The organism is Streptomyces sp. NBC_01381 (assembly GCF_026340305.1).
Lineage (GTDB): Bacteria > Actinomycetota > Actinomycetes > Streptomycetales > Streptomycetaceae > Streptomyces.
This window is the reverse complement of the sequence record NZ_JAPEPI010000002.1, coordinates 53,095-282,289: the sequence shown is the minus strand read 5'-3', so window position 1 is coordinate 282,289 and position 229,195 is coordinate 53,095. Positions and strand designations below refer to the sequence as shown.

203 protein-coding genes and 2 riboswitches (2 of these 205 running past the window's edge) are annotated in these 229,195 nt (G+C 70.7%); of the genes, 84 read left to right on the top strand and 119 right to left on the bottom strand.

Annotated features, from left to right (window positions below; all coding sequences use genetic code 11):
• The 5 genes from OG453_RS23010 to OG453_RS22990 form a co-directional block, all read right to left on the bottom strand.
• On the bottom strand, window positions 1-2,800 hold the 5' portion of the coding sequence (locus OG453_RS23010; protein WP_266870321.1) for a S8 family serine peptidase. The gene continues 548 nt to the left of window position 1, outside the view; the window shows 2,800 of its 3,348 coding nt (coding positions 1-2,800); the start codon lies at window positions 2,798-2,800; its stop codon lies off the left edge, out of view.
• A 148-nt stretch (window positions 2,801-2,948) separates the two neighbouring features.
• The gene (locus OG453_RS23005; RefSeq protein WP_266870320.1) at window positions 2,949-3,632 is read right to left on the bottom strand and encodes an ABC transporter ATP-binding protein; all 684 of its coding nucleotides are present in this window, start codon (window positions 3,630-3,632) and stop codon (window positions 2,949-2,951) included.
• A 59-nt stretch (window positions 3,633-3,691) separates the two neighbouring features.
• Window positions 3,692-5,161 (bottom strand): ABC transporter permease, encoded by a 1,470-nt coding sequence (locus OG453_RS23000; RefSeq protein ID WP_266870319.1) that lies wholly within the window; start codon window positions 5,159-5,161, stop codon window positions 3,692-3,694.
• A 135-nt stretch (window positions 5,162-5,296) separates the two neighbouring features.
• Window positions 5,297-6,556 (bottom strand): Ig-like domain-containing protein, encoded by a 1,260-nt coding sequence (locus OG453_RS22995; protein ID WP_266870318.1) that lies wholly within the window; start codon window positions 6,554-6,556, stop codon window positions 5,297-5,299.
• 245 nt (window positions 6,557-6,801) lie between these two features.
• Complete coding sequence (locus tag OG453_RS22990) at window positions 6,802-7,149, bottom strand: hypothetical protein (protein WP_266870317.1); 348 nt, start codon at window positions 7,147-7,149, stop codon at window positions 6,802-6,804.
• Window positions 7,150-7,269: 120 nt separating this feature from the next.
• Between OG453_RS22990 and OG453_RS22985 the strand changes: the two genes are divergently transcribed.
• Window positions 7,270-7,578: a hypothetical protein gene (locus tag OG453_RS22985; protein ID WP_266870315.1), complete on the top strand. Its 309-nt coding sequence runs from the start codon at window positions 7,270-7,272 to the stop codon at window positions 7,576-7,578.
• A 56-nt stretch (window positions 7,579-7,634) separates the two neighbouring features.
• Here OG453_RS22985 and hutH read toward each other — a convergent pair whose 3' ends face one another.
• The 6 genes from hutH to OG453_RS22955 all read right to left on the bottom strand — a co-directional run bounded on the left by hutH (window position 7,635) and on the right by OG453_RS22955 (window position 15,638).
• Window positions 7,635-9,173, bottom strand: coding sequence for a histidine ammonia-lyase (hutH, locus tag OG453_RS22980; protein ID WP_266873098.1), 1,539 nt, complete (start codon window positions 9,171-9,173; stop codon window positions 7,635-7,637).
• A gap of 98 nt (window positions 9,174-9,271) precedes the next feature.
• Window positions 9,272-10,330, bottom strand: a complete 1,059-nt coding sequence (locus OG453_RS22975) for a hypothetical protein (protein WP_266870314.1) — start codon at window positions 10,328-10,330, stop codon at window positions 9,272-9,274.
• 129 nt (window positions 10,331-10,459) lie between these two features.
• Window positions 10,460-11,611 carry a sensor domain-containing diguanylate cyclase gene (locus OG453_RS22970; RefSeq protein WP_266870313.1) on the bottom strand — a complete coding sequence of 384 codons (1,152 nt, stop codon included), beginning with the start codon at window positions 11,609-11,611 and terminating at the stop codon, window positions 10,460-10,462.
• A 94-nt stretch (window positions 11,612-11,705) separates the two neighbouring features.
• Window positions 11,706-12,503 (bottom strand): enoyl-CoA hydratase/isomerase family protein, encoded by a 798-nt coding sequence (locus OG453_RS22965; RefSeq protein ID WP_266870312.1) that lies wholly within the window; start codon window positions 12,501-12,503, stop codon window positions 11,706-11,708.
• Window positions 12,504-12,609: 106 nt separating this feature from the next.
• On the bottom strand, window positions 12,610-13,740 hold the full coding sequence (locus tag OG453_RS22960; protein WP_266870311.1) for an adenylate/guanylate cyclase domain-containing protein: 1,131 nt from the start codon (window positions 13,738-13,740) through the stop codon (window positions 12,610-12,612).
• Between the two features lie 1,001 nt (window positions 13,741-14,741).
• Entirely contained in the window at window positions 14,742-15,638 is an 897-nt protein-coding gene (locus tag OG453_RS22955) for a biotin--[acetyl-CoA-carboxylase] ligase (protein ID WP_266870310.1), read from the bottom strand.
• A 150-nt stretch (window positions 15,639-15,788) separates the two neighbouring features.
• Between OG453_RS22955 and OG453_RS22950 the strand changes: the two genes are divergently transcribed.
• The 4 genes from OG453_RS22950 to OG453_RS22935 all read left to right on the top strand — a co-directional run bounded on the left by OG453_RS22950 (window position 15,789) and on the right by OG453_RS22935 (window position 18,525).
• Window positions 15,789-17,435 carry an acyl-CoA carboxylase subunit beta gene (locus tag OG453_RS22950; protein ID WP_266870309.1) on the top strand — a complete coding sequence of 549 codons (1,647 nt, stop codon included), beginning with the start codon at window positions 15,789-15,791 and terminating at the stop codon, window positions 17,433-17,435.
• 26 nt (window positions 17,436-17,461) lie between these two features.
• Window positions 17,462-17,668 carry an acyl-CoA carboxylase subunit epsilon gene (locus tag OG453_RS22945; protein ID WP_266870307.1) on the top strand — a complete coding sequence of 69 codons (207 nt, stop codon included), beginning with the start codon at window positions 17,462-17,464 and terminating at the stop codon, window positions 17,666-17,668.
• An 85-nt stretch (window positions 17,669-17,753) separates the two neighbouring features.
• On the top strand, window positions 17,754-17,882 hold the full coding sequence (gene mmpB / locus OG453_RS22940; RefSeq protein ID WP_266870306.1) for a morphogenic membrane protein MmpB: 129 nt from the start codon (window positions 17,754-17,756) through the stop codon (window positions 17,880-17,882).
• Between the two features lie 25 nt (window positions 17,883-17,907).
• A complete protein-coding gene (locus OG453_RS22935) occupies window positions 17,908-18,525 on the top strand; it encodes a nucleoside triphosphate pyrophosphatase (RefSeq protein ID WP_266870305.1) in 618 nt (205 codons plus the stop codon).
• Between the two features lie 9 nt (window positions 18,526-18,534).
• Here OG453_RS22935 and OG453_RS22930 read toward each other — a convergent pair whose 3' ends face one another.
• Window positions 18,535-19,011, bottom strand: a complete 477-nt coding sequence (locus OG453_RS22930) for a hypothetical protein (protein WP_266870304.1) — start codon at window positions 19,009-19,011, stop codon at window positions 18,535-18,537.
• Window positions 19,012-19,361: 350 nt separating this feature from the next.
• Here OG453_RS22930 and OG453_RS22925 point away from each other — a divergent pair, with 350 nt between their 5' ends.
• Together OG453_RS22925 and OG453_RS22920 are read left to right on the top strand one after the other, a co-directional pair.
• Window positions 19,362-21,134, top strand: coding sequence for a biotin carboxylase N-terminal domain-containing protein (locus OG453_RS22925; protein WP_266870303.1), 1,773 nt, complete (start codon window positions 19,362-19,364; stop codon window positions 21,132-21,134).
• A 182-nt stretch (window positions 21,135-21,316) separates the two neighbouring features.
• Entirely contained in the window at window positions 21,317-21,952 is a 636-nt protein-coding gene (locus OG453_RS22920) for a TetR/AcrR family transcriptional regulator (RefSeq protein ID WP_266870302.1), read from the top strand.
• Here OG453_RS22920 and OG453_RS22915 read toward each other — a convergent pair.
• Together OG453_RS22915 and OG453_RS22910 are read right to left on the bottom strand one after the other, a co-directional pair.
• On the bottom strand, window positions 21,938-22,915 hold the full coding sequence (locus tag OG453_RS22915; protein WP_266870300.1) for a DeoR/GlpR family DNA-binding transcription regulator: 978 nt from the start codon (window positions 22,913-22,915) through the stop codon (window positions 21,938-21,940). The two genes, OG453_RS22920 and OG453_RS22915, sit on opposite strands and share 15 nt — an antisense overlap.
• 219 nt (window positions 22,916-23,134) lie before the next feature.
• Window positions 23,135-24,583: an NAD(P)H-quinone dehydrogenase gene (locus tag OG453_RS22910; RefSeq protein ID WP_266870299.1), complete on the bottom strand. Its 1,449-nt coding sequence runs from the start codon at window positions 24,581-24,583 to the stop codon at window positions 23,135-23,137.
• Window positions 24,584-24,678: 95 nt separating this feature from the next.
• On the opposite strand from OG453_RS22910, the gene OG453_RS22905 reads away from it, so the two are divergent.
• The 4 genes from OG453_RS22905 to OG453_RS22890 all read left to right on the top strand — a co-directional run bounded on the left by OG453_RS22905 (window position 24,679) and on the right by OG453_RS22890 (window position 29,170).
• The gene (locus OG453_RS22905; protein ID WP_266870298.1) at window positions 24,679-25,116 is read left to right on the top strand and encodes a gamma-glutamylcyclotransferase; all 438 of its coding nucleotides are present in this window, start codon (window positions 24,679-24,681) and stop codon (window positions 25,114-25,116) included.
• Window positions 25,117-25,228: 112 nt separating this feature from the next.
• Window positions 25,229-26,053 carry a purine-nucleoside phosphorylase gene (locus OG453_RS22900; protein ID WP_266870297.1) on the top strand — a complete coding sequence of 275 codons (825 nt, stop codon included), beginning with the start codon at window positions 25,229-25,231 and terminating at the stop codon, window positions 26,051-26,053.
• A gap of 127 nt (window positions 26,054-26,180) precedes the next feature.
• Entirely contained in the window at window positions 26,181-27,815 is a 1,635-nt protein-coding gene (locus OG453_RS22895) for a phospho-sugar mutase (RefSeq protein WP_266873097.1), read from the top strand.
• Between the two features lie 122 nt (window positions 27,816-27,937).
• Window positions 27,938-29,170 (top strand): hypothetical protein, encoded by a 1,233-nt coding sequence (locus OG453_RS22890; RefSeq protein ID WP_266870296.1) that lies wholly within the window; start codon window positions 27,938-27,940, stop codon window positions 29,168-29,170.
• Between the two features lie 196 nt (window positions 29,171-29,366).
• On the opposite strand, the gene OG453_RS22885 is transcribed toward OG453_RS22890, so the two are convergent.
• Window positions 29,367-30,008 (bottom strand): PH domain-containing protein, encoded by a 642-nt coding sequence (locus OG453_RS22885; protein WP_266870295.1) that lies wholly within the window; start codon window positions 30,006-30,008, stop codon window positions 29,367-29,369.
• Window positions 30,009-30,175: 167 nt separating this feature from the next.
• Between OG453_RS22885 and deoC the strand changes: the two genes are divergently transcribed.
• Genes deoC through OG453_RS22870 form a run of 3 tightly spaced genes read left to right on the top strand, consistent with a single transcriptional unit; the run spans window position 30,176 to window position 33,455 of the window.
• Window positions 30,176-31,132 carry a deoxyribose-phosphate aldolase gene (gene deoC / locus OG453_RS22880; protein ID WP_266873096.1) on the top strand — a complete coding sequence of 319 codons (957 nt, stop codon included), beginning with the start codon at window positions 30,176-30,178 and terminating at the stop codon, window positions 31,130-31,132.
• A gap of 3 nt (window positions 31,133-31,135) precedes the next feature.
• Window positions 31,136-32,575, top strand: a complete 1,440-nt coding sequence (locus tag OG453_RS22875) for an aldehyde dehydrogenase family protein (RefSeq protein WP_266870293.1) — start codon at window positions 31,136-31,138, stop codon at window positions 32,573-32,575.
• On the top strand, window positions 32,568-33,455 hold the full coding sequence (locus tag OG453_RS22870; protein ID WP_266870292.1) for an aldehyde dehydrogenase family protein: 888 nt from the start codon (window positions 32,568-32,570) through the stop codon (window positions 33,453-33,455). The genes OG453_RS22875 and OG453_RS22870 overlap by 8 nt, the downstream gene beginning before the upstream one ends.
• A gap of 83 nt (window positions 33,456-33,538) precedes the next feature.
• On the opposite strand, the gene OG453_RS22865 is transcribed toward OG453_RS22870, so the two are convergent.
• On the bottom strand, window positions 33,539-34,273 hold the full coding sequence (locus OG453_RS22865) for a TetR/AcrR family transcriptional regulator (protein ID WP_266870291.1): 735 nt from the start codon (window positions 34,271-34,273) through the stop codon (window positions 33,539-33,541).
• A 131-nt stretch (window positions 34,274-34,404) separates the two neighbouring features.
• On the opposite strand from OG453_RS22865, the gene OG453_RS22860 reads away from it, so the two are divergent.
• Both OG453_RS22860 and OG453_RS22855 read left to right on the top strand, forming a co-directional pair.
• Window positions 34,405-35,004, top strand: coding sequence for an NADPH-dependent FMN reductase (locus tag OG453_RS22860; protein ID WP_266870290.1), 600 nt, complete (start codon window positions 34,405-34,407; stop codon window positions 35,002-35,004).
• 26 nt (window positions 35,005-35,030) lie between these two features.
• Window positions 35,031-36,539 (top strand): MDR family MFS transporter, encoded by a 1,509-nt coding sequence (locus OG453_RS22855; protein ID WP_266870289.1) that lies wholly within the window; start codon window positions 35,031-35,033, stop codon window positions 36,537-36,539.
• Window positions 36,540-36,626: 87 nt separating this feature from the next.
• Here OG453_RS22855 and OG453_RS22850 read toward each other — a convergent pair whose 3' ends face one another.
• Window positions 36,627-37,013 carry a hypothetical protein gene (locus tag OG453_RS22850; RefSeq protein WP_266870288.1) on the bottom strand — a complete coding sequence of 129 codons (387 nt, stop codon included), beginning with the start codon at window positions 37,011-37,013 and terminating at the stop codon, window positions 36,627-36,629.
• A 126-nt stretch (window positions 37,014-37,139) separates the two neighbouring features.
• On the opposite strand from OG453_RS22850, the gene OG453_RS22845 reads away from it, so the two are divergent.
• A complete protein-coding gene (locus OG453_RS22845) occupies window positions 37,140-37,778 on the top strand; it encodes a uridine kinase (protein ID WP_266870287.1) in 639 nt (212 codons plus the stop codon).
• Window positions 37,779-37,926: 148 nt separating this feature from the next.
• On the opposite strand, the gene OG453_RS22840 is transcribed toward OG453_RS22845, so the two are convergent.
• Window positions 37,927-38,694, bottom strand: a complete 768-nt coding sequence (locus tag OG453_RS22840) for a SigE family RNA polymerase sigma factor (protein ID WP_266870285.1) — start codon at window positions 38,692-38,694, stop codon at window positions 37,927-37,929.
• 182 nt (window positions 38,695-38,876) lie between these two features.
• On the opposite strand from OG453_RS22840, the gene afsQ1 reads away from it, so the two are divergent.
• The 5 genes from afsQ1 to OG453_RS22815 all read left to right on the top strand — a co-directional run bounded on the left by afsQ1 (window position 38,877) and on the right by OG453_RS22815 (window position 42,699).
• A complete protein-coding gene (afsQ1, locus tag OG453_RS22835) occupies window positions 38,877-39,554 on the top strand; it encodes a two-component system response regulator AfsQ1 (protein ID WP_266873095.1) in 678 nt (225 codons plus the stop codon).
• On the top strand, window positions 39,551-41,110 hold the full coding sequence (locus OG453_RS22830) for a HAMP domain-containing sensor histidine kinase (RefSeq protein ID WP_266870284.1): 1,560 nt from the start codon (window positions 39,551-39,553) through the stop codon (window positions 41,108-41,110). Before afsQ1 ends, OG453_RS22830 begins: the two co-directional genes overlap by 4 nt.
• Window positions 41,107-41,706: a hypothetical protein gene (locus OG453_RS22825; RefSeq protein ID WP_266870283.1), complete on the top strand. Its 600-nt coding sequence runs from the start codon at window positions 41,107-41,109 to the stop codon at window positions 41,704-41,706. Before OG453_RS22830 ends, OG453_RS22825 begins: the two co-directional genes overlap by 4 nt.
• A gap of 143 nt (window positions 41,707-41,849) precedes the next feature.
• Window positions 41,850-42,398, top strand: a complete 549-nt coding sequence (locus tag OG453_RS22820) for a VanZ family protein (RefSeq protein WP_266870282.1) — start codon at window positions 41,850-41,852, stop codon at window positions 42,396-42,398.
• Window positions 42,399-42,495: 97 nt separating this feature from the next.
• Window positions 42,496-42,699 (top strand): PspC domain-containing protein, encoded by a 204-nt coding sequence (locus tag OG453_RS22815; protein ID WP_266870281.1) that lies wholly within the window; start codon window positions 42,496-42,498, stop codon window positions 42,697-42,699.
• 80 nt (window positions 42,700-42,779) lie between these two features.
• Here OG453_RS22815 and OG453_RS22810 read toward each other — a convergent pair whose 3' ends face one another.
• Together OG453_RS22810 and OG453_RS22805 are read right to left on the bottom strand one after the other, a co-directional pair.
• The gene (locus tag OG453_RS22810) at window positions 42,780-43,184 is read right to left on the bottom strand and encodes an ATP-binding protein (protein ID WP_266870280.1); all 405 of its coding nucleotides are present in this window, start codon (window positions 43,182-43,184) and stop codon (window positions 42,780-42,782) included.
• Between the two features lie 133 nt (window positions 43,185-43,317).
• The gene (locus OG453_RS22805) at window positions 43,318-44,487 is read right to left on the bottom strand and encodes an adenosine deaminase (RefSeq protein ID WP_266870279.1); all 1,170 of its coding nucleotides are present in this window, start codon (window positions 44,485-44,487) and stop codon (window positions 43,318-43,320) included.
• A gap of 114 nt (window positions 44,488-44,601) precedes the next feature.
• Between OG453_RS22805 and OG453_RS22800 the strand changes: the two genes are divergently transcribed.
• A complete protein-coding gene (locus OG453_RS22800; RefSeq protein WP_266870278.1) occupies window positions 44,602-45,366 on the top strand; it encodes an alpha/beta fold hydrolase in 765 nt (254 codons plus the stop codon).
• Window positions 45,367-45,489: 123 nt separating this feature from the next.
• Here OG453_RS22800 and OG453_RS22795 read toward each other — a convergent pair whose 3' ends face one another.
• Window positions 45,490-46,506, bottom strand: a complete 1,017-nt coding sequence (locus tag OG453_RS22795; protein ID WP_266870277.1) for a LysR family transcriptional regulator — start codon at window positions 46,504-46,506, stop codon at window positions 45,490-45,492.
• A 62-nt stretch (window positions 46,507-46,568) separates the two neighbouring features.
• Between OG453_RS22795 and OG453_RS22790 the strand changes: the two genes are divergently transcribed.
• Window positions 46,569-47,876, top strand: coding sequence for an MFS transporter (locus OG453_RS22790; protein WP_266870276.1), 1,308 nt, complete (start codon window positions 46,569-46,571; stop codon window positions 47,874-47,876).
• A gap of 131 nt (window positions 47,877-48,007) precedes the next feature.
• Window positions 48,008-49,018, top strand: a complete 1,011-nt coding sequence (locus OG453_RS22785) for a sigma-70 family RNA polymerase sigma factor (RefSeq protein ID WP_266870275.1) — start codon at window positions 48,008-48,010, stop codon at window positions 49,016-49,018.
• Here OG453_RS22785 and OG453_RS22780 read toward each other — a convergent pair.
• The 13 genes from OG453_RS22780 to OG453_RS22720 form a co-directional block, all read right to left on the bottom strand.
• The gene (locus OG453_RS22780; protein ID WP_266870274.1) at window positions 48,902-49,273 is read right to left on the bottom strand and encodes an STAS domain-containing protein; all 372 of its coding nucleotides are present in this window, start codon (window positions 49,271-49,273) and stop codon (window positions 48,902-48,904) included. The genes OG453_RS22785 and OG453_RS22780 overlap by 117 nt on opposite strands.
• 224 nt (window positions 49,274-49,497) lie before the next feature.
• A complete protein-coding gene (locus tag OG453_RS22775) occupies window positions 49,498-50,775 on the bottom strand; it encodes a thymidine phosphorylase (RefSeq protein ID WP_266870273.1) in 1,278 nt (425 codons plus the stop codon).
• A gap of 123 nt (window positions 50,776-50,898) precedes the next feature.
• Window positions 50,899-51,288 (bottom strand): cytidine deaminase, encoded by a 390-nt coding sequence (locus OG453_RS22770; RefSeq protein WP_266870272.1) that lies wholly within the window; start codon window positions 51,286-51,288, stop codon window positions 50,899-50,901.
• Window positions 51,285-52,547 (bottom strand): ABC transporter permease, encoded by a 1,263-nt coding sequence (locus OG453_RS22765; RefSeq protein ID WP_266870271.1) that lies wholly within the window; start codon window positions 52,545-52,547, stop codon window positions 51,285-51,287. Before OG453_RS22765 ends, OG453_RS22770 begins: the two co-directional genes overlap by 4 nt.
• Window positions 52,544-53,695, bottom strand: a complete 1,152-nt coding sequence (locus tag OG453_RS22760; protein ID WP_266870270.1) for an ABC transporter permease — start codon at window positions 53,693-53,695, stop codon at window positions 52,544-52,546. The genes OG453_RS22765 and OG453_RS22760 overlap by 4 nt, the downstream gene beginning before the upstream one ends.
• Window positions 53,692-55,302, bottom strand: a complete 1,611-nt coding sequence (locus OG453_RS22755) for an ABC transporter ATP-binding protein (protein WP_266873094.1) — start codon at window positions 55,300-55,302, stop codon at window positions 53,692-53,694. The genes OG453_RS22760 and OG453_RS22755 overlap by 4 nt, the downstream gene beginning before the upstream one ends.
• Window positions 55,303-55,460: 158 nt before the next feature.
• On the bottom strand, window positions 55,461-56,516 hold the full coding sequence (locus OG453_RS22750; protein WP_266870269.1) for a BMP family protein: 1,056 nt from the start codon (window positions 56,514-56,516) through the stop codon (window positions 55,461-55,463).
• A gap of 235 nt (window positions 56,517-56,751) precedes the next feature.
• Window positions 56,752-57,834: a BMP family protein gene (locus tag OG453_RS22745; protein WP_266873093.1), complete on the bottom strand. Its 1,083-nt coding sequence runs from the start codon at window positions 57,832-57,834 to the stop codon at window positions 56,752-56,754.
• 192 nt (window positions 57,835-58,026) lie between these two features.
• Window positions 58,027-59,286 (bottom strand): M20 family metallopeptidase, encoded by a 1,260-nt coding sequence (locus OG453_RS22740; RefSeq protein ID WP_266870267.1) that lies wholly within the window; start codon window positions 59,284-59,286, stop codon window positions 58,027-58,029.
• 219 nt (window positions 59,287-59,505) lie between these two features.
• Window positions 59,506-60,612, bottom strand: a complete 1,107-nt coding sequence (locus OG453_RS22735) for a hypothetical protein (RefSeq protein ID WP_266870266.1) — start codon at window positions 60,610-60,612, stop codon at window positions 59,506-59,508.
• 71 nt (window positions 60,613-60,683) lie between these two features.
• Window positions 60,684-61,625 carry an N-acetylneuraminate synthase family protein gene (locus tag OG453_RS22730; RefSeq protein WP_266870265.1) on the bottom strand — a complete coding sequence of 314 codons (942 nt, stop codon included), beginning with the start codon at window positions 61,623-61,625 and terminating at the stop codon, window positions 60,684-60,686.
• A gap of 14 nt (window positions 61,626-61,639) precedes the next feature.
• The gene (locus OG453_RS22725; RefSeq protein WP_266870264.1) at window positions 61,640-62,926 is read right to left on the bottom strand and encodes an N-acylneuraminate cytidylyltransferase; all 1,287 of its coding nucleotides are present in this window, start codon (window positions 62,924-62,926) and stop codon (window positions 61,640-61,642) included.
• 62 nt (window positions 62,927-62,988) lie between these two features.
• Entirely contained in the window at window positions 62,989-64,305 is a 1,317-nt protein-coding gene (locus OG453_RS22720) for a DUF6716 putative glycosyltransferase (protein WP_266870263.1), read from the bottom strand.
• Between the two features lie 198 nt (window positions 64,306-64,503).
• On the opposite strand from OG453_RS22720, the gene OG453_RS22715 reads away from it, so the two are divergent.
• From OG453_RS22715 to OG453_RS22705, 3 genes are read left to right on the top strand one after another with little or no spacing between them, the layout of a single operon-like run.
• Complete coding sequence (locus OG453_RS22715; protein ID WP_266870262.1) at window positions 64,504-65,481, top strand: glycosyltransferase family 2 protein; 978 nt, start codon at window positions 64,504-64,506, stop codon at window positions 65,479-65,481.
• Window positions 65,481-66,839 carry an alpha-2,8-polysialyltransferase family protein gene (locus OG453_RS22710; RefSeq protein ID WP_266870261.1) on the top strand — a complete coding sequence of 453 codons (1,359 nt, stop codon included), beginning with the start codon at window positions 65,481-65,483 and terminating at the stop codon, window positions 66,837-66,839. The genes OG453_RS22715 and OG453_RS22710 overlap by 1 nt, the downstream gene beginning before the upstream one ends.
• Window positions 66,836-67,981, top strand: a complete 1,146-nt coding sequence (locus OG453_RS22705) for an acyltransferase (protein ID WP_266870259.1) — start codon at window positions 66,836-66,838, stop codon at window positions 67,979-67,981. The genes OG453_RS22710 and OG453_RS22705 overlap by 4 nt, the downstream gene beginning before the upstream one ends.
• A 22-nt stretch (window positions 67,982-68,003) precedes the next feature.
• On the opposite strand, the gene OG453_RS22700 is transcribed toward OG453_RS22705, so the two are convergent.
• Complete coding sequence (locus OG453_RS22700; protein WP_266870258.1) at window positions 68,004-68,651, bottom strand: TetR/AcrR family transcriptional regulator C-terminal domain-containing protein; 648 nt, start codon at window positions 68,649-68,651, stop codon at window positions 68,004-68,006.
• A 37-nt stretch (window positions 68,652-68,688) separates the two neighbouring features.
• Between OG453_RS22700 and OG453_RS22695 the strand changes: the two genes are divergently transcribed.
• On the top strand, window positions 68,689-70,140 hold the full coding sequence (locus tag OG453_RS22695) for an FAD-dependent oxidoreductase (protein ID WP_266870257.1): 1,452 nt from the start codon (window positions 68,689-68,691) through the stop codon (window positions 70,138-70,140).
• A gap of 33 nt (window positions 70,141-70,173) precedes the next feature.
• Window positions 70,174-70,638 (top strand): MarR family winged helix-turn-helix transcriptional regulator, encoded by a 465-nt coding sequence (locus OG453_RS22690; protein ID WP_266870256.1) that lies wholly within the window; start codon window positions 70,174-70,176, stop codon window positions 70,636-70,638.
• Between the two features lie 8 nt (window positions 70,639-70,646).
• Here OG453_RS22690 and leuE read toward each other — a convergent pair whose 3' ends face one another.
• The 3 genes from leuE to OG453_RS22675 all read right to left on the bottom strand — a co-directional run bounded on the left by leuE (window position 70,647) and on the right by OG453_RS22675 (window position 73,642).
• Entirely contained in the window at window positions 70,647-71,297 is a 651-nt protein-coding gene (leuE, locus tag OG453_RS22685) for a leucine efflux protein LeuE (RefSeq protein ID WP_266870255.1), read from the bottom strand.
• 57 nt (window positions 71,298-71,354) lie between these two features.
• Window positions 71,355-71,933 carry a Uma2 family endonuclease gene (locus OG453_RS22680; RefSeq protein WP_266870253.1) on the bottom strand — a complete coding sequence of 193 codons (579 nt, stop codon included), beginning with the start codon at window positions 71,931-71,933 and terminating at the stop codon, window positions 71,355-71,357.
• A gap of 89 nt (window positions 71,934-72,022) precedes the next feature.
• The gene (locus OG453_RS22675; RefSeq protein ID WP_266870251.1) at window positions 72,023-73,642 is read right to left on the bottom strand and encodes a methylmalonyl-CoA mutase; all 1,620 of its coding nucleotides are present in this window, start codon (window positions 73,640-73,642) and stop codon (window positions 72,023-72,025) included.
• A 146-nt stretch (window positions 73,643-73,788) separates the two neighbouring features.
• Between OG453_RS22675 and OG453_RS22670 the strand changes: the two genes are divergently transcribed.
• On the top strand, window positions 73,789-74,607 hold the full coding sequence (locus OG453_RS22670; RefSeq protein ID WP_266873092.1) for a L,D-transpeptidase family protein: 819 nt from the start codon (window positions 73,789-73,791) through the stop codon (window positions 74,605-74,607).
• A 210-nt stretch (window positions 74,608-74,817) separates the two neighbouring features.
• On the opposite strand, the gene OG453_RS22665 is transcribed toward OG453_RS22670, so the two are convergent.
• The 5 genes from OG453_RS22665 to OG453_RS22645 all read right to left on the bottom strand — a co-directional run bounded on the left by OG453_RS22665 (window position 74,818) and on the right by OG453_RS22645 (window position 79,110).
• Window positions 74,818-75,894 carry a hypothetical protein gene (locus OG453_RS22665; protein WP_266870250.1) on the bottom strand — a complete coding sequence of 359 codons (1,077 nt, stop codon included), beginning with the start codon at window positions 75,892-75,894 and terminating at the stop codon, window positions 74,818-74,820.
• On the bottom strand, window positions 75,894-76,559 hold the full coding sequence (locus OG453_RS22660; RefSeq protein ID WP_266870249.1) for an RNA polymerase sigma factor: 666 nt from the start codon (window positions 76,557-76,559) through the stop codon (window positions 75,894-75,896). The genes OG453_RS22665 and OG453_RS22660 overlap by 1 nt, the downstream gene beginning before the upstream one ends.
• 387 nt (window positions 76,560-76,946) lie before the next feature.
• Entirely contained in the window at window positions 76,947-77,483 is a 537-nt protein-coding gene (locus OG453_RS22655) for a hypothetical protein (protein WP_266870248.1), read from the bottom strand.
• Window positions 77,484-77,496: 13 nt separating this feature from the next.
• A complete protein-coding gene (locus OG453_RS22650; RefSeq protein WP_266870246.1) occupies window positions 77,497-78,126 on the bottom strand; it encodes an RNA polymerase sigma factor in 630 nt (209 codons plus the stop codon).
• 138 nt (window positions 78,127-78,264) lie between these two features.
• Window positions 78,265-79,110 carry a hypothetical protein gene (locus tag OG453_RS22645; RefSeq protein WP_266870245.1) on the bottom strand — a complete coding sequence of 282 codons (846 nt, stop codon included), beginning with the start codon at window positions 79,108-79,110 and terminating at the stop codon, window positions 78,265-78,267.
• Window positions 79,111-79,368: 258 nt separating this feature from the next.
• On the opposite strand from OG453_RS22645, the gene OG453_RS22640 reads away from it, so the two are divergent.
• Window positions 79,369-82,104, top strand: coding sequence for an FG-GAP-like repeat-containing protein (locus OG453_RS22640; protein ID WP_323178660.1), 2,736 nt, complete (start codon window positions 79,369-79,371; stop codon window positions 82,102-82,104).
• A gap of 16 nt (window positions 82,105-82,120) precedes the next feature.
• On the opposite strand, the gene OG453_RS22635 is transcribed toward OG453_RS22640, so the two are convergent.
• Window positions 82,121-83,035 carry a hypothetical protein gene (locus tag OG453_RS22635; RefSeq protein ID WP_266870243.1) on the bottom strand — a complete coding sequence of 305 codons (915 nt, stop codon included), beginning with the start codon at window positions 83,033-83,035 and terminating at the stop codon, window positions 82,121-82,123.
• A gap of 486 nt (window positions 83,036-83,521) precedes the next feature.
• Between OG453_RS22635 and OG453_RS22630 the strand changes: the two genes are divergently transcribed.
• Both OG453_RS22630 and OG453_RS22625 read left to right on the top strand, forming a co-directional pair.
• A complete protein-coding gene (locus OG453_RS22630; protein WP_266870241.1) occupies window positions 83,522-84,346 on the top strand; it encodes a helix-turn-helix transcriptional regulator in 825 nt (274 codons plus the stop codon).
• Complete coding sequence (locus OG453_RS22625; protein WP_266870239.1) at window positions 84,333-84,659, top strand: DUF397 domain-containing protein; 327 nt, start codon at window positions 84,333-84,335, stop codon at window positions 84,657-84,659. Before OG453_RS22630 ends, OG453_RS22625 begins: the two co-directional genes overlap by 14 nt.
• On the opposite strand, the gene OG453_RS22620 is transcribed toward OG453_RS22625, so the two are convergent.
• Together OG453_RS22620 and OG453_RS22615 are read right to left on the bottom strand one after the other, a co-directional pair.
• Window positions 84,656-85,111: a hypothetical protein gene (locus OG453_RS22620; RefSeq protein ID WP_266870237.1), complete on the bottom strand. Its 456-nt coding sequence runs from the start codon at window positions 85,109-85,111 to the stop codon at window positions 84,656-84,658. The two genes, OG453_RS22625 and OG453_RS22620, sit on opposite strands and share 4 nt — an antisense overlap.
• A 125-nt stretch (window positions 85,112-85,236) precedes the next feature.
• A complete protein-coding gene (locus OG453_RS22615) occupies window positions 85,237-86,088 on the bottom strand; it encodes a hypothetical protein (RefSeq protein ID WP_266870235.1) in 852 nt (283 codons plus the stop codon).
• Between the two features lie 298 nt (window positions 86,089-86,386).
• Here OG453_RS22615 and OG453_RS22610 point away from each other — a divergent pair, with 298 nt between their 5' ends.
• Both OG453_RS22610 and OG453_RS22605 read left to right on the top strand, forming a co-directional pair.
• Window positions 86,387-87,154, top strand: coding sequence for a hypothetical protein (locus tag OG453_RS22610; RefSeq protein WP_266870234.1), 768 nt, complete (start codon window positions 86,387-86,389; stop codon window positions 87,152-87,154).
• 196 nt (window positions 87,155-87,350) lie between these two features.
• Complete coding sequence (locus tag OG453_RS22605; protein ID WP_266870232.1) at window positions 87,351-88,712, top strand: hypothetical protein; 1,362 nt, start codon at window positions 87,351-87,353, stop codon at window positions 88,710-88,712.
• 202 nt (window positions 88,713-88,914) lie between these two features.
• On the opposite strand, the gene OG453_RS22600 is transcribed toward OG453_RS22605, so the two are convergent.
• The 3 genes from OG453_RS22600 to OG453_RS22590 form a co-directional block, all read right to left on the bottom strand.
• Window positions 88,915-89,505 carry a hypothetical protein gene (locus OG453_RS22600; RefSeq protein WP_266873090.1) on the bottom strand — a complete coding sequence of 197 codons (591 nt, stop codon included), beginning with the start codon at window positions 89,503-89,505 and terminating at the stop codon, window positions 88,915-88,917.
• Window positions 89,506-89,619: 114 nt separating this feature from the next.
• Window positions 89,620-90,126 carry a hypothetical protein gene (locus OG453_RS22595; protein WP_266870230.1) on the bottom strand — a complete coding sequence of 169 codons (507 nt, stop codon included), beginning with the start codon at window positions 90,124-90,126 and terminating at the stop codon, window positions 89,620-89,622.
• A gap of 137 nt (window positions 90,127-90,263) precedes the next feature.
• A complete protein-coding gene (locus OG453_RS22590) occupies window positions 90,264-91,859 on the bottom strand; it encodes a glycoside hydrolase family 20 protein (protein WP_266870228.1) in 1,596 nt (531 codons plus the stop codon).
• A 237-nt stretch (window positions 91,860-92,096) separates the two neighbouring features.
• On the opposite strand from OG453_RS22590, the gene OG453_RS22585 reads away from it, so the two are divergent.
• From OG453_RS22585 to OG453_RS22550, 8 genes are all read left to right on the top strand, one after another.
• On the top strand, window positions 92,097-92,567 hold the full coding sequence (locus OG453_RS22585; RefSeq protein WP_266873089.1) for a 2-oxo-4-hydroxy-4-carboxy-5-ureidoimidazoline decarboxylase: 471 nt from the start codon (window positions 92,097-92,099) through the stop codon (window positions 92,565-92,567).
• Between the two features lie 149 nt (window positions 92,568-92,716).
• Window positions 92,717-93,097, top strand: a complete 381-nt coding sequence (gene sdhC / locus OG453_RS22580; RefSeq protein ID WP_266870226.1) for a succinate dehydrogenase, cytochrome b556 subunit — start codon at window positions 92,717-92,719, stop codon at window positions 93,095-93,097.
• A 6-nt stretch (window positions 93,098-93,103) separates the two neighbouring features.
• Complete coding sequence (locus tag OG453_RS22575) at window positions 93,104-93,586, top strand: succinate dehydrogenase hydrophobic membrane anchor subunit (protein WP_266870224.1); 483 nt, start codon at window positions 93,104-93,106, stop codon at window positions 93,584-93,586.
• A gap of 16 nt (window positions 93,587-93,602) precedes the next feature.
• Entirely contained in the window at window positions 93,603-95,357 is a 1,755-nt protein-coding gene (gene sdhA / locus OG453_RS22570; RefSeq protein ID WP_266870222.1) for a succinate dehydrogenase flavoprotein subunit, read from the top strand.
• Window positions 95,357-96,127, top strand: a complete 771-nt coding sequence (locus OG453_RS22565; protein ID WP_266870220.1) for a succinate dehydrogenase iron-sulfur subunit — start codon at window positions 95,357-95,359, stop codon at window positions 96,125-96,127. The genes sdhA and OG453_RS22565 overlap by 1 nt, the downstream gene beginning before the upstream one ends.
• 193 nt (window positions 96,128-96,320) lie before the next feature.
• Window positions 96,321-96,947, top strand: coding sequence for a Uma2 family endonuclease (locus OG453_RS22560; protein WP_266870218.1), 627 nt, complete (start codon window positions 96,321-96,323; stop codon window positions 96,945-96,947).
• Between the two features lie 135 nt (window positions 96,948-97,082).
• Entirely contained in the window at window positions 97,083-97,724 is a 642-nt protein-coding gene (locus tag OG453_RS22555; RefSeq protein WP_266870216.1) for a hypothetical protein, read from the top strand.
• Window positions 97,724-98,794 carry a hypothetical protein gene (locus OG453_RS22550; RefSeq protein WP_266870214.1) on the top strand — a complete coding sequence of 357 codons (1,071 nt, stop codon included), beginning with the start codon at window positions 97,724-97,726 and terminating at the stop codon, window positions 98,792-98,794. The genes OG453_RS22555 and OG453_RS22550 overlap by 1 nt, the downstream gene beginning before the upstream one ends.
• Window positions 98,795-98,880: 86 nt before the next feature.
• Here OG453_RS22550 and OG453_RS22545 read toward each other — a convergent pair whose 3' ends face one another.
• Window positions 98,881-100,053 (bottom strand): epoxide hydrolase family protein, encoded by a 1,173-nt coding sequence (locus OG453_RS22545; protein ID WP_266870212.1) that lies wholly within the window; start codon window positions 100,051-100,053, stop codon window positions 98,881-98,883.
• Window positions 100,054-100,135: 82 nt separating this feature from the next.
• Here OG453_RS22545 and OG453_RS22540 point away from each other — a divergent pair, with 82 nt between their 5' ends.
• Both OG453_RS22540 and OG453_RS22535 read left to right on the top strand, forming a co-directional pair.
• Window positions 100,136-100,711, top strand: a complete 576-nt coding sequence (locus OG453_RS22540; RefSeq protein WP_266870210.1) for a CGNR zinc finger domain-containing protein — start codon at window positions 100,136-100,138, stop codon at window positions 100,709-100,711.
• A 170-nt stretch (window positions 100,712-100,881) separates the two neighbouring features.
• Window positions 100,882-101,352 carry a VOC family protein gene (locus OG453_RS22535; protein ID WP_266870208.1) on the top strand — a complete coding sequence of 157 codons (471 nt, stop codon included), beginning with the start codon at window positions 100,882-100,884 and terminating at the stop codon, window positions 101,350-101,352.
• A 22-nt stretch (window positions 101,353-101,374) separates the two neighbouring features.
• On the opposite strand, the gene OG453_RS22530 is transcribed toward OG453_RS22535, so the two are convergent.
• Window positions 101,375-102,010 carry a MarR family winged helix-turn-helix transcriptional regulator gene (locus OG453_RS22530; protein ID WP_266870206.1) on the bottom strand — a complete coding sequence of 212 codons (636 nt, stop codon included), beginning with the start codon at window positions 102,008-102,010 and terminating at the stop codon, window positions 101,375-101,377.
• Between the two features lie 78 nt (window positions 102,011-102,088).
• Between OG453_RS22530 and OG453_RS22525 the strand changes: the two genes are divergently transcribed.
• On the top strand, window positions 102,089-103,393 hold the full coding sequence (locus OG453_RS22525) for an MFS transporter (protein WP_266870204.1): 1,305 nt from the start codon (window positions 102,089-102,091) through the stop codon (window positions 103,391-103,393).
• A 59-nt stretch (window positions 103,394-103,452) separates the two neighbouring features.
• Here the strand turns inward: OG453_RS22525 and OG453_RS22520 are convergent, their stop codons facing one another.
• Window positions 103,453-106,029, bottom strand: a complete 2,577-nt coding sequence (locus OG453_RS22520) for an MMPL family transporter (protein ID WP_266870202.1) — start codon at window positions 106,027-106,029, stop codon at window positions 103,453-103,455.
• A gap of 162 nt (window positions 106,030-106,191) precedes the next feature.
• On the opposite strand from OG453_RS22520, the gene OG453_RS22515 reads away from it, so the two are divergent.
• Both OG453_RS22515 and OG453_RS22510 read left to right on the top strand, forming a co-directional pair.
• A complete protein-coding gene (locus tag OG453_RS22515) occupies window positions 106,192-106,920 on the top strand; it encodes a response regulator transcription factor (protein ID WP_266870200.1) in 729 nt (242 codons plus the stop codon).
• Entirely contained in the window at window positions 106,917-108,362 is a 1,446-nt protein-coding gene (locus OG453_RS22510) for a HAMP domain-containing sensor histidine kinase (protein WP_266870198.1), read from the top strand. The genes OG453_RS22515 and OG453_RS22510 overlap by 4 nt, the downstream gene beginning before the upstream one ends.
• A 45-nt stretch (window positions 108,363-108,407) precedes the next feature.
• Here the strand turns inward: OG453_RS22510 and OG453_RS22505 are convergent, their stop codons facing one another.
• From OG453_RS22505 to OG453_RS22495, 3 genes are all read right to left on the bottom strand, one after another.
• On the bottom strand, window positions 108,408-108,827 hold the full coding sequence (locus tag OG453_RS22505) for an ATP-binding protein (protein WP_266870196.1): 420 nt from the start codon (window positions 108,825-108,827) through the stop codon (window positions 108,408-108,410).
• Between the two features lie 168 nt (window positions 108,828-108,995).
• Window positions 108,996-110,306 (bottom strand): metallophosphoesterase, encoded by a 1,311-nt coding sequence (locus OG453_RS22500; protein WP_266870195.1) that lies wholly within the window; start codon window positions 110,304-110,306, stop codon window positions 108,996-108,998.
• Between the two features lie 2 nt (window positions 110,307-110,308).
• Window positions 110,309-110,548 carry an SCO4848 family membrane protein gene (locus tag OG453_RS22495; protein WP_135331861.1) on the bottom strand — a complete coding sequence of 80 codons (240 nt, stop codon included), beginning with the start codon at window positions 110,546-110,548 and terminating at the stop codon, window positions 110,309-110,311.
• A gap of 109 nt (window positions 110,549-110,657) precedes the next feature.
• On the opposite strand from OG453_RS22495, the gene OG453_RS22490 reads away from it, so the two are divergent.
• A complete protein-coding gene (locus tag OG453_RS22490) occupies window positions 110,658-111,920 on the top strand; it encodes a D-alanyl-D-alanine carboxypeptidase family protein (protein WP_266870194.1) in 1,263 nt (420 codons plus the stop codon).
• On the opposite strand, the gene OG453_RS22485 is transcribed toward OG453_RS22490, so the two are convergent.
• The 4 genes from OG453_RS22485 to OG453_RS22470 are packed head-to-tail and all read right to left on the bottom strand — an operon-like array spanning window position 111,868 to window position 114,761.
• Window positions 111,868-112,848, bottom strand: a complete 981-nt coding sequence (locus OG453_RS22485) for a YihY/virulence factor BrkB family protein (protein ID WP_266870192.1) — start codon at window positions 112,846-112,848, stop codon at window positions 111,868-111,870. The genes OG453_RS22490 and OG453_RS22485 overlap by 53 nt on opposite strands.
• Window positions 112,836-113,258, bottom strand: a complete 423-nt coding sequence (locus OG453_RS22480) for a GtrA family protein (RefSeq protein ID WP_266873088.1) — start codon at window positions 113,256-113,258, stop codon at window positions 112,836-112,838. The genes OG453_RS22485 and OG453_RS22480 overlap by 13 nt, the downstream gene beginning before the upstream one ends.
• Before the next feature lie 35 nt (window positions 113,259-113,293).
• Window positions 113,294-114,247 carry a decaprenyl-phosphate phosphoribosyltransferase gene (locus tag OG453_RS22475; RefSeq protein WP_266870191.1) on the bottom strand — a complete coding sequence of 318 codons (954 nt, stop codon included), beginning with the start codon at window positions 114,245-114,247 and terminating at the stop codon, window positions 113,294-113,296.
• Window positions 114,240-114,761 (bottom strand): phosphatase PAP2 family protein, encoded by a 522-nt coding sequence (locus tag OG453_RS22470; protein WP_266870189.1) that lies wholly within the window; start codon window positions 114,759-114,761, stop codon window positions 114,240-114,242. The genes OG453_RS22475 and OG453_RS22470 overlap by 8 nt, the downstream gene beginning before the upstream one ends.
• 211 nt (window positions 114,762-114,972) lie before the next feature.
• Between OG453_RS22470 and OG453_RS22465 the strand changes: the two genes are divergently transcribed.
• Window positions 114,973-116,352, top strand: coding sequence for an FAD-binding oxidoreductase (locus OG453_RS22465; protein WP_266870188.1), 1,380 nt, complete (start codon window positions 114,973-114,975; stop codon window positions 116,350-116,352).
• A 20-nt stretch (window positions 116,353-116,372) separates the two neighbouring features.
• Window positions 116,373-117,128: a decaprenylphospho-beta-D-erythro-pentofuranosid-2-ulose 2-reductase gene (locus tag OG453_RS22460; RefSeq protein WP_266870187.1), complete on the top strand. Its 756-nt coding sequence runs from the start codon at window positions 116,373-116,375 to the stop codon at window positions 117,126-117,128.
• 45 nt (window positions 117,129-117,173) lie between these two features.
• Here the strand turns inward: OG453_RS22460 and OG453_RS22455 are convergent, their stop codons facing one another.
• Together OG453_RS22455 and trpS are read right to left on the bottom strand one after the other, a co-directional pair.
• Window positions 117,174-117,761 carry a 2'-5' RNA ligase family protein gene (locus tag OG453_RS22455; protein ID WP_266870186.1) on the bottom strand — a complete coding sequence of 196 codons (588 nt, stop codon included), beginning with the start codon at window positions 117,759-117,761 and terminating at the stop codon, window positions 117,174-117,176.
• 73 nt (window positions 117,762-117,834) lie between these two features.
• Complete coding sequence (trpS, locus tag OG453_RS22450; protein ID WP_266870185.1) at window positions 117,835-118,845, bottom strand: tryptophan--tRNA ligase; 1,011 nt, start codon at window positions 118,843-118,845, stop codon at window positions 117,835-117,837.
• A gap of 272 nt (window positions 118,846-119,117) precedes the next feature.
• Here trpS and OG453_RS22445 point away from each other — a divergent pair, with 272 nt between their 5' ends.
• The 3 genes from OG453_RS22445 (at window position 119,118) to OG453_RS22435 (ending at window position 121,344) form a co-directional block, all read left to right on the top strand.
• The gene (locus OG453_RS22445; RefSeq protein WP_266873087.1) at window positions 119,118-119,699 is read left to right on the top strand and encodes an RNA polymerase sigma factor; all 582 of its coding nucleotides are present in this window, start codon (window positions 119,118-119,120) and stop codon (window positions 119,697-119,699) included.
• The gene (locus OG453_RS22440) at window positions 119,692-120,519 is read left to right on the top strand and encodes a hypothetical protein (RefSeq protein WP_266870183.1); all 828 of its coding nucleotides are present in this window, start codon (window positions 119,692-119,694) and stop codon (window positions 120,517-120,519) included. Before OG453_RS22445 ends, OG453_RS22440 begins: the two co-directional genes overlap by 8 nt.
• 72 nt (window positions 120,520-120,591) lie before the next feature.
• A complete protein-coding gene (locus tag OG453_RS22435) occupies window positions 120,592-121,344 on the top strand; it encodes a hypothetical protein (protein WP_266870182.1) in 753 nt (250 codons plus the stop codon).
• 67 nt (window positions 121,345-121,411) lie between these two features.
• Here the strand turns inward: OG453_RS22435 and glyA are convergent, their stop codons facing one another.
• Complete coding sequence (gene glyA / locus OG453_RS22430; protein WP_266870181.1) at window positions 121,412-122,731, bottom strand: serine hydroxymethyltransferase; 1,320 nt, start codon at window positions 122,729-122,731, stop codon at window positions 121,412-121,414.
• 40 nt (window positions 122,732-122,771) lie between these two features.
• Window positions 122,772-122,862: riboswitch (ZMP/ZTP riboswitch) on the bottom strand.
• A gap of 111 nt (window positions 122,863-122,973) precedes the next feature.
• Between glyA and rocD the strand changes: the two genes are divergently transcribed.
• Entirely contained in the window at window positions 122,974-124,176 is a 1,203-nt protein-coding gene (rocD, locus tag OG453_RS22425; RefSeq protein WP_266870180.1) for an ornithine--oxo-acid transaminase, read from the top strand.
• 67 nt (window positions 124,177-124,243) lie between these two features.
• On the opposite strand, the gene OG453_RS22420 is transcribed toward rocD, so the two are convergent.
• A complete protein-coding gene (locus tag OG453_RS22420; protein WP_266870179.1) occupies window positions 124,244-128,176 on the bottom strand; it encodes a BTAD domain-containing putative transcriptional regulator in 3,933 nt (1,310 codons plus the stop codon).
• A gap of 191 nt (window positions 128,177-128,367) precedes the next feature.
• Here OG453_RS22420 and OG453_RS22415 point away from each other — a divergent pair, with 191 nt between their 5' ends.
• A complete protein-coding gene (locus tag OG453_RS22415; RefSeq protein WP_266870177.1) occupies window positions 128,368-129,390 on the top strand; it encodes an NADP-dependent oxidoreductase in 1,023 nt (340 codons plus the stop codon).
• A 19-nt stretch (window positions 129,391-129,409) separates the two neighbouring features.
• Here OG453_RS22415 and OG453_RS22410 read toward each other — a convergent pair whose 3' ends face one another.
• The 3 genes from OG453_RS22410 to OG453_RS22400 form a co-directional block, all read right to left on the bottom strand.
• Window positions 129,410-130,201 (bottom strand): SAM-dependent methyltransferase, encoded by a 792-nt coding sequence (locus tag OG453_RS22410; protein ID WP_266870176.1) that lies wholly within the window; start codon window positions 130,199-130,201, stop codon window positions 129,410-129,412.
• 91 nt (window positions 130,202-130,292) lie between these two features.
• Window positions 130,293-131,486 carry a glutathionylspermidine synthase family protein gene (locus OG453_RS22405; RefSeq protein ID WP_266870175.1) on the bottom strand — a complete coding sequence of 398 codons (1,194 nt, stop codon included), beginning with the start codon at window positions 131,484-131,486 and terminating at the stop codon, window positions 130,293-130,295.
• A gap of 31 nt (window positions 131,487-131,517) precedes the next feature.
• Complete coding sequence (locus OG453_RS22400; RefSeq protein WP_266870173.1) at window positions 131,518-131,928, bottom strand: hypothetical protein; 411 nt, start codon at window positions 131,926-131,928, stop codon at window positions 131,518-131,520.
• Window positions 131,929-132,123: 195 nt separating this feature from the next.
• Here OG453_RS22400 and OG453_RS22395 point away from each other — a divergent pair, with 195 nt between their 5' ends.
• Window positions 132,124-132,969 (top strand): hypothetical protein, encoded by an 846-nt coding sequence (locus tag OG453_RS22395; protein WP_266873086.1) that lies wholly within the window; start codon window positions 132,124-132,126, stop codon window positions 132,967-132,969.
• Between the two features lie 286 nt (window positions 132,970-133,255).
• Here OG453_RS22395 and OG453_RS22390 read toward each other — a convergent pair whose 3' ends face one another.
• Entirely contained in the window at window positions 133,256-134,662 is a 1,407-nt protein-coding gene (locus OG453_RS22390; protein WP_266870171.1) for a PLP-dependent aminotransferase family protein, read from the bottom strand.
• 47 nt (window positions 134,663-134,709) lie between these two features.
• Here OG453_RS22390 and OG453_RS22385 point away from each other — a divergent pair, with 47 nt between their 5' ends.
• From OG453_RS22385 to OG453_RS22375, 3 genes are read left to right on the top strand one after another with little or no spacing between them, the layout of a single operon-like run.
• Entirely contained in the window at window positions 134,710-135,240 is a 531-nt protein-coding gene (locus OG453_RS22385; RefSeq protein WP_266870169.1) for a carboxymuconolactone decarboxylase family protein, read from the top strand.
• A complete protein-coding gene (locus OG453_RS22380) occupies window positions 135,237-135,683 on the top strand; it encodes a carboxymuconolactone decarboxylase family protein (RefSeq protein ID WP_266870167.1) in 447 nt (148 codons plus the stop codon). The genes OG453_RS22385 and OG453_RS22380 overlap by 4 nt, the downstream gene beginning before the upstream one ends.
• Window positions 135,680-136,399, top strand: coding sequence for an isocitrate lyase/phosphoenolpyruvate mutase family protein (locus OG453_RS22375; RefSeq protein ID WP_266870165.1), 720 nt, complete (start codon window positions 135,680-135,682; stop codon window positions 136,397-136,399). The genes OG453_RS22380 and OG453_RS22375 overlap by 4 nt, the downstream gene beginning before the upstream one ends.
• Before the next feature lie 55 nt (window positions 136,400-136,454).
• Here OG453_RS22375 and OG453_RS22370 read toward each other — a convergent pair whose 3' ends face one another.
• The 6 genes from OG453_RS22370 to OG453_RS22345 form a co-directional block, all read right to left on the bottom strand.
• Window positions 136,455-137,153, bottom strand: a complete 699-nt coding sequence (locus OG453_RS22370; RefSeq protein ID WP_266870163.1) for a hypothetical protein — start codon at window positions 137,151-137,153, stop codon at window positions 136,455-136,457.
• 183 nt (window positions 137,154-137,336) lie between these two features.
• Complete coding sequence (locus OG453_RS22365; protein ID WP_266873085.1) at window positions 137,337-138,242, bottom strand: glycine betaine ABC transporter substrate-binding protein; 906 nt, start codon at window positions 138,240-138,242, stop codon at window positions 137,337-137,339.
• Window positions 138,243-138,351: 109 nt separating this feature from the next.
• Complete coding sequence (locus OG453_RS22360; RefSeq protein WP_266870162.1) at window positions 138,352-140,367, bottom strand: proline/glycine betaine ABC transporter permease; 2,016 nt, start codon at window positions 140,365-140,367, stop codon at window positions 138,352-138,354.
• Complete coding sequence (locus OG453_RS22355) at window positions 140,364-141,458, bottom strand: glycine betaine/L-proline ABC transporter ATP-binding protein (protein WP_266870161.1); 1,095 nt, start codon at window positions 141,456-141,458, stop codon at window positions 140,364-140,366. Before OG453_RS22355 ends, OG453_RS22360 begins: the two co-directional genes overlap by 4 nt.
• Window positions 141,455-142,990, bottom strand: coding sequence for a GMC family oxidoreductase (locus OG453_RS22350; RefSeq protein WP_266870159.1), 1,536 nt, complete (start codon window positions 142,988-142,990; stop codon window positions 141,455-141,457). The genes OG453_RS22355 and OG453_RS22350 overlap by 4 nt, the downstream gene beginning before the upstream one ends.
• A 51-nt stretch (window positions 142,991-143,041) precedes the next feature.
• Window positions 143,042-144,571 (bottom strand): aldehyde dehydrogenase family protein, encoded by a 1,530-nt coding sequence (locus tag OG453_RS22345; RefSeq protein WP_266870158.1) that lies wholly within the window; start codon window positions 144,569-144,571, stop codon window positions 143,042-143,044.
• Between the two features lie 156 nt (window positions 144,572-144,727).
• Here OG453_RS22345 and OG453_RS22340 point away from each other — a divergent pair, with 156 nt between their 5' ends.
• Entirely contained in the window at window positions 144,728-145,501 is a 774-nt protein-coding gene (locus OG453_RS22340) for a hypothetical protein (RefSeq protein ID WP_266870157.1), read from the top strand.
• A 7-nt stretch (window positions 145,502-145,508) separates the two neighbouring features.
• On the opposite strand, the gene OG453_RS22335 is transcribed toward OG453_RS22340, so the two are convergent.
• The 6 genes from OG453_RS22335 to OG453_RS22310 form a co-directional block, all read right to left on the bottom strand.
• Entirely contained in the window at window positions 145,509-146,042 is a 534-nt protein-coding gene (locus tag OG453_RS22335; protein WP_323178659.1) for a hypothetical protein, read from the bottom strand.
• Window positions 146,039-146,287: a helix-turn-helix transcriptional regulator gene (locus OG453_RS22330; RefSeq protein ID WP_266870156.1), complete on the bottom strand. Its 249-nt coding sequence runs from the start codon at window positions 146,285-146,287 to the stop codon at window positions 146,039-146,041. The genes OG453_RS22335 and OG453_RS22330 overlap by 4 nt, the downstream gene beginning before the upstream one ends.
• A 64-nt stretch (window positions 146,288-146,351) precedes the next feature.
• Complete coding sequence (locus OG453_RS22325; protein WP_266870155.1) at window positions 146,352-147,107, bottom strand: hypothetical protein; 756 nt, start codon at window positions 147,105-147,107, stop codon at window positions 146,352-146,354.
• A gap of 10 nt (window positions 147,108-147,117) precedes the next feature.
• Window positions 147,118-147,498, bottom strand: a complete 381-nt coding sequence (locus OG453_RS22320) for a hypothetical protein (protein WP_266870154.1) — start codon at window positions 147,496-147,498, stop codon at window positions 147,118-147,120.
• A complete protein-coding gene (locus OG453_RS22315; protein WP_266870152.1) occupies window positions 147,495-149,330 on the bottom strand; it encodes a hypothetical protein in 1,836 nt (611 codons plus the stop codon). Before OG453_RS22315 ends, OG453_RS22320 begins: the two co-directional genes overlap by 4 nt.
• Before the next feature lie 122 nt (window positions 149,331-149,452).
• Complete coding sequence (locus OG453_RS22310; RefSeq protein ID WP_266870150.1) at window positions 149,453-150,379, bottom strand: LysR family transcriptional regulator; 927 nt, start codon at window positions 150,377-150,379, stop codon at window positions 149,453-149,455.
• A 132-nt stretch (window positions 150,380-150,511) separates the two neighbouring features.
• Between OG453_RS22310 and OG453_RS22305 the strand changes: the two genes are divergently transcribed.
• Window positions 150,512-151,972 (top strand): MFS transporter, encoded by a 1,461-nt coding sequence (locus OG453_RS22305; protein ID WP_266870148.1) that lies wholly within the window; start codon window positions 150,512-150,514, stop codon window positions 151,970-151,972.
• A 13-nt stretch (window positions 151,973-151,985) separates the two neighbouring features.
• Here OG453_RS22305 and OG453_RS22300 read toward each other — a convergent pair whose 3' ends face one another.
• Window positions 151,986-152,975, bottom strand: coding sequence for a malate dehydrogenase (locus tag OG453_RS22300; RefSeq protein ID WP_266870147.1), 990 nt, complete (start codon window positions 152,973-152,975; stop codon window positions 151,986-151,988).
• Between the two features lie 414 nt (window positions 152,976-153,389).
• The gene (locus OG453_RS22295) at window positions 153,390-154,535 is read right to left on the bottom strand and encodes an XRE family transcriptional regulator (RefSeq protein ID WP_266870146.1); all 1,146 of its coding nucleotides are present in this window, start codon (window positions 154,533-154,535) and stop codon (window positions 153,390-153,392) included.
• Between the two features lie 353 nt (window positions 154,536-154,888).
• Here OG453_RS22295 and OG453_RS22290 point away from each other — a divergent pair, with 353 nt between their 5' ends.
• Window positions 154,889-155,434, top strand: a complete 546-nt coding sequence (locus tag OG453_RS22290) for a peptidoglycan-binding protein (RefSeq protein WP_266870144.1) — start codon at window positions 154,889-154,891, stop codon at window positions 155,432-155,434.
• A 50-nt stretch (window positions 155,435-155,484) separates the two neighbouring features.
• Here OG453_RS22290 and OG453_RS22285 read toward each other — a convergent pair whose 3' ends face one another.
• From OG453_RS22285 to OG453_RS22275, 3 genes are all read right to left on the bottom strand, one after another.
• Entirely contained in the window at window positions 155,485-155,925 is a 441-nt protein-coding gene (locus OG453_RS22285; RefSeq protein WP_266870142.1) for a helix-turn-helix transcriptional regulator, read from the bottom strand.
• A 281-nt stretch (window positions 155,926-156,206) separates the two neighbouring features.
• The gene (locus OG453_RS22280; protein WP_266870140.1) at window positions 156,207-157,097 is read right to left on the bottom strand and encodes a helix-turn-helix domain-containing protein; all 891 of its coding nucleotides are present in this window, start codon (window positions 157,095-157,097) and stop codon (window positions 156,207-156,209) included.
• Window positions 157,094-157,867 (bottom strand): helix-turn-helix domain-containing protein, encoded by a 774-nt coding sequence (locus tag OG453_RS22275; RefSeq protein WP_266870138.1) that lies wholly within the window; start codon window positions 157,865-157,867, stop codon window positions 157,094-157,096. The genes OG453_RS22280 and OG453_RS22275 overlap by 4 nt, the downstream gene beginning before the upstream one ends.
• Before the next feature lie 282 nt (window positions 157,868-158,149).
• Between OG453_RS22275 and OG453_RS22270 the strand changes: the two genes are divergently transcribed.
• Window positions 158,150-158,560, top strand: a complete 411-nt coding sequence (locus OG453_RS22270) for a peptidase inhibitor family I36 protein (RefSeq protein ID WP_266870137.1) — start codon at window positions 158,150-158,152, stop codon at window positions 158,558-158,560.
• 83 nt (window positions 158,561-158,643) lie between these two features.
• Here OG453_RS22270 and OG453_RS22265 read toward each other — a convergent pair whose 3' ends face one another.
• The 4 genes from OG453_RS22265 to OG453_RS22250 form a co-directional block, all read right to left on the bottom strand.
• A complete protein-coding gene (locus OG453_RS22265) occupies window positions 158,644-159,321 on the bottom strand; it encodes a response regulator transcription factor (protein WP_266870136.1) in 678 nt (225 codons plus the stop codon).
• The gene (locus tag OG453_RS22260; RefSeq protein ID WP_266870134.1) at window positions 159,322-160,476 is read right to left on the bottom strand and encodes a sensor histidine kinase; all 1,155 of its coding nucleotides are present in this window, start codon (window positions 160,474-160,476) and stop codon (window positions 159,322-159,324) included. It lies immediately after the preceding gene.
• Window positions 160,477-160,728: 252 nt separating this feature from the next.
• The gene (locus OG453_RS22255; protein ID WP_266870133.1) at window positions 160,729-161,337 is read right to left on the bottom strand and encodes a DUF3017 domain-containing protein; all 609 of its coding nucleotides are present in this window, start codon (window positions 161,335-161,337) and stop codon (window positions 160,729-160,731) included.
• Window positions 161,338-161,356: 19 nt separating this feature from the next.
• Window positions 161,357-162,220, bottom strand: coding sequence for a bifunctional methylenetetrahydrofolate dehydrogenase/methenyltetrahydrofolate cyclohydrolase (locus tag OG453_RS22250; protein ID WP_266870132.1), 864 nt, complete (start codon window positions 162,218-162,220; stop codon window positions 161,357-161,359).
• 265 nt (window positions 162,221-162,485) lie between these two features.
• On the opposite strand from OG453_RS22250, the gene OG453_RS22245 reads away from it, so the two are divergent.
• The 3 genes from OG453_RS22245 (at window position 162,486) to OG453_RS22235 (ending at window position 165,107) form a co-directional block, all read left to right on the top strand.
• Window positions 162,486-163,112, top strand: coding sequence for a hypothetical protein (locus tag OG453_RS22245; RefSeq protein ID WP_266870130.1), 627 nt, complete (start codon window positions 162,486-162,488; stop codon window positions 163,110-163,112).
• Window positions 163,113-163,452: 340 nt separating this feature from the next.
• Complete coding sequence (locus OG453_RS22240) at window positions 163,453-164,241, top strand: FHA domain-containing protein (RefSeq protein WP_266873083.1); 789 nt, start codon at window positions 163,453-163,455, stop codon at window positions 164,239-164,241.
• The gene (locus OG453_RS22235; RefSeq protein ID WP_323178658.1) at window positions 164,238-165,107 is read left to right on the top strand and encodes a protein kinase; all 870 of its coding nucleotides are present in this window, start codon (window positions 164,238-164,240) and stop codon (window positions 165,105-165,107) included. The genes OG453_RS22240 and OG453_RS22235 overlap by 4 nt, the downstream gene beginning before the upstream one ends.
• A gap of 70 nt (window positions 165,108-165,177) precedes the next feature.
• Here OG453_RS22235 and OG453_RS22230 read toward each other — a convergent pair whose 3' ends face one another.
• From OG453_RS22230 to purN, 3 genes are all read right to left on the bottom strand, one after another.
• Entirely contained in the window at window positions 165,178-165,567 is a 390-nt protein-coding gene (locus OG453_RS22230) for a hypothetical protein (protein WP_266870128.1), read from the bottom strand.
• 151 nt (window positions 165,568-165,718) lie between these two features.
• Window positions 165,719-167,287: a bifunctional phosphoribosylaminoimidazolecarboxamide formyltransferase/IMP cyclohydrolase gene (purH, locus tag OG453_RS22225; RefSeq protein ID WP_266870126.1), complete on the bottom strand. Its 1,569-nt coding sequence runs from the start codon at window positions 167,285-167,287 to the stop codon at window positions 165,719-165,721.
• On the bottom strand, window positions 167,284-167,913 hold the full coding sequence (gene purN / locus OG453_RS22220) for a phosphoribosylglycinamide formyltransferase (RefSeq protein WP_266870124.1): 630 nt from the start codon (window positions 167,911-167,913) through the stop codon (window positions 167,284-167,286). The genes purH and purN overlap by 4 nt, the downstream gene beginning before the upstream one ends.
• Window positions 167,914-168,167: 254 nt before the next feature.
• On the opposite strand from purN, the gene OG453_RS22215 reads away from it, so the two are divergent.
• The gene (locus tag OG453_RS22215; RefSeq protein WP_266870122.1) at window positions 168,168-169,028 is read left to right on the top strand and encodes a hypothetical protein; all 861 of its coding nucleotides are present in this window, start codon (window positions 168,168-168,170) and stop codon (window positions 169,026-169,028) included.
• 294 nt (window positions 169,029-169,322) lie between these two features.
• Here OG453_RS22215 and OG453_RS22210 read toward each other — a convergent pair whose 3' ends face one another.
• The gene (locus tag OG453_RS22210) at window positions 169,323-170,816 is read right to left on the bottom strand and encodes a DUF6350 family protein (RefSeq protein WP_266870121.1); all 1,494 of its coding nucleotides are present in this window, start codon (window positions 170,814-170,816) and stop codon (window positions 169,323-169,325) included.
• A 158-nt stretch (window positions 170,817-170,974) separates the two neighbouring features.
• Here OG453_RS22210 and OG453_RS22205 point away from each other — a divergent pair, with 158 nt between their 5' ends.
• Complete coding sequence (locus tag OG453_RS22205; RefSeq protein WP_266870120.1) at window positions 170,975-172,111, top strand: helix-turn-helix domain-containing protein; 1,137 nt, start codon at window positions 170,975-170,977, stop codon at window positions 172,109-172,111.
• Window positions 172,112-172,226: 115 nt separating this feature from the next.
• Here OG453_RS22205 and sucD read toward each other — a convergent pair whose 3' ends face one another.
• The 7 genes from sucD to OG453_RS22170 form a co-directional block, all read right to left on the bottom strand.
• The gene (sucD, locus tag OG453_RS22200; RefSeq protein ID WP_030779547.1) at window positions 172,227-173,111 is read right to left on the bottom strand and encodes a succinate--CoA ligase subunit alpha; all 885 of its coding nucleotides are present in this window, start codon (window positions 173,109-173,111) and stop codon (window positions 172,227-172,229) included.
• A gap of 21 nt (window positions 173,112-173,132) precedes the next feature.
• Window positions 173,133-174,311 (bottom strand): ADP-forming succinate--CoA ligase subunit beta, encoded by a 1,179-nt coding sequence (gene sucC / locus OG453_RS22195; protein WP_266870118.1) that lies wholly within the window; start codon window positions 174,309-174,311, stop codon window positions 173,133-173,135.
• Between the two features lie 390 nt (window positions 174,312-174,701).
• Entirely contained in the window at window positions 174,702-175,712 is a 1,011-nt protein-coding gene (locus tag OG453_RS22190) for a hypothetical protein (protein ID WP_266870116.1), read from the bottom strand.
• Window positions 175,713-175,843: 131 nt separating this feature from the next.
• Complete coding sequence (locus OG453_RS22185; protein ID WP_266870114.1) at window positions 175,844-176,764, bottom strand: hypothetical protein; 921 nt, start codon at window positions 176,762-176,764, stop codon at window positions 175,844-175,846.
• A gap of 130 nt (window positions 176,765-176,894) precedes the next feature.
• Window positions 176,895-178,100 carry a VWA domain-containing protein gene (locus tag OG453_RS22180; protein WP_266870112.1) on the bottom strand — a complete coding sequence of 402 codons (1,206 nt, stop codon included), beginning with the start codon at window positions 178,098-178,100 and terminating at the stop codon, window positions 176,895-176,897.
• Window positions 178,097-180,745, bottom strand: a complete 2,649-nt coding sequence (locus OG453_RS22175; protein ID WP_266870110.1) for a DUF5682 family protein — start codon at window positions 180,743-180,745, stop codon at window positions 178,097-178,099. The genes OG453_RS22180 and OG453_RS22175 overlap by 4 nt, the downstream gene beginning before the upstream one ends.
• A 46-nt stretch (window positions 180,746-180,791) precedes the next feature.
• Window positions 180,792-181,913 carry an AAA family ATPase gene (locus tag OG453_RS22170; RefSeq protein ID WP_266870108.1) on the bottom strand — a complete coding sequence of 374 codons (1,122 nt, stop codon included), beginning with the start codon at window positions 181,911-181,913 and terminating at the stop codon, window positions 180,792-180,794.
• Window positions 181,914-182,068: 155 nt separating this feature from the next.
• On the opposite strand from OG453_RS22170, the gene OG453_RS22165 reads away from it, so the two are divergent.
• Together OG453_RS22165 and OG453_RS22160 are read left to right on the top strand one after the other, a co-directional pair.
• On the top strand, window positions 182,069-183,433 hold the full coding sequence (locus OG453_RS22165; RefSeq protein ID WP_266870106.1) for an SWIM zinc finger family protein: 1,365 nt from the start codon (window positions 182,069-182,071) through the stop codon (window positions 183,431-183,433).
• A gap of 91 nt (window positions 183,434-183,524) precedes the next feature.
• Window positions 183,525-185,228 (top strand): DUF5691 domain-containing protein, encoded by a 1,704-nt coding sequence (locus OG453_RS22160; RefSeq protein WP_266870104.1) that lies wholly within the window; start codon window positions 183,525-183,527, stop codon window positions 185,226-185,228.
• Window positions 185,229-185,269: 41 nt separating this feature from the next.
• Here the strand turns inward: OG453_RS22160 and OG453_RS22155 are convergent, their stop codons facing one another.
• Complete coding sequence (locus OG453_RS22155) at window positions 185,270-185,686, bottom strand: cobalamin B12-binding domain-containing protein (protein ID WP_266870102.1); 417 nt, start codon at window positions 185,684-185,686, stop codon at window positions 185,270-185,272.
• Window positions 185,687-186,090: 404 nt separating this feature from the next.
• Between OG453_RS22155 and OG453_RS22150 the strand changes: the two genes are divergently transcribed.
• Window positions 186,091-186,945 carry a triacylglycerol lipase gene (locus OG453_RS22150; protein ID WP_266870100.1) on the top strand — a complete coding sequence of 285 codons (855 nt, stop codon included), beginning with the start codon at window positions 186,091-186,093 and terminating at the stop codon, window positions 186,943-186,945.
• Window positions 186,946-187,241: 296 nt separating this feature from the next.
• Window positions 187,242-188,834 (top strand): M23 family metallopeptidase, encoded by a 1,593-nt coding sequence (locus OG453_RS22145; RefSeq protein WP_266870098.1) that lies wholly within the window; start codon window positions 187,242-187,244, stop codon window positions 188,832-188,834.
• A gap of 56 nt (window positions 188,835-188,890) precedes the next feature.
• Here OG453_RS22145 and pcrA read toward each other — a convergent pair whose 3' ends face one another.
• A complete protein-coding gene (gene pcrA, locus OG453_RS22140; RefSeq protein ID WP_266870096.1) occupies window positions 188,891-191,410 on the bottom strand; it encodes a DNA helicase PcrA in 2,520 nt (839 codons plus the stop codon).
• 243 nt (window positions 191,411-191,653) lie between these two features.
• Window positions 191,654-191,810, top strand: a riboswitch (cyclic di-AMP (ydaO/yuaA leader).
• A gap of 7 nt (window positions 191,811-191,817) precedes the next feature.
• On the opposite strand from pcrA, the gene OG453_RS22135 reads away from it, so the two are divergent.
• The gene (locus tag OG453_RS22135; RefSeq protein ID WP_266870094.1) at window positions 191,818-193,026 is read left to right on the top strand and encodes a C40 family peptidase; all 1,209 of its coding nucleotides are present in this window, start codon (window positions 191,818-191,820) and stop codon (window positions 193,024-193,026) included.
• An 89-nt stretch (window positions 193,027-193,115) separates the two neighbouring features.
• Here the strand turns inward: OG453_RS22135 and OG453_RS22130 are convergent, their stop codons facing one another.
• Window positions 193,116-193,469 (bottom strand): hypothetical protein, encoded by a 354-nt coding sequence (locus OG453_RS22130; protein WP_266870092.1) that lies wholly within the window; start codon window positions 193,467-193,469, stop codon window positions 193,116-193,118.
• 319 nt (window positions 193,470-193,788) lie between these two features.
• On the opposite strand from OG453_RS22130, the gene OG453_RS22125 reads away from it, so the two are divergent.
• Both OG453_RS22125 and OG453_RS22120 read left to right on the top strand, forming a co-directional pair.
• Window positions 193,789-194,841, top strand: coding sequence for a C40 family peptidase (locus OG453_RS22125; RefSeq protein WP_266870091.1), 1,053 nt, complete (start codon window positions 193,789-193,791; stop codon window positions 194,839-194,841).
• A 47-nt stretch (window positions 194,842-194,888) separates the two neighbouring features.
• Window positions 194,889-195,527: a hypothetical protein gene (locus OG453_RS22120; protein WP_266870089.1), complete on the top strand. Its 639-nt coding sequence runs from the start codon at window positions 194,889-194,891 to the stop codon at window positions 195,525-195,527.
• A gap of 15 nt (window positions 195,528-195,542) precedes the next feature.
• Here the strand turns inward: OG453_RS22120 and OG453_RS22115 are convergent, their stop codons facing one another.
• Window positions 195,543-196,373, bottom strand: coding sequence for a response regulator transcription factor (locus OG453_RS22115; protein WP_323178657.1), 831 nt, complete (start codon window positions 196,371-196,373; stop codon window positions 195,543-195,545).
• The gene (locus OG453_RS22110; RefSeq protein WP_266870087.1) at window positions 196,370-197,659 is read right to left on the bottom strand and encodes an ATP-binding protein; all 1,290 of its coding nucleotides are present in this window, start codon (window positions 197,657-197,659) and stop codon (window positions 196,370-196,372) included. The genes OG453_RS22115 and OG453_RS22110 overlap by 4 nt, the downstream gene beginning before the upstream one ends.
• A 184-nt stretch (window positions 197,660-197,843) precedes the next feature.
• On the opposite strand from OG453_RS22110, the gene OG453_RS22105 reads away from it, so the two are divergent.
• Window positions 197,844-199,184: a PspC domain-containing protein gene (locus tag OG453_RS22105; protein WP_266870085.1), complete on the top strand. Its 1,341-nt coding sequence runs from the start codon at window positions 197,844-197,846 to the stop codon at window positions 199,182-199,184.
• A complete protein-coding gene (locus OG453_RS22100; RefSeq protein ID WP_266870083.1) occupies window positions 199,171-199,494 on the top strand; it encodes a hypothetical protein in 324 nt (107 codons plus the stop codon). The genes OG453_RS22105 and OG453_RS22100 overlap by 14 nt, the downstream gene beginning before the upstream one ends.
• Window positions 199,495-199,553: 59 nt before the next feature.
• Here the strand turns inward: OG453_RS22100 and OG453_RS22095 are convergent, their stop codons facing one another.
• From OG453_RS22095 to OG453_RS22085, 3 genes are all read right to left on the bottom strand, one after another.
• Window positions 199,554-200,078 carry a DoxX family protein gene (locus tag OG453_RS22095; RefSeq protein ID WP_266870081.1) on the bottom strand — a complete coding sequence of 175 codons (525 nt, stop codon included), beginning with the start codon at window positions 200,076-200,078 and terminating at the stop codon, window positions 199,554-199,556.
• Between the two features lie 191 nt (window positions 200,079-200,269).
• Window positions 200,270-201,535 carry a hypothetical protein gene (locus tag OG453_RS22090; RefSeq protein WP_266870080.1) on the bottom strand — a complete coding sequence of 422 codons (1,266 nt, stop codon included), beginning with the start codon at window positions 201,533-201,535 and terminating at the stop codon, window positions 200,270-200,272.
• A 172-nt stretch (window positions 201,536-201,707) separates the two neighbouring features.
• On the bottom strand, window positions 201,708-202,493 hold the full coding sequence (locus OG453_RS22085) for a class II aldolase/adducin family protein (RefSeq protein WP_266870078.1): 786 nt from the start codon (window positions 202,491-202,493) through the stop codon (window positions 201,708-201,710).
• Between the two features lie 184 nt (window positions 202,494-202,677).
• Between OG453_RS22085 and OG453_RS22080 the strand changes: the two genes are divergently transcribed.
• The gene (locus OG453_RS22080) at window positions 202,678-203,151 is read left to right on the top strand and encodes a pyridoxamine 5'-phosphate oxidase family protein (RefSeq protein WP_266870076.1); all 474 of its coding nucleotides are present in this window, start codon (window positions 202,678-202,680) and stop codon (window positions 203,149-203,151) included.
• An 80-nt stretch (window positions 203,152-203,231) separates the two neighbouring features.
• Here the strand turns inward: OG453_RS22080 and guaA are convergent, their stop codons facing one another.
• The gene (gene guaA, locus OG453_RS22075) at window positions 203,232-204,818 is read right to left on the bottom strand and encodes a glutamine-hydrolyzing GMP synthase (RefSeq protein ID WP_266870074.1); all 1,587 of its coding nucleotides are present in this window, start codon (window positions 204,816-204,818) and stop codon (window positions 203,232-203,234) included.
• Window positions 204,819-205,212: 394 nt separating this feature from the next.
• On the opposite strand from guaA, the gene OG453_RS22070 reads away from it, so the two are divergent.
• Window positions 205,213-205,512 (top strand): chorismate mutase, encoded by a 300-nt coding sequence (locus tag OG453_RS22070; RefSeq protein ID WP_266870073.1) that lies wholly within the window; start codon window positions 205,213-205,215, stop codon window positions 205,510-205,512.
• 719 nt (window positions 205,513-206,231) lie between these two features.
• Here OG453_RS22070 and OG453_RS22065 read toward each other — a convergent pair.
• On the bottom strand, window positions 206,232-206,981 hold the full coding sequence (locus OG453_RS22065; RefSeq protein ID WP_266870071.1) for a hypothetical protein: 750 nt from the start codon (window positions 206,979-206,981) through the stop codon (window positions 206,232-206,234).
• 115 nt (window positions 206,982-207,096) lie between these two features.
• On the bottom strand, window positions 207,097-207,498 hold the full coding sequence (locus OG453_RS22060; RefSeq protein WP_266870069.1) for a hypothetical protein: 402 nt from the start codon (window positions 207,496-207,498) through the stop codon (window positions 207,097-207,099).
• A gap of 157 nt (window positions 207,499-207,655) precedes the next feature.
• On the opposite strand from OG453_RS22060, the gene OG453_RS22055 reads away from it, so the two are divergent.
• Window positions 207,656-208,783, top strand: coding sequence for an LAETG motif-containing sortase-dependent surface protein (locus OG453_RS22055; protein ID WP_266870067.1), 1,128 nt, complete (start codon window positions 207,656-207,658; stop codon window positions 208,781-208,783).
• A gap of 116 nt (window positions 208,784-208,899) precedes the next feature.
• On the opposite strand, the gene OG453_RS22050 is transcribed toward OG453_RS22055, so the two are convergent.
• From OG453_RS22050 to OG453_RS22015, 8 genes are all read right to left on the bottom strand, one after another.
• Complete coding sequence (locus tag OG453_RS22050) at window positions 208,900-210,726, bottom strand: GMC family oxidoreductase (RefSeq protein ID WP_266870065.1); 1,827 nt, start codon at window positions 210,724-210,726, stop codon at window positions 208,900-208,902.
• Between the two features lie 27 nt (window positions 210,727-210,753).
• Window positions 210,754-212,370 (bottom strand): succinic semialdehyde dehydrogenase, encoded by a 1,617-nt coding sequence (locus tag OG453_RS22045; protein ID WP_266870063.1) that lies wholly within the window; start codon window positions 212,368-212,370, stop codon window positions 210,754-210,756.
• A gap of 139 nt (window positions 212,371-212,509) precedes the next feature.
• Window positions 212,510-214,210 carry a serine/threonine-protein kinase gene (locus OG453_RS22040; RefSeq protein WP_266870061.1) on the bottom strand — a complete coding sequence of 567 codons (1,701 nt, stop codon included), beginning with the start codon at window positions 214,208-214,210 and terminating at the stop codon, window positions 212,510-212,512.
• 6 nt (window positions 214,211-214,216) lie between these two features.
• Complete coding sequence (locus OG453_RS22035) at window positions 214,217-215,923, bottom strand: serine/threonine-protein kinase (protein WP_266870059.1); 1,707 nt, start codon at window positions 215,921-215,923, stop codon at window positions 214,217-214,219.
• A 104-nt stretch (window positions 215,924-216,027) separates the two neighbouring features.
• Window positions 216,028-217,653, bottom strand: a complete 1,626-nt coding sequence (locus OG453_RS22030; protein WP_266870057.1) for a serine/threonine-protein kinase — start codon at window positions 217,651-217,653, stop codon at window positions 216,028-216,030.
• 93 nt (window positions 217,654-217,746) lie between these two features.
• Window positions 217,747-219,369 carry a serine/threonine-protein kinase gene (locus OG453_RS22025; protein ID WP_266873081.1) on the bottom strand — a complete coding sequence of 541 codons (1,623 nt, stop codon included), beginning with the start codon at window positions 219,367-219,369 and terminating at the stop codon, window positions 217,747-217,749.
• A 189-nt stretch (window positions 219,370-219,558) separates the two neighbouring features.
• Entirely contained in the window at window positions 219,559-222,684 is a 3,126-nt protein-coding gene (locus OG453_RS22020) for a protein kinase (RefSeq protein ID WP_266870055.1), read from the bottom strand.
• A 186-nt stretch (window positions 222,685-222,870) separates the two neighbouring features.
• On the bottom strand, window positions 222,871-225,048 hold the full coding sequence (locus OG453_RS22015) for a serine/threonine-protein kinase (protein WP_266870053.1): 2,178 nt from the start codon (window positions 225,046-225,048) through the stop codon (window positions 222,871-222,873).
• 134 nt (window positions 225,049-225,182) lie between these two features.
• Here OG453_RS22015 and OG453_RS22010 point away from each other — a divergent pair, with 134 nt between their 5' ends.
• A complete protein-coding gene (locus OG453_RS22010; RefSeq protein ID WP_266870051.1) occupies window positions 225,183-226,412 on the top strand; it encodes a serine hydrolase in 1,230 nt (409 codons plus the stop codon).
• A 77-nt stretch (window positions 226,413-226,489) separates the two neighbouring features.
• Here OG453_RS22010 and OG453_RS22005 read toward each other — a convergent pair whose 3' ends face one another.
• Window positions 226,490-228,196, bottom strand: coding sequence for a glycerol-3-phosphate dehydrogenase/oxidase (locus OG453_RS22005; protein ID WP_266870049.1), 1,707 nt, complete (start codon window positions 228,194-228,196; stop codon window positions 226,490-226,492).
• A gap of 228 nt (window positions 228,197-228,424) precedes the next feature.
• On the opposite strand from OG453_RS22005, the gene OG453_RS22000 reads away from it, so the two are divergent.
• A protein-coding gene (locus tag OG453_RS22000; RefSeq protein WP_266870047.1) for a nucleotide sugar dehydrogenase crosses the window boundary here: on the top strand, window positions 228,425-229,195 show its 5' portion. 483 nt of this gene lie beyond the right edge of the window; only the first 771 of its 1,254 coding nucleotides appear in the window; the start codon lies at window positions 228,425-228,427; the stop codon falls past the right edge of the window.

The following is a 229,195-nucleotide window of genomic DNA, read 5'->3' as shown; positions in this document are numbered from 1 at the left end:
CGAACAGCGGCAGATAGCCGCCGATCTCGTTGCCCTTGCGGGTGACGCCGAACTCGCCGCCGATACGCGGACCGAAGACGGCCGTGTTGAACGTCTTCTCGTAGCTCTTGCCGCCCGTGAACTTCTGCGCCGCGCCCAGCGAGTAGACCGCGTCGACGATCGGCCAGCCGTCCGGGTCGGTCCCGGCCTGCTGCTCGAAGTTCATGCCCCACTTCACGTCGTCGGCCGTGGACAGATACAGCGTCCGGGTGCCGGGCAGCACCTGCGGAATGCCGATCGAGGAGCCGCCCGAGCTGCCGGGCAGCGACCCCAGGGCGCTGAACGCGCCCTTCTTGCCCTTGGCCGACGCACCCAGGTTCGCCTTCACCGTGGCCAGTTCGGACGCCTTGAAGTGCTTGGTGTATCCGGTGGCGACCTGCTTGACCTTGCCCCCGAGCACGATGTCGTACTCGGCGTCGTCACCCTTGACCCAGTGCCCGGTCCACTGCTGGTGCAGCGAGCCGTCGGTGACCTGCGGACCCAGGTGCGAGGTCCGGAAGTCGGTGTACGCGTCGAGCAACCAGCCGAAGGAGTAGGTGCCGCGGGCCGTGTCGATCGCGTAATCGGGCGATGCGAAGTAGGACTTGGCGTCCGCCGACGGGACAGTGATGTCCACGGGCTTGGTCGTACGCGCGTCCAGCGTCACCGTGGTGTCCTTGGTGACGCTCAGCTTCGGCTGGGCGATCCAGTCGGCGCCCTTGGTGAAGTCGGCCGGGTCGGCGTACATGCTCGTGTTGAGCAGGTAACCGCCCTTGGGGACACGGAGCTTGACCGTGCCCGACGCGTCGTGCGGGTCGAAGGACTTGTCGGTGGCGAGCCCGGAGACACCCTCCAGGTCGCTGTCGTAGTACTTCGGCGCCTGCCCGTCGCGCCCGATGTGCTTCAGGGTCAGCTCGTACGACTCGACCTCGCGCTCGACGGCGGCCGCCGTGCGCACGGACTGCCCGCCGCCGGTCGCCACGACATACGCGGAGTACGCGCCGTCGATGGTCCCGCCCAGCTTGGAGTCGGCGGTCAGGTCGACCGCGGCCGTGCCGCCCGCGGGGACCTTCACGGTCTTCGCGCCCAGCTTGAAGAAGCCGGCCGGGGCCGGGTCTCCCTTGGGGTTGGTGGCCGTCACCACGAGATCGAGGGTGACGTCCTCCTTGCCGAGGTTCTTGTACGTCACCTTCTTGGCGACCGGCTTGTCGTCGGTGTGCGGCCACGCCTGCGTGCCGAAGCTGACCGAGACCGGCTCGGCGACGACCGACTGCTTGATGGCCTTGTCGACGGCGATGCGTCCCGAACCCTGCTGGAACGGCGTGTACTTGCCGCCCTTCGTGGACGCGGTGAGCGCGCCCTTCAGTTCGGCGTACGTCCAGTCCGGGTGCTGCTGCTTCAGCAGGGCGGCGGCGCCCGCGACGTGCGGGGTCGCCATCGACGTACCGGAGATCGTCAGATAGCCCTCGGGCTTCTGGCCGACCTCCTGGTCGATGACGCTGCCGGGTGCGGCGGCCGCGGTGATGTCCACGCCGGGCGCCGTCACGTCGGGCTTGATGGCGCCGTCACCGACGCGCGGGCCCTGGCTGGAGAAGTCCGCCAGCTTGTCGTTGTCGTCGACCGCGCCGACGGTGAGGGCCGCGTCCGCGCTGCCGGGCGAGCCGACGCTGCCGGGCGTCCCGTCGTTGCCCGCGGCGATCGCGAAGAGGATGCCCTTCTCCGCGGAGAGCTTGTTCACCTCGGCTTCGAGCGGGTCGACGCCGGGGGTGTCGCCGCCGCCGAGGCTCAGGTTGACGATGTCGGCGCCCTGGTCGGCCGCCCACTCCATGCCGGCGATGATCCCGGAGTCGTCACCGGAGCCGCCGTCGTCGAGGACCTTGCCGTTCAGGAGCGTGGCGCCGGGCGCCACGCCCTTGAACTTGCCGCCGGACTTGGCGCCCGTGCCCGCCGCGATGGAGGCGACGTGCGTGCCGTGGCCGTAGCGGTCCTTGGCGTCCGCCGATGCCGTGAAGTTCTTCTCGGCGGTCACCTGGTCCTTGAGGTCCGGGTGCGTGGCGTCCACGCCGGTGTCCAGGACGGCGACCTTCACGCCCTTGCCGTCGAACCCGGCCGCCCACGCCTTCGGGGCGCCGATCTGCGGCACGCTCTTGTCGAGGCTCGCCTTGCGTACGCCGTCGAGCCAGACGCGGCTGACACCGGAGGCGGTGGCGTCGCCCTTCCCCGAGACGAGCGCGGACCACAGGTCGGCCGCGTCCTGCTTCGGGGTAATGATGGCGTCGGCGTTCAGGGTCTTCAGGGTCCGGCGAACGGTCGTGTCACCGGCGGCCCGCACATCCGACCTGGCCCCGGCGGCGGCGCCCTTGTAGCCGACGATCAGCTTGAGGCCCTTCTGCTGGGCCCTGCGGTTGTCCTTCTTGCTCAACTCGGTGACGTCGAACAGACGTTGGTCGAGCTTCCCGGTGGCGATCAGACGCTGGGCGTCGGCCGGGATCACCAGCGTGTGCCCGCCGACGCGCTTGGTCAGTACGGGTATCCGCTCCCGCCCCTTCGCCCGCTCGAAGCCGGTCACGCGGCCCTTCGCGTCGACGGCGACGCGATCGCCGGTGATCAGCGTGATGCGGTGCGCGGTCTGCCCTGCGACGGGCTGCGCGGCCGACGCTCCCGACGGCCGAGCGTCCGCCGCCTGCTCCTCCTGCTTCGCCGCCGATGCCGGGCTGGTCATGCCCGCGGCGAGGGCCACGGCCGCCGCTGTGGCGATCGTGGCCCCGTAAGCTCTCTTCACTTTTCGGCGCAAGTCTCCCCCTGGAGGTCAAAGGGGCTCCCGCCCCTGGACGAGGAAGTATTGCCCAGGGTCGAACATCTGCTCAATAGTGCGTCAGAAGTGATGAGTTGACGATTACCGGGGCCTATGAACCGGCCCGCGCCAAGACCTACGAACCGGCCCGCTCCGTGACCTTGATCCGCCCGCCCCGGATGGTCGCGAGGCGCGGCGCCTTCCGGGCGATCGCGCTGTCGTGCGTGACCATCACGAACGTCAGGCCGTGCTCCTCCCACAGCCCTTCGAGCAGCTCCATGATCTCGTCGCGCATCGACTCGTCGAGGTTGCCGGTCGGCTCGTCGGCGAGCAGCACCTTCGGCCGCTTGACCAGGGCGCGGGCGATGGCGACGCGCTGCTGCTGACCGCCGGAGAGCTCGGCGGGCAGATGGCTGCGGCGCTCACCGAGGCCCACCGAATCCAGTGCGTCGGCGGCGCGCTCCCGCCGGTCGGCGGCGCCGAGCCCCAGCGGGACGAGCGCCGTCTCGACATTCTCCTGGGCGCTGAGCGTGGGGATGAGGTTGAAGGACTGGAAAACAAAACCGATGGACTCGGCGCGGACCTTGGTGAGCCGCGCCTCGGGCAGCGCGGCCAGATCGACCCCGTCGAGCTCGACACTGCCGGACGTCGGCCGGTCGAGACCGCCGAGCATCTGCAGGAGCGTGGACTTGCCGCCGCCCGTCGGGCCCTGGATGACGAGCCGGTCGCCGTCGCCGATGGCCAGGTCGACCCCGGCGAGCGCGTCGACGATCGCCCTGCCCCTGCGGTACTGCTTGGTGACGCCCTTGAGCTGATACATGGTGTGACTCCTGCGATACGTAAGGGGGTTGGCGGCCTTGAGCGGTGAGGCTCGGCCGCCTACTCGACGCGGCGCAGGGCGTCCGCGGGCCGCAGCCGCGAGGCACGCCACCCGCCGAAGGCGCCCGCGATGAGCCCGCCGGCCACGGCGAGGCCGACGGCGAGCGCGATGGTGGTGGTGCTGACCGGCGCCGTCAGCGAGATGTCGAGCGCCTTCGACGCCGACTGACCGAGGGCTTCACCGGGACCGCCGGGGCCGCCGGCCCGCATGAGACCGCCGCCCGACAGCCCGCCGCCGGACCCGAGTTCGGCCGTCAGGGTGGGGCTGATCGCCGTGACGGCATACGCACCGCCGAGGCCGACGGCGATGCCGAGCACGCCGCCCACAAGCCCGTTGACGACCGCCTCGCCGACGACCTGCCGGGTCACCTGGCCGCTCTTCCAGCCGAGCGCCTTCAGGGTGCCGAACTCCCGTACGCGGCGGCTGACGGCGGAGGAGGTGAGCAGTCCGGCCACCAGGAACGCCGCGACGAGCACGGCGATCGACAGCCACTTGCCGACGCTGGACGCGAGGTCGGACGCGGTGGACAGGGAGCCCGAGACGGTGTCGGCGAGATCGGCGGAAGTCGTCACCGTCGTACCGGAGATGTTCTTCTGGATGGCGCTCTTGACGGCGCCGATCTGCTGCGAGTCCGCCGCCTTGACGTACACCGTCGTGATCTTGTTCTTCGCGTCGGCGAGGGCCTGCGCGCGCTTGAGCGGGACGTAAAGATTGGCGGCGGCGCCGCCGCTGTCGGGCGTAGCAATCCCAACAACCCTTATCTTCGTCCCGGAGATCGTGACCGTGTCCCCCACGGCGAGCTTCTTCTCCTTGGCGTACGAGGCATCGGCGACGGCCACCTTGGAATTGGCCTCCGTCCCCGTGAACGTACGCCCCTTGCTGATCTTGGAGGAGGTCAGCGGGCCCAGGGCCGGCTTTCCGACATCGGTGCCGTAGACGCTGTAGGAGTCGACGTCGAAGTCGGCGCCGCCACCGCGCACCTCGCCCTGCTGCTGATCGGTGCCGCCGCCGGGTGGCTGTGCCCTGCCGCCCGAGCCACCGGGCGCCTGCTCGAACTCGCCCTGCTTGAACCGCCCGTCGACCTTCATGACCTGCAGGCTCAGCCCGCCGACGGCGTCCGCGACACCGTCCTGCTCACCGACCTCGGCGACGGTCGACGAGGCCAGCGTCTGGAAGCCCTGGACCATCACCCGGTCGCTGCTCTGTTCTTCCCCCTCCTCACCCTTGGCGTCGAACTTGAAGCGCGGGCGCCCGCTCCCCTCCTCGGACGGGTCGGCCGCCTTGGTCACGGTCATGTCGGTGCCGAGCCCGTAGAGCGACTCGAGGACCTTGCCCTGGGCCTGCTTCATGCCGGACGACACGGAGCTGACGACGATGACAAGCGCAATGCCGAGCGCGAGTCCGGAGGCCACGACGAGGGCCGCTTTTCTGCGGCGGCGCAGCTCGCGCCTCAGATAGGTGAAGAACATGTGCGTGAAAGTAGGTACGCACGGTGATGAACGGATAAGGGCGGCATAAGAGAACGATGAGAAGCCCAACGACAGCGGCCCGCACTCCTGTTGAGGAGTGCGGGCCGCTTACGTTGCGCGGGGAGGGCGGGGCGCCTAGACGGCGGAACCGGCCTTCCACTCCGCCCAGTCCATGACCCAGCCGTTGAAGCCGTTGTCCGGCTGAACGGTCTTGTCACCGGTGTTCCGGACGTCCACGACGTCACCGACCATCGAGTTGTCGTAGAACCAGGCGCCCGGAGTGCCCTTGTCGCCCGCACCCTTGGCGTCTTCCAGACCGACACACCCGTGGCTGGTGTTGGCGCCGCCGAAGATGGACTTCGCGCCCCAGTAGTTGCCGTGGATGAACGTGCCCGAGTTCGACAGGCGCATGGCGTGCGGCACGTCCTTGATGTCGTACTCGCCCTTGCCGTCGTCGTCCGTGAAGCCGACCGTCGCGCCGTTCATCCGGGTCTCCTTGAACTTCTCGGAGATCACCATCTGGCCGTTGTACGTCTTGTTCTCCGGGGAGCCCGCGGAGATCGGGATGGTCTTGACGACCTTGCCGTCCCGCATGACCTTCATCGTCTTCGACTTCGCGTCGACGATGGAGACCTGGTTGCGCCCGATCTTGAACGTGACCGTCTTCTCCTGGACGCCGGTGACGCCGTCCGCGCCCTCGACGCCGTCCAGGGACAGCTTCATGGTGACCGTGGAGTTGCCCTGCCAGTACTTCTCGGGCCGGAAGTCGATCCGGTTGTCCCCGAACCAGTGCCCGACGACTTCCTGGCCACTGCTGGAAGACACCTTGATGTTGGACTGAACGTCCTTCTTGTTGGTGATCACCTTGTCGAAGTTGATCGACACCGGCATGCCCACACCGACCGTGGACCCGTCCTCGGGCGTGAAGTTCCCGATGAAGCTGTTGGCCGGCGAGACCGTCGTGAACTTCGAGTTCTCGTGCGCCTTGCGGCCGTCGGAGTCCTTGGCGGTGGCGGTGATCTTGTACGTCGTCGCGCGCTCGAGCTGGCCGCTGGGCTTCCAGCTCTTCTTGTCGGCAGCTATCTGCCCCTCGACGGCGGTCCCGGCCTCGGTCGTCATCTCGACGTCCGTCAGCGAGCCGTCGCGCACGGTCACCTTGGCGGCATTGTTGATGCTCGCGTTGTCGGACCCGTCCTTGGGCGCGATCTTGATGTCGGCGTCGGACGACTTCTTGGCCGCCGCCTCGTCGACCTGGTTCTGCGACTCCTTGGTGCCTTCGGCACCGTCGCCACCGTCGTCGCTGCTGCAGGCCGAGAGCACCAGAACGCCGCCGACCAGGGCGGACACGGCCGCGAGCCCCTTGCGCCGACCGCGCAGCCGTCTACTGTCCGTCATCACACGCTTCTCCATCGTTGCCGAATCCCCAACCACGCCAAGAACGCCGAGAGTCCCCGTAACCCCCCATAACGTCCTGCCCGGTACGTCCCGTTCCACTACCGCCGATTCTGTGGGGAACACCACGTCGCGCGAGAGCACCGGTAACAGCCGTGCACTCCTGAGACGACAGAACCCCGGGCGGCGGTTGCCACCCGGGGCCTTCGGTTCCGGATCAGCCTCTCGGGCTTCGATCCGTCCCTCTGCTACTGCTCCCGGCCGCCTTCGCCGCCCTCGTCGTCGTCATCATCCTCGTCCGGGTCCCAATCCGGCGAATCGGGGTCGTACTCGATCTGCTCGCTGCTCCAGGAGGCCTGCGAGAGTTCCACTCCCGGCACCTGGCTGACCAGGTCGAAGGGGTCGACGAGATAGGCGAGCGCCTCCGCGTCGTCCTCCTTGACGGCCGCCTCCGCGTGCAGCCGCTCCTCGGCGGGCATGTGCTCGTCCTCCGCGATGCGGCTCAGCGCGGACTTGGCCAGCTCACCGGAGTCGTCGATCTCGACGACCAGCTCGACGCGAAGCCGTACAAAACGTGATGTCTCATCTGTGCTCATGCTCCGGAGCGTACGACCCGCACCCACCCGTCGCCCCCGCGACTTTCCCGCGAGCCATCCCTTTCACTACCATCGCCCCACACGGCCAATTCGCCAGCGCCACAAGGGGGATCCGATTCCGTGTCCGCACGTCGATCGCTGCTGACCGCCTCAGCCGCGGGGGCCCTGCTAGGCGCCCTGTGCTTCATCCCCTCCGCGAACGCGACGGGCCACGAATCCCCTGTGAAGCGGGCCGCGGCCGCCGCCCCCGGCGAGCAGCAACACCGGGCCACGCACGCGGAGACCACCACGGCAGACACCCGCCTTGCGGACACAGGCACGGGCGTCGACACGACTCCGTACGTGATCGGCGGAACGGCGTTCCTGGGCCTGGGGGCGGGATTCATCGCGTACTCGGTACGCAGGGACCGGCGGGGCCTGGCCTACTGAGCGGGCTACGCCGGGCCGGTGCCTGATCGGCACCGGCCCGGCGAGAACGGGCGCCGCTACGCCAGCGGACCCGTGACTCCCTCGGCCGCCTCGACCACCCCGCCGGAGCGGACGAACTCGTCCGCCGCCGCCAGGTCAGGGGCGAGGAAGCGGTCCGGGCCGGGGCCCTCGACGCCCGCCTTGCGCACCGCCTCGATGACCGCACGGCTCGCGGGCGCCGGCGTCAGGCCCTCGCGGAGTTCGATCGCCCGCGTCGCCGCGTACAGCTCGATCGCGACGATGCGGGTCAAGTTGTCGACCGCCGTGCGGAGTTTGCGCGCCGCCGACCAGCCCATCGACACGTGGTCCTCCTGCATGGCGGAGGACGGGATCGAGTCGGCCGACGCCGGGACCGCGAGGCGCTTCATCTCGCTCACCAGAGCCGCCTGCGTGTACTGGGCGATCATCAGGCCCGAGTCGACGCCCGCGTCGTCCGCGAGGAACGGCGGGAGGCCGTGCGAGCGGTTCTTGTCGAGGAGCCGGTCCGTGCGGCGTTCCGCGATCGAACCCAGGTCCGCCGCCGCGATGGCGAGGAAGTCCAGGACGTACGCGACCGGAGCGCCGTGGAAGTTGCCGTTCGACTCGACGCGGCCGTCGGCGAGTACGACCGGGTTGTCGACGGCGGAGGCCAGCTCGCGGTCGGCGACCAGGCGCGCGTGCGCCATCGTGTCCCGGCCCGCGCCCGCGACCTGCGGCGCACACCGCACCGAGTACGCGTCCTGGACGCGCGGCGCGTCGTCCTGGTGGTGGCCGGTCAGCTCCGAACCGGCAAGAACGGCAAGCATGTTGGCGGCGGACGCGGCCTGGCCCGGATGCGGGCGGATGGCGTGCAGCTCGGGCGCGAGGACCTTGTCGGTGCCGAGCAGCGCCTCCAGCGACAGGGCCGCCGTGACGTCCGCGGACTTGTAGAGGGCGTCGAGGTCGGCGAGCGCCATGATCAGCATGCCGAGCATGCCGTCGGTGCCGTTGAGGAGGGCCAGGCCCTCCTTCTCGCGCAGCTCGACCGGCGCGATGCCGTGCGCGGCGAGCAGCTCGCCCGCGGGCTTCAGCTCGCCGTCGGGGCCCTCGGCGTCACCCTCGCCCATCAGCGTCAGCGCGCAGTGGCTCAGCGGCGCCAGGTCGCCGGAGCAGCCGAGAGAGCCGTACTCGTGGACGACGGGCGTGATGCCCGCGTTCAGTACGTCGGCCATCGTCTGGGCGACCTCGGGGCGCACCCCGGTGTGCCCCGAGCAGACCGTCTTCAGGCGCAGGAACATCAGCGCGCGGACCACCTCGCGCTCGACGCGCGGGCCCATCCCCGCCGCGTGCGAGCGGACGATGTTGCGCTGCAGCTGGGCGCGGAGGTCGGGGCCGATGTGCCGGGTGGCGAGGGCTCCGAAGCCGGTCGAGACGCCGTAGACGGGCTCGGGCTTGGCCGCGAGCGCGTCGACGATCTCGCGCGAGGCGGCGAGGGCGGTCACGGCTTCGGCCGACAGCTCGATGCGGGCGTTGCCGCGCGCGACGGCGATGACGTCCGCTGCGGTTGTCCCGGACGTCCCCAGGACCACGGTGTGCATATCCATATTCAGCAGCGTACGGATTGAATCGACGCCTGTCACGGGTGAGTACGGTCTCAGCCTCTTACCGCCCCGTGGACCCGGGGACGGCGGTCACCTCATCCGCGCCCCAGCGCGCCCCGCAGCGTGACGCCGTACCGGCTGCGCAGCCTGCGTATCTCCCACACCGAGAGCAGGGTCACCGAAACCGGTGCCCCCAGCGTGAACGCGTACAGCACCACGGGCGGCGCGGCCACCGCCGCGTCGTCGAAGAGCTGGAGGACGGCAAGGCCCCACAGCAGTACGGGGGACAGGACGGGCGGCAGGAGTTCATGGATGGCGCCCGCGCGGAAGCAGCTGTTCACGGCGTAGACGAGCAGCGCGATCGTGTAGAGGAGGCCGACCAGGATCCCTACGAGCGAGGCCAGACCGGCGGCGAAGGAGAGGAGGAAGTAGAAGAGCCGCAGCAGGAACGGCCCCTGGTTGTCGGTGAGTCCGAGGCCTTCGCGCAGCACGTACCAGCAGACCCACAGCACGCCGACGCCCACCGCGAGGGCGAGGAGCGTACCCAGCGGCTGGGTGGTGCGGCGCAGATAGACGCGGCGCAGGGAGGAGTGGGCGAAGCCGATGAAGAGGGCGCTCGCGAGGAGGATCGCCACGACCGCGAACGCGGCGGCGATGAGCAGATCCTCGACCTTGCCGACCACGAACTCCTCGCGCCCCTGCCGCAGCGGATAGGCGAACACCAGCCACAGCGTCGCGGCAAGCCCGAGCAGCGTCCGCCCGCTCTGCAGCGCACTGATCGTCCGGTCCTCGATGGCTCCGGGCCGGTTCGGCGTGCCGAAGCGCCGGGCGAGATTCACCGGCTGGGCGGCGGCGCCACGGGCCCCGCGGACGGGGGCGGGGACGGGGCGCGGCGCGGGCGGTACCGGTGCCGCCGGGGGCGCGGGATACCCCGCCTGGTTCCCGTAGGGGCCGGCTCCCGGGTAGGGGTCGGCGGGCGCGTACGGGTCAGCAGGCGCGTACGGATCCGCTCCCGCATACGGATCGGCAGGCGCGTACGGGTCGGCCCCCGCATACGGATCGGCAGGCGCGTACGGGTCGGCCCCCGCGTACGGATCAGCACCCCCGTATGGATTCGTCCCCGCCCCGGGATACCCATACCTCTGATCGCTCAACGTCCGCTCCCCTGTGCGGCTTTGCGCACCGCGCAGCCCGTACTTCGGGCGCGCACACCCTAACTGATCATGGACATGCCCCCAGCCTCCGTATGCACCGCATGCCCTGCACGCTCCACACCCCCGGCTCTACGACGCCCCCCGCCCCCGGAACCGCCGCCGCTCCCCCACCGGCAGCGCCCCCCGCGAATCCGCGAGCCGGACCACCGGATCGTCCGCGCCCTCACGGCCCGCGACCACCGGCTTCGGCGCGCGCGCCGCCTTCGCGCGGTACTGCGCCGCGTCCGCGAGGCGGAACAGGCGGCGGCCCGAGCGGACTTCGCCGATCCGGTCCTCCGTCGACGCGACCCCGCACGCGACACCGTCCCCCAGCTCCAACTCGGCCGCCCGTACGCACAGTTCGTCCGCGACCCGCACCACCTCGTCGGCGGTGGGGCCCACCGAGAGCAGACAGAACTCGTCGCCGCCGAGCCGCGCGGCCAGCGTCCCCGGCAGCATCGCCCCGCACAGCGAGAGCACCGAGCCGAAGCGTTCGAGCAGCCGGTCGCCGACCGCGTGCCCCTGGGTGTCGTTGACGCGCTTGAGGCCGTTGACGTCACACACGACCAGGCTCACCACCAGGCCCTCCGCACGGTGCCGATCCACCGCCTCCTCGAGCCGCAGATCGACCGCGCGCCGGTTGGCGAGGCCCGTCAGCGAGTCGGTGAACGCGAGGCGGCGGGCCTCCTCCAGGCGCTCGGTCTGCGCGATGCCCGCCGACACGACCGACGCGAGCACCGTCGCGAAGTCCGCGTCCGCGCGGTCGAAGACCGGCCCGCCCACCGGCCGCGCCACATACAGCTCGCCCCACGCCCGCCCGTGCAGCACGATCGGCGCGACCACACAGGCGCCGCGGCCGCGCCTGCGCAGGGCGGCGACCCGCTGGTGGCAGTAGCCGGGGGAGCCGTCGTCCGCCGGCCCCCGGGCCGTCTCGACCCAGGCGTGCGGCTCACCGCCGCCCGCCCACCGCTCGTGCAGGAACTCGGTGATCTCCGGGAACTCGTGCACCGGATACGACTCGCGCTCCGGGAACTCTTCCTCGCCCTCGGCCCGTTCGCCCACGTTCACAAGCACCCGGAGCCGCCCCAGGTCCCGCTCCCACACGGACAGCGCGGCGAAACTCCCCGACAGCGCGCGGCACGCGCCGACGGCGGCCGCCCGCCACGACTCGCGTGGGGTGTGCGCGGCGGCCATCCCCTGCGCAAGCTCCACGACGGCCCGCAGCCGGACTTCCTCTCCCATCTCCCTAGGCTAGGAGATTAGGGACATTTTGGGCGATCGGAACATTACTCAGAGTGCGGAGTCACCCCGGCGGCCCCTGCCGCTCCCCGGGCCACTACTCCCCCGGCCACTGCGGCTTCCGCTTCTCGTTGAACGCCGCGACGCCCTCCGCCCGGTCACCGGAGAAGGCCACCGAGCGCCAGGCCGCGTCCTCGACCTCCAGCCCGGCCCGCAGGTCGAGCCCGTGCCCCAGGCGCAGGGCACGCTTGGCGGCGCGCAGCCCGACAGGCGAGTTGCCGGCGATCCGCGCGCCGAGCGCCAGCGCCTCCGCCCGGTCCTCGCCCTCCGCCGCCAGCTGGTCGACGAGCCCCAACTCCCGCGCCTCGCCCGCCTCCACGCGCCGCGCGGTGAACACCAGCTCGGCGGCCCGCGCCGCCCCCACGCGGCGCGGCAGGAGCTGTGTACCGCCGCCGCCCGGGATCACGCCGACCGACACCTCGGGGAGCCCGACCACGGCGGTCGGGTCGGCGACGATCAGATCGCAGGCGAGCGCGAGCTCGAAGCCGCCGCCCAGCGCGAAGCCGTGCACGGCGGCGACGGTCGGCATGGGCAGTTCCAGTACGCCGGTGTAGGCGGCCCGTGCGGTGGGGCGCTGGCGCACCAACTCGGCGTCGGAGAAGGAATTGCGCTCCTTCAGGTCGGCGCCGACGCAGAAGGCCCGCTCATGGGTGGAGGTCAGGACCACGACGCGGGCGTCGCGGTCATCGGCGAGGGCGGCGCAGGCGGCGCCGATGGAGCGGGCCATCTCGGTCGAGACCGCGTTCATGGCCTTGGGCCGGTCAAGGACGAGCTCGGCGACGTAGCCGTGCCGCCGGACACCGACAAATTCCCCGTACCGCTGCTCGCCGCCCATTGCTTTCCTCCACGTGGGGTTAACGACCGTTACCAGGCCACGCCGGGGATCATGCCATCGCTGCGGGGCAAACGGGCGGGTAGGCGGGAAAAATCCGAAGAACCCCTCAGCCGCGCCGAGCCAGAGTCCACGGCTCAACAACACCAAGCCCTCGCACGGGCCGCTGCCACATCGGCTGCAGCGCAAAACGATAGGAGGGCGGCTCCTCCCCCTCCTTCTCCGCGGCAGCGGCCGCTTCCGCCGCCTCCGCCTCGGAGGCCGGCGCATCGCCCGTACGCGTCAGCTCCACCGCGAACGCCCCGTCCACGAGGACCGCGTCCCGAGGCGCTATCGACGTGAGGCGGCTCGCGAGGTTCACCGTCGTACCGAAGACATCGCCCATCCGCGTGGTGACCGTCCCGAAGGCGATGCCGACGCGCAGCTCGGGCATGGTCTCGTCGTTGGCCATGGTCTCGATGAGCCGCAGCGCGATCTCCGCGGCGGTGCCCGCGTCATCGGCGGCGTACAGAACCTCGTCGCCCAACGTCTTGATGAGCCGCCCGCCATGCGCGGCGACAAGATCCGCGGCGGTGGTCTCGAAGGCCTCGACGAGCTCGCCGAGTTCCTCCTCCTCCATGCGCCGGGTGAGTCGCGTAAAGCCGACAAGATCGGCGAATCCGACGGCGAGCCGCCGGTCGACCATCTCCTCGTCGTCGGCGGCCTGGACGACCCGCCCCGTGGCGGCGGCGAGCTGCCGCCGCCACACGTAGACGAGGAACTCCTCCAGCTCGGGCAGGAGAAGCTCTATCAACGGGTACGTCACTTCGGTCCGCGTCATGCCCGGCTCGGGCGGCTCCGTCAGACCCTCCAAGAAGGAGTCGATCTGCCATTCGGCGAGGCGGGCGGTGGTCTGCCCGGTCGACCGGGCCACCTGGACCGCCATCGCCTCGCTGAGCAGCCCCGCCTCGACGAGACCGGCGAGGCGGCGCAGCGCGAGCACGTCCGCCTCGGTGAGGGCCTTGGCCTGCCCGATGTCCGGGAACCCCATGGCCCGCCAGAAGCGGGAGGCCAGCTCCATGGATACGCCGGCGCTGCGGGCCGCCTGGAACGGGGTGTAGCGGCGGTCCGCGCCGAGGATCAGCCCTTCGAGGCGCAGTGCCAGGGGGTCCTTCTCCGGCTCCTCGTCGAGCTCACCGGCCCTGGAGGGCGGCTCGGGCGGCTCTGCGGCCGAGTCGGAGCCCGTGTCGTCGACGGTCACGCCTGCTGCCCTTCCGATCTGCCGCGGTCAGGTATCGACCGGCGCCAACTTTACGGCAGGTGTGCCCCAGCTCACGCCTGGCGGGGCGCCCTGGACCGTTCCTCCGCCCGTTTTCATCCCCCCGGCAGCCCAGCCGACGAACAACCTCTCCCACCCACCGCCCGATCCCCGGCAGTCCCGGGTCACCGAACAGGCCTTTCCCACCCACCCGCCCGATTGCCCGGCAGCAGGGCGACTTGCCGGGGTGGGCGGGGGGAGGCGGCGGAACCACACCGCTCACCCGCAGTACGCGACGTACACAAAGGCTGGACCACGGCCTCACACACCAGCAGCGCACAACCAGACACGAGGGGAGGGACCGGACCACGACCCGCACGCACCGTCAGCACGCCACGAGACACGAGGGGACGGACATCGGCCCCAACGCACCGTTGGCGCGCAACGAGACGCGAAGGGACGGGCCCCGGCCCCACGCACCGTCAGCGCGCGACGTACGCGAGGGGACGGACATCGGCCCCCACGCACCGTTGGCGCGCAACGGACGCGAGGGGACGTGTCGGTATGTCCGCACGGAGCACGGTAAGCAGCACTCCCCAGCCGCAGCAGCAGAACGCTCGGACCGAGATGGCGAGTACGGACATACCGGCGCGGCCCCGCCCCCAAAACGGCGAAGCGCCCCACCCACGACGGCCCGGCCGCCAAGACGACAAGGCGCCCCACCACGGCCGAAGGCGGCCGCCCCGCCCCAAGACGCACCGCACCGCAAGCAGGCACCCGAACCGCAGCCCCGCCCCCAAGACGCACCGCAGACCGCAGCCGGCACCCGAGCCGCAGCCCCGCCCCCCCCAATACGGACAGAACCGCGCCCCCCGGACCGCCCCGCAGACGGCCCGCCCCACGGCCGGACCGCAACAACAGACGGCACCCCCGACCACCGCCCCGCCCCGCCCCGCCCCGCCCCGCCCCGCCCCGCCCCAAGACGAGCAGAACCGCATACCCCCCTAAACCCCCCGCACATGCACGATGTCCCCCGCCCCCACCGGCTCCTGCACCCCATCCCCAGTGGCGAGAACCAGCCGTCCGTCGCCGTCCACCGCCACCGCCTCGCCCGTGATCGACCGATCACCCGGCAGCTCCGCCCGGACCTTGCGGCCCAGCGTGGCGCAGCCCGCCGCGTACGTTTCCTGGAGGCCGGAGGCCGCCGGGTCGCCGCCGGCGTCGCGCCAGTCCGTGTACCACTGGTCCAGGGACCGCAGCACGGCCCGCAGCAGCGGGTCGCGGTCCGTCGCGGCCGCACCGGCAAGCGCCAGCGACCCCGCGCCGGGGACCGGCAGCTCGTCGGCCCGGAGCGTCACGTTGATGCCGACGCCCACCACGACGCCCGCACCCGCGGTTCCCGCCCGCTCCGCCAGGATCCCGCCCGCCTTGCGTTCCTCTCCCCCCACCGTCACAAGGAGGTCGTTCGGCCACTTGAGTGCCGTGTCCACCCCGGCGGCCCGCGAAAGACCCGTGGCGACGGCGACCCCGGTGAGCAGCGGCAGCCACCCCCACCGCTCGACCGGAACACCGGCCCCCGGCTTCAGGAGCACGGAGAAGAAGAGCCCCGAGCGAGCGGGCGCCGACCAGCGGCGGTCGAGGCGGCCGCGCCCCGAGCTCTGCTCCTCGGCGATGAGGACCGCGCCCTCGGGGAGCTCGTCCGCACGGGCGGCCAGATCGGTGTTGGTCGACCCCGTCGCGGGCACCACGTCCAGGGAGGTCCACAGTCCCCCCTCCCGCAGCAGCGCCCGCCGCAACGCCGCGGCGTTCAGCGGCGGCCTTTCCAGGTCCGACCAGCGGCCGGCGCCGGGGGTCTCGTCAGGGGTGTCCGAAGCGTCGTCTGAAGCATCTCGCGGCGTCATGCAAGCCACCTTAGGTGTGGTAAACGCCGCACTGCTGATCTGTATGCGCGCCGATACCCTACGAGTCAGTAGCCGGAGATCACCAGCATCCGCAAGCCGCATCCGCAAGCCGCCAGTAGCCCCTTTGAGCAGGCAGGGAGCCGCATCCCTATGTCCGAGCCGGAAGAGCCCAACGTGCCCGTGCCCAGCGCCGCAAGCGATACCGAGAACGCCACCGCCGCCACCCCCGGTATCGACATCCATACGACTGCGGGAAAACTCGCTGATCTGCAGCGCCGCATCGAGGAGGCCAAGCACGCCGGCTCCGCTCGCGCGGTCGAGAAGCAGCACGCCAAGGGCAAGTTGACGGCACGTGAGCGGGTCGATCTGCTGCTCGACGAGGGCTCGTTCGTCGAGTTCGACGAGTTCGCCCAGCACCGCTCGACCAATTTCGGCCTTGACGCCAACCGCCCTTACGGCGATGGCGTGGTGACCGGTTACGGCACCGTCGACGGCCGCCCCGTGGCGGTGTTCTCGCAGGACTTCACCGTCTTCGGCGGCGCCCTGGGCGAGGTCTTCGGGCAGAAGATCGTCAAGGTGATGGACTTCGCCCTGAAGACGGGCTGTCCGGTCATTGGCATCAACGACTCCGGCGGCGCCCGCATCCAGGAGGGCGTCATGGCCCTCGGGATGTATGGGGAGATCTTCCGCCGGAACACGCACGCCTCCGGTGTGATCCCGCAGATCTCCCTGGTCGTGGGCCCCTGCGCGGGCGGCGCGGTCTACTCCCCCGCCATCACCGACTTCACGGTCATGGTCGACCAGACCTCGCACATGTTCATCACGGGCCCGGACGTGATCAAGACGGTCACGGGCGAGGACGTCGGCTTCGAGGAGCTCGGCGGCGCCCGTACCCACAACAGCACCTCCGGTGTCGCGCACCACATGGCGGGCGACGAGAAGGACGCGATCGAGTACGTCAAGTCCCTGCTCTCCTACCTGCCTTCGAACAACCTCAGCGAGCCGCCCGCCTTCCCCGAGGAGGCGGACCTGGCGCTGACGGACGAGGACCGCGAGCTCGACACGCTGGTCCCGGACAGCGCCAACCAGCCGTACGACATGCACAGCGTGATCGAACACGTCCTGGACGACTCCGAGTTCTTCGAGACGCAGCCGATGTTCGCGCCGAACATCGTCACCGGCTTCGGCCGGATCGAGGGCCGCCCGGTGGGCATCGTCGCCAACCAGCCGACGCAGTTCGCCGGTTGCCTGAACATCGACGCCTCCGAGAAGGGCGCCCGCTTCGTCCGCACCTGCGACGCGTTCAACGTCCCGGTCATCACCTTCGTCGACGTCCCCGGCTTCCTGCCGGGCGTCGAGCAGGAGCACACGGGCATCATCCGCCGCGGCGCCAAGCTGATCTACGCGTACGCGGAGGCGACGGTCCCGCTGATCACCGTCATCACCCGCAAGGCGTTCGGCGGCGCGTACGACGTCATGGGCTCCAAGCACCTGGGCGCCGACCTCAACCTGGCCTGGCCGACCGCGCAGATCGCGGTGATGGGCGCGCAGGGCGCGGTGAACATCCTGCACCGCCGGACCATCGCGGCCGCCGACGACCAGGAGGCGACCCGCGCGCAGCTGATCCAGGAGTACGAGGACACGCTGCTCAACCCGTACACGGCCGCCGAGCGCGGCTACATCGACGCCGTGATCATGCCGTCGGAGACCCGCTCGCATCTCGTGCGCGGCCTGCGTCAGCTGCGTACGAAGCGGGAAAGCCTTCCCCCGAAGAAGCACGGCAACATCCCCCTGTAGACCGCGTCCCGGCAAGGAGACCAGTCATGATCAAGGTCGTACGGGGCAATCCCACCCCGGAGGAGCTGGCCGCCGCACTGGCGGTGGTCCAGGCGCGCGCCGCGGCGGTGGCGAACCAGCCGTCCGGCGCGCCCGCGGTCCTCGACGCCTGGGCCGACCCGGCGCGGGTGGCCCGCGACAAGATGCCCGCGCCCGGGCCGACGTCGTGGGGGCGTACGTACTGGCCCGTGTAGGGCGCAAGAAAATGAGCGGTACGGGCCGGGGCGCCTGAGTACGCGTACTCAGGCGCCCCGGCGCCGCCGCCCGCAGTATCGGGTCATGCTGTGGTCCGACCCGGAGAACAACCCGCCCAAGGACATGCGGGACATGCAGGCGAAGATGCGCCGTGCGGGGCTCGTCCTCGCCCTGGCGATGGTGATCGCCATGTTCGTCCTGGGCATGCACTGAGGTCGCGCCTCGCTAACCTGACGGCATGAGTGATCAGCCCCGAGGGCCCCGCCGTCTCGTCCTCGCGTCCAAGTCCCCCGCCCGGCTCGGCCTGCTCCGCCAGGCCGGCCTCGCCCCCGAGGTGGTCGTCAGCGGGGTCGACGAGGACGCCGTCTCCGCACCGACCCCCGCCGAGCTCGCGCTGGCCCTGGCCGAGGCCAAGGCCTCGGTCGTCTCCGCGCGCCCGGACGTGAAGGGCGCCATCGTCATCGGCTGCGACTCCGTCCTCGAACTGGACGGAGAGGCGCTCGGCAAGCCCGCGGACGCCGAGGAGGCCACCGCGCGCTGGAAGTCCATGCGCGGCCGCGCGGGCGTCCTGCAGACCGGCCACAGCGTGTACGACACGGTCTCGGGCCGCCATGTGTCGGCGGTCGCGTCGACCGTGGTCCGCTTCGGCGACCCCTCGGACGCGGAGATCGCCGCGTACGTGGCGAGCGGCGAACCGCTGCACGTGGCGGGCGCGTTCACGCTGGACGGCCGCTCGGCGCCGTTCATCGACGGCATCGACGGCGACCACGGCAACGTGATCGGCCTCTCGATGCCCCTGCTTCGCCGTCTGCTCGCCGAACTGGGCGTCGGCATCACGGAGTTGTGGGACGCCTAGGAGAGGCGCTCAGGCGGGCTGCGGGGCGCCGTTCTCGGGCGTCCCGTTGCTCGCCGCGGCCTTGCCGTCCCGCGGTGCGTCGGCCTCGTCCTGCGCCTTCTTGTCGTATGCCACCAGCGTCAGGACGATCAGGCCGAGCACGACCATCATGAAGACGAACGCGGGCCAGCCCACCAGGCCGACCGAGAACGCGCCGAGCATTCCGTGCACGACGGCGGCGCTGATCAGGAGCAGCCGCCCGAAGCGGCCCGGCGCGCGGTCGCCGATGGCGGAGCGCAGCAGGATGACGCCGCAGAGCGCGAGATACAGGCCGAAGAGGCCGCCCGCGATCCAGGTCGACACGGTCATCGCCCGCGGGTCGAGGCCCGCGAGGGACATGTCCTGCTTGTCCACGACGAGCCCGAGGAACCAGTTGAGGAGTGCGATGCCGACCGCCTCCGCAAAGAGCACGATCGCGCCCACCCAGGCCACCGGTCTACGCGCCACGGCGCCCACCCTCTTCCGCTGTTACCCCTAGTACGTGCAAGACATCGCGAACGCTACTAACGGGTAAACCGGGGGACAAGGGCTCTGCCGAAGGCAAAGAATCATTGGGCCATTCGTAGGGACTCCACAAAGATTGCCGCTCCGCCGCAGGGCGCTCTCACAGAGACCTAGACCACATCCGCGGGCTACGCTGCCGGGGAGGGACCCTGCGTACCGTGGTACGACAAGGGATTTCGCGGGCCTAGCCAACCTCGGGTGACACTCCGTGTGGGCAAGCTCACCATTGGGGACGGGTCGTAAGCCCGTGTCGGCAGTCCCTAAACTCGGCTTGTTTCAAGGAGGGAGCCATCGTGCGCAAGGTGCTCATCGCCAACCGTGGCGAAATCGCTGTCCGCGTTGCTCGGGCATGCCGGGATGCAGGGATCGCGAGCGTAGCCGTCTACGCAGATCCTGACCGGGACGCTCTGCATGTACGTGCGGCAGATGAGGCGTTCGCCCTGGGCGGTGACACTCCGGCCACCAGCTACCTGGACATTTCCAAGGTGCTGGCCGCGGCCAAGGACGCGGGGGCGGACGCGGTCCACCCCGGCTATGGCTTCCTGTCGGAGAACGCCGATTTCGCGCAGGCCGTGCTCGACGCGGGCCTGATCTGGATCGGTCCGCCGCCGCAGGCCATCCGTGACCTGGGTGACAAGGTTGCCGCCCGGCACATCGCGCAGCGCGCGGGTGCCCCGCTGGTGGCCGGTACGCCCGACCCGGTGTCCGGCGCCGACGAGGTCGTCGCCTTCGCCGAGGCGAACGGCCTGCCCATCGCGATCAAGGCCGCCTTCGGCGGCGGCGGGCGCGGCCTGAAGGTCGCCCGCACGCTCGAGGAAGTCCCCGAGCTGTACGACTCCGCGGTGCGCGAGGCCGTGGCCGCCTTCGGCCGCGGCGAGTGCTTCGTGGAGCGCTACCTGGACAAGCCGCGGCACGTGGAGACCCAGTGCCTGGCCGACAAGCACGGCAACGTGGTCGTCGTGTCCACCCGTGACTGCTCGCTGCAGCGCCGCCACCAGAAGCTCGTCGAGGAGGCGCCCGCGCCGTTCCTGAGCGAGGCGCAGAACGCCGAGCTGTACGCGGCGTCGAAGGCGATCCTCAAGGAAGCCGGGTACGTGGGCGCCGGCACCGTCGAGTTCCTCGTCGGCGTCGACGGCACGATCTCCTTCCTGGAGGTCAACACCCGTCTGCAGGTGGAGCACCCGGTCACCGAAGAGGTCACCGGCATCGACCTGGTCCGCGAGATGTTCCGCATCGCCGACGGCGAGGAACTGGGCTACGGCGACCCGCAACTGCGCGGCCACTCCTTCGAGTTCCGCATCAACGGCGAGGACCCGGGCCGGGGCTTCCTGCCCGCGCCCGGCACCGTCACCACCTTCGCGCCGCCGTCGGGTCCGGGCGTGCGCCTGGACGCGGGCGTGGAGTCCGGCTCGGTGATCGGCCCGGCCTGGGACTCGCTCCTGGCCAAGCTGGTCGTCACCGGCGCCACGCGCCAGCAGGCCCTGCAGCGGGCCGCCCGCGCCCTCGCGGAGTTCAACGTGGAGGGCATGGCCACGGCCATCCCGTTCCACCGCGCGGTGGTCGTGGACCCGGCGTTCGCCCCCGAACTGACCGGCTCCAACAACCCGTTCACGGTCCACACCCGCTGGATCGAGACCGAGTTCGTCAATGAGATCCCGGCGTTCGCGGCTCCCGCGGACACCGAGACGGACGAGGAGCCGGGCCGCGAGACGGTCGTCGTCGAGGTCGGCGGCAAGCGCCTCGAGGTCTCCCTGCCGTCCTCCCTGGGCATGACCATCGCCCGCACCGCGGCGGCGGGCGGCGCCCGCCCCAAGCGGCGCGCGGCGAAGAAGTCGGGCCCGGCGGCGTCCGGCGACACCCTCGCCTCTCCGATGCAGGGCACGATCGTCAAGATCGCCGTCGAGGAGGGCCAGGAGGTCAAGGAGGGCGACCTCGTCGTGGTCCTTGAGGCCATGAAGATGGAGCAGCCCCTCAACGCCCACCGCTCCGGCACGATCAAGGGCTTCACGGCGGAGGTGGGCGCGAGCCTTACTTCCGGTGCGGTCATCTGCGAGATCAAGGACTGATCTCGTAGAGCAAGTCTCACGCGTCGGCCGGGCTGGACATTCCAGCCCGGCCGACGAGGTATTCAGCCCGGCCAGCAAGTATTCAGCCCGTCCGGCGTTTGAGGACGAACTCGGCGAAGCCGGTGATAACGGTGCGCACGCTTCGGGCAGACTTGAAGCACCGCACGTTCAGGGAGGCCGGCATGGCACAGGAGCCCCAGAAGCGCCCCCGCTCGCAAAGAGCCGACGCGCGCCGCAATTACGACCGCCTCCTCGCAGAGGCCCGCACCGCCTTCGCAGAGCAAGGCACCGGCGCCTCGCTGGAGGACATCGCCCGCCACGCGAACGTAGGCATCGGCACCCTCTACCGCCACTTCCCCAACCGGCACGCCCTGATGAGCGCCGTCTTCGAGGAGGCGGTGGGCGACCTGCTCGCCCACTCCCGCGCGCTGCTCGACGATCCGCAGCCCTGCGCCGCCCTGGTGACGTGGCTGCGCGCCATCATCACTCATGCGGGTGAGTACCGCGGGCTCTCGCGCGCGCTCATGTCGGCGTCGCACGACGACAGTTCGGCGCTCGCGCGGTGCAGCAGGCCGATGCGCGAGGCGGGCTCGGCACTGCTGATCCGGGCCCAGCAGGCCGGTGCCGTACGCCCCGGTGTCTCCATCGGCGACCTGATGCAGCTGACCAACGCGATCGCGCTGGCCGCCGAAGAGACCCCGGACGAGCCGGAGTTGGCCGACCGCCTGCTGATGCTGACCCTGCGGGGCCTGAAGCCCGAGGGGTCGGCGCCCGCCGAGCCCGCTCCCGCCCCGGCCAGGGACTCAGCGGCGGCGTAGGTCCGCGACCCGCGCGGCCCGCTCCCCGGGCGGCTGCTCCCCGAGGACCGCACTGCGCAGCTGCGGCCCCGCACCGCTGCCATGACCACCATGCGTACGACGCTGCCCCGGCAGGGGCACGTCCCGGCGCGGCTGTCGCGCCGGGACGGGATCCACCCCGTTTCCGGAGTTGGGTCCTGCGGTCCCGCCCGCCACGGCGATCTGCACACCCTGGTCGGCCAGGGCCTGCAACTCGGTGGCCGCGCGGTCGTCATGGGTGGGCGGTTCGTCGGTGACCAGGCGGGTGATGACGTCCGTCGGCACCGTCTGGAACATCGTGTCGGTGCCGAGCTTGGTGTGGTCGGCGAGGACCACGACCTCGGCCGCCGCCTGGACGAGCGCGCGGTCCACGCTCGCCGACAGCATGTTGGACGTGGAGAGGCCGCGTTCGGCGGTCAGACCACTGCCCGAGAGGAAGGCACGGGACACCCGCAGTCCCTGCAGGGACTGTTCGGCCCCGCTGCCCACGAGCGCGTAGTTGGACCCGCGCAGGGTGCCGCCCGTCATGACGACTTCCACCCTGTTGGCATGCGCCAACGCCTGTGCCACCAGAAGGGAGTTGGTGACGACGGTCAGGCCGGGCACCCGCGCGAGCCGGCGGGCCAGCTCCTGCGTGGTCGTACCCGCCCCGACGACGATGGCTTCGCCCTCTTCGACGAGACCCGCCGCGAGATCGGCGATGGCCGTCTTCTCGGCGGTCGCGAGATGTGATTTCTGCGGAAAGCCGGACTCCCGCGTGAATCCGCCCGGCAATACCGCACCGCCATGTCGGCGGTCGAGGAGTCCTTCTGCCTCCAGCGCGCGCACGTCCCGCCGTACGGTCACTTCGGAGGTCTGGACGACGCGGGCGAGCTCGCGGAGCGATACCGCTCCGTTGGCCCGCACCATTTCGAGGATCAATTGGCGACGTTCTGCAGCGAACACGAAACTGACAGTAACCCCAACGACCGTCTGCTTTCAGCAGTTTGCGCCGAATTACAGAAGTTGTTCGCACGGCAACACCGGAAGTGGTATACGCGCCTACCCACCCCGCCTATGCCCCGCGAATGCTCCGCAACAGTGCGTGACCTGCGCAGAGTTGATACCCAGGCGGGCGCCGCCTCATCCGCGACGCACGCCTCTGGGGCCTCGCTCAGGCCTCGCTCAGGCCTCGCCGGCCGTCTTTCGCGTGTGAAGTTGACGCGCGACCTCGGCGATCGACCCCGAAAGAGATGGGTACACGGTGAAGGCGTTCGCGATCTGTTCAACCGTCAGATTGTTGTCGACCGCGATCGAGATGGGGTGGATCAGTTCCGAAGCGCGCGGCGCGACGACCACTCCGCCGACCACGATCCCCGTACCCGGACGGCAGAAGATCTTGACGAAGCCGTCGCGGATGCCCTGCATCTTCGCGCGCGGGTTGCGAAGGAGCGGCAGCTTCACGACGCGGGCGTCGATCTTGCCGGCGTCGACGTCGGACTGGCTGTAGCCGACGGTGGCGATCTCGGGGTCGGTGAAGACGTTCGACGAGACGGTCTTCAGGTTCAGCGGCGTGACCGCGTCGCCCAGGAAGTGGTACATCGCGATGCGCCCCTGCATGGCGGCGACGGAGGCGAGCGCGAAGATCCCGGTCACGTCACCGGCGGCGTACACACCGGGAGCGGACGTCCTGGAGACCTTGTCGGTCCAGATGTGCCCGGAGTCCTTGAGCTTGACCCCGGCCTCCTCCAGGCCCATGCCGCTGCTGTTGGGGATGGCACCGACGGCCATCAGACAGTGCGTACCGGAGATGACACGGCCATCGGCGAGCGTGACCTCGACGCGGTCGCCCACGCGCTTGGCGGAAGCGGCGCGGGAGCGCGACATGACGTTCATGCCACGGCGGCGGAAGACGTCCTCGAGGACCGCTGCGGCGTCCGGGTCCTCGCCGGGCAGCACGCGATCGCGGCTCGATACGAGGGTGACATTGGAGCCGAGTGCCTGGTAGGCGCCGGCGAACTCGGCGCCCGTGACACCGGAACCGACCACGATGAGCTCCTCGGGGAGCTCGTCCAGGTCGTACACCTGGGTCCAGTTCAGGATCCGCTCGCCGTCGGGCAGCGCGTCGGGGACCTCACGCGGGTGACCGCCGGTGGCGATGAGCACGGCGTCGGCGACGAGGGTCTCCTCGCTGCCGTCGGCCGCGCGCACGACGACCTTCCGGGACCCGTCGATGTCCTGCTGGCCCTCGAGGCGGCCGCGGCCGCGCAGCACGCGGGCGCCGGCCCGCGTGACGGACGCGGTGATGTCGTGGGACTGGGCGAGCGCGAGGCGCTTCACACGGCGGTTGACCTTGCCCAGGTCCACGCCCACCACGCGCGCGGGGGTGTCGATGTGCGGAGTGTCGTCCGCGACGATGATGCCGAGTTCTTCGTACGACGAATCGAAGCTGGTCATCACCTCGGCCGTCGCGATCAGAGTCTTCGACGGAACGCAGTCGGTGAGCACCGACGCCCCGCCCAGACCGTCGCAGTCGACGACGGTCACCTCCGCGCCGAGCTGGGCCGCCACAAGGGCCGCCTCATATCCGCCGGGTCCGCCACCAATGATCACGATCCGAGTCACGTACTCCATTGTCCCGCACGCTTCAAGGTGCTTCGCCCCGGGGCCCTGCGGAGCACTTCTGTTACGGGAGGGACACACCTCGTCGCTGCCGTACCCTCGACCACATGTCGCTCTACGCCGCGTACGCCGGCAATCTGGATCCGCGGCTCATGTCACGCCGCGCCCCGCACTCGCCGCTGCGCCAGACCGGCTGGCTGAACGGCTGGCGGCTGACCTTCGGCGGGGAGCACATGGGCTGGGAGGGCGCCCTTGCCACGATCGTGGAGGCCCCCCGCTCCCAGGTCTTCGTCGCCCTCTACGACATCGCTCCCATGGACGAGGACTCCATGGACCGGTGGGAGGGCGTGGGCCTGGACATCTACCGCCGCATGCGGGTCCGTGTGCACACCCTGGACGGCGAGGAACCGACGTGGGTGTACGTCCTCAACGGGTACGAGGGCGGCCTGCCGTCCGCGCGGTACCTGGGCGAGCTGGCCGACGCGGCGGAGTCCGCGGGGGCGCCGCACGACTATGTGATGGAGCTCCGCAAGCGCCCCTGCTAGGGGTGCGGGGGCCCTTCGACTCCCCTCTTGTCGGAAACGACAAGGCAACGATCCGAATCCCGTGAGCATCGTCATCTACGCGCGTAGGCTCCGAGCGGCTACTCTCGTCCGCGTGAACGCTTCAGTTATTCCGGACGACATCCAGGGCGACCCCTACGCCGCCGCCGACGCCGCCGCCGCGCGCCTGCGTGAGCTCACGGGCGCCGAGACCCACGACGTAGCCCTTGTGATGGGCTCCGGCTGGGCACCGGCCGTGGACGCGCTCGGCGTGCCCGATGCCGAGTTCCCGGTCACCGAACTGCCCGGCTTCCCGCCGCCGGCGGTCGCGGGCCACGGCGGCCGCATCCGCTCCTTCAAGGTCGGTGACAAGCGCGCCCTGGTCTTCCTGGGCCGCACCCACTACTACGAGGGCCGTGGCGTCGCCGCCGTCGCGCACGGCGTGCGCACAGCCGTCGCCGCGGGCTGCAAGACCATCGTGCTGACCAACGGCTGCGGTGGCCTGCGCGAGGGCATGCGTCCCGGCCAGCCGGTCCTGATCAACGACCACCTCAACCTGACGGCCACGTCGCCGATCGTCGGCGCGAACTTCGTGGACCTGACGGACCTGTACTCGCCGCGGCTGCGGGCGCTCTGCAAGGAGATCGACCCCTCCCTCGAAGAGGGCGTGTACGCGCAGTTCCCCGGCCCGCACTACGAGACGCCGGCGGAGATCCGCATGGCCCGCACGATCGGCGCGGACCTGGTGGGCATGTCCACCGTCCTCGAGGCGATCGCCGCGCGCGAGGCGGGTGCGGAGGTCCTCGGCATCTCCCTGGTGACGAACCTCGCCGCGGGCATGACGGGCGAGCCCCTGAACCACGAAGAGGTGCTCCAGGCGGGCCGCGACAGCGCCACCCGCATGGGCGAGCTCCTCGGCCAGGTCCTGGGCCGTATCTGACGGGTGTCCCCGCTCGTCCGGTCACCCCGCCGCGGGTAACCGGACGAGTAGGTGCGAGTACCGCCCCCCGACCAGGTGCGCGTACCGGACCCCGAGAAACTCCGCATACGAGAGGCTGACGTACGTGCTGGACGACCCCGAACTCATCGCGCGGGCCCAGGCCTGGCTGGCCGAGGACCCGGACCCCGAGACCCGCGAGGAACTCGCCAAGCTCATCGAGGCCGCGGACACCACAGAGCTCGCCGCCCGTTTCGGCGGCACCCTCCAGTTCGGCACCGCCGGCCTCCGCGGCGAGCTGGGCGCGGGCCCCATGCGGATGAACCGCTCCGTGGTCATCCGCGCGGCCGCGGGACTCGCCGCGTATCTCAAGTCCAAGAATCAAACCGACGGTCTAGTAGTGATCGGCTACGACGCCCGCTACAAGTCCGCGGACTTCGCGCGCGACACGGCTGCCGTGATGACGGGCGCCGGCCTCAAGGCGGCCGTCCTGCCGCGTCCCCTGCCCACCCCCGTGCTCGCCTTCGCCATAAGGCACCTCGGCGCGGTCGCCGGCGTGGAGGTCACGGCAAGCCACAACCCGCCGCGCGACAACGGCTACAAGGTCTACCTCGGCGACGGCTCCCAGATCGTCCCGCCCGCGGACGCGGAGATCGCCGCGGAGATCGACGCGATCGCGAGCCTGCACGACGTACCCCGGCCCGACAGCGGCTGGGAGACCCTCGGTGACGACGTCCTGAACGCCTATCTGGCGCGTACGGACGCGGTCCTGGCCCCGGAGTCCCCCCGCACCGCCCGCACCGTCTACACGGCGATGCACGGCGTCGGCAAGGACACGCTCCTCGCGGCGTTCGCCCGGGCCGGCTTCCCCGCCCCGGTCCTCGTCGCCGAGCAGGCCGAGCCGGACCCGGACTTCCCGACGGTCGCGTTCCCGAACCCGGAGGAGCCGGGCGCGATGGATCTCGCCTTCGCGCAGGCCCGCGAGACGGACCCGGACCTGATCATCGCCAACGACCCGGACGCGGACCGCTGCGCGGCCGCCGTCAAGGACGGCGCGGACTGGCGCATGCTCCGGGGCGACGAGGTGGGCGCTCTCCTGGCGGCCCATCTCGTACGGCGCGGCGCGCGCGGCACCTTCGCCGAGTCGATCGTGTCGTCCTCGCTCCTGGGCCGTATCGCCGAAAAGGCGGGTCTTCCTTACGAAGAGACTCTCACCGGCTTCAAGTGGATCGCCCGCGTGGAGGACCTGCGGTACGGCTACGAGGAAGCGCTCGGCTACTGCGTGGACCCCGAGGGCGTACGCGACAAGGACGGCATCACGGCGGCGCTGCTCCTCACCGAGCTCGCCTCCGAGCTCAAGGAGGCGGGCCGCACCCTGCTCGACCTCCTCGACGACCTGGCCGTCGAGCACGGGCTGCACGCCACGGACCAGCTCTCGGTGCGCGTGGAGGACCTCTCCCTCATCGCGAACGCGATGCGCAAGCTGCGCGAACAGCCGCCGACGGCGCTCGCGGGCCTGCCCGTGACGAAGGCGGAGGACCTGACGCAGGGCACGGACAAGCTGCCGCCCACGGACGGCCTGCGCTACACGCTGGACGGCGCGCGCGTCATCGTCCGCCCCAGCGGCACCGAACCGAAGCTCAAGTGCTACCTGGAGGTGGTCGTTCCGGTGGCGGACACGTCCGCCCTGCCGGGTGCCCGCGTGACGGCGGCGGAGCTCCTCGCCACGATCAAGCGCGACCTCTCGGCGGCCGCGGGCATCTGAACCACCCGGGCCACCCGTCCGAGTGGTTCCCGTACGACAGGTGACGCAGCGATCCGGTGCGCTGCCGGTCCCCCAGGAAGGGTCGACCGGTAGCGCACTTTCACGTTCCCGGAGCCGCCGCAGTGCCGCATGGACCGACCCCTGAGATCCCGACCGCCTCGGCGTCCACCGCCCCGTCACGGGTCCCGGCGTCCCGGAGCCGCGGCACCGCCGCACGCCCGTCGCCCCGCCTTCCCGCACGGGCGGCCCACGCCCTGCGCCACGCCTCCCCGGCACTCCTCGCCTACGCGGCCGTACGCGTCCTGGGCGCGCTGGTCCTCGCCGTGTGGGCGCGCAGGGAACACCGGGACGTCTGGCACCTGCTCGCGGAGTCCTGGGACTGCGACTGGTATCTGAAGATCGCCGACAACGGGTACGCGCACACCCTGGGCACCCAGATCGACGCGAACAACCTGGCGTTCTTCCCGCTCTACCCGCTGCTCGTCAGGGCGGGCGAGGCCGTCGCACCCGAGCCGCGCGGCGCGGTCGGGCTCGCCGTCTCCGTAGGGTGCTCGTTCCTCGCCGCGTGGGGGATCTTCGCGGTCGGCGACCGCCTCTACGGCCGCAGGGCCGGCGTCGTCCTCGCCACCCTCTGGGGCTCGCTCCCCGTCGCTCTCGTGCAGTGGATGGGCTACACGGAGTCCCTGTTCACGGCGCTCACCGCGTGGGCGCTGTACGCCGTGCTCACCGGTCGCTGGGTGTGGGCGGGCGCCCTGGCCGCGCTCGCGGGGCTCACCCGCCCGACCGGTGTGGCCCTCGCGGCGGCCGTCTCCCTGACGGCGCTGCTCGCCCTGCGCCGCGGGACGGCAGGAGGATTCCCCCTGCGCGCCCTTCTGGGGGCCCTCCTGGCGCCGCTCGGCTGGCTCGCGTACGTCGGCTGGGTGGGGCTCAGGCTGGGCCGCTGGGACGGCTATTTCGCCGTACAGAAGCTGTGGCGCAACGAGTGGGACGGCGGCGTCGGGACGCTGCGCACGATGTACGACCTCCTCGCCGCCCAACGGCCGCAGCTGTTCCTGACGATGGTGACGGCCACGCTGCTCGCCGCGCTGGCGCTGTTCGTCCTGTCGCTGGGCGACCGCCAGCCGCTGCCGCTGCTGGTCTTCTCCGGCCTGCTCCTGGCGATCGTGCTCGGCAGCAAGGGCGTCTACTTCCCGCGGGCCCGCTTCCTGATGCCCGCCTTCCCGCTGCTGCTGCCGGCGGCCGCGGCGCTGGCCCGCGCGCGGACGCATGTCACCGTGACGGTGCTCGGGGCGGCGGCCGTCACATCGGCGGCATTCGGCGGCCACATGCTCCTGGCGTGGCTTGGGCCGCCGTGAGCGGTGCTGAGGGTGCCTGGCGCCTAAGCACTGCGGTTCGGCAGCGCCCCGAAGGGGCGCGGGGCTGTGACATGTGCGGCTCCGCCGCGTGGGCACGACCAGCCACAGCGCCCCGAAGGGGCGCGGGGAACTGCGCGACCAGCCACGACGAACCCGCGGACGAGTAACGCACTACCCGCGGAGCACTCAGAGGTGCCTAGCCAACGATCAGCAGCACGGCAAGCAACACCGCGCCCGCAACCACCGGCGCGAGGATTTCATAGCTCCAGCGCACCACCGGCTCCCCCTGCGCCGACTCCGCGGAGGCCCGGCGCTCGGCGATCTCGCGCAGGTCGTCCATGATCTGGTCGCCGGGTGCGCGCAGCGGGTCCGAGTGACCGGGGCGGCGGGTGGGCCCGGAGCCGACGCTCGGGTCGCCCGCTGCCGCGCCCTGCGACTGCCTGCGGGCGGCCTTCTTGCGGCCGCGCAGGGAGACCGGGATGGCCCAGAGCTGGAACTTGGTGCCCGACTGGGTGAAGACCTCGTTCGAGTAGCCGGAGCGGAGGCCCGAGACGGACGCCCACGGCAGCGTGATCGTCCGCAAGGGGTTCCTGATGCGCAGCCGGTCGTCGTTGGCGTACACGGCCGGGCGCACGGTGAAGGCGACGACGAGCGGCACCGCGAAGATCAGCCCGGCGAGCGCGAGCCACGGCGTGCGGCCCTCCCCCCGGATCACGGCGTCGATGCCGAGCCAGCCGCCGACGGCGAGCAGCAGGACGCCTCCGGCGATTCCGCCGGACGACCGAAACGTCCGGTCCTTGTACTCGGGCTCCGCGACGGGAGGCTGGGGCTCACTCATAGGTCGATTCTGCCCGAGCGATTTGCCGCGGGGCGATCGGGTGGGTGGGCGGGAAGGATCCGCCGCGAAGCGGCGGCCTTGAGGGGGCGACACCCCTCCCCGCCACAGGGCAAGCAACCCGCCCCCTGTACAGCCGCTACGCGCGTAGATATGCTCCCCTCGTGACCATGCCCACTGCTCCCGCAACTGCACACGCACTCGCCGACGCCACCGCGTCGGCCGGCACGCTGCGCCGCTTCCTCCACGGGCTGCCCGGCGTCGACACGGTCGGCCTGGAGGCGCGCGCCGCGGCGCTCGGCACCCGCTCGATCAAGACCACGGCGAAGGCGTACGCCATCGACCTGGCCATCTCGATGATCGACCTGACGACCCTGGAGGGCGCCGACACCCCCGGCAAGGTCCGGGCGCTCGGCGCGAAGGCGGTCAACCCGGATCCGACCGACCGCGGCACCCCGAGGACCGCCGCGGTCTGCGTCTATCCGGACATGGTGGCCGTCGCCAAGGAGGCCGTCGGCGCCAGCGGCGTGAAGGTCGCCTCCGTGGCGACCGCCTTCCCCGCGGGCCGCGCCGCCATCGAGGTGAAGCTCGGTGACGTACGCGAGGCGGTCGCGGCCGGCGCCGACGAGATCGACATGGTCATTGACCGGGGCGCCTTCCTGGCGGGCGACTACATGACGGTGTTCGAGCAGATCCGCGCCGTGAAGGAAGCCTCCGGCGAGGCCAGGCTCAAGGTCATCTTCGAGACCGGTGAGCTCTCGACGTACGACAACATCCGTCGCGCCTCCTGGATCGGCATGCTCGCGGGCGCCGACTTCATCAAGACCTCGACCGGCAAGGTCGGCGTCAACGCCACTCCCGCCAACACCCTCCTGATGCTGGAAGCCGTACGCGACTTCCGCGCGCAGACCGGGGTACAGGTCGGGGTGAAGCCCGCCGGCGGCATCCGCACCACCAAGGACGCGATCAAGTTCCTCGTCCTGGTGAACGAGACCGCGGGCGCGGACTGGCTGGACAACCACTGGTTCCGCTTCGGCGCCTCATCGCTCCTCAACGACCTGCTGATGCAGCGCCAGAAGCTGGCCACGGGCCGCTACTCCGGCCCCGACTACGTGACGGTGGACTGACCCATGACTTCCACAGCTTTTGAGTACGCCCCCGCACCGGAGTCCCGCTCCGTCGTCGACATCGCGCCGTCGTACGGCCTGTTCATCGACGGCGAGTTCGTGGAGGCGGCGGACGGCAAGGTCTTCAAGACCGTCTCGCCCTCCACCGAAGAGGTCCTCTCCGAAGTCGCACAGGCCTCCTCCGAAGACGTCGACCGCGCGGTGAAGGCCGCCCGCAAGGCCTTCGAGAAGTGGTCGGCCCTTCCGGGCGCCGAGCGCGCCAAGTACCTCTTCCGGATCGCCCGGATCATCCAGGAGCGCAGCCGCGAACTGGCCGTCCTGGAGACCCTCGACAACGGAAAGCCCATCAAGGAGACGCGCGACGCCGACCTCCCCCTGGTCGCCGCGCACTTCTTCTACTACGCGGGCTGGGCCGACAAGCTCGACCACGCGGGGTACGGCGCGAATCCGGCGCCGCTCGGTGTCGCGGGCCAGGTCATCCCCTGGAACTTCCCGCTCCTGATGCTGGCCTGGAAGATCGCCCCGGCGCTCGCGACGGGCAACACGGTCGTCCTGAAGCCCGCCGAGACCACTCCCTTGAGTGCCCTGTTCTTCGCGGACATCTGCCGCCAGGCGGGCCTGCCCAAGGGCGTCGTCAACATCCTTCCGGGGTACGGCGACGCGGGCGCGGCCCTGACCGCCCACCCCGACGTCGACAAGGTCGCCTTCACCGGCTCGACCGCCGTCGGCAAGGCCATCGCACGCCAGGTCGCGGGCACGGACAAGAAGGTCACGCTCGAACTGGGCGGCAAGGGCGCGAACATCGTCTTCGACGACGCCCCCATCGACCAGGCCGTCGAGGGCATCGTCACCGGCATCTTCTTCAACCAGGGCCAGGTCTGCTGCGCGGGCTCGCGCCTCCTCGTACAGGAGTCGATCCAGGAGGAGCTGCTCGACTCGCTCAAGCGCCGCCTGACCACCCTGCGCCTGGGCGACCCGCTCGACAAGAACACCGACATCGGCGCGATCAACTCCGCGGAGCAGCTCGCCCGTATCAAGGCCCTGGCCGAGACCGGCGAGGCGGAGGGCGCCGAGCGCTGGTCCGCCCCGTGCGAACTGCCCTCCTCCGGCTACTGGTTCGCGCCGACGCTCTTCACGAACGTCACGCAGGCGCACACCGTCGCCCGCGACGAGATCTTCGGCCCGGTGCTCTCGGTGCTCACCTTCCGTACGCCGGAAGAGGCCGTCGCCAAGGCCAACAACACCCAGTACGGCCTCTCCGCCGGCATCTGGACGGAGAAGGGCTCCCGCATCCTCGCGGTCGCCGATCGCCTGCGCGCGGGCGTCATCTGGGCCAACACGTTCAACAAGTTCGACCCGACCTCGCCCTTCGGCGGCTACAAGGAATCGGGTTACGGCCGCGAGGGCGGCCGCCACGGCCTGGAGGCGTACCTCAATGTCTGAGCGACTCACGGTCCTGAAGACCTACAAGCTGTACGTCGGCGGGAAGTTCCCGCGTTCCGAGAGCGGCCGGGTGTACGAGGTGACGGACTCCAAGGGCAAGTGGCTGGCCAACGCCCCGCTCTCCTCCCGCAAGGACGCCCGTGACGCGGTCGTGGCCGCGCGCAAGGCGCAGGGCGGCTGGGCCGGCAAAACGGCGTATCTGCGCGGGCAGATCCTCTACCGCGTCGCGGAGATGCTGGAGGGCCGCAAGGACCAGTTCGTACGGGAGGTCGCCGACGCCGAGGGGCTTTCCAAGTCGAAGGCCGCCGCCGTCGTGGACGCGGCCATCGACCGCTGGGTCTGGTACGCGGGCTGGACCGACAAGATCGCCCAGATCGTGGGCGGCGGCAACCCGGTCGCGGGCCCCTTCTTCAACCTCTCATCGCCGGAGCCGACGGGCGTGGTGACGGTCGTCGCCCCGCAGAAGTCGTCGTTCCTGGGCCTGGTCTCGGTGATCGCCCCGGTGATCGCGACCGGCAACACGGCCGTGGTGATCGCGAGCGAGGACTCCCCGCTCCCCGCGCTCTCGCTGGGCGAGGTGCTCGCCACCTCCGACCTGCCGGGCGGCGTCGTGAACATCCTGTCCGGCCGTACGGCGGAGATCACCCCGTCGCTCGCCGCGCACCAGGACGTGAACGCGATCGACCTGGCGGGCGTCGAGGACGACGTACTGGCCAAGGAGCTCGAGGTCGCGGCCGCCGACAACCTCAAGCGCGTCGTCCGTCCACAGCCTGTGGACTGGTCGGCCGACCCGGGCACGCACCGCCTGACGGCCTTCCTGGAGACCAAGACGGTCTGGCACCCCACGGGTTCGCTGGGCGCGTCCGGCTCCTCCTACTGACTGAGCCATCTCCCCGCGGCGAAGCCCCGGCCCTCCTCCGTCCAGGAGGGCCGGGGCTTCGCCCTTTCACCAGCTCATCGACCTCAGATGCCGAACCGCGCCGCGATCCCGTCGAGGACGCACTCGAGGCCCGTCTCGAACGCCCAGGTCGGATCGTCCTTGCGCGTCGCCCGCAGACCGTAGCGCCGGTACGTGGGATAGCGGCCGGTCTCCATGAGGTACGTCATCTGCGGCGCGAGGCCCTTGCGGACCTCGGCGCCGGACGACCAGCCCTCGGCCCGAGTCCACTCCTGCAGGGCCACTTCGGACGAGGCCGCGCCGTGCGCGTAGGCGCTGACGGTGCGGAACGCGACCATCATCGTGTCCTCGTCGAGGCCGAGTCCGTCGAGCGCGGCCAACTGCCGCTCGGCGATGGCCAACCGGCCCGGGGTGAGGACGAAGGTCGCCGTGGGCAGCTGGCCCACCCAAGGGTGGCGCCGCATCGACTCCCGGGTCAGCAGGGCGAAGTCCCGCAGCACCTCGCGCCAGCCGGTCAGTTCCTCGGGGATCACGACCTCGGCCGCCACCCGCTCGGCCATCAGCGCCCACAGATCGTCCTTGCCGGAGACATGGCGGTACGCGGCCATCGGCGCGACCCCCAGCTCCGTGGCGAGCCGGCGCATGGTGACGGCGGCGAAGCCCTCCGCGTCGGCGACCTCGACCGCGACGGCCCCGATCCGCTCCAGGGTCAGTGAGGCGCGGGGCGCGGCCGGCTGTTCAAGACGCTCCCAGAGCGACTTGTCCGGCTCCGCCTTGCCATCCCTCTTCTGACCAGCCACAACCGGGCTCCTCTCCGTCGGGCACTCAGCGTACAACGTATCCCTCAGTAGACGCTGTACACACCGACGTGTACGTTGTACGCATCGAGATACGCCGTACACATTCACTCGCCATCTCCAGGGGGACCCCCATGACCAGCAGCATCGATCGGCCGCTCCAGATCGCCGTCGTCGTCGGCAGTACCCGCGAGGGCCGTTTCGCCCCCGTCGTCACGCGGTGGCTGACCGGGCATCTCGACCGGCGCGACGACATGAAGGCCGATGTCGTCGACCTCGCCGAGACCCCGCTGCCCACCGCCCTGCCCGCCTTCGGACAGCCGCTCGCACCCGGCGTCAAGGAGGCGCTCGCCCTGGTGTCACCGCGCCTCGACGCCGCCGACGCGTTCGTCTTCGTCACGCCGGAGTACAACCACAGCTTCCCGGCCTCCCTGAAGAACGCCATCGACTGGCACAACACGCAGTGGCACGGCAAGCCGGTCGCCTTCGTCTCCTACGGCGGCCTCTCCGGCGGCCTGCGCGCGGTCGAGCAACTCCGCGTCGTCATGGCCGAGTTGAACGCCACGACCATCCGCAACACGGTCAGCTTCCACAACGCGTACGGAGCATTCGGCGAGGACGGCACCGTCGACGACCCGGCCGTGGACGCCGCCGCCGAGGCCCTGCTCGACCAGCTCGCCTGGTGGGCGCACGCGCTGCGGGACGCCAAATCCGCCCGCCCGTACGCCGCCTGACTTCTCGTCACATCCCTGGGGGAACCATGAGTCAACGTACGGAAGAGACGAGCATCCCGCCGACGCCGGACGGAGCGACGCAACCGGCCGACGAGGGCGGCCCGTCCAAACTCGTCCTCTTCGGGCTGCTGCTCGGCCTGATGCTCGGCCTGCTCGACGGCACGATCGTGGGCACCGCCCTGCCCACGATCGTCGGCGACCTGGGCGGCCTCGACCACCTCTCCTGGGTGGTGACGGCCTATCTGCTCACCGCGTCCGTCTCCACCCCCATCTGGGGCAAGCTCGGCGACCTCTACGGGCGCAAGGGCAGCTTCGTCTGGTCGATCGCGGTGTTCCTCGCCGGCTCCGTGCTCTCCGGACTCGCCCAGGACATGGGGCAGCTCATCGCCTTCCGCGCCGTACAGGGGCTCGGAGCGGGCGGCCTCATGGTCGGCGCCATCTCGATCATCGGCGTCATGCTGCCCCCGTCACAGGCCGGCCGCTCACAGTCGATGATCGGCGCGATGATGCCCGTGGCGCTGGTCGGCGGACCGCTGCTCGGCGGCTTCCTCACCGACCGGCTCGACTGGCGCTGGGCCTTCTACGTCAACGTGCCCATCGGCGCGATCGCCCTGATCATCATCGCCCTGCGCCTGCGCCTGCGCACCGAGCGCGTCAAGGCCCGGATCGACTACAAGGGAGCGGCGCTGCTCTCCGCGGGCATCCTCGCCCTGACCCTCCTGGGCAGTTGGGGCGGCACCACCTACGGCTGGGCGTCGGCGCAGATCCTCGCGCTCGGTGTGCTCGGCGCGGGCGCCCTGGTCTGGTTCGCCCGGGTCGAGCGGCGGGCCGCCGAGCCGATCATCCCGCCCCGGCTCTTCGCCGACCGCAACTTCACGCTCGCCCAGATCCTCTGCTTCCTGGTGGGCGGCGCCATGCTCGGGGCGTCCAGCTATCTGCCGCAGTACATGCAGTTCGTCCGCGGCGCATCGTCGACGGCCAGCGGCATGCTGCTGCTTCCGCTGATGGCGGGCATGTTCGGCGCGCAGCTCCTGCTGGGCCGGATCACGTCCAACGGCGGCGGCTACCGCGCCTACACCGTCATCGGCGGCGCGCTGGCGGCCATCGGCGGCCTCGCGCTCCTCGCGGTCGGCGCGGACACCCCGACGGCGGTGACCTCCGCGCTGACCCTCGTGCTCGGCGCGGGCATGGGCTTCCTGATGCAGAGCACCCTGCTGATCACCATCAACAGCGCCGAGCCGCGCGACATGGGCGCCGCCACCGGCACCGCGACGCTCCTTCGCACGATCGGCGGCTCGCTCGGCGTCGCCGTGCTCGGCGCGGTCTACTCCAGCCGGCTCACCTCGGCCGGAATGCCGGAGGGCGGCACGTCCTGGACGCCCGAAGCCGTCCGGGGGATGCCCGACGGGGTGCGCGAGACGGTGCGTACGGCGGTCACCAGCGGGCTGCACGGGGTGATGCTCGGGACGGCACTGCTCGGCGCGGTGGCATTCGCGGTGGCGTGGCTGGTGCGAGACGTTCCACCGCGGGAGTGACGTCGTAGGCCTGCGGGCCGGTGGGGGCTGGTCGCGCCCACGCGGCGGAGCCGCATGTGTCCCGGCCCCGCGCCCCTTACGGGGCGACTATCCGGGCAACAGCCCGGTCGCCGGCCCCACCAGAGGCAACTCATCGAGCGATGCCCCACCGGCCAGCGGCCCCGTCGCCGCCGCCGTGGTGATCGGCTTGAAGTCCGCGACGCCGGCGCCCACCGCATTGTCGAGCGGGTCGACGCCCGTACCGGCCAGCGGATTCAGCTTCAGGTTCTTGGCGGGCCCGAGGCCGCCCCGCACCGCCTGGTGCAGGCCCGCGCCGGCCGCCGTCACATCATCGGTGGCCTCCGGGGCAGCCGGCGCCGCGCTCGCCGTCGCCGCGCCGCCGACCCCGAGCGCCGCCCCCGCGAGAGTGACGGTCACACCCGCATGCAGCAGGGCGCGCGAGAAGGACTTGGGGCCTGCTGAGTTTCGTGCCATCGGTCTACCGCCCATATCCACGTTGGGTAACTAGGTGCGCACGTAGCGTAGTTGAGGTGCGGTACGGGCACCAAAGCCCGACCCGTGGGGTCGCCTGAGCGGCTCGATGCCGCACACTGGTTTCTCGTGAGTTCCCATCCCCCGATACCCACCCGCGTCGTGCTGCTCGCCGGCCCCTCCGGCTCGGGCAAGTCGTCGTTCGCCGCCCGCTCGGGCCTTCCGGTGCTGTGCCTCGACGACTTCTACAAAGAGGCCGACGACCCGACGCTGCCGCAGGTGCCGGGCAGCGCCGACATCGACTGGGACTCCCCCGCGTCCTGGGACCGCGAGACCGCCGTCGCCGCCATCGAGCGTCTTTGCCGTACGGGACGTACGAGCGTCCCCGTGTACGACATCTCCACCAGCTCCCGTACGGGCGAGTCCACGATGGACATCGAGCGCACGCCGGTGTTCATCGCGGAGGGGATCTTCGCGGCGGACATCGTGGAGCAGTGCAGGGAGATCGGCGTGCTCGCCGACGCGATCTGTCTGCGGGGGCGGCCGTCCACCACGTTCCGGCGACGGCTGCTGCGGGATCTGCGCGAGGGCCGCAAGTCCGTGCCGTTTCTCCTCCGGAGGGGGTGGCGGCTGATGCGGGCCGAGCGGGCGATCGTCGCCCGGCAGAGTGCGCTTGGGGCGCATCCCTGCGGGCGGGACGAGGCGCTGGGGCGGGTTGCCGCTGCCGCGGCCGGGCGTTGCGTGAAGGCCAGAGCCGCGCAGGCTTAGGCGCAAAAAGCAGAAGGACCGGAAAGACCCCCCGGCCTTCCGGTCCTGCTGCCTCTTTCCCCCGTGGTCCCCCGTGACCCCGTTTCCCCCGTGGTCCCCCCGATACTTCCCGCCGCTTCCCCCCTAGGAGCGGCGGCCCCCGTGATCCTCAGGCGACCAACTCGCCGAAGGACTCCTCCTGGTCACGGCCGAAGCTGAGGACCTCGTCCTCGCGCAGCCGGCGCAGGGAGCGCCAGATGCTGGACTTCACCGTGCCCACGCTGATGTCGAGGATGTCCGCGATCTCGGGGTCCGTGCGGCCCTCGTAGTAGCGCAGGACCAGCATCGTCCGCTGCAGTTCGGGGAGGCGGGCCAGGGCCTGCCAGAGAACCGCGCGGAGTTCCGTGCCCCGCATCGCGTCCGTGTCGCCCGCCGTCTCCGGCAGTTCCTCGGTCGGGTATTCGTTCAGCTTGCGGCGGCGCCACGCGCTGATGTGCAGATTGGTCATGGTGCGGCGGAGGTACCCGCCGACCGCGGCCTTGTCGCTGATCCTGTCCCAGGCCCGGTACGTCGAGAAGAGGGCGCTCTGCAGCAGATCCTCGGCCTCGAAACGGTCACCGGTCAGGTGGTAGGCGGTTGCGTACAGAGAGGCACGACGCTCCTGGACGTAGGCGGTGAACTCCGCCTCCGACGCTGAAGTGCGTTCCCCCGTGTCCTCCCTGTACGCGGCTCCCCCGTGAGCTCCCCCGTCAGTTCCCCCGATTACGCCCGGGAGTACGTCAACCACCGTCATGAACGCGGTGTGCTGACGCCCGGTGCCGCGAGCGCACCCCCGCCCGCTCACGGCACCGGACTTCTCGTGCCTCTCGGCAGTCCGAGCCACGTCGTGGAGACGCGTGACAACTGCGCTTGAGCTGGTGCTGTGCAGCGTGTTCATCTCGCGCCCCCCGTCGGTGGAGTCTGGCTTCTTCCGTGTGACCAAAACTCTGCCCGAGGCACTTCATGACGGTGTCCGCCGACTGTCACAGGCCTGCAACAGCCCTCATGTGTGTAGGGGAGAAGTGTGGGAGGGCTCCCAACAGTCGAACTGTGGCCGCACCATGGGACAGAATGACGTCCGTGCCTTCCCTGTTGCTGATCGAGGACGACGACGCCATCCGTACAGCCCTTGAGCTTTCGCTCACCCGCCAAGGGCATCGGGTGGCTACTGCTGCCACCGGCGAGGACGGCCTGAAACTGCTCAGTGAGCAGCGGCCGGACCTGATCGTGCTGGATGTGATGCTGCCGGGCATCGACGGGTTCGAGGTGTGCCGTCGCATCCGGCGCACCGACCAGTTGCCGATCATCCTGCTTACCGCGCGCAGTGACGACATCGACGTGGTGGTCGGGCTCGAGTCCGGCGCCGACGACTATGTCGTGAAACCCGTGCAGGGACGGGTGCTCGACGCCCGGATCCGTGCGGTGCTCCGGCGCGGTGAGCGCGAGGCCAATGACGCGGCGGCGTTCGGTTCGCTCGTCATCGACCGCGCCGCGATGACCGTGACGAAGAACGGCGAGGATCTGCAGCTCACGCCGACCGAGCTGCGGCTGCTCCTGGAGCTGAGCCGCAGGCCCGGACAGGCCCTGTCGCGGCAGCAGTTGCTGCGTCTGGTGTGGGAGCACGACTATCTCGGTGACTCCCGGCTCGTCGACGCGTGTGTGCAGCGGCTGCGCGCGAAGGTGGAGGACGTCCCGTCCTCGCCGACACTGATCCGTACGGTGCGTGGGGTCGGCTACCGGCTGGACACTCCTCAGTGACCAAACCGCAGGACAAGCTCCGCGGTTGGGCCGCGGCGCGCAAGGCGATACTGGCAGGGCTGCGTTTCACGAGCCTGCGGCTCCGGCTCGTCGTGGTGTTCGGGTTGGTGGCGCTGACCGCCGCCGTCTCGGCGTCCGGAATCGCGTACTGGCTCAACCGCGAGGCGGTCCTCACGCGTGCGCAGGACGCGGCGCTGAAGGACTTCCAGCAGGAGATGCAGACCCGCGCGGGGGCGCTGCCGCCCCATCCGACGCAGGACGAACTGCAGCAGGCCGCCGGGACGATGGCGAACAGCAGCCAGCGCTACAGCGTGCTGTTGATCGGTGAGAACGGCGACGGTGACACCGTCGTCGGCTACTCCGACCTGGACGCCTTCACGCTGGCCGATGTGCCCAAGTCGCTGCGGGTGACGGTGAACAAGGAACAGCCGCTCACCTCGAGCAACAAGAGCCCGTACCACCTGTACTGGCAGCGGACCGTCGACGACGGCACCCCGTATCTGGTGGGCGGCGCGAAGGTCATCGGCGGCGGGCCCACCGGTTACATGCTCAAGTCCCTTGAGCCGGAGGCGAAGGACCTGAGTTCGCTGGGATGGTCGCTCGCCATCGCCACGGGGCTCGCGCTGATCGGTTCCGCGCTGCTCGCGCAGGCGGCGGCGACCACCGTGCTCAAGCCGGTGCACCGGCTCGGCGTGGCCGCGCGGCGGCTCGGCGAGGGCAAGCTGGACACCCGGCTGAGAGTGTCGGGCACGGATGAACTGGCCGATCTGTCACGGACGTTCAACCGGACCGCGGAGAGTCTGGAGAAGAAGGTCGACGACATGAGCGCCCGTGACGAGGCGTCGCGCCGCTTCGTCGCCGACATGTCGCACGAGCTGCGTACGCCGCTGACCGCGATCACCGCGGTGACGGAGGTCCTCGAAGAGGAGCTGGACGCCGAGACCGGGTCGGTCGACCCGATGATCGAGCCCGCGGTGCGCCTCGTGGTCAGCGAGACCCGCCGGCTCAACGACCTGGTGGAGAACCTGATGGAGGTCACCCGCTTCGACGCGGGCACGGCCCGGCTCGTCCTGGACGACGTCGACATCGCCGACCAGATCACGGCGTGCATCGACGCCCGCGCCTGGCTCGACGCGGTCGAGCTCGACGCGGAGCGCGGCATCATGGTGCGGCTCGACCCGCGCCGCCTCGACGTGATCCTGGCGAACCTCATCGGCAACGCGCTCAAGCACGGCGGCTCCCCGGTGAAGGTCTCGGTGCGGCTCGCGGGCGAGAAGCTGGTCATCGCGGTGCGCGACGGGGGCCCGGGCATCCCCGAGGACGTACTGCCGCATGTCTTCGACCGCTTCTACAAGGCGAGTGCGTCCAGGCCGCGTTCGGAGGGCAGCGGGCTCGGGCTCTCCATCGCCCTGGAGAACGCGCACATCCACGGCGGTGAGATCACGGCCGCCAACTCCCCCAAGGGCGGCGCCGTGTTCACGCTGTGGCTGCCGCGCGATCCCAGGCCCCTGGTGGAGGAAGAACCGGACGGCGCGGGCAAGGGAGAGAAGCGATGAACCGGCGACGGCTGCGTGCCGCGCTCCTTGCCGCCGCGCTGACCGCGACGCTCGCCGGGTGCGGCATCCGGTCGACGGAGGTGCCGACCGACTTCGGCCCCGGGCCCTCGCGGGTGCCGTGTGTGATGTCCGGGTCGAGCATCGCGTCACAGTCGAGCGGCATCCCGGTGCAGGTCTTCCTGGTGTGCGCGGCACAGCTGGTGACCGTCGACCGCACGGTGCGGATCCCCGCCGACAAGGCGACGACCGACCGCGTACGCATCGCGCAGGCGCTCCTCGACGAGCTGGAGCATCCGCCGTCGGACCCCGAGAAGCAGGCGGGCTTCGCCACGGACGTACGCGGCGGCACGGTCGTCAGCGGTCCCGGCGACGACGATCCGGACGACGCGCTGCGGTTCAGCACGCCGCCGGAGTCTCTGTCGGCCTTCGCCCTCGCGCAGATCGTGTGCACCTACGCGGACAGCGCGGCGGCGGCCGGCGAGCGCTCGGTGATCCTGGGCGGCCCCGGTGACGCCCCGCTGCGCCGCTACGAATGCACGCAGGCCGTCAGGCAGCGCCCCGGCACGGAGGCACCGCCTGCGGAAACGGTGAAGTGACCGCACTCCTTGAGCGCCCGCAGTGACCACGGAGTGTCACGTCGCCCGCGATTGAGACAGCCACCGCCTGCGATCAAGACAGCGCCCCGTACCGGGATGAGATACGCGGAACCGATCCTGCCGCTCGGCGCGTCTAGGGGGACGTGCGTCAAGGCTCGGGCGGCCACGGGGCCGCCATCCGCTTCCGCGCGGCGGGAGGATTCCTCCTCGTCGCGCACCTTCTGCTCGTCGGATGGTTCACGCTGCGTCCACTGGACGTGCCCTGGGTCAGCGCGGCGAATCTGCAGCCGTTCGCCGGCATCAAGGCGGATCTGGCGCTCGGTCCCGTGCAGGCCGCCCGGCAGATAGGTGGCAGCCTGCTGCTGCTCGCGCCGCTCGGCGTGCTGCTTCCGCTGGCCGGCGGGCGGGTCCATGTGTCGCCGCTGGGTTCGCTGGTCCGCACGCTCGCGGCGGGGGCGCTGCTCTCGCTGGGCATCGAGCTGCTGCAGACCGGGGTGCCGGGGCAGGTCGTCGACATCGACTCGCTGTTCCTGAACACCGTGGGAGTGGCCCTCGCGCATCTCGCCGTGGTGCCCGCCGTCAGGGCCAGGCTCCGCCGCCGTACTGATGGGGTGGACCGCGCGGCCCTCCTGCGGGAGGACGCTTCTCAGGGTGCGACCCCGACGATTCCCAGGGTCGGTATCGCACCCTAGAGCGACGCTTTGCCCGCTTCGTGAACGTAGCTTTGAGTCATCGGGGAAACGCCCCCGGACCTCATACCTGATCACTACGGTTCACGAAGGAGCCACCATGACCGCCCTTGCCCGCCCCACGAACGGCCGGATGATCGGCGGAGTGTGTGCCGCCCTCGCCAGGAAGTTCGGCACGTCGGCGACGACGATGCGCGTGATCTTCGTACTCTCCTGCCTGCTGCCCGGACCGCAGTTCCTCCTCTACATAGCGCTGTGGGTGCTGCTCCCCTCGGAGGGCAAGACCCAGCAGGCAGCCTGGTGAGAGGCCTGCATACGTACGCCGATGGGGCGCACCCTTGCGAAAGGGTGCGCCCCATCGGCGTACACGGAAGTGCGCGAGGATCAGCCGAGCGGCAGACCGTTCACCGGCAGACCCGAGGCCTGCGGGCCCGCGACCGGCAGGCCGCCGAGCAGGCCCGAGAGCGGGTCGGCGGCGCCCGGCAGGGCCGCAGCCCGGCGCTGAACCTCGCCGTTGGCGAGCTGGTGACCGTTGGCGAGCTGGTCGACGGTCGGCGCGGTGGCCTGCATGGTGGTGCCGAGCGCGTTCTGGCCGGCGGCCAGGGCCTCGGGGCCACCGGCGGGCAGCGTCGCGGCGGCCTCGCCGACGGGGAGCGTCGAGGTGGCGTTGCCGAGGGCGGCGGTGGGGTTCGGCACCGCCGGGGCGGCGTTGGCGGCACCCGCGCCGGCGGCGGCGAAGGCGGCACCGAGAGCGGCGACACCGAGGGTCTTGGCAGCAGACTGCTTCATTTTCAATGCGTCCTTGATGACGGGAACTTTTGAGCGGCCCATGACCGTAAACACGTGAGCGAGCGGTCTGCAAACAGCAAAACGCGGCCGGGAATTAATTTTCCCGGCCGCGCCCGCAATGCTCGAATTACTGCTAGGACCCGACAGAAGCGCTGGTCGAAGCGGTCTGACGGAACAGCCATTCGGATTTCAGCTCGGCATAACCGGGCTTGATCACGTCGTTGATCATTGCCAGTCGTTCATCGAAAGGAATGAACGCTGATTTCATCGCATTGACTGTGAACCACTGCATGTCGTCGAGCGTGTAGCCGAATGCGTCGACAAGGTGCTCGAATTCACGGCTCATGCTGGTGCCGGACATGAGGCGGTTGTCCGTGTTCACCGTCGCCCGGAAGTGCAGCTTGCGGAGCAGCCCGATGGGGTGCTCGGCGTAGGAGGTCGCGGCGCCCGTCTGGAGGTTGGAGCTGGGGCACATCTCCAGGGGGATGCGCTTGTCGCGTACGTAGCTGGCGAGGCGGCCGAGCTTCACGGTGCCGTCGTCGGCGACCTGGATGTCGTCGATGATGCGTACGCCGTGGCCAAGCCGGTCGGCGCCGCACCACTGCAGGGCCTGCCAGATGGAGGGCAGGCCGAAGGCCTCGCCGGCGTGGATCGTGAAGTGGTTGTTCTCGCGCTTCAGGTACTCGAACGCGTCGAGGTGCCGGGTGGGCGGGAAGCCCGCCTCGGCGCCCGCGATGTCGAAGCCGACGACGCCCAGATCGCGGTAGCGGTTGGCGAGTTCGGCGATCTCCAGGGCGCGGGCGGCGTGCCGCATCGCGGTGAGCAGCGCGCCGACGCGGATGCGGTGGCCGTTGGCCTTCGCGCGCCGCTCGCCCTCCCGGAAGCCCTCGTTGACGGCCTCGACGACCTCTTCGAGGGTGAGGCCCTGCTCCAGGTGCTGCTCGGGGGCGTACCGGATCTCGGCGTAGACGACGCCGTCCTCGGCGAGGTCCTCGGCGCACTCGGCGGCCACGCGCTTGAGGGCGTCCTTCGTCTGCATCACCGCGCAGGTGTGGGCGAAGGTCTCCAGATAGCGCGGCAGCGAACCGGAGTCGGCGGCCTCCCGGAACCAGATCCCCAGCTTGTCGGGGTCGGTCTCGGGCAGTGACTCGTACCCCGTCTCGCGGGCGAGGTCGACGATCGTGCCGGGGCGCAGGCCGCCGTCCAGGTGGTCGTGGAGGAGCACCTTGGGGGCGCGGCGGATCTGTTCGGCGCTGGGTGTTTCGCGGTCCGTCTGACCGGCTTTGGTGGTCTGGCTCGTCATCTCGGCACTCTAGCGCCTACGCGCGTAGATCGCCGGGTGGATCTCACGGGTCGATACGTAACAGTGACCCCGCGGACGGGTGGCGTACACCATCGCTTCTGACACTGTTCTGTCATGGCACAGCAAGCGACGCCCGATTCCGTGCGCGCGGCCAGGCTCGGGCGCGTGATCGGTACGCGGCCTTCGGCGGTCAGCGGCGCGGTGCTGCTGCTTCCCGGCGGCCACGAGACCTCGGCCCGCAAACCACCCCCGATCGCCGCGAGCGTGGTGCGCGCGCTCGGCCGCAGGCTGGCCCGTGACGGGCGGGACGAGGGGCTCGCGGTGCACGTCGTGCGGTACCGCTACCGCGGGTGGAACGGTGCGCAGGCGGAGCTCGCCGCCGACGCGGACTGGGCCGCGGACGAGATCATCCGCCGCTATGGCGACGTGTCCGTCTGCCTGGTCGGCGTGGACATGGGCGGGCGGGCGGCGCTGCGGGCCGGCGGGCACGACGCGGTGAACTCCGTCCTTGCGCTGGCCCCTTGGCTCCCCGAGGACGATGTCGCGGCGTCGCCCGAACCGGTGAAGCAGCTCGTGGGGCGGCGGGTGCTTGTCGTGCACGGCACGAACGATGAGCGGACCGATCCTGAGCTTTCGTTCCGGTTTGCGCAGCGGGCGAAGAAGGCGAACCGGGATGTGTGCCGGTTCGAAGTCCACTCGGACGGGCACCGGTTGCACCAGCACCAGGGCGAAGTCCTGGCCCTGGCGTCGGACTTCGTCCTCGGCTCCCTCTTCGGCCACGCGTACGCGCGCCCCCTGGAGGACGCCTTGGCGGCTCCGCCGCCGCTGGGGCTGCGCATGCCGTTGGCCTCCGGCTTCGGGGCGTCGATGCGGCACTGATCCCGCATCGGGCGCGCCGTCGATCACCGGCTTCGCCGAGTTCGTCCTCAATCGCCGGACAGGCTGAAAACTTCCCGCCGGTCCGGAACATCAGCCGGGCCAAAGATCCAGCCCCTCCGGCATCTACTCCGGCAGCAGCTTCCCTCTCCGGCTCAGCAGGAACTTCTTGAACGCCGCCACCGGCGGAGTGTCCGGGTGGCCGTCCAGCCACGCCACGCCGATCTCTCGTACCGCCCGCTGGCCCGTCACCGTCAGCTCCACAACTCCCGGGCGGGGGACGGCCGGTGGGGGGAGCAGGGCTACGCCGAGGCCCGCCGCCACCAGGCCCCGCAGGGTCTCCGCCTCCTCGCCCTCGAACGCCACCCGCGGCTTGAAGCCCGCCTCCTGGCAGAGGTCGTCCGTGATGCGGCGCAGGCCGTAGCCGGGCTCCAGGGTCACGAACGCCTCGTCCGCCGCTTCCGAGAGGCGGACCCGCTTGCGGGCGGCGAGACGGTGATCGTCCGGCACCACGAGGCGCAGACGTTGCTCGTCCAGGCGACGGGCCACGAGGTCTGGCGCGTCCGGCACGGGTGAGGTGAGGCAGAGGTCGAGATCGCCTGCCCGTAGCCGCTCGATCATTGCCTCTCCGTAGTTCTGTACGAGGCTGAAGCGAACCCTCGGATGGTCCGCGCGGAAGGCGCGGATCAGGCCGGGGACGGTCTCCGACCCCATCGTGTGGAGGAACCCGAAGGCCACCTTGCCCGACGCCGGGTCCGCGTCCGCCCTGACGGACTCCGCGGCGCGCTCCACCTCCCCCAGCGCCCGCTCGACCGAGGCGAGGAAGGTCCGCCCCGCCGGGGTGAGCGAGACCGTACGGCCGTGCCGGGCGAACAGGTCGACCCCCAGGTCCTGTTCGAGACGCACCAGCGCACGGGACAGGGTGGACTGCGGCACCTGCATCTCCTGCGCGGCCCGCGTGACGTGTTCGGTGCGGGCGACCCCCGCGAAGTACGCGAGCCGCGGCGAGAGCAGTGCCGACCAGGAGCCGGGCGTGAGCTCGGCGGGTGGCACCGCCGCCTCCCGGCCACCGCCGCTCTTTCCGATGTCCTTTGCGTAACTGCTCTGCGACAGACGCCTCGCTGAACTGCTCTCATGCACCATGGGAACGATTATGGCCAGTTCATGCATTGGACGGATGATTCGCAAGTGCCTACGTTCGATGCATGCCTCCTGCCAGTAGCGGGGCGTCCGTCACCCACGCGGTCGCCCTCACCCCGTCGTCCCCTGCCACCGACTCCACCGACACGCGCCTCATGCCCGGCGGCCCCGGCTACCGCCGGATGAGCTTCGCCCTCTTCCTCGCGGGTGTCGCGACCTTCGCCCTCCTCTACTCCACGCAGGCGCTGCTCCCCCTCGTCTCCGCCGACTTCGGCGTCAGCGCGAGCACGGCGAGCTGGACGGTCTCGGCGGCCACGGGCGCACTGGCCCTCTTCGTACTGCCCCTGAGCGCACTCAGCGAGCGCTTCGGGCGGCGGACCCTGATGACGGTCTCCCTGACGGTCGCGGTGACCGTGGGGCTGCTCGTTCCCTTCGCTCCCTCCATCGGCGTACTCATCGCGCTGCGCGCCGTCCAGGGCGCGGCGCTCGCCGGGCTCCCGGCGTCCGCGATGGCCTTCCTCGCGGAGGAGGTGCGGCCCAAGGCGCTGGTCGCCGCGATCGGCATGTTCGTCGCGGGCAACTCCATCGGCGGCATGAGCGGGCGCATCATCACCGGCTGGGTCGCGCAGGCCTGGGGCTGGCGCTGGGCGCTCGCCGTCGTCGGCCTCATCGCCGTGCTGTGCGCGCTCGCCTTCCGCGCGCTGCTGCCCGCGCCGCGCCACTTCACGCCGGGCTCGCTCAACCCCAAGGCCCTTGGCAGGACGATCCGTTCGCACCTCTCGAACCCGCTGCTCTGCAGGCTGTACGCGATCGGCGCGCTGTTCATGACCGTGTTCGGCGCGGTCTACACGGTGATCGGCTACCGCCTCACCGAGGCGCCGTTCTCGCTGCCCCAGGGCATCATCGGCTCGATCTTCCTCGTCTATCTCGTCGGTACGGTCTCCTCGGCCGCCGCCGGGAAGCTGGTGGCGCGGCTCGGCCGGCGCGGGGCGCTGTACCTGGCGGTGAGCACGACCGCGGGCGGCCTGCTGCTCTCCCTCTCCGACTCGATCGTCATGGTCCTGCTCGGGCTCGTCCTGATCACCGCGGGCTTCTTCGCGGGGCACGCCGTCGCCTCCTCGTCCGTGAGCCGTACGGCCACGACGGGCCGGGCGCAGGCTTCGGCGCTCTACCAGTCGGCGTACTACCTGGGCTCCAGCGCGGGCGGCACGCTCGGCGCGATCGCCTTCCACTCGGGCGGCTGGGCCGGGACGGTGGCCCTGGGGCTCCTCGCGGTGGCCGGCGTCGTCTCGATCACCCTCTGGGGATCGCACGCGGCACGGGCGCAGGAACGCCGGGCCCAGGAGCGCCGGGGGCTTGTGGCGGCGCACTGAGCGCCCTCGCAGGACCCTCCGAAGGACCCCTCCCACCTGCGGGTTTTCCCACTCCGGGGGCCATTGTCAGTTGGCTTCGGTAGCTTACGGAGTGCTGGGACTTTCGTGGCAGCCGCAGGGGTGGGTCGGTTATGAGTGGAACCGCAGGGACGACGTCCGAACTGGACGTCACGTTGGAGAAGCACCGGGTCGAGCTGACCGGGTACTGCTATCGCATGCTGGGCTCGTCCTTCGAGGCCGAGGACGCCGTGCAGGACACGATGGTGCGCGCCTGGCGCAGCTTCGAGAAGTTCGAGGGCCGCTCCAGCATCCGCTCGTGGCTGTACCGCATTGCGACGAACGTCTGCCTGGACATGCTGAACGCGGGCAACCGCCGCGCGCGTCCCATGGACCTCACCGCGGCGGCCCCGCTGGCCCAGGCCGCGCTGACGCCCCGCCCTGACAATGTGTGGCTGGAGCCGATGCCGGACGCGCGGGTGCTGCCGTCCGTCAGCGATCCGGCCGAGGCCGCCGTGGCCAAGGAGTCGGTGCGCCTCGCCTTCGTCGCCGCCCTGCAGCAACTGCCGCCCAAGCAGCGGGCGGTGCTGATCCTGCGCGAGGTCCTCGCGTGGAAGGCCAGCGAGGCGGCCGAGCTCCTCGACACCTCGGTGGCCTCCGTCAACAGCGCGCTGCAGCGGGCGCGGGCGACGCTGGCCGAGGGGCCCGCCGACGACACGGCCGTCTCCGACCCCCTGGACGACGAGCAGCAGAAGCTCCTCGAGCGGTACGTGGCCGCCTTCGAGGGTTACGACATGGCGGCGCTGACGGCGTTGCTGCACGAGGACGCCGTCATGACGATGCCCCCGTTCGACCTGTGGCTGCGGGGCACGTCGGACATCACTGGCTTCATGTCCACGATGGGCGCGACGTGTGCGAACGGCCGGCTGCTCCCGGTCGACGTCAACGGCACGCCGGGCTTCGCCCAGTACAAGCCCGATCCCGACAAGGGCGGGTTCATGCCGTGGGCGATCCAGGTCATCGAGATCTCAGGCGAGGGGCGGATCGCGGGCTTCCACTGTTTCCTGGACACGGCGCGGTGGTTCCCGCTGTTCGGTGCACCGGCCCATCTCGATCTCCATGGGGAGCCCGACGAGGTGCAGTAGCTCGCGCAGGTGCGGGGCCGGGTTCCGCAGCCGGATCCGGCCGCCTGCGCGGCGGGCGGTGAGCTGGAGGCGGGCGAGGGCGTCTATCGCGGCGAGGACGGGTGGGCCGAGGTCTGCGACGTCGCAGACGAGGACGCCGGGGGCGTCCGCGTCTGCCGAGCGCAGCAGTTCTCTGGCCTCCTCGCAGAGGCGGTGCGTCGCCTCTCGGTCGAGGGTGCCGGTGAGGATGAGGTCCGGCGGCGTCTTCGGGTTCACGTTGGGATGACCGTGCGGGGCGCCGGAACTCATCGGTAGGGGTGGAGGGGGGAGGCCCTGCGGGGCTTTTCCCCAACCCCACCCCTTCCCGAAAGTTCCGGCTGCGCCGGCCGCGAGGTGGCCGTAAATCACCGGCTCCGCCGAGTTCGTCCTCAAACGCCGGACGGGCTGAATGACCTGCGGCCGGGCTGGAACACCTACCGACCGGGTGGGCGGGAAACCCCCTACGCGATGCGGTCCAGCACGATCGGTGACGGCGTGAACTCCGTGCCCTCGGGGGCGATGTCGAAGGAGCCTGCTACCGCCTGCAACGCGTAGTCGAAGCGCTCCGGAGTATCCGTGTGGAGGGTCAGCAAGGGCTCACCCGCACGCACCGTCGCGCCCGGCTTGGCGTGCAGTTCGACGCCCGCGCCCGCCTGGACCACGTCCTCCTTGCGTGCGCGCCCCGCGCCGAGACGCCATGCGGCGACGCCGACGTCGTACGCGTCGAGGCGGGTCAGGACGCCCGACGACGGTGCCGTCACGACATGCGTCTCACGGGCCACGGGGAGCGTGGCGTCCGGGTCGCCGCCCTGGGCCGCGATCATCCGGCGCCAGACGTCCATCGCCGAGCCGTCGGCCAGTGCCTTCGCCGGGTCGGCGTCCTTCAGGCCCGCCGCGTCCAGCATCTCCCGCGCGAGGGCGAGGGTCAGGTCCACGACGTCCGAGGGGCCGCCGCCCGCGAGGACCTCCACCGACTCACGGACCTCAAGCGCGTTGCCCGCCGTCAGGCCGAGCGGCGTGGCCATGTCCGTCAACAGCGCCACCGTGCGTACGCCGCTGTCGGTGCCCAACTCGACCATCGTCGAGGCCAGCTCGCGGGCGTCCTCCAGGTTCTTCATGAAGGCGCCCGTGCCCACCTTCACGTCCAGGACCAGCGAGCCCGTGCCCTCAGCGATCTTCTTCGACATGATCGAAGAGGCGATCAGCGGGATCGCCTCCACCGTGCCCGTCACATCCCGCAGCGCGTACAGCTTCTTGTCCGCCGGGGCGAGGCCGTCGCCCGCCGCGCAGATCACGGAACCCACGCCGTCCAGGACCGAGAGCATCTCCTCGTTCGAGAGGAGGGCGCGCCAGCCGGGGATCGACTCCAGCTTGTCCAGCGTGCCGCCCGTGTGGCCCAGGCCCCGGCCCGACAGCTGCGGGACCGCCGCGCCGCACGCCGCGACCAGCGGCGCGAGCGGCAGCGTGATCTTGTCGCCGACGCCGCCCGTGGAGTGCTTGTCCGACGTCGGGCGGGAGAGCGACGAGAAGTCCATGCGCTCGCCGGACGCGATCATCGCGGCCGTCCAGCGGGCGATCTCGCGACGGTTCATGCCGTTGAGGAGGATGGCCATCGCGAGAGACGACATCTGCTCGTCGGCGACCACGCCTCGCGTGTACGCGTCGATGACCCAGTCGATCTGCTCGTCGCTCAATTCACCGCGGTCCCGCTTCGTACGGATGACGGAGATGACGTCCATGGCATAACCCCTTTGCGCCTAAAACGGTGAGCTTGAGATTGAGATTGAGTGACTCTACGCGCATAGAGTCACCGAGTGAAGACGGCCCCCGCCCGCCGCGAAGCAACAGGCAGAGGCCGTACGTCAGTTGAGGTGCTGCGGGCCGAACGGGTCCGGGAGCATCTCACCCAGGGTGCGGACACCGGCGGCCGTCTCCAAGAGGAGCGTCGCGCCGCCGAACTCGTAGAGCAGCTGGCGGCAGCGGCCGCACGGCATCAGGATCTCGCCCTTGCCGTCCACACAGGTGAAGTGGGTGAGGCGGCCGCCGCCGGTGAGCTGGAGCTGCGACACCAGGCCGCACTCCGCGCACAGACCCAGGCCGTACGAGGCGTTCTCCACGTTGCAGCCCGACACCGTGCGGCCGTCGTCCACGAGGGCCGCGGCACCGACCGGGAAGCCTGAGTAGGGCGCGTACGCACGGGACATGGCCTCGCGCGCAGCATCCCGCAGCGCGTCCCAGTCGGTGTCGGTCACTTTCCTTGTCCCCTTCGGTAGGGCTGGCCGTCCGCCTTCGGCATCCGCAACCGCTGGGCGGAGAGCGAGAGCACGAGCAGCGTGACGACGTACGGCGTCGCGGTGACGACCTGGTTGGGCACCTCGTCGGTCAAGCCGTACCACGCGAACATCAGCGCCGAGACGGCCGCGGTGATCACCGCGGGGATGTAGCGCTTGCGCCAGAGGAGGTAGATCGCGCCGATGACCAGCAGGATCGCGAGCAGCAGAAGCAGGGCGTGGACGTTCGTGCCGCCGCCCCGGAGCTTCAGGCTGTCGGTGTAACCGAACAGGCCGGCGCCGAGCGCGAGTCCGCCCGGCATCCAGTTGCCGAAGATCATCGCGGCGAGGCCGATGTAGCCGCGGCCGCCGGTCTGGCCCTCCAGGTAGATGTTGGAGGCGACCAGGGAGAGGAACGCGCCGCCGAGGCCCGCAAGGCCACCGGAGATGATCACTGCCAGGTACTTGTACTTGTAGACGTTCACGCCGAGGGACTCGGCGGCCACCGGGTTCTCGCCGCAGGACCGCAGGCGCAGGCCGAACGCCGTACGCCACAGGACCCACCAGCTCAGCGGCACCATCGCGACGGCGATGACGGTGAGCGGCGAGAGGTCGGTGAAGAGGCCGCCGAGCAGGCCCGCGAGGTCGGAGACCAGGAACCAGTGCTTTTCGTTGAGGTCCTGCAGCCAGTCGGAGAGGCCCGGCACGGAGAAGCTGCCGAGCGATTCGACGGGCGGCGACTGCTTGGACGTACCACCCTCCTTGCCTTCGAAGGCGAAGGTGGAGAGGTAGCGGGTCGCGCCCAGGGCAAGGATGTTGATGGCCACACCGGAGACGATGTGGTTGACGTTGAAGGTGACCGTGACGATCGCGTGCAGCAGGCCGCCGATCGCGCCGCCCAGGATGCCGAAGAGGATGCCGACCCACGGGCCCCACTGGTAACCGGCGAACGCGCCGAACCAGGTGCCGAGGATGAGCATGCCTTCGAGGCCGATGTTGACGACGCCGGCGCGCTCGGCCCAGAGACCGCCGAGGCCCGCGAGGCCGATCGGCACCGCGAGACGCAGGGCCGTGGACATCTGGCCGGTGGAGGTGATGCCGTCGGCGTCGGTGATCAGGCGGACCACGGACGTCAGGACGAGCACACCCGCGATGACCAGCAGGAGTATGGGGAGCGAGATGCGGCGGCGGCCCGGCGCGGGCTGCTTGGCCGGGGGCTTGGCCACGATTGCCGAGCTCATCGGGCAGCCACCTCCTTCACGGTGTCGTTGTTTCCGTTGCCGTTGCCCTTGCCCTTGGCGCGGGCTGCTGCGGCCAGCTCCTCACCGACGCGCTGCTGCTGTCGACGGAGCCCCCAGCGGCGTACGGCCTCGTAGGACACGACGACCGCGATCACGATGAGGCCCTGCATGATCACCGCGATCTCCTTGTCGTACGCGACCGGAGTGGCGTAGTCGAGAGCGGGCGACGCCTTGTCGAGGAAGGCGATGAGCAGCGCGGCGAAGGCGATGCCGACCGGGTTGTTGCGGCCGAGCAGGGCGATGGTGATGCCGGTGAAGCCGAGGCCCGTGGGGAAGCTGAGGCTGTAGGTGTGGACGTCGCCGAGCAGGATCGGCATGCCCGCGAGGCCCGCGACCGCGCCGGAGATCAGCATGGCGCTGAGCACCATGCGCTTGGCGTTCACACCGGAGGCCGCGGCTGCCGACTGGGAGGCGCCGGTGGCGCGCAGGTCGAAGCCGAAGCGGGTGCGGTTGAGGATCAGCCAGTACAGGACGCCGGCAAGCGCGGCGATGACGACGAAGCCGTAGATCTCGCCGGAGTCGCCCATGCTGATGCCGGGGAACCAGCCGGACTTGGACATCTCGCCGGTGGTCTGGTTGTTGCCGACCGGGACGCCGAAGTTCTCGGTGAGGGTGAGGTAGCCGATGAGGCTCGTCGCGATGGCGTTGAGCATGATCGTCGCGACGACCTCGCTGACCCCGCGGGTGGTCTTGAGGATGCCCGCGATGCCGGCCCAGAAGGCGCCGGTGAGCATGGCGACCAGGATCAGGAGCGGGATCTGGAGGGGCGCGGGGAGGGCGACATGCGCGCCGACGACCGCGGTCGCCATCGCGGCGAGGCGGTACTGGCCGTCCACGCCGATGTTGAAGAGGTTCATCCGGAAGCCGACGGCGACCGCGAGCGCGGCCAGGTAGTACATGCCGGCCTGGTTGATGATCAGGACCTGGATGTCGGAGTAGGTGGCCTGCTCGAACATCAGGGTGTACGGCTCGATCGGGCTCTTGCCCGATGCGAGCAGCACGACCGAGGTCAGCGCCACGGCCGCGATGAGCGCGATGACCGGACCGGCCACCGCGAGGAGCACCCGCTCCTTGTCGAACTTCTTCATCGGGCCTCGTCCTCCGGCACTTCGGGGCCTTCTTCTATGTGTTCCAGGTGGCCCGACGCGGCGCCGGTCATCGCCGAACCGAGCTCCTCCGGCGTGATGGTGGCCGGGTCGGCGTCCGCCACGAGCCGTCCGCGGTAGATCACGCGGAGGGTGTCGGAGAGGCCGATCAGCTCGTCGAGGTCCGCCGAGATCAGGAGTACGGCGAGTCCCTCACGCCGTGCCTCGCGGATCTGGTCCCAGATCTGGGCCTGCGCGCCGACGTCCACACCGCGGGTGGGGTGGGCGGCGATCAGGAAGCGCGGCTTGTGGCTCATCTCGCGGCCGACGATCAGCTTCTGCTGGTTGCCGCCGGAGAGGGAGGCCGCGGTGACGTCGATGCCGGGCGTACGGACGTCGTACTCCGCGACGATGCGGCGGGTGTCGGCCTGGGCGCCCTTGGGGTCCAGCCAGAATCCCAGTTTGCCGCGAGTGTTGGGCTTCTCGGTGACGTGGCCGAGGATGCGGTTCTCCCAGAGCGGCGACTCCAGGAGGAGGCCGTGGCGGTGGCGGTCCTCGGGGATGTAACCGATGCCGTCCTCGCGGCGCTTGCGCGTCGGTTCGGCGGTGATGTCCTGGCCGGCCATCCGGATCACTCCGGAGTCCGCGTGCTTGAGGCCGATGAGCGCATCGATCAGCTCGGTCTGGCCGTTGCCCTCGACGCCCGCGAGGCCGAGGACCTCGCCCTCGTGGATGGTGAAGGAGATGTCGTCGAGGAGCGCGCGGCCCGACTCACCGTCGGCCAGCAGCTTGAGGCTCTCGACCTGGATCATCGGGCGGTCGGTGACCGTCGACTCCGCGGTCTCGGGGGTGGGCAGTTCGCTGCCGACCATCAGCTCGGCCAGCTGCCGCGGCGTCGTCTCGGACGGGACCGCCGTGCCCACCGTCGTACCGCGCCGGATGACGGTGATGTCGTCGGCCACGGAGAGGACTTCGCCCAGCTTGTGGGAGATGAAGATGACGGACAGGCCCTCGGACTTCAGCTCGCGCAGGTTGTCGAAGAGCGCGTCGACCTCCTGCGGCACGAGCACGGCCGTGGGCTCGTCGAGGATCAGCGTGGTGGCGCCGCGGTACAGGACCTTGAGGATCTCCACGCGCTGCCGGTCGGCGACACCGAGGTCCTCGACCATCGCGTCGGGGCGCACCCCGAGGCCGTACCGCTCGGATATCTCCACGATCTTGCGGCGGGCCGCGCCGCCGATGCCGTGCAGCTTCTCGCTGCCGAGAACGATGTTCTCCAGGACGGTCAGCTGGTCGGCGAGCATGAAGTGCTGGTGCACCATGCCGATGCCGCGCACGATGGCGTCGGCGGGGCTGGAGAAACTGACCTGCTCGCCGTCGACCGTGATGGTGCCCTCGTCCGGCTTCTGCATGCCGTAGAGGATCTTCATCAGGGTCGACTTGCCCGCGCCGTTCTCACCGACGAGGGCGTGCACGGTGCCCTTGCGGACGCTCAGGCGGATGTCATGGTTGGCCACCACGCCTGGGAAGCGCTTGGTGATGCCGTCGAGTTCGACGGCAGTGGCCTGGGCGGTGGTCGTGCCCTTGTCGGGACTAGTGGACGCGTCGATGGCGCACTCTCCTCGGGAGTCCTCGGGAGTCTTAAGGAAAGGGGCCACCTACGCGCGTAGCGCCCCTGGTTCAACGGGAGTTGAGGTGTCGGCCGCGCGAACGGGGCGCGGGGGAACCATCGTCCCCCACACCCCGTTCCGCGGCAGCGACTTCGCTGTTACAGCGTGATCTTGACCTTGATCTTGCCGCTGATGATGCCCTGCTCGGCCGTCTTCAGCTCGGCCTGCAGGTCCTTCATCTTCTTGAACTCGGGGTTCGAGTCGGCGAGCGCGACGCCACCGGACTTCAGGTCCGCACGGACCACGCCGCCCTTGGCGTTGCCATCCTGGACCGACTTGGTCAGGTTGTACACCGCCCCGGCGACGTCCTTGGTCGCCGACGTCAGGATGTACTTCTTGTACTTGTCCAGGGCCTTCTGCTTGTACTGGTCGGAGTCGACGCCGATCGCCCACACCTTCTCGGCGGCGGCGGCCTCGATGACGCCCTGACCGGAGAGACCGGCAGCGTGGTAGACCACGTCGGCGCCGTCCTCGATCTGGCCGCTGGCGCCTTCCTTGCCCTTGTCCGGGCTGGAGAAGCCGCCGTCCTCGGCCTTCTCGGTGAGGAACTGGCGCTTGATCTTGACCGACTTGTCGGTGGCCTGGACGCCCTGGACGAAGCCGGCCTCGAACTTGCGGATCAGGTTGTTGTTCACGCCGCCGATGAAGCCGACGGTCTTGGTCTTGGTGGCCTTGGCCGCGGCCACGCCCGCCAGGTACGAGGACTGCTCCTCGTTGAAGACCAGGTCGGAGACGTTGTCCGCCTTGATGGTGGCGTCGTCGACGATGCCGAAGGTGACCTTCGGGAACTTCTCGGCGACCTCCTTCACGGCGGGCGCGTACGCGTAGCCGATGCCGATCACCGGGTTGTAGCCCTGCTTGGCGAGCTCGGTGAGGCGCTGCGACTTGTCCGCGTCGGACTCGCCGTCGGTCGGCTCGACGGCCTTGGAGCCGACCTTCAGGTCCTTGGCGGCCTTGTCCATGCCGGCGGTCGCGGCGTCGTTGAAGGACTGGTCGCCCTTGCCGCCGACGTCGTACGCGATGGCGACGCCCTTGCCCTTGCCGTCGCTCTTGGAGCCGGCGGCGTCGCTGGACGTGCCACCGCAGGCGGTGGCGGAGAGGGCGAGGGCGGCGGTCGCGACGCTCGCGGCTGCGATCTTGGAAACCCGGCGCATAGAGAGGAACTCCTTTGTACAAGCAAGCACAAGCACGTACGAGCGCCTCACCTGGCGCTGATTTCGCCGCAGCGTAACGCGCGTAGACCTGACATAAGAACCCTTCTGTCCCGTCCGTTATCGAGCTGTGGCCGCGAGGTTGCGGCGCCATGCACAGGGCGTTGCGGCGGCATGACAAAGGGCAGGGTGCCCCGGCCGCTCTGGCCTGCGGGACTCCCTGCCCTTTACCTGGGAACTACGGGACGGTCTCGACGGTGACCTTGCCGTCGACGATGTCCTTCTTGGCCTTCTCCACGGCGGCGACCACGTCCTTCATCGCCGTGTACTTCGGATTCGAGTCGGCGAACCCGACACGTCCCGACTTCAGGTCGTAGCGCTGCTCGCCCGTCATCGGCTTGCCCTCGACGACCGACTTCGTCAGGTCGTAGACGGCGCCGCCGACGTCCTTGAGGGCGGACCCGAGGATGTAGTCCTTGTACTTGGCGAGCGCCTTCTGCTTGTACTGGTCGGAGTCGACGCCGATCGCCCACACCTTCTGCGAGCCGGCCTCCTGGATGACGCCCTGCCCGGAGAGCCCCGCCGCGTGGTAGAGCACATCGGCGCCCGCCTCGATCTGACCGCTCGCCGCGTTCTGCCCCTTGTCGGGGCTGGCGAAGCCGCCTTCCTCGGGCTTCTCCGTCAGATACCGCTTCTCGATCTTGATCTTCGGGTCGACGGACTTCACGCCCTGCACGAAGCCGGCTTCGAACTTGTGGATGAGGTTGATGTCCACACCGCCGATGAATCCGACGTGATCGACCTTGGTCGCCTTGGCGGCGGCGACACCGGCGAGATAGGACCCCTGTTCCTCGTGGAACACAAGATCGGCGACATTCTCGGCCTTCACCGTGTTGTCGTCGATGATCCCAAAGGTGACCTTGGGAAACTTCTTGGCGGCTTCCTTCACGGCGGGCGCGTAGACGAATCCGACGCCGATGACGGGGTTGTAGCCCTGCCGGGCGAGCTGCTCAAGGCGCTGGGTCTTGTCGGCGCTGGACTCGCCGTCGCCCGGCTCCATGTCCACGCCGCCGATCTTGAAGTCTTTGCGGGCCTTCTCGTAGCCGGAGTACGCGGCATCGTTGAACGATTGGTCGCCCTGCCCCCCGATGTCGTACGCGAGCCCTATGCCTTTCCCCTTGTATTCGGAAGACGACGACCCACCCTTGTCGTCGCCCTCGTCCTCCGAGGCCTCGTTGCTGGTCTTGCCGCACGCCGATGCGGCGAGGGCGAGAGACGCCACGACGACGGCCAGTTGGGAAATCCTTGATCCACGACGCAAACGCATAGGACGCACCCCTTACGTTCCCCGACGCGCCGTTGACGGCGCTGATTGCGGCGCACAGTAACGCGCGTAGAAAGGGAGGGGAACGGGGTTTCGCACTGCCGTTACCTATTCGTGCCGAGGGCCGGTTACGTCCGGATGAACGGGTCCGGCGCAACCGGCCCATAGCGGGCCAGCGGCGGCCTTCGACTACCGCGAGGCGTCGAGGAGAGCAGCAGCGGTAAAGAGCTCGACGCCGACCGTGATCGCCGACTCGTCCGCGTCGAAGTCGCCCTGATGGAGATCGCGGACGGTGCGCTCGCCGGGCGCACGGACACCGAGGCGGGCCATGGCGCCGGGAACGTGCTCCAGATACCAGCTGAAGTCCTCTCCCCCCAGGCTCTGTTCGGTGTCCTCGACGGAGTGCGGCCCACGCCGCCGCTCCATGGCGTCCCTCAACAGGTCGGTCACATCAGGGTCGTTGACGACGGGCGGGACACCCCGGATGTAATTCACCTCGGACTTGGCGCGGTAGAGATCGGCGGTCTCCTGGATGGCGCCGTGTACGAGGTCGGGCGCCTGCCGCCAGGCTTTCAGGTCCAGACACCGGACGGTCCCGGACAGCTCCGCGTGCTGCGGGATGACGTTGCAGGCGTGCCCCGACTCGATCCGCCCCCAGGTCACCGCAAGCCCGGACCGGGCGTCGATCCGACGGGCGACAAGCGCCGGTACGTCCGTAACGATCTTGGCAGCGGCGGTGACGAGATCGGTGGTGAGGTGAGGCCGGGCGGTGTGACCGCCCGGCCCGTCCAGCGACACCTCCAACCGATCGCAGGCGGAGGTGATGGCGCCGTGCCGCAGCCCGATCCGCCCCGCGTCGACCCGGGGATCACAGTGCACGCCGATGATCCGCCCGACCCCTTCGAGCACTCCGGACTCGATGGCGTCGGGGGCACCACCCGGCAGGACCTCCTCCGCGGGCTGGAAGATCAGCCGTACGGGATGCGGGAGTTGCCCCTTCTTGGCCAGCTCGGCAAGGACGAGCCCGGCCCCGAGCACCACGGTGGTGTGCACGTCGTGCCCGCAGGCGTGGGCGCGGTCGGGCACGGTGGAGCGGTACGGAACGCCGAGCTTGGTGTCCGGGATGGGCAGCGCGTCGATGTCGGCGCGCAGGGCGAGCATGGGCCGCGCGCCGCCGCTCTCCTTGCCGCCCTGATCAATACCGATGTCACATACGAGTCCCGTACCGATGTCGAGTACGCGGGGCTTGAGACCCGCGAGTTCGAGCCGGGCCTTGAGGGCGGCGGTGGTGCGGAACTCCTGGTTGCCGAGCTCCGGGTGCATGTGCAAGTCGCGTCGGAAGGCGATGAGTTCGGCGCGCAGGTCGTCGGGGAGCGCGCCGGGGAGCACGGCTTCCCCGGCTGCGCCGCCTGCTTCCCCGGGCAGGTCGGCCTCGGACTCTCGTGACATCAGTTGGTTCACCCTTTGAAGGGTAGGGCGAGGCAGGGGCCAACTGACCCACGATCAACAAAAGTTCAGCCCGATAGGGTAAGAAAAAGTGGCCGCGTGGCGCATGGCTCCTGGTTGAGCTGGGTAAACTTGAGCACTTCTTGAGCGGGGCTTTGGTGGGCCGGTGGTGGTGTTCGTACCGGGGCCGCCCGGTTGTCCCGAGGTTGGCGGTTCCGGGCATCACGCCGTAGCCGGCGCCCCCGCCGAGGCCACCGAAGCCAGGCGTTGGACGTCGCGGGCCGTTCCTGTGACCCCGGAGAGGAAGCCCTGGGCGCGCGGTGAGGCGTTCTCCGTCAGCCAGGCCGGGTCGATGTCGCAGACCGCGACCCTGACCTCCGTGCCCGCAAGGGCCAACGGCAGCGTGTGGACCACCGTCGACGGGAAGCTCAGTATCGTGCGGCCGATCGGGCCCCGGCGGGCGATCAGTTCCAGGGGGAGGTCCGGGCGGACCACCTGCAGGCCCGTCTCCACCGCCAGGCGGTGGAGTTTCTCGGAGCTTTCGCGGCGGTGCGCGAAGTAGCGCGTCGCCCCGTGAGTGCGGGCCAGCGAGCGGACCGCCTCCAAGTAGCTGTCCGGGTCCACCACGCCCGTCTCGACGAGGGACGTGCCGACCAGGTCCGCGCCCTTCGACACCCGCGGCGGGCCGAAGCGTTCGCGGGTCCAGGAGAAGGTGTTCGCCGTGATGACGACCCCCGGCGGCGCCGAGTCGATCGGCATGGAGGAGAAGACCTCCACCGTGCGCCTGCCGCCGGGGGTCAGGCGGCGGCGTGCGGAGGACGAGATCGGGGCGAAGGCGATGTCGCGTACGCCGGGGCGGCCGCCACGGCGGTGCCAGCGCACCAGCCGTTCACCGGCAGCCAGTTGGGAGATGAACTCCATCGTCGCCGTGCCGTCGTCCACGACGACCAGCGAGCGCGCCCTGGTGATGGTCAACAGCAACTGCACATAGCGCGAGAACGGGTCGCCGATCACTATGCGGTCCGCTGATCGCAGCGCGCCCGTCAGGCCGCCGATCGTGTGGAAGGGTGCGGCCGGGCCGCCGCGCGCCTCCTCCCAGCGGACGTTGAGGCCCTCGTCGCGGGCGAGTTGGGCCATACGGCGCAACTGGCCGCGGCTCATGGGGTCGTTCGGGGAGAGGACGACGACGGTGAGTCCCCCGGCCGGGCCGGTCGCCCCCGCCGTATGCGCCCACTCAAGGACGTTGAGGAGCTGCACAGGGCTCTCCACGAACGCGAGAGTCGAGCGGAGCGTGGCGGTGGGGGCCGTCGGCCCGGGTCGGGGGCTCATCGTCGTATGACCGTGTCCTGTCCTTGTTGTAAGGAGTCCCGGTGAAAGGTCCGGTAAGAGCGTCAGCGCGCTCAGACCGCGACCGGCTCGAGGTCGGCATCCGCAGAGGACTCGGCCTCGGCGACGACGCCCGCGACGCGGCGCAGCTTCTTCATCGGGCCGAGCTCCGACTCGTAGACCTTCTTGACGCCGTCACCGAGGGACGCCTCGATGGTGCGGATGTCGCGGACGAGGCGGGTCAGGCCCTGCGGCTCGACCGAAGCGGCCTGGTCCGAGCCCCACATGGCGCGGTCGAGGGTGATGTGGCGCTCGACGAACGTGGCGCCGAGGGCGACCGCGGCGAGCGTGGTCTGCAGGCCCGTCTCGTGGCCGGAGTAGCCGATCGGGACGTTCGGGAACTCCTGCTGCAGGGTGTTGATGACGCGCAGGTTCAGCTCCTCCGCCTTCGCCGGGTACGTCGACGTGGCGTGGCAGAGCAGGATGTTGTCCGAGCCGAGGACCTCCACCGCGTGGCGGATCTGCTTCGGGGTCGACATGCCCGTCGAGAGGATGACCGTGCGGCCCGTGGCGCGGAGCGAGCGCAGGAGCTCGTCGTCCGTCAGCGACGCGGAGGCGACCTTGTGGGCCGGGACGTCGAACTTCTCCAGGAAGGCGACGGCCTCGGTGTCCCACGGGGAGGCGAACCAGTCGATGCCGCGCTTGGCGCAGTGCTCGCCGATGGCCTGGTACTCGGACTCGCCGAACTCCACGCGGTGGCGGTAGTCGATGTACGTCATCCGGCCCCAGGGGGTGTCGCGCTCGATGTCCCACTGGTCGCGCGGGGTGCAGATCTCCGGGGTGCGCTTCTGGAACTTGACCGCGTCGCAGCCGGCGTCGGCGGCCACGTCGATCAGCGCGAGCGCGTTGTCGAGCTCGCCGTTGTGGTTGATGCCGATCTCGCCGGTGATGTAGACGGGCTGACCAGGGCCGGCGGTCTTCGAACCGAAGGTGCGCAGACGGGAGTTGGAGCTCATGGCAGGAACTTTCCTTACTTGTTGAGGGAGGGGCCGAGGATCCATGCGGCGATCTCTCGGATCGCGCCGTCACCACCGGGGAGAGCGGTGACCGCGCGTGCGGCGCCGCGTACGACGTCGTGGGCGCTCGCGACCGCCACGGGCCAGCCGACAAGGCCGAAGCACGGGAGGTCATTGACGTCATTGCCGACGTAGAGCACGCGCTCGGGAGCGATGCCCTGCTCCTCGCACCACTGCTTGAGTGCGAGGTCCTTGCGGTCGATGCCGTGCAGGACCGGAATCTTGAGCTTCCGGGCCCGTGCGGCGACGACCGGGTTCTGTTCCGTGGACAGGATCAGCAGCGGCAGCCCCGAATCACGCAGGGCCGCGATGCCGAGTCCGTCCCCGCGGTGCACGGAGACGAATTCCCGTCCTTCGGAGTCGATCAGCACCCTGTCGTCGGTCTGGGTGCCGTCGAAGTCGAGTACGACCGCGTCGATGTCGTCGCGGGTCGGAAGGGCGTCGGCCCGGTCGGCGTCGAAGAGCGGGGCGAGCGCGCGGGCCCGGGCGAGGTCGTGCGGGTCGTCGATCTCCAGGACGCGCGCCGGGTCCGTACGGACGAGCTCGGTGCGGCCGAAGAAGCGGTGCTTGTGCTCGCGGAAGCCCGCCACGTCCATGCCGTAGACCGCGCCGGTCTCCAGGAGGTCCTGGGGACGGTCCTGGCGGCGCGGGCGGAAGGACTTGTCGTGGTTGACGCCGTAACCGCCGTCGGTGGCCGTGGAGTTGGCGACCTTGGTGGTGCCGCCGAGCTCGCCGGTGCGCTGTGCGCCGAGGCCCGCGGGCTCGTCGTCGGCGTCCCGCCAGACGAAGCCGTGGAAGGGCGCCACGGTCAGCGCCGTGTCCGCGCCGCCGTCGATGATCGAGCCGACCACGCCGTCGACGTCCTCGCGGACGATGAAGGGGCTGGTGCACTGGACGAGGAGGACCACGTCCACGGAGGCACTGTGCAGCGTCTCGTGCGCGTCCATCGCGTGCAGCACCGCCGCCTCGCTGGTCGCGGTGTCCCCCGCGATCGCGGCGGGGCGCAGGACCACCTCGGCGCCGGCGGACCGTGCCGCCTCGGCGATCACGTGGTCGTCCGTGGAGACCACGACGTCCGTGACGAGCCGCGCCGCCAGGCACTCACGGATGGCGCGCGCCACAAGCGGCACACCGCCGACCGGTGCGAGGTTCTTGGCGGGGACGCCCTTGGAGCCGCCGCGGGCCGGGATGACGGCGAGGACACGGCGTACGGGGGTTCCCGCTGGGTGGGGGTGGGACATGGGGGCTCCTTGGGGGGTGCCTTGACTGGGGAGACCTGGGGAGGGGAGGCCTTGCGGCGGGATCACAGCTCGCCCATCCGCCGGATGACGGGGGCCACGCGCTGCACCCCGTGCCGGTAGGCGCCGCGCGCCGCGCTGCGGACGGCCTGGCGCACCGGGCCCGGCTCGCGGTCCCCGGCGGGTGCGCCGGGCAGCGGGGCGCCGTCCGGGCCGAGGTGGTGGCGGGCCAGGATGCCGGGGAGGTATCCGGGGGCCGTGGTGAGGCTGTAGTACGGGGCGATGGGCGGCAGTTCGGGCTGCGCCAGGAGTTCGGTGACCCGGTCCCGCGCCTCGTCGAAGGCCTTGTCGTACGTCCCGTCGGGCGCGACGCCCTGCCGTGCGACCCACTCCGGAGCGGCCTCGGGGCTGTGCCCCGCGTCGATCTCGTCCCAGGACGTCAGGCATCCGGAGCCGATGAAGTGGTGGTTGCCGAGCGCCTCGCGCACCCCGAGGTCGGTGAGGACCGCGGTGGGGATGCGGCGGTGCAGGGATTCGAGCGCGGCGGTGGAGCTGACCGTGACGAGCAGGTCGGTGCGGTCGAGTACCTCGCCCATGTTCCCGTACACCAGACGGCAGTTGGGCGGCAGGTTCTCGCCCTTGGCGAGCTTCTGGTACGGCAGTTCCTCGATGTGCGTGGTGTGCTCGCCGGGCTTGCTGCGCAGCTTGATCAGGACCTCGCGGCCCGGGTGCAGGCGTGCGTGCTCGACCATGCGGCGCAGCAGGTAGGTGCGCTGCTCGCGGCTCTCCGGCACGGAGGGCTGCGCGGCGAAGACCACGGTGTACGGGTCGTGCTGTTCGTACACCGAACCGCCGAGGAACGGCAGCGCGGCCTCCGTCACCGATGCCGCGTCGGCGCCCACTCCCTCGTACACGGCGCGGAAACGCTCCGCGTCCTGGCGGGAGTTGGCGAGGACGACGTCCGCGCCGTGCCGAAGCAGCAGGCCGTCGGCGAGCTTCTCGTAGACGACGCCGACATAGCCGGTGACGACGACGGGACGCTTGCCCGGGGCCGTGGAGTCCTCCGCGATACGGGCGAGTCCGTGCAGCACCGCCTGGACCGCGCCGCCCACGAGGGCGAGCACGATCACGTCGGGCGTTTCGCGCTCGACCTCGCGCAGGAACTCGATCGCGGTGACCTCGCGGAGCGAGTCCGCGCGCACCCCGACCTCTTCGAGCTGACGGACGGTGGGCGTGGCCCGGCCCCTCAGGAGGCGTCCGTCGAGGCGCGTGTCCGGGTCCCCGCCGGTGAGGCGGCTCGCGGTGAGCGCACCCCATTTCCACCGGGTGTCGGAGTCGGCGAGCACGGTGATCCGTGTCGTCCCGCTGTTGCTTACTGGCACAGGAAGGACGCTAGGAAGGCATTTCGATTCGCGGCCCAACTCAGGTGCAACAAACGGTTAACAGCATGCCGACGAATGGCGAATCAGCCCGGGAAACCGCTGGCAAGCAGCCGGGTTAACCATTCCGCCATGCGTCGTTCACCTGACATCTCACCATCGGTCAAGACGAATGCCGGGCCGACACCTAACGTCACCCACGTGGTTAAGCTCTCCGTCATCGTGCCGTTCTACAACGTGCAGCAATACGCGCCCGACACCTTGAAGAGTCTGCGGGCGAACGCACGCGAAGACTTCGAATTCATTCTCGTCGACGACTGTTCGAAGGATGAGACTCCAGAGATTCTGGAGCGTGCCGCGCGCGAGCTGCCCGGCGCCGTCCATCTCAGACATGAGACGAACGGCGGTCTGGCGACCGCCCGCAACACGGGCCTTGACGCGGCACGCGGCGAGTACCTCACCTTCCTGGACGGTGACGACTGGCTCGCGCCCGGCTATTACGCCCAACTCGTCGATTCCATCGAGCAGTTGGGGTGCGACTTCGTGCGCACCGACCATGTGCAGTGCACCGCGCGGGCGCGCAGCGTCCACCGTGTCCCGCACGGTCTGCGCGGTGTGGCGATGTCGCCGCGGGAGGTGATCCTGCCCGCCGACCGCTCGACGTCCGTCGACTACGCGTACGCCTGGGCGGGCATCTACCACCGGCGCCTTGCCGACCGCGGCCTGCTGCACTTCACGGACGGCCTGCGCACCGCGGAGGACCGGCCGTGGATCTGGCGCCTGCACCGCGAGGCGGAGTCGTTCGCCGCGGTGGGGCTGCTCGGTGTGTTCTATCGGCGCGGCGTCGCATCGTCACTGACGCAGATCGGCGACGTACGTCAGCTCGATTTCATCCGGGCATTCGACCAGGTCGTACGGGAAACCGCCGAGGACCGCGACGCGGACAAACTCCTGCCCAAGGCCGTCCGTACTTACTGCGCGATCATTTCCCACCATCTGGGATCCATCGAAAGGTTCGAGCCACCTGTGGCGCGGAAATTGAAGTCAATGAGTGCGGCCGCGCTGAAGCGGATGCCGCAGGGTGTCCTCGACGACGCCCTCGACTCCATGGACATACAGCGGGCCACGCGGCTTCGCCGACTGCGCCGGCGTCCGGTGTCGGCGGAGGTGGCCGCGTAATGGCGAAGACGCAGATCTTCATGGCGTCCACGCTGTACGGCACGGCGACGCTGGCCGCCGCGATCGACGCCGACCGGTTCGGCCCCGCCGACCGGCGGATCCTGCTGGTCAGCAATAACGCGGCGACCCCGGAGACGACGGTCGCCGTGGACGAGATGCCGGGGTTCGCGCGGCTGCGCGACCGGTTCGACGAGGTACGTTCCTGGAACGAGGCCATCTGCCCTTTTCATCCGGGCGGCTGGAGCCCGCGCTCCGACGACATCCCGATGTGGGAGCGGTACTTCCGGCTCCTGTGGGACCTCGGTGACGACGCCGTCGAGCTGGCCGTCGAGTCGATCCAGGTCAACCCGGCGCTCGCGCTCGCGCAGATCTTCACGGGCGCGCCCGTGGACGTCTACGCGGACGGCCTGATGAGCTACGGCCCCACCCGCAACAAGATCGACCCGCTGGTCGGCACGCGCGTACGGCGGCTGCTCCACCTGGACCTGGTGCCGGGCCTGACCCCGCTGCTCCTGACCGAGTTCGACGTACCGCCGGAGATCGTGCCGACCGAGGCCTTCGTGAAGGTCCTCGAGCAGCTGGCCGACACCGAGACGGACATCGCGAACATCCCCGCCGTCGCCGAACCGGCCCTGCTGCTCGGCCAGTACCTCTCCGCCCTCGGCATCCTGACCGCCGAGGAAGAGGAGGAGCTGCACGTACGCATGGTGCGCGGCGCCGCCGAACTCGGCCACACCCGCGTGGTGTTCAAGCCGCACCCGAGCGCGCCCGCCCGCTGGTCACGGCTCCTGGAAAAGGAGGCGGAGGCGATCGGCGTCGAGCTGACCGTCCTCGATTCGCCGGTGCTCGCCGAGGTGCTCTACCAGCGGATGCGCCCGGCCCTGGTCATCGGCTGCTTCTCGACCGGCCTGCTCACCGCGTCCGCGCTGTACAACCTCCCCGTCGCGCGCACCGGCACGGAGACCCTCCTGGAGCGCCTCGCGCCCTACCAGAACAGCAATCGCGTACCGGTCACGATCGTGGACGCGCTGCTGCCGGATCTCATGGACAAGGGCGCGGTCACCGGTCGCCAGCCCGGCATGCCCACAGCCCGGCTCGGCGAGCTGCTCGTCGCCGTCGGCTTCGCCATGCAGCCGCAGATCTATCCGCGCCGGCGGACCGCCGCCGAGCGCTATCTGTCGCAGCATCTCTCGCCGCACACCTGGCGGTACTTCAAGCGGCGCCGCCTGACGGCGCTCGCGCTGCCCGGCGCGCTGCCCTCGCAGCTGTCGTTCATCCCGCGCAACGCGGCCGTACGCCGGGTCGCCCGGCGGGCCCGCTCGGTCAAGCGCACCATCAAGCGGACCGCGCTCGGATGAGTTCTCCCGGCACCACGCTCCCGAAGCACTCCCCGGGGGCGGAGACCCTTTCGCGCGCGATACCGGCCCCGGCCGCCAGGCGCGCGCGCCCACGGCTCAGAGCCCTCGACGGGCTGCGGCTGATCGCGGCGCTGATGGTCGCGGCCTACCACTACGGCGGCCGCGACGGCGAGATCACCGAGGCCTGGGGCAGCTCTCCGCAGCTTCAATTCCCCACGGCGCACAACTGGTTCGCGTACGGCTGCCTGGGCGTGCAGATCTTCTTCGTGATCAGCGGCTTCGTCATATGCATGAGCGGCTGGGGCCGCCCGCTGCGGTCCTTCTTCGCGTCACGCGTCTCCCGGCTCTTCCCTTCCTACTGGGCCGCGATCATCCTGGTGACAGCGGTCTTCGCACTGCCCGTCGTCACCTACGAGGCGGTCGCCCCGAGCGACGCGCTCGTGAACCTCACCATGCTGCAGCAACCGCTTGGCGTGGACCGGGTGTTGGGGGTCTGCTGGACGCTCTGGGCCGAGCTGCGCTTCTACGCGCTCTTCGCGCTCTTCGTGGTCCTGCCGGGCGCGAACCGGGCCCGCGTGATCCTTTTCTGCGCGGTGTGGACCCTGGCCGCGGCGGTCGCGGAGGGCGCGAACGAGCCGCTGCTCGACCTCGTCCTGATGCCCGAGTACGCGCCCTTCTTCATCGGCGGCATCGGCATCTACCTCGTCCACCGCGACCGCAGGGACCTCACGGCCTGGGGCATCGTGGGGGTGAGCTGGCTGATCGGCCAGCACTACGCGGTCTCCCGGCTCTGGCACGCCCCGAACCCGGACTTCTTCTCCTACCGCACGTCGTTCGGCATCATCGCCGTCGTGACGGCGGGCTTCGCGGCCGTCCTGCTGATCGCGCTCGGCGCGCTGCACCGCGTCGACTGGCAGTGGCTGACGGTGGCGGGAGCGCTGACGTACCCGTTCTACCTGGTGCACGAGCACCTGGGCTGGGTGACGGTGGCGGCGCTGCACCGGGGGCTCGGCCTCCCGTCGTACGCGACGTTCGCCCTGACCATCGGGGCGATGCTGGCCCTCGCCTGGCTGCTCAACCGCTTCGTGGAGGAGCGCCTCACGCCCATGATCAGGACGGGGCTGCTGACGGCTCGGAAGTGATGCGCCCCAGGGACCCCAGCGCTCATCGCATCGTCGCCGCGATCCCGGCGACGATCGCGGTGAGCCCTTTCTCGAACCCCGCGTCGTAGTCGCGGAACATCTCCTGCCCGGCGGCCGCCGCCAGCGGATAGGCGGCGAGCCGCTCGGCGCGGGCCTCCAGGTCGTAGCCGCCCGCCTCCTTCGCGGGGTCCGGGCCCATGGCCTGCTCCTCGATGACGTATCCGATCGTGTAGCTGTACGCCGTGGCCCAGGCACGGGCCGCCCCGCCGGGCGTGAACCCGCCGCCGGTGAGCATGCGCAGATGGGCCTCCATGGGCTCGGCGTACGACGTGTCGGTGAAGTGCGTGCCGCTGTAGACCTTCGCGCCGTCCCGGTACATCAGCAGATGCCGCCGCAGGCCCCGCATCGAGGCGGCGAGTGCGGTCCGCCAGTCGGCGTCCGGCGCGGCCTCCGCGTCCGCCGCGAGGTCCTCGGTCATGCGGCGCATCATCTCCGTCGCCATCTCGTCGAGCAGCGCCTGCTTGTCCTTGAAGTGCCAGTACAGCGCGGGTGCCTTGACGTCCAGCTCCTTGGCGATGGCGCGCAGGGTGAGCCCGTCGAGCCCCGTCTCGTTCAGGAGCTTCAGCGCGGTGCGCGCCACTCGGGTCCGGTCCAGCGGTGTCGTAGCCACCTTGACAATTTAACACCGTTAAGCGCAGGCTCGGGGCATGGCACTTAACAGCGTTAAGGAAACTCCCCTGACGGTGGACGTACTCATCGTGGGCGCCGGCCCCACCGGTCTGACCCTCGCCTGCGATCTTGCCCGGCGCGGCGTGCGGGCCCTGGTCGTCGAGCGGGCCGACGCCCTCTTCCCCGGCTCACGCGGCAAGGGCATCCAGCCGCGCACCCAGGAGGTCTTCGACGACCTCGGGATCATCGACGCGGCCCTCGCGGCGGGCGGCCCGGCCCCGGTCGGCATGGTCTGGCAGGGCGGCGAGCGGCAGGGCGAGCACCGGATGTTCGACGCGACGGAGGCGACGCCGGACGCCCCGTACGCAAGCCCCTTGCTGCTCCCCCAGTGGCGCACCCAGGAGATCCTGTCCGCCCGGCTTCACGAACTCGGCGGCCGCGACGTGGAGTTCGGCGCCGAGCTGAGCGGTCTGACGCAGGACGGGGAAGGCGTCACCGCCCACCTCTCGGACGGGCGGACCGTCCGCGCCGCCTACGCCGTGGCGGCCGACGGCGGCCGCTCCACCGTGCGGGCGGCGCTGGGGATCGGCATGACGGGCGAGACCGTGGACCCGCATCCGATCCTCGTCGCCGACGTCCGCATCCCCGCCCTGGACCGCGACAACTGGCACATGTTCGCGCCCACGGCCGATGGCACGGGGTTCCTGGCGATCTGCCCGCTGCCGGGCACCCAGGACTTCCAGCTGACGGCCCAGTTCACGGACGGGACGGCTCCCGACACCTCGCTCGACGGTGTACGCGCGGTCGTCGCGGCCCGCACCCATCTCGCCGCCGATGACGTCACCGAGGTGCGGTGGGCGTCCGACTTCCGGCCGCGCGCGGCGATGGCGAACCGCTTCCGCGACGGGCGGGTGTTCCTGGCCGGGGACGCGGCGCATGTGCACTCCCCCGCGGGCGGGCAGGGCCTGAACACCAGCGTCCAGGACGCCTACAACCTGGGGTGGAAGCTGGGCGCGGTCCTGCGGGGCGGCGCACCGGAGGCCCTCCTCGACACCTACGAGGAGGAGCGCCTTCCCAACGCCGCCCAGATGCTGGGCCTCTCCACCCGCATCCACCGGGGCGAGGAACGGCGCGGGGCGGCCACCCGGCAGCTGGGCCTCGGCTACCGGGACAGCTCACTCACGGCGGAGACCCGCACCGGCCTTGCGGAGGGGGCGCTGCGGGCGGGCGACCGGGCACCGGACGGGCCGTACGCCGGGAGGAGGCTGTTCGACGCGTTCAGGGGCCCGCACTTCACGCTCCTCACGGTCGGCACTGACGCCGAACTCCCTTTGCTGGACGATGAGTTGGTCCACACGTGCCGCATCGACGCCTACCCGCCCTACGGCAAGGGCCTCTTCCTGGTACGCCCCGACGGGTACGTCGGCTGGGCAGGCGAGGACACGACGGGCCTGACGGACTACTTCAGGCTGATCCACCAAGGCAGTTGACCTCAATCAAACTTGAGGTTCTAAGTTCTGGGCATGACCACTTTCACGTACTCCCACAGCGACGAAGAACTCATCGACCAGCCCATCGGCTACTGGGCAACGGCGGCGGGAGAGGCCGTCGTCCACCACATCCGCACCATGCTGGCCGAGGCCGGGCTCACCCAGCCCCAGTGGTGGATCCTGAACCAGATCAACACCGCTGACGGCCGCGACAAGGCGGAGGTGGTGGAAACCCTGCGCGGCTACCTGAGCGTGGGCGACGCCTCCCTGCACCACAACATCAGCGCCCTGCACGACCGCGCCCTGCTCACCGAGGACACCGACGGCCGGCTCCGCATCACCGACGAGGGCCGCAGGCTCCGGGACGACACCGCCGCGCGCCAGCAGAAGACGCGTGCGGAGATCCACGAGGGCATCACGGACGAGGAGTACATCCGCACCCTCAAGGTCCTCCAGCGCATGATCCACAACGTGGGAGGCGACGCCTGGCACCACTGAGCCGACGCTCAGACGCCGGCGAGCGACAGCTTCACCGCGAACCCGAGGAACAGCGCACCCGCCGCCGAAGTGGCCCCGGCAGAGAGCCGCTTGCGGCGGCGGAAGGCGGCCGACAGCTTGGTTCCGCTGAAGATCAGAGCCGTCAGGTAGAGAACGCTCGCCACCTGGGCGAGGGCCCCGAGCACGAGGAACGAGAGCGCGGGATAGGCGTACCCGGGGTCCACGAACTGCACGAAGAAGGCGATGAAGAAGAGGATGGCCTTCGGGTTCAGGAGGCTGATCACCAGGGCCCGGCGGAACGGCCGCTCCATCGAGCCGCCCGCCCCGTCCGCCTGCTCCACGGACTGCTCGCGCCGCGCCCGCCACATGCCGATCGCGGCCCGCAGCATCCCGACCGCGAGCCAGGTCAGATACCCGGCACCGGCGTACTTCACGATCCCGAAGAGCACGGCGTTGGCCTGCAGCAGGGACGCAACGCCGGCCGCCGAAAGGGTCATGAGCACGGTGTCCCCGCACCAGACACCCGCGGCGGCGGTATAGCCGGTGCGTATGCCGCGCCGGGCGGCGACGGAGAGCACGTACAGCGAGTTCGGTCCCGGCAGCAGAATGATGAGGACGAGGCCCGCGAGATAGGTCGGAAGATCGATGACACCCAGCATGGGCGGAGTCTCGCACGGGCTTGCGACAGCGGGGGACGGCGTCCGCTCAGCGGACGGTCAGTCGCCGTCGAGGAGGGTGTCCACGGAGAGGTCGAGGGTGACGCCTACGGACGGGGGGACGGGGACGGTCTGGCCACGCTTGTAGCGGGAGCAGGTCACGTACTCGTCCCCGTCGGGGTCCGAGTACACCAGCACCTCGTCGTGCTTTCGGTCGACGACGACGTATACGGGGATGCGCGTCCTGGCGTAGGTCTCGACCTTCGTCACCAGGTCGTTGCCCCAGTTGGACGATGTCACTTCCATGACCAGCCGGAACACATGCGGGGCGTAGCAGTTCTTCTCGACGGCCTCATCCCTGAAGTCAATATCGACAATGGAGAGGTCGGGCACCGCATAATCGTCAGGACCGGTCGGCAGCCAGAGGCCGATCCCCTGCACAGGCTCGACGCCTGCTTCGTCTGTCCCTGCGTCGTAGAACCTCCTGGTGAGGCGGGACAGGGTCACCTGGTGCGAGCCATCCGGCGGCGGTGTCACAACAATGCTCCCGTTGAGGATCTCCACCCGGTGTCCGGGCAGCTCTTCCCAGAGGCGGTCGGCAGCATCGGCGAGCGACGTCTCATGCATTATCACGGCCATGTCAGCCTCCTTTCGGGAGCACTCTTCATGAGAGTAACCGCCTCCGCCGTCATTCCGCCCCGCATCACCCATTCGAGTAACCCCCCTGGTCAGAACGCTTCCATCGGCTCATAAGCCCCCCACACCTCCCGCAGCGCATTGCACACCTCGCCCACCGTCGCCCGCGCCCGCAGCGCGTCCTTCATCGGGTAGAGGACGTTCGCGTCGCCCTTCGCCGCCTCCTGGAGCGAGGAGAGCGCCGCGTCCACCGCGGCCTGGTCGCGGTCCGTCCGCAGCTTCGCCAGGCGGGCGGCCTGCTGGGCCTCGATGGCCGGGTCCACGCGGAGGGGCTCGTAGGGCTCCTCCGCGTCCAGCTGGAAGCGGTTGACGCCGACCACCACGCGTTCGCCGGAGTCGGTCTCCTGGGCGATGCGGTAGGCGCTGCGCTCGATCTCGTTCTTCTGGAAGCCGTGCTCGATCGCGGCGACCGCGCCGCCCAGGTCCTCGACCCGTTCCATCAGCGCGAGAGCGGCCGCCTCCACGTCGTCCGTCAGCTTCTCGACGACGTACGAACCGGCGAACGGGTCCACGGTGGCGGTCACGTCCGTCTCGTACGCCAGGACCTGCTGCGTACGCAGGGCAAGGCGGGCCGACTTGTCGGTGGGGAGCGCGATCGCCTCGTCGAAGGAGTTGGTGTGCAGCGACTGGGTGCCGCCGAGCACCGCGCCAAGGCCCTGGACCGCGACCCGGACCAGGTTCACCTCGGGCTGCTGGGCGGTGAGCTGGACGCCGGCGGTCTGCGTGTGGAAGCGCAGCATCAGGGATTTCGGGTTCTTCGCGCCGAACTCCTCGCGCATGACGTGGGCCCAGATCCGCCTGGCCGCACGGAACTTGGCGACCTCCTCCAGGAGCGTCGTACGCGCCACGAAGAAGAAGGAGAGGCGCGGCGCGAAGTCGTCCACGTCCATGCCGGCCGCCACCGCGGTCCGTACGTACTCGATGCCGTCGGCAAGGGTGAACGCGATCTCCTGCGCGGGCGTCGCGCCCGCCTCCGCCATGTGATAGCCGGAGATCGAGATGGTGTTCCACTTCGGGATCTCGGCGCGGCAGTACTTGAAGATGTCCGCGATCAGGCGGAGGGACGGCTTGGGCGGGAAGATGTACGTCCCGCGGGCGATGTACTCCTTCAGGACGTCGTTCTGGACCGTGCCCGTCAGGCGGTCGGCCGTGACGCCCTGCTCCTCGGCGACCAGTTGGTACATCAGGAGCAGCAGGGCCGCGGGGGCGTTGATCGTCATCGACGTCGAGACCTTGTCCAGCGGGATGCCGTCGAACAGGACCCGCATGTCCTCGACCGAGTCGATCGCCACGCCCACCTTGCCGACCTCGCCGTGCGCGAGGGGCGCGTCGCTGTCGTGGCCCATCTGGGTGGGCAGGTCGAAGGCTACGGAGAGGCCGGTCGTGCCGTTCGCGATCAGCTGCTGGTAGCGGGCGTTCGACTCCACGGCCGTGCCGAAGCCCGCGTACTGGCGCATCGTCCAGGGGCGGCCCGTGTACATGGAGGGGTACACGCCGCGCGTGTAGGGGTAGGCGCCCGGTGTGCCCAGCTTCTGGGCGGGGTCCCAGCCGTCGAGGGCCTCCGGGCCGTACACGGGCTCGATGGGCAGTCCGGACTCGGACTCGCGGGAGCCGGACTCACGGGGGCCGGACTCGCGGGGCTCGTGGGACATCTCTCGGCGCCTCCTACTAGTGGGCTGCCTCCAGCATGCGGCAACGTTCAGGGGTGGTCACTCGCGGGAAACACTCTTGGCGGGTTCGTCGATCGACAACGGGGGTCGTTGTGCGCAAGGGCGCGATAGGCGTGGGGGCCGTGGTCATGGCCGCCCTGGTCAGCGGATGTACGGCACAGGCCGTCGATACGGACGGGAAGGCGCAACCTCCCGTGCGGATCTCCACGACGAAGCCCGGGGACGGGGACAGGGACGGGGACAGCGACAAGAAGGGCGCCGGCAAGGGATCCGACAAGGGCGGCGAGAAGCCCGCCGCGGCGCCGAAGCCGCCGCCCAAGACCCTGCTCGACCGGGGCGCGAGCGGCCCCCAGGTGCGGGAGCTGCAGGCCAGGCTGCGGCAGATCGCCTGGCTCTACGAGAACCCTTCGGGGACGTACGGCGCGTCCACCGCCACCGCGGTCAAGGGCTTCCAGGGCAAGCGCGGGCTGCCCCGCACGGGGACCACGGACACCGTGACCTGGCAGAAGCTGCTCGGCATGACGCACAAGCCGACCAAGTTCGAGCTCTACTCGGGGGGCGGCATCCCGCCGTCGAAGCCCGATCCGCGCTGTCTGAACGGCCGCGTCCTGTGCATCAGCAAGGCCAGCCGCACGCTGACCTGGATGATCGACGGCAAGGCCGTGTCGACGATGGACGTGCGGTTCGGCTCGCAGTACACGCCGACCCGCGACGGCACGTTCGAGGTGTACTGGAAGTCCCGGCATCACGTCTCGACGCTGTACGACACCGCCATGCCGTACGCGATGTTCTTCAGCGGCGGCCAGGCCGTGCACTACTCGTCGGACTTCGCGACGACCGGCTACAACGGCGCCTCGCACGGCTGTGTGAACGTACGCGACGAGAAGAAGATCGGGAGCCTGTTCGCGCAGGTCAGGAACGGCGACAAGGTCGTCGTCTACAAGTGAGCCCGCTACGGGCGAAGGATTAAGCAGCGTGGGCGGGATCGGGGGAACGTCTCCCGCCCACGCTGGTGGCACGGAGCCAAAGGTACGGGGGGAACCCCCGGCTCGTGCGCGGGCCGATGACCAGTCGGCTCACTTGTTACTGCGTCACTGCTTCAAAAAACGTCACACCTTGAACGGATCAGCGGTGCGACCAGGGGAAAAGCCCGCTGGTCAGGATCCCGTGGAGGTGGAGGAGGAGGTGGCGGTGGCCGAGGGCAGCACCGGCTTGGCGCTGTAGGACGCCGTGGGGGTGGGGGTGCGCGAGCTGGTCGGCGCGACGATCGGCGGGACCGGGTTGGCGCCGCCGTTGCCTTCGGGGTCGTTGCCGGACGATCCGTCGCCGTCCTTGTCGCCGTCGCCGCCGTTGTCGCCGTCGTCGTCACCGCCGCTGCCGCCACCGCTGCCGCCGCCCTCGCGGTCGCCGCCGTCGCCGTCGCCGAGCACGCGGTTGCAGGCCTCGGTGATCCCCTCGGAGCCGCCGAGGAGTTTCTCCAGGCGGCGCTTCTTCTCGCCCCGGAGTTCGCCGTTGCGGTGGTCCTGGCAGGCGGCGACCACTTTCTTGCGCCAGTCGGCGGCCTCGTCCTCGCGCTGCGGATCGCCGGTGCCGGGCTGCTGGGAGCCGCCGCCCTGGGACGCGCCCGCGGAGGCCTCGGGCGAGCGCGGCGGCGCGCTGCTGCCGGGCTCGCGCGAGCTGCCGTCCGGTGTCGTGTGTACGTCGTCGGGCTCGACGTCCGGTGCGGTGCTCGCCCCGCCGGTCGCCGACTCCAGCGGCTGCGGCGGCGCGACGGGCGACGCGGAGGCCGCGGGGCCCTTCTCGTCCCGGCCGCCGAACGGCGAGGGCAGCACGCCCGTACCGGCCGCGACGGCGACACCGCCGATCATGCAGCCCGCAAGGACGGCGGCGAGCCCGAAGCGCATGGGGCGACCCCAGCGGGTCGGGCGCCGGGGCTCGGCAGAGCCGACGATTTGTACGGTTTGCCCCGCTCCAACGCGCGTAGAAGAGGCCCCTGCGGAAAGGCCACGGGCCTCCCGGAAAGCCGCGAGGGCGGCGGCTTCACCAGGCAGTTCGGCGGAGAGATCACCGGGCGGACCCGCGAGCACACGCTCGTCGGCGGTCAGCGAGTCCAGGGTCTTGGCGAGCCGCTCGGCCCGCTCCCGCGTGTGATGGTCGGCGCCGTCGAAGGACTCACCGCTCAGCAAACGCTCCGCCGCGTCGCGGTTCAGCCACCTGTAATCCTCGTCGGCCATCACATGTCCTTCTGCGCCCGCGAACGCGATTGCGTCACACCGGCGGATGTCACCGCACGCCCACGCGCCTCTCTCTGCGGAGGCACGGCGTCCAGCGCGTCCGGGTTCAACGGACCGTCCGTGCCGAGCAGCTCCGCGAGCCGCTTCAGGCCGCGGTGCGCGGCCGTGCGGACCGCTCCCGGGCGCTTGCCGAGGGTCTGGGCCGCGCTCTTGGCGTCGAGCCCGACGACCACGCGCAGGACGACCGCCTCGGCCTGGTCCTGCGGCAGCTTGGCTATCAGCGCGAGCGCGTCGCCGGTGGCCAGGGACTCCATCGCCTCGCCCGCGGTGTCCGCGTCGGCCGGCTTCCCGGTCAGCTCGGTCTCGTCGCCGCCTATCGCGGGGCGGCGGCCCCGCATGCGTATGTGATCGAGCGCGCGGTTGCGCGCGATGCGTGCGGCCCAGCCGCGGAACCGGTCCGCGTCACCGCTGAACCGGTCCAGGTCACGGGCTATCTGCAGCCAGGCCTCGGACGCGACATCCTCCGCGTCCGGGTCTCCGACCAGCGTCCGTACGTAGCCCAACAACCGCGGGTGCACAGCGCGGTACACAGTCCGGAACGCGGTCTCGTCCCCGTCCTGTGCCGCAAGCACCGCGGCGGTCAGTTCCGCGTCGTCCCCCAGCACAACTTCTCCCTAGGCGCCTCCACCGGTTGCGGTCCTGCCCCCGCAGCCTGGCGCGAAGCAGCACGCTACGGGCTGAAGTGGGCTCACGTCCATGTTTGGTACAACGCGCAACTAGCGCGTGACACAACGCGGTGTGACAGAAAACGCACGCGCGGCGCTGAAGGGAGTACGGGCCGCGTGCGGTCCGTGCCGCGTGACGGCCGGGGTCTCTCCTGTGGGGGGTGGCGACCCCGGCCGCTCACCTTGGCAGAGGCCTTGGCGGGTGAATTGGTTGCCCCGCGGCCTTGGATTGCGGCTTTCGCCGCCGGGTTTTTTCTTCGTCTGCGGGTTCGTTGTGGCTTGTCGCGCAGTTCCCCGCGCCCCTAAAGGGGCCCCGCCCCCGGCGTCTCAGTGCTTGCCGTGTGCCTTGGAGGGCTTCGGGGGTAAGTCAGTCGGGCGGCCGTGGGATCCCCGGGGGTGCTCGGAGCGCTTGCCCTTCTTTTTGCCCTTGTCGTCGGCCTTTGCCTTGCTGCCCGGGCGGGTGCTCGGCTCAGCGCTCGGCGCGGGAGCTTTCGACGGGGCAGAGGGCTGTGGCGACGGGACTGCCGGGGAGGGGCGGGTCCGGTCGGAGGTTTTCTTCGGCGGGGCGGGGGCGTCCTGGCCGGACGTGCCGATGGAGGCGATCGCGACCCCGCCGAGCAGCAGGCTGGCGAGGACCGCGCCGACCGCCGCGCGCAGGGAGCCGAGGGCGCGGCGGCGTACGCGGGGACGCCAGTCGTCGCGGCGGCGGGTGCGCGTCCGGTGGGCGCCCGCGTCCCGCGCGCTGCGGAACGCGGTGACCGCTCGGCCCTGCGAATCCGGGTCGACGTCGCCGACCCGTACGGCGTCAGCGAGCAGCGCATCCAGGGCGCGCTCGCCCCCGGAGGGATTCTCGTTCACGTCCATCCTGACTCCCGGGTCATCTCGACTCCCCCAGCGGACCGGGCCCGTCATCCGTCACACCCCGCGTGTCGCCGAGCTGCTCGGCGAGCCGCTTCAGGCCGCGGTACGCGGCGGTGCGGACCGCGCCGGGGCGTTTGCCGAGGACCCGGGCCGCCGAGGGGGCGTCCAGGCCGACGACGACCCGCAGCAGCACCGCCTCCGCCTGGTCGCGCGGCAGCCCGGCGATCAGCGCGAGCGCCTGCTCCGTGGAGATCGCCTCCAGAGCCTGGCCCGAAGTGCTGTGCGGTCCGGGCAGCTCGAGCATGTCCTGCTCCAGGGCGGACGGCCGAGGCCTGGCCTTCTGCCGGCGCAGATGGTCGAGCGCCCGGTGCCGCGCGATGGTCGCCGTCCAGCCGCGGAAGCCCGCCCCGTCACCGCGGAACCGCCCCAGATCGCGGGCGATCTCCAGCCAGGCCTCGGCCGCCACGTCCTCCGCGGTCTCGCCGTCGTGGCCGACCAGGCCGCGCAGATAGCCGAGGATCCCCGGCTGCACCAGGCGGTACGCGACCGCGAAGGCCGCCTCGTCGCCCTCCTGCGCCCGCGCGACAGCCGCGCCAAGCTCCTCGTCGTGCGCCTGCGCGCGACGGGGTTCTCCTCCTCGGCCCACGCTTTCCCATTCGTACTGGTGCGACACGGCTCACCGTGTCCGTGCCCCCACGCTGAGCAGCGCCGGTGCGCACAGAAATGTCACAGGTCCAGACGGTTCAGTCGGCTCAGTCGGCTCAGTCGGTCCAGTTCGGACGGTTCACACGGCGAACGGCGAGCCACCGCCCAGGCCGACGTCCGTCATGTCGAGGACCAGGGACGGGTCGGGGGACGCCGCGACGACCGGCTTGTCGTAGTCGGACATCTCCATCACCATGTGCTCGGTGCCCCGCGTCTGCGTCATGCCGACGATGTACGGCTTGTCGCCCGCCGCCAGGTAGACGGTCATGTCGTGGCCACCGTCCTTCGCGACGAGCGGGGTCACGCGTTGGCCGTGCCACTGCTTGTCCGGCAGCGCACGCGCGCCGTCGGCCGGGGCGTCGCCCAGATCACCGAGCGCCGTGCCCAGGTCGCACATCCGCGTGGGCGAAACGCCCTTCGGCCCCTGGGGCTGATCAGGGATCCTCAGGTACTTGCCGCGGGCGAGCGCCGTCCGCTCCCTGGACTTGGCCTCGGCCTCCGGGCCGAGCGTCACGCCGTGGGCGCGGACCGCGTCGAGCGCCTCGTCCGAGAACCGGAAGTAGGCCTCATCGGCGCTGACCATGACGATGTCGCCCTTCTTCATGGGCCCGTCGTCGAAGGTTCCGGTGCACTTGTTGTGACGGTCCATGTGCACGGAGATCTTCTGGTGCTTCCCGGGGCCGGTCATCTCGACCGCGATGCGAAGGGAATCGGCGTCCTTGAGGAGCCGCATGGCCTCCTCGGAGAGCCGCTCGCCGCGCACCTCGTCTGCGGGCTTCGGCGGCTCCGGCGGCGTCCGCTCGACCATTCCCTCGTAGATCTTCCCCTCCGAACCGCAGGACGCGAGCGCCCCCATCACGAGACAGCAGGCCGCTGCCCGCAGCCACTGTCGTCGCTTCCCCGCCCCAAGAACCACGGTCCCCACCCACACTCCTCGTCCACTTCCCGTTCACAGCTGTCACGTGACCCAGCGCAATGCTCAGGCCATATGTCACACGTCAGAAGTGCGGGATACATCACGTCGTTTCGGGCCCGGATTCGTACAACCCTTTGCCCTGCCGGCCGGTCGTACGCACTCGCTTTGGTCAACCGGCAATTCAGTCGGCAATTCCGCTAAGGGGTGGGGCATTTGAGCCCGCGCAAACCGCGCGAATCAGCGCGTACCACGCATGCGTACAGACCTTTGAGTCTCAAGCGCAGGGCGTGGCTGACGATCGGAGCCGTCGTGCTGGGGGGCGCGGGGGTGATCACGTACGCGATGGCGGATCCGTCGGCGGATTCGACGGACGGCGGCTCGCGGGGCAAGCGTCCGGTGAGCGTGCACGACATCGCGCTCAAGGCCGACGGCGCGAAGAGGAGGGAGCTGCCGCGCACGTCGACCAAGCAGTTCTCGCTGCTCGGCGTCTCGTGGACCGGCGTGACGAAGGAGCTCGACGGCACGGCGCAGGTGCGTACGCGCTCCATCGAGGGCGGCAAGTGGACCGGCTGGCAGAACCTGGACCTGGAGCTGCATCTGCCCGAGAAGGTCGAGGCGGGCATGCGCGCCGCTTCCGAGCCGCTCTGGGTCGGCCCGTCCGACGGCGTGGAGGTCCGGGTGGTCGCGGCGGACGGCAGCTCCAGTGCCCCGCTGCCGACGGGGCTTGAGGTCAACCTCGTCGACCCGGGTGTGACGTCCAAGGAGGCGGACAACCCGGCGCTCGACGGTTCGGCGATGGCACCCGCGGCGTTCTCGGCGCCCATGGAGGTCGCGGCCGACGAGACACCAACGCCGGAGCCGACCGAGCCCGCGTCGCCCGCGCCGTCGGAGGCGCCCACCTCGCAGCCCCCGACGGAGGAGCCCACTTCGCAGGCGCCGTCCCCGACGGCCTCGGAGCCGGGCACCGAACCGCCCACCTCCCCCGCCCCCACCACGTCGGAGCCCGACCCCGAGCCGACGGTCCCCCCGGCCCCGCCGTCCACGGTCACCAAGCCGCCCATGATCAACCGCGCGGCCTGGGGCGCGGACGAGTCCCTGGTCGAGGACCCGCCGGAGTACATCGAGAAGGTCAAGGCGGTCTTCGTCCACCACACGGTCGGTACGAACGACTACAGCTGCGCCCAGTCCCCGGCCCTGGTCCGCGGCATCATGACGTACCACGTGAAGACCGAGGGCTGGAACGACCTCGGCTACAACTTCCTCGTGGACAAGTGCGGCCAGGTCTTCGAGGGCCGCGGCGGCGGCACCGATCTGCCGGTGAAGGGCGCGCACACGTACGGCTTCAACGCCGAGTCGGCGGGCATAGCGATGCTCGGCGACTTCGAGGGCAACGAGAACCCCGCCCCCGGCACGACGTACAAGAAGGCGGGCAAGCCGACCCGCGCCGCCCTGGAGTCGGTCTCCCGCGTCGCGGCCTGGAAGCTCGGCCAGTACGGCGGCGACCCGCTGGCCAAGGTCACGCTGACGGCGGGCGACGACACGGGCGTGTGGAAGAAGGGCGACACCCCTTCCCTGAACACCGTCTCGGGCCACCGGGACGGCTTCGCGACGGCCTGCCCCGGCAAGAACCTCTACTCGACGCTCGGCGAGATCCGCCGCTATGCGGCAAGCGCGGGCCGCAACTCCGCGACCCCGACCGCCGACTTCAACCGTGACGGCATCACGGACCTGGTGGCGGGCACGCCCAAGGCATCGGGCGGCGTAGGCACGCTGACGGTGATCCCCGGCGGTCTGGACGGCCCGGTAGGCGCGTCGAAGAAGACCCTCACCCAGTCGAGCCCCGGCGTCCCCGGCGCCTCCGAGGCGGGCGACAACTGGGCGGCGGCGACGGCCTGGGGCGACATCAACGGCGACGGTTACGCGGACCTGGCGATCGGCGCCCCCGGCGAGGACGACGCCACCAACGCGGACCGCGGCGCGGTCACGATCCTCTACGGCCCGGCGTTCACGTCGGGCACGGACATGCAGCTCGCGGACGACTTCCACTACCCGGGCGCCAAGTTCGGCTCAGCGGTGGCCGTCGCCGACTTCAACGCGGACGGCAAGGCGGACGTCTTCTCGGCGTCGACCGGCACCGGCGGCACGTGGGCGGCGCGCTTCGCACCGGGCAGTGAGGTGGGCGGCACGCTGACGTCCGGCGACACGGCCATCGCGTACGCGGACGCCGCGTCCGGCGACTTCAACCGTGACGGCTACGCGGACGTGGCACTGACCTACCGCGACCAGGCCGGCATCGGCAAGGTCCAGTGGTTCAAGGGCACCAGGTCGGGCCTGAGCAGGGTCGGTTCGCTGACGGTCAAGGGCGGCCGCTCGCTCGCCGTGGCCGATGTGAACGGCAACGGCTACGACGACCTGGTGATCGGCCAGCCGTACACGGCCGAGTCGGGCGCCTTCGCGGGCGGCCAGGTGACGGTGGTTCCGGGCACGTCAACGGGCTTCACCACCACCGGCATGAAGACGATCCACCAGGACACGTCCGGCGTCCCGGGCGCCGCCGAGTCGGGCGACGCGATGGGCTGGTCGGTCTCGGCGGGCGACTACAACCTCGACGGTTACGCGGACGTCCTGACGGGCGCCCCGAACGAGGACATCACCCGTGACGGAACGTCCCGCAAGGACGCGGGCACGTCCCTGCTCCTGAAGGGATCGTCGTCCGGCCTGACGGGCACGGGCGCACTGGCCTTCTCCCAGGACACGACGGGCATCACGGGCTCCACGGAGACGGCGGACCGCCTCGGCTCGTCGGCCGTCCTGACGGACCTCTCCGGCTACGGCCGCGCGGATCTGGCGATCGGCGTGGACGGCGAGGACACGGGCGACGGCACGATCCTCCAGCTGGACAGCGGCTCGTCGGGCGTCTCGACGTCGGGTGGCGTGTACTACGGGCGTACGTTGCTGGGGACTCCGGCGGGGGCGCACCTGGGCCAGACGCTGACCCCGTAACCCTTATTGGGCGGCTCTACGCGCCGTGCCGTACCCCGGAGACGAGGGGGAGCGGCACGGCGCTCGGCGTCCCGTCCCACCGACGCAAGGCGGCACGGGCCACTGCCGCGCCGCGCACGGCAGTCTGAGCCCCTGCGGCGGACTCCGCCCTCGCCTGACGGCAGTCGGCACAGAGCAGCTCGTCGGCGACGGGGCGGAAGAGACGGGGCTGGGTGTGCGCGCCCGCGCACTCCACCATCTGCGCGACACGCGCACTCGACTCGGCTGGTACGTCGAGGGGCGGGGCCTCCCGCAGTACGTATCGGACGAGTCCGCCCGGGTGGTGAACTGCCGTGCCGCAACCCGGCAGTTGGCGTCTGATCTCCTCGCGTACGGCGTCCACCGTGTGCCCCACCGCCAGCCACTGGGCGGCCAGCTCGGCCAGTTCCGGCAGTATCCCGCGGGGTACGCGGAGGCGCGGGTCGAGCCGGTGCAGGGCGTCGACGATGCGGCGGGCCTCGGCGGCGAGCGCGGGCTCCGGCACCGGCACCGCCTCCGGGGACGGTTGGTAGGTGTCCCCTACGGGGGTTTGCTCTGGAAGACGGCCGACGCCCCGACCCATCGGCGCACCGGCGGCCGGTACGGCGACCGTCGGTGCGACCTGCGTCGATACCGCTCCCACACGGGCCGCCTCATCCCGACTGAGCGGCACATTCGACACGAGCTGCCGGGTCCGCCACCGCCCGCGCTCGACCTGCTCGCGCCACTCATGAACGTAACCCTCGTCCTTCAACTGCCCCTTGGCACGCAGGAAGGCGACCTTGCCGATGCCGGCGCGCTGGGCGGTCTTCGAGAGTGATTCATCGGCGTCGACGGGGAGCGAGAGCTGCCAGGTCAGCAGCCGGACGGCATCGGAGGAGAGCCGGGGATGACGGATGATTTCGTTCGGCACCTGAGAGAAAAATCGGGCAGGCGCGATAACATGACGCAACATTTCGGGTGCTCCTTGTGTAAGCACTCGGGGTGAAGGCCCTCGTCACCGGTTCCCGCCAGAGACGAGGGCCGCCTCGTACGCCATGACGCCATACGAGGAAGCGGTCGAGGTCGCGCTACATGAACTCCCGCACACAGACGGTCACTTCACACTCCTGCACCTCGGACAAGCACACGGCGGAAACCGCCCACCGGACTGCAGCGGAGCCGCATCCCGCGCGGGCCAGTAGGCGACACGCGGCCCCCAGGTCCGCCCACCGTCCCGCGACACCCGCAGCGTGATCCCGGCCCCCTCCAACTGCCCCTCGGGCGGCGCACCTTCAGCCTCTTCCATTGCCTTGCCTCTCACTCTGCGTGCTGTTCCAGTCACAGAGTGGGGCGGACGCCCGTACGCTGGGTAGATAGCTCAGCGTGACAACGGAACCTGCACAATGGGGAGTTGGGCGTGGCGATCGAGGACAACCCGCAGTCTCGCGAGAAGTACGGCAAGGAGCTCAAGCGGCGCCGCGAGGAAGCCGAGCTCACCCAGGAGGAGCTAAGCCAGCGGGCGATCATGTCGCGTACGCACATCGCGCACATCGAGGCGGGCCGCCGCAGACCCGACCTGGAGGATGCGCGACGCCTTGACCAGGTGCTGCACACGGGCGGGTTCTTCGAGGAGTTCCTGCCCACGCTGGGCGAGGGCCGTGTCGCCGCACACTTCGACGAAGCTCTGAAGTTGGAGCGGCAGGCGAAGGTGATCAGGGTCTACGGCCCCAAGCTGGTACCGGGCGTCCTCCAGACCCAGGCCTACGCGAGCGAGGTGCTCGGCTCGGGCTTCCCATCCAAGACCGTCGAGGAACGTGACAGGCTGCTCGTCACACGCCTCGAACGCGCCCATATCCTCGACGACTTCCACGCACCGGTGTTCTGGTCACTGCTCGACGAGGCAGTGCTGCGGCGCCCCATCGGCAGCCCGTCCATCATGTGCGAACAGCTCTGTCACATCTTGGAGTTGGGCGAGAGCCACCGCATCCGCGTGCATGTGCTCCCCTTCTCGGCGGGCTTCCACGCACTGCTGGAGGGCATCGTCACGCTCATGTGGTTCGAGGACCTGCCGCCGGTCGCGTATGTGGAAGGCTTGAAGACAGGGCGGGTGCTCGAAGTCCCGTCCGTGGTGCGCGAGTGCCAAGCGGCATACGATCACGCCCTGGGTGACGCGCTCTCGCACCGCGCCTCCCTGGCCCTGATCAGGTCCGTCGCAAAGGATTATGAGCATGCGCAGCAGTAGGCACCTGAGCATCCCGGACGCTTCGGCCGTACCGATGTGGCGCAAGTCCAGCTACAGCGGCGGGAGTAGCGGCGACTGCCTGGAGGTCAGCGACGTCCACCTGACGGCGGCCTGGCGTAAGTCGACGTACAGCGGCGGCGAAAGCGGTGACTGCCTCGAAGTGAACGACGCCGCCTACGAGGCACACGCCCACATCCCCGTCCGCGACAGTAAGAACCCCCACGGCCCGGCAGTCGTCTTCGCCGCCCCTGCCTGGACGGCGTTCGTCACGGCGGTCCGCGCCACAGGCATGGCGCCCCTCATGGCGGACTAGCGCGAGCCGCCCGCCGTGCGGGGCCCTGTGCCGCCCCGTCTGCGCCCGTGCAGCGTCAGATAGAAGGTCTGCAGCGATTCCTCGGGGCCGAGCTCGAAACGGTTGACGACCTTCCCGAGCGGATTCCAGACCCTGTCGTCCGGCATCCGTACGCCCACGGACTGCCCGAACCAGGCGCGCCGGCTGTCGTCGAGATCCACCCACACGGCACCGGCGCGCCGCACGAGCACCTCACCCACGTACGCACCAAGCCCGAAGAGCACCCCCTCGACCCGGTTCCGCTCCGGGGTCCCCGCGCGGAGACCCTCGACGAGGGAGTCGACGACACGGAGGCTGGCCACGCTGTAGTCGAGCGGCAGCCGGCTGCGCGCGGTCGCCCGCGCGACGAACCGCGCGGCATGCCCCCGCATCGCGGCGGCCGCCGGCGCCGTCTTCTCTTCGGCCTCACGCATGGTGCCCCACCTCTTGCCCGCACTGCCCGGAATCCGGGGAGCCGCGTTCGCAACTCCCCTCACTCTCAAGCGGATGGGGCACCACAAGCGTCACTCAGGCCTCAGACCTCAGACCTCAGGAAGCCTCAGGACTTGGTGAGAGTCACCGTCGCCGTCTTCTCGGCCGAGACCGTCCCGCCGTAGTTCGGGTCCTGGGTGAAGGCCTGGGCCCTGACCTGGGCGTCCCCCTTCACGAAGGGGCTGTCGCCGGAGGCGGTCACGGTGGCCGTCCAGGCGACGGGCGCGCCCGGCGCACAGGCGACCGAGGTGGAGTACGGGCCCGTGACGGTCACGTTCCTCGCGGTCTGCGTGACCTCGCCCGCGACGGAGACGTCGGTCGGCACGTTGCAGGTGACCGTGCCGTGGACGGTGGGCCTGCCGTCAGCGCCGGCGACCGTGCCCTTGGCGGCCACGTCTACGCCGAGCTGCAGTTCGGCCGGTGCGGCCGGGTTGGAGATGTGGACCTCGCCACGGAGCGCGGGCTCACTGCCCGAGCAGTGCTGCTCGTACGTGGCGTCGAGCTTCTGGACGTAGCCGCCGGGGCCGAAGACGACGTCCTGGACGGTGAAGGAGCCGGTGAGGTCGGAGCAGCCCTTGCCGTTGCCGGAGAGCGAAAGGCCGGGCTCGGTGGGGCCGTTGGAGCCGGCTCGCGTCGCACCGGTGTACGAGCCGGGCGCGAGGGTGGTGCCGGACGGGGCCGCAAGGTCGAGGGTCCACCAGTCGCCGTTGGCGCCGTTGACGTTGACGCTGACGCCGCCGTTGTCCGTGGACGCGCTGACGCCGAGGGTGTCCTGCGCGGCCGTGGAGTACGCGAAGGACTGACCGCCGGTGACCCAGTCACCGGTGTCGCCGCTGAAGCTCAGCGAGCCCGACTCCACGGTCTGGGCCTCGGCCTCGGCGCCCTGGAACAGGCCCGCGGTGGCGAGGGCGAGAGCCATGGCGAGGACGGTACCGGAGCGGGCGACGGTGCGTCTGTGCGTGCGCGTCTGCGTGCGTATCTGCAAAGGAAAGTCCCCCCAGGACTTGGGTGTTGAGCGAGGGATCCGCCGAACTCGGCGGGAGCGGCCCGGTTATACAACAGCGCGCGAAGCGGAAGCGAGCGGACGGATCATTCGGACCAATTGCCGGGCCCGCCCCGTCACCAGTGACGTTTTCCGCACCCGCCCCGCTATGCCTCACGTACGCCGCACCTTGCTCAACTCCACTCCAGAACCAGAACCAGAGGCAAAAGCACCCGTGAACCCCAAACGCAACCGCCGCCCCCTCGCCTCCCTCACCGCGCTGACCGTCGCCTCGCTGCTGACGCTGGCCGGCTGCTCCGGCTCGTCGGACGGCGGCGAAGACTCCAAGGGCAAGAAGGAAGGCGGCAAGGAGGCGACGGCCTCCGCGAATCCCGAGCCCGAGCCCGCGGACGCGAACGCCCCCGCCACCGCCGCCCAGCTGAAGAAGACGCTCGTCACGAAGGCCGAGGCCAAGGGATACAGCGCCCAGGACAACGCCGCGGCGAACGTCACCCCCAAGTCCGACAAGCCCCAGTGCCGCGCCATCGCCGACGCGACCGCCTCCGGCACCGACCGCACCCCCGAGCCCGCCGCGTGGGCGAGCCGCTCCTACGGTTCCACGGCGTCGCCCGGCCTCGCGGTGACGACGAGCCTCTTCTCGTACGAGGGTGAAGGCGCCCAGAAGACCCTCGCGGACCTCCGCAAGGCGGTCGCGGCCTGCGCGGGCGGCTTCTCGACCAGCGGCAACAACGGCGGCGCCACCGTCGCGTACACCTCGGTGAAGAGCGAGCAGGTCGCGGCGGGCGGCGACGAGTCGGTCTCCTGGGAGATGACGGGCGCGGCGCAGGGCTCCGAAGTCCCCATGCATCTGACGGCGGTCCGCGTCGAGAACACGGTCACGCTCTTCTTCACCCTCCACCTCACCGACCCGCAGCAGGCGAAGCTCCCGGCGGATCTGCTCTCCACCCAGATGGCCAAGGTGAAGACGACCCTCGCCAAGTAGCGCCCCAATATCAACTGACCCGCCAATTCCGCAAAATGTTCCCGGGATCATTTCAACTGAAGCAGAGATAAGGAATTCCGAGTTGAAATTCCCTTACCCAAAAGGAAGGATCGCCAATCCAAGCGAAAACACTTGGCCGGCCGGTCGTCGCACGATGAGCGGTGGGTCAAGTACCCATGCCCACAAGGAGATTCAGATGTCACGCAAGGCGGCAGCCCTCGGCTCGTTACTCGCGGCCGCGCTCCTGCTCAGCGGCTGCGGCGAGAGCGACGACGGTTCGGGCGGGAGCGGAAGCGGTACCGACGACGGGTCCGAATCGGCCGCCGTCGAGGCGAAGTTGCTGGGCCAGGTGCCGATGGCGAAGGTGAAGGACATGGTCGGCGCCATGGGGATGTGGACGACCGACAAGAATTTCGTGAAGGCCGATCTGAACAAAATAGTCGGCTATCCGCTCGCCGGCGGAAAGGCCGAGTGGACGGTGCCGCTCGGCGGTGAGGTCTGCTGGACGTCGCCGGAGCCCACCAAGGACGGCCTGGTCGCCGTGCTCTTCCAGAACGCCAAGAAGGACCCCTCCGTCTGTACGGAGGTCGGCCTCGTCGACCTGAACAAGGGCAAGCTGCTGTGGCAGAAGCAGGCCACCGACGAGTACGGCTCCGCGCAGATGTTTGACGAGGTGACCATCGGCGGCGGCACGGTCGCCGCGGCGGGCAGCCTCACCGACGCGGGCTGGAAGGTCAGCGGCGAGCCTCTGTGGAAGCCCTCGGACGAGAAGTGCCCGGTGGAGGGCTACGCGGGCAGCGACGAGAAGCTGATCGCGCTCCGCGACTGCGGCGAGGTCGACAGCCCCCAGCTGACGCTCCAGACCGTCGACCCCGCGACGAAGGCGGTGAAGTCGACGTACAAACTCCCGGCAGGCACCGAGAACGCGCACGTCGTCTCCACCGACCCGCTGGTCGTGGGCGCCGACGGCGGTGACGCCAAGAAGGGCTCGTCCGGGGCCTCGGAGTTCCTGACGATCGACGACAGCGGGGCCCAGGGCAAGCTGCTGAGCACGATCAGCACGGTGGGCGGCAAGTACGGGAAGTACAAGCTGGACTGCCCGGCCACCGAGGTCACCGGCTGCCAGCAGATCGCCGTCACCAAGGACACGCTCTTCCTCGGCACTTCGGAGCCCGCGAGCGCGTCGTCCGACGCCGAGAACGACCTGGTCGCCCTCGACCTGAAGACTGGCAAGCAGAAGGGCAAGGCCGAGGGCGTGGACGGCGGTCACCTGACCCCGGTCGGCGTCGCGGACGACGGCAAGGTCATCGCGTACCAGGAGGCCAGCGTCGTGGACGAGGCGGGCGGCGCGGTCTGGGAGCTGGACCCGACGACGTACAAGAAGACGAAGATCCAGCAGAACCCGTCCGCCAGCTGGGAGATGGAGGCGCGGTTCACGACGGAGCGGCGGATCCTCTTCGCGGGCGAGCGCCTCTACATCGGCGGCGAGCATGTGACGGCGCCGTCCACCGTCTTCAAGAAGAAGCAGCCTTTGGCGGCGATCTTCGGCGCGAAGTAGCTGGCCGGGGGCCATAGGAGGGGATCGCAGGAGGGCCCCGCGGAGACGCCGATGACCGCGGGGCCCTCCTGCTGCGCCCGGCGCCGTGGGAAGTGCGGTACTCATCTGCGGGTACGTCGTGGCTGGTCGCGCAGTTCCCCGCGCCCCTTCGGGGCCCGGCCCCCTCGTCGGCTGGTCACAGCCCCGCGCCCCTTCGGGGGCGCTAGCCCCGGCCCCGCTCCCGCCTCGAAACCACCGCCCGCAGCACCCGCCGCCCCTCCGTCGACACGTCGAGCGCCTGGCGAAGCCCGCCCGCACCGGCACCCTGGTTGGCCAGCAGCTCCAGGATCCGGATCTGGCGGCGCAGCTCGGCGGCGACCAGCGGCGACATGCCGTCCGTGCGCCCCTCGCGCCGCGCCGTCACGGACGACCGCTGGGAGCCGCCGTCCGGCATGGTGTCGAGCAGCCGGTGGATCTGCAGCGCGGCGACCGAGCAGGCGTCGGCCCACTCGCGCAGCTCGGCGGCGGAACGCGCGGCCGGCACGGCACCGAGCATGCGGTGCGCGAGCGTGACGGCCTCGTCGCCGGCGGACTCCTCCGGGGAACCCGAACCCGAACCCGCGAGCGCGGCACGGGCATCGGCCAGCGCCATGTCCCACGCGCCGCCCTCCGCGAGGCTCCCCCACAGCGGCCGGAGCACCTCGTCACCGCCCCCGAGGAGCGGTAGGCACCGGTCGAGGCAGGCGAGACCGCTCGCCGCGAGACCTCTCTCGTCGGCCTCGGCTATCAACTCGACCAGGCTCGGGCCGCCCATGATGTACGCCTCCCGTTGCGGACTCTGCACGTCCTCTACTGCGTGCGGCCCGCCGGGAACGTCACACAGTCATTGCACAGTCACGGCAGAGAAGCGGAACGGGAGCCCCGCCTTTCACTGCGGCACAACGCCCAGACGGTCCAGAAAGCGGAAGAAGAGCTGCTCCGCCGAAGGCTCCGCGGCGGCGTTCAGGACGTCCAGGATCGGCGCGGCGGACACCGTCCTGCCCGACTCCGCCGCCCAGGCCACCGCCCGGTCCGCCGCGTCGCGCGGCTCGAGGAAGTAATCGTCGAGGCTGAGCCCGTCGTCGCCCAGGTATCCCGCCATCGCGGTCCTCGCCAGGCAGGTCGTCCAGGCCCCGCTCTCCGGGGCGGCCGCCTCGACGACCACGCAGTCGCTGTCCATGACGTACCCGAAGAGCGCGGGCGCGCCCGTCTCCAGGGCGAGGGAGTTCATGCTGCCGACGTCGCGCGTGCCCTCGCCGCCCGGCACCTCCCACACCTGCCAGCCGTCGTCCCGCTGGACGAGAAGGCTGAGCTCGTCACGCACCCCCGCCACCGCCGTGAGCTCCACGAGCGGCCGCTCGCTCCTGCCCACGACGTAGTAACCCCAGTAGCCCATGCCCGCGTCCCCCCGTGGTTCGACTCTGCTCAACTGCGCTCGACGGCTGCGATCGGCTTTGGCCGAATACACCACAGACTTACGCGAGTTCGCCACCAAAAAGCAGAAAACGGATCCGTGCGACTACTCGGCGCCACCTATGACACCTCGTCCGCCAGCTTCACGAAGTCGCCCCACGGCAGCGTCGGCTTACGCGGATCCCACAGCTTCTGGACCGTCGCCAGCAGCGGCATCCTGATCCCCGCCGCGACCTGTTCCGGGGTCTGCGATCCGGCCAGATCGCACCAGACCGCGAAGGTACCGCCGAGAATCTGGTCGTCGTACTCGGCGCTCACCGGCCGCGTCCCGCGGATCACCAGCGGGGTCCACTGCTCGTAGATCCGCTGTCCGGTCGGATAGACGAAGGCGTTCGGCTGGCCGAGGACGTAATAGAGGTACTCGTCGTTGTAATTGACGACCTTCCGGCCCGCCTTCAGATATTCGACGGGCTCCCGCGCTCCGATCTCCTTGCCCGTCCAGTACGCGACGTCCAGATCGTCGGCGGCCTCCTCGACCCCGCCGCGGAAGAACCCGTCGTTCCACGCCCTGAGTCGCCGTTCGTACGGGCGCATGGTGTCGGCCCGGTCGTTGAGCCAGCCGGTGGCGAGGTCCTGGACGCGGGCGCCCTGCCCGTACCGCTCGCGGGCCGCGGCGGCCAGCTGCGGATAGGAGGCCTCCGGGTTGTCGACCATGAGGGCGCGGTACTCGTCGGCGCCGAGATGCCAGTAGCGCCCGGGGAAGAGATCGGCGAACTCCTCAAGCAGCTCGTCGACGATCTCGGCGGCCTGCGGCTTGGAGATGTCCACCGCGCCGGGCGCGGCGACGCCGCGGGTGTCGACGAGCTGCAGGGAGGGGTGCGCCTTGATGACCGCGCCGAGGTGCCCCGGCGAGTCGATCTCCGGCACGACGGTGATGTGCCGGGCGGCCGCGAGCTTGAGGATGCGGCGGACCTGCGCCTTGGTGAGGTGCTCTGGCGAGACGATCTCGGGGTGCGAGTCCGATTCGATGCGGAACGCCTGGTCGTCGGAGAAGTGCAGCCCGAGCTGGTTGTACTTGAGGTCGCCGAGTTCGCGGACACGGTCCTCGATCCACTCCGCGCTGAAGTGCTTGCGGGCGATGTCGATCATGAAGCCGCGCTGGGGCTTGGCGGGCCGGTCCCGTACGACACCCTCGGGCGCGGTCCGCTCCCCCTTCACCGCCTGCTTCAGCGTGCGCGTCCCGTAGAAGACACCCGCTTCGGCCGGGGCGCTGATCTTCACCCGCTGCCCCTTCACGGAGAGGGTGTACGACTCGTCGCCGCCATCGGCGTCTTCATCGATGACCAGCTCCACGTCCCCCTTGCGGGGGTTCTCGTCCCCCGCGTACGCGAGCTTGAGCTCACCGGCGATGAGCCTGCCCTCGTCCGCGAGGTCCCCGTCCCCGACGACGACACGCCCGCCGGCCGCGGGCCGCCATCCCGGCCCGCGCGCGGCGGTGTGCTCGCGCACGGCGGGGATGACGGCCGGGGCCTTGGAGAGGGGGTACGACTTCGTGGGCGATGGGGTGGGGGTCTGCAAAACGGCGGATTTGCCGTCGGAGGGGGGTGGAGTGGCCTCGCCCGAACCGTCACTCCCGTCGGGCCAGACCGCCACGGTCAGGGCAACGGCCCCGGCGGCAACGACTCCGGCGGCGACGGCCAACCGGCGGGGGATCACTGCTTGCCGCCCTGTGCACAGACACCAGTCATCCGCCCACGTTAAAACGGGGCCCGCGGCCGTACCGTCCACCACGCGAAGCGAAACTCTCCCATCCGGGTGAGATTCACGCATCCGTCAGACAGCCCCCACCACATCTCGCTAGCGTTACGACAAATCCCCCAGCCGCCCCTCATCGATGTCCCCTGCCCAGGAGTCCCGCTGCCCCCGCACAGTTCGTCCCGAACCCCAGAGCAGCTGAACACCGCAGAGCCGGCAGCCGCCGAAGCCGCCCTGCTCACCTGCTGCGGCAGTCACGCCTGGGCCCGCCGCCTCGTCGCCCACCGGCCCTACCCCGACCTCGACGCGCTGCTCGCCGCGTCCGACGAGGCGGCGTACGACCTCCCGCCCGCCGACCTCTCCGAGGCCCTGGCCTGCGAACCTCTTGAGCCGCGGGTCCCCCGCCAGGGCACGTACTCCGCCGCGCACACCGCACTGAGCGCCGCGGACGCCGCGTACGAGAGCCGCTTCGGTCACGTATTCGTGATCTGCCTGGACGGCGTCGCCCAGGGCGAGGCCCTGGACCATTTGCTGGCCGGAATCCGCGCGCGCCTGGGCAACGATCCGGAGGAAGAGCGCGTCCTGGCCGCCGAGGAACTGCGCAAGCTGGCCCGCGGGCGACTCACCCGGCTCGTGCACGAGCTGAATAGCCCGTACGTGCCTGTTTGATTGCCTGTTTGATCACACCTGGCTACCCCGCGCGAGCGAACCGACAACTCGTCGATACGATGACGAGCGGCCGGTGGACCGTACCCGGCCGGGCCCGTCCGACCACCCAAGCCGGCTGGCCCCAATCCCCGCTCCCGGAGGGTTCTGCCGTGCCGGCTGGAACGCTGTACCGCGGCCGGGAAGGAATGTGGTCCTGGGTGGCTCACCGAGTCACCGGCGTCCTCATCTTCTTCTTCCTGTTCGTGCATGTGCTGGACACCGCTCTCGTCCGCGTCTCCCCGGAGGCGTACGACGATGTCGTCAGCACTTACAAGACGCCCCTCGTCGCACTCCTTGAGTACGGCCTGGTCGCCGCCATCCTCTTCCACGCACTGAACGGCCTGCGTGTCATCGCCGTCGACTTCTGGTCGAAGGGCCCGCGCTACCAGAAGCAGATGCTCTGGACCGTCGTCGGCATCTGGGTCGTCCTGATGGTGGGGGCGCTCTACCCGGTCCTCGGCCACGCCGTCCGCGAAGTCCTCGGGAGCTGACGCCAGATGTCCGACACCACGCTCGAGAAGTCCGGAGTGGGCCCCGTCGAGGGCGCCTCGCTCTACGACGTCGACAACCCGGCACCCGTCATCGAGGCGCCGCGCAAGCGCACCTCCAAGACCCCGCGCTCGACCCGCGGCAACTTCGAGATGGCCGCATGGCTCTTCATGCGCCTGTCCGGAGTCGTCCTGGTCGTCCTGGTCCTCGGCCACCTGCTGATCCAGCTGGTGCTCGACGGCGGAGTATCGAAGATCGGCTTCGCGTTCGTCGCGGGCCGCTGGGCGTCCCCGTTCTGGCAGGTCTGGGATCTGCTGATGCTGTGGCTCGCGATGCTGCACGGGGCCAACGGCCTGCGCACGGTCATCAACGACTACGCGGAGCGCGCCAACACGCGCCTGTGGCTCAAGGGCCTGCTGTACACCGCCACGGTGTTCACCATCCTTCTGGGCACGCTGGTGATCTTCACCTTCGACCCGAACATCCGCTAAAGCCGAGGCGAACCCAGTGAAGATTCACAAGTACGACACTGTCATCGTCGGCGCCGGCGGCGCGGGCATGCGCGCGGCCATCGAGTCGACGAAGCGCAGCCGCACCGCGGTCCTGACGAAGCTCTACCCCACCCGCTCCCACACGGGCGCGGCGCAGGGCGGCATGGCCGCCGCGCTCGCCAACGTGGAGGAGGACAACTGGGAGTGGCACACCTTCGACACGATCAAGGGCGGCGACTACCTGGTCGACCAGGACGCCGCCGAGATCCTGGCGAAGGAGGCCATCGACGCGGTCCTCGACCTGGAGAAGATGGGCCTGCCGTTCGGCCGTACGCCCAAGGGTGAGATCGACCAGCGCCGTTTCGGCGGTCACTCCCGCAACCACGGCGAGGCTCCTGTCCGCCGTGCCTGCTACTCGGGCGACCGCACCGGCCACATGATCCTCCAGACGCTGTACCAGAACTGCATCAAGGAGGGCGTGGAGTTCTTCAACGAGTTCTACGTCCTCGACCAGCTCCTCGTCGAGGTCGACGGCGTCAAGAAGAGCGCGGGCGTGGTCGCCTACGAGCTGGCCACCGGCGAGATCCACATCTTCCAGGCGAAGTCCGTGGTCTACGCGTCGGGCGGCACCGGCAAGTTCTTCAAGGTGACCTCGAACGCGCACACGCTGACGGGTGACGGCCAGGCGGCCTGCTACCGCCGCGGCCTGCCGCTGGAGGACATGGAGTTCTTCCAGTTCCACCCGACCGGCATCTGGCGCATGGGCATCCTCCTCACGGAAGGCGCCCGTGGTGAGGGCGGCATCCTCCGTAACAAGGACGGCGAGCGCTTCATGGAGAAGTACGCGCCGGTGATGAAGGACCTCGCGTCGCGCGACGTGGTCTCGCGCTCCATCTACACGGAGATCCGAGAGGGCCGCGGCTGCGGTCCCGAGGGCGACCACGTGTACCTGGACCTGACGCACCTCCCGCCGGAGCAGCTGGACGCGAAGCTCCCGGACATCACGGAGTTCGCGCGTACGTACCTCGGCATCGAGCCCTACACGGACCCGATCCCGATCCAGCCGACCGCGCACTACGCCATGGGCGGCATCCCGACGAACGTCGAGGGTGAGGTCCTCGCGGACAACACCACAGTCGTCCGGGGCCTGTACGCGGCGGGCGAGGTCGCCTGCGTCTCCGTGCACGGCGCCAACCGCCTGGGCACCAACTCGCTCCTGGACATCAACGTCTTCGGACGTCGTGCGGGCATCGCGGCGGCGGAGTACTCGGCGAAGAACGACTTCGTCGAGCTCCCCGAGAACGCCGAGGAGCTCGTCGTGTCCCAGGTCGAGCGCCTGCGCGACGCCACGGGTAACGAGCGGGTCGCCGAGCTCCGCAAGGAGCTGCAGGAGACCATGGACGCCAACGTCATGGTGTTCCGCACGGAGCAGACGATCAAGACGGCGGTGGAGAAGATCGCGGAGCTCCGCGAGCGCTACCTCAACGTCTCGATCCAGGACAAGGGCCGGCGCTTCAACACCGACCTCCTGGAGGCCATCGAGCTGGGCAACCTGCTCGACCTGGCCGAGGTCATGGCGCAGTCGGCCCTGGCCCGCAAGGAGTCCCGCGGCGGTCACTACCGCGAGGACTTCCCGAACCGCGACGACGTCAACTTCATGCGCCACACCATGGCGTACCGCGAGGTCGGCGACGACGGCGCCGAGTCGATCCGCCTCGACTACAAGCCTGTCGTCCAGACCCGCTACCAGCCGATGGAGCGTAAGTACTGATGGCAACCCCGACCCTCGACAAGGAAGACGCCAAGCCCGAGGCCGGCTTCGCCGACTCCCCGTACATCACGGTCACGTTCCGCATCCGCCGCTTCAACCCGGAGATCTCGGCGGACGCGACCTGGGAAGACTTCCAGGTGGAGATCGACCCCAAGGAGCGTGTCCTCGACGCCCTCCACAAGATCAAGTGGGAGCTCGACGGGTCGCTGACCTTCCGCCGCTCCTGCGCCCACGGCATCTGCGGCTCGGATGCCATGCGCATCAACGGCCGCAACCGCCTGGCCTGCAAGACCCTGATCAAGGACATCAACCCGTCCAAGCCGATCTCGGTCGAGCCGATCAAGGGTCTGACGGTCCTGAAGGACCTGGTCGTCGACATGGACCCGTTCTTCCAGGCGTACCGCGACGTCATGCCGTTCCTGGTGACCACCGGCAACGAGCCGACGCGCGAACGCCTGCAGTCGCCGGAGGACCGCGAGCGGTTCGACGACACCACGAAGTGCATCCTCTGCGCGGCCTGCACGTCCTCGTGCCCGGTCTTCTGGAACGACGGCCAGTACTTCGGCCCGGCCGCGATCGTCAACGCGCACCGTTTCATCTTCGATTCGCGTGACGAGGCGGGCGAGCAGCGCCTGGAGATCCTCAACGACAAGGACGGCGTGTGGCGTTGCCGCACGACGTTCAACTGCACGGACGCCTGCCCGCGCGGCATCGAGGTCACGAAGGCGATCCAGGAAGTGAAGCGGGCGTTGATCACGCGGCGCTTCTGATTTCTTCGGCTGGCTTTACGCAGCTGTCGAGGGCCCCTTTCCCGGTCTTGTACCGAGGGCGGGGCCCTCTCGCTGTTCCGGGCGGCCGGCCAGGGCTTCGCTCACCCGTACCGGTGAACGCGTCGGGACCGGACTCCGGCCCCTTTCCCGTCCTACGATGATGTTCTCGACACCAGCCCTCAGGAGGCACGCGATGTCCGCAGCAGCTGCCGAGCGGCCCCATGACGACCTGTCCGGCGAGCGGTCCCTGCTCGCCGAGGCGAGCCTGCTCATGGATCGCAACCCGGGCCACCGCGTCGAGATCATCGGAGGCCAGATCACCGTGACCCCTCCCCCGGACGTGGCACATGCCCGCGCCCTCTCCCGGCTGAGGCGCCCGTTCGCCGCGGCCGGGCTCGACGGCGGGGAAACCGAGGTTCTCGAAGGAGTCGGACTCTGGCTCCCCACGGGTGCCGTGGACTACGCGATCCCCGACCTCGTCGTGGTCGACGCCGACATCGACGAGCACCTCATCGAGAACAACTGCTACGACCCCCTCTCCTTCCGCCTCGTCCTTGAAGTCACCTCCAGCAACTACGAGAACGACCTCCGGGCAAAGGTCACGTCGTACGCCGCCGCCGAGCTCCCGATCTACGTCATCGTCGACCGCAAGCACGGGCGCCTCCACACCCTCATGGACCCGTCCAACGACGAGTACAAGACGCACCAGGTGCACGCCCCGGGCCAGCTGGTCACCCTGCCCGAGTCGATCGGCGCGAAGGTCACGCTCGACGTGACGGAGGTCTTGGAGGCGGGAAAGCCTGTGCGGGACGGTAGTTGAGCGTCGACCCCGCGAGCAATGCGCCTGAATCGGCGTAAAAGCACAGACTGTTGATCAAATCCTCCTGGTGTCCTCAGTCGCCCCAGAGATAGCGTTGGTTCGCTTCAGTTACCCCCCACCTCACGGGAGTCCCGAGTGAACCGCCCCATCCGTCTCATGACGGCCACGCTCACCGCGTCCGCGGCCCTGTTGTTGACCGCCTGCGGTTCGGGAGGCGGGGACGACGGATCCTCGGACGAGATCGAGGGGGCGGGTGGCGGCTCGAAGGCTTCCGCGAGTCCGTCGGTGAAGCCGGACGGTGCGAAGCGCCCGGAGATCAAGATCCCGGCCGAGTTCCAGGCGAACTTCTCGGGCTGGACGAACAGTGACCCGAAGGCCCAGGCGGTCCTGGACGACGGCAAAGAGGAGTTGCGGGCGAAGTACGCGGCGATCATCGAGGGGAACCCTGATTCGGACGCGGTGGCGTTCTACAACTCGGGCGCCTCGCTCACCACGGCCCGCAAGTGGATCAAGGGCTTCACCGAGACCGACGACAGCCTGATCGGTGAGGTCAAGGCCTACAACCCGAAGGTCAACGTCAACGGCAAGGACACGGCTGTGTTCTTCTACTGCGTCGACGAGCGCAAGGCGTCCACCAAGAACCGCAAGACCAAGAAGGTCACGGCCACCCCCGACACCCCCGACTCGGTGCTGCAGTACCGGGCCAGGCTCACCAAGTCCAAGCAGGGCGTGTGGCAGGCAGTCTCCCTGGAGACCGTCCCGGGCGGGTGCAAGTGATGCGGACGTCCGCGAAGGCAGGGGCCTTCCTCCTCGCCACGGCCCTCACTCTGGGCTTCTCCTCGACGGCGGCGTACGCCATCGGGGACAAGAACAACCAGAATCCACCGGGGCCTTCGGGTGGCGCGAACAAGAACACGCTGAACGCCGGGGTCGGCACCACGAACATCACGGTCAACCAGGTCAGCGGCGGCAAGGGCGGCTCCTCCACCAAGGGGCTCGCCCCGGTGGACCCCAACTGGAAGCCCCCGGCCTGCTGGTACGAGCCCGTGGCGACATCCGAGCAGGTGAAGGCCGCGACGGACCAGCTCAAGAAGACGCCCAACGAGAACCTGGTCCCGGTCACTCCCTCGCTCAGCTGGGGCGAGCAGTTGATGGTGGACACCTTCGAGAAGGACAAGTCGCCGAGCGACGGCATCAAGAGCTACAAGAACTTCAACCTCGGCAAGAACGGCAAGTTCTGGCGCGGTGTCGTCAACCCTGACATGGAAGACGATCCGGCGGCGTACGACTGCGAGGAGATCCTCTTCTGGCAGGACGCCGGCACCCTCCCGAAGATCGCCAACGCCCCGACGCCCGAGGTCCTCGCCTCGTACGCGTACGACAAGGTCAAGGTCCCGGACACCAAGGTCGAACTGAAGCCGGAAGGCAAGTCGACGGTGAACCTGCCCACTTGGGTCTGGCTGGACAAGGGCACCTTCGAGGACGTCAAGGTCCGCGCCGAACTGCCCGGTACGGACCTGTGGGCAGAGACCACGGCCAAGCCGGTCAGCCTCCACCTGGAGCCCGGTACGGCGGACGCGCAGACCTTCCCCGCGTCCGGTGAGTGCAAGGTCAACGACGACGGCAGCATCGGCACCCCGTACACGAAGGGCTCCTCGAAGCAGGACCCGCCGTGCGGCATCTCCTACCTGCGGGCCACCGACGGCAAGCCGTTCCAGCTGAAGGCGTCCATCACCTGGGAGATCACCTGGGAGGGCACCGGCGGCGCGGGCGGCGACCTGCCGAACGGCACGTTCGACGGGACGCAGGACGTCAACGTCCAGGAGATCCAGTCGATCAACCGCTGACGGAGCGAGGCTCTCGGATGCCTCCATCGGCATCTGAGAGCCTCGCCACGATCAGGCGGTGATCGAGTGCCGGCACCCAGCCGCATTCACCGATTGGCGGCCAGCACTGCCGCGAGGCCCTCTTGTAGATCCTTGACGAAATACTCGGGAACCTCCAGCGACGGGAAATGTCCCCCCTTCTCGGGCGATCCCCATCGGACGATCTGTCGGTAGCGCTCCTGTGCCCAGGGGCGCGGACTCTTCTCGATGTCGCGGGGATACATCGTGATTGCCGACGGGACGTCGACCCGGAGTTGGGGATCGAGCGAGTTGTGGCTTTCGTAGTAAATGCGGGCCGCCGATGCGCCGGTCCGCGTCAGCCAGTACAGGGTGACGTCGTCAAGAACACGGTCGATGGAGATCGTCTCGAACGGGCTGTCCTCGGTGTCCGACCACTCGGCGAACTTGTCGAGGATCCAGGCCAGAAGCCCGACCGGTGAGTCGACGAGCGAGTAGCCGATGGTCTGCGGTCGGGTCGCCTGCTGCTTCGCGTACGCCGCGCGGTGGCGCCAGAAGTGGCGGGTCTCCTCGGTCCATTTGCGCTCGGCCGCCGTCAGCCCGTCCGTCGTCAATCCGGGCGGCGCCTCCGCGAACAATGTGTGGATGCCGAGAACGTGCGCCGGGAACCTGCCGCCGAGAACCGTGGTGATATTCCCTCCCCAGTCTCCGCCGTGGGCCACGAACTTGCTGTAGCCGAGCCTTCCCATCAGTTCCACCCACGCGGCCGCGATCTTTTCCGTTCCCCACCCGGTGGTGGTCGGCTTGTCGCTGTAACCAAAGCCCGGCAGCGACGGGACCACGACGTGGAACGCCGGCGCGGCTGCGTCTTTCGGATCTGCCAACTCGTCCACCACATCGATGAACTCGGCAATGCTGCCTGGCCAGCCGTGCGTCAGTATCAGAGGCGTGGCATCTGCGCGCGCGGATCGGCGGTGCAGGAAGTGGATTCCCAGGCCATCAATGGTCGTACGGAACTGGCCGATCTGGTTGAGGCGCTCTTCGAACGACCGCCAGTTGTACCCGGTGCGCCAGTAGTTCACGACGTCGACGAGGTCGGCGAGAGGGACGCCCTGTTCCCATCGGCGAGGGTCGGGCGCGGCGCGATGGACCGTCTCGGCCTCCGGTAGCCGCGCCGCGGCCAGTCGCGCGCGCAGATCGTCGAGGTCGGCGTCAGTTGCGTGGGCTTCGAATGCTTGCACGTCGCTGGTTGGACGGGGCATGAGACCTCCTGGCCATCGCGGAACCGGCTAAGACGGTTCTAGCAGTTGCCCGAGCCACGCCGCAACCGGCTAAGGTGGTTCCATGCGTGCTGGATTCCCTGACTTCCGCCTCGGCAACGTGCTGGCGACCAGCTTCACGGGGACCCTGTCGGAGCGTCATGGCAACGCCGTGGAGCGCATTCCCACGCCGCACCGACTCATCGACTGGCTGGCAGTGAGCGGCCTCGCCGTGGACTCCTGCACCACCGCCCAGCTCGACCTCGCCCGGGAACTGAGGGAGTCGATTCACGCCGCCGCGACAGCGGCCGCGATCCAGGACGCTCTGCCTGCGACTGCTGTCCAAGTCATCAATGACTGCAGCGCTCAGGGCCGGGCCGCGGCGATCCTGACACCCGAGGGCGAGCGGCGATGGCGGCTCAGCTCGGCTTCCCGCGTGGAAGATGCCCTCAGCGTGATCGCCGCCGACGCGATCAGCATCATCGCGGGCGAACGGGACGGAAAACTGGCCTTGTGCGCATCGCCGACCTGCCAGGCCGCCTTCTTCGACACCAGCCAGAGCCGCACCCGCAAATGGTGTGACATGAACACATGCGGGAATCGCCAGAAGAAGGCGCGCTTCCACGCCAACCAGCGCAAAAACCCCAGCTCAGCGGAGTGATCGTCACCCTCAAACGCGACGAGCCGCCACGCCTTGCCGCGTCCCCGATCAACCACTGACCCGCGGGCGGCAGCCCGTCCAGCACGCCAGCCGGGTGACGTCCGCGTCCATGTGGGCGCTCCGCGGTGGCAGTGCGGCTGAATTCGGGGCAGCCGACTTATTCTGACGGAATGTCAGACAACCAGTCGGTCGGCCTGTCAGCTGACCAGCCCGTCAGCCAGTCCGCAGGCGAGGCCGCCGCCGGGCAGGCGACCGATCTCCTCGGGTTCGACAACGTCCTCCTCCCCGTCGGTGACCTGGACGAGGCCGTCGGGTTCTACGAGCGTCTCGGGTTCCCCGTCTCCGCCCGGATCGACGAGATCGGGCTCGCCATCCTCAAGGTGGGCAAGGAGATGCCCGGCGTGCTGCTGCGCGTGGAGGACGAAGTCGTCCGGCAGCCGCCGCCGTGGGCCTCCCCCAGGGTGTGGCTCGAGGTGCGCGACGCGCGCGCCGCGGGGCGTGCGCTGGACGCTGCGGGGGTCAAGCTGCTCGCGCCGCCGTTCTCCGTGGCCACCGGGTGGACCGTGGAGGTCGCCGACCCGTGGGGGAACGTCGTCGGGTTCACCGACTACCGCAAGCGGCCGGAGCTGGCGCGGAGTTGACCCGCAGGGGGCGGGAGCGGCGTCAGCGCCAGGACGCGCCGCCGCCCTCCTCCGCCACCAGCATGATGCGGCGCAGCATGTCCGAGAGCTGGGCCCGCTCGTCCTTCGAGAGCACGCCGAGGAGGCGGTACTCCTCGTGGCCGAGGACGTCCATCGCGCCGAGCCAGATCGAGCGGCCGGACTTCGTCAGCTCCACGTCGACCCGGCGCCGGTCCTCCTTCGAGGGGGTACGGCGGATCAGGCCCCGGCTCTCCAGGCCGCCCAGACGGCCCGTTACGGAGGCGGGGGCGAGGTCCAGGTCGGCGGCGAGCTCGGAGGGGGTGGCCCGGCCGCCGCGGCCCGCCAGTTTGTGGAGGGTGTCGAACTCCGGGCGCTCCAGGTCGAAGTCGATCAGGGACTGCTCGCGGATCCGGCGCAGATACACCGTCAGCTTCTTCATGCGGGTGACGGCGCCCTCGATGTCGGGGTCGAGGCCGGGGAGCACGGGGAGCCAGCGTTCGACGTGACCGTCGGTCCAGTCGCGGGCGGCCGGCTCGGGGGCTCCTTCGTGGGCGTTCTCGGGTAGTCCTTCGCGGGCATTCTCGGGCGCGTTCCCCGATTCCGCGTCCCTCGCCGTTCCCGCATCCCTCGCCGTCGCGCTGTCGCGCTTGTCCGCCATGGAGCGCAGCCTACTTCGACTCTTCGGTTCCATATATTTCGTTGACGAATAATTCGGTTCCGAAATACAGTCCCCTCCATGCCGTCGCACCCCCTGCTGCGCAACCGCCCCTTCCGGCTGCTCTTCCTCGGCCGCTCCCTCTCCCTCATCGGCGACGCCGTCATCCCCGCCGCCCTCTCCCTCGCCGTCATCCGCGCCACCGGCTCCGCCTCCGCGCTTGCCCTCGTCCTCGGCTGCGCGATGGGGCCGAGGCTGCTGTTGCTTCCCATCGGCGGGGTCGTCGGCGACCGGTTCAATGCCCGTACCGTCGCGCTCGGCACCGACGTCGTGCGATGCCTGACGCAGCTCTTCGTAGGCGTCGAACTCCTGGGGGGAAACCCCCAGTTGTGGCACATCGCCCTCGCATCGGCGGTCGGCGGCGCCGCCTCCGCGTTCGCCATGCCCACCCTGCCGACCCTCATCACCGGCACCGTCGACGGGAAGGAGCGGCACGCCGCCAACTCCGCACTGGGCGTCGTCAAGAGCACCGCCATGGTCGGCGGCCCCGCGCTCGCCGGGCTCCTCATCAAGTACGCGGGCCCCGGCTGGGCCTTCGTGCTCGACGGGGTCTCGTTCGCCGTCAGCGCGTGCCTGCTGGCCGCCATCCGCGTGCGGCGGGTCACTCCGGAGGGGCGCCGTTCACTCCGTAAGGACCTGGTCGAGGGGTGGCAGGAGGTGCGGTGCCGGGACTGGTACTGGACCAGCCTCGTCGCGCACTCCGCGTGGAACGGCGCCGCCGCCGTGCTCACCACCCTCGGACCCGCCATCGCCGTCAAGGAGTTGGGCGGCGAGGACGTATGGATCGGCATCCTGCAGGCCGGCGCGATCGGGCTGCTGCTCGGCTCGCTGCTCGCGGGGCGGGCCCGGCCCCGGCGCCCGATCCTGGCGGCCAACCTGGGCCTCGCGACGTACGCCCTGCCCCTCGGCCTGCTCGCCGCCGAGGCCCCCGCCCCGCTCATCATCGGCGCCTACGCCGTCGCACAGGCGGGCCTCGGCTTCCTCAGCCCCGTGTGGGCGACATCGGTCCAGGCGGCGATACCGCCCGGCGTGCTGGCCCGCGTCACCTCGTACGACTGGCTGCTCTCGCTGGCCGCGATGCCCCTCGGCTACGTGCTCGCGCCCCTCGCGGCGGACGCGTGGGGCGTGGCGGCGCCCCTCTGGATCGCGGCCCTTGTGGTGGGCGTCGCGTGCGTGGGAACGGCGGCGGTGCCGGGAGTGCGCGAGTTCGGGGCAGGCGGCGCGAGTACGCCTCGTGAAGTCGGGGGCGAGAACGGTTGGTTCACCCCGGACGGCGAGAGCGACACCGGGCGCTCGAAGAACGCCTCCAGGGACACCGTCTCCTGAGTGCCGCTCCCCCGTCGATCGCGCGGAGCCGCCGCAGCGCGACCAGCTCCCGGCCGGGCTCAGTTGACCGCGTCCACCTCCCCCGACGCCAGCTCCATGTCGTACATGAGCGGCTCGTCGGCGACCATGATGTGCCGGGCGCGTGATGCGTAGCCGGGGGCCGTGGCTGCCAGTAGGTAGGCGCCTGCCGACGGGGCCGCCACGATGTACGAGCCGTCGGCCAGTGACGTCACGCGGTCCAGTTTGCGGCCACCCTTGGAGAGCAGCGTCAGGGTCGCGTCCGGCACCGGGTCGCCCTCCACTGTGCGGATGAAACCGTGCACTACGGAGGCCGTGCCCGAGCCGTTGGGCTCCACGCGCGCGTGGGGGACGGTTTCGGACGGGGCCTGCTCCGGCTCCTCCCGTGGCTCCACCGCCAGGTGCGGCAGGCGCTTCTCCAGGCCCGCGGGGAGCCACCAGTTGGCGCGGCCGAGCAGATGCATCGCCGCCGGGACCAGCGCCGTGCGCAGGATGAAGGCGTCTAGGGCCACCGCTGCCGCAAGGCCGATGCCCGCCATCGCGCCCTCCATGTCGCCGCTCAGGACGAACGCGGAGAAGACGCAGATCATGATCAGGGCCGCGCAGTTGATGACCCTGCTCGTCTCGGCGAGGCCCACCCGGACCGCGCGGGCGTTGTCCTTCGTGTGCACCCATTCCTCGTGCATGCGGCTCACCAGGAACACCTGGTAGTCCATCGAGAGCCCGAAGAGCAGCGACAGCATGATGACTGGCAGGAACGCCGTGATCGGGCCCTCCTTGCCGACGCCGATCAGTTCCGTGCCCCAGCCCCACTGGAAGATCGCCACCAGTACGCCGAAGGACGCGGCCGCCGCGATCAGGTTCATCAGGGCGGCCGTCAGGGGCACCACCAGGGAGCGGAACGCAATCAGCAGCAGGAGGAAGCCGAGCGCGATGATGGCTCCTACGAAGTAGGGCAGCCGGTCGCCCGTCACCGCGGCGAAGTCCTTGAAGATGGCCGTCACACCGCCGACGTGCGCCTCGACGCCGGCCTCCGGAATCACGTCTCCCCGTAGCCGGTCGATGAGTTGGTCGGTCTCCTCGGACTGGGGGGATGTGGTCGGGACGACGTTGATGACCGAGATGCCGTCCGACGGTGGGGCCGCCGCCACCTGGGCGACGCCCTCCGTCGACCGGATGCTCTTCACCAGGCCTCCGGTGTCGGTCTCTTCGGCCACAACTTGGAGTGGGCCGTTGAATCCCGGACCGAAGCCGTCGGCCAGCATGTCGTACGCCTGCCGGGTCGTCGTCGACTCCTGGTGGTTGCCCTGATCGGTCGCGCCGAGGCGCAGGGAGAGCAGCGGCAGGGCGAGGAAGGCCATCACCACGAAGGCGAGCGCCGCGATCGAACGCGGCCTCTTCTGTACGTACGAGGACCAGCGCGCCGCGAGGCCGCTCGCCTCGGCAGGATCGGGCCCCGTCGCCGCGAGACGCCGCCGCTGCCTGCGGCTGAGCACCCGGGGGCCGAGCAGCCCCAGGAGCGCGGGCAGCAGCGTTATGGCCGCGAGGACGCTCAGGATCACCGTCAGGGAGGCCGCGATGACCACGCCATCCAGGAAGCGCATTCTCATCACCAGCATTCCGGCGAGCGCGATGCACACCGTGCCGCCCGCGAACAGCACCGCGCGGCCCGAGGTGTTCAGCGCCTGCACCGCCGCATCCCGCGGCTCCATGCCGCGCAGGATGCCGCGCCGGTGCCGAGTCACGATGAAGAGCGCGTAGTCGATGCCCACGCCGAGGCCGATCAGGGAGCCGAGCAGCGGGGCCACTTCGGGGATGTCCGTGACATGGCTGAGCAGCATCGTCGAGAGCATGCCGAGGCCCACTCCGAAGACCGCGATGACGATCGGCAGGACCATCGCGAAGAGCGATCCGAAGGCCAGGAAGAGGACTACGGCCGCGGCCGCGATGCCGACCAGTTCGGAGGTGCCGGTGGGCGGCTCCTGGATGCGGGTGATCGCCTGGCCGCCGAGTTCGACCTGGAGGCCGCCGCGTTCGGCGTTCTGAGCCGTGTCCACGACGTCCTGGACGAGGTCCTTGGGGACGAAGTTCGCCTGCTCGGTGAAGGTCACCTGGGCGTAGGCGATCCGCCCGTTCTCGCTGATCTGTGCCGCGCCTGCCTCCTTGGAGACGCCTGCCTTGGAGGCGCCTGCCTTCTTGGATGCGCCCGCCTTCTTGGAGGCATCCGCCTTCTTGGACGCGCCTTCCTTGTTGAAGGCACCCGCCTTCTTAGAGGCACCCGCCTCCTTGGATGCGTACGGGCCCACCACCTCGCCGACGCCCTTCATGCCGGCGATGTCCTTCAGCGTGGGCTCGATCCGGGAACGTACGTCCTTGTCGCGCACCGATGCGCCCTCGTCGACGCGCCACACGACCGTGTCGGTGTCCCCCGAGCGCTCCGGAAACGCCTTCGTCATCAGGTCGTACGCGCGCGTGGAGTCCGTGTCCGGCAGGGAGAACACATTCGAGTAGGCGGTGCCCGCGGAGGTCCCCGCCGCCCCCAGGCCGAACAGGGCACCCACCCACAGCACAAGGACCACCAGGCGGTGCGCATGGCACCACCGCGCCAATGCCGTCACGATCCGTTCCTCCTCCGCGTCGCCGAGTCCCCCAGGTCCGTGCCTCGTCGGACCTCAGCATCGGCGGCACGGCGCCGCTGGGGCGCGGCGCGGCCATGATTCTCAAGTAACTCCAAAGCACGGACCGAGACTTCGTATAACGTCCGCGCCGATACTGGGGGCATGAGCCACGCCGAAGGCCGCCGGGGAACAGATGTCGGAACGCCGCGGGGCGAGGAGGCGACCGTCCTCGTCGTCGAGGACGAGCCGAGCATCGCCGACGTGCTGGCCATCGCCCTGCGCTATCACCGCTTCGACGTGATGGTGGCGGGCACCGTGCGCGATGCCCTCGCGCTCGCCGAACGCACCCGGCCCGACGTGGCGCTCCTGGACGTGATGCTGCCGGACGGCGACGGGCGTGCGCTGGGCAGGGAACTGCGCGCCCGGCACCCCGAATTGGCACTGGTGTTCCTGACCGCGCGGGACGCGCCGTCGGAGGTCGTGGGCGCGCTCGGCTTCGGCGACGACTACATCACCAAGCCGTTCAACATCGACGAGGTCGTCGCCCGTATCGGGGCGGTCCTGCGCCGCACCAGGGCGGGCGACGTGCTCCCCCAGCGCCCGCCGCTGCGCTACGGCGACCTGGAGCTCGACGACACGACGTACGTGGTGCGCCGCGCGGACCGCACGGCGCAGCTCACGCCGACCGAGTACGCCCTGCTGCGCTTCCTGGTGCGCAACGCGGGCCGCGTCGTGCCCAAGGAGCAGCTGCTGCGCCATGTGTGGAGTTACGAGCACACGGCGGAGTCGACCGTCGTCGAGACCTACATCAGCTATCTGCGGCGCAAGCTGGCCGCCATCGGCCCGCCGGTGATCACGACCCGGCGGGGCGTCGGATACGGACTCGCATGAGGCGTGCGCACCGCGGCACGCACTCGCTGCGCGCCAAGCTCACCTGGGTCAACGTGGCGCTGCTGGCCCTCGGCATCGTCACCGCGACGGCCGTGAGCATCATGGGCATGCGGCACTTCCTGCTCGACAACATCGACGCGGAGCTGACCTCGTCGCGCGACTCGCTGCACCGCATGGGTCTGACCATGAAGCAGATCGAGTACATCAGCGCGCTCGGCATGGCGCTCGACAACCTCTCCCCCGGCGGCACCGACCGAAGTGGTGGGCTCCCGCGCGCGGACACGCTCATCGTCGCGATCGGTGCCTCCGGGAAGCCCGTTCCCATCGGCTCGCTGGAGCCGACACCGCGCCAGCGCGCCCTGGCCTCCGCGGTGGACGACCCGGGCGCCCTGGTCAGCGCATCGCAGCCGCGCGACGTCACCTTGGACGGCGACCCCTACCGCACCGTGGGCGCACGCCTCGACGACGGCACGACCGTCCTGATGGCCACCTCTACGGAGAGCCTGCATTCGGGCATCAAGAAGGCGCTGAAGGTCGACGCCGCCTTCGGAGTGGCCCTGTTGGGGCTGCTCGCCGTCCTGACGATGATCTCCGCGCACCACCGTCTTCGCCCACTGGAGGACATGGTCGAGACCGCGTCCGCGATCGCCGACGGCGACCTGACGCGGCGGGTGCCGTCGAGCCGCACCCCCGTGCTGGAGACCGAGCAGCTGCGCCTTGCCCTCAACTCCATGCTCCACCAGGTCGAATCGGCCTTCGAGACCCGCGAACGCAGCTCCGCACAGCTGCGCCGCTTCGTCGCCGACGCCTCGCACGAGCTGCGTACGCCGCTGTCGGCGATCCGCGGCTACCTCCAGCTGTACGACAAGGGGATGCTCCGCGACCCGACGGAGCGCACGCGCGCGTGGGACCGCGTCAACGCCGAGGCCGACCGGATGGGGCGCCTGGTCGACGAGCTGCTGACCCTGGCCCGCCTGGACCAGCAGCCGGAACTGCGCTTCAGGAACGTCGACTTGAGCCGCCTGGTGCGGGACGCCGCCGACGATCTGCGCGTGCAGGAGCCGGAGCGCCCGCTCACCGTCCGCGCCGACGGCGCCCTGCTGATCCGCGCGGACGAGTCGGGGCTGCGCAAGGTGCTCGGCAATCTGCTGGGCAACGTACGCGTCCACACCCCCGCCGACGCGCCGGTCACGCTGGGCGTGGAGCGGGTGGACGGGCTTGTGCGGCTGCGTGTCGAGGACCGGGGGCCGGGCCTCGACGCGCAGGACGCGGCCCGTGTCTTCGACCGCTTCTTCCGCGCGGGCGGCGGCGCGGGCAGCGGCCTCGGCATGGCGATCGTGCAGGGGGTCGTCACCGCGCACGGGGGCGAGGTCGAGGTGGAGACGACTCCGGGCGAGGGGCTCACCGTGACGGTCACTCTGCCGGCGCAGAGCCCGAGTTGAGGCCCGCCTCGGCGTCGTGACGGCGGCGGGCCCGGCCATCAGGGATCAGGGCCACCCGGCGTCCCCCGTGCCCCGCACCAGCGCCCACACCGTCTTGCCGTGCCTCCCGCGCTGCCAGACGCCCCACGCCTCCGCCAGCGCGTCAAGGAGCCGCAGGCCCCGGCCGTTCTCGTCCTCCCAGGTGCCCGTGCCCCGCAGCTCCGGGCCCATGGGGCTTTCGTCGGAGACCTCTATGAAGCAGTCGCCGTCGGCGAGCACCGTGACCGCGACCTCGAACTCCCGCTCCAGGACGAGGCCGTGGCAGACCGCGTTCGTCGCGAGTTCCGACACCAGGAGTACGACGTCATGGCGCGCCACGCTCTTCTCCGTATGCCCCCAGGCCGTCAGATGATCGCGAACGCGAACACGAGCGAGCGCGACGGACGCCGGATGCGGTGGCAGCCGGAACGCGTGACGTCGTAACAATCCTCGGTCCCCCCTCGGGCTCGGGCACACACAAGCACCCGGAACCGCACACACTTCCGACACCAGATGCTGCGCAGAGGAAGCGCCCGGTGTCACACCGTCACCGTGCGACCCCGCAGTATCCGGCCAAGTCCGCACCAAAGGGAACCGAATCGAACCAACAGCCGATTACGCCTGGCGGGAAGCCAGTTCCACGACCGTGATGTCGGACGGCGCCCCGACCCGCACCGGCGGCCCCCACGCGCCGGCGCCGCGCGTCACATACAGCTGGGTGTCGCCGTACCGCTCAAGTCCCGCAAGCGTCGGATTGGCCAGGTCGGCGATGAAGTTGCCTGGCCAGAGCTGTCCGCCGTGGGTGTGCCCGGAGAGCTGGAGGTCGACGCCGTGCTTGACGGCGTCGTGGATGACGACCGGCTGATGGGCCAGGAGCACGGACGCCCGTGACCGGTCGCGGTCGCCGAGCGCCTTGGCGAAGTCGGGCCCGTGCCCCTCGCTCTCGCCCGCCACGTCGTCCACGCCCGCGAGGTCAAAGGCGGGCAGTTCGGCGCGTGCGTTCTCCAGGGGGCGCAGGCCGAGTTCGCGTACGTGATCGACCCACTGCTGCGCGCCGGAGAAGTACTCGTGGTTGCCGGTGACGAAGTAGCTGCCGTGCCGGGCCCGGAGCTGCGCCAGCGGTGCCGCGGCGGGCCCGAGGTCATCGACGTCGCCGTCGACGAGGTCACCGACGACGGCGATGAGGTCGGGCTGGGTGCCGTTGATCGTGTCGACCACGCGCTGGGTGAAGCCGCGTCCGAGGATCGGCCCCAGGTGGATGTCGCTGACCACGGCGATCCGGAACCCGTGCGCCGCGCGCGGCAGCTTGGCCAGCGGCACGGTGACGCGCTTCACCCGGGGGCCGCGCAGCACGCCGTACGTTCCGTAGCCGACCGTTCCGACGGCGACGGCCGCGGCGGTGCCGCCGACGATCCGGGAGACGAAGAGGCGACGCGAGGGAGTGGCCGGATTCCGCGGCGCTTCCACGGCGGAGGCGGCGGGGGCGTCATCCGTCGAAGCCGGGTCCTCCGTAGGAGTGGCTTCCGTAGACGCCCTCTCCGTAGGAGTGGCCTTCGTAGGAGTGGCCTTCGTAGGCGCCGTCTCCGTAGGAGTCGTTTCCGAGCGTCGCCGTCGCAGCAGTCTCAGCAGGACGGGTCGTACGAGCTCGCCCGCGAGCAGCGCGAGGACCAGGTAGATCGACAGGGCCATCCACATGAAGCCCGGCCAGGCCAGCACCTGCTGCAGCCAGAACGGCGCACCGGCCCGCTCACTGGCGACCGCGGCGAACATCAGCAGCGGCCCCACGGTGAAGACCACCGCACCGGCCCGCCGCACGAACCCGGGCCGCGCCGTCGTGTCCCGCACCAGGCGCCGCCACGCGTACCACTGCAGCCCGGCGAAGGCCGCGAGGACGGCGAGGCCGATGAGTACGAAGAGAATGATCACGTCTATGACGTACGGCGCAGAGCCCGCACCCCACGCAACCCGATGGTCCCCACCACCGTCCCCAAGACAAAGGAGGCGACGGCGAGCGTCAGGTGCACCCAGAAGTACGCGGTCGGGTCGCCGTCGTCGAAGGCGAGCCCGCTGCCGTCCTTCCACAGGTTCTTGACGAAAGTGATCCAGATGAACCAGCTCCACACGCCGAAGGCGAGCAGGAACCAGGAGACCGGGCGGCTGAGCTTCATACGTTCAGTATCGCGAGCCTCCCTTCCGCACAGCCGCCGGGGTCAGGAGCGCGACACACAGGCCACCTCGACGGCGACGTCCACAGCGGCGCCCTGTACGTTCTCGTCCGTGCCTGCCGTAAAAAAGACCGCCTTGTTGGTCACTTCCGCCGCATTGTTGACCTTCTCGACCGCAGCGCCAGCACTGGCGGACGGCAAGCCAGGAGGCGACAAGAAGCCCAAGCCGCCCTCCTCCATGTCGACGGTCGGCGGCGCCAAGCTCGGCGAGGCAGGCACCCAGGTCAGCCTGAAGGCGGGTGCGCCCGTGCTCCCCAAGGACCTGTCGGCACGCTCCTGGATCGTCTCGGACGCCGAGTCCGGCGACGTGCTCGCCTCGCACAACGCGCACTGGAAGCTGCCCCCGGCGAGCACCCTGAAGATGCTCTTCGCCGACACGGTCCTGCCGAAGTTCCCCAAGACGCAGAAGCACAAGGTCGAGCTCTCCGACCTGGCGGGCATCGGCGCGGGCAGCAGCATGGTCGGCGTCAAGGAGGACGAGACGTACACGGTCCACGACCTGTGGCTCGGCGTCTTCCTGCGGTCGGGCAACGACGCGGTGCACGTCCTTTCGTCGATGAACGGCGGCGTCGCGAAGACCGTCAAGGACATGCAGTCCCACGCCGAGGAACTGCAGGCCCTGGACACCAACGTCGTCAGCCCGGACGGCTACGACGCCCCCAAGCAGGTCTCCTCCGCGTACGACCTGACCCTGTTCGCCCGCTCCGGTCTGCAGAAGAAGGACTTCCGCGAGTACTGCTCGACGGCCACCGCCAAGTTCCCCGGCGAGACCAAGAAGGTCTCGAAGGGCAAGGACAAGGGCAAGAAGAAGCGCGAGTCCTTCGAGATCCAGAACACCAACCGACTCCTTACAGGAGACGTCGGTCTCGACCCCTACAAGGGCATCGCGGGCGTCAAGAACGGCAGCACCACGAACGCCGGAACCACCTTCACGGGCGTCGCCGAGCGCGACGGCAAGGTGCTGCTCGTCACCGTCATGAACCCTGACTCCGGGGAGCAGCACGCCGTCTACAAGGAGACGGAACGCCTGCTGGACTGGGGCTTCCAGGCCTCGGGCAAGGTCGACCCGGTGGGCGAACTGGTCCCCCCGAAGGGTGCCGCCACGGGCAGCGGAAAGGGCGCTCCGGGCGCGGGCAAGGGCAAGTCGGATTCGGCCAAGAACGTGGCGCACGCCGCGGACAAGGACTCGGGCGGCGGTGTCGGTGTCGCGCTCGGTGTCGTGGGCGGTGTGCTGGTGCTCCTGGCCGCCGGGTGGTTCGTGATCAGCCGCCGGCTGCCGCTGCCGGACCTGGTGCGCCGGAAGGGCCGTCGCTGACGCCTCCGGAGGGCGCCTCGTCGTTCGGGGCGCCCCGGTCGCCTTCTGCCGGCTCTTCCTCTGGCTCTTCTTCTGTACGTCCCTGCTTCCGCGTCGCCGTCCAGGCGGCGCAGAACAGCAGGAGTTTCGCGGTGAAGTTGATCCACAGGAGCAGGGCGACGGGCACGCCGAAGGCGCCGTACATGCTCCGCGCGGCGACGCCCTTCATGTAGCCGCCGAGCAGCAGCTTGAGCAGCTCGAACCCGGCGGCGCCCATCAGCCCCGCGGTGATCAGCAGCCGGCGCGGCGGCTGGACGCCGGGCAGCAGCGTCAGGACGTACAGCAGGAGCAGGAAGTCCGCGAGGACGGCGATGGCGAACGCTGCCCACTGGAGCAGCACGCCGCCCCAGCCGTCCCGGGAGACGCCCACGAGGTCGGCGCTCCAGCCGACGGCGGTCGACGCGAGGGTCGAGGCGGCGACGGAGGCGAGCCCGGCGCCCCCGAGCCCGATGAGTACGCCGGCGTCCTTGAGCTTGCGCAGGACGGGGTTCTCGTCCTCGTCCTCCAGCTCCCAGACGGCCCGCAGACACTCTCTTATCGAGCCCACCCAACCGATGCCGGTGAAGAGCAGCACGGCGCCCGCGACGAGTCCGATGGTGCCCGCGTTGTCGACCAGGGCGTTCAGGTTCAGCTGGTCGGAGATGCCGGGGACCTGCTCGGTGAGCTTGTCCTCGAGCTTCTGCTGCCGGCTCTTGGAGAGCGTCGCGGCGGCGATCGCGGCGGCGACGGTGATCAGCGGGAAGAGCGCAAGGAAGCTGATGAACGTCATCGCGGCCGCGAGGCGGGTCCAGTGCACGCTGTCGAGCCGCTCGTACGCGCTCCACGCGTGCGTGCGCATCGCGCGCTCCACCAGGGGCCCGATTCCGGGGAGCTTTTTCAGCCAGTCCATGATGCCTCCCTGCCCGCTGTGCGGAAGACCAAGGTCCGGGTACCCCAGAAACGCAGAACAGTGGCGAGTGCCATACCGATTCCGGCTCCGGAGACGGTGTCCGCGCGCTGTGAGGTGAGGCCGAGGCCGTAGTGGGACACGGCGATGCAGAGCAACTGCACCAGGGCGCCCGCGATGTTGACGGCGAAGAAGATCCCGTACTGGCGCAGGCGCGACACCCTGGCCCGCTCGCCCCGATAGGTGCCGAGCGCGTTGCCCGCGTACGCGACGGTACAACCGGCCACGAAGGACAGCGCCTTGGCGGTCAGCGGGTCGAGGCCGACGGGGCCGCGCAGCCAGATGAAGAGGCCGAGGTCGACGGCGTACGCGCAGATCCCGGCGGCGGCGAAGCCGAGCAGTTCGGGCCCCATGGCCCGCAGCCGCCCTCTGAGGGCGCGCACCACGCTCACCAGTCGGCGACCGCGAGTCCGTACATCGCCAGCCACACCACGCCGATGACGGCGAGCGCACGGTCGCGCAGGACGACGTCCTCGGGCTCGCCCGCGGTGCCCCGGTCGGCGAACACGGCGTACCGCAGGACCGCGAGGACGAAGGCGGCCATCGACAGCTGCCGCCAGGGCAGCAGGCTGCCGTTGGCCGTGCCGCCGCTCTCCATGGCCCACAGGCAGTACGCGAGGACGGCGACCCCGGCGGCCAGCTGCCACACGAAGCGCAGGTACCCGGTGGTGTATTCGGTGAGCAACGCGCGCGTGGCGCCCAGTTTCTCGGCGCCGCCCGACATCTGGACGGCTTCGGAATAGCGCTTGGCGGAGACCATGAAGAGCGCGCCGAAGCCGGTCGTGATGAGGAACCAGCGCGAGAGCGGGATGCCGAGGGCGAGCCCTCCGATCATGGCGCGCATCAGGAAGCCCGTGGTGACGACGGCGAGATCGACGACGAGTACGTGCTTGAGGCTGACGCAGTAGGCGAGTTGCATCACTACGTAGGCGGCGAGCAGCGCCGCGGTCAGCGGTGTGCAGAGCGCGGCGGCGGCCGTGGGCGCGAGGACGGCGAGCAGTCCCCCGACCGCGTACGCGACGGGCACCGGGACCTGCCCGGCCGCGACCGGTCTGCGGCACTTGGTGGGGTGGGCGCGGTCGGCGTCGGCGTCGCGCGCGTCGTTGATGAGGTAGACGGCGGACGCGGCGGCCGTGAACAGCGCGAAGACGATGGCGAGTTGGCTGAGCGAGTGGCGCGAGAAGAGCTCCCCCGCCGCGGCGGGGGCCGCGACGACCAGGACGTTCTTGACCCACTGGCGGGGGCGCGCGGTCTTCAGGAGGCCCAGTGGCAGGGCGAGCGGACGGGGGCCCGACGGCTGGGGCGGGCCGGGGCGTTCGAGCAGGGCGGCGCGCTCAGCCATCGCTGCGGCCCCCGTTCATCCAGGCGGCGCCCACGCGCGCGGTGAGGGCGCCCAGGGCCGCGCCTGCGGCCACGTCGCTCGGGTAGTGGACGCCGACGACCATCCGGGAGACGCACATCGCGGCGGCGACCGGCGCCACGATGCGGGCGCCCGCGGGGCTCAGCGCGCCGTACGCGACGGTCGCTGCGGCGGCCGAAGTGGCGTGCGAGCTGGGGAAGGAGTGCCGTCCCGCGGTCCTGACGAGGGGCTCGGCTCCGGTGTCCGCGCCGGGCCGCGGGCGTCGTACGACCCGTTTGACGCCCATGCTGGCCAGGTGGGCCGCCGCGGTGAGCGCTGTGCCGCGCAGCCACGCGCCGCGCCGCTCGCGGTCGACCGCGGCGCCCGCCAGGCCCGCGACGAGCCAGAGCGCGCCGTGCTCGCCGGTCCAGGAGAGAGAGCGCGCGGCCGCGGCCACGCGCCTGTCGGAGCCGCAGTCGCGCAGGGCCGACAGCAGCCGGTGGTCGATGCCGTGCATGTGGCCTCCTTTTCCGGGGACTTCAGGGACTTCAGGGACTTCAGGGGGTCCGTGGACTCCGAGGACTCCAGGAACCGCGGCTCCCGACTCTTCTAGGCGACCTCTCAATATTTACGTAAATATCGGACGACACTCCATCAATCACCCATTTCGGTGAGAGCTCGGATGATTCAGGACAAACTACCCATGCATGGGCGATACGGTCGCTCCCATGCCTGCCGACTCCGCATCCGCTTCCGTGACGACGTCCGAGGCTGTGTCCGTGTCCGGCTGGGGGCGCACCGCCCCCACCACCGCCCGGCTGATCCGCCCCCGTTCGCCCGAGGAGGCCGCCGCGGCCCTCCGCGCGTGCGACGAGCGCGGCGGCATCGCCAGGGGCCTGGGACGGGCCTACGGGGACGCCGCGCAGAACGCGGGCGGCGCGGTCATCGACATGACCGGCATGGACCGTGTGCACGCCATCGACGCCGACGCGGGCACCGTCCTGTGCGACGCCGGCGTCTCGCTGCACCGCCTGATGGAAGTCCTGCTCCCGCTCGGCTGGTTCGTGCCGGTGACCCCGGGGACCCGGTACGTGACGGTCGGAGGCGCGATCGGCGCGGACATCCACGGCAAGAACCACCACGGCTCCGGTTCGTTCTCGCGCCATGTCAACGCCATCGAGCTGCTCACCGCCGACGGGACGGTGCGGTCCTTCGAGCGCGGCACCGCCCTGTTCGACGCGACGGCGGGCGGCATGGGCCTGACCGGCGTGATCCTCGCGGCCACCATCCAACTGCAGCCGGTCGAGACCTCCTTGATGACGGTGGACACGGAACGCGCCGCCGACCTGGACGACTTGATGGCCCGCCTCGCCGCCACCGACCACCGCTACCGCTACTCGGTCGCCTGGATCGACCTCCTCGCGCGCGGGAAGGCGATGGGCCGCTCGGTGCTCACGCGCGGCGACCACGCTCCCCTGGACGCCCTTCCGGCACGCGCGCGTAGAGCCCCGCTGACGTTCCGCCCCGGCCAACTGCCGCCCGCCCCGCGCTTCCTGCCCGAAGGGCTCCTCGGCCGGAAGTCGGTGGGCCTCTTCAACGAGCTCTGGTACCGCAAGGCGCCCCGCTCCCGCGTGGGCGAGCTCCAGAAGATCTCCACGTTCTTCCACCCCCTGGACGGCGTCCCGCACTGGAACCGCGTCTACGGACGCAGCGGTTTCGTGCAGTACCAATTCGTCGTCGGACACGGCAAGGAAGAAGCCCTTCGACGCATCGTGCGGCGCATCTCGGAGCGCGGCTGCCCGTCCTTCCTCGCCGTACTCAAGCGCTTCGGAGAGGGCGATCCGGGCTGGCTCTCCTTCCCGATGCCCGGCTGGACGCTGGCCCTGGACATCCCGGCGAACCTGCCGGGCCTCGGCGCCTTCCTCGACGAACTGGACGAGGAAGTGGCCACGTCCGACGGCCGCGTCTACCTGGCCAAGGACTCCCGCCTGCGGCCCGAGATGCTCGCCGCGATGTATCCGCGGCTCGACGACTTCCGCGCGCTGCGGGCCGATCTCGACCCGCGCGGCCTGTTCCGCTCGGACCTCTCACGCCGCCTCGCCCTCTAGCACCTCCAGGAGTTGGTCCCATGAAGGACGCCTTCGGCACCCCCCAGTCGCTGCTCGTGCTCGGCGGCACCTCCGAGATCGGACTCGCCACCGCCCGCCGTCTGGTCGCGCGGCGCACCCGCACGGTGTGGCTGGCCGGGCGGCCGTCCCCGGGCCTCGAGAAGGCCGCGGCGGGCCTGCGCGACATGGGTGCGGACGTCCGCACCGTCGCCTTCGACGCGCTCGACTCCGAGTCCCACGAGAACACCCTCGGGAAGATCTTCACCGAGGGCGACATCGACATGGTCCTGCTCGCGTTCGGCATCCTCGGCGACCAGGCACGCGACGAGGACGAGCCGCTGTCTGCGGTGCGTGTCGCGCAGACGAACTACACCGGGGCGGTCTCCGCGGGCCTGGTGTGCGCGCGGGCGCTGCAGTCCCAGGGGCACGGCTCCCTGGTGGTCCTCTCGTCCGTCGCGGGCGAGCGGGCGCGGCGCTCCAACTTCATCTACGGATCGAGCAAGGCCGGCCTCGACGCCTTCGCCCAGGGCCTGGGAGACGCGCTGCACGGGACGGGCGTGCACGTCATGGTCGTACGCCCCGGCTTCGTACGTTCGAAGATGACGGCGGGCCTGGAGGAGGCCCCGATGGCGACCACTCCGGAGGCGGTCGCCGAAGCCATCGAGACGGGCCTGCGCCGGCGCTCGGAGACGGTGTGGGTGCCCGGGGCGCTGCGGGTGGTCATGTCGGCGCTGCGGCATGTGCCACGAACGGTGTTCCGGCGGCTTCCGGTGTGAGGGGCCGCTCCTGCTTCTGCGGTGAGGTCCCCTCCTAGGAGGAGGTCAGCGGGCGGGCAGCGCGCCGTGCGCGGCCGGGGCCGCCGCCTGCGGAGGCACGAGGGGGCCGCCCCCTCCGAAGACGAACTCGCGCAGCTTGCGCCAGACTCCGTCGGCACCCTGTTCGTAGAGCGCGAATCCGGTGCAGGGCCACTCGGCCTCGTAGTCGGCGAGCTCTGTGTACGCCCGGTCCATGGCCTCTTCGGAGATGCCGTGCGCCACCGTGACGTGCGGGTGGTACGGGAACTGCAGCTCGCGCTCGATGGGCCCGGAGGCGTCCCTGACGCGCTCCTGGAGCCATCCGCAGGCCGAGCCGCCCGCCACCACCTGGATGAAGACGACGGGCGACAGCGGACGGAACGTGCCCGTCCCGGAGAGCCGCATCGGGAAGGGGCGCCCGGCGGCCGCGACGGCCACCAGATGCGCCTCGACCGCGGGCAGCGCCGACGCGTCCACCTCGGTCGGCGGGAGCAGCGTGACGTGGGTGGGAATGCCGTGCGCCGCGGGGTCCCCGAAGCCCGCGCGCCGCTCCTGGAGCAGGCTGCCGTGTGGCTCCGGGACCGCGATCGAAACACCGATCGTTACGGTCCCCACGTCGTACTCCTGTCGGTCGGGTGGCGGGCAGAGGGCGCTGCTGTACCTGGCTCGGTACAAGGGGTGGTGTGGCTCAGTGCTTGGCGGGCAGGAAGCCCACCTTGTCGTACGCCTGGGCGAGAGTCTCCGCGGCCACGGCACGCGCCTTCTCCGCGCCCTTGGCCAGGATCGAGTCCAGCGTCTCCGGGTCGTCCAGGTAGGCCTGGGTGCGGTCCCGGAAGGGGGTCACGAACTCGACCATGACCTCGGCGAGGTCGGTCTTCAGCGCACCGTAGCCCTTGCCGACGTACTTCTGCTCCAGTTCCGGAATACCGGTCCCCGTAAGCGTCGAGTAGATGGTCAGGAGGTTGCTGACACCCGGCTTGTTCTCGGTGTCGTAGCGCACGACCGTGTCTGTGTCGGTGACCGCGCTCTTGACCTTCTTGGCGGTGGCCTTGGGCTCATCGAGGAGGTTGATCAGGCCCTTGGGAGCGGACGCCGACTTGCTCATCTTGATCGACGGGTCCTGAAGGTCGTAGATCTTCGCCGTCTCCTTGAGGATGTACGCCGCCGGAACGGTGAACGTCTCGCCGAAGCGGCCGTTGAAGCGCTCGGCCAGGTCACGGGTGAGCTCGATGTGCTGGCGCTGGTCCTCGCCGACCGGGACCTGGTTGGCCTGGTAGAGCAGGATGTCCGCGACCTGGAGGACCGGGTACGTGAAGAGGCCCACGGAGGCGCGGTCCGCACCCTGCTTGGCGGACTTGTCCTTGAACTGCGTCATGCGCGAGGCCTCGCCGAAGCCGGTGAGGCAGTTCATGATCCAGGCGAGCTGGGCGTGCTCGGGGACATGGCTCTGGACGAAGAGGGTGCAGCGCTCCGGGTCGAGTCCCGCGGCAAGCAGCTGGGCGGCGGCGAGGCGGGTGTTGGCACGCAGCTCGGCCGGGTCCTGCGGCATCGTGATCGCGTGCAGGTCCACCACCATGTAGAAGGCGTCGTGGGACTCCTGCAGCGCCACCCACTGGCGGACCGCGCCGAGGTAGTTGCCGAGGTGGAACGAGCCCGCGGTGGGCTGGATTCCGGAGAGCACACGAGGAAGATGCTGCATGGCGAAGCCATTCCCCTGAGGGTGGTGGTGGGTGACGGGCGGGCGATCAGAGGCCATGAGGCTCATTCTCTCAGGTGTCTCTCATTGCTCGGAAACAGACGTGTGACGGGTGTGCCGCGATCTCGTGATCCGCCGCTTCGGTCCATTGCTGCGATCCGTTGCCTGATCCGGTCGTCGTGAATGCGGAACCGATCTCGTCCGGCCGGTGTATCAAGAGTGTGAGGGCACAGGGGGAGGTCCTGGAGGGGGGCCGCGTCGTCGACGAGGGTGCGGTGATCGCGCGTGTGCGCGCCGGGGAGGCGGAGGCGTACGCGGAGTTGGTGCGCGCCTTCACCGGGCTCGCGCTCCGGGCGGCCGCGGCGCTCGGGGCGGGATCGGACGCGGAAGACGTGGTGCAGCAGGCCTTCTTCAAGGCGTACTGCTCCTTGGGGCGGTTCAGGGAGGGCTCGGCGTTCAAGCCGTGGCTGCTGTCGATCGTCGCCAATGAGACGAGGAACACAGTGCGTTCGGCCGTCCGGCAGCGCTCGCTCGTCGGGCGGGAGGCCGCGCTGGCGGAGGCGGAGCCGCTGATACCGGAATCGGCGGACCCCGCGGTCGCGGCGCTGGAGGTGGAGCGCCGGGCGGCGCTGCTCGCCGCGCTCGAGCGGCTGAGCGAGGAGCACCGCCTGGTCGTCACCTACCGCTATCTCCTGGAGATGGACGAGGCGGAGACGGCCGAGGCTCTGGGCTGGCCGCGGGGCACGGTCAAATCCCGGCTGAACCGCGCGCTGCGGAAGCTGGAGCGGCTGTTGCCGCGGGTGCCGGATGGACCGCATGGGCCGGATGGACCGGGAGGAGGTGACGGGCATGGATGAGCGGGACGAGCGGGCCGGGCAGCGGGCCCGTCGGCTTCCTGAGGAGCTGCGGGAGCTCGGCCGGTCCCTCGACAGGCCGGGGGCCGACGGCTCGACGATGGCCGAGCGGGTCATCGCGCAGATCATCGCGGAGTCGGTGCCCGTCCCGGTGGCCGAGCCGCCGGGGCGTCTGGACCGGCTGCGGCGGTGGCTGAGGGCACGGTGGCGGATCTTGACGGCGGCGCTGTGCGGGCTCCTGACGGCGGCGGTCCTGACACCGCCGGTGCGGGCGGCGGTCTTCGATTGGTTCGACTTCGGCGGGGTCGAGGTGCGGTACGACCCGTCGGGGGCCCCGCCGACCCGGGCGGGCGTGCCGGGGTGCGGCGGTGCGCTGACCTTGACCGAGGCCGAGCGCCGGGCCGGGTTCGTGCCCGCGGTTCCGGCCGCGCTCGGCACACCGGACGCGGTGGCGGTGACACGCGAGCCGGGGGCGCGCGTCCTGGTCAGCCTCTGCTGGCGCGACGACGGCCGGACGATACGTCTTGACGAGTTCGGCGCGCGCCTCGACCCCGGCTTCGGCAAGACGGTGCGGGTGCGGCCGGAGTGGGTCGAGGTGGGCCGTGCGACGGGGCTGTGGTTCCCGGTGCCCCATCGGCTCACGTTCTGGCTGGTGGAGGGCGACGGCGAGCGGTGGGAGCGGTCCGAGCGGACGACGGGGCCGACGCTGCTGTGGACGCACGGGACAGATCTGACGCTGCGGCTCGAAGGCGTGGCGTCGAAGGAGCGGGCGCTGGAGATCGGGAAGTCGGTTCGGATCGGGCCGGGCGGATCGGGAACCTGAACGGCTCGGGCGGTGTACCAGAAGTGACGCGGCACGGACGGGTCGTGCCGGCGAGCGGCTGGGGGATCGGACATGCGGACGGTAAGGGGAGTGTGCGGGTCGGCGATGGGGCTGGCGGCGGCGCTGGCTCTGGTGGCCCTAGGGGCGCCGCAGGCGGTGGCGGGCGGGCCGACGAGCGTCCTGGTGGTCTCGCCCATCAGCGGGGAGAGCGCGGCGCTGACCGTCGACGACAAGGACTATCGCCGCCTTGAGCAGGGTCTCGGGGAGATCCGCGCGGACAGGGGGAGCCGGGAGCGGCCGCCGGGGCTCGGCATCGGGCAGGAGAGCCGTCAGCTCAATGTGACGTGGATGGCCCATGACGTGCGGCCGTGGCGAGTGGACCGGGTCTATCCGGTGGCGCCCGACGCGGGCAAGGCCACCGCGGACGTGTGGGTGCACACGTCGACCGACCTGGAGTCCATGAAGGGCTACTGGCACAAGGCGCCGGAGCCGGCTCGTCTGACGAAGCTGTTCGAGAAGCTCGGGGTCATGGGCCCAGAGGCGGAAGACGGCCGCCAGGCCATACCCCCCACACCGGCGTCGCCGCCGTCGGCGGCGGCCGACTCGGAGGCTGAGGCCGGGGCCGGGCAGGCCTCCGAGCCGACCCGGGGTACGCCGGGCGATCGCGGGGCGGGCTGGTGGTGGGCGATACCGGGCGTCGCGGTGGGGGCGGCGGGTGCGCTGCTGCTGCGGGGGTCGCTCGCCAAGCGCCGGTCACCGCTCGCGTTGCTGCGGGCGCGGCGCCCCCATGAGGAGGGGCCTCGCCAGGAGCTGCGGGATGTGTGAGGGGTGCGGCCTCCCCCGGCCGGTGAGGTGACCGGCGGAGGGAGGCGGGACGTGACCGTGCCGGGGATCAGTGGGTCGGCAGGCCCGGGGCCGGATGGGCGGCCATCAGGTCGGCGACCTCGGAGCGGATCTTCGTCAGGGCGTCCTCGTCGCCGGTGCGGGCGGCGGCGACACCGCGGTCGATCCAGTCGGCGACGGTCGGCATGTGCTGCGTGCCGAGACCACGGGAGGTGAGTGAGGGGGTGCCGATGCGGACGCCGGACGGATCGAACGGCTTCCTCGGGTCGTACGGCACGGTGTTGTAGTTGACGACGATCCCGGCCCGGTCGAGGGCCTTGGCGGCGACCTTGCCGGGGACGTCCTTGGGGGTGAGGTCCATCAGGATCAGGTGGTTGTCGGTGCCGCCGGAGACCAGGTCGAAGCCGCGGGCGAGCAGCGCTTCGGCAAGGGCCCTGGCGTTGGCGACAACGGCGTGGGCGTAGTCGCGGAAGGAGGGCTGAGACGCCTCGTGGAGGGCGACGGCGATGGCCGCGGTGGTCTGGTTGTGCGGGCCGCCCTGCAGCCCCGGGAAGACCGCCTTGTCGATGGCCTTGGCGTGCTCCTCGCGGGCCATCAGCATCGCGCCGCGCGGGCCGCGCAAGGTCTTGTGGGTGGTCGTGGAGATCACGTCGGCGTGCGGCACCGGTGAGGGGTGGGCACCGCCGGCGATCAGACCGGCGATGTGCGCGATGTCGGCGACCAGGACGGAGCCGGCCTCGCGGGCGATCTCGGCGAACGCGGCGAAGTCGATGGTGCGAGGAAGGGCGGTGCCGCCGCAGAAGATCAGCTTGGGGCGTTCCTTGAGGGCGAGGTCGCGTACTTCGTCGAAGTCGATGAGGCCGGTGTCGTGGCGGACGCCGTACTGCACACCGCGGAACCACTTGCCGGTGGCGGAGACGCCCCAGCCGTGGGTGAGGTGGCCGCCCATGGGCAGGGCCATGCCCATCACGGTGTCGCCGGGCTCGGCGAAGGCCAGATAGACGGCGAGGTTGGCCGGGGAGCCGGAGTAGGGCTGGACGTTGGCGTGCTCGACGCCGAAGACGGACTTGGCGCGGGCGACGGCGAGGCGCTCGACGGGGTCGATGTTCTGCTGGCCCTCGTAGTAGCGACGGCCCGGGTAGCCCTCGCTGTACTTGTTCTGCAGGACGGTGCCGGAGGCTTCGAGGACTGCGGTGGATACGTAGTTCTCGCTGGGGATCAGGCGCAGGGTGTCGGCCTGGAGCTGTTCCTCGGCGCCGACGAGGGCGGCAAGTTCGGGGTCCTGCGCGGCGAGCGCGGGGTGGCTGAGGGCGTTCGGCGAAGGCGAAGCAGCCGATGAAGAAGACGAAGAAGGAGAGGGGTGGGTCATGGCGTCCTCCGGGGCGAGCGGTGAGTGTCCGGTCGTGGTCCCGGGGTGCCCAGGCGGGCGGCACCTCGAAGGTTCTGCCTCGCACGGCTTCCTCGGGGTCCGTTCCCCGCGCGCCAGTCGCCGTGCTGTCAGAGCCAGCCTAGCTGGCGCGCCGGGACGGCAGGTTTCTTCGTCCACGATCCGAGCGACGATAGAACTTGGGCGCCACACCCGCCCCATGCCGCAGGACGATCGGAGACCCCGTGTCGACTACCGAAGAGTTCATCACCTCGGCCGAAGCGCACAGCGCGCACAACTACCATCCGCTGCCCGTCGTGGTCGCGTCGGCGGAGGGTGCGTGGATGACGGACATCGAGGGGCGCCGCTACCTCGACATGCTGGCCGGTTACTCGGCGCTCAACTTCGGGCACGGCAACCGCCGCCTGATCGATGCCGCCAAGGCACAGCTGGAGCGGGTGACGCTCACCTCGCGGGCCTTCCACCACGACCGGTTCGCCGAGTTCTGTACGCGGCTCGCGGAGCTGTGCGGCAAGGAGATGGTGCTGCCGATGAACACGGGGGCGGAGGCGGTGGAGACCGCCGTGAAGACCGCCAGAAAGTGGGGGTACCAGGTCAAGGGGGTACCCGACGGGCGGGCGAAGATCGTCGTGGCGCGCGACAACTTCCATGGGCGGACGACGACCATCGTCAGCTTCTCCACGGACCAGGAGGCGCGGGCGGACTTCGGCCCGTACACGCCGGGGTTCGAGATCGTCCAGTACGGCGATCTGACGGCGATGCGGGCCGCGGTCACGGAGAACACGGTGGCGGTGCTTCTGGAGCCGATCCAGGGCGAGGCCGGGGTTCTGGTGCCACCGGCCGGATATCTCGCGGGTGTGCGGGAGCTGACCCGCGAGCGGAACGTGCTCTTCATGGCGGACGAGATCCAGTCGGGGCTCGGCAGGACGGGCAGGACGTTCGCGTGCGAGCACGAGGGCGTGGTGCCGGACGTGTACATCCTGGGCAAGGCGCTCGGCGGGGGCGTCGTGCCGGTGTCCGCGGTGGTGGCGGACGCGGATGTGCTCGGGGTGTTCAAGCCGGGTGAGCACGGTTCGACGTTCGGCGGCAATCCGCTGGCGTGCGCGGTGGCGCTGGAGGTCGTCGCCATGCTGGGCACGGGCGAGTTCCAGCAGCGGGCCACCGAGCTGGGCGAGCATCTGCACTCCGAGCTGGGGCTGCTCGCCGGCACGGGCGCGGTGACGCAGGTGCGGGGCCGTGGGCTGTGGGCGGGCGTCGACATCGACCCGTCGCACGGCACGGGCCGGGAGATCTCCCAGAAGTTGATGGACCGGGGGGTGCTGGTCAAGGACACCCATGGGTCGACGATCAGGATCGCGCCGCCGCTGGTGATCAGTAAGGAGGATCTGGACTGGGGGCTTGATCAACTCCGGGCGGTGCTGAGCTAGTTCGGCGTGCCGCACCCTGGCGGGGCCGCTCCCCCGCCGGGGACGGGACCGGCTCCCGCTCCCGTAGTCACCAGCCCTCCGGTGGGGACGTGTGGCCGTGGGTGAAGGCGGCGGCGTAGTCGTCCTCGGCCAGGGCCGTGCGGGAGCGGTGGGCGGCGCGGTCCACGTCGGCGCGTTCGGCGGGTGGCAGTGGGCTGCCGGCCGCCTCGCGCAGGGCGGCCGCGGCGCCGAGGAGTTCGGCGGTGCGGGTGTGGTCGCCCGCGAGGGAGCGGGCGCCGGCGAGTCCCTCCAGGGCTAGGGCGACTGCCCGGTCGTCGCCCGTGGCGCGGGCCGTGGTGAGGCCTTCGCGGTGGAGTTCCTCCGCGCGTTGCGCGTCGCCGCGCTGTTCGGCGACGTAGCCGAGCTGGGCCAGGATCAGGGCGGAGCCTGAGTCGACGCCCAGGCGGCGGTTCCAGGCGAGCCACGGCAGGAGGTGCTGCTCGGCGGTGTCGAGGTCGCCACGGCGGCGGGCGCCGATGGCCAGGCCCGTCTCCGCGAACTGCTGCGCGGGGCGGTGCGAGTGCTGCTCGGCGAGTCGGGCGGCGCGTGCGTGGAAGTCTGTGGCGGCGGCGTCGTCGCCGGTGAGCAGGGCGATGCGGCCGAGGCGTGAGAGGCGGAAGGAGACATCGGTCCACAGGCGCAGTTCCTCCGCGTCGCGCATGCCGTCGCGGTGGAGCCGGGTGGCGGCTTCGTAGTCGGCGGCTATCTCGGCGAGGACGCCGAGTTGCTCGGATGCCTGCAACTGGCCCCAGCGGTCGCCGAGTTCGGCGAACCGGGCGGCGCTGTCCTCGGCGTCGCGGCGCAGGGCCGGGAGGTCGCCGCGGTAGAGGGCCAGCGTGGCACGGACACTGAGGGCGGCGGCCACACCCCAGCGGTCGTCCGCCGCGCGGAACTCCTCCAGGATCCCGTCGATCGTGGCGTCCTCGTGCGGCGTACGGAATCCACAGCTGGCGTAGGCGAGCAGCCAGCGGGAGCGGGGGTCGGCGTCGTCGTCGGCGGCGGTGTCGCGGGGCGCGTCGCCGGTCAGCAGGGCGAAGGCGGCGCGGGCGGTACGGGCGGAGGCGGCGGCGCTCCCGTTCGGACACGGGTCCAGGGAACCCCCGAGCGACCGTTCGGCTTCACCGAGACGACCGCGGAGAAACCAGTACCAGGTCAGGGAGTTGGCGAGGCGCAGAGAGAGGGGGGTTGCGGCGGCGCCGGGGGCGGGGCGGTCGTGGGCGGCATGGCGAGCCGACAGCTCGGAGGGCGTGCTGCCGCCGGGCGCACTGCCGGTGGTGGCACCGCCGGTGAGTGCACTGCGGGTGAGTGCACTGCCGGTGACAGCACTGCCGGTGACTGCACCATCGCCGGCCACACCGGATGTGCTCGGATCGCCGATGGGTGCGGTACCGCTGAAGGCGTCATCGCGTGCCGTGGGGGTGGCGCCGGGGGCGGTATTGGTCCGGGCTGAATGACTCGGGGGCGCGTCGCCCGGAGCGGCGAGGTTCGACGATGCTGCCGACCCGCCCGAGGGGGATACGCCAAGGGCTGGCCCGTCCTCGGCCGTGCCGTCGTCCATCGCGGCCCACTCCAGTGCGGCGCGAAGGTTGACCGTTTCGGTGTCCAGGCGGTGCAGCCAGTGGTGTTGGGCGGGGCCGCGGAGTTGGCGGGCGGCTTGTTCGGCCAGGTGGGTGTAGTGGTGGGCGTGGCGGCGGCGGGTTTCCTTCGTCTCGCCCGCCTCGTTGAGGCGTTCGAGGCTGTAGGCGGTGACGGATTCGAGCATGCGGTAGCGGATGCCGTGCGTGTCGTCGGTGCCGGGTGCCGTCGTGAGGAGGGAGCGGTCGACCAGGCGGGTGATGAGGTCGAGTACGTCCAGGGCGGGGCCGGGCGTCTCCGCCGTGCCGCCGCCGGGGCCAGGTGTCGCGATCGTGCCCCCGCCAGGGCCAAGCGTCGCGGCTGTGCCCCCGCCAGGGCCAAGCATCGCGCCCGCGCCGCCGCCCGGGCCAGGTGTCGCACCCGTACTCCCGCCAGGGCCAAACGTCGCGCCCGCGCCCCCGCCCGGGCCAGGCATCGCACCCGTACTCCCGCCAGAGCCAAACGTCACGCCCGCGCCCCCGCCCGGGCCAGGCATCGCACCCGTACTCCCGCCAGAGCCAAACGTCACGCCCGCGCCCCCGCCCGGGCCAGGCATCGCACCCGTACCGCCGTCCAGGCCCAGCGTCACGCCCATCCCCCCGCCAGGGATTCCCGGGGCTTTGCACACCGCTTCGGCGGACTGGAGGGTGAATCCGCCGCTGAAGACCGACAGTTGGCGCAGCACGGACTGCTCGTCCGGGGTCAGCAGTTCCCAGCTCCAGTCGATCATCGCGCGCAGGGTGCGCTGGCGGGCGGGGGCGTCGCGGCGGGACTGGTTCAGGAGGCGGAAGCGGTCGTGCAGGCGGTCGGCGAGGGCGTGTACGCCGAGGGCGCGTACGCGGGTGGCGGCCAGTTCGACGGCGAGCGGGATGCCGTCGAGGCGGCGGCAGATGAGGGCGGCGTCGGCGGTGTTCTCCGCGGTCAGTGCGAAGCCGGGGGCCGTGGCCGCGGCCCGCGCAGCGAACAGCTCCAGGGCCTCGTCCTCGCCGAGGGGTGCGACGGCCTCCAGGGTCTCGCCGGTGATGGCGAGGGGTTCCTGGCTGGTGGCGAGGACGCGCAGACCGGGGGCATGCCGCAGCAGTTGGTCGAGGAGAGCGGCGGCTTCGTCGAGGACGTGCTCGCAGTTGTCGAGCACGAGAAGCAGCCGCCGGGGGGCGAGCGCCTTGGCGAGCACCGTCGCGAGGGGAGAGGGCGAGTCCGCCGCTCCCCAAGCACCTCCCCGGGCACCTCCCCAAGCACCGTGCCCGCCCTCCGGCTCCTCGTCCCGGATCACTGAAACGTCGTCGCGGACACCCAGCGCGGCGGCCACCGTCTCGGCCACGCCGGTCCTCGTGCCGGCCAGCTCCGCCAGCCACACGCCGTCGGTGAAGTCCTCCGTGAAGCCCGCCGCCGCCTCCAGTGCGAGGCGGGTCTTGCCCACACCGCCGGGTCCCGTGAGGGTGACCAGGCGGGTTGTGGAGAGGAGTTGGCGTACGCGGGCCACCGCCTTCGATCGGCCGATCAATGCCGTCACGGGTGCGGGGAGATTCGTGAGGGGGCGCGCAGGAGAAGAAGGTGTCGGCGTGGACAGGCCAGGGGCCTGGCGGAGCATCGCGCCGTGGAGGGCGGTCAGTTCCGCACCAGGGTCGATGCCCAAGTCGTCGGCCAGGCGTTCGCGCAGGTCACGGTAGGTGTCAAGGGCCTCCGTCTGGCGCCCCGCACGGTAGAGGGCGCGCATGTAGGCACCCCGCAGCCGTTCACGCAGCGGCTGTTCGGCCACCAGGTCGGCCAACTCATCGGCGAGCGTGCCCTGTTCGCCAGGACCTGCCAAGTCCAGCACGATCTCGGCCCGTATCTCCTGGGCCGTCAGGCGCTGTTCCTCCAGCCGCGCCACCGCCGCCCGCGCGAAGCCCTCGTCCCGGAAGTCCGCGTAGGCCTGTCCCCGCCACAGCGCCAGCGCCTCCGAGAGCCACTTCACCTTCGTACGAGAATCCGTACGAGAATCCGCAGGCGGCTCGGCAGTGTCGTACGCCAAAGCAGTCAGCGCGGTGAACCTGCCCGCGTCCGTCGACTCCGCGGGCACCCGCAGCACGTACCCGGACGGCCCGTACGCCACCAGCTCCCGCGCGCCCGGCTCCGCCTTCTCCAGGGCCCGGCGCAGCTGGGAGACCTTGGTCTGCAGGGTGTTGGCGGGGTTGCCCGGCAGGCGATCGCCCCACAGGTCGTCGATCAGCACGTCAGCCGGGACCGGCCGCCCCTCGTGGAGCAGGAGATTCGCGAGCAGCGCACGGACCTTCGGCTCGGGAACCGGGACGACCGCCCCGCCCTCCGTGCGCACCACCAACGGGCCCAGCACCTCGAATCGCATGCCGCAACGGTAATGCGGGCCCGCGGCAAAGCGATCACCAGCCGCACCCGTGCGCGAGCCGCCAGCCCCCGTGCGTGAACCGTCAGCGTTCCGTGCGCGGCCCCCGGCACGGTAGTCCCATCACCGCAGCACAACACCGGACACCGGACACCGGACACCGGACACCGGACACCGAGAGAAGGAACGCCGCCATGACCAGCAACACGAACCCCACCACCTCCCGCGAAATCCGCCTCGCCGCCCGTCCCACCGGCGAACCCTCCCCCGCCGACTTCGAGTTGGTCACCACCGACATCCCCGAGCCGGCCGAGGGCCAGATCCTCGTACGCAACACCTGGATGTCCGTGGACCCGTACATGCGGGGCCGCATGGACGATGCCCCCTCCTACATTGCGCCCTTCGCCCTCGGCGCCGCCCTCGAAGGCAGCGCCATAGGCGAGGTCGTCGCGTCCAGGGCGCCCGGCATCCCGGTGGGCGCGAGCGTCTCGCACTTTCTGGGGTGGCGGGAGTACGCCGTGGTGGACGCGGCGGCGGCCACCGTCATCGACACCGCACTCGCCCCCGAGGCCGCCTACCTCGGCCCGCTCGGCACCACCGGCCTGACCGCGTACGCCGCGCTCACCCGCACCGCACCGGTCCGTGAGGGCGACGTCGTCTTCGTCTCGGCGGCCGCCGGCGCGGTCGGCAGCGTCGCGGGACAGCTGGCCCGCGAGCTCGGGGCCTCCCGTGTGATCGGCTCGGCGGGCGGACCGGCGAAGACCAAGAAGCTGCTCGACACGTTCGGGTACGACGCGGCCATCGACTACCGCCAGGGCGGCATCGCTCAGCAGCTCGCCCAGGCCGCCCCCGACGGCATCGACGTCTACCTGGACTCGGTCGGCGGCGACCATCTCGAAGCCGCCATCGGTGCCATCCGCACCGGCGGCCGCATCGCCCTGGTGGGCGCCATCAGCGGCTACAACACCACCGAGCCGGCGCCGGGTCCGAACAACCTCTTCCGTGCCGCCACCCATGAGGCGACCCTGCGCGGCATGCTCGTCAGCAGCCACTTCGACCTGTTCCCCGAGTGGATCGGCAAGGCCGCGGGGCTGCTCGCCGACGGCACCCTGCGCACCGAACAGACCGTCGTCGAGGGCATCGAGCAGGCGCCCGACGCCTTCCTCGGTGTGCTGCGCGGCGCCAACACCGGCAAGATGCTCGTCCGCCTGGGGTGACCCGGAGGGACAGCGGGGATCAGCGCTTGACGCCGACCCCGCCGAACATGGCCACGTCCTCAAGGCCGGACGCCGCATCCGACTCCGGGCGCCAGCGGTTGCACGACACCACGCCCGGGTCCAGGAGTTCGAGCCCGTCGAAGAACTCCGCGACCCGGTCCGGGGTGCGCTGCGTGAGCTTCGGTGTGCCGTTCTCGTTCCAGAACGCCACGGCCTCGTCCACGTCGGGCATCGACGGACTGGTGATGGTGTGCGAGAGGACCAGGTGGCTGCCGGCCGGGAGCGCGTCGAGCAGGCGGCGCACGATGCCGTACGCCTCGGAGTCGTCGTCGATGAAGATGACGACTCCGAGGAGCATCAGCGCGACGGGCTGGTCGAAGTCCAGGGTCTTGGCGGCGTGTTCGAGGATGGCCTCGACATTGCGCAGGTCCTCGTCGAGGTAGTCGGTCTTCCCCTCGGGCGTGCTGGTCAGCAGGGCCCGCGCGTGGGTGAGCACCAGCGGGTCGTTGTCCACGTAGACGACGCGCGTCTCGGGGGCCAGGCGCTGCGCGACCTCGTGGGTGTTGTCGGCGGTCGGCAGGCCGGTGCCGATGTCGAGGAACTGGCGGATGCCGCACTCGGTGACCAGGTGGCTCACCGCCCGCCCCAGGAACAGCCGGTCGGCGCGGGCGTATTCGCCGATGCCGGGGTGCAGCGTACGGATCTGGTCCCCGGCCGCCTGGTCGACCGGGTAGTTGTCCTTGCCGCCGAGCCAGTAGTTCCAGATGCGGGCCGTGTGCGGCTGCGTGGTGTTGATCCTGCTGTCGGCCATGATGCGGTTCGCCTCCGTACGTGATCGGATCGATCAATCCGCAGGGTACTCGGGCGAGTTGCAGCCTCTGGCCGCAGCCTGGACCGCGGCCTCAGAGGATCACGTGCGGCAGGAACCTGGCGTACTCGTCCGTGATCAGACCCGACGACTCCCGGATGCCGAGCCCCGCCGACTCGTCCTCGACGACCCACGCGCCGAGCACGACATGGTTGCCGTCGAAGTCGGGCAGCGGCGCCAACTCCTGGTAGCAGCAGGCCTCTTCGCGCAGGGAGACCGGACCGTCGCCCGGCGGGTGCACCGTCACCCCGGCGCCCTCTCGGCCGAGCAGCGGCTTGGCGACGTACCCCCGTTCCGACGCCAGCTCGCGGGGGCCGTCGAGATAGGCGGGGAGGAGGTTGGGGTGGCCCGGGTAGAGCTCCCAGAGGATCGCGAGCAGCGCCTTGTTGGAGAGCAGCATCTTCCAGGCCGGCTCGATCCACAGGGTGGAGCCGGTGCCGCCGCCGTTGTCGAGGGTGTCGAGGACGTGCGGGGCGAACCGGTCGGTGGTGAGCCATTCCCACGGGTAGAGCTTGAAGCAACTGCGCATGAAGCGGAGCTTCTTGTCGACGAACCGCCCCGAGAGCCGGTCCCAGCCGATGTCCTCCATGGAGATCGCCTCGGTCTCGAGCCCCGCCTGCTGCGCCGTCTCGCGCAGATACGCGACGGTCATCAGGTCCTCGCCGAGCTCGTCGCCCGCGGAGTGCGCGAAGTACAGCGGGCCGCCGGGCGGCAGCAGGTCTGCCTGCTTCTTCCAGGCGTCGACGAGGCGTTCGTGGAGGGAGTTCCACTGGTCGGCGCCGGGGAAGCGCTCCTCCATCCAGAACCACTGCGGGCTCGCCGCCTCGACCAGGGAGGTCGGGGTGTCGGCGTTGTACTCCAGGAGTTTGGCGGGTGCGCCGTCGCGGCCGTCGTAGTGCAGGTCGAACCGGCCGTAGAGGGACGGGAGTTCGGCGCGGCGGTGCCAGGCCTCGGTGACCGCTGCGGCGACCCGCGGGTCCGTGATGCCGAGGTCCGCGAGGCGGTCGTGCGTGACGATGTGCCCGGCCGCCGCGATGCACATCGCGTGCAGCTCCTCGACGACCTCCTCCAGGGCCTCGACCTCGGGCAGCGAGAAGACGTAGCAGGCGGACTCGTCCCAGTACGGGCGGAGCGAGTCGTCCGGGTAGCGGGTGAGCGGGTAGATGAGCCCCTGATCCTCGACGGTCTGCTGCCAGCCGGGACGTGGGGTGAGGGTGCGGCGTTCCATGGTCTCGAACCTCGGTCTCGCTGGTTCCGGCTCAGCCGCCGCCGCTGCCGCTGCCCGAGCAGCCGAAGCCGTCGCGGTCGACGGCCTCGCTGTGGCTGAAGGTGCCGTAGTCGGCGTAGCGGCCGGAGACGTCCGCGTCGTAGTACCAGTCGGCGTCCATCCGGCCGGACTTGCTGGTTCCGGTTCCTGTTCCTGTTCCTGTCCCGGATCCATAGGAGCTGCCGGTCTTGCGTCCCTTGCCGGACGAGTACGACGATCCGCCGCTCTTGCAGTTCTTGTCCGCGACGATCTTGTAGCCGTTGACGAGGTCGTAACTGTCGCGGTCCACACACCGCTTGTCCGGCTCCGAGCCGCACGCGCTCAGGGCCGCCGCGAGGACACCCATTCCGCCGAGCACGACCGTGCTTGACCGCAGCCTGCGCCGCTGCTTCTCCGCTGCCATCGGTTCTTCCACTCCCCGTTGTTTCTGTACGTGTTGCCTGCGCACGTGTTGCTTTGCGCACGTGTTGTTGCGTACGCGGTGTTTGCGTACGTGATGTTGTACGTGATCGGCGATCAGCGTAGGTAAGCACCCGCCCGGCCCGCCAACCGGCTCCACGGAATCCCCTTCCTCTACAGTCACTTCGTGTCTCTTGGGATGATTTGCGCGCTCGGTTCAGCGGTCTGCTTCGGCACGGCCTCGGTCCTCCAGGCGATGGCCGCGCGTGCGACCGCGCCGGGTACGGGATCCGGGGTCGATCCCGCGCTGTTCCTCCGGGCGGTGCGCCAGTGGCGGTACATCGCGGGGCTCGGCCTCGACGGGCTCGGATTCGTGCTGCAGATCATTGCCCTGCGCTCCATCCCCATCTACGCCGTGGGCGCGGCGCTCGCGGCGAGCCTCGCCGTCACGGCGGTGGTCTCGGCGCGGCTGCTGCGGGTGCGGCTGAGCGGGTTCGAGTGGGGAGCGGTGGGCGTGGTGTGCGCGGGGCTCGCGATGCTGGGGCTCGCGTCGGGCGAGGAGGGGGACACGGCCGGGTCGACGGCGTTGCAGTACGCCATGCTGGGCGTGGCGGTGGGGGTGCTGTTGCTCGGGGCCGTGGCGGGGCGGTTGCCGGACCGGGGGCGGGCGCTGGTGCTCGGGCTCGGGGCGGGGTTCGGGTTCGGGGTGGTGGAGGTGGCGGTGCGGCTGATCGACGAGGTGTCGTTGGGCGCGCTGGTCACCAATCCGGCGACGTACGCGTTGCTGGTGGGCGGCGGGGCGGCGTTCCTCCTGCTGACGTCGGCCCTGCAGCGGGGCTCCGTCACCACCGCCACCGCGGGGATGGTGATCGGGGAGACGGTGGGGCCCGCGCTGGTGGGCGTGGTGTGGCTGGGGGACCGGACCCGGGAGGGGCTGGGGTGGCTGGCGGTGCTGGGGTTTGTGGTGGCGGTGGCGGGGGCGTTGGCGCTGGCGCGGTTCGGTGAGGCGGGGGTTGGTGAGGTGGGGATTGAGGGGGCTCGGTAGGGGCGTTTCCCTTTCCCCGATCCCGCCCCTACCCGAATCCCTTCCGGCTTCGCCGGCCGCGACGTGGCCGGAGATCACCGCCTTCGGCGAGTTCGTCCTCAAACGCCGGACGGGCTAAAAAGAGAACCTGGCCGATCGGGCGGGCAACTGCCGGGTATCGGGTGGGTGGGCGGGAAAGCTTTCGCCGCGAAGCGGCGGTACGGCGGCGCGGCCGACGACGGCGCGTCGGCCGATGGGAGCCGCTGCGGGGCAATCGGGCGGGTGGGCGGGAAAAGTCCTGCCCCCCCTACGGCAGCACCCTGCACAACGCGTCCAGGGCGCCCGCCCACGCGTGATCCGGCGGCGTCCCATAACCCACCACCAGCGCATCCCGCAGAGCGACCCGCGCCGCGGGATGCCGGAACTGCTCGATCCCCTGCAGGGCCAGTCGTTGCCAGCTCGCCGCCTGCACCACCGAGCGCTCCGTGCCCGCCGGGAGTTCGAGGACCGCGTGCAGGCCCGCCGCGATCCCCGACACCCGCACCTCCGGCGCCCGCGAGGCCAGCGCGGCGACCAGTTGGTCGCGGCGACGGCGGTAGCGCAGCCGTGCGCCGCGCACATGACGGTCGTACGCACCGGACGTGATGAACTCCGCGAGGGTCAGCTGATCAAGCACTCCGCACGTCCAGTCGGTGCTGCCCTTCGCCTCGATGACCTCCGCGGCGACCGGCGCGGGCAGGACCATCCAGCCGAGCCGGAGGCCGGGGGCCAGGGACTTGCTCGCCGTGCCGAGGTAGACCACGCGGTCGGGGTCGAGCCCCTGCAGCGCGCCCACCGGCTGCCGGTCGTAGCGGAACTCCCCGTCGTAGTCGTCCTCCAGGATCAGCCCGCCCGTGCGCCGCGCCCAGTCGACGGCGGCCGCACGCCGGTCGGGGTGCAGCGGTACGCCCATCGGGAACTGGTGCGCGGGGGTGAGCAGCGCCACCTTCGCCGAGCCGGGGCCCAACTCGGCGGTGGAGGTGCCCAGTTCGTCGAAGGTCAGCGGACTTGTCCGCAGCCCCGCCCGCCTCAGCAGCTCCCAGTGGGCGTCGAGTCCGTACGGCTCCACCGCCACCTCCCGCAGCCGACGCGCCCGCAGCACCTCGCCGAGGAGCTTCAGTCCGTGTGCGAACCCGGCGCAGATGACGATGCGGTCCGGGTCCGCGTGCACGCCCCGCGCCCGCGCGAGGTAGTCCGCGAGGGCGGTGCGCAGTTCGATCCGGCCGCGCGGATCGCCGTAGCCGAGCGCGTCGTTCGGCGCGGCGTTCAGCGCGCGGCGGGCGGCCTTGAGCCATTCGGCGCGGGGGAAGGACGCGAGGTCCGGGGTGCCCGGCATCAGGTCGTACGTCGGCGCGCCGCTGACCCGGCGGGGCCGCGCGGGCGCCGCGGGACGCGGGACCGTACGCTCCGCGACCCGGGTCCCCGACCCCTGCCGCGCGGTGAGCCACCCCTCGGCGACCAGGTCCGCGTACGCGTCGGCGACCGTGTTGCGCGCGATGCCCAGGTCGACGGCGAGCGACCGGGAGGAGGGCAGCCGGGTGCCGGGGGCCAGGCGCCCGCCGCGCACCGCCTCGCGCAGGGCGTCCGTGAGCCCCTTGCGTACACCGGAGTGCGTCGCCTCATCGCCCGTATCCAGGTGGAGGTCGACGCCCAAAGTGGCCCATGAATCTTCCATGGGAATGGACCATACCGGTGGGCTACTCCAGTCGTACGGTCGATGTCATGACGACGAACGACAGCACCCCCGCACAGACGGCGCAGCCCACGCAGCCCAAGGAATACCTGCACGAGCACACCCCCCGCCTCGCCTGGTCCGCGCACGCCCCCGAAGTCTTCAAGGCGATGATCCGGCTCGACGCGGCCGCCCGTAAGGGCCTCGACCCGGTGGTCTTCGAGCTCGTCAAGATCCGCGCCTCGCAGATCAACCACTGCGCGCTCTGCCTCGACATGCACACGAAGGACGCGCTCGCCGCCGGCGAGAGCGTCGAGCGGATCATCCAGCTCAGCGCGTGGGAGGAGTCGCAGCACTTCTACACCGCCAAGGAGATCGCGGCGATCGAGCTGACCGAGGCGATCACCGTCCTGACCGACGGTTTCGTGCCGGACGAGGTGTACGAGAAGGCCGCGAAGCAGTTCGACGAGGCGGAGCTGACCCAGCTCATCGCCGCGATCACGGTGATCAACGCGTGGAACCGCTTCGGCGTCTCCACGCGGCAGGTGCCGGGCCACTACAAGGCGGGGGACGCCAAGTGAGCCCTCGTACGACCTACTTGGACAAGGGCGTCGGCCGCGCGATGTCCGCACTGAGCGCGGCCGCCAAGAAGGGGCTCGCCGACCCCGTGCTCGCCGAGCTGGTGATGATGCGGGCCTCGCAGATCAACGCGTGCGCGTTCTGCCTGGACATGCATGTGGACCTCGCCGTGCAGGCCGGCGAGAGCGCCAAGCGCATCGCGCTGCTCAACGCCTGGGAAGAAGCCGGGGAGTTGTTCGGCGAGCGCGAGCGTGCGGCGCTCGCGCTCACCGAGGCGATCACGGTCCTCACGGACGGTTTCGTGCCCGACGCGACGTACGAGCAGGCGGCCAAGCACTTCGACGAAGCCGAACTCGCCCATCTCATCGGCCTGATCGCCGTCATCAACAGCTGGAACCGGCTGATGGTCAGCCGCCGCATCGAGCCCGGAGGGTATACGCCATGAGCCTCGTCGACGACTTCAGGACGCTGCACCACGGGCGCGCGCCCGGTGACCCGCTCGTCCTGCCAGGACCCTGGGACGCGGCAAGCGCGCGGCTCTTCGAGGAGGTCGGATTCCCGGCTTTGGCCACGCCGAGCGCGGGGGTCGCCGCGTCGCTGGGGTACGCGGACGGATCGGTGCCGCCGGACGAGATGTTCGCGGCGGTGCGCAGGATCGTGCGGTCGGTGTCCGTGCCGGTGTCCGCGGACATCGAGGACGGCTACGGCCTGCCGCCCAAGGAGCTGGTGGAGCGGCTCCTGGAGACGGGCGCGGTGGGCTGCAACCTGGAGGACTCGTCGGACGGGGTTCTCAAGGATCCGCGCGAGCAGGCGGACTGGCTGGCGGAGGTGCGTTCCGTCGCGGACGGGCGGGTGTTCATCAACGCCCGTGTGGACACGTTCGTCCGGGGTGTCGCCGACCCCGGGCAGGCCGTCGAACGGGCCCGGCTCTACGTGGCGGCGGGCGCGGACTGCGTCTATCCGATCTTCGCGCCGCCCGAGGTGCTGCCGCGGCTCCTCGCGGACATCGAGGGCCCCGTCAACGCGGGCGCGCACCCGCACGGCCCGGACCTGCGGAAGCTGGGTGAACTGGGCGTCACTCGGATCACGTTCGGGCCCGGCCTGCTGATCCGGGCGACGGAGGCACTGCGGGAGATCGCCGGACAGCTGCGCCAGGCGTGACGGTGCCGGGCTCCCGTACAACGGGAGCCCGGAACGGCGTCAGTACTTGCTGACGTCAGTACTTGCTGATGCAGGAGAGCTTGACCCGCCCGGTCTGGGCATCGGGGAGGGTGTTCTTGATGCTCCAGGCTTCCACCCGCCACTTCACCGAACGCATTTCAGTGGGTGTCGCGCGGTCCGTCACCAGAACCTGCTGAGAACCGCCGAAGTTGTGCGTGCGCAGCGCGCCGCCACTCGTCGACTTGAACCGGTGCTTGATGTTGCCGATTCCGGCGGAGGAGATATAGACCGTCTTCCCCGCCGGGCAGGTCTTGGTGCCGGACTTCTTCTGCTTGAGTTTGTCCGACGCCTTTCCGACCCGCCAGCCCTGCGAACTGCAGTAGCCGTACACCTTGTTCAGGTTGTTCGGGTTTCCCCAGGATGAAGTGACCTTCCACTTCACGGACTTGCGCCACGTCGGAATGGTCCGCGTCGAGGCACCGCTGGGATCGTGCTTCCAGATCCTGGAGACCAGCTTTCCGCCGGCGGGCTTCCACGACACCCGCGACGCCCCCACGGCCGAGTCCCAGATCCAGGCGGTCTCGCCCCTCTTACGGCACTTGAGCGTGCCCTTCTTGGTGTGGAATCCGGCCTTGGCGGCCACATCGGACTTCTCCGCTGCGGCAGGCCCTTGGCTGGCCTGCGCCGACCCGATACCCATCATCGGCGTCAGGACAGCGGCACCGACGGCGAGTGCGCACACTCGCGTACTCACTCGACGAGGGAGATTCATACGCGTCTACCATCTCTCTTCAGGCTTGGCATGAACACAGCCCAAGGTAGGCGCGGCAGATCGGGCCCCACAATTGCACGAAAGTGCAATACGCCGGGTGAGTAACGCGACGGTGCCGGGGGCCCTTTGAAAGGGCCCCCGGCACCGTCGCGTATGGCAGTTACGTCACTTCTTCGGGATCCAGGACTCCCAGACGTCCTTGTTCTCCTTGACCCACTTCTTGGCCGCGGCCTCGCCGCTCATCTTGTCCTTGGCGATGGACATGGCGACCTCGTTCTGCTGCTCGGTCGTCCACTTGAAGTTCTTCAGGAACTTCGCGGCGTCGCCGCCGTCCTTGGCGAAGTCGGCGTTGAAGTACTTCTGCAGCGGGGTGTTGGCGTAACCGCACTCGGTCTTGGTCTCGGGCTCGTTGCAGCCCTCCTTGAACTCGGGCAGCTTCACCTCGACCATGTCCATGTCGGCGTTCGCCCACAGCGGCTCCCACCAGTAGGTGATGAACGGCTCCTTGTCGGCGTACTTGCGCTGGATCTCCTTGATCTGCACCGCCTCGCTGCCGGTGTCCTTGATCTTGAAGTTCAGCTTGAGGTTCTTGATCAGGTGCGCGTCGTACGTGGTGTACGACGGCGCCGCGCCGATGAACTCGCCCTTGCCGCCGCTGCGGTCGCTCTTGAAGTCCTTGGCGAACTTGTTGAGGTTCTTGTAGTCGAGGATCTCGGGGTGCTTGTCCGCGTAGTACTTCGGGACGTACCAGCCGATGTGGCCGGTGACACCCAGGTCGCCGCCCTTGACGACCGTCTTCTTCTGGTCGATGTAGAGTTCTTGCTTCTTGGGCTGGCCGTCCCAGTCCTCCAGGATCGCGTCGGCCTTGCCGTTGTTCAGCGCGTCCCAGGCGATCGGCTCGTCGAGCTGCTTGAGCTCGACCTTCTTGACGCCGACCTCGTCCTCGAGGAGCACCTTGGCGACCTCGGCGTTGGCGCGCGCGCCGACCCACGAGGGGACCGAGATGGTGACCTCGTCGGCGCTGCCGGAGGACTTGGTGTCGGCGGCGCTGCAGGCGCTGAGCGCGACCATGGACGCGGCGCCGAGACCGGCGATGAGGGTGGTGCGTATCCGCTTGCTGTGGTGGTTCACGAGACTGTTCCCTTACGTAGGCAGGAGAGCGGGGTCCGGGGAGCGTACGTCAGCGCAGTGCGCGTTCCTTGACGTCCTTGCCGGGCTGGGAGATCCGGTCGAGGAGCAGACCGAGGCAGACGATCGCGATACCGGACGTCAGACCAAGGCCGAGGTCGCCCTTGGTGAGGCCCCTGATCACGTCCACACCGAGCGCGCCACCGCCGATGATGCCGCCGATGACGACCATGGAGAGGACCAGGACGACGCCCTGGTTCAGGGCGACGAGCAGCGCGGGCCTGGCCAGCGGCAGCTGGACCTGCCAGAGCTGCTGGCCGGTGGATGCGCCCAGCGAGCGGGCCGCCTCCAGGGCCGAGGGGTCGATCTGGCGGACGCCCTGGGACGTGATGCGGATGACGGCGGGCAGCGCGAAGATGACGGCGGCCACCGCGCCGGCGGCGGGGCCACTGCCGAACAGTCCGACCATCGGGATCAGATAGATGAACGCCGGCAGGGTCTGCATGGTGTCGAGCACCGGCCGGATCATCCGGTCCACCCAGTCGACCCGGGCCGCGAAGACGCCGATGGCGAAGCCCAGGAGCAGCGTGACCACCAGGGCCGCGATGACCTGCGAGAGGGTGTCCATCGAGTTGTTCCACAGACCCATCGCGCCGATCGCACCGAGCGCGAGCACGGCGGTGACCGCCGCGCGCCAGCGTCCCGCGAGATAGGCGAGGACACCGGCAAGCAGGAGCACCGCCCACCACGGGGTGGCGAGCAGGGCGTCGAACAGCGGGTTGATGACCCAGCGGGTGAAGCCGCTCGCCCAGGTGAGGGTGCCGCCGAGGACTGGTACGCCGGAGCCGAGCTCGCGCTCGATCCACCCGAAGGCCTCGTTGATCGGCTGGGAGATGTCGACGACCCAGTTCTCCGGCCACTCGGTGCGGCCGAGCGCCTGGCCGAGTACGGCGGCGCCCGCGATCACGGCGGCCATGACGGCCCACAGGATGCGCGTCACGAAGGCGCTGCGCTCGGGTGCCGAGTCGTCGACCCGTTCGCCGAACGCCGCGGTCGTACGGTCGAGCCAGATGGCGATCAGCACGATCGCGATGCCGGCAGGCGCCGCGAGGCCCACGTCGAGGGTGGAGATCGCCGTGAAGATCGGGTCGCCGAGACCGCCGGCGCCGACCACCGTGGCGAGCACGACCATCGAAAGACACATCATGATCGTCTGGTTGAGGCCGAGCAGCATCGGCTTGCGGGCCAGCGGGAGGCGCGCCGTCCACAGCCGCTGCCAGGCGCTTGCGCCGAGCGACTGCGAGGCCTCGAGGGCCGCCGCGTCGGCGCCGCGCAGGCCCAGTGAGGTGAGCCGGGCCATCGGCGGGGCGGAGTAGATGACGGTCGCCATGAAGACGGCCGGGGTGCCCACGTCGAACATCAAGACGAAGGGCAGCAGATACGAGAAGGCCGGAAGCACCTGCATCGTGTCGAAGACCGGCCGCAGGATGCGCTCGGCGCGGTCCGAGAGACCGGCCGCGAGGCCGAGGAGCACACCGACGAGCCCCGCGACGGCCACACAGACGACCATCAGGGCGAGGGTCTCCATCGCCTCTTCCCACACGTCGAGCACGCCGATCACGGCGAAGGTGCCGAAGGCGATGCCCGCGAGGGTCAGCGAGCGGCGGCGCAGCTTCGCCCCGCCCGCGTACCAGGAGATGAGTACGGCGGCGACGGTCACCCCGATGAAGCCGAGGCTCTCCAGACCGCTGAGCACACCGTCCACCGCGGATTCCGAGGTGTTGCTGATGTGCAGCAGGAAGTAGAGGAAGATCGGGTGGGTGTCGCGGTTCTGCGCCATCCACGTGTTGACGTCGTCGAGCGGCGAGCGCACGTCGAAGGTCAGGTCGGAGGGCCACACGCCGTTGGCGGTGACGGCCGCCGAGACGACCGCGACGAGCACGGCGACGAGCAGCGCGATGGCCTTGGGGTTGCGCACGAGTGCGGCCAGCGGCCCGGGGCCCTCAGTGGGGCCCGGCGGGGACACGCTGTCCTTCTTCTCCAGTACCGGAGACGGGGCGACACTCATACAGCCGCCACCTCCTTGTCCTGGGGGTCATTGTCGAGGCCCGCGACCACGGCGAGCAGCTGCTCGTGGTCGACGACGCCGAGGGTGCGGCCGCCGTCCACGACGCGGCAGTGCTCGCCACTGCGCGCGACGGCCTCGATCGCGTCGACGACCAGCGTGTCCGGGCCGATCGCGGCACCGGTCTCGGCCTCGGCGCCCACGGCGGGGCGCATGGCGCGGCGTACGGAGATGACCTGCTCGCGCGCCACGTCCTGGACGAAGTCGCGGACGTAGTCGTCGGCCGGGTTGGCGACGATCTCCTCGGGGGTGCCGAGCTGCACGATGGCGCCGTCCCGCATCAGCATGATGCGGTCGCCGAGGCGCAGCGCCTCGCTCAGGTCGTGGGTGATGAAGACCATCGTGCGGCCCTCTTCGCGGTGCAGGCGGATGACTTCTTCCTGCATGTCGCGGCGGATCAGCGGGTCGAGCGCGCTGAACGGCTCGTCGAAGAGCAGCACTTCGGGGTCGACGGCGAGGGCGCGGGCCAGGCCGACGCGCTGCTGCTGGCCGCCGGAGAGCTGGGTGGGGCGGCGGTTCTCCAGGCCTTCGAGGCCGACCTTGGCGACGACCTCCATGGCCTTGGCGCGGCGCTCGGCCTTGCCGACGCCCTGGATCTCCAGGCCGTACGCGACGTTGTCGAGGACCGTGCGGTGCGGAAGGAGGCCGAAGTTCTGGAAGACCATCGCGGCCTTGTGGCGGCGCAGTTCACGCAGCTGGTTCTTGTCCATGCCGAGCACGTCCGTGCCGTCCATGGATATGGAGCCGCTGGTCGGCTCGATGAGCCGGGTCAGGGTCCGCACCAGGGTGGACTTGCCGGATCCGGACAGGCCCATGACGACGAAGACCTCGCCCTTCTGGACGTCGAAGCTGACGTCCCGGACGGCCGCCGTGCAGCCGGTGCGCTCGCGCAGCTCGGCCACGGAGAGACCCGCGTACTCCGCATTGCCCGGTACGCGCTGGGCCTTGGGCCCGAAGACCTTCCACAGGTCCCGGACGGTGAACACGGGCTCCGCCGCGTCGGTGGCGGGCGTCTTCTCAGTGGTGGTGGTCATCGGACATCACTCCCGGTCAGCAGTTCCGCGCACTTTTCCCCGACCATGAGCACTCCGATCATCGGGTTCACGGCCGGCATCGTCGGGAAGACGGATGCGTCCGCGATTCGGATTCCTTCGAGTCCCCGGATCCGCAGAGCCGGGTCGACCACGGCGAGTTCATCAGTGGAGGCACCCATTCGGCAGGTCCCTGCCGGGTGGTACACCGTGTGCGCGGCCTTGCGCACGAGCTCGCTGATCTCGGCGTCGTCGGTGACGTCGGGGCCGGGGAACACCTCGCGCTTGAGCCACTTGGCGAACGGCTCGGCCTGCGCGACCTTGCGCGCCAGCTTGATGCCGTCGACGAGCGTCTGCCCGTCGTAGTCACCCTCGTCCTCGAAGTACTTGAAGTCGAGGGCGGGCTTGACCTCGGGGTCCGCGGAGGTGAGGTAGAGGCGGCCGCGCGCACGGGACTTGGGGATGTTCGGCGTCATCGAGACACCGTGCTCGGGGCGTTCGTAGCCGAGCCGCTCCGGGTTGTCCGTGAACGGGATTTGGTAGAAGTGGAACATCAGGTCCGGGCCCTTGTGGTCCGGGTCCCGCTTCACGAAGAGACCGGCGTCCGAATCCATCGCGGAGTTGCCGGGGATCGGCCCGTTGGTCTCCCAGACGATGACCGACTCGGGGTGGTCGATGAGGTTCTCGCCGACGCCCGGCAGGTCGTGCACGACGGGGATGCCGAGGGCCTGAAGGTCCTTGGCCGGGCCGATGCCGGAGTGCATGAGCAGCCGCGGCGTGTCGACGGCACCGGCGCAGACGAGCACCTCGCGGCGGGCGGTGAGCAGCTGCTCGGCGCCGTCCTTGGTGCGGATGTGGACGCCGCGGGCGGTCTTGCCGTCGAGCTCCAGCTTGGTGGCCCAGGTCTCCAGGAAGAGGTGGAGGTTGGGGCGGTCACCGGCCTCCATGTGGGGGTGGAGGTAGGCGACCGAAGCGGAGGAACGCTTGTTGTTCTCCGGGTGGTACGAGAGGTCGAAAAAGCCGACGCCCTCGTCGAAGGGCTTGTCGTTGAAGCCGACGACCTCGGGGACGCCGAGCGCGGTCTTCGTCGCCTCGACCCAGTCGGTGGCGATCTGGTTCTGGTCCTTCTTGGCGACGCGTACGACGTTGTTGCGCAGCTTGCCGTAGAAGGGGTCCATCGCCTTGGCGCCCCAGCCGGTGGCCCCGGCCTCTTCCCACTCGTCCCAGTCGGACGGCAGCGGCTTGAAGGAGATCAGGGTGTTGTGCGACGAGCAGCCGCCGAGCACCTTGGCGCGGCTGTGCAGGATGTGCGAGTTGCCCCGCGGCTGCTCGGTGGTGGTGTAGCCGTAGTCGAGGTCGCCGCCGAGCAGGCCGAGCCACTTGCGCAGCGTGAGGACGTCCTGGCGGTCGATGTCGCTGGGGCCGCCCTCGATGACGGCGACGGTGACGTCCGGGTTCTCGGTGAGCCGGGACGCGATCACCGATCCTGCGGTGCCGCCACCGACGATGACGAAGTCGTACTCGGTCTGGGACATGCGGTTACTCCAACGTTCTGCGCGTATTGAGCGGTCGTACGTGTCGAGGGCTCAGCCCGCGAACCAGCGCACCGGCGCGGGCGCCAGGTTCTGGTAGATGTGCTTGGACTCCCGGTACTCGGCGAGCCCGGCGGGTCCGAGCTCGCGTCCCACGCCGCTCTTGCCGAAGCCGCCCCACTCCGCCTGCGGCAGGTAGGGGTGGAAGTCGTTGATCCAGATGGTGCCGTGGCGCATGCGGCGGGCCATCCGGCGCCCGAGACCGGCGTCGGTGGTCCACACGGCGCCCGCGAGACCGTACTCGGTGTCGTTGGCGAGCGCTACGGCCTCGTCCTCGGTGCGGAAGGTCTCGACGGTCAGGACCGGGCCGAAGACCTCTTCGCGTACGACCTTCATCTCGCGGTGGCACTGGTCGAGCACGGTGGGCTCGTAGAAGTAGCCGGTCGCGGGGCGGGCGTCGCTCGGCTCGGGGCGCTTGCCGCCGGAGCGGAGCACCGCGCCCTCCTCCAGGGCGGACGCGACGTACATCTCGGTCTTCTCGCGCTGCTGCTGCGAGACGAGCGGACCGCACTCGACGCCGTCCTCGGTGCCGCGGCCGAGCTTGATCTTGCTTGCCCGGCGGGCGAGTTCGGCGACGAAGCGCTCGCGGACCGACTCCTCGATGATGAGGCGGCCACCGGCGGAGCAGACCTGCCCGCTGTGGATGAACGCGGCGTTGAGGGCCTGGTCGACGGCGGTGTCGAAGCCCTCTTCGGTGGCGCAGGCGTCGGCGAAGACCACGTTGGGGTTCTTGCCGCCGAGTTCGAGGGCGACCTTCTTCACGCCGAGCGCGGCGGCCTGGGCGACCTTGGTGCCGGAGACGAGGCCGCCGGTGAAGGAGACCAGGTCGACGTCGGGGTGGTCGGAGAGCCGGGCGCCGACGGTGTGGCCGGGACCGGTCACGATGTTGGCGACGCCCGCCGGGAGGCCGGCCTCGACGAGCAGCTCGATGAGCGCGACCGTGGTCAGCGGCGTGATCTCGCTCGGCTTGATCACGAAGGTGTTGCCCGCCGCGAGCGCCGGGGCGATCTTCCAGCTGGCCTGCAGGAGCGGATAGTTCCAGGGCGTGATCATCGTGCAGACGCCGACGGGCTCGTGCACGACGACGCTGTGGATGTCGTCGGATCCCGCGTCGACGACACGGCCCGCGCCCTCGCCGATCACCAGGTCGGCGAAGTAGCGGAAGGCGTCGGCGACGCAGTCCACGTCGACGCGGCCCTCTTCGAGGGTCTTGCCGGCGTCGCGGCTCTCCAGGAGCCCGATCTCTTCCCGGTCGCGAACGAGGAGGTCGGCGACGCGGCGAAGCAGCGCGGCACGCTCGGCGACCGGAGTCTGAGGCCACGCTCCGTGGTCGAAGGCCTCGCGGGCGGCGGCGATCGCCGCGTCGGCGTCCTCGGTGCCGCCTTCGGCGATCACTGCGAACGGCTTGGCATCCGCCGGGTCGAGGATCTCGCGCGTGGCGCCGGAGAGGGCGCTAAGCCACTCTCCGCCCACATGGATGGTCTGTTGTGCGGACACGTCCCGTTTGCCTTCCGTTCCTGTCATATGCCCCGCCTGTCACTCGCGGTAGCCGGGTCCACCTGCCCTCGAGTGAAGAAACCATGCGTATTACATGGCCGAAAGTGCGCTGTGTCACTGCCCGTGCAGGCAGTCGGGGCGAAACGTACGCTCGAAGAGGGGTTTGTCACTGGAGGTGACGTAATGCGCAGAATTTCCAGGAAGCAGGCGTGGGGAACAGCGGCCTGTACGGCGGTCGCTCTCCTGGCCGCCCCGGCGGTCGCGCTCGCCGACACGGAGGATCTGAGCGCGCAGGAGATCTCCGACAAGGCGGAGAAGGAACTGCTCGACGCCAAGTCCGTCCATCTCGAACTGGAGCAGAAGGGCACGGACCTCGACGACGAGGAGCCCGCCACGATGGAGCTGACCCTCGACCAGGACGACAACTGCGTCGGGTCGCTGACCATGGCGGACGACGGCGGCAGCCTGGAGCTGATCAAACAGGGCGAGAAGGTCTGGATGAAGCCCGACGCCGCCTTCTGGAAGGCGCAGCTCCCCGGCGGCCAGGGCGAGGCCGCGGCCGACATCATCGGGGACCGCTATCTCTACGGCACCACCGATGACGCCCTGCTCAAGGACATGGCCGGGGTCTGCGACCTGAAGGAGATCCAGCAGGAGGTCCAGGACGAGTCGGGCGACGAGTCGACGCTCAAGAAGGGCGATCGGACCAAGGTCGACGGCACCGACGTCATCCCCGTCACCGGCAGGGACGACGGCAAGACCACCACGATGTACGTCGCGGCCGAGGGCACTCCGTACCTGGTCAGGGCCACGGAGAAGGGGCAGGGGACCGACTCGACGCTGAAGTTGTCCGCGTACGACAAGCCGGTCCCGAAGGACACCCCGTCCGAGGAGGACTCGGTGAACGTGTCTCAGCTGCAGGGCGTCCAGGACGGCGGCCCGGCAGACAACCTCTGAGTTCCCCTTACGCCTCGGGGTCCTCGAAGTCCTCGGGCTCGTCCGCCACGGCGAGCCCCGCCACCCACAGCGGCATCAGCCAGTGCAGGACAAACAGGGTGAACAGGACGGGGAAGAGCAGCCCTTCGGTGTCCCAGCCCTGGAGCGCGACCGCGCCCGCACCGACGGCGGCCGCGAGCAGCAGCCACTGCGTGAGCCCCCGCGCGCGAGCGGCGACGCGGGCCTTCTCCGCGCGCTGCCGCTCGTCGAGTGCGCGCTCGCGCAGTTCGAGCAGGCCGCGCGTGGCGCCGTTGATGACGCCGGTGGCGAAGCACCACGGCAGGATCAGGGCGGCCATCGTCCACATCGCCCACCACTGATCGCCCACGACGGTCAGCAGCCAGGCCGCGACGCTCGCCACGGTCAGCGCGATGTGCGCGCCGACCGCGAGCCGCCTGCGCGCGGCGGTGGCGTGGAAGGGCGCCGCCTCCCGCCGGTTCATGAGCGCGAACATCCGCCGGTCGTACCCGGTCATCCCCCGCGCCTGCTGGTCCGTCATCATCCCTGACTCCTCCCGTAGACCTCATCCGTGAGCGGGCGGAACGGCCGGAGCGAGAACAACGCCTCCACCGGCAGCCCGAAGAACTCCGCGATCTTCAGCGCCAGGTCGAGGCTCGGGTTGTACTGCCCACGCTCGATGTAACCGATGGTCTGGTAATGGACCCCCACCGCCTCGGCCAGGCTCTGACGCGACACCTTTCGCTCCGCGCGCACCATCGCCAACCTGTTGTGCACTTGCTCGCTCATGTATAAGAAGTACTACATCGGCGAGTACGTTGGCAACAAGGGGCGGGGTGGATGGGTGCCGCGCCTAGTCGGCCGGCTCGGGGCAGATCTCTTCCGGCGGGCAGAACCATGCGAGGGCCGTCTCCATCAGCGCCTCCTCGTCGGACCTGCCGTCCGCGTCGGCGCCGTACACGGCAAGGGCGTAGAGCTCGCCGTCCACGGACTCGAAGCGCTGGTCGATGACGTACCAGGGACCGATGTCCGGCTCATCCTTGAGCGAGTCGGCGAGGTAGTCGAGCCGGGCGCTGGGGAGGCCGCCGACGTCGGCGCGCGTCAGGTCGAGCCGGTCGAAGCCGTCGGGCAGGCGCCGCTTCGGCTGGTCCAGCCACACCTGCAGCGATTCATGACCGCTCGGCTCCTGCACCTTGTACACCTGGAGCCTTCGACTCCCGTCGAAGTTGCGGTAGTTGACGACGTCCGGGCCGTACACGGCGTCATCCGTCGAGCGGGTCCAGTCCTCATCGGGGAGGGCGAGCCGGTAGCCGAAAGCGTCCTGCACGGTCTCGTATCCGTCGGGCGGACCGCCCGACGCGGAGGGCGACGGGGCGCCCTCCGGGCTCACCGTGGGCTGTTCGAGAACCGCCAAGTACCCCCTCGGCTCCGGCTCGTCCTTCCAGCCGAGCGCCCAGCCGCCGAAGGCCAGGGCGCAGACCGCGAGGACCGACACCGCGCCGCGCAGCGCCTTGTCCTGGCGCACCGCGTCCCGGTCGTGGAGCTCGGCGATCCGCTGCTCCTGCTCGTGACCGACCCACTCCTGGCGGTCGGCGTCGAAGATCCGCACGGTCGTTTCCTCAGCCCGTGATCTGGGCGATCGCCTCGAGGACCGCCGTGACGGACGCGGCCGTCGCGGCGGCCGCGGTGTACCGCTCAAGCCGATCGCGGAGTCTCGCCAGCAGCCTGCCATCGCTGCGCCCGCTGCGGCCGATCTCCCGCTCCACCTCGTCCAGTTCGGCGTCGAGCGCCGCCTCACCGGGCGTACGTTCCGGTGCCTGGGGCAGCACGCCGCGCAGGGCCCGCACCTGGGTGAGCAGGTGCTGGTGGTGCGGATCGGCCGTCACCACCGAGTAGTTGGTGGACTCGGCCGTGCCGTGCGCGCCGAAGGCCAGCGAGCCGCCGGTGACCGACCCGATCTGGACGTGCGCGCCGCCGCCGCTCTCCTTGTCGCCGCTCATGCCGTGCTCCTCTCGGTGTGCGTGGCCCGGCCGTGGGTGCCGGTGGCGAGGGCGCCGCCGGACATCTCCTTGATGTAGACCCCGCTGTTGTTGATCTGCGTGATGTTCTGTTCCAGGCGGTCCGTGCGGTAGCCGCCGGCCCGCAGCGCGTCGCGTACGCCCTCGCCGATGCGGTCCTGGAGGGTGCGGATGTAGCGGGCGACGTCCATCTCCTGGAAGAGGGAGAGTTCGTCGGTGCTCGCCAGTTGGCGCAGCGAGACCAGCGGGGCGTCCGGCGGCGCCTGGACCGGACCGCCCAGGCGGAGCCAGGAACACAGGGCGCGCAGCATACGGGCGGCACGCGGCGCGGGCACGGGCCCTTCGGGCTGTGCGAGCCAGAGCCGGAACGAGGTGCCGACGGAGGGCAGCGCGCGCAGCGCGGCGATGCCTACCGCCACGCCTGCCGCGGGCCCGTCGACGCAGGCGCGCAGGGCGTCGCGGTAGGGACCCTCCGGCTCGCGCGCGACGATCGTGTCGACCTCGCGGAACTCGCGGACGATCGGGCCCAGTACGTGCGGCACCACTTCGAGGACCAGCATCCCGCCCTGGGTGTGCACCCTGACCAGGAGCGAGACGACGACCTGTTCGTTCCAGGCGCCGACCCTGATGCGCAGGAAGTGCCGCCGCGCCTCGCCGCCCTCGCCCGCGGCCCTGGCGATGTGCCGCTCGGTCTGCTCGGCGTCGTAGACCCCCGCGGTCTCCTGGACCCCCGTGGTGTCGCTCACCTGGCCGGTGAAGAGCTGCTCGTCGCGACCCGCGCCCGCGGGCAGATAGACGAACTCCTCGATCTCCAGGTGCCGCAGCCGGTCCACGCTCGTGGCCCCGGCGGAGGTGCGCAGGTCCTTCAGACGGGGCCGGATCATCTCGATGACCTCGCGCGCGGAGAGCGGTTCGTACGTGCGCTGCTTGGGCAGGCCGCCGTCCGACTCCGTGTCGGCGCGCTGCAGTTCGAGCACGACGGACCATGGCTCTCGGGGCTTCCCGGCGCCCACGAAGGGCCGGTTCGCGTCGTAGAGGGTGACGTTGGCGTCCTGTTCGCGGCGGATGCAGTCGGCGATGCGGCTGAAGCGGGCGGGCAGCGCCGGCTGCTCGGTCTCGGCGAAGGTCTGCCGTGCGAGGCGCGTACGCAGCATGCGCTTGCGCAGGTACTGGTGGCGCCACACCACGGCCGCGATGAGCAGCGGGAAGATCAGTGGGTACGGCGTCCAGGTCTCTTTGATCTCGATGACCGCGAAGACCGTGTACGAGGCGGCGCACCACCACGCGAACCCCGTCACCAGCCAGCCGAGCCGGCGCCGCAGCCAGGACAGGATCGGCGGCAGGTTCACCTTCCGCAGCACGCTGCCGTCGGCGCCCCGGCCGGAGAAGACCCGGGCCAGCCACAGCAGCAGGACGACCACGGCGTACGACAGTGCCCAGCCGCCCGGCACCAGGCCGCCGAACATCCCGGGGCTCGGCGCGCCGAACGCCTCGGGGTCGAGGGCGAGCAGTACGAAGTCCGCGCCGGACACGCCGGAATCGCCGCCCTGGGAGTCCTCAAGGGCGTCCCAGGCAAGGACCGCGTCGGTGACGAGGAACCCGATCCACACCACTGCCAGGAGCAGCGCGGTGGTCACCTCTTCGCGCCGGGCCCGCAGCGCGTGCGCGAGCACCGGAAGCACATCGGCCCCGAATGGTGGCGCGACGGGGCGCTCCGCGTGGTCGACGAGCTCGGACACGACCCGGCTGCGGAACACCGCGTCCAAGTGGACGCCGGCACACAGCAGTCTGGTGGCCTCGGTGTTACCTGCCATGGCGCCAACTCCGTTGAGATCAATCGGAATTGAAGGCTAGGCAGAGCGTGCGCACTGCGGCCGCGGGAACGCGGGCGCGCCGCTCGGATAGGTGAATTACCGGCACTCGTTCAGGTGACCTCTCAGGTGACCTCAAGGAGATCCCGCACACACCCCCGCAGCCACGCGTGCGCCGGATCCGCGTCGTGCCGGGGATGCCAGGCGATGGCAAGGCGCAGTGGCGGCAGGTCGAGCGGGACGTCGAAGGTGACCAGGCCCAGGGTGTCGGTGAGCGGCCGGGCCCAGGAGGTGACCAGGCCCACCAGATCGGTGTGGAGCAGCACGAAGAGGGAGGACGGATAGGTGCCGACGCTGCCCACCACCCGCCGCTCAAGACCCAGTTCGGCGAGCGCGGCATCCAGCGGGCCGTGCAGTCTGCCCTTGCGGGAGACCGTGATGTGATCGGCGGCGGCGAACCGCTCGGGCGTCAACTCGCCGCGCAGCAAGGGGTGTCCGGGACGTACGACACCCAGCATCCGGTCGTCGTGCAGTCGCTCGATCCGCACCTCGGGCGCGACCGTGTCGATCACCCCGACCTCCAGATCGGCCGTCCCCTCGCGCAGCACGGGCGCGTCCACATGGCTCTCGCCGAGGAACCGGATGCGTACGCCGGGGGCCTCGGCCACGGCGCGGGCGAAGAGCGCGGGGCCGTACGCGGCGGCGATCACGTCGCTGCCGAGGACGGTGAGGGTGCGGGACACGGTGCGCAGATCGGCCGCGCCGGGACCGGCGAACAGCGCGCGGGCGCGTTCCACCACGGCGCTCACCTCGGCCCGGACGGCGAGCGCGTGCGGGGTGGGGACCATCCGCCGCCCCGCCCGCACCAGGACGGGGTCGCCGAGCGCCTTGCGGATACGGCCCAGGGTGCGGCTCATCGCGGGCTCGGACAGATACAGACGGCGGGCGGCGCCGGAGACGCTCTCCTCGTCGAGCAGCACGTCGAGGGCGAGCAGGAGGTTCAGGTCGAGGCCCCGGCCCGGATCGGACGGCGCCACTTCGGAATGCGCCATTCTGGAATGCGTCTCTTTGGAATGCGTCACGCGCATATATCCCTTGCAAAGGTTGCACTGGAGATCAGGTAGGCGGCGAGCCTACGGTGACAAGGCATCCCACACCACGCCACGACGCTCCCTGGAGGAGCCTTGCCCTCGCCTGCCCGAAACCGGACCGAGCCGCCCAAGCAGCTCAAGCAGCTCAAGCGCTCGGCCGAACTCACCCTCTGTGCCTGCGTGCTCGTCGCGCAGAGCATGGTCGCCGCCATCAACCTCCTTATCCCGCAACTGACTTCGTCGTCCGTCCACCCGTCGTCGAGCGAACTGCTGTGGACGGTCGACGCGTACGTCATCGTCTTCGCGGGGCTGCTCATCCCCGCGGGCGCCATCGGCGACCGCTACGGACGCAAGGGCGCGCTGCTCTGCGGGCTCGGCCTCTTCGCCGCGGGCGCCACGGTCAGCGCGCTCGCCACCGGACCCGTCCCGCTGATCGCCGGACGCGGTGTCTCCGGCGCGGGCGCCGCGCTGATCATGCCCGCGACCATGTCGATCCTGGTGCGCACCGCATCGCCCGAGCACCGGCCGCGCGCGGTCGCCTCCTGGGCGCTCGCCGCCGGGCTCGGCGGCTTCGCGGGGAACGCGGTCGGCGGCCTGATCGGCCAGTATCTGCCGTGGCGCGCCCTGTTCTGGGTGATGGTGCCGCTCGCGGCGCTGCTCGCCCTGGCCGTGGTGCGCACAACTCCCCGTACGGAGAAGTCGGTCGGTGCCGCCATCGACCCCCTCGGCGCCACGCTCCTGACCGGCGGTCTCGTCGCGGTGCTCTTCGGCATCATCGAGAGCCCGACGCACGGCTGGACGTCGGCGCGCATCGTCATCGCGTATGGAGTGGGCGCCGCTCTCATCGGGGCATTTGTCGCGCACGCCCTGCGCTCCCGCTCGCCGCTCTTCGACCCGCGGGTCTTCGGGTCCCGCAGGCTGCGGGCCGCGACGCTCGGCACGGCCGCGTCCTTCTTCGGCCTCTTCTCGCTCTTCTACGTCAACTCGCAGTATCTGCAGTACGTGAAGGGGTACGGCGCCGCCCGTGCGGGCCTGGCCATCGTGCCGCTCACCGTCGGCATGATCCTGGTCCCCAGGTTCGCGGCACGCTGGTCGAAGCGGCCCCGCCCGCTGGTCGGCGGCGGACTGCTCCTGATCGGGCTCGGCCTGCTCGGCGCGTCAACGGCGCACGAGGGCACGCCCTACGCGGCGTACGCCTGCTGGCTGCTCGTCATCTCGGCGGGCACGGGTCTCTCCATGCCCGCGCTCGCCCTCGGCGTCGTCTCGTCGCTGCCGCCGCACCAGGCGGGCCTCGGCTCGGGGCTCGGGACGTCGGCGCGGGAGGTCGGGGCGGCGCTCGGGGTGGCCGTCACGGGGACGGTCCTCGCCTCGCACCCGGGGTTCACCTCCGGGATGGAGGCGGCACTGCGGGTCGTGGGGCTCACGGTGGTGGCCGCGGCGGCACTGGTCACCCTCGGGTACCGGACCGGACGCACCGCACCCCCGGCTGCCGATCGAGCGGCGGCCGGGGGCGCGGTGGACGAACGCGCGTACGGGCAGAGCCGGACGCGATGACGTACCAGACGTACTAGATGAGGCCGAGGCCGCGGACCGCCTCGCGCTCCTCGGTGAGCTCCTGCACGGACGCGTCGATGCGCGCACGCGAGAACTCGTTGATCTCCAGGCCCTGGACGATCTCGTACTTGCCGTCCTTGGTGGTGACGGGGAAGGAGGAGATCAGGCCCTCCGGAACGCCGTACGAACCGTCCGACGGGATACCCATGGAGGTCCAGTTGCCGTCCGCCGTGCCGTTCACCCACGTGTGGACGTGGTCGATGGCGGCGTTGGCGGCCGAGGCGGCCGAGGACGCGCCACGGGCCTCGATGATCGCGGCGCCGCGCTTGGCGACGGTCGGGATGAACTCGTCGGCGAGCCAGGCCTGGTCGTTCACGACCTCGGCGGCGTTCTTGCCGGCGATCTCCGCGTGGAAGATGTCCGGGTACTGGGTCGCCGAGTGGTTGCCCCAGATGGTCAGGCGCTTGATGTCGGAGACCGACGTGCCGGTCTTCTTCGCGAGCTGCGACAGCGCGCGGTTGTGGTCGAGGCGGGTCATCGCGGTGAAGCGCTCGGCCGGTACGTCCGGGGCGGCGGCCTGCGCGATGAGCGCGTTGGTGTTGGCCGGGTTGCCGACGACGAGGACCTTGATGTCGTCCGCGGCGTTGTCGTTGATGGCCTTGCCCTGCGGCTTGAAGATGCCGCCGTTGGCCTCGAGCAGGTCGCCGCGCTCCATGCCCTTGGTGCGGGGGCGGGCGCCGACGAGGAGGGCGACGTTCGCGCCGTCGAAGGCGACGTTCGGGTCGTCGCTGATCTCGATGGAGTTCAGCAGCGGGAAGGCGCAGTCGTCGAGCTCCATGGCGGTGCCCTCGGCGGCCTTCAGCGCCGGCGTGATCTCCAGAAGGCGCAGGTTGACCGGCACGTCCGCGCCGAGCAGGTGGCCCGAGGCGATGCGGAAGAGCAGTGCGTAGCCGATCTGGCCGGCCGCGCCGGTGACGGTGACATTCACGGGAGTGCGGGTCATGGCGATCTCCGTAAGACAGCTGGCGGTGGGGGTCCCTGCCCCTTGTGCTGGATCCCCTGCCGACGCCTTCTCGATCGCCTCTCGATGATCGATCTCTTGGCATCAAGAGAGATCCGGAGTCAGGCTATACCGCCTCGGGCGGGGCGGTGCGCCGGGTCCGTGTGGCCCGGCGCACACGGTGGCGGCCGCCACCTCGGGAGGGGGAGCGTGGCGGCCGCCCGGGGGTGTGACCGCACTCCCGTGGGGGTACGTTGCGCCTTCCCGGGCACCCGGGATCCATGCGTACGGAATTGAGCCGCCGCTCCGCGGCGGATTTTTCCCGCCCACCCACCGATTGCCCGGCAGGCGTTCCGCTGGGCGGAACCGGTGGGCACAACACCGCACCGCCGGGCACCGGTACAGCCAAGCGTCCGCCTACTTCGTGCAGCCGGTGACGCCCGACTTCAGCGTCGCGCACGCCTCCGCCGACGCCCCGTCCTTCACCGCCGTCATCGGCGTGTACGCGTCGAAGTCCGCGTTCACGGTCCCCGCCTGCTTGGCGCCCGAGCCGTCGGAAATCGTCACCTTGTCCCCCACCGCCGCCTGCGTGATCCGCGCCCAAGCCGCCCCGCAGGCCTTGCTGTAGCGGACCTCGATCAGCGCCTTGCCGACCGTCGCGCGCGTCGTCGTCCTGGCCAGTTCGCCGCCGCAGCCCATCGTCTCCGGGTCCTTGCCGGTGCAGCTCTTGCCGCTGCACTCGACGCCCGCGGGCAGATCCGTGTCACTCGTGGTCGGCGAGGCCGGCGGCTTCGCGCCCTCGTCGCCCTTGTCACCCTTGCCGAAGTCCGTCAGGAAGACGACCGCGGCTATGACCACGAGCGCGCCGACCGTCCCCGCGAGGAACATCGTCAGCTTCCTGCGCCGCCGCTGCCCGTCGGGCGAGCCACCGCCATGGCGCGGCTCCTGCCTGCCGGGCGGCGCGACGACGGGCCCCCGGCCGCCGTCCCCGACGCCGTACGAGGAAGCAGCCCCGTACGCACCGGCTCCCGCGCCCGCTCCCACGCCCGCGCCGGACGGCGAGGCCTGCGGAGGCACCGTGGGTGCGACGCCCGCCGGGCCCGCGACCCCCGTCATGCTCCGGCCGCCACGGCCACCGGCGTCGACATCGGTGCCTGTGCCGCCGCCCGCCGAGCCGCCCCGCGCCGCGTCCTTGCCGCCCTTGCCCTTGGGCGGGTTCGGCCCCAGCTCCCCGAGCGCGGCCCGCGCCTGGGAGATCCGGATGGCCTGCATGGTCATGTCGTGGCGCATCTCGGAGCGGCTCCAGGCGCGCTCCGCGAGCTCCCACATGGTGATGAGGTGAACGGGGTTGGTGCCCGTCACCTCGGCCAACGCGACGATCGCACCCTTCGGGGCGAGCAGCCGCCCGTTCAGATAGCGCTCCCACGACGTCTTGCTGTACCCGGTGCGGTCCGACACCGCGGCAATGCTCAGACCACTGCGGTCGACGAGCCTGCGCAGCTGATTGGCGAACTCCCTGACCTCCGGATCAAGCTCATCCGGTAGCGCCTTCCAACGAGGCATTACTCCCCCTATTCCCCCCGTACGTGCCTACTTGCCCCCGCGCGTGAAGCCCCCTGCCCTGCCAAGGGGCAACCCCCGCCACCCCTGTCATGGACTACCCAGAGGGATGCCAGAAGTCAGGATGTCAGTTCCCCGACTGGGGGCGCACGGGAGCATTCGGGCCACTGGCGTGCACCGTCGCACTCCCCGCGGGCCGGCGTCCAGTGTCCCACCGCCGTCCCGCATCACAATGCGGAACCCCAGGTAGGAGCCCGGGACGTCCCAAAGCATCCCGAATGCACCTGTTGAACCTTTTGTGAACGGCGGGCGGCAGGCAGCATCGGAGGGGTCAACGCACCACCTAGGGGGATCAGATGCACATCAGCAAGGGCAGGTCGAAGCGGCTGCTCGGCTCGGCCGTCGCCGTGACGGCGGGGGCCGCGCTCGCGCTCGGGGGCACGGCATCGCTCGCACAGGCGAGCGGTCCGCACGTCATCGACGGCAAGGGTGCCGCGTACAACGACTGGGGCGACGAGGGCGACCTGTCCCGCCACAGCCACGCGAACAGCAACGCCACGCGGCTCTGGCAGACCGTCCTGTACGCGGACGGGGCGAAGTGGAAGGACAGCAACGGCAACCGGCACACGTTCAAGAAGTGGGACATCGACGGCAGCTTCGGCCGCAAGACCGAGTCGGCCACCAAGTGGTGGCAGCAGCGCGAGGACGTGGAGGACGTCGACGGAATCGCCGGCAAGGAGACGTTCGGCGTCGCGGACGACTATCTGGACGGCCCGGGCTACAACGGCCGCGTCACCTACAGCGGCTACAAGCACGACGTCACGTTCAAGCGCCTCGGCAGCACGTACTACGTGAAGATCGACGGCGAGTGGAAGAAGGCCGCGTACAACTGGCGTGGCTGACACCCGGCTCCACCTGCACCCCCGACTGGGGCCGTCACTCCGTGGCGGCCCTAGCTCATGAGATTCCTCAGCAGGCCTTCCAGCAGCACCATGAGGATGAGGAACGCGGTGAGACCGGCGATGGAACGCCACGTCCACGCGGGGCGCTTGCGCGGCTTCGCGCGCTTGCCCTCCTTGCTCAGCACGACGCGCGGGGCTGAATCCGTGCCCCCCGCCGCGCCCCGCGGCCACACGCGCACCGCCAACTCCCAGCGTGCGCAGACTCGTTCGCTGTCCTCCTTCGCCACCTCGCACAGCGCCGTGACCGCCCGGCGGGGCGGTGGCTGCTGTGCGTTGAGGTAGCGCTGCCAGGAGGATTTGCTGTACGCGGTCTCCTTGCCGAGCGCGACCAGGCTCAGGCCGGTGCGGTCCTTGAGCAGCCGCAGCTGTTCCACGAAGTGCCGCACTTCCGGGGGAAGTCCCTCCGGCAGCGGCCGCCAGGCAGCACTCATGCTTCACCCCCAGCATGTGCCCAGTTTGCCCACATGACGGTCGGACGGCCCGAAGTGGTTCCCTCCGCACCCGGTCGGCACCTGTTGCGGGCTTCGCACACCGTTGCGGAATGGTCACCTCCGTGCCACAGGGGCAAGGCATCCCTTGAACGGAATTGGCGCGGGCATGACGCTGGAACTCGTTGAAAGCGGCCCCCACAGACCGGCGGCGCCCGTCCTCCCACGGGGGAGAGGACGGGCGCCGTCTTGTTTTCCGGGTTTTCCGGGCGTTTCCCGATGGGCTACTTCCCTGCCTCCCCGGTCTTCCCGCCGGCGCCGAAGCACTGCCGCTCACCGTCCCGCACCAGGCAGCCCCGCACATCCGCCAGCTCGTCACGCCGCGCGGCGGCCATCGGCGTCGGCAGCGAACCCTCCTCGTCGAACCGGTCCCGCACCTCGGTCTGCTGGGTGCCGATGCCCGGCGCGACGATCTCGACCCGGTCACCCACCCGCCCCCGGTCGATCCGGGCCCAGACCGCCCCGCACTCCACGGAGCGCCGCACCTTGACGACCGTGCCGCCGCCGAAGCGGTGCTCGGCCAGCGTGCCGGGCGGGTTCGCCGCGCCGGAGCAGCGGGTGGCCTCCGCGTCCTTGCCGGTGCAGGAGTCGCCCGAACAGCCGGGTGCGGGGCCCGAGTCGGCGGTGGTCGGCGCGCCCTCCGCGTCCGTGCCACCGCCGCCGAAGCCCCAGACGACCAGGAGCACCCCTGCCGCGACGGCGGCGAGACCGCCGAGCGCCCCGGCGAGGAACCCGGTGGACCGCCAGCGCCCGCGCTCGGCGGGGCCCGGCTCACCGGCGGCCTCCGGCGTGGGCGTGTCGGCCACGTCACGCGGCTCCTCGCGCCGCGCTCCGGTGGACCCCGCCCCGCCCACGCCCGCGCGGCCGCTCCACGCGGACTCCGCGAGGCCCCACAGGGCGAGCGGCCGGTCCTGCCGCTCCCCCGCGAGGACGCACAGCTCCTCGACGGCCTGCCGGGGCGGCAGCGTCTTGCCGTTGAGGTAGCGCTCCCACGACGACTTGCTGTACGGCGTCTTCGCCGCGAGCGCGGCCAGGCTCAGCCCCGCGGCCGCCCGCAGTTCGCGGAGCGCCTCGGCGAGACGTACACACTCCGACGGCGGTTCCTGCCTGGTCACTTGCGCAGCACCTTCCATGTGTCGGGGCCGATCTTGCCGTCGACCGCGATGTTCGCCTTGTCCTGGATCCGCTTCACCGCGCGCTCGGTGTTGTTGCCGAACGCGCCGTCGGCGACTCCGGGCGATGCCTCGCGGTGCTCCAGGAGGCACTGCGCCTCCACCACGGACCACCGGGTGGACAACCGCTCGATCAGTTCCGTGCGCGTGCGGCTGTAGCCCGCGTACAGCAGGCCGTTGTCGTCGCGCCGCACCTCGCACTCATAGGTCTTGCCCGGCTTGTACTCGAACTCGCCGAATTCCGGGTGGGCTTCACCCGTGAACGGCCTGTCCTCCCCCTTGTCGTCGCTCTCCTTCTCCCAGGGCGCGAGCAGCGCGAACACGGCGAGCATCACCAGCGCCGTGCACACGCTCGACAGCACGATCGCGAGCCAGGGCACCGGGCGGCGCACGGCCGGGGCCGTCTCTCCCACCGGGGCGCCCGCGCCCGTGTCCACATCCACCTCTACGTCCCAGCCCTCCGCGGCCACTTCACGCAGCGCGAGGAGCGGCGCCGGTTCGGTGTCGCAGGCCCGCGCGAGCGCCTCGACCGCCTCCGCGGGAGGCAGTGACCTGCCGTTGAGATACCTGTCCCAGGACGAACGGCTGTACCCCGTCCGGGATGCCAACGCCGCGAGCCCCAGACCGCTGTGGTCCTTGAGCCTGCGCAGCCTTACGACGAACTGCCGCACCCGCGGGTCAAGCGAGTCGGGCAGCTCCTTCCATCGAGACATGTTCCACCCCATGTCCTTCAGTCCCTGAAGGAGAGGATGCCCGAACGCCCGGCGGCAGTTCCGGCGTCCTGCCGAATCCGGCCGGTCTCGGCCGTCCCGCGCAAGCCGTCCCACGCACCAGGGACCCGCAGGTCAGCGCCCGGGACGTCCCGCGCGTGCCTGATCGCACCGGTGGATCTGGCGGTCCGCACCCGCCATCCCGCATCGTCATCAGGGCACAACGGGCGGCGCGGTCCACCCCGCGCCGCCCTCCACATCACCGTGAATTCTTCGGGGGAAGACATGAACATCACGGCAACGCGCAGGACCGTCGGCATCGGCATCGCCTCGCTCGCCCTCATGGGCGGCTCGGCGAGCGGCGTGGCGATGGCGAGCACAGGGGGCGGCGCGGCTCCGGCCGGCGTCGAGGCGAAGGGGGCGTCGGACTGTCCCAAGGGCTGGCTGTGCGTCTGGTCCGGGAAGAACTTCACCGGGCGGATGCAGAAGGTCCAGTACAACAACAAGGACCTGTCCAGGTTCGCCGTGTTCGCGGGCGGCTCCTGGTCCGGCTACAACAACGGCCGCAAGTGCGACGTGGCCCTCTACGCGGGCAAGAACTACACGAAGTACATCGGCACGCAGCCCCGCGGCGAGAAGGGCAACGCCAACCACAAGCTGAAGATCCTCTCCAACAAGTGGGTCAACTGCCGCTGACCACGGCAGCGCGGTCCCACACCACCACAGCGGCGCCCGTCCTCATCGGGGGAGAGGACGGGCGCCGCTTCACGCGTCCGGGGTCAGCGGGCGTCGCCGGGCGTGACGAGCCCCGTCTCGTACGCCACCACCACGGCCTGCGCCCTGCTGTCGAGGTCGAGTTTGCTCATCGTGCGGTTGAGGTGGGTCTTGACGGTGGCCTCGCTGATGTAGAGGCGGTCGGCGATGTCCGCGTTGGACAGGCCGCGCGCGATCAGCTTCAGGACCTCGACCTCGCGCAACGTCAAGGCCTCCAGATCCGCCGGAGGTTGGGGCGACGCACCGTCGGCACCGGCCTGCCGGGCGAACGCCTCGACGAGGCGGCAGGTGACACTGGGCGCGAACAGCGCGTCGCCGCCGCCGACCGCGGCCACCGCGGCGAGCAGCCGCTCGGGCCCCGAGTCCTTGAGCAGAAAGCCGGAGGCTCCCGCGCGCAGCGCCCCGTACACGTACTCGTCGAGGTCGAAGGTGGTCAACACCAGGACGCGCGGGGCCGGTTCGGGCGCCTCGGCGAGGATCTTCTCGGTGGCCACGATGCCGCTCATGCCAGGCATGCGGATGTCCATCAGGATCACATCGGGCCGGGTCGTCGCGGCGAGCTCGACCGCCTCGGCGCCGTCGCCGGCCTCGCCGACGACGTCGACGCCCGGCGCGGCACGCAGCAGCCCCACAAGGCCCGCCCGGATGAGGAACTGGTCGTCGACGACGAGAACCCTGGTCATTTAAGTCGCGCCGTCCCCCTGCGGTGCGGCCTGCGCGGAGGTCGGCAGGGTAAGCCGCACGGCGAACCCTCCCTCGCTCAGCGGGCCGATGCTGATCGTCCCGCCGTAGAGCTTGGCCCGCTCCCGCATCCCAATCAAGCCGTGGCCGCTCCCCCCGCCCACTCTGTCCAGAATCACCCCCTCCCCGTCGTCCGTGACCGAAACCGTCACGTGGTGCCGCTCATAACGGAGTTCGACGACCGCCGCGGCGCCCTGAGCGTGTTTCAGTACGTTGGTGAGCGCCTCCTGGACCACGCGGTACGCGCAGAGTTCGACGCCAGGCGCCAGCTGCCGCGGCGTCCCCTCGATGCGCAGCTCGACGGCGACTCCCCCGGCCCGCACCCGCTCGACCATCTCGCCGAGCCGCGCAAGCCCCGGCATCGGCGCGTCGGGCGGTTCGTCGCCGTCCTCCTGCGCCCGCAGCACCCGCAGCATCCGGCGCAGCTCCTCCAGTGCCTCGCCGCTGGTGCCTGAGATGGTGGAGAGCGCGGCGTGCGCGGTGGCCGGGTCGGAGGCGAAGACGAACTTCGCGAGGCCCGCCTGCACGGATATCACCGACATGTGATGGGCCACGACGTCGTGCAACTCCCTTGCGATGCGCCCGCGTTCCTCCGCGACCTCGCGCCGTGCGCGCTCGTCCTGCTCGCGCTTCAACTGGCGGGCCAGTTCGGCGGACCTGCGCGCCACATGTCCGAACCGCCACAGCACGAGCGCGAATCCGACGGCCTGCCCGACGACGGACGCCATCGACGCGCCGTCGCTCACCAGGCCCGCGTAGATCCAGACGGCGCTCATCAGCGCGGCGCAGGGCACGGAGACGCGGTCGGGCCGCAGGGAGGCGACCGTGTAGACGGTGAGCATGGGCGCGAAGGTGTTCACCACGGGCCAGTAGCCGGCGGCGACATAACCGATCCACACCCCGTGGACGAGGAGCAGCACTGCGAGCGGCGCCCTGCTCCGGAACACCACGGGGACATTGGCGAGGACGACCAACGCATGGCCGGGCGCGTCGAGTTCGGGCCACCCCTGGCGCGGCGACTCCTGCCCGAGCAGTACGGCGACCGTCGTCAGGGCGGCCGCGATCGCCACGTCGGCGACGAGAGGGCGGATCCGCATCGCCGCAGCGTAGCGCCGGGGCGGGCGGCCGAACGTCAAACTTCCGCGGTACAGCGGAAGTTGCAGGAACCGGCGGGCTACCGCGCCGGGTGCGGCCGAACGTCAACCCGTGACGGGACGACGGGGCCGCCGCGCCGCCGGTAGTTTCCCGGACGGGATGACACGGCGGCCCGCACTCATGGGGGGGGAGAGTGCGGGCCGCCGTGTGTGCTCGCGCGCGGTGCCTGTCGTGCCTGTCGCGCCTGTCGCGCCTCAGGTGGTGATCGTGCGGTGCAGCGTGTCGCTGAGGAACGGGATCTCCAGCCACGGCCGCGGCTGTGCCATCAGCGCGAGCAGCACGATGGCGACGCCAAGCACGCCGTACGTCACCATGTCCGTGAAGCGCGAACGCACCGCCAGCATGCCGACGTCGGGCAGCGCCCAGCGCAGCACGGCACCCGCGATCAACGCGACGCCGATCAGTATCGTGCCGACGCGGAACACGTCGAGTGCGGTGAGCAGCAGCCCGATCGCCACCGTCGCTATCACCACGAGCAGCGGCCACTGGCGGGCGGGCGCGGGCGCGTCACCGCTCGCGGCACGGCCGCCGCCCTCGGGCCGCGCGGTGTCGCGGGTGAAGAGCGGGAAGCGCCGCGAGGTCCGCTTGACCTGCCCGCCGGCACCGGCGGCGACGTGTCCCTCGGCCTGACCCGCAGCGGTCTCCCCCTCGGTCTGCGGCTCGGTCTGCGGCTCGGACGCCCCGTCCCTCGGCTCGGACTCGGCAGCCTGCGGTTCGGACGCCGCGGCCCCGCTCTCATCAGAGTCGTCCGGCCCGGGCGACGACGCCGCCGCTCCGTTCCCGCCCTTCGCGCCTACGCTCATGGGCTCGCCCTCTTCCCGGTCAGCTCGCGGCAGCGGCAGCGCGCTCGGCCGCCTCGACGACGTTGACGAGCAGTTGGGCACGCGTCATCGGGCCGACACCGCCCGGGTTCGGCGAGATCCACCCGGCGACCTCGTAGACGTCCGGGTGCACATCGCCGACGATCTTGCCGGTCTCGTCGCGCGAGACGCCGACGTCCAAGACCGCGACGCCCGGCTTCACGTCCTCGGCCTTGATCAGGTGCGGGACGCCCGCGGCGGCCACGATGATGTCGGCCTTCTTGAGGTGGTACGCCAGGTCGCGCGTGCCGGTGTGGCACTGCGTCACCGTCGCGTTCTCGGAGCGGCGGGTGAGCAGCAGCGGCATCGAGCGGCCGATCGTCACGCCGCGGCCGACGACCACGACCTCCGCGCCGTTGATCTCCACGCCGTGCTGACGGAGCAGCGTGATCACGCCGTTCGGCGTGCAGGGCAGCGGGGCCGGCTCGTTGAGGACGAGGCGGCCGAGGTTCATCGGGTGCAGGCCGTCGGCGTCCTTGGCCGGATCCATCAGCTCGAGGATGCGGTTCTCGTCGATGCCCTTGGGCAGCGGGAGCTGCACGATGTAGCCGGTGCAGGCGGGGTCCTCGTTGAGGTCGCGGACGACGGCCTCGATCTCGTCCTGCGTCGCGGTGGCGGGCAGTTCGCGCTGGATGGAGGCGATGCCGACCTGCGCGCAGTCGCGGTGCTTGCCCGCGACGTACTTCTGGCTGCCCGGGTCGTCACCGACCAGGACGGTGCCGAGTCCGGGGGTGATGCCCTTCTCCTTGAGGGCCGCCACGCGGACGGCCAGTTCGGACTTGATCGCAGCTGCGGTGGCCTTGCCATCGAGAATCTGGGCGGTCATGACCCCATCTTCCCGGATGAGGCCCGCCCGGTACCAATCAGGGCTCCCCCGCGCCCCGCCTGTGTCCCAGCTGTGTCCCGAGACCTGACCAGCTCTGTTGCACTTGCACAACACATACGGAATGCGGCTGGACAAATAAGCCCGGGCTAAAGAACGATATGCGGCACAGTGCCGCGGGCAGTGTCGGGGGGACGGACCGCATCTGTAGAACTTCCTCCGTGATGTGCCGCGTCGTCCCCGCACTACCCGACGGAGGAAGACCGCCATGAGTTACGGCGACCCGAACAACCCTTACGGGCAGCCGCCCCAGCAGCCCCCGGCCGCTCCCGGATACGGCTATCCCCAGCAGGCCCCTCCGGGCGTCCCGCCGCAGCAGGGCTACGGCTACCCGCAGCAGCCGGCCTACCCCGGTTACCCGGGCGGGAACATGATGCCGCAGACGATGCCGGGGCTCCTCGTGACGGCCCGCGTATTCCTGTTCCTGATCTCCGCGGTGCAGATCATCTTCGCGATCATCTACCTCTACGTGGGTGCGATCGCGAGCGACGCCGGCGACAGCGGCGAGGACCTGGGCCTCACCGGCATGGGTGAGGCAGGTGACGCGGTCGCCGGTATCGCCATCATCGGCGCGCTGATCGCCGCCGCGCTCGCGACGCTCTCGATCACGCTCGGCGTGAAGTTCAGCCGCGGCGGCCAGGGCGTCCGTATCACCACGGTCATCTATGGCGCGCTCGGCGGCATCGTCGGTCTGATCGGCCTCTTCGTCGGCCTCGACTCCGGGTTCGCGACCGCGATCATCGGCCCGCTGATCTGGGTGACGTTCGCCGTCATCATCACGATCGCGCCGGTCGTGCCCAGCGGCACCGCCTGGTTCGCCCGCCCCCGCTACTGAAGCGAGCGGCGACCGCGCACAGCACGCACACTCACGGGCCGTGTCACCCTCACGAGGGGGGGCACGGCCCGTGGGTTGTCGCGCCACGCCGACCTCGCGCCACGCCGACCTCGCGTCGCCCCGACCTCGCGTCGCCCCGACCTCGCGTCGCCCCGACCTCGCGTCGCCCCGACCTCGCGTCGCCCCGCGCAGCATCTGGTTCTCCCCCGACGGACTCGGCCTTTGCACTGAGCCGCAACACCATGGCCTGCCGCGCTCCCCTCGGTCATCGTTCTGTGGGCGTCGGACGGCCGTCCGAGAACGGCGACGGCGCGCCGCATGAAACGGGGGAAGAATGACCATGTTCAGCATCATCGTCGTACCACCGGGTCCACAGATCCGGCTCGCACCCGGCGAGTGCCTCGGCTTCGGGCGGGGCGAACAGGCTGCCCAGGGCCGGACCCCCCAGCGTCCGTCCCCGCACGACGGACGCTGGCTGGCCCTTCCGCACGACGGCGTTTCCCGCAACGCGGGCGTGGTGACCGCGAGCGGGGAGTACTGGTCCCTGACCAATCTGAGCCGCCACCAGACCTACGTCGTGGAGAACCCGGAAGGCGCGGGCGAGCACATCAAGGTCGCGCCGGGACGGACCGAGGCACCCGTCCCCTTCGAGTTCGCCCGGGTCGTCCTGCCTGCCGCGGAGGAGCTGATCAGCTTCGACGTTTGGGCCCCGCGGCACAGCTACCACTCGGACGGGCAGGGCGAGTGCCCGGATCAGGACACCACCGCGCCGGCCTTCCCCCTCGACCGCTCCAAGCGCTACTTCCTCGCGCTCGCCGCCCTGTGCGAGCCACGGCTGCGCGGCGAACCCTACGCACCGCTGCCCACCAGCCGGCAGCTGCTCACCCGATTACGGCCGGTCTGGCCCACCGTCAACCGCACGGCGCTGCAGTGGAACATCGACTACCTGGCGGTGAAGCTGCGCCTCAAACCGGCCCCGGAGGCGGCCGAGAGCGGCGGTCGGCACCACAGCAAGAAGGAGACCCTGGCCGCGCTCGCCCTACGCTTCGATCTCGTGTACGAGGACGACCTCGACCTGCTCCGCCCTGAGCCCGACCGTGCCCTGCTCTCCGTGGAGCCGGGCCGGTGACCTCTGTGCCGGTCGGCTACCGGATCGGCGCGTGGGAGGTCGGTGCGCGGATCTCCGCGGGCGCGTTCGCCCGTGTGTACGCGGGGCGGCGGGTACCGGAGGACCCACTGTTCCCTCGCCCGGTGGCGCTCAAGTTTCTTCCCACCGGCGCCAGTTCACCGCGTCGGCGGAGCTCGCTGCGGGAGCTCGTCCAGCGCGAGGTGCAGCTGCTGCGCGCCGTGCGCGGGCCGCGGCTCATCAGGATGTACGACTCGCTGACGGTGACGGATGCGGCGCATCCCCACCTCGACGGCGCCACGGTGCTGGCCCTTGAACGGGCGGCGCATTCGCTCGATGTGGTCCTTGAGCGGCAACAGGAGCCCGTATCAGGAGAGTTGCTCACTCACATCTGTGAGGGTCTGGCCCAGCTGCACGGGGCGGGCTGGGTGCACGGCGATCTCAAACCCGGAAACGTCCTGCTGATGCCGGACGGCACGGCGCGGCTCGCCGACTTCAACCTCGCGGCGCAGCTGGAGGGTTCGTACGCCTACGCGCCCGCCTTCCGCACCACACGGTTCACACCACCCGAGCTCATCTGGGCGGAGTGCACCGAGCGAGGACATCCGATCCGTACCACCACGGACATCTGGGCGTTCGGCATGCTGGCCCATCTGGCACTGACCGGCGCCTCTCCGTTCCCCGGCGGCACCCCGTCGGCGACGCTGAAAGCCACGGTCGGCTACGCGCGCGGCAGCGAACCGCTGCGCCTGTCACCCCGGCTCCCGGCCGCCTGGCGGGAGATCATCACCGACTGCCTGGCTCCTACCCACGAGCTGCGCGCCCGGCACGACGCCCGGAGCCTGCTGCGCAGAGTGGCTGCGGCGTAAGACGGAGAAGGCCCCGCCCGGTGCGCATGACCGGGCGGGGCCGCTCCTCAACGCGTCATCGGACTCCGGCTCAGCGCGCGCCCCAGACCTTCGCGTAGGTCTTGGTGGCCTTGTGCCAACCGGTGTCGAAGTTCTTGGTGCCGTAGGTCTTGTACGTGTGCGAGTGGTTGCTCGGCTTGAAGAGGATCTTCCCGTAGACGGGCTTGCCGTTCGCCCGGGTGTCCTTGAGGGTGCCGTACACCTTCTTGTACTTGTTGCCGCCCACGGTCTTCGTGCAGACCTTCCAGTACAGCTTGCCCACACTGCTCGTGACGGGCCGCTGGTTCGCGCAGGCAGCCGCAGCCGAACTGCCGCTCCGCGCGCTGGTGGTGCCGGTGTCCGCGGCAAACGCCGCCGGCCCCGCGAACGCGGTCGCGCCCACGGCCGCCGCGCTGATCAGAGCCATCCGTGCCTTGCTCATGAACTCTCCTCGTTCCGCATCTCGGGCGGTCGAGCCCGCCCCCGTTCGGTGCTTGTTCAGCATCTGCGGAATCGAGAAGAGCCGGTACCTCACAACTGTCAGGAGCGCGGCGCCCGTTCGCCGAACCGTCGAACGGGCGCCCAGCGGCGGCTCAGTGGAAGAAGTGCCGCGTACCCGTGAAGTACATGGTCACTCCGGCCTTCCGCGCGGCCTCGATGACCAGCTCGTCGCGGACCGAACCGCCGGGCTGGACCACGGCCTTGACGCCCGCCTCGGTGAGGATCTCCAGGCCGTCGGGGAACGGGAAGAACGCGTCGGACGCGGCGTACGCGCCGTGCGCGCGCTCGGCGCCCGCCCGCTCGACGGCAAGCTTCGCGGAGTCGACGCGGTTGACCTGGCCCATGCCGACGCCGACCGATGCGCCGTCCTTGGCGAGCAGGATCGCGTTGGACTTCACCGCGCGGGACGCCTTCCAGGCGAACTCAAGCTCGGCGAGCTCGCCCGGGTTCAGGGCATCGCCCGTGGCCAGCGTCCAGTTGGCCGGGTTGTCGCCGTCGGCCTGCAGCCGGTCGGTGACCTGGAGCAGCGCGCCGCCGTCGATCTGCTTGACCTCGACCGCGTTGGACGGCGCCCGGTGGGCGCGCAGGACGCGGATGTTCTTCTTCTTGGTGAGGGCTTCGAGCGCGCCGTCCTCGTACTCGGGCGCGACGATGACCTCGGTGAAGATCTCGGCGACCTGCTCGGCCATCTCCTTGGTGACCGGACGGTTCACGGCGATCACACCGCCGAACGCGGAGAGCGGGTCACAGGCGTGCGCCTTGCGGTGCGCCTCGGCGACGTTCCCGCCGATCGCGATGCCGCACGGGTTGGCGTGCTTGATGATCGCGACGCAGGGGTCGGCGTGGTCGTACGCGGCACGGCGCGCGGCGTCCGTGTCCGTGTAGTTGTTGTACGACATCTCCTTGCCGTGCAGCTGCTCGGCTTCGGCGAGGCCGCCATTGCCGTCGACGTAGAGGGCCGCGTTCTGGTGCGGGTTCTCGCCGTAGCGCAGGACGTTCTTGCGGCCGTAGGCGCTGCCGAGGAAATCGGGGAAGGCCGAGCCGTCGGCGGCGTAGTCGTCCGCGAACCAGGAGGCGACCGCGAGGTCGTACTCGGCGGTGTGCCGGAACGCCTCGGCTGCCAGGCGCTTGCGCGCGGTCAGGTCGAAACCGCCGTCACGGACCGCGGCGAGCACGTCGGCGTACCGGGAAGGGCTCGTGATGACCGACACCGAGGGGTGGTTCTTGGCGGCGGCGCGGACCATCGACGGGCCGCCGATGTCGATCTGCTCGACGCACTCGTCGGGCGTCGCGCCCGACGCCACGGTCGCCTTGAAGGGGTAGAGGTTCACGACGACCAGCTGGAACGGCTCGATGCCGAGGTCGGCGAGCTGCCGCTGGTGGTCCTCCAGGCGCAGGTCGGCGAGGATCCCGGCGTGCACGCGCGGGTGCAGCGTCTTGACCCGGCCGTCCAGGCACTCGGGGAACCCTGTCAGCTCCTCGACCTTGGTGACGGGCACCCCGGCGGCGGCGATCTTCGCGGCGGTCGAACCGGTCGAGACGAGCTCGACGCCGCCCTCGTGCAGCCCGCGCGCGAGCTCCTCGAGCCCGGTCTTGTCATAGACGCTGATGAGCGCGCGCTTGATCGGGCGCTGCGAACCGTGCGTACCTTCGGCGGTCACGGGATAAGTACCTTTCGTCCCTCAATGCGGTAGCCGTTGCGGGCCAGACGCCCCACGACATCGACGAGCAGCCTTCGCTCGACTTCCTTGATGCGCTCGTGCAGAGCGCTCTCGTCGTCCTCATCCCCGACCGGGACCACGCCCTGGGCGATGATCGGGCCGGTGTCGACGCCGTCGTCGACGAAGTGGACGGTGCATCCCGTGACCTTCGCGCCGTACGCGAGCGCGTCGCGCACACCGTGGGCCCCGGGGAAGCTGGGCAGCAGGGCGGGGTGCGTGTTCACGAACCGGCCGCCGAACCGTGCGAGGAATTCCTTCCCCACGATCTTCATGAACCCGGCCGACACGACCAGGTCGGGCTCGAACGCGGCCGTGGCCTCGGCGAGCGCCGCGTCCCACGCGGCGCGGTCCGCGTGGTCCTTGACCCGGCACACGAAGGTGGGGATCCCGGCCCGCTCGGCCCGCTCAAGACCCGCGATGCCCTCGCGGTCCGCGCCGACGGCGACGATCTCGGCTCCGTAGCCCGTCGTCCCGTCCGTCGCGATCTTGTCGAGCAGAGCCTGCAGATTCGTGCCTGATCCGGAGACCAGCACGACGAGGCGCTTGGCCACAGGGCTCTTGGCCACAGCGGGGCCCTTTCTCGGGAGGTGCGTCTTGTACGGCGGCTCTGTACGGCAGCTTTGTACGGTCATACAAAGGCTTCGTGCCCCGCGATACGGGGAACTCTACGAAGCGGCCGACCGTCAGCAACGATACCGGCACACGGAGGCGCCCCTCACGGGACGGGGGCGCGGCCGGAAGGTAGCGTCTGCTCCACGGCGCCATGCCGCTACCGAAGCTCGTACACAGCTCGCTCGACCAAGGGGAAGACGCACACCTGATGCCGGACCGTAGCCTCCGCCTCCCGCTGTCCTTCGCGTTCGGGTTGACGCACGGAGGGGAGCGCGGCTCGACGCTGCTGCGCGACGGCCGCCCGTCGTCCCCGCCGCAGGACTCCCAGGACTCCGGCTCTTCGGACTCTTCGGACTCTTCGGGGTCGTCGGGGTCGTCGGGCTCCTCCGGCGACAAGAAGGACGACAACCCCTTCGCGCCGCCGCCCGAGGGCACCCCCGACCAGCCGTGGCGCCCGCGCCCCGGCAACGGCGGCGACTCTCCCGACCAGGGCAACTCCCCCTGGGGCAGCCAGTGGAGCGACCGGCAGCCCGGCCGCTCCCAGGGCGGCTTCGGCGAGCGGCCCGGCCAGCAAGGGTCCGGCCCCGACGGTCCTTCCGGCTCGGGTTCTGGCGGCTCCGGCTCCGGTATGCGCTGGGACCCGACCGACCCGGCCCAGCGCCGCGCGCGTTACGCCCTGCTCTCCGGCATGTGGGCCTTCTTCTTCGCGCTCTTCGGCTGGCGGTACGTCGCACTGCTCCTCGGCGCGTTGGCGCTGCACTGGGGCATCAGCTCGCTGCGGGCGAAGCCGAAGGCTCCGGACCCGACGGCTCCGGCTCCCGCCCCCGCTCCCGCCAAGCAGGGGCCTGCGGCCGACGCCTCGAGCACGAAGCCGCAGACGACCGCGGCGATCAGTGGCCTGGTGACGGCTTCGCTCGCGCTGGCGATGGTGGCGGCGACGTTTGCCGCGCAGCTGGTGTACCGGGACTACTACACGTGCGTGAACGACGCGCTGACGACCACGTCGAAGCAGTCCTGCGAGGATCTCCTGCCGGAGGAGCTGCGGCCGTTGCTCGCGGACCGGGACTGATCCCCCTCGGCGGTCGCCCTTTTTTCCCGCCCACCCACCCGATCACCCCGCAGCGCAGGGCCCGATTACCCGGCGGCGCCCACCCCCGCCCCGCCCCCGCACCCGCCCCCGCTGTGGGCGGGCGGGCTCAGAGGCGGTCCTCTCGGCCACCCGCCCCCGCACCCGCCCCCCGCCGTGTGCGGGCGAGCTCAGGAACGGCCCTCCCGGCGGCCACCCACCCCCGCCCCCGCTGTGGGCAGGCGTTCCGCAGGGCGGAACGGGTGGGCACAGCCCTTGCCGCCGGGTGTCGATGGTTCAGAGGGGAGGGGGAGAGCCCTCCCCCGCCTCCCGCAGCGCGGTCCAGCGGGCCTCGCGGGCGACGTCCCCGTGCCAGTCGCCGCCGCCCGGCAGGAAGTCGTACGGCTCGAACTCCGCGGGCCGCGGAGCGGCAACCTCCGGTGCAGGAGCGACCCGGCGACGAGGCAACCGCACGCGGGGCAAGCGAAGCCACCGCAGAGCAACCCGCAGCCTCCACGCCCGCACGACCAACGCCCCCGGCACCCCGATCCCCACGGTCCAGGCCACCGCCGCACCCCCCGCCTGCCACCACACCGGCCCGAACTCCGCGAGAACGGCCACCCCCATCGGCCCACCCGCCAGCGCGGCAAGCACCGCCACGGCCACCCCGCACAGCACCGCCGCCGCCCCCGCGACCAGCGCCGTCCACCGTCGCGACCACGCCTCGTCCCGCTCCCCGTACGCAGGCGCCGCCTCCCGCACCGTGAACCACGCGACCGCGCAGCCCGCCACCACCGGCACCACCCCCGCCGCCCAGGTCAGCGGCGACCCAGGCCCTTCCCCCGGCACCGCCGCCAGCAGCGGAAACGCCGGCAGCAGCGGCCCCGCACCCACGGCGAGCGGCCCCGCCACGCTCCCCGTACCCAGCGCGAAGCCCGGCCCGAGCCCGTACGCCGCACCCCACACCGCCGCGTTCGGCGCCAGCGCCACCGCGAGAAGCAGCACCGCGAACCGCCCCGACCACACGTCCGTGACCGTCGCGAACGCCTCCCGGACCAGCCCCCCGTGCAGCACGAGCGACACCGCCACGAGCAGCGCGCCACCGCCGACGAGCACCAGCGCCCCCGCCGCCGCGGCCCGCGTGACGGCCAGCAGATATCGGCGTACGAAGAAGGGACGTACCCCTTCGGGAAGAGCGCCCAGGGCACGCGTCGCCAGGCCCGGCAGCGGCTGCCGCGGCCGCCCGTGCGCCGTCCACACGCCCACCGCCCCCGCGACCGCCGCCACCAGCGGCACCTGCACGGCCGCGCTCACCCACGACGGCCGCAGCTCACCCCCTGCGGCGTACAGCGTCGCCGCCGCACCCACCAGCAGATAGCCGCCGACCACCCCGCACCACGCGGTCCGCACCGCCATCGCCCGCCCCTCCGGATCCGCCGCGTCCCGCGCCGCCCGGTGCACGAGCCAGCCCGGAAGCGCCACCAGGAGCAGCGGGGTCACGCCGACCGGCGCGGGCACCCCGGAGAGCGTGTCCGTCCTGATCAGCTCCGTGCCGTGGGCGATCAGCCACACCGCGGCCGCGACGTGCAGCGCCCCGCCGGGCCCGCTGTCCGGATACGGCGAGCTGATCCACAGCACCATCACCAGGACGGCGAACGAACCGAGCCCGAGCCCGGCCGCGACCGCCCCGCCGAACAGGCAGGTCGCCAGTCCGGGTGAGCGGTCGCGCGCCCGCTCCAACAGCGGCTTCAGGGGCGGCAACGAAGAGCTGAGGTGGGTGATTTGAGTCACGCCGCCATGCTCCCAACGACACGCGCTTTATCCCCGTAACAGGCGAATACCCGATGTGTCGCTCAAGATACGTTTATGTACTTTTTCGTACGGCGAATCAGCTGCGCCCGGCTGCCCGCCGCACGACGGCACACGGCCCCCGGCGCGGAGAGTCCGACATGACCCAGAGCCCTGCTACCCCGTTGCCGTCCCCCAAGGAATGTCGGCGACTGCGCGAGGCAAAGTCCCTGAGCCAGGCGGAGATCGCGGCAAAGGTGGGCGTCACCAAGGAAACCGTCCGCTCCTGGGAATCGGGCCGCACCACCCCACGCGGCCGCAGACGCGACATCTACGCGAAACTCCTGGCGACGTTCGCAGCGGAGCAACAGCCGGCCGCCTCTGTCGCACGGCGGAACGGGCGGGCACAACGCACCCTGCCGAGCACCGCCAAGAGCAACGGCAGGCCGACACCCCGCGCAGTGGCGGTAGCCACGCCAGAACCCCCGCCCGCCAAGACCCTCACCCCCGCGGAAGCCTTCGACGCCCTCTGCGCGACCTGCGCCCCCGTCCTGGTCCGCCAGACCTACCTCCTCACCGGCCGCCGCACCCTCGCCCAGGAATCCGTGGAACGCGCCTTCCAGCTCGCCTGGCAGCGCTGGCCCGAGGTGGCGGTCGACCGCGACCCCGCGAGCTGGGTCCGCGCGGCGGCGTACGAGTACGCCATGTCGCCCTGGCACCGCCTGCGCCCCACCCACCGGCATCCGGAAGCCCCGCCCGCCGAACCGGCCGACCGCGCGTTCCTCGACGTACTGATGAGCCTGCCGCCCGCACAGCGGCGCACCCTGCTGCTCTACGACGGCGTGGGCCTCGACCTGCCGGAGACGGCGGCCGAGACGGAGGCGAGCACGCCCGCGGCGGCCAACCGGCTGCTGCGCGCGCACGAGACGATCACCGAGAAGATCCCGGAGCTCGCGGCGACCCCGGACGCCCTGCACCGGCGTCTGAGCGAACTCTGCAAGGCAGAGAAGCTGCAGCCCCCGAAGGCGGACCGGGTACGCACCGGAAGCGAACACCGCGCCCGCCTCTGGACCCGCGCCGCGATCGCCTTCACGGCCCTGATCATCGGCGCGACGGCCCTGACCCTGCGCACGGCCCCCACCCACTACGAGCCCCCGCAGTCCCCGGGCAAGGCCATCAACGGAGTCCCGCCGAGAATGGGCCCGGGCCCGTTGTCGTACGAGGAGCAGTCCCTCCACAAGAAGCTCCGCGAGGGCTTGTCGACCGGCCCGGAACGCCTGATGCCGCGGGCGAAATAGGCGCCCCTTTAGGGGCGCGGGGAACTGCGCGACAAGCCACAACGAACCCGCAGACAAAGGTGGGCCCGCACCTCAAAAGAGATGCGGGCCCACCTTCAACAGCTCAGGTCAAGCTTCAGCCGGCCAGAATCGCCCGCGCAAGCTTGGCCGTCTCGGTCGGCGTCTTGCCGACCTTGACCCCGGCGGCCTCAAGGGCCTCCTTCTTGGCCTGTGCGGTGCCAGAAGAGCCGGAGACGATGGCGCCGGCGTGGCCCATGGTCTTGCCCTCGGGGGCGGTGAAGCCCGCGACGTAGCCGACGACCGGCTTCGTCACGTTGGCCTTGATGTAGTCCGCCGCACGCTCCTCGGCGTCGCCGCCGATCTCGCCGATCATGACGATCAGGTCGGTGTCGGGGTCGGCCTCGAACGCCTCGAGGGCGTCGATGTGCGTCGTACCGATGACCGGGTCGCCACCGATGCCGACGGCCGACGAGAAGCCGATGTCACGGAGCTCGTACATCATCTGGTACGTCAGCGTGCCGGACTTCGAGACCAGGCCGATGCGGCCCGGCTTCGTGATGTCGCCCGGGATGATGCCGGCGTTCGACTGGCCCGGGGTGATGAGACCGGGGCAGTTCGGGCCGATGATGCGGGTCTTGTTGCCCTTCGACTTCGCGTACGCCCAGAAGGCGGCGGAGTCGTGGACGGCGATGCCCTCGGTGATGACGACCGCGAGGGGGATCTCGGCGTCGATCGCCTCGACGACGGCGGCCTTGGAGAAGGCCGGCGGCACGAAGAGGACGGACACGTTGGCGCCCGTGGCCTCCATGGCCTCCTTGACCGTGCCGAAGACCGGTACCTCGGTGCCGTCGAAGTCGACCTTGGTGCCGGCCTTGCGCGGGTTCACGCCGCCGACGATGTTCGTGCCGTCACCCAGCATGAGCTTGGTGTGCTTCATGCCCGTGGCACCGGTCATGCCCTGGACGATGACCTTGCTGTCCTTGTTGAGGAAGATAGCCATGGCTGTTCTGTCCCTCGTCCCTTACTTCGCGGCCGCGAGCTCGGCGGCCTTGTCGGCCGCGCCGTCCATGGTGTCCACACGCTGCACGAGCGGGTGGTTGGCGTCGCTCAGGATCTTGCGACCCAGCTCCGCGTTGTTGCCGTCGAGGCGCACGACCAGCGGCTTGGTGACTTCCTCGCCCTTGGACTTGAGCAGCTCGAGCGCCTGGACGATGCCGTTGGCGACCTCGTCGCACGCGGTGATGCCGCCGAAGACGTTGACGAACACGGACTTGACGTCCGGGTCGCCGAGGATGATCTCCAGGCCGTTCGCCATGACCTCGGCCGAAGCGCCGCCGCCGATGTCGAGGAAGTTGGCCGGCTTGACGTTGTTGTGCGCCTCACCGGCGTACGCGACGACGTCGAGGGTGCTCATGACGAGACCCGCGCCGTTGCCGATGATGCCGACCTCGCCGTCGAGCTTGACGTAGTTGAGGTTCTTGGCCTTGGCAGCAGCCTCGAGCGGGTTGGCTGCGTCCTTGTCCTCAAGAGCCTCGTGGTCGGGCTGGCGGAAGTCGGCGTTCTCGTCGAGCGAGACCTTGCCGTCCAGGGCCAGGATGCGGCCGTCCTTGGTCTTCACCAGCGGGTTGACCTCGACGAGGAGCGCGTCCTCGGCGACGAAGGTGTCCCACAGGGTCACCATGGCCTCGGCGACACCCTCGGCCACATCGGCCGGGAACTTCGCCTGGGCCACGATCTCGCGGGCCTTCTCGATGTCAACGCCGTCGACGGCGTTGACCGGGACCTTCGCGAGGGCCTCGGGGGTCTTCTCCGCGACCTCCTCGATGTCCATGCCGCCCTGCACCGACGCCATGGCGAGGAAGGTGCGGTTGGTGCGGTCGAGGAGGTACGAGACGTAGTACTCCGCCTCGATCTCCGGGGAGAGCTCGGCGATCATCACCTTGTGGACCGTGTGGCCCTTGATGTCCATGCCGAGGATGTCCGTCGCGCGAGCGACGGCCTCGTCCGGGTTCGCCGCCAGCTTCACGCCGCCGGCCTTGCCGCGGCCACCGACCTTCACCTGCGCCTTGACGACCGACTTGCCGCCCAGCTTCTCGGTGGCCTCGCGCGCCGCCTCAGGCGTGTCGATGACTTCACCGGCCAGCACCGGTACACCGTGCTTGGCGAAGAGGTCCCTCGCCTGGTACTCGAACAGGTCCACGCGCGTCCGTCCCTTTTCCGTGATCTCGCTGCGATCTCGCTGCTTTGGTGTCAGCTGTCTGCGTGGGCGTGCCGCGGAGGGCAACGTGACTGCGCTGTCACAAGGGAGGCGTAGGACGGAGTCCGGTACGCGGCATGTCCGTCTCGCAGGTTATCGCCGAGGGAGGCGGGTCCCTAAATCGCGGATCACATTTGGGCGGTGATGACTGTCACAGATCCCGCCCTCGCCTCGCCCTCACAACCGCCCGAACGCGGAGGTGAGCGGCCCCTGTGGATCCAGGGGCCGCCCGTTTGCGCCTGTTACGGCTGGTACGACGGGTAAGGCCAGTGGTGGCACGGATACCGCCGTACGGCTGTCGCTTCCGCGATCAGGTCCTCGCGGCTCTGTGACTCAGATGCCGGACGTCGCGCCCTGGGTGGTGTTGTACGTCGCGTTGTACGCCTCTTCGTACGTCGGCAGGTAGCTCGGGGCGACCGCGTCGGTCACGCCCTGGACGCCGGTGACGGCGTTGCCGGCGAGCGCCTGCGCGTCGGGGGCGACGGTGCCGGTCAGGTCCTGCGCGAACGGCGAGACCTGGCCGACGACGTCACCGGCGAACGGCGCCACGTCGCCCGTCACGCCGTACGCCAGCTGGTCGGCGCTGCCGCCGACGCCCTGGACGACGGGCCGCACCTGGTCGGTGACGGTCTGCACGAGCGGCGAGACCGAGCCGACGACACCGCCCGCGAAGGGCTGCACGTCATCGGCGACGACACCCTGCGCGAAGGGCCCGACCTCGCCGACGACCCCACCGGCGAACGGCTGGACATCGCCGACGACGCCCTGCGCCAGGTACGTGACGTCGTTGACCGCCTGGCCCGCGACCGGCACGACGCCTGCGGCGGCGGTGGCGGCGACGGGCGGCAGCACGGCCGTGGCCGTCTCGTCGACGATCGGGGTGGCGGTGGTGGTGGCCGCGGCGGCCGTCGTGGTGGCCGTGGCGGTTGTGTTCTCCAGCTCCGGGGCGAAGGCGGAGAGCGGGCCGAAGAGGTAGTCGACGGAGTCCTCGGGGGTGCCGGCGTCGGGGGTGCGGACGTCCGGGGTGCCGGCGTCGGGGGCGTCGACGTGGGGGAGGTCTGCCTTGGGGGCGGCGGCGCGCACGTCGGCGACGGTGGACTTCGCGTCCGCGACGGTCGACTTGGCCTTGGCCCCGGCCTTCGCCTTGGCCTCGGCGGCGTCGCCCTTGACGTCGTCGACCGAGACGTCGTCGACGGTGACGTCCTCGACCGCGTCGGACGCCTGGTCCGGCAGGGCGATGGAGTGCTGCGGCAGCTCGTCCGCGCTGGCGACGGTGGAACCGAGCGCCCAGGCACCCGTGACACCGGCGGCTATGACGATGGAACGGCGGATGTTCTTGTTCATGCTTGCGTCAGATCCTTCGAATTCGAACTCTGGCTGTGGATCCGGTCAGGGGATGTTCGGAACCATCCGGGGACCGGCGGGCAGACCTGTTCCGCCCCCGCGCGGCAGGTCATCGCGGGGAAAGGGCTGCCCTAGCCAGGGAATTCGGGAATGTCCCGGTGTCTGTCGCGGAGGGACGCGGCGACCTGAGAGGCCCCGGCGTCGGCAAGGAGCCGCACCGGCGCACGGCTTTCGCCCGACGCGGCACCCGGGTCACCGTGCCGCGTCGAACTTCCGTCACCGGCCGAAGGACCGCCCAGCGTCCGCACCGGACCACCGGGCGCGGGAAGCTGCTCGTGCCCGTCGCGGAGCGCGCTTCCCGAGACGTCGCCGCCCCAGGAACCGTCACCGCACGTCAGCCGACCGACGGAGTACGCATCGCCGCTGCCGTACGAGGACCCGGCCTTCGCCGCATGGGACTTCCGCCCCTCGTGCGCCCGTGCACTCGCCTCGCTCTGGCCGCCACGCGAATCGGCGGCGCTGTCCGGCGCATCGGCCCCGGTACCGCCGTCGGCATCCTCGCCGTCACCGAGACCGGTGCCGGGCCGCGGAAACTCGGGCATGTCCGGCAGCACTCGCTCCGGGGCGCCGGCGAGAAGTCCGGTGACCTCGTCGACGACCGGACGCACGACCCCGTTCACGGCGACATCGTGTACGCCACGGACAACGGGCTCGGCGGCATCGACACCGGCACGGGCGCCGGCAGCGAGCTCACCGGGAGCTTTGCGCACCGTCGTGTATGCGGCCCGGGCCGATTCACGGACCGGCTCGGCGGAACCGTCAGGCCCCGCCGCAGCCGCCGACTCCTCGCCCACGGACGTGTCGGCCGACCGCGCGGACTCCACGCGATCCGGAGCCGGCAGCCCATCGGCCGCCTGCGCCCGCTCACCGCAGAGGAAACCGAGCGCGAGCAACCCCGCCAGCAGCAGCACCACTTGCAGCGCACGCCGCCCGGCCACCGCGCGCACCATGCGCACAGCGGCATCGGGCAGAACGACTGCTGCGGAGGTCAAGATGAGGTGGTTCCTCTGCTGGGCGGGGCGGGGACGCGGATATCGGCGGGCCGGGACACGGAGCGCGATGCTCCGGGAGTGAAGCCCGCCGATCCTCGCACGGGCCGCCCGCCATCGCGCAAGTCCCCTGTTACCGATGCGTATTCATGTCCGGTATGGGAAGAGGGCGCCTTTCGATCGCCGCTGCCATCACCTCGGGGAAGAGATCCGGGGTGCACGCGAACGCCGGTGCGTCGAGCGCCGCGAGCGCCGCCGCGTGCTCGCGGTCGTACGCGGGGGTCCCCTCGTCGGACAGCGCGAGCAGCGTCACGAACTGCACTCCGGACGCCTTCATCGCCGCGACCCGCTTCAGCATCTCGTCGCGTATGCCCCCTTCGTAGAGGTCGCTGATGAGGACGACGACCGTGTCCGCGGGGCGGGTGATCTGCGACTGGCAGTACGCGAGCGCCCGGTTGATGTCCGTACCGCCACCCAGCTGCGTACCGAACAGAACATCCACAGGATCGTCGAGCTGATCGGTCAGATCGACCACATTCGTGTCGAAGACGACGAGCCTGGTGCTGATGGACCGCATCGACCCGAGCACGGCGCCGAACACCGAGGCGTACACGACGGACGCGGCCATCGACCCCGACTGGTCGATGCAGAGGACGACCTCCTTCTTCACGGACTGCGATGCCCGCCCGTACCCGATGAGCCGCTCGGGCACGACCGTCCGGTAATCCGGCAGATAGTTCTTGAGGTTGGCCGCGATCGTGCGGTTCCAGTCGATGTCGTGGTGGCGCGGCCTGCTGACGCGGGCGCTGCGGTCGAGCGCCCCGGTGACGGTGGCGCGGGTGCGTGTGGCGAGCCGCTTCTCCAGGTCCTCGACCACCTTGCGCACGACGGCCCGTGCGGTCTCCTTGGTCGTCTCGGGCATGGCCTTGTTGAGGGAGAGGAGTGTCCCCACCAGGTGCACGTCGGCCTCCACGGCCTCCAGCATCTCCGGCTCCAGGAGCAGCGTGGAGAGGCCGAGCCGGTCGATGGCGTCACGCTGCATGACCTGGACGACGGACGACGGGAAGTACGTCCGGATGTCCCCGAGCCAGCGCGCCACGGACGGCGCGGACGCCCCGAGCCCCGCCGAACGCTCCCGCCCCCGGCCCTTCTTCTCCTCCCCACCGCCGTACAGCGCGGTGAGCGCACCGTCCATGGCCACGTCGCGCCCCCCGAGCGCACACCCCGTACCGTCCGCCGACTCACCACCAAGCACAAGCCGCCATCGCCGCAACCGCTCGGCAGCGGGGTCCCCGCCCGCGCCCTGCTCCACGCTTCCTGCTGCCGCTCCCCGCGTCATCGGCCCACCCCCACAAGCTCGCCACTGCCATCGACCCCGACCCCGAGCAACAGGCTCACCACCGGCAGAACGGCATCCGCACGCTCCGCATCAAGATCGCCCCCGAAGCCGGGTATGCCCCCGTCCCCGGCCGACGCGCCGCCGCCACCCGCCGAGGGCCCGCGCCGCACCAACTCCCCCAACGTCCGCCGCACGCCCGGCTCATAGGCGGAGAACGTGCGCCGCAGCAACGGCACCACATCGGTGAACGCCTGGTCAGAAACCCCGCTCAACCACTCATCGACAAGCCCGAGCAACCGCTCGTCGTGCACGAGCAACATGCCGCCCCCCGACCCACCACCCACGAACCCCTCAATCCAGGCAGCGGCCTCAGCGGGCTCATTCCCCCGAGACAGAGCAAGCCCCATCAACCGAGCGGCCTCCCCCTCCCCCAACTCCCCACAATCCATAAGAACCCGCACACACCGCCCCCGCACCACACCAACAACACTCTCCCGCTCCCCCAACACCCGAAGCACACCCCACCACCGCAGCTTCAAACCATGCCCGCCCCCGCTCACGTTGCGGGCAGGCGTTCCGCCCCTGCTGTGGCCAACCAGGCCGCCCCCGTTGTCGGGAGCCACGGTCGACCCACCGCCCTCCCCGTTGTGGGCAGACGCTCCGCCCTCGCCGCGGCCAGCCGGGCCGCCCGCGTTGTGGGCAGGCGTTCCGCACGGCGGAACGGGTGGGCACAACGCCCCACTGCCGGGCGCTGACGAACCAGGCGCAAGGTCCAACTCCCCCAACAAGCCCACCGCCTGGTGAACCGCATCAACGTGCCCCCGCATGACAAAGGCCGCGTCCTCATCAAGCCCCGCACACGCAGGGGGCAACCCCACAAACACCCGCTCAGCAAGCCCCACAGCCACAGAGCCCAACGCAGCCGTCCCCGTACCCCGCACATCCCCATAACGGAGGGCCCGAACCAACGCAGGCAACGCCTGCGCAAGGTTCCCGACATCCGCATCCAACGCCGCCCGATCCGCAAGCACCCGCATCACCACGGGCAACGCATCCGGCAACTCCGCCAGCAGACACCGCTCGGCAAGCGAGGTCACATCGGCCAGCGCCCCCGCCCCCACCGCCTCGGCCTCGACCTTCGCGGTCGCCGCGGCCAGGACCGTCGTCCCCCACACCCCCGCCTCCGCCACCCGCACGGAAAGCTCCGGCTCCCACCGCAACCGCCAGGTCTCCCGGAACGTACCCGTGCTCCCCCGCGACTCCGCCGGCTCGCCCCAGCCGATCCCCAGGAGCCGGAGGCGATGCAGCAGCCTGCTGCGTGCCGCGTCCGTCTCCTTGCGCAGATCGAGCTCCAACTCCCGCTCCAGCGCCTCCGGCTTGAGCCGCAGCTTCCGCTGCAGCCGCGTGAGGTCCCGCTGCAACGGCACCGCGGGCGCCGATTCGGGCACCTCCCCGAGGACGTCCCCGACGACGAGCTTGTCGTGCACGAGGGAGAGCGGTACGTCGGAGCCCTCGCACAGCACCGACCGGACCGCATCCGTCGTCTCGGTCAGCCCCGGCAGCGGACGCCCCCGCATCACGGCGAGCGTGTCCGCGAGCCGCACCGCCTCGATGACGTGCGCGGACGACACGATCCTGTCCTCGTCGCGCAGCAGCCGCGCCACCTTGGTCAGCCAGCGCTCGACAGGCCGGTCGGGCACGCTGAACAGATGCCCGTACCAGCCGGGCGACGCGATCCCCGCCCCGTACCCGCTCGCCCGGGCCAGCCGGCGGTGCGTCCAGGGCACCCAGGTCATGTCGACCTTCACCTTGGGCAACCCCTTGAGCAGCGCACGGTCGGCCGCCAGGGTCACCTTCTGCCGCAGCGCGGGCACATGCCAGGCCCCGCACACGACGGCAACCCGATCGCCACCGAACTCCCGCTGTGCCGCCCGGAGTTGGATCCGCATATGCGCCTCGCGGACCAGGTCCCGGTCGTGCCCGCCGCTCCCGTACTCCTCGCGCAGCACCCCCATGGCCTCGCCGAGCGCCTCGAACGGCGCGAACACGTCCCCGCCCGTGCCCCGGTGCTCCACGACGTCCTCCCACCACCGCTCGGGATCGTCGTACCCGGCGGTCTCGGCGAGCACGGAAAGCGGGTCGATCCGCACCGCGTCCACCTCGGCGCCCGCATCCGAATCCGCCGCGCTCTCCTCCCGCGCCAGCGAATGCGCCGCCGGCAGATCCATGAACCGCACCGGAACGCCCGCCCCCGCGGCCCACCGGATCGCCACCCACTCCGGAGAGAACTCGGCGAGCGGCCAGAACGCCGAGCGGCCCGGCTCGTCCACCACATGCGCGAGCAGCGCGACCGGCGGCCGCATGCCCTCGTCCGCCGCGAGCGGCACCAACGCGTCGGCCTCCGGCGGCCCCTCGATCAGCACCACTCGGGGAGCGGCCTCCTGAAGCGCGGCCCGCACCGCCCGCGCCGACCCCGGCCCGTGGTGCCGCACACCGAGCAGCAGCGGCCCTTCCCCCGAACGCCCCCGAGCCACGGCGGCCTCGCCGGATTCCGCACCACTGATCAACTCCGCCTCGCCCTCAGCCTCCGTACCCAACTCCACGCCCCCGCCGGGCTCCACACCCCCGCACGCCTCGTCACTCATGTCCGCACCCCCTCTCGCCTCTCACCTCGGATCCCGCCGACATCCGTCACACACTCACCTCGCGGCACGCGCGGTAGAAGTCCTTCCAGCCGTCACGCTCACGGACCACCGCCTCCAAGTACTCCTGCCAGATCACCCGATCCGCCGCCGGGTCGCGGACGACCGCGCCGAGAATGCCCGCGGCGACATCTCCGGGCCGCAGCACGCCGTCCCCGAAGTGGGCAGCCAGGGCAAGGCCGTTGGTGACCACGGAGATCGCCTCGGCCGTCGAGAGCGTGCCGCTGGGCGACTTGACCTTCGTACGCCCGTCGGCCGTGACGCCGTCCCGCAGCTCGCGGAAGACGGTGACGACGCGGCGTATCTCGTCGATACCGTCGGGCCCGGCCGGCAGATCGAGCGCGCGCCCGATCTGGTCGACGCGGCGCGAGACGATCTCGACCTCCGCGTCCGCGCTCTCCGGCAGCGGCAGGACGACCGTGTTGAAGCGGCGGCGCAGCGCGCTCGACAGGTCGTTGACCCCGCGGTCGCGGTTGTTGGCGGTGGCGATGAGGTTGAAGCCACGCACGGCCTGCACCTCCTGGCCCAACTCCGGTATGGGCAGGGTCTTTTCCGACAGGATCGTGATCAGCGAGTCCTGTACGTCGGCGGGGATGCGGGTCAGCTCCTCGACGCGCGCCGTCATGCCGTCGGCCATGGCCCGCATGACGGGGCTGGGCACGAGCGCATCGCGGCTGGGGCCGTGCGCGAGCAGTTGCGCGTAGTTCCAGCCGTAGCGGATCGCCTCTTCCGGCGTGCCGGCCGTGCCCTGCACGAGCAGCGTCGAGTCACCGCTGACGGCGGCCGCCAGATGCTCGGACACCCAGGTCTTCGCCGTGCCGGGCACACCGAGCAGCAGCAGGGCACGGTCGGTGGCGAGGGTGCTGACGGCGACCTCGACGATGCGGCGCGGGCCCACGTACTTCGGCGTGATGACCGTTCCGTCCGGCAGCGTGCCTCCGAGCAGATACATCGCGACGGCCCAGGGCGAAAGCCGCCAGCGGGCGGGCCGGGGCCGCTCGTCCTGCGCGGCCAGCGCGGCGAGTTCGGCCGCGAAGGCATGCTCGGCGTGCGGCCGCAGCACCTCTGCCTGCTGGTTGTCGGTCGTCGTCTCGTCGACGGAAACGGTCATGGAGCGATCCCCCTCCAGCTCGTCCGGACGCGTCTGGACCGGATGTGTTTCCAACGGTGCACCACGCCACTGACAATCGACCTCTTAACGCCTCTGACCTGCACGAATACCGGGCGCCAGGTCGATTGTCAGTGGCGGGACCTACCGTCGGAGACATGACTCAGCAGGGGGTGCGCTGGACGGCGGATCAGGTCCTTGCACTGGCACCTGATGCCCCGTCACGCAAGGCGGGAAGCAGGCTCGGCATCGCCGGGCCGTGGTCGGAGGCAGGCAGTTCGGGCGAGGGGGCTGTGTGGGGGTTGTGCAAGGGCAGCGGCAGCAAGCCGTATCAGACAGTCGTGGACATCGCAGGCATCACCGGATCGGCGGGACCGGCGTACAAGTGCAGTTGTCCGAGCCGCAAGTTCCCGTGCAAGCACGCGCTCGGGCTGCTGCTGCTCTGGACGGGGACGGATGGAAGGGTGCCCGATGCGCAGCCGCCGGAATGGGCGCGGGAGTGGCTCTCGGCGCGCCGTAGAGGAGCGGAGTCGAAGCAGGGCCCGGCCGCAGAGCCGGGCCCGCCCGCGCCCGCCGATCCGGAGGCCGCGCGCCGCAGGGCGGAGCGGCGGGCCGAGCGGGTCACGGCGGGGGCGACGGAGCTTGAGCAGCGCCTCTCCGATCTGCTGCGCGGCGGCATAGCGGCCGCCGAACAGACGGGGTACGGGCTGTGGGAGGAGACGGCGGCCCGGATGGTCGACGCGCAGGCGCCCGGACTTGCCGCGCGGGTGCGGGAGTTGGGGGCCATACCGTCCTCCGGGCCCGGCTGGCCGGTGCGGATGCTGGAGGAGTGCGCACTGCTCCACCTCCTCGACCAGGGCTGGCTGCACCGTGAGCGGCTGCCGGACGCGCTGGCCGGCACGGTCCGCTCCCGCGTCGGCCTGCCCACGCCCGCGCAGGGCCCACCGGTGCGGGACAACTGGCTGGTGCTCGCGCAGTACGACACGGCGGACAGCAAGCTCACCACCCGCCGTATCTGGCTGCACGGCACGGGGTGCGGGCGCACGGCCCTGCTTCTCTCGTACGGAGCCGCGGGCCGCGCCCCGGCGCTCTCGCTTCCGGTCGGCCTTGCGCTGGACGCCGAGCTGACCGCCCACCCGGGCGTCGGACAGCTGCGCACGGATCTGGGCGAGCAGTTCGCGGCGCCGGCACCCACGGCGGCCCGGCCGCCCGGTGTGAGCACGGCGCGGGCGACGTCCCACTACGGAGAAGCGCTGCGACTGGACCCGTGGCTGGATTCCTGGCCGGTGACGCTGCGCGAGGTGATACCGACCCCGCACGCGGACGGCTGGCAACTGGCCGACGCGGAAGGGGGTCTTGCCCTGCCCATCACCCCGTCCGCGACGTCCAGACCTGGGCTGTGGCGCCTGATTGCACTCTCCGGAGGCGCTCCGGTGACGGTGTTCGGCGAATGTGGCCATCAGGGCTTCACTCCCCTGACGGCCTGGCCGCAGGGAACAGGAGAAGTGGTGCCGCTGTGCTGACCGCACCTCACGCCACCGCTGCCGCCCGTGCAGCATCACATACTCCAAAAGCAGGCATTTCAAAGGCGCTTACTTCACAAGAAGGGACCTCATGACCGGCACCACCCCGCTCGACGAGGCCGCCGCCACCCCCTGGGAGGAGCTGGTGACCGCCGCGCTCCTCGGCACCGACCGCCGCACACCCCCCGTACACGCACCGGGCAAGGACGCCCCGACCGCGCTCCTGGACGCGGCCGCCGTGCAGACCCTCCGGCGCAGAGCGGGCCTGCGCCCCGCGCCCGCCGCCGCGCCGCCCGAGCCCGCCGCCGACGACCCCAGGCCCGGCGTGCCGCCCACGGCCCGGCGCCGCCTCGCCACCCTGCTCACCGATCACCCCGGAGCGGGCAGCGGAGGACGCCGTGGCGCGGTGCCCGATCTGATGGAACTGCTCCCGCAGTGGCTGGCGTTGGCCAACGAACGGGGCTTCGCGGCACCCCCGGAGCTGCTTCCCGCGCTCCTGAACGCGGCCCGTGGGCGCACCGACCTCCGGCCACAGGCCCTCGCCTTCGCGGGCCCCCGCGCGCTGTGGCTCGCACGGCTCAACCCCGACTGGAAGTTCGCGCTGCGCTCCACCCCGGGCGGCGGCGTGGCCCTGCCCGCCCCGGAGGAGACGGCGCAGGTCCAACAGCTGTGGGAGGAGGGCCTGTTCGCAGAGCGCGTCGCCCTGCTCGCGTCGGTGCGGGCCCACGACCCGGCCGCCGCGCGGGACCTGCTCGCCACCACCTGGGGCACGGAGCGGGCGGAGGACCGCCTGATGTTCCTCGACTCGCTGCGTACGCGGCTCTGCGACGCCGACGAGCCGTTCCTGGAACAGGCACTCGCCGACCGCAGTCGCAACATCCGCGCCACGGCGGCCGAGCTGCTCTCCGCGCTCCCCTCGTCCGCCCTCGCCGCGCGGATGGCGGACCGGGCCGCTTCCTGTGTGGCCATCGACCATGCGAACGGCACGAAGAGCACGCCGACGCTCACGGTCGAAGCCCCGCACGAGTGCGACGCGGGCATGGAGCGCGACGGCGTCGTCCCGAAGCCACCCGCCGGCCGGGGCGAACGGTCCTGGTGGCTGGGTCAGTTGGTGGAGGCGACCCCTCTCGCCTGCTGGCCGCAGCGGCTCGGCGGCCGAGCCCCCGCCGAGATCGTGGCGCTGCCCGTGGCCGACGACTGGAGGAGCGAGCTGCACGCGGCGTGGTGCCGAGCCGCCGTGCGGCAGCGCGACGCGACCTGGTCCCGCGCGCTCCTCGGTGCCCCCGCGTCGCCCGACGCGGCGGGACCGGGCGCGGCGTCGCTCGCCGAGCGCGCGAAACTCCTGGCCGCGCTGCCCGCCGGGGAGCGGGCCGACTGGGTCGCGGGGTTCATCGCGGCGCACGGTCTCTCGGAGGCGTTCCAGCTGCTAGGCGTCTGCGCGGTGCCCTGGTCGGAGCCCCTGGGGCGATCCGTGGTCGACGCGCTGAACATCGCGCGGGACGCGGGGAGTTATCCCTGGAGCTTCAGCGGCGTGATGGGCCTGGCGGAGCGCTGCCTGGACCCGGCGGAGGCGGTCCGGCTCGACGTGCTCACCGCGATCCCGGACGAGCCGGAGGACGCGTCGCCCGGCGCTGGCGGCTACTGGTCGGAGGCGTTCCAGCGCCTGGTCAGCACGTTGCGCCTGCGCGCGGCGATGCGCGCGGAGCTGGGGGTGGAGCCCCGTACGCCAGGGCAAGCGAATCCGCCGAGCACGCCAGCGCCAGCGCCGGGGCAGGCAAAACCGGGGGCGCCATGAAAACCGGCACCCCCGCCCGCACCCCCAAGAAGGCGAACCGCTCAGGCGCCCGCAGGCTGCCGCACGTTCGCCCGGACCCACTCCACGATCGAAGCCGTCGTCGCCCCGGGCGTGAAGATCTCCGCGACGCCCTTCTCCTTGAGCGGGGCGATGTCGTCCTCGGGGATGATGCCGCCGCCGAAGACCTTGATGTCCTCCGCGTCGCGCTCCTTGAGGAGCTCGATCACGCGCGCGAAGAGCGTGTTGTGCGCACCGGAGAGGATGGAGAGACCGATCGCGTCGGCGTCCTCCTGGATCGCGGTGTCCACGACCTGCTCGGGCGTCTGGTGCAGCCCGGTGTAGATGACCTCCATACCGGCGTCACGCAGTGCCCGCGCGATCACCTTGGCCCCGCGATCATGACCGTCGAGACCCGGCTTGGCGACCACCACGCGGATCGGACCGGCTGCCACACCCATCACTGCCTCCATGTACCGATATCCATCTGTCCAAGCACTGGCACCCCGTGCCGCACCGGCCGGGGAAGTGAACGAACGTTATCTCCAGCATCTCTCACCCGGCAGTTTCACGGTGGAGAGCGAGGGGGAAATCACACGATGGGACACGTTCGCTGCGCGCCACTCCCGTATCCAGCGGTATACGGACCGTATCCGGGACGGCGCAAGGGGAGCCGCAAGGAGGTCGCCGCACCACCGCGCAGTCAGCCGCGCGGCGTGGTGATGCGGCGTATCGGCGATCGCGCCGCCGGTGGGCAGGCCACCGGCGCCGACCACGCGCCGCCGCCCGCCCTCCGCCGCGCCTCCCCGCTACGGGCACACGGGGGACAGAGCCGTCCTCCCGCGTGCCGACCGGGAGGTCGACCATGACCGTCACGAGGGTCCTGCCCTTTCGCCCGCTCTGCTCGCTGCTCCCCGCCAGACTGGCGGGACTCTCCCTGACCCTGCTGAAAGCGACCGCGCTCGAGCTGGCGATCCTCACCGGGCATCTCCTCCTCTACCCCTCGGGCATCGTGCCGGAACGCAGGAGCATCCCCGCGCCGTCACCCCCCGAAGCCCCTCGGCTCCCCACCGAGAGCAGGCCGCCGGTCGTCCTGCTGCACGGCTTCATCGACAACCGCTCCGTCTTCGTGCTGCTCCGCCGCTCCCTGGCCCAGCACGGCCGCCAGCACGTGGAGTCCCTCAACTACTCCCCTCTCACCTGCGACATCCGCACCGCCGCCGAGCTGCTCGGCCGCCACATTGAGGAGATCTGCGAGCGCACGGGCCACGACCGGGTCGACATCGTCGGCCACAGCCTCGGCGGCCTGATCGCCCGCTATTACGCGCAGCGCCTGGGCGGCGACCGGCGCGTGCGCACGCTGGTCACCCTTGGTACGCCGCACTCGGGCACACGGGTGGTGCCGCTGGCCGACGCGCACCCGATCGTGCGCCAGATGCGCCCCGGCTCAGATGTGATCGAGGAGTTGCGCGAACCCGCGCCCGAGTGCCGCACGCGCTTCGTGAGCTTCTGGAGCGACCTGGACCGGCTGATGGATCCCCTGGAAACGGCCTGCATCGACCATCCCGACCTCATCGCGCAGAACGTACGCGTCTCCGGCATCGGCCACCTCGCCCTGCCCGTGCATCCCGCGGTCGCCACCGGAATCCGCCAGGCCATCGACCAGCCGGCCACGGGAGATCGGGGCGCGGGCGGGCTGAACGGACTGACGGTGGCGTGAAAGCGGCAGGCGCGGCGATGTGAAGGCGGCACGCGCGGTGGCATGAAGCGGCACGCGGTGACGCAAATGCGGCACGCGCGGCGACTTCAGCAGCGGCTCCCGCGCCCTGCGTTCACCACGATTCGTCGAACGTTTCTCGAACGCAGGGCCAAACCTGTGCCCACAGTCCGCCGAAAGGCGGCCGAATGCCCGTTTCCTGAGATCGGGAAACCTGCCGAAGATTGTCGCGCCCGCGTACCGCCGGGTACAGTCACCGCACTGCTCTGCCCCCTGCTGCCGAGGCGAAAGAGAAGTTGGTGAACGACCGTCACCCGTCGGGGACCCCCACTCCCCCGGCCTCGGCACCCGCCGACTACGCGCCCTATGCGTCGTACGACCAGGGCACGCAGCACGGCGGCTACGCCGGGTACGACGGCTACTCCACCGGCACGTTCACCACCACCGGCGGCTACGACACGGCGAGTCCCGACACCGGAAGTTTCGCCTCCGATCCGCTCTTCGGCGACATGCCCGGCAGTCAGTACGACACCGGCCAGTGGTCAACCACGGGGACGCAGCAGACACTCGGCTACGACCCGTACGCCGCGCAGCACCAGGTCGCGTACGACGCGAACGGCTACGAGACGGGCAGTTACGACACCAGCGCCGCATGGTCGACCGGCGGTTACCAGACGCTCGCCACGGACATCCCCGCCCAGCCGGGCCCCGACGCCAGTGAACAGTGGGACTCCACCGCCTGGAACCAGCCGCAGCAGACCGGCCAGTGGGAGGCGCAGTCCTTCGACACCGGGGCGTACGACGCGACGGCGTGGAACTCCGGCGGCCACGAGGCGGCGTACGGGGCGACCGGGACACACGAGACGTACGGGGCAACCGAGGCGCACACGACGGCGCTTGTCGAAGAGCACGGAACCCTGGATCCGTACGAGCCCGCCGAGCCCGCCGAGGCCTACGCGCACGCGGCGTACGCGGCCGACACCCCGGTCGAGTCCTACGCGTCCGATCCGTACGCCCAACCCGCCCCCGCCGAACACGAGTTCACCCCGGACGAGGCGCCCGCAGAGCCGCTCGGCCCGATCGAGCCGAGCTTCGGACGCGACGCCGGCGACGACGAGCCGCCGGTCATGGACCGCTCCCGCGGCTCCCGTTCGCGGACCCGCCGCCGCACCCCCGCCAAGCGCTCCGCCCTGCTCACGGTGGCCGTGCCCTCGGCCTGCGTGATGGGCGTCGCCGGTATCGCCGCCGCCTCCGTGAGCAACTTCGGCGGTGACGACGGCAAGGAGACCCAGGCCGCCACGGCCCCGGACCCGACGTCGGTGAAGCCCTCCGCGGCCAACAACAAGCTCGACACGCAGCTGGAGAACCTCTCGGCGGACGCGGGCGACTTCGCGGACCGGGCGAGCCGCACCCAGGAACGCATCGACCTCAAGGCGCAGAAGGTGGCCGCCGAGAAGAAGGCCGCCGAGGAAGCCGCACGCAAGGAGCGTCTGCGCCCCAAGTTCGCGCTGCCGGTCAAGCAGCAGGGGCTGAGCGCCTATTACGGCCAGGCGGGCATCAACTGGATGTCGGCGCACTCCGGAATCGACTTCCCGGTGTCGTACGGCACCGAAGTGATGGCCGCGACCGACGGAACCGTCTCCACAAAGTGGAACAGCGCCTACGGAAACATGGCGATAGTGACCGCCAAGGACGGCACGGAGACGTGGTACTGCCACCTCTCCACGCACAAGATCTCCAGCGGCCCCGTCAAGGCGGGCGACGTCATCGCCTTCTCCGGGAACTCCGGCAACTCCACGGGACCGCATCTGCACTTCGAGGTGCGTCCCGGCGGCGGCTCGGCGATAGACCCGCTGCCGTGGCTGCGCAGCCACGACCTCGACCCGACGTAACTGCGGCCGTGACCCGCGGCGGCGACCCGACGCAACTCCGGCCGCCGCCCCCGGCGTTACAGCTTCTCCACCGGCGCGTACCGCAGCAGCAGGCGCTTCGGCTTGGGCTCTCCGAAGTCCACCGTCGCCTCGGCGTTCGCACCCGAGCCCTTCACCCCGACCACGGTCCCGAGGCCGAACTGGTCGTGCGTCACCCGGTCACCGACCGCCAGCGAGACCACCGGCTTCTCGGTGGCACGGCGCGTGGCGAAGCCCTGTGCGCCCCCGGCACGCGAGCGCGACGACGACAGGGAGGACGCGATGCCCGCCGCGGGTCCGGAGGACGCCGGCGCGCCGACGGACCCCGTCCGCTTCCAGTCCAGATGGGCGTCGGGGATCTCCTCGAGGAAGCGCGAGGGCGGGTTGTACGAGGGCTGGCCCCAGGCGCTGCGCATCGAGGACCGCGTCAGATACAGCCGCTCCCGCGCGCGCGTGATGCCCACGTACGCCAGACGGCGCTCCTCCTCCAGCTCCTTGACCTGGCCGAGGGAGCGCATGTGCGGGAAGACGCCGTCCTCCATGCCGGTCAGGAAGACGACGGGGAACTCCAGGCCCTTGGCGGTGTGCAGGGTCATCAGCGTGATGACACCGGAGCCGTCGTCCTCCTCGTCCGGGATCTGGTCCGAGTCGGCGACGAGCGCGACCCGCTCCAGGAACTCGGAGAGCGAACCGGAGACACCCGCGCCCGCACCCTCCGCCTCGGCCTCGGTCTCCGTCTCGGCGCCCGTCTCGCCCGCCGCACCGCTGTCCTGCTCGAACTCCAGGGCCACGGCGGCCAGTTCCTGGAGGTTCTCGATGCGCGTCTCGTCCTGAGGGTCGGTCGAGGCCTGCAACTCGGCGAGATAGCCGGTCCGTTCGAGCACGGCCTCCAGGACGACGGCCGGGCCCGCACCGGACTCGACGATGGTCCGCAGCTCCTCCATCAGCGTGTTGAAACGCTTGACGGCGTTCGCCGAGCGGGCCGCCATTCCGTACGCCTCGTCGACGCGCTTCAGCGCCTGCGGGAAGGAGATCTTCTCGCGCTGCGAGAGCGCGTCGATCATCGCCTCCGCGCGGTCGCCGATGCCCCTCTTGGGTACGTTCAGAATGCGCCGCAGCGGGACGGAGTCCTCCGGGTTGGCGAGCACGCGCAGATACGCGAGGACGTCCCGGACCTCCTTGCGCTCGTAGAAGCGGACGCCGCCGACGACCTTGTAGGGCAGGCCGACGCGGATGAAGATCTCTTCGAAGACACGCGACTGCGCGTTCGTCCGGTAGAAGATCGCGACGTCGCCGGCCTTCGCGTCGCCCGCGTCGGTGAGCCGGTCGATCTCGTCGGCGACGAACTGCGCCTCGTCGTGCTCGGTGTCGGCGACATAGCCGGTGATGCGCGCGCCCGCGCCCGCGTTCGTCCACAGGTTCTTGGGGCGGCGGCTCTCGTTGCGCTCGATGACCGCGTTGGCGGCGGTCAGGATCGTCTGCGTGGAGCGGTAGTTCTGCTCCAGGAGGATCGTCGTCGCGTTCGGGTAGTCCTCCTCGAACTGGAGGATGTTGCGGATGGTGGCGCCGCGGAAGGCGTAGATCGACTGGTCCGCGTCACCCACGACACAGAGCTCGGCGGGTTCGCCGACATCACTGCCCTCGCCTCCGGAGGGGCCGACCAGCTCGCGCACCAGGGCGTACTGGGCGTGGTTGGTGTCCTGGTACTCGTCGACCATCACGTGCCGGAAGCGGCGCCTGTAGTGCTCGGCGACGTCCGGGAACGCGCGGAACATATGGACCGTCGTCATGATCAGGTCGTCGAAGTCGAGCGCGTTCGCCTCGCGCAGCCGCGACTGGTACATCGCGTACGCCTGGGCGAGGGTCTTCTCGAAGCCGTCGGCGGCCTGTCCCGCGAAGGTCTCCTCGTCGATCAGCTCGTTCTTCAGGTTCGAGACCTTGGCGCTAAAGGACTTCGGCGGGAACTTCTTGGGGTCGATGTCCAGGTCACGGCAGACCAGCGCCATGAGCCGCTTGGAGTCGGCGGCGTCGTAGATCGAGAAGGAGGAGGTGAAGCCCAGCTTCTTCGACTCGCGGCGCAGGATGCGGACGCAGGCGCTGTGGAAGGTCGACACCCACATCGCGTTGGCGCGCGGCCCGACGAGCTGCTCGACGCGCTCCTTCATCTCGCCCGCGGCCTTGTTCGTGAACGTGATCGCCAGGATCTGCCCCGGGTGCACATGCCGCTCGGCCAGGAGGTGCGCGATGCGGTGGGTCAGGACCCGGGTCTTGCCGGAGCCGGCACCGGCCACGATGAGCAGCGGGGAGTCCGCGTGCACGACGGCCGCGCGCTGGTTCTCGTTGAGACCGTCGAGCAGCGCCGCCGGGTCGATCACCGGGCGGGGCGCGCCGCCGCGGTAGTGCGCGTCCCGGGGCGTGGGCGCGTCGAACTTCCCGTCGAACAGATCATCCGGAATGGGCTCCGGAGCACTGTCCTCGGGCGGCGGCGGGGGCTCCCCCTCCGATGCCCGCGAGGGCTGGAGGTCCGCCAGGAAGCTGTCATCAAAGAGGCTGCTCATCGCCTCCCGAGTCTAGGCGGCCCCACTGACAACCCGCCCCGGGTTCCGGCCACCTTCATCTGCCTACGCCCCGCCCGCGGACGGTGACACTCCGCTACGGCACGGCGTGCCCGCGTCAAGAGCTTCGTAAAGTCACGAAAATGTATCGGGCATATCGAACATCAACCTTCACACGGACCACACGAGTTGGCTAGCGTGCTCCGCGGGCTGCTCGTACTTCCACCGGCGAACCCCGCCGGGAACGGGTGGCCTCCGCCGAGTCCGACCTCCTCGGAGCCGGGGACCCACCAAGACCTTGGGGTGAATCGGTCCCGTACGAAGTACGGGACTGTAGGGCAACCTTCCGAACCACCCGCCCGAACCCGACAGCTAACCCGGTAGGCGGTCTACGGAAGGAGTCGCCTCCCTTGGCGTCGCACCGCAAGCCGCGGACCCGCATTGCCGGCATACGCACCACTCCCGCCATCGGCATCACGACGGCGGCCCTCACCTCCGTGGCCCTCTTGTCGCAGAGCGCCCAAGCGGCCCCCTCGGCGCCACAGAAGCCCAGCCTCGAAGAGGTCCAGAAGAAAGTCGACGACCTCTACCAGCAGGCCGGCGTGGCCACCCAGAAGTACAACTCGGCCAAGGAGCGCACCGAGAAGCAGCGCAAGAAGGTCGACACCCTTCTGGACGACGTGGCCCAGCGCACGGACAAGCTGAACGAGGCCCGCCAGGAGCTCGGTTCGTTCGCCGCGGCCCAGTACCGCACCGGCGCCGTCTCCGAGACCGCCACGATGATGCTCGCCGATGACCCGCAGGGGTACTTCGACCAGAACCATCTCTCGGACCGGCTGACCGAGCGCCAGAAGAAGGCCGTCGACGACTACCAGACGCAGCAGGCGTCGGCGACGAAGCAGCGCACGAAGGCCGCGAAGTCCCTGGAGACGCTGAGCGATTCGCGGGACGACCTGAAGACGAGCAAGAAGACCGTCCAGGACAAGCTCACGAAGGCCCGGACGCTGCTCTCTGAGCTGACCGCCGAGGAGAAGGCGCGGCTCGCGGCGATCGAGAAGAAGAAGGAAGAAGAGGCCAAGCGCAAGGCCGCCGAACTGGCGGCCAAGCAGAAGGCCGAGGCGGAGGCGGAGGCCAAGCGCAAGGCGGCGGAAGAGGCAGCCGCCAAGGAGCGCGAGGAAGAGCAGCAGAACGACGGGACCGGCGGGACCGGCGACAACACGGAGACCCCGGACACCGGTACCGGCTCCGGGGACACCGACAGCGGCTACGCGACGAAGGCCGCGAAGGTCATCGCCTTCGCGGAGGCGCAGATCGGCAAGCCGTACGTGTGGGGTGCCACGGGCCCCGACTCCTACGACTGCTCCGGGCTCACCCAGGACGCGTGGAAGGCCGCGGGCATCTCCCTGCCGCGCACCACGTGGGACCAGGTGAAGGTCGGCACGACGGTGAAGACCGCCGACGCCAAGCCGGGTGACCTGGTGTTCTTCTACGACGACATCAGCCACGTAGGGATCTACATCGGCGACGGCAAGATGATCCACGCCCCGAAGCCGGGCACGAACGTCCGCGTCGAGTCGATCTACTACATGCCGATCCACAGCGTGGTGCGCCCCGCGTAACCCGCGCCTCTACGCCTACGCGCGCGTGGCCCGCATCCTCTCGGGGATGCGGGCCACGCGTGCGTAGTGCGTCGGTTGGATATCCGGACTCAGGTCCACAGCACCGCGATGAAGATGTTCGCCGTGGTCAGCAGCCCCACCGCACCGAACATGCGCTTGTCGACCTTCTCCTCGTCCCGCTTCACATAGACCAGCGCGAGGATCACGATCAGCACGGCCATCTTGATGCCGATCTTGAGGTTGTTGACCGGGTTGTCGTCCGCCTGGTTGAGGCCCACCAGGATCACGCCGGTGACCAGCATGGTCAGCGCGCCGTGCAGCATCGCGGGGTTGAAGCGGGCCGTGCCCTGGCCCATCTGCTTCATCTGGGTGAGGAAGCCGCCCAGCAGGGAGGCGATACCGATGATGTGCAGACCGACGAAGACATGGGTGAGTACGTCCATGGAACCGGAGCCTAGCCGGGGCCTTACCACCGCTCGGCACCCAGGTGGGCCACAAGCGGCGCATCGGTCAGGGGCCTGTGCGAAGGCTGTGTGTCCACGCGATGCGCGCGGCCACATACGGTCACCGGCCGGAGCACTTCCGCCAGTTGCGTACATTCCGTCACCAACCCGTGACGGTCAGGTTTAGCGTCCTTCGTCAGGTGACCGGCTCCCCACCGCCGTCCGGACCAGGGGCGGCAGTCGGACACCACCGCCGAGAAACCCGGCGGCGGTCCGCTCCCCCTGTGCGGGCCGTCGCCGGACCCTAAGGAGCCCCGTCGTGGCAGCTCACCGCAAGCCCAGACAGCGCGCGCTCAGCGGCGGTACGGCCCGTACCGCCGCCACCCTCGCCCTCGCCGGGGCCGCCACGGCGACCGCCTTCGACGGGACGGGCCACGCGGACCCCCGGCTCAGCCCGACCGAGGTGAAGTCCAAGGTCGACGCGCTCTACCGCGAGGCGGAGATCGCCGCCGAGAAGTACAACGGCGCCAAGGAGAAGGCGGACAACGCCGAGGAGTCCCTGGGCGAGCTGCGTGACGAGGCGGCCCGCAAGACGGAGAAGCTCAACTCGGCGCGCGAGGGCCTCGGTTCGATCGCCGCGGCGCAGTACCGCAGCGGCGGCATCGATCCCGCCGTCCAGCTCGCGCTCTCCTCCGACCCCGACCAGTTCCTGGAGCGCGCCGCGCTCGCCGACCGTGCGGGCAGCCGCCAGGCCTCGGCCGTCAGCGGCGTACGCAAGCAGCTCCAGGAGATCGACCAGCTGCACAGCGAGGCCGACGGCACGCTCGACCGCCTCGAATCCCGCCAGGCGGAGCTGAGGAAGCACAAGAAGACGGTCAACGGAAAGCTGGACTCCGCCAAGCGGCTGCTCGCCCGGCTGACCGCCGAAGAGCGGGCGCGGCTCGCGGGCGACGGCGATCAGGACCGGACCTCCCGCGCCGCCGGCCGCGACGCCGCCCTGGACGCCCTGGCGAAAGCCCCCAACGCCCGTGCGTCGACAGCCGTCTCCTACGCCTACAAGGCGCTCGGCAGCCCGTACGTATGGGGCGCCACGGGCCCCAACGCCTTCGACTGCTCCGGGCTCACCCAGGCCGCGTACCGCTCCGCGGGGGTCGCCATTCCCCGTACGACGTACTCACAGATCGCGGCGGGCAACCGGGTCCCGCGCTCCCAACTGCAGCCGGGAGACCTGGTCTTCTTCTACCAGGGCGTCAGCCACGTCGGCATCTACGTGGGCAACGGACAGATGATCCACGCCCCGAACCCGAGCGCGCCGGTGCGCCTGGCACCGATCAGCCAGATGCCGTTCGCGGGGGCCACGCGGGTGGCGTGAAGGGCCTCACGAAGGCTCCGAGCAGCCCGAAGGTACTGTTCTGGCTCATGCCCCGCCGTACGCTGCCGCCCCCACCGCCGCCCGCCCACCTGCGCACCTGGCCGGACCGCAACGCGCTCCTCGCCGACCGCGGCATGGCACTCGAAGAGCTGCGCGGGCGGAGCCTGGGAGTACACCGGCTGCTGCTGCTCTGGCTGTTGGGGCTCGGCGGCGTCATCGGGTGGTCGCTGCTGGCGCTGCCGATCCAGATGGTCGAGGACAAGGAGCCCATGGTCATTGTGTTCGGCCCGGTCTGCGCCGTCCTGGGCCTGGGGGCGCTCGCCCCCTCGGTGATCGGCGTCGTCCTAGGCATCCGCCGCGACCGGCAGATACGCGAACTCACCGACACCTGGCTGGCGTTGGACAGCAACCCGACGGCGGACTCCGCGCTCCGCTCCCCCGGCCTGAGCCTCTGCTGGCTCCTCGGTTCTTTCGTCCTGTGCGCGCTGGGCCTGTGGGCGTCCTTCGCTGCCGCCGCCTACGCCGAGCCGGGACGCGACTCGTACGGCGATGTCGCCCTCGGCATGGGCGCCGGCCTCGTCCTGTGGCTGACCGGCCTGGTCGGCGTCACCAAGGCGGTCGGCCACTACCGCTGGGCGGTACGGAAGTTGACCCCCACCGCGGTCACGGGCGGCACGCACCGCTGACGTCCGGCCGACCCGTCAGACCAGCCGCCGCGCCGTCGCCCATCGCGTCAGCTCGTGCCGGTTGGACAGCTGCAACTTCCTCAGCACCGCCGACACATGCGACTCCACCGTCTTCACGGAGATGAAGAGCTGCTTGGCGATCTCCTTGTACGCGTACCCGCGCGCGATGAGCCGCAGCACCTCGCGCTCGCGCTGGGTGAGGCGGTCCAGATCCTCGTCGACCGGCGGCGCGTCGGTCGACGCGAAGGCGTCGAGGACGAACCCGGCGAGCCGCGGCGAGAACACCGCGTCGCCGTCCTGCACACGGAAGACGGAGTCGACCAGATCGGTGCCGGTGATGGTCTTGGTGACATAGCCGCGGGCGCCGCCCCGGATGACTCCGATGACGTCCTCGGCGGCGTCCGACACGGAGAGCGCGAGGAACCGCACCGGGTTCTCGGCGTCGGACATCAACGGCGCGCAACGGCGAAGGACTTCGACCCCGCCGCCGCCCGGAAGGTGCACGTCGAGGAGCACGACCTCCGGACGCGTCGCCGTGATGACCGTGACCGCCTGATCGACATCGGCGGCCTCACCCACGACCTCGACGCCCGTGATCGCCGTCCTGCCGATCTCGGCCTGCACGCCCGTACGGAACATCCGGTGGTCGTCGACAAGGACGACACGCACCCGGCGGCCTTCCTCGTCACCGCCGACGGCAGCACCGGCCGCATCGGCGGGCCGAGCCGATTCCGTCGGCACAGCCGACGTGTCCGGTCCGGCCGACGTGTCCGGTCCGGCCGCGGACGGGTCGGGCGCACCCTCTGATCCGCCCCTGGGCCCCACGGGCTCACTCGCGTCGCTCATGTCGTCGCCGTCCTCTCCATCTCCAGCTCGACTTCCGTGCCGCCCCCCGGCACCGCGCGCAGCCGCGCCGTGCCGCCGTTGCGCTGCATACGGCCGATGATCGATTCTCGTACGCCCATGCGGTCGTCCGGCACGGAATCCAGATCGAACCCGGGGCCACGGTCCCGGACGGACACGAACACGGTCTCCCCCTCAACTTCGGCGAAGACCTGCACCGCACCGCCCTCGCCACCGTACTTGGCGGCGTTCACCATCGCTTCCCGCGCGGCCTGCATCTGCGCGGACAGCCGGTCGTCGAGCGGGCAGTCGCCGACTATGACGACCTCGATGGGGACGCCGTGCTTGTCCTCGACCTCCGCCGCGTTGCGCCGGACCGCCTCGGCGAGGGTGTCGGGCTCGTCGTCCTCGTCCTTGCCCGTGCCCTCCGGTTTGTAGAGCCATTGACGCAGGTCGCGCTCCTGGGCGCGGGCCAGCCTGCGCACCTCCGAGGCGTTCTCCGCGTTGCGCTGGATCAGGGTCAGGGTGTGCAGCACCGAGTCGTGCACATGCGCGGCGACCTCCGCCCGCTCCTGGGCGCGGATCCGCATCAGGCGCTCCTCGGAGAGGTCCTGCATCATGCGTACGAGATAGGGGCCTGCGAGCAGGGCGACACCGACGAGCACGGCGAGCGCCGCCTGCAGCACGGAGCTGAGGTGCGAGGTCGAGCCCTGCAGCACGACGATGCCGGAGACCCCGGCACCGACGAGCAGCACCCCGGCCGCCGCACGGGCGATGGTCAACGTGCGCCGACGGCGGCCGACCGCCATCCAGCGGGCCCGGCGCGCGTTGTCGGCCTGGCGCCAGACGAGGGCGACACCGGCGGCGACGAGCAGGGTCGGGACGAGATAGGCCTTGGTGGAACTGCCCAGGTCCACATTGCCGACGAAGACCATGGCGACGACGACCATCGCGAGCAGCGCGACGAGCTGCCCCTTGTCCGGCTTGCGGGCCACGAGCTTGCGGCGCCCGTCGGCCGTCGTCTCGGTGGTGACGGCGGAGGGCGCGCGCTGGGCGTCGACACCGCCGACGCCCAGCGGCACGAAGAACCAGAACGCCGCGTACAACAGCGCGCCGAGGCCGTCCGCCATGAACAGGCCGACGAAGATCAGCCGCACCCAGACGACGGGCAGCCCGAGATGCCCAGCGAGGCCGCGCGCGACTCCGCCGAGCCAACGACCGTCACCGCTGCGGTAGAGCTTTCGCAGCGGCCGCTCGTCTTCGATGGATACTGCTGCGGCTTCCGGCATGTCTCCGATATTCACACGCGTACGCGGGCGCGGGCATCAGGGTCGACCCCCGAGACTCCCCTGATCTCCGCCCCGGACGAACGGTGGCGGCAGGTCGGGGCAGGGGTGCGTCAGGGGTGATATCAGGGTTCGGCCAGGGTTGTTCCGACTGCCGTCGCGGCCTCCCGCCCGTCACCATGGACACATGACAGACGAGCAGCCCGCCGGGACGGGCCCGCAGGCCGCGCACCGCGATCCGCTGTCCGCCACGGCACAGGAGCCGGGCGGGCCCGCGGGCGTGCGGAACTTCCGCCGTGACCGCCGGCAGAAGAAGCTGGGCGGCGTGTGCGCGGGGCTCGGGCGGCACTGCGACATGGATCCGGTGATCTTCCGGATCGGTCTCGCGGTCCTCTCGGTCACCAGCGGGCTCGGCCTTGTCTTCTACGGCTTCGCGTGGCTGTTCGTCCCCTTCGACGACGAGGAGGAGAACGAGGCGCGCAGGCTGCTCTCCGGCCGGGTCGACGGCCAGGCCCTGACGGCCGTGCTCTTCGCGCTCGTCGGCTGCGGAGTCTTCCTGTCCCTGCTGAACAACGGCGGGGCGCTGACCTTCGCCGCCGTCCTCGCCCTGCTCCTCGCGGGCGCGGGGTACTGGTCGCAGCAGCGCGGCCTGACCGACCCCGACCCGGTGGCGGCGCAGACCGTCGCGGACGCACCGCCCGAGGCGAAGGCACCGCCGGTGGCCGGGGCGCCCTCGTGGTGGCGGGACCCGATCGTCAAGGACGGCACGCACGACGGGATCTCGGGCTATTTCTGGGGGCCGGAGGGCGTCACCGTCGAGTACCAGCCGGATCCGCCACACGGTCGGATACGGCAGGGCGAGCCTGCGGCTCCCACCCCTCGGCCCAAGCCGCGCGGCCCGCGCTGGATCGGCGGCTCGGTCTTCCTGACGGCACTGGTCGCCGGCGGCCTCGGCACGGGCCTGACGTGGGAGGAGCAGGCGCTCGGCACCAGCCTGCAGACCGGCCTCGCGTGCGCGCTCGCCGTCTTCGCGGTCGGCATCGCCGTCAGTGCCTTCGCCGGGCGTACGGGGGTGGGGTCGATCATCCTCGCGGTGATCACAGCGACGCTGCTCGCGGGCGCGGCGGCACTGCCCAAGGACATCAGCACCACCTGGGCGCGCACGGACTGGAAACCGGCCACGTCGGAGCAGGTCCGGCCCAACTACGAACTGGGTACGGGCATCGGCACCCTCGACCTGAGCCGGGCCGGCCCCGGCAAGGACCGGACAGTGACGACGAGTGCCGAGGTGGGGGCCGGACAGCTGAAGGTGATCGTGCCGAAGGACAGCACGGTGAAGCTGAACGTCGAAGTCGGGGTCGGCGACATCCAGTTGCCGGACGACCGCGACGGAGATGTGGACATCGCTCCGGGCAAGGAGAAGACGGTGACGTTGGACCCGCCCGCGGGCAGCAAGGACGGCGGCACACTTGAGCTGAACGTCGAAGTGGGCATCGGACAGGCGGAGGTGACCCGTGCTACGTCATGAGTTCCATCCCGGCAAGCTGGTCCTGGGCCTGTTCCTGCTGATAGCGGCGATCGCCTACGCGGGTGACGCGGGCGGCCTCTGGGACACGCCGTGGTTCGTGGCGTTCCCCCTTTTGCTGGCGGGCCTGCTGCTCGGCGGCGCGGCGGCAGCCGTGGCCTATGGCATACGCGGCCGCCCCGGCCACCGCTCGATGCGTCACTCAACCCGTCACCCGACCGACCGCTCAGCCGACCCTTCGACCGACCTCCCGGCGGATCACATACCCGACCGCCCGGCAGACCGGTCACCCGACGACTCCACGGACGGCTGACGGACGTCCAGGCGACGTACGGCCGGGTATCCGGCCGAGCGCCTGGGTGAGCCCCGCGGCTAGACGAGCCCCGAGGACCGCCTGCGCCGGGCCGCGAGCATCGCGTCGGCCGAGAAGATGGACGCCCCGGCGAGGATCAGGGGCAGCCAGGCCATCAGGTAGGCCAGGTCGTTGCCGTAGTAGTAGGGCTCGGTGGACCAGCTCACGGTCAGCCAGAGGCTGAGCGAGATCAGCGCGCCGCCGAGCGCCGCGATGCGGGCGAAGAGGCCGACGAGGGTGCCGATGCCGACGGCGAGTTCACCGAGGGCGATGGCGTAGCCGAAGCCGACGGGGCTCTTGAGGGAGAGGTCGACGAGGGCCGGGATGGCGGAGATGTCGCGGACGCCCTCCATCATCTCGCCGATGGACCCGGCGCCGCTGGCGGACATGAACGCGCTGTCGGTGATCTTGTCCAGGCCGGCGTAGATGAAGGTGACGCCGAGGAAGACGCGGAGCGGGAGCAGGGCATAGCGGGAAGCGCTCTCCCTCCATCCGCTGCTTCTGACGTAGCTGTTGTGGCTGTCGGTGCGCATGCCGTGAGCCATCGCTCTCGCCGCCTCTCCCGTTGACCGTCTCGCCCATTGACCCGTCATCAGACGATACGTACGAAGAGGGGGCCCTGCTCAGTGGCGTACACCGAATTCGCGAGAACAGATCCGTTGCCGTGCCGGGCTCATCGGTCGATGACTCGGTCCGTGGTGGAGGCTGTGGTGCGGTCCGTGGTGGGGGCCGTGGTTCAGTCCGTGACGTCGATCGTGCACCGGTTCGTCTCCACGCCCGCCGCGGTGATCACCTGGACGTCGACGCGGCCCGGCTCCACGTCGACCGGGACGGGGACGGTCAGCGCCGCGTCGGTCGGGTTGGTGAATCCGCCGGGCACGGGGACGAGCGGCACATGGACGTGGACGGTTCCGATGCGGACGACCATACGGGCGAGACGGTCGGCGCTCTGCGCGCCCGGGGGCACGAATCCGGCGCCGCGGATCTCGATGTCGTCGCCGGTGCGGATGGGGGCGTCGAGGTCGCCGGCCTCGCGGGCCCGCACCACGGAGAGGATCACGGGGCGGCCGCCCTCGGCGTACTTGCCCGCCAGGTATGTCGCCGCCGACACCAGGACGAGGAGCGCGAGCCCCCACGGCAGGTCGGGGAGCTGTTCGGGGCGGCGTGCGAGCCGTACTGCGGCGAAGACGATGGCGACGGCGCTGACCAGGACGTACTGCGTGTCCGCGAAGCTGCCGCGGCCCGCGTCGTCGGTGAGCAGATCGGCGGCTCGGGGCCGGTGGGCCGGGACCTTCTGCAGCCGCTGGCCGAGGACCCGCAGGCCCACCACACGGCGGACGAGCACGGCGACCCCGCACACCACGGCGAGGACGGTCACGGCTCCGGCGGCGCGGGCGAGTTCGAGACCGGCGATCAGCTCGTCCCGCTGCCGGTGCCCGGAAGCGCCGGCCAGCTGCCCGGCGAGGACGAGCACGGCGAAGACGACGAGGAGGGTCCAGCAGGCCGCCACGGCACGGGAGGTGGAGAGGCGGTTGTCCTCGCCGATCACCGGCGCGATGACGCCGCCGCGCGCCCGGTGCAGATGCCCGGCGCCGGTCAGCAGGCCGCCGACGACCACGGCCGCAAGCAGTCCGGCCGTGCGGGCGAGTGTCCAGCCGGTGCCGATCGCGGTGAGCGCCTGGACCAGGAGCAGCGCGCCCACGGCTCCCCAGACGACACCGAGGGTGCGCTGCCGGAGCAGGCCGAGCCAGGCCTCGCCCTCGGCGCGGCCGCGTTCGGCGACGGCGCGCGCGGACTGGGTCAGTTCGTCCGACACCCACTGCCGGGAAGCGCCCGCGGAGTGCGCGACCGCCGCGGGAAGCCCCTCCCCGGCGGCCAGTTCGTCGCGCTTGGCGAGGAACTCGGCCACGGCCCGCCGGTGTCCCTCGCGCGCACCGTGCGGGCAGTCACCGCACGCGCAGCCGCCCCCGTGCGCGCCCTGCCGAGCCTCCTGCACCGCCACCGCGTACGCCGCCTTCCCCGCCCTCGTCCGAGCACCGATCCGTGAAGCACCGATCCGTGAACTTCCTTGCGATGAAAGGGGATTGTGCCGTACGGGAAGTCGATCGGGTCCCTCGGGTCAGGTCAGGGCGGGTGAGGCCGGCGCGCCGGGGTTGACGGAGGGGAGCAGCGGCTCAGGTCAGCAGGTCCGGTTCGCTGCGGCTGATGTCCTGCCACAGGGGCTGGTAGTTGATCCAGGCCACCAGATCGCTGCCGAGCTGTTCGCGCGTCGCCACGGCCTGCTTGTGGCCGATCAGGACCGGGCGGCCCGCGGCCCGTGCGCTCAGCTGGACCTGGCAGGAGCGATCCAGGGTGAGGAACCACCAGGCGGCGGCATCCACGGAATCGCCGACCGTGAGGAGTCCGTGGTTGCGCAGGATGACGGCCTTGTGGTCGCCGAGCGCGGTGGCGATGCGCCGCCCTTCCTCCGCGTCGACGACGACACCGGTGTAGCCGTCGTACAGCGCGTGGCTCTCGTAGAAGGCGCAGGACTCCTGGGTGATGGGGTCGAGGAGTTCGCCGAGCGTGGAGAGCGCGCGGCCGTGCAGCGAGTGGCAGTGGGCGACGGCGACGACATCGGGCCGCGCCAGATGCGCCTGCGCGTGGACGGTGAAGGCGGCCTGGTTGACGTGGTGGCGGCCCTCGACAACCTGCCCCTCCGCGTTGGCGAGGACCAGATCGCCCACGGTGATGTGCTTGAAGGGCATCCCGAAGGGGTTCACCCAGAAACAGTCGTCGTACTCCGGGTCGCGCGCCGTGATGTGCCCGGAAACCCCGTCCTCGTATCCGAGTCGGCCGAAGAGCCGCAGCGCCCCGGCGAGCCGCTCCTTGCGGTACCGCCGTTCGTCCGCCATCGAGTCATGGACGGGCGGCATCGCGAACTGCAGCCGTTCGACGGGTATCGGTGTGGGCGCCTGCATGGTTCCTCCATCCCTCGCTGTACGGAGCGGAAGTTACCGCCGGTCAGCGCAGGAAGACAGGGGGTCCCTGTGAAGAGAGTGCGCAATCGGGATGCGAAGCCGGACAGAAGATGTCGGGTATCGGCGCCACACTCGCCGTATGACATCGAGCCGTATGACATCGAGCCGTATGACATCGAGCCGTATGACATCGAACTGGGCAGCCTTCGCCGCGGCGGAACCCGACTTCGCACGGACCGCCGAGGAGCGCTTCGGCCTCTTCACCCACCACGTCATCGCCACGCTCCGCAAGGACGGGTCACCGCGCACCACGGGGCTCGAAGTCCGTTTCCTGCATGGCGAGTTGTGGCTCGGCATGATGCCGAACTCGATGAAGGCGCTCGACCTGCGCCGCGACCCGCGCTTCTCGCTCCAGGCCAATCCGGGACCGGGCACGGAGATGGCGGGCGGCGACGTCCGGATCGCCGGGCGGGCCGTCGAGGTGAAGGACCCCGAGACCGTCGCGCGCTATGTCGGGGAGGTCGCGCCGCCGGAGCCGTCCCACCTGTTCCGTACGGAACTGACCGAGGTGGTCCGTACGTACATCGAGGACGAGAAGTATCTGGCGGTGCAGCTGTGGAAGCCGGGTGCGCCAGCGCGGACGACCAGGCGGACCTGACGTACGCGAACGGCGCCGCCCACAGAAGTGGACGGCGCCGTTTCAGCCCTGCGGGAAGCTCCGCGGCAAGAACCGCGGGACTACTCCCACTCGATGGTGCCCGGCGGCTTGCTCGTCACGTCGAGGACGACGCGGTTGACGTCGGCGACCTCGTTCGTGATGCGCGTCGAGATCTTCGCGAGGACCTCGTACGGAAGACGCGACCAGTCGGCGGTCATGGCGTCCTCGGAGGAGACGGGCCGCAGCACGATCGGGTGCCCGTACGTCCGGCCGTCGCCCTGCACACCCACGCTGCGCACATCCGCGAGCAGCACGACGGGGCACTGCCAGATGTCACGGTCGAGACCGGCGGCGGTCAGCTCCTCGCGGGCGATCGCGTCGGCGTCGCGGAGGAGGTCGAGACGGTCCTTCGTGACCTCGCCGACGATGCGGATGCCCAGGCCGGGGCCCGGGAAGGGCTGGCGCTGGACGATCTCGTCCGGCAGACCGAGCTCCTGCCCGACCATCCGCACCTCGTCCTTGAAGAGCTGGCGCAGCGGCTCGATCAGCTGGAACTCGAGGTCCTCGGGGAGGCCGCCCACGTTGTGGTGGGACTTGATGTTGGCGGTGCCGGTGCCGCCGCCGGACTCGACGACGTCCGGGTAGAGCGTGCCCTGGACGAGGAACTCGACGGGCTGGTCGCCCGGCGCCTCGGCCACGATCTCCGCCTGCGCCTGCTCGAAGACGCGGATGAACTCGCGGCCGATGATCTTCCGCTTCTGCTCCGGGTCGGAGACGCCGGAGAGCGCGTTCAGGAACCGCTCCTGCGCGTCGACGACCTTGAGCTGCACGCCCGTGGCCGCGACGAAGTCCTTCTCGACCTGCTCGGTCTCGCCCTTGCGCATCAGACCGTGGTCGACATATACGCAGGTCAGCTGAGAGCCGATGGCCTTCTGTACGAGTGCGGCGGCCACGGCGGAGTCGACGCCGCCGGAGAGGCCGCAGATCGCGCGCTTGGTGCCGACCTGCTCGCGGATCGCGGCGACCTGCTCCTCGACGATGTTGCCGGTGGTCCAGTCGGGCTTCAGGCCGGCGCCGCGGTAGAGGAAGTGCTCGAGCACCTGCTGGCCGTGCGTGGAGTGCATGACCTCGGGGTGGTACTGCACGCCGTACAGCTTCTTCTCGTCGTTCTCGAAGGCCGCGACCGGCACGACGTCCGTGGACGCGGTGACGGAGAAGCCCTCGGGCGCCGCGCTGCACGCGTCGCCGTGCGACATCCACACGGGCTGCTCGGCCGGGGTGCCCTCGAAGAGCGTCGAGCCGGGCTTGGAGACGGCCAGCGGAGTACGGCCGTACTCACGGGCGCCCGTGTTGTCGACGGTGCCGCCGAGGGTGGTCGCCATCAGCTGGAAGCCGTAGCACATGCCGAAGACGGGGACACCGGCCTCGAAGATCGCGCGGTCCAGGCGCGGTGCCTCGTCCGCGTACACCGACGAGGGGCCGCCGGAGAGGATGATCGCGGCGGGATTCTTCGCGAGCATCTCGGAGACCGGCATCGTGCTCGGCACGATCTCGCTGTAGACCCGGGCCTCACGGACACGTCGGGCGATGAGCTGGGCGTACTGCGCTCCGAAGTCGACGACCAGAACGGTGTCGGGAGCGGCGGCAGCGGGGGACGCTGATGGCACGGCGGCGGCCTTCCGGCGTTGAGCGTGAGCTGGGGCTCAGTGCGTGTGCAAGGGGTCTGTTTTGTCGATTCTAACGGGCGCGTGAGTACTCCCTTCGTCGCATCCGACGGGAGCCAGTTCTCACGGGTCCGGCGCCGCGAGCGTCTCAGCATCCGAGCCGCGGCGGAACCCGTGTTGACCGGGCACGCGCGCCTGGGGGCATACTGGCCTCGTGACCAAGCACCTCAGCTTCCTCTTTACCTATGGCAACCGGCCCGCCGGCTGCCATGGTCGAGCTGCTTGATCCACTGACAAGCGACTTCCCAGGCGCCCCGGGCCGACAAGGCCCGGGGCGTTCTGTCATTCCGGACCTTGTCGCTCCGGGGCCGCCTCCCCATCCGACGAGGAGCCCCAGATGAGCACCGCCACCACCTCCGCCACGACCGAGAAGACCGGCGCCCGCACCCCCGAGGCAGCCGATGTGATCGAGAACGCCCGCGAGCGGATCGACGCGCTCGACGACCGCATCATCGGCCTCGTCCAGGAACGGATGGCCGTGTCCTCCGTCATCCAGGAGGCCCGGATCACCTCGGGCGGCCGCCGCGTGAATCTCTCCCGCGAGATGGAGGTCCTCGGTCACTACAGGGACGCGCTCGGCAAGCCCGGCACGTCGCTCGCGATGACGCTCCTCGAGCTGTGCCGCGGCCGCGTCTGAACCGCCCGGGACCGTCCCGCCGCCTGCCGTCCGGACCCCCGGAACCCTTGTGCCACCGGACCTGAGTTCGGGTCCGCTCTCACCCGTACGGCGCGTGACCGGGTCCGGAGGGGCTTCGTTGGTCCCGATGTCCGTGCCAGCCAGGGGCGGGCACGGGAAAACCACGCGTGGCTCCGCTGGAGCGATGAGGCGCACACACCGTGTACGCCGTGGGACCTCGCTCCAGAGACGTGACCGGACGGCAGGGGACAGCAGCCCGGTCACCCAAGAGAACGGTCGGCTTCGGGGACGCCCGAAGCCGACCGGCCTCCGTCCCTCGAAGCGTCCGCCAAGACGTCTCCCAAGCCGAAGCCGTCCCCAACCGTCCCGCAGCCCCCAGCCGACCCGGCAGTCCCGTCGAGAACCCCGAGCTGTCCCTGTTCGTCTAGATCTGGTCGAAACGGTTGCGCAGGCAACGTCAGATCCAGCACGATGCGTAGAGGTACGGGCCGCAAACGCGGCACTCCACAATTCCATTGCCAATGGTCGATACCACGTGAGCGCCCCTCGTGCGCCGGGTCGGCCACCGGCGCCCCCGCAGACTCGCGGCGCACTCCCCCCGGCGCCGCTCCGCGGCACCGACGCTGCCCTGACGTCGGTGCTGACAGCCAAGGGCCCCGCGGATCCGTCCCGCGGGGCCCTTCGCTCTGCGCCGACCGCGCCTCAGCCAGCGGCGGGGGCTACTTCTCCACCTTCGCCAGCTGCGCGTCGACGATCGCATCGGCAACCTCGGGGTCGCCCTGCCTGGCGGACTTCACGGCCTCCTGGTCGAAGACGTTCGACGCGTGGAAGGACATCAGCGTCGAGCCGCTGCGTACGACGGTGACCTTGTCCCGGGCCAGGAACTCACCCGCGCGGCTCGCGAGCTTGAACGAGACGGACTCGTCGCCGCCGACCGAAGCCGGCTGCGGCCGCACGCCGAAGTACCGGTGACCGCCGACCCCGAAGGTGGCGCACTTCTTCGACTTCGACGCGGACCGCAGGGTGTCCATCGTCTTCTCGGCGCCGGCCTTGTCGTACGCGAGAAGTTCGACGTCGGTCGTCGTGGCGTCGTCGATGTCGGTGCTGCTCAGCGTCCGTACGACCTGCGCCTTCGCACCCTCGGGTGCGGTGGCCCTGAGCATGTCCGACAGCGAACGGCACTCGCCGGGACGCACGGCGGCCGAGGGCGGCGCGGTCTTGTCCGCGGACGCCCCAGACGCATCGGACGCCTTCTCCACCTTGTACTTCTTGACGTCACCCGTGGCGAGAGCGGACTTCTCCAGCTTCTCGGCGGCCGAGGTCCCGGCGGCACCCGCGGGCTTCCTGCCGCCGGAGCCGCCATCGCCCTTGCCCTTGCCGTCGTCGCCGCTTCCGCTGCACGCCGCCGTCAGGCCGAGTGCCGCCACCACCGAAACGGCCACCACGCCGCGTGACACAGCTGACTTCACGTTCCCGCTCCCCGTTCTTTCTTCCTGTCGCACCATGCGGAGTCACCCGCACCCCTCGTACGACGGAAGATCATCGCGCCTGGTTCCGCTTCGATGGGCACGGCCCTCGTACGAGCTAGCCCCACATCCAGAAGCGGAACGGGCTCAGGAACACGATGGCCAGCGCCATGCCGCCCACCACGATCACCACGCTCCACACCCGGCGGCTGCGCTCCGAACGGGCGCTGCGGCGCGGCCCCGTGGGCGTGGACCGCCACTCGTCGGGCCGCCATGCCCCGGCGGCGCCCTCCCCCTGCGCGGCCTTGCGCTTTCTGCGTCGACGACCCAACGCCCGTGAGTCCGACGCCTGTTGGCGCGCCGCCTCCTCGTCCAGGCGCCGCAGCCGCTCGGCCACCATGCGCGCCCGCGCGGACGGCTCCTTCGGCGCGGACGTACGGATGTCGCGCAGGCTGTCGCGCTCGAACCGTTCCCACACCTCGTCGGGTATGTGCTCCGGCATCTCGTCCGGCACTGTCACGCAGCCCCCTCCTACCGCCCCTCGCCCGGCGGCGGTTCGCCGTCGGGCGGAGGAATTTCTACGGCACCCCGCGACAACCGCACAAGCCATGTGATTCAAGCCACATAAGAATTCTGTGAGTTCCAGGACAACCATTCACAGGGGACGCAGGTCATGCATGCGTAACAACGGCCACACCCGCGTCCCCACCGCGGAGGCCTCCACCTCCGTACTGCTCACCAGGCAGTACGCCGGACTTCCTGAGGTCTTCATGAAGCTTCGCCGTGTCATGGCCGCCGCGGCCGCGACCGCTGCCATAGCCCCGATCGCGTTGCTGTCGGCCCCTGCCGCCTTCGCGACCGAGGACACCACCACTTCGTCTCCGAGCGCGACGGCCACCGAGACGGCCGAGCCCTCCGAGACGGCCACGCCGACCGAGACGGCCGAGCCCACGGAGACGGCGGCCCCGTCCGAGACGGCCAAGCCCACCGAGACGGCCTCCCCGACGGAGACGGCCAAGCCCTCCGAGACGGCGACCGCGACCGAGAAGCCCACCGAGACGGCCAAGCCGACCGAGGAGCCCACCGAGGCCCCCACGGACTGCCCGGTCGACGACGAGGGCGTCGACGTCGACTCCAAGCTGGAGCTCGGACTCTCGGGTCTGCCCGGCAAGATCGTCGCCGGCAGCGGCTGGCACCAGTTCAAGCTGACCGCGTCGAACCCGAGCGACGAGGACCTCGGCGAGGTCCAGTGGCTGGCCGCCGTGGACAACTGGTCGGACAGCGAGGACGAGCAGGACTGGCTCGCCAACTACGCGCAGATCCAGTACTTCAACCCGGACTCCAAGTCCTGGGAGTCCATCGCGGACGAGGTCACGGGCGGTCTCTACTTCGGTGCCACGGAGCTGGGCGCCAAGGAGAAGGTCGACATCAAGCTGCGCGTCAACATCAGCGCCAAGGCCCCGGCAGGCGACGGTTACGCGCTCGGCCTCGGCGGCTACCTGGACTCCGAGGCGAACTGCGTGCACAACGCCTTCGCGTTCTACGAGTTCACGGTCCTGAAGGCCGGCAGCAGCAACGAGAACCCGGGTGAGGCCGAGGAGAAGCCGGGCCAGGACGGCAAGAAGCCGCAGGGTGGCAAGGCGCCGCAGGGCGGCACCAACGAGATCCCGGCCACCGGCAACCTCGCCGAGACCGGCTCCAGCTCGATGCTGCCGACCATCGGTCTCGTCGGCGGCGTCGCCGTCGTCGCCGGTGCGGGCGCCGTCTTCATCGTCCGCCGCAAGAAGGCCGACGCCAACGCGTAACGGCCCGCCGCACCGCGGCACGCCGTCTCGTGACGGCACCTGAGCACGCGAAAGGACCTGCGCTCGGAGGGGGGCGCAGGTCCTTTCGCGTACGTACGTTCAACAGGGCGCGGGCGCTACTTCTTCGCCGGTACCGCGGGCATCCCCAGGAACGGCAGCTTCAGCGCGCCGAACGCGTCGTCCGGCACCGCGGGGGCCTTCGGCTCGACGGCCGCGAGACGTACGTACGCCGTGCCCTGTGCGGGGCGGGTGTCCTCGCCGCCCTTGTTGGGCCAGAAGGACATCGCGCGCTCGGCCTGCGCGGTGATCGTCAGGGACGGGTTCACGCCGAGGTTCGCGGAGACCGCGGCGCCGTCGACGACCGAGATGCCCGGGTGGCCGTAAAGGCGGTGGTAGGGGTCGATGACTCCGGTGTCGGCGGAGTCGCCGATCGGGCAGCCGCCCAGGAAGTGCGCGGTCAGCGGGGTGCCCATCAGCTCGCCGACGTTCGACCCCGCGAAGCCGTTGATCTCCTTGGCGAGCAGCGTCGCGGCGTCGGTGGCCTCACGGATCTGGGTCGGGTTGGGCGCACCATGGCCCTGCCGGGCGGTCAGCAGGCCCTTGCCGATGCCCTTCTCCTTGCGATACGTGATCAAGGAGTTGTCCAGGGACTGCATGACCAGGCCGATGATGGTCCGCTCCGACCAGCGCCGGTTGGAGAGCGAACGGACCATCAGCCAGGGGTGCTTGGCGACATTGCCGAGCCAGCCCGCCACGCGCGCCTTCGCGCTGTAGGGGACCTGGAGGATCGTCATGCCGCCCATCGCGTTGGACTTCTTGCCGTAGCGGACCGGCTCGATGTGCGTGGAGTCGTTCGGGTGGATCGACGAGGTGATCGCGACGCCCTTGGTGAAGTCCGGCTTCGCGCCGCCGTGTGCCTTGCGGTAGCGGCGGTCGGTGGTCTGGGCGCCCACCAGGGCCTCGGAGTTGGTGCGGGTCAGCGCGCCGAGCCGCGGGGAGATGTGCGGCAGCAGCCCGTTGTCCTTCATGCGGTGCAGGAGCGTCTGCGTGCCGTAGGTGCCCGCGGCGACGACGACCTTGCGGGCCGTGAACGTCCGGCCGTTGCCCTTGCGCTTGGCATCGGTGGGCAGGGTGGCGACGGCGAACCCGCCCCGCGAGTCCTCGGTGACGGTGACGACGGACGTCATCGGGTGGATGACGGCGCCGGCCTTCTCCGCCAGGTAGAGGTAGTTCTCGTTGAGGGTGTTCTTCGCGCCGTGGCGGCAGCCGGTCATGCACTCGCCGCACTCGGTGCAGGCCTTGCGCGAGGGACCCGCGCCGCCGAAGTAGGGGTCGGGAACTTCCTGGCCCGGCTCGGCCGTTGAAGATCCTGAGGCGTCCTGCTCGTCTCCGAAGAAGACGCCGACCGGCGCCATGTGGAAGCTGTCGCCCACTCCCATGGCCTGGGCGGTCGCCTTCAGGTGGATGTCGGACGGTGTCGTGGTCGGGTTGAGCCGCACCCCGAGCATGCGCTTGGCCTGTTCGTAGTAGGGGCCGAGCTCGTCCTGCCAGTCCGTGATGTCCTTCCACTGCGGGTCGTTGAAGAACGGCTCGGGGGGCACGTAGAGCGTGTTCGCGTAGTTGAGTGAACCTCCGCCGACGCCCGCCCCCGCCAGCACCATCACATTGCCCAGCAGATGGATGCGCTGGATTCCGTAGAGGCCGAGCGCCGGTGCCCACAGGTAGTTCTTGAGGTCCCAGGAGTTCTTCGGGAGCGCATCGCGGGTGAAGCGACGGCCCGCTTCGAGTACGCCGACGCGGTAGCCCTTCTCCGTCAGCCGCAGGGCGGAGACGGAACCGCCGAAACCCGAGCCGACGACGAGGACGTCGTAGTCGTACGACGCCTCGTCGTACCCTCCCGCCTCGCTGTCCGGCTGTTTCTGGACAGAGCTCTCCTGTGACATTGACTCTCCTCGTTGAGAACTAACGCACTAGCGAAGCCGCAGCGACTTCATGACCTTCAGGCTCAGGCTCATGAACGCCGCGTACTTCTCGTCGTCCATGCCGAAGGACGGCGCGAGCGGCATCAGACGCTGGTGCGCGACGGTCTGCGCCTCGGTGTACTTGAGGATGCCCTCGGAACCGTGGCGGCGGCCGAGACCGGAGTCCTTCATGCCGCCCATCGGGGACTGCACGCTGCCGTAGGCGGGCGCGAAGCCCTCGTTCACGTTCACCGTGCCGGTACGCAGACGGGCGGCGATCTTGCGGCCGCGGCTGCCGTCCTTCGTCCAGACCGAGGAATTGAGGCCGTACGACGTGGAGTTGGCGAGCTCGACCGCCTCGTTCTCGTCGGTGAAGCGGTAGATGGAGACGACCGGGCCGAAGGTCTCCTCGGCGCAGACCGCCATCGGGGACTCGACGCCGTCCAGGATCGTCGGCTCGAAGAAGAAGGGGCCGATGTCGGGCCGGGCGACACCGCCCGCGACGAGCGTGGCGCCCTTGGCGACCGCCTCCTCGACGTGCCGCTTGGTGGTCTCCAGCTGGCGCTCGCCGACCAGCGAGCCCATCTCGGCGCCGTACGCGAGGGACTTGCCGAGCCGCATCGCCTTCGTCCGCGCGGCGAAGCGCTCCACGAACTCGTCCGCGATCGACTCGTGGACGTACAGCCGCTCGATGGAGATGCAGAGCTGACCGGCGGACGAGAAGCAGGCGCGCACGGCGCCCGCCGCGGCCTTGTCGACGTCGGCGTCGTGCAGGACCAGCATGGCGTTCTTGCCGCCGAGTTCGAGCGAGACGCCGACCAGGCGGCCCGCGGCACCCTGGGCGACCTCGCGGCCGGTGCGGGTGGAGCCGGTGAACGACACGTAGTCGGCGTGCTTGACGATCTCGGGTCCGACGACCGGTCCCTCACCTATGACGACCTGGAAGACCTCGGCGGGCAGCCCGGCCTCGATGATCAGGTCACGGGCCCACAGAGCGGTCAGGCAGGTCTCCGTGTCGGGCTTCATCACCAGCGCGTTGCCCGCGACCAGGGCCGGGAGCGCGTCGCCGATGGACAGCTCGAAGGGGTAGTTCCACGGCGCGATCTGGCCGACGACGCCGCGCGGCTGCCGGTTCTCGGTGACCTTCGTGAGGGTCGGTACGACGCCGGTGTGCCGCTTGGGGTTCAGATACGCGGGGGCCTTGCGGCCGTAGTGCCGGGCGGCGACGGCGACGGCCTGCAGCTCCTCGTGCGCGTGCAGCCGGGCCTTGCCGGTCTCCAGCTGGATGAGGTCGAGGACCTCGGCCTGGCGCTGAAGCACCAGGTCGTGGAAGCGGAGCAGGACCGCGGCGCGGCGGCGGACCGGGGTGCGCTCCCAGGCGACCTGGGCGACCCGGGCCCGCTCGAAGGCGGTGGCGACGTCCTCGGGGGTGGACTCGGGCAGGTCCGCCAGCTTCTCGCCGGTGAACGGCGTGTGATTGGCGGTCCGCCCCGAACCGACGACGTCCCGGGTGAGCTGCGCGATCAGCTCGGGCGTCACCACGTCGGCGACGGTGCGCGCACCTTCGGGGGCGGTGGCTGTCGGGTTCGTTCCGAGGGGCGCTGCGGTGGCCTGCGAGTCCGTCATGGGGCAGAGCGTAGGCCCAGGTCAACGTTTTGGGTACCCGTCGGTAATCAGCTTTCACCGGGCGCACACACAGTGCCAGCGATCGCTGGCGGCAAAGCCCCTGATCAGGGGCTTAGCGAGAGTTGATCAAGATCGTTCATCAATCTTGAGAGCCGCCGACCAGCGGGCTCCCCACGCCGAGCCGCTCGCGCGCCGCCTTGAACAGGTCGGTGCCCTGCTTCTCGTACGTCTTGACGCCCTTGGGCATCCGCACCATCAGGTCGTAGTGCTCCCCGGCGTCCGTGACGATCAGGAGGTGCAGCTCGCGGGTGACGACCGGCTCGACCAGGTCCTCCTCCGCGCTCTCCGTGTACGTGGCGTCGAGCAGGGCCGCGTCCTGGCCATGGAAGCTGGTCGGGGTGGTCTCGGTGTTCACTTCTTCGTAGGGGGCGCCCTCGAACTCCTTGGCCTCGGCGTTCGCCCAGGTCATGGCCGGGGAGGCGGCGGTCGCGGGCTTGGTGATGCGCAGCGAGACCGCGCCGTCGGGCTCGGAGTACTCGACGATGGGGTTGGCCGGGTCGCGGATGATCTCGGTGTACGTGGCGGGGACGGAGATCTCGGCGTCGACCTTGGGCTCCTTGTGGACGGTCCAGTCGCCGCCGCCCGAGGGGCTCGCCTCGCCTTTCTCCTTCTTGTCGTCGTCCGGCTTCTCGCTGCCGTCCTTCTTGCCTGTGCCCGCCTCCACCTTGGCATCACCGCCGTCGCCCAGTGAGGTGCCGAGCCAGACGCCACCACCGACCAGTACGACGCCCAGGAGAGCGGCGGCGATCAGGCGCCCGGTGGCGCGGGCGGGCCGCTTGGCGGGCGGCTCGGCGGAGGCGGTCTCGCCCGCGTCCGCATCTGCATCCGCGTCCGCGTCCGCGTCCACGTCCGGTGCGGGCCGTGGAGCGGGCGTGAGGCGCACCGTCCCCACGTCGTCCGACAACTCCCGCAACCCCGAAGGGTCCTGGGCCACCTCGCCGCCGAAGGGCTCCGGCAGCGGCCGGCCCTCCGACGCCGCCTCCAGGGCGAGCGCGACCTCGGACGCGGCGGGCCGCAGCGCGGGGTTCCTGGACAGCAACCGCTCGATCAGCGGGCCCAGTTCACCCGCCCTGACCGGCGGCGGCACCTCCGCGGAGAGCACGGCGGCCAGGGTGGACTCCAACGTCGTACGCCGGAAAGGGGACCAGCCCTCCACGGCCGCGTAGAGCAGCACGCCAAGGGACCACAGGTCGGACTCGGGGCCTGCCGTGCTGCCCGACATCCGCTCGGGCGCGATGAATTCGAGCGAGCCGACGAACTCGCCGCTGACCGTGAGCGACTCCTCGCCCTGGATGTGCGCGATCCCGAAGTCGGTGAGGACGACACGGCCATGCGGCCCGATGAGTACGTTCGCGGGCTTCACGTCACGGTGCACGATGCCCCTGGCGTGCGCGGCGGCCAATGCGCCCACCACCGCGAGGCCGATCCGCGCGGACTCGGCGGGCGGCAGCGCGCCCCGCTTGAGCAGCTCGTGCAGCGAATCGCCGCGGATCAACTCCATGACGATCCACGGCAGTTCGTCCTCCACGACCACGTCGTGGATCGCCACCGCCGCCGGATGCTCCACCTGCGCGGCAGCCCGCGCCTCCCGCTGCAGCCGGGCGTACATGCGCCGCTGCGCCGCGTCGTGCGGATCCCCCGGCAGCCGGGGCTGCTTGACCGCGACGTCCCGCCCGACCAGCTCGTCGACGGCACGCCATACGGTGCCCATGCCGCCGGAGCCGATGCGTTCCGCGAGGCGGTAGCGGCCGCCGATCAGACGTCCCCCGTCATCGGCCATGCCGGGTCAGGGCTTCGCGATCTTCAGGTTCGCGATGGCGGTCTTGGCGACCTCGCGACCGCGCTCAACGAAGTCGCCCTTGCCCGGGTAGTCGACCCAGAGCTTGTACATGTCGCCGGACTTGGACTTGTAGTAGAAGACCTTGGCCTCGCGCGGCTTCTTCGTCTCCGAGTCTGATTCATCGACGTAGGTGACCGAGTTCTCGGCGGACTCCCGGCCCTCGTACGAGGTCTTCTCAGTCTTGCTCCGGGGAGCGGGCTCCTCGGCCATGTAGCTCTCGTCGCCGTTCTTGATCTTGTCGGCGTCGCTGTACGCCTGCGCGGCCGGGGACCCCGCCATCTCGCCGGTGGTGTCCTCGGACTTCTTCTCGAGGCGCAGAGTGATCGAGATGGCGGTGCTCGGGTCGGAGTAGGTGACCCAGTGCTCCGTCTTGTCGATGCCGTCCGGCACGGACTTCACATAGTCCGGGGGCGCCGCCACCGTCGCGCCCAGCGCCTTCTCCTCGTGCTTCTTCCAGTCGTCCGCGGCATCCGCCGCGAACGGGTTCATGACCACGAGTACGCCGGCGACCACGGCCGCGACCACCACGGCGCCGATGCCGATCAGACCCTTGCGCCCGATCGTGACGCCCTTGCTTCCACCGGAACCACCACCGACCTGCACCACCCGCGTCGGCGCCACCTGCGGCGGCCGCACCGACTCCTCCAGGAGCGTGCGGATCTGCCCCGCGTTCGGGCGCTGGGCCGGCTCCTTGGTCAGGAGGCGGTTGATCGCGTCCGCCAGGGGGCCCGTGGCTGAGGCGGGGGCCGCCGGTGTCGCGTTCAGGACGGACTGGAGGGTCGCGGGGGTGTTGTTGCGGCGGAACGGCGAGACGCCCTCCGTCGCGGCGTACAGGACCACGCCGAGGGACCAGAGGTCGGAGGCCGGGCCGGGGCGCTGGCCCAACACCCGTTCCGGGGCGATGAATTCGGGAGAGCCGACAAAGCCGCCGGTGTCCGTCAGGTTCGTCTCGCCCTCGATCTGCGCGATGCCGAAGTCGGTGAGGACGACACGGCCGTGCGAGCCGAGCATCACGTTGTCCGGCTTCACGTCGCGGTGCAGGATGCCCGCCTGGTGGGCGGCGTCAAGGGCGTTGAGCACCTCCAGGCCGACGCGGGCGGCCTCGCCGGCCCCCAGGGTGCCCTCCTGGAGCGCGGCGCCGAGCGAGCGGCCCTGGACCAGCTCCATGACGATCCACGGCTGGCCGTCCTCCACGGCCACGTCATGGACGTTGACCACGGCCGGGTGGTCGAGGCGGGCCGCGGCGCGCGCCTCGCGGCGCATCCGCTCGAAGGCGTTGGCGCGCTCCCGCTCCGGCAGGTGGTCGGGGATGCGGGGTTCCTTGACCGCGACCTCGCGGTCCACCGTCTCGTCCTTCGCGCGCCAGACCGTGCCCATGCCGCCGTGGCCGAGCTTCGAAAGGAGGCGGTAGCGGCCCGCGATCACGCGCCCCGCGCCCGGGTCGGGCTCCGAGGGCTGGTTCGGCACCACCTGGGTGGGCTGGGCGTACGGCGACGGGGGCGGCGTCGGCGCGGCGGGACCGTGCTGCCCGCCGTGCTGCCCGCCGTACTGCCCACCTTGTCCCCCTTGTCCGGGGACGCCGGACTGCGGCGGCTGCAGTCCGAAACTGGTGGGTTCATACGGGCCGTAGGAGGCTCCCCCGTCGTTACTCATGCACACATCAGTACCCTGCCGATGGCCTCCGGTTCCACTCGGGTCACTGACTTGTGACCGTGGTGATGCTTCGCACAGAAGTCCACCGGGAACCCGTCGGGGCGTCAGCGGCTCATGAACGTGTCCACCGCCGTGTCGAAATAGCGCCTGCTCTCCTCGGCCTTGCCGACCGGCGCCGAGACCCACACGTCGTACATCCGGCCGCCCTCCTCCCAGCACAGGTCGTACGTGTGCCGGGCGCCCTCCGCCGCGCTGAAGCCGTCCCAGGTGAACTGCCACAGGGCGGCCGGCCTGCCGTTGTGCGTGGTCTGCGTGATCTCGGCGTCGCGGTAACCGGGGTTGTTCTCGGGGCCCTTGGCGTCGGAGCGGCGCTGCACGGCCAGCGGGCCGCCGGGGTCGGGGGCGGACTCCTTGATGCCGATGCGGAAGGTGCCGCCGGGGGACTTGTAGAAGGTGCGGGGCCCGTCGACCTCGCGGGCGAAACCTTCCGGCACGGCGAGCGTGAAGCCCCTGCGGTCCTTCGCGATGCGGTAGCCGTCGGGGGCCGCGGGCGTGGACGGCGTCGCGGTGTTGCCGCGGGTGACCGTCACCGTGGGGGTGGGCGAAGGGCTGCCCGTCGCCGTCCCCGTGGTCTGCGGCGCACTCGGCGCCGAGCTCGTCGGCGTACCACCGCCACCGTCGCCGCCCCCGCCCATCAGGAGCGCGGCGGCCGACACCCCGGCCCCGGCCACCGCGGCCACCAGCGCGGCGGCGATGAGGAGCACGCGGCGCCGCCCCCGGAAGGGCGCGGCAGGCCCCGCCGCCGGACGGACCGGCAGGTCGCGCTGGGTGGGCGTGTAGCCGTCCGGCAGCGCCGACGGCTGACCGCCCGCCCGGCCCGCCGCCGTCGAGGGCATCCGCCCCGTCTCGACGTACAGCCGAAGCAGCCGCTCCGCCTCCGCCACGTCGAACCGCCGCCGCTGATCGCGCTCCAGGAGGCCGAGCACGACGGGCAGCAGCGGCGCGGCGGCGGGCGGCGGGCGTATCTCGTCGAAGACGACGGCGTGCAGGACACCGCCGATCGAGTCCCTGCGGAAGGGCGACTCTCCGGTCAGCGCGGCGACGAGGAGCGCTCCCAGCGACCAGAGGTCGGATGCGGGCCCGGTGGTCTCGCCCGACATCCGCTCGGGCGCGGTGTATTCGGGCGAGCCCACGAACGACCCGGTCTCGGTGAGCGTCGTCGCCCCGCTGACCTGCGCGATCCCGAAGTCGGTGAGGACGACGCGGCCGGTCGCCTCCTCCAGGAGCACGTTCGCGGGCTTGATGTCGCGGTGCAGGACCCCCGCGGCGTGCGCGACGCGCAGCGCGCCGAGCAGATCGATGGCCATCCGGGCGACCGTGCGCGCGTCCATCGGTCCTTGCCGCGCGATCCGCCCCGCGAGCGAACCACCCTCGATCAACTCCATGACGATGTAGGGGTGTTCGTCCTGCACCACCACGTCGTGTACGACGATGATGTGCGGATGCCTGAGCTGCGCGGCCGCCCGCGCCTCGCGCAGGGTGCGTTCCCGCTGCAGCAGCGCCTCGGCATCGGAGAGCGTGTCGTCGAGCTCGACTTCCTTGACGGCGACCCTGCGCCCGAGGAACTGGTCGGTGGCCCGCCAGACCACGCCCATGCCGCCCCGGCCGAGCCGCGCCTCCAAGCGGTAACGGCCAGCTATGACCCGGGCGTTGTCCCCCACGCTCCCCATGCGGCCATCATGCCCCACCTGTGCGGGCCCGGACCCTGTGGGCCCGGGCGGCGGACTGGTTCCGGCCGCTCGCACCGCCCGCCTCGTGCGCGCCTAGTTGACCGGCTTCTCGCCAAAGCTCCGGAGGATCGCGTCGAACTGCTGCCGTGCGGTGTCCCAGTCCTTGGCAGGGGAGGACATGTAGATCACGTACTCGATGCCGTTGCGGCTGAGATACGACTGCGAGATGGCGCGGCGCTTTCCCGCCGTCGTGTCGTTCGCACCCGCCGTCCAGCTGAACTCCCAGAGGGCGCCGGCCCGGTCGCGGAAGGTGTTCGAGTCCAGCTGCAGCCGCTTGTAGGCGGGCAGCTTGGGCCTCAGGCTCTTCTCCAGGTCGAGCTGGTGCAGATAGGGGCTCTCCCACGCCGTCTTGGGGTCGACACTGATGCGTACGAAATGGCGTCCGTGGTCCGGGGTGTAGTCGATCTGGTTGCCGTCCATCTCGCGCACCCAGTTCTTGGGCAGCCTGAGGCTGAAGCCCTCGGGGTCCTTGACCCGCGGCCAGTCGGCGGGGATGCCGCCGACGGCCTTACCGGGATCCCCGTCCCCCGCCCCCTGCGTACTGGTCTCGTGCTTGCCGTCCCCGAGGTACAGGGACAGGGCGGCCCCGCCGCCACCGAGCAGTACGGCGGCCGCGACCACGGAGACGATCACGGGCCACTTGCGGCGCTTCGGGGGGTGGTTGGAGTGACCGTCGTGGACGAAGGTGCCGGAGCCATGGCCATGGGCGGCTGTTCCCGTCGCGCCTTGGACGGCCGTCCCCGGCTCTGCCGAGTGTGCGGCCTGCGGCACGGGCTGCGGCACGGGCTGCTGCCCGGTCACATGCACCTGCGTCGGAACGTACGCCTGTGCCCGGCTCGGCCGCCGCCCCTCCGCCGCCTCGGCGAGCATCAGCTCGGCCTCCTCGGCGGTGGGCCGGTCCTCCGGGTCCTTGCTCAGCAGCGCGCCGATGACGGGCGCGAGCGCCCCCGCGTACTCGGGCGGCGCGGGCTCTTCGCCGACCACGGCCTGCATCGTGCCGAGCGGCGACGTGCGCCGGAAGGGGGATTTGCCCTCGACCGCCGTGTAGAGCGTGGCGCCGAGCGCCCACAGGTCGGACGCGGGCCCGGGGTTGGCGCCACTGACCCGCTCTGGCGCCAGATAGTCGACGGAGCCGACGACCTCGCCGGTCCGCGTGATCGTCGTGTCGCCCTCGATCGCGGCGATCCCGAAGTCGGTGAGCAGGATGCGGCCGTCGTCCGCCAGCAGTACGTTGCCGGGCTTGACGTCACGGTGCAGGACTCCGGCAGCGTGCGCGGCACGCAGCGCCTTCAGGGTCCACAGGCCGATGCGGGCGGCCTCGACCGGGTCGACGCGGCCCTGGTCCTTCACGGCGTCCGCCAGCGAACAGCCGTCGACCAGCTCCATCACGATCCAGGGCCGGTCGTCGTACTCGATGACGTCGTGGACGGTGACGACGGCAGGGTGGTTGATGCGGGCCGCGGCACGGGCCTCCGTCTGGGTGCGCGCGAAGAGCACCGCGCGGTCGGCCTCCTGCACCCACTGCGCGGCCGTCAGCTCCTTGACGGCGACGGCCCGGTGCAGGACCTCGTCCCGCGCGCGCCACACCCGCCCCATGCCACCGTGCCCGATGGACTCACCGAGCCGGTAGCGGCCCGCGAGGAGCAGGCCCTGCATCTGATTCACGATTCCCCATCATTGTTCTTGACAGGGCCAAGATTAGGGAGGGGGCAGCGTACAGGGAACCTTCGGGGGTGCACGGAGATCGCACTGTGACGCTTCACGCACTGTGGGCGCGCCGCCTTGCGCGTCGGCCGGACGCCCGAAAGCACTGGTCACGAACGGTCAACTTCCGCGCCTGGAAGGTCAGTCGGCGACCTGATACGTCGCCGACGCCTGCTCGAAGAGCCGCGTCACCTCGTCCCGCTCGGCCTCAGGACCCCGGAGCTGCACGACGTGGTACTTCCCGCCGACGGGCATCGCGAGATTGCGTACGAAGATCTCGCGTCCCTCCGCGTCCTGCCAGGTGAACTGCCCCTCGGCCATGGTCCGCCCGCCCACGTCCACGGTGCGCATCCCGCTGGACGTGGCCCACGTCGAGTCGCGGAACGGCTGCAGCTCCCGCTCGTGCTCCCGCTGGTACTTCATGGGATCGCTGCCGTACTCGTCCGTGCCGTCCCGCCCCGGCACGACGATCAGCTGGAAGTCGCCGTGGGTGTAAAGGACCTGCCCGCGCCCGTTCTTGGGCTGCCGGTCCCAGCCGCTGGCGACGGCCACCCGGAAGCCCTCGGCGTCCTTGCGGAGCGTGAAGCCCTGCGGCACTTCGGGCCCGCTGGTCTGCGGCTGCTCCGAACTCGGGCTCTTCTCCGGCTTGTCGCTCGGCTCACCGGAGTTGTCCGGCTTTCCGTCCTGGCCCGGCCGCGCACTGGAACTGCTGTCAGGGGTCGGCGCCTGACTGCTCCCGACGTCCCCCGCGGAACCGGCCCGCCCGCTGTCGCCGCCTTCCCTCTCCCCCGACTTCGGCATGAAGACCATCGCGTACGCGACTGCCGCGACGAGGCCGACGAGGATGAGCAGGAGCAGTACGCGCCCCAGGGAGCGCGGCCGCTGTCCCGCGCCGCTGCGCGGTTGGCGCGGCGCGGTGGCACGTCTGGGCGGCGGAGCGGCCGCCGGCATCGCGGCCCTGCTCTCGCGCCCCCGCTGGGGGTTGGCCCTGCCCTTGGCCTTGGACCCGGCCTTGGACCCAGCCTTGTGCTTGTGCCGCCCGTTCTGCCGCGACACGGCGGCGGCCTGAGCGGCGGCGCGGCGGCGGCGCACGACCTCGCCACGGCGACGCAGGATGGGCAGCCGTCGGGCGTCGAACGGCGGCGCGGGCACGACGTTCGCACCGGCCTCCGGCTCGGGCGCCGAGCGGACCAACGACCGCAGCCAGCCGTTCAGTTCCTCGAAGTCGAGCCGCTCGGTCGGGTCCTGCCGCAGCAGCGACTCGACCACTGGCCGGAGCGGACCGCACTCCTCGGCGAAGGCGGGCGGCTCGGCGCAGACCAGCTGGACGAGCTCGAACGTGCTCTCTTCCGGGTACGGCGCATGGCCCTGCACGGCACGGAACAGCAACGCGCCAAGCGCCCACAGGTCCGTGGCGGGCCCGATGGGCGCGGCAAGCTGCCAGTTCTCATGCACGGGCCCGGCCTGCTCGGGCGCCCACCGCTCAGTGACAGCCCCCACCACGGTCATCCGCGCATGCCGGGCCCGCTCGGCGGCCAAGGCGGTGGCGGGTCCACGCCGGGCGCCACTGCGCTCGGCGACGAGAGCGTCCCAGTAGGTGTGCCCGGAATTGCCGGGGCTGGGGGCGGAGTCGGGGGTGTGGGGGCTGCGGGGGCCGGGGGTCGAGGGACCGGGGTTCGGGCTGGAGGCGGCGCCACCAGGGGCGGACACCCGGCCTCGCGCACCGTGGCGCAGCTCGCCGCGGGGCGGGGTGGAACCGGGAACGCCGTGGCTCAGCTCGCCGCGGGGCTGCGTGGAAGCGGGACCGCCGTGGCCCAGTTCGCCGCGGGGCGGGGTAGAACCGGGACTGCCGTGGCCCAGTTCGCCCCGGCTCGAAGCGGGGCTGGGAGCTCCGTGGCTCAACTCACCGCGGCCCGGCGCGGAACCGGGACCACCACGACTCAACTCACCGCGGCCCGGTGCAGATCCAGGAACACCGCGACCCGCCCCGGAACCAGAAGCCCCATAACCCGACGCGGAACCGGAGCCACCACGACCCAACTCACCACGCCCCGGCTCAGCCCCAGAAACACCGCGACCCGACGCCTGGCCCGGAATCCCATGCCCCGGCGCCGGACTACCGGGGCCGCCACGCTGCGGAGCGCCCCCCTGCCCCTCGCGACGGGACACCTCGCCGCCGCCCCTGGGCACCGCCCCATGCCACGGCTTCGTGCCCGCGACGCCGTAGGGGTCCAGGATCCGCCCGGCCACATCGGCTTCGCCGCCGCCGCTTTCGCCACCGCCGTACCGGCGCGAGCCGTATCCGTCCGCGCCGTATCCGTCCGAGCCTTCACCGTCGTACGCCTCGAAACCGTCGCGCCGCCCGGCCTCACCCGAAGCGCCGCCGCCCCGCGGCCCCGGCACCTCGCCCTCGCTCAGCCGCGCCGCGGCCCGCGTCCCGGCGCGATACGCGGCTATCGCACCGGCCCGCGCCGCCCGCACATCCAGTTGAGACTCGGGCTCGGCGGCCGGCTCCTCGGGAGTCTCGTCGGCGTCGGAGCCCCCACCGCCGGGCTCTATCTCCGCGTACCCACCCTCATCGTCCGTCGCATCCGCGGCAGCCGCAGAGCCGTCGGCCTCGAAGCCCCCGAGGACCTCCTCGGGGCGCGGGTCGTAGCCGCACAGTGCCTCTTCCGCCGCGCCCGCCGCCAGGCCCGTCAGGACCACCCGGCCGTCGTCGCAGACCAGCACCGTGCGCGCCGTGATGTTGCGGTGCACCCAGCCGTGCGCGTGCAGCACCCGCAGCGCCGTCACCACGTCCGACGCGACCTCCGCCGCGCGATAGGGACTCAGCGGACGCTCCGCAAGCAGCGCGGCCAGCGGCCTCGCCGCCACCAACTCGCTGACTATCCACAACGAACCGCCCTCGGCGAACACGTCGAAGACCTGGTCGAGCCGCGGATGGTCGGGAATCTGCGCGGCGGCCTGCGCGGCCTCGATCGCACGCCGCACCGCCGGATCCGACGGCCTGCGCGTCGTACGCGCCGACGGCCGCCGCACCGCCCCCGCGCTCACGAACCCCTCGGGCAACTCCCCGTCGGGAAAGTCACGCTCGTCGAGCTCGAGCACCTCCGCGTCGACGACCTCGGGCAACGGCACCTGCCTGACCAGGACTTCCTGCCCGCTGTAGGTGTCGAAGGCACGGGTCTCGGCGAGTTCGTACTCATCCGCCGGAGGCAACGGCAGGCGATAGCGGTCGGCGAGTACCCGCCCCGCGTATTCGTCCACGACGCCTCCCCCGTCCGCCCGGTGGTCAATTCCGTTCGTCTTACGCCCTGTTGCGGCTGCGTACGGTCCGCAAGTACTCACGATACGTGCCGGAGCCGAAGCGCATTGAGGGGATGCGAGATCTCACAGAACAGCGAGCCGGGGAGATGGAGGTGCCACCTCCCACCCCGACTCCGCCCCGGTCGGCTACTTCTTCGGCTCGAACGTCCGCGTGAAGGTCCGCCACGTGTCCTTGCGCCGGTCGCTGTCCCAGTCGTCGGCCTTCGCGGTGTACATCATCCCGTAGCCCAGACCGCCGTTGACGACGAACCCACGGTCTATCGACCGGTACTTCGTGCCGCCGTCGACGTACGTGAACTCCCAGTCAGCCGTGTTCCAGCCGCGGAAGCCGACCTTCTCTATCCGGATCCGCTTGTACTGGGACCGGACCATGCCCGACTCCTGGTTCTTCCAGTCGGCGACCGGGTCGTCCTTGGGCGTCGTCGTCCAGCCGATCAGGAGCTTCTGCCCGTCGGGCCCGCTGAAGCGGGCGCCCGCGATCGCCGTGGACTGGTACTTCCAGCCCTTCGGCAGCCCGATCGCGAATCCCTGGGAGTGCTTGTACGTCGAATCGGCGCCGTCGTCCGGCTCCTTGCCGCCGTCGTCGCCCGTACCCGGGTCTTGGCCCTCACCGGCGTCGGACGCGGGGTCGGTGCCCGCTCCCGAGCCCTCCTTGCCCTTGTCCTTCTCCTTCTCGGCGCCGCCGTCCTGCCCGGCGCCGCCGTCCTTCTCCGGGTCCTTCTCGCCGCCGCCCGCGGTCGCCCCGCTGGACGCGGCCTTGTCGCCGCCCTTGCTGTCCCGCGCACCGCCGTCGTCCCCGCCGCCGAGCGCCAGGGCAAGCACGGTCCCGAGCACCGCGAGCACGACGACCACCGAGATGATCACGAGCGTGCGCCGGGGCACCACATCGGTGAGCGAGGCCGAGGCCTTGGCAGGCCCGCGCGGCGGTGCCGCGGGAACCGGCGGGGCGCCTTCCGGGTGCCCGGCCGCCGTGCCCGCGTTCGTCGCCGCGCCCCGCGTGGACGCCGCCGCGGCGGCCGTCGCCGCCGCCTTCCGCACCGACTGAAGCGCGCCGCGCAGCCGCTCCGCCGCTTCCTCGGACTTCTTGCCCTTGCCTGCGGAGCCGGCCCCAGAGGTGCCCGCTCCCGCGCCGGAGTCCGCGGCGTCCGAAGCCGTGGACACATCGCCCGACTTGCCGGCCGCCGCCGTGTCGGTGGCACTCGCCGTAGCGGCCGCGTCCGACGGCGCGTCGGTGCCCTTCTTACCCGGCGCACCGACCGCGGCCGACCCTGCGGCTGCACCCGCGGCCCCCGCTGCGGCCGCCCCGGCCCCACGGCCGGAACCACCCTTGCCGAACCGCTTCGCCATCCCCACCCGCGGCGACCGCGCGGCCTTCGCCCGCTTCTCCGGAGGAGCGGGCGGCAGCGGCACCACCTTCGTCGCCTCGACCGGCTCCGGCTCGTCCTTGACCTCGGGCGCATGAATGACGTCAAGCAGGAGCGCCCGCGCCGCCGCGTCGTCGAGCCGCAGCTCGGGGTCCTTGGCGAGCAGGCCATAGATGACCTTCTCCAAGGGGCCCGCGTTCGTCGGCTGTTCGACGTCCTCCGTCATCACCGCCGTGAGGGTCGCGATGGCCGACCCCTTGTCGTACGGCGGCACGCCCTCAACCGACGCGTACAACAGCCCGCCGAGGGACCACAGGTCGGCCGCGGGACCGGGCTTGTGCCCGCGCGCCCGCTCCGGCGAGATGTACGAGGGGGCGCCGACGAGCATGCCGGTGGACGTGATCGACGGGTCGCCCTCGACCTGCGCGATACCGAAGTCTGTGAGGACGACCCGGCCGTCCTCGGCGATCAGTACGTTGGACGGCTTCACGTCACGGTGCAGGATGCCCTCGCGGTGCGCTGAGCGCAGTACGTCGAGCACGGCGAGGCCGACCTCGGCCGCTCGCCGCGGCGTCAGCAGACCGTCCTCGCGAATGGCCTCGGCGAGCGACTTGCCCTCGACCAGCTCCATCACGATCCACGGGCGGTCGTCCTCGTCGACCACGTCGTAGACGGTCACCGCGCTGGTGTTGCGGATCCGCGCGATCGCCTTCGCCTCACGCAACGTACGCGTGATCAGGCGGCGCTTCTCGTCCTCGTCGATGCTCGAGGGGAAGCGCAACTCCTTCACGGCCACCGTGCGGCCGAGTGTCTCGTCCTTGGCGCGCCAGACGGTTCCCATTCCGCCGCGGCCGAGCACTTCCCCCAGCCGGTAGCGCCCGGAGAGGAGACGTTCGCTCTTGTCCTGACGGGACTGGCCCGTCTTCTCCGCGTCCGACATGCGTCCCCTCTGCTGCTACCGCTGCTACCCGCGCAACCCGCCCTGACAGAGCCTCCATTGTCCCTCACTCGGGGACTGCTCTACGCCCAGGGTCCACGGTCCCCCATGATGGGCTCGCACAAGGAGGCTCGGTCATGCCCAATTCGCGGACACTGCTGGTCATACCCCTCGCGTTGGCCCTTTTCGGCCTGCCGACCGCCAGTTCGCCGCTCGCCGCGGCACCCGCGACGGACGTCACTCTTCCGCTGCTGGTGACCCGAGGCAAGGCCCCGGCCGCGGCTCTGTTGACCCGCGAGGACCCGTGGCCCCCGGCAGCGCCGGGGCAGCCCGAACCCCAGGCGGCCCAACAACCGGACCAACGCCCACGCTGGCACTTCACACAGACCTACAAGGCCCTCATCACCCGCACGGACAACAACAGCACCGATACGAGCGCTGAAACCGGTACTGGCGCCGGCGCCACCGACACATCCGGAGGCACGGCTTCAGCCACCGGCTCCACTCCCGGCATCCGCCGCACCGACCACTTCCGCGCCGGCAGCATCACCAAGACGTTCATCGCGACGGTCGTCCTCCAACTCGCCGCCGAACGCCGCCTGTCCCTGTCCGACCCCGTCGAGCGCCACCTGCCGGGCCTCATCCGCGGCGAGAACGACACGGACGACACCGACCTCGACGGCCGCACCCTCACCCTGCACGCGCTGCTGACCCACACGAGCGGTCTCGCCGACTACACCGCCGGAACCAAAGGCCTCATCCCCGTCACTCCCCTGGAGGCGGTCCGCACCGCCCTCGCCCTGCCGGCGACCACACCCGGCCGCTGGTCCTACTCCAACACCAACTACGTGGTGCTCGGCATGGTGATCAAGCAGGTCACCGGCAACGCGTACGCCACCGAGGCCACACGCCGCATCATCACCCCGCTCGGCCTGTCCGGCACCTCGTTCCCCGGCGCCCGCACCACACTCCCCTCCCCGCACGGCCGGGCGTACACGAGCGAGGGCGAGGACGTCACCGCCCTCAACCCGCGCGTCGCGGGCGCCGCGGGCGAACTGATCTCCACCCTCGCCGACCTGGACCGCTTCTACGCCGCCCTGCTGGGCGGCCGGCTGCTCCCCGCAACCCAGCTCCGCCAGATGCTCAACACCCGTGCCGCACAAGGCCGCTACGGCATGGGCCTCTACCCGCAGAAGCTGCCCTGCGGCACCACGGTCTGGGGCCACAACGGCCACATCGCCGGCAGCTATGTCCGCACCGCCGCCACCCGGGACGGCGACCGCGTCCTGACCTTCCGGGTCAACACGGACGGGATAGCGGACCCGACCCTGGAACGCACGCTCCTGTCAGCCGAGTTCTGCACATAGCGCCGCCGCCTGGCGGCCCCGAAGGGGCGCGGGGAACTGCGCGCGCAACCACGACGCACCGGCAGTCGCCGATCGCGCTACAGCGGCACGATGTCCGGCGCCCCAAGGCGTGCCGCATCAGCCGTCAAATCATCCGGCTGCCGCTGCGACTCCCGCTCCGCCTCCACCCGCTTCTCGTAGTGCTGCACCTCCCGCTCCACCTGGTCCTTGTCCCAGCCGAGCACCGGCGCCATCAGCTCGGCGCACTCCCGTGCGCTGCGCGTGCCCCGGTCGAACGTCTCGATCGAGATGCGCGTACGCCGGGTCAGCACATCGTCCAGGTGCCGCGCCCCCTCGTGCGACGCGGCGTAGACGATCTCGGCGCGCAGATAGTCGTCGGCCGCCTGCAGCGGCGCGCCCAGCGAGGGATCGTCGGTGACCAGCGCGAGCACCTCCTCCGCCAGCGAGCCGTACCGGTTCAACAGATGCTCCACGCGCACCACATGGAGCCCGGTGCGCGCGGCGATCCTGGCGCGCGCGTTCCACAGCGCCTTGTATCCCTCCGCGCCGACGAGCGGGATGTCCTCGGTGACGCAGTCGGCGACCCGCTGGTCGAGGCCGTGCACCGCCTCGTCCACCGCGTCCTTCGCCATCACCCGGTACGTCGTGTACTTGCCGCCCGCGACGACCACGAGGCCCGGCGCAGGATGCGCCACCGTGTGCTCGCGCGACAGCTTGCTCGTGGCGTCCGACTCCCCGGCGAGCAGCGGCCGAAGGCCCGCGTACACCCCTTGCACGTCGTCCCGCGAGAGGGGCACCGCGAGCACCGAGTTCACATGCTCGAGGAGATAGTCGATGTCGGCGCTGGACGCCGCCGGATGCGCCTTGTCCAGGTCCCAGTCGGTGTCCGTCGTCCCCACGATCCAGTGCCGCCCCCACGGAATGACGAAGAGGACGCTCTTCTCGGTCCGCAGGATCAGCCCGGTCGTTGAGCTGATCCGGTCCTTGGGCACGACCAGATGGATGCCCTTGGACGCCCTGACGTGGAACTGCCCCCGCTCCCCCACCATCGCCTGGGTGTCGTCCGTCCAGACACCCGTCGCGTTCACGATCTGCTTGGCCCGGACCTCGTACTCCCCGCCGCCCTCGACGTCTTGTACCCGAGCACCGACAACCCGCTCACCTTCCCGCAGGAAGCCGCTCACCCGGGCCCGGTTGGCGACCTTCGCGCCATAGGCGGCCGCCGTGCGCACCAGCGTCGCCACATAGCGGGCGTCGTCCATCTGCGCGTCGTAGTACTGCATCGCCCCGACCAGCGCGTCCTTCTTCAGGCACGGGGCGACGCGCAGGGCGTGACGCCGGCTCAGATGGCGGTGCATCGGCAGCCCGCGGCCATGGCCGCGGGACATCGACATGGCGTCGTACAGGGCGACGCCCGACCCGGCGTAGAGCCGCTCCCAGCCCTTGTGCTGCAAGGGGTAGAGGAACGGCACCGGCTTCACGAGGTGCGGGGCGAGCCGCTCCAGGAGCAGGCCGCGCTCCTTCAACGCCTCCCGCACCAGCGCGAAGTCCAGCATCTCCAGATAGCGCAGGCCGCCGTGGATCAGCTTGCTCGACCGGCTCGACGTGCCCGACGCCCAGTCCCGCGCCTCGACCAAGCCCGTGGAGAGACCGCGGGTCACGGCGTCGAGCGCGGTGCCCGCGCCGACCACTCCCGCTCCCACGACCAGGACGTCCAGCTCCCGCTCGGCCATTTCCGCAAGTGACTCGGCACGCTCCGCCGGCCCCAGTGTCGCTGTCCTCACCGCTGCCTCCCGTTTCGTTTCGGGTGTGGTCGCGCTCACATCATGCCCAGATTCTGGTCGAGCCCGCTGAGTTCGGCCGCCGCCTGTGGACAACACTCCAAGATCCGGCGCCACGCAATGCCGCATAACGGTCATATTTACTCCTAGTCTGACATTGCGCTGGTCCACCTTGTCCACAGGGCTTGCGCGCTCGTCCCACTCCGGCTATTGGGAGGACGGCCCACCGCCATGCCCGCAGATCTCGCCGTCATCGGTCTCGGCCACCTCGGCCTGCCCCTCGCCCAGGCCGCCGTCGCCGGCGGCATCGCCACCATCGGCTACGACCCCGTCCGCGCCACCGACCTGGCAGGCGGCCGCCTGCCCTGCGACGGCGCCGAGGGCACCCTCACCGCCGCCGACGTCCGCCGGATGCTCTCGGGGGGCTTCAGGCCGACCACCGACCCCGTCGAGCTCGGCCGGGTCCGCACCGCCGTCATCTGCGCGCCCACCCCGCCGGCGGCGGACCGCTCGCTCGACCTGAGCCAAGTGGCCGACGCCGCGCACGCCCTGGCCGCACGGCTGCGTCCGCACACCACCGTCATCCTCGAATCGCCCGTGTACCCGGGCACGACGGAGGAATTCCTGCGCCCGATCCTGGAGTCGGGCTCCGGCCTGCGCGCGGGCCGCGACTTCCATCTCGCCTACTCGCCCGGCCGCCTCGACCCCGGCAACCGCACCCACGGCTACGCGGGCACCCCCAAGGTCATCGGCGGCATCACGCCCGCCTGCACCGAATCGGCCGCCGCCTTCTACGGCCGCCTCACCGACAAGGTCGTACGCGCGCGTGGCCCCCGCGAGGCCGAGACCGTGCACCTCCTGGAGACCAACTACCGGCACGTGAACATGGCGCTGGTCAACGAAATGGCCGTGCTCTGCCACGACCTGGGCATCGACCTGTGGGACGTCATCCGCTGCGCCGAGACCAAGCCCTTCGGCTTCCAGGCCTTCCGTCCGGGACCC

Bases quoted from the DNA above. Each gene is read 5' to 3' on its own strand.
- OG453_RS23005 (WP_266870320.1), bottom strand. From the start codon at position 3,632: ATGTATCAGCTCAAGGGCGTCACCAAGCAGTACCGCAGGGGCAGGGCG.
- OG453_RS23000 (WP_266870319.1), bottom strand. From the start codon at position 5,161: ATGTTCTTCACCTATCTGAGGCGCGAGCTGCGCCGCCGCAGAAAAGCG.
- OG453_RS22995 (WP_266870318.1), bottom strand. From the start codon at position 6,556: ATGACGGACAGTAGACGGCTGCGCGGTCGGCGCAAGGGGCTCGCGGCC.
- OG453_RS22990 (WP_266870317.1), bottom strand. From the start codon at position 7,149: ATGAGCACAGATGAGACATCACGTTTTGTACGGCTTCGCGTCGAGCTG.
- hutH (WP_266873098.1), bottom strand. From the start codon at position 9,173: ATGCACACCGTGGTCCTGGGGACGTCCGGGACAACCGCAGCGGACGTC.
- OG453_RS22970 (WP_266870313.1), bottom strand. From the start codon at position 11,611: ATGGGAGAGGAAGTCCGGCTGCGGGCCGTCGTGGAGCTTGCGCAGGGG.
- OG453_RS22965 (WP_266870312.1), bottom strand. From the start codon at position 12,503: ATGGGCGGCGAGCAGCGGTACGGGGAATTTGTCGGTGTCCGGCGGCAC.
- OG453_RS22955 (WP_266870310.1), bottom strand. From the start codon at position 15,638: ATGACGCCGCGAGATGCTTCAGACGACGCTTCGGACACCCCTGACGAG.
- OG453_RS22950 (WP_266870309.1), top strand. From the start codon at position 15,789: ATGTCCGAGCCGGAAGAGCCCAACGTGCCCGTGCCCAGCGCCGCAAGC.
- OG453_RS22945 (WP_266870307.1), top strand. From the start codon at position 17,462: ATGATCAAGGTCGTACGGGGCAATCCCACCCCGGAGGAGCTGGCCGCC.
- mmpB (WP_266870306.1), top strand. From the start codon at position 17,754: ATGCTGTGGTCCGACCCGGAGAACAACCCGCCCAAGGACATGCGGGAC.
- OG453_RS22935 (WP_266870305.1), top strand. From the start codon at position 17,908: ATGAGTGATCAGCCCCGAGGGCCCCGCCGTCTCGTCCTCGCGTCCAAG.
- OG453_RS22920 (WP_266870302.1), top strand. From the start codon at position 21,317: ATGGCACAGGAGCCCCAGAAGCGCCCCCGCTCGCAAAGAGCCGACGCG.
- OG453_RS22910 (WP_266870299.1), bottom strand. From the start codon at position 24,583: ATGGAGTACGTGACTCGGATCGTGATCATTGGTGGCGGACCCGGCGGA.
- OG453_RS22905 (WP_266870298.1), top strand. From the start codon at position 24,679: ATGTCGCTCTACGCCGCGTACGCCGGCAATCTGGATCCGCGGCTCATG.
- OG453_RS22885 (WP_266870295.1), bottom strand. From the start codon at position 30,008: ATGAGTGAGCCCCAGCCTCCCGTCGCGGAGCCCGAGTACAAGGACCGG.
- deoC (WP_266873096.1), top strand. From the start codon at position 30,176: ATGCCCACTGCTCCCGCAACTGCACACGCACTCGCCGACGCCACCGCG.
- OG453_RS22875 (WP_266870293.1), top strand. From the start codon at position 31,136: ATGACTTCCACAGCTTTTGAGTACGCCCCCGCACCGGAGTCCCGCTCC.
- OG453_RS22870 (WP_266870292.1), top strand. From the start codon at position 32,568: ATGTCTGAGCGACTCACGGTCCTGAAGACCTACAAGCTGTACGTCGGC.
- OG453_RS22860 (WP_266870290.1), top strand. From the start codon at position 34,405: ATGACCAGCAGCATCGATCGGCCGCTCCAGATCGCCGTCGTCGTCGGC.
- OG453_RS22855 (WP_266870289.1), top strand. From the start codon at position 35,031: ATGAGTCAACGTACGGAAGAGACGAGCATCCCGCCGACGCCGGACGGA.
- OG453_RS22850 (WP_266870288.1), bottom strand. From the start codon at position 37,013: ATGGCACGAAACTCAGCAGGCCCCAAGTCCTTCTCGCGCGCCCTGCTG.
- OG453_RS22840 (WP_266870285.1), bottom strand. From the start codon at position 38,694: ATGAACACGCTGCACAGCACCAGCTCAAGCGCAGTTGTCACGCGTCTC.
- OG453_RS22825 (WP_266870283.1), top strand. From the start codon at position 41,107: ATGAACCGGCGACGGCTGCGTGCCGCGCTCCTTGCCGCCGCGCTGACC.
- OG453_RS22815 (WP_266870281.1), top strand. From the start codon at position 42,496: ATGACCGCCCTTGCCCGCCCCACGAACGGCCGGATGATCGGCGGAGTG.
- OG453_RS22810 (WP_266870280.1), bottom strand. From the start codon at position 43,184: ATGAAGCAGTCTGCTGCCAAGACCCTCGGTGTCGCCGCTCTCGGTGCC.
- OG453_RS22805 (WP_266870279.1), bottom strand. From the start codon at position 44,487: ATGACGAGCCAGACCACCAAAGCCGGTCAGACGGACCGCGAAACACCC.
- OG453_RS22800 (WP_266870278.1), top strand. From the start codon at position 44,602: ATGGCACAGCAAGCGACGCCCGATTCCGTGCGCGCGGCCAGGCTCGGG.
- OG453_RS22795 (WP_266870277.1), bottom strand. From the start codon at position 46,506: ATGGTGCATGAGAGCAGTTCAGCGAGGCGTCTGTCGCAGAGCAGTTAC.
- OG453_RS22790 (WP_266870276.1), top strand. From the start codon at position 46,569: ATGCCTCCTGCCAGTAGCGGGGCGTCCGTCACCCACGCGGTCGCCCTC.
- OG453_RS22785 (WP_266870275.1), top strand. From the start codon at position 48,008: ATGAGTGGAACCGCAGGGACGACGTCCGAACTGGACGTCACGTTGGAG.
- OG453_RS22775 (WP_266870273.1), bottom strand. From the start codon at position 50,775: ATGGACGTCATCTCCGTCATCCGTACGAAGCGGGACCGCGGTGAATTG.
- OG453_RS22765 (WP_266870271.1), bottom strand. From the start codon at position 52,547: ATGAGCTCGGCAATCGTGGCCAAGCCCCCGGCCAAGCAGCCCGCGCCG.
- OG453_RS22760 (WP_266870270.1), bottom strand. From the start codon at position 53,695: ATGAAGAAGTTCGACAAGGAGCGGGTGCTCCTCGCGGTGGCCGGTCCG.
- OG453_RS22750 (WP_266870269.1), bottom strand. From the start codon at position 56,516: ATGCGCCGGGTTTCCAAGATCGCAGCCGCGAGCGTCGCGACCGCCGCC.
- OG453_RS22740 (WP_266870267.1), bottom strand. From the start codon at position 59,286: ATGTCACGAGAGTCCGAGGCCGACCTGCCCGGGGAAGCAGGCGGCGCA.
- OG453_RS22735 (WP_266870266.1), bottom strand. From the start codon at position 60,612: ATGAGCCCCCGACCCGGGCCGACGGCCCCCACCGCCACGCTCCGCTCG.
- OG453_RS22730 (WP_266870265.1), bottom strand. From the start codon at position 61,625: ATGAGCTCCAACTCCCGTCTGCGCACCTTCGGTTCGAAGACCGCCGGC.
- OG453_RS22725 (WP_266870264.1), bottom strand. From the start codon at position 62,926: ATGTCCCACCCCCACCCAGCGGGAACCCCCGTACGCCGTGTCCTCGCC.
- OG453_RS22710 (WP_266870261.1), top strand. From the start codon at position 65,481: ATGGCGAAGACGCAGATCTTCATGGCGTCCACGCTGTACGGCACGGCG.
- OG453_RS22705 (WP_266870259.1), top strand. From the start codon at position 66,836: ATGAGTTCTCCCGGCACCACGCTCCCGAAGCACTCCCCGGGGGCGGAG.
- OG453_RS22695 (WP_266870257.1), top strand. From the start codon at position 68,689: ATGGCACTTAACAGCGTTAAGGAAACTCCCCTGACGGTGGACGTACTC.
- OG453_RS22690 (WP_266870256.1), top strand. From the start codon at position 70,174: ATGACCACTTTCACGTACTCCCACAGCGACGAAGAACTCATCGACCAG.
- leuE (WP_266870255.1), bottom strand. From the start codon at position 71,297: ATGCTGGGTGTCATCGATCTTCCGACCTATCTCGCGGGCCTCGTCCTC.
- OG453_RS22680 (WP_266870253.1), bottom strand. From the start codon at position 71,933: ATGGCCGTGATAATGCATGAGACGTCGCTCGCCGATGCTGCCGACCGC.
- OG453_RS22675 (WP_266870251.1), bottom strand. From the start codon at position 73,642: ATGTCCCACGAGCCCCGCGAGTCCGGCCCCCGTGAGTCCGGCTCCCGC.
- OG453_RS22670 (WP_266873092.1), top strand. From the start codon at position 73,789: ATGGCCGCCCTGGTCAGCGGATGTACGGCACAGGCCGTCGATACGGAC.
- OG453_RS22665 (WP_266870250.1), bottom strand. From the start codon at position 75,894: ATGGCCGACGAGGATTACAGGTGGCTGAACCGCGACGCGGCGGAGCGT.
- OG453_RS22655 (WP_266870248.1), bottom strand. From the start codon at position 77,483: ATGGACGTGAACGAGAATCCCTCCGGGGGCGAGCGCGCCCTGGATGCG.
- OG453_RS22625 (WP_266870239.1), top strand. From the start codon at position 84,333: ATGCGCAGCAGTAGGCACCTGAGCATCCCGGACGCTTCGGCCGTACCG.
- OG453_RS22620 (WP_266870237.1), bottom strand. From the start codon at position 85,111: ATGCGTGAGGCCGAAGAGAAGACGGCGCCGGCGGCCGCCGCGATGCGG.
- OG453_RS22615 (WP_266870235.1), bottom strand. From the start codon at position 86,088: ATGGCTCTCGCCCTCGCCACCGCGGGCCTGTTCCAGGGCGCCGAGGCC.
- OG453_RS22605 (WP_266870232.1), top strand. From the start codon at position 87,351: ATGTCACGCAAGGCGGCAGCCCTCGGCTCGTTACTCGCGGCCGCGCTC.
- OG453_RS22600 (WP_266873090.1), bottom strand. From the start codon at position 89,505: ATGGGCGGCCCGAGCCTGGTCGAGTTGATAGCCGAGGCCGACGAGAGA.
- OG453_RS22595 (WP_266870230.1), bottom strand. From the start codon at position 90,126: ATGGGCTACTGGGGTTACTACGTCGTGGGCAGGAGCGAGCGGCCGCTC.
- OG453_RS22575 (WP_266870224.1), top strand. From the start codon at position 93,104: ATGTCCGACACCACGCTCGAGAAGTCCGGAGTGGGCCCCGTCGAGGGC.
- OG453_RS22565 (WP_266870220.1), top strand. From the start codon at position 95,357: ATGGCAACCCCGACCCTCGACAAGGAAGACGCCAAGCCCGAGGCCGGC.
- OG453_RS22560 (WP_266870218.1), top strand. From the start codon at position 96,321: ATGTCCGCAGCAGCTGCCGAGCGGCCCCATGACGACCTGTCCGGCGAG.
- OG453_RS22550 (WP_266870214.1), top strand. From the start codon at position 97,724: ATGCGGACGTCCGCGAAGGCAGGGGCCTTCCTCCTCGCCACGGCCCTC.
- OG453_RS22545 (WP_266870212.1), bottom strand. From the start codon at position 100,053: ATGCCCCGTCCAACCAGCGACGTGCAAGCATTCGAAGCCCACGCAACT.
- OG453_RS22540 (WP_266870210.1), top strand. From the start codon at position 100,136: ATGCGTGCTGGATTCCCTGACTTCCGCCTCGGCAACGTGCTGGCGACC.
- OG453_RS22535 (WP_266870208.1), top strand. From the start codon at position 100,882: ATGTCAGACAACCAGTCGGTCGGCCTGTCAGCTGACCAGCCCGTCAGC.
- OG453_RS22530 (WP_266870206.1), bottom strand. From the start codon at position 102,010: ATGGCGGACAAGCGCGACAGCGCGACGGCGAGGGATGCGGGAACGGCG.
- OG453_RS22525 (WP_266870204.1), top strand. From the start codon at position 102,089: ATGCCGTCGCACCCCCTGCTGCGCAACCGCCCCTTCCGGCTGCTCTTC.
- OG453_RS22515 (WP_266870200.1), top strand. From the start codon at position 106,192: ATGAGCCACGCCGAAGGCCGCCGGGGAACAGATGTCGGAACGCCGCGG.
- OG453_RS22510 (WP_266870198.1), top strand. From the start codon at position 106,917: ATGAGGCGTGCGCACCGCGGCACGCACTCGCTGCGCGCCAAGCTCACC.
- OG453_RS22495 (WP_135331861.1), bottom strand. From the start codon at position 110,548: ATGAAGCTCAGCCGCCCGGTCTCCTGGTTCCTGCTCGCCTTCGGCGTG.
- OG453_RS22485 (WP_266870192.1), bottom strand. From the start codon at position 112,848: ATGGACTGGCTGAAAAAGCTCCCCGGAATCGGGCCCCTGGTGGAGCGC.
- OG453_RS22480 (WP_266873088.1), bottom strand. From the start codon at position 113,258: ATGGGGCCCGAACTGCTCGGCTTCGCCGCCGCCGGGATCTGCGCGTAC.
- OG453_RS22475 (WP_266870191.1), bottom strand. From the start codon at position 114,247: ATGGCTGAGCGCGCCGCCCTGCTCGAACGCCCCGGCCCGCCCCAGCCG.
- OG453_RS22470 (WP_266870189.1), bottom strand. From the start codon at position 114,761: ATGCACGGCATCGACCACCGGCTGCTGTCGGCCCTGCGCGACTGCGGC.
- OG453_RS22465 (WP_266870188.1), top strand. From the start codon at position 114,973: ATGCCTGCCGACTCCGCATCCGCTTCCGTGACGACGTCCGAGGCTGTG.
- OG453_RS22460 (WP_266870187.1), top strand. From the start codon at position 116,373: ATGAAGGACGCCTTCGGCACCCCCCAGTCGCTGCTCGTGCTCGGCGGC.
- trpS (WP_266870185.1), bottom strand. From the start codon at position 118,845: ATGCAGCATCTTCCTCGTGTGCTCTCCGGAATCCAGCCCACCGCGGGC.
- OG453_RS22440 (WP_266870183.1), top strand. From the start codon at position 119,692: ATGGATGAGCGGGACGAGCGGGCCGGGCAGCGGGCCCGTCGGCTTCCT.
- OG453_RS22435 (WP_266870182.1), top strand. From the start codon at position 120,592: ATGCGGACGGTAAGGGGAGTGTGCGGGTCGGCGATGGGGCTGGCGGCG.
- glyA (WP_266870181.1), bottom strand. From the start codon at position 122,731: ATGACCCACCCCTCTCCTTCTTCGTCTTCTTCATCGGCTGCTTCGCCT.
- OG453_RS22420 (WP_266870179.1), bottom strand. From the start codon at position 128,176: ATGCGATTCGAGGTGCTGGGCCCGTTGGTGGTGCGCACGGAGGGCGGG.
- OG453_RS22415 (WP_266870177.1), top strand. From the start codon at position 128,368: ATGACCAGCAACACGAACCCCACCACCTCCCGCGAAATCCGCCTCGCC.
- OG453_RS22410 (WP_266870176.1), bottom strand. From the start codon at position 130,201: ATGGCCGACAGCAGGATCAACACCACGCAGCCGCACACGGCCCGCATC.
- OG453_RS22405 (WP_266870175.1), bottom strand. From the start codon at position 131,486: ATGGAACGCCGCACCCTCACCCCACGTCCCGGCTGGCAGCAGACCGTC.
- OG453_RS22400 (WP_266870173.1), bottom strand. From the start codon at position 131,928: ATGGCAGCGGAGAAGCAGCGGCGCAGGCTGCGGTCAAGCACGGTCGTG.
- OG453_RS22395 (WP_266873086.1), top strand. From the start codon at position 132,124: ATGATTTGCGCGCTCGGTTCAGCGGTCTGCTTCGGCACGGCCTCGGTC.
- OG453_RS22390 (WP_266870171.1), bottom strand. From the start codon at position 134,662: ATGGAAGATTCATGGGCCACTTTGGGCGTCGACCTCCACCTGGATACG.
- OG453_RS22385 (WP_266870169.1), top strand. From the start codon at position 134,710: ATGACGACGAACGACAGCACCCCCGCACAGACGGCGCAGCCCACGCAG.
- OG453_RS22375 (WP_266870165.1), top strand. From the start codon at position 135,680: ATGAGCCTCGTCGACGACTTCAGGACGCTGCACCACGGGCGCGCGCCC.
- OG453_RS22365 (WP_266873085.1), bottom strand. From the start codon at position 138,242: ATGGTCGCGCTCAGCGCCTGCAGCGCCGCCGACACCAAGTCCTCCGGC.
- OG453_RS22360 (WP_266870162.1), bottom strand. From the start codon at position 140,367: ATGAGTGTCGCCCCGTCTCCGGTACTGGAGAAGAAGGACAGCGTGTCC.
- OG453_RS22355 (WP_266870161.1), bottom strand. From the start codon at position 141,458: ATGACCACCACCACTGAGAAGACGCCCGCCACCGACGCGGCGGAGCCC.
- OG453_RS22350 (WP_266870159.1), bottom strand. From the start codon at position 142,990: ATGTCCCAGACCGAGTACGACTTCGTCATCGTCGGTGGCGGCACCGCA.
- OG453_RS22345 (WP_266870158.1), bottom strand. From the start codon at position 144,571: ATGACAGGAACGGAAGGCAAACGGGACGTGTCCGCACAACAGACCATC.
- OG453_RS22340 (WP_266870157.1), top strand. From the start codon at position 144,728: ATGCGCAGAATTTCCAGGAAGCAGGCGTGGGGAACAGCGGCCTGTACG.
- OG453_RS22335 (WP_323178659.1), bottom strand. From the start codon at position 146,042: ATGATGACGGACCAGCAGGCGCGGGGGATGACCGGGTACGACCGGCGG.
- OG453_RS22330 (WP_266870156.1), bottom strand. From the start codon at position 146,287: ATGAGCGAGCAAGTGCACAACAGGTTGGCGATGGTGCGCGCGGAGCGA.
- OG453_RS22320 (WP_266870154.1), bottom strand. From the start codon at position 147,498: ATGAGCGGCGACAAGGAGAGCGGCGGCGGCGCGCACGTCCAGATCGGG.
- OG453_RS22315 (WP_266870152.1), bottom strand. From the start codon at position 149,330: ATGGCAGGTAACACCGAGGCCACCAGACTGCTGTGTGCCGGCGTCCAC.
- OG453_RS22310 (WP_266870150.1), bottom strand. From the start codon at position 150,379: ATGGCGCATTCCGAAGTGGCGCCGTCCGATCCGGGCCGGGGCCTCGAC.
- OG453_RS22300 (WP_266870147.1), bottom strand. From the start codon at position 152,975: ATGACCCGCACTCCCGTGAATGTCACCGTCACCGGCGCGGCCGGCCAG.
- OG453_RS22295 (WP_266870146.1), bottom strand. From the start codon at position 154,535: ATGCCTCGTTGGAAGGCGCTACCGGATGAGCTTGATCCGGAGGTCAGG.
- OG453_RS22290 (WP_266870144.1), top strand. From the start codon at position 154,889: ATGCACATCAGCAAGGGCAGGTCGAAGCGGCTGCTCGGCTCGGCCGTC.
- OG453_RS22285 (WP_266870142.1), bottom strand. From the start codon at position 155,925: ATGAGTGCTGCCTGGCGGCCGCTGCCGGAGGGACTTCCCCCGGAAGTG.
- OG453_RS22275 (WP_266870138.1), bottom strand. From the start codon at position 157,867: ATGTCTCGATGGAAGGAGCTGCCCGACTCGCTTGACCCGCGGGTGCGG.
- OG453_RS22270 (WP_266870137.1), top strand. From the start codon at position 158,150: ATGAACATCACGGCAACGCGCAGGACCGTCGGCATCGGCATCGCCTCG.
- OG453_RS22265 (WP_266870136.1), bottom strand. From the start codon at position 159,321: ATGACCAGGGTTCTCGTCGTCGACGACCAGTTCCTCATCCGGGCGGGC.
- OG453_RS22260 (WP_266870134.1), bottom strand. From the start codon at position 160,476: ATGCGGATCCGCCCTCTCGTCGCCGACGTGGCGATCGCGGCCGCCCTG.
- OG453_RS22255 (WP_266870133.1), bottom strand. From the start codon at position 161,337: ATGAGCGTAGGCGCGAAGGGCGGGAACGGAGCGGCGGCGTCGTCGCCC.
- OG453_RS22250 (WP_266870132.1), bottom strand. From the start codon at position 162,220: ATGACCGCCCAGATTCTCGATGGCAAGGCCACCGCAGCTGCGATCAAG.
- OG453_RS22245 (WP_266870130.1), top strand. From the start codon at position 162,486: ATGAGTTACGGCGACCCGAACAACCCTTACGGGCAGCCGCCCCAGCAG.
- OG453_RS22240 (WP_266873083.1), top strand. From the start codon at position 163,453: ATGTTCAGCATCATCGTCGTACCACCGGGTCCACAGATCCGGCTCGCA.
- OG453_RS22230 (WP_266870128.1), bottom strand. From the start codon at position 165,567: ATGAGCAAGGCACGGATGGCTCTGATCAGCGCGGCGGCCGTGGGCGCG.
- OG453_RS22215 (WP_266870122.1), top strand. From the start codon at position 168,168: ATGCCGGACCGTAGCCTCCGCCTCCCGCTGTCCTTCGCGTTCGGGTTG.
- OG453_RS22205 (WP_266870120.1), top strand. From the start codon at position 170,975: ATGACCCAGAGCCCTGCTACCCCGTTGCCGTCCCCCAAGGAATGTCGG.
- sucD (WP_030779547.1), bottom strand. From the start codon at position 173,111: ATGGCTATCTTCCTCAACAAGGACAGCAAGGTCATCGTCCAGGGCATG.
- OG453_RS22190 (WP_266870116.1), bottom strand. From the start codon at position 175,712: ATGAACAAGAACATCCGCCGTTCCATCGTCATAGCCGCCGGTGTCACG.
- OG453_RS22180 (WP_266870112.1), bottom strand. From the start codon at position 178,100: ATGACGCGGGGAGCGGCAGCAGGAAGCGTGGAGCAGGGCGCGGGCGGG.
- OG453_RS22175 (WP_266870110.1), bottom strand. From the start codon at position 180,745: ATGAGTGACGAGGCGTGCGGGGGTGTGGAGCCCGGCGGGGGCGTGGAG.
- OG453_RS22170 (WP_266870108.1), bottom strand. From the start codon at position 181,913: ATGACCGTTTCCGTCGACGAGACGACGACCGACAACCAGCAGGCAGAG.
- OG453_RS22165 (WP_266870106.1), top strand. From the start codon at position 182,069: ATGACTCAGCAGGGGGTGCGCTGGACGGCGGATCAGGTCCTTGCACTG.
- OG453_RS22160 (WP_266870104.1), top strand. From the start codon at position 183,525: ATGACCGGCACCACCCCGCTCGACGAGGCCGCCGCCACCCCCTGGGAG.
- OG453_RS22155 (WP_266870102.1), bottom strand. From the start codon at position 185,686: ATGGGTGTGGCAGCCGGTCCGATCCGCGTGGTGGTCGCCAAGCCGGGT.
- OG453_RS22150 (WP_266870100.1), top strand. From the start codon at position 186,091: ATGACCGTCACGAGGGTCCTGCCCTTTCGCCCGCTCTGCTCGCTGCTC.
- pcrA (WP_266870096.1), bottom strand. From the start codon at position 191,410: ATGAGCAGCCTCTTTGATGACAGCTTCCTGGCGGACCTCCAGCCCTCG.
- OG453_RS22130 (WP_266870092.1), bottom strand. From the start codon at position 193,469: ATGGACGTACTCACCCATGTCTTCGTCGGTCTGCACATCATCGGTATC.
- OG453_RS22120 (WP_266870089.1), top strand. From the start codon at position 194,889: ATGCCCCGCCGTACGCTGCCGCCCCCACCGCCGCCCGCCCACCTGCGC.
- OG453_RS22115 (WP_323178657.1), bottom strand. From the start codon at position 196,373: ATGAGCGACGCGAGTGAGCCCGTGGGGCCCAGGGGCGGATCAGAGGGT.
- OG453_RS22110 (WP_266870087.1), bottom strand. From the start codon at position 197,659: ATGCCGGAAGCCGCAGCAGTATCCATCGAAGACGAGCGGCCGCTGCGA.
- OG453_RS22105 (WP_266870085.1), top strand. From the start codon at position 197,844: ATGACAGACGAGCAGCCCGCCGGGACGGGCCCGCAGGCCGCGCACCGC.
- OG453_RS22095 (WP_266870081.1), bottom strand. From the start codon at position 200,078: ATGGCTCACGGCATGCGCACCGACAGCCACAACAGCTACGTCAGAAGC.
- OG453_RS22085 (WP_266870078.1), bottom strand. From the start codon at position 202,493: ATGCAGGCGCCCACACCGATACCCGTCGAACGGCTGCAGTTCGCGATG.
- OG453_RS22080 (WP_266870076.1), top strand. From the start codon at position 202,678: ATGACATCGAACTGGGCAGCCTTCGCCGCGGCGGAACCCGACTTCGCA.
- OG453_RS22070 (WP_266870073.1), top strand. From the start codon at position 205,213: ATGAGCACCGCCACCACCTCCGCCACGACCGAGAAGACCGGCGCCCGC.
- OG453_RS22055 (WP_266870067.1), top strand. From the start codon at position 207,656: ATGCGTAACAACGGCCACACCCGCGTCCCCACCGCGGAGGCCTCCACC.
- OG453_RS22050 (WP_266870065.1), bottom strand. From the start codon at position 210,726: ATGTCACAGGAGAGCTCTGTCCAGAAACAGCCGGACAGCGAGGCGGGA.
- OG453_RS22045 (WP_266870063.1), bottom strand. From the start codon at position 212,370: ATGACGGACTCGCAGGCCACCGCAGCGCCCCTCGGAACGAACCCGACA.
- OG453_RS22040 (WP_266870061.1), bottom strand. From the start codon at position 214,210: ATGGCCGATGACGGGGGACGTCTGATCGGCGGCCGCTACCGCCTCGCG.
- OG453_RS22035 (WP_266870059.1), bottom strand. From the start codon at position 215,923: ATGAGTAACGACGGGGGAGCCTCCTACGGCCCGTATGAACCCACCAGT.
- OG453_RS22030 (WP_266870057.1), bottom strand. From the start codon at position 217,653: ATGGGGAGCGTGGGGGACAACGCCCGGGTCATAGCTGGCCGTTACCGC.
- OG453_RS22025 (WP_266873081.1), bottom strand. From the start codon at position 219,369: ATGCAGGGCCTGCTCCTCGCGGGCCGCTACCGGCTCGGTGAGTCCATC.
- OG453_RS22015 (WP_266870053.1), bottom strand. From the start codon at position 225,048: ATGTCGGACGCGGAGAAGACGGGCCAGTCCCGTCAGGACAAGAGCGAA.
- OG453_RS22010 (WP_266870051.1), top strand. From the start codon at position 225,183: ATGCCCAATTCGCGGACACTGCTGGTCATACCCCTCGCGTTGGCCCTT.